This window comes from uncultured Psychroserpens sp. (genome assembly GCF_947503375.1).
In the GTDB taxonomy this organism is placed as follows: Bacteria; Bacteroidota; Bacteroidia; order Flavobacteriales; family Flavobacteriaceae; genus Psychroserpens.
Genome location: NZ_CANNDQ010000002.1, coordinates 173,014 through 403,699, shown reverse-complemented (window position 1 = coordinate 403,699; position 230,686 = coordinate 173,014). Strand labels below are relative to the sequence as shown.

Below are 230,686 nucleotides of genomic sequence, written 5' to 3'. Positions count from 1 at the left end.
ATTTGGTAAGTTAGGAGAAGGTTTAATTGGCAGGCTATAGGTTTTATCGTGAGTATAATGTTTCATCTCTATGACTTTAAGGTCACAGGTAACTTTATTTTTTAACCAACCTTCACCATTGATCATTTTTGCATACTCGCCAATCGTCATGCCATGAACTACAGGTATTGGATGCATTCCAACAAAACTTCTGTACTCCATTTTCAGTGTAGGGCCATCAACGTAATGGCCATTAGGATTTGGTCTATCTAATACAATAACAGTAATGCCTGCTTCAGCACAAGCTTCCATAACATAATGAAGAGTAGAAATATAAGTGTAAAACCGAGCACCTACGTCTTGGATATCAAAAATAACAATGTCTAGCCCAGTAAGTTGTTCTAGTGAGGGCTTTTTGTTTTTTCCGTATAGCGATACGATTGGAATCCCAGTTTTAGTATCGGTACCATCCTTTACCAATTCGCCAGCGTCAGCAGTGCCACGAAAACCGTGTTCTGGTGCAAAGACTTTTTTAACATCTACTTTCAATGCTATTAACGAATCTACAAGATGTGTGTGTAGCTCATTATCAGAGTTGAAAATAACAGAGGTTTGATTCGCTACTAAACCAATGTGTTTTCCTTCAAGTAATGGCAAGTAGGTATTAATTCTATTGGCTCCAACGATAATTTCGGTTTGAGTTACTGTTGTACTATTATTCTGAACTTCCTCTAGAATCAAATCATTTTTAACTGTTTCATGATTCGTTTTATTTCCACAGGAAATCAGAATCAAAACAAGTACAATATTTATTTGGAAAACCCTATTTTTGAACATCGATAAACGCATTTTTAATTTTGAATTACGAGTTTTTTATAGCTAAACGCATTATTGGTAGTAAAGCGTATAAAAGTAGTGTTTCAGCACCAATTATAAAAATTGGGATTACGGCTATTGCTATTGGTATCATCGTTATGCTTATTGCGATTGCTACAGGTTTAGGGCTTCAAAAAAAAGTGCGAGAAAAAGTTGTTGCCTTTAATGGTCACTTAACGATTGAAAGTTTTGATACTAATGCGTCTAATGAATCTTTAATTCCAATTTCAATAGAGCAAGATTTCTATCCAAAATTCAATAGTGTTGATGGCGTAAAGCATATACAGGCTGTTGCTACTAAATTTGGAGTAATTCGTACCGAAACCGATTTTGAAGGGATCGTTTTAAAAGGTGTAGGAGCAGATTACAATTGGTCTTATCTCAAAGCGTTTTTAATTGAAGGGATTGTACCTGATTATTCTCAATCAATGACTAACGATGTGTTGATTTCAAGTTATCTTGCCAATAGACTTAATTTTAAACTAGGAGACGCTTTTCAGATGGTGTTTGGTAAAGAGCGTGTAGATCAATTGCCATTTATTAGAACCTTTAAAATTGTTGGTATTTTTAGCTCTGGTTTTCAGGATATAGATAAAAATATCATGATTGGCGACCTGCGTCATGTGCAACGACTTAATAAATGGGAAAAAAATCAAATAGGTAGTTTTGAAATATTTCTTAACGACTTTAATGCTTTAAAGGAAAAAGATTCTCAAATTCGCACTGTTACGCCTTCAAATTTAAACACCCAGACTATAGAGGAACGGTATTACACCACATTTGAATGGATAAAGATCTTTGATAATAATACTTATGGCATCATAACTATCATGATTATCGTTGCTGGAATAAATATGATTACAGCCTTACTAGTTTTAATTCTAGAACGAACACAAATGATAGGCATACTAAAAGCTTTAGGTAGTAGCAACTGGAGTATAAGAAAAGTATTTTTGTACAATGCAACTTATCTTATTGGTTTGGGGTTGTTTTGGGGTAATCTCATTGGTTTAACATTACTATTCATTCAGCAACAGTTTAGCTTACTGAAATTTCCAGATCCTGAGCAATATTATGTCTCAATTATTCCAGTATACATTAGTTTAGATTATATCATTTTGTTGAATATAGGTACATTTTTAGCTTGCCTATTAATGCTATTGATTCCTTCAGTAATCATCACAAAGATTTCTCCAGTAAAAGCTATTCGGTTTGAATAATTGTTACTCAAAAAACCACCGACTTTAAACTTTAAATATTTATTTTTGCATCTCAAAAGAACAACTATGGATTACGCAGAAAACATATTAGGTACTATTGGTAATACACCTCTGGTTAAAATAAACAAACTTACATCAGAACTCCCTTGCTTGGTATTGTCTAAATACGAAACATTTAATCCTGGGAACTCAGTTAAAGACCGTATGGCTCTTAAGATGATTGAAGATGCAGAAGCTGATGGGAGACTAAGACCTGGAGGTACTATAATAGAAGGGACGTCTGGTAATACAGGAATGGGACTAGCCTTGGCGGCAATAGTTAAAGGATACAAGTGCATTTTTGTAATAAGTGATAAGCAATCTAAAGAAAAGATGGATATCTTAAGAGCTGTGGGAGCAGAGGTTATTGTCTGCCCTACCGATGTAGAACCAGATGATCCTAGAAGTTATTATTCAGTTTCTAAGCGCTTAGGAGAGGAGACACCTAATTCTTGGTATGTAAATCAATACGATAACCCAAGTAATGCTAAAGCACATTATGAAAGTACAGGTCCTGAAATTTGGAAGCAAACCGATGGAAAAGTCACCCACTTTGTAGTAGGCGTCGGTACAGGAGGAACCATTTCTGGAGTAGGAAAATATTTAAAAGAACAGAACCCTAATGTTAAAGTTTGGGGTGTTGATACTTATGGAAGTGTCTTTAAAAAGTATCACGAGACAGGTGTATTTGACGAAAATGAAATTTACCCTTATGTTACCGAAGGGATAGGTGAAGATATTTTACCTGAAAATGTAGATTTTAGTATCATTGATGGTTTCACTAAAGTAACCGATAAAGATGCAGCTGTTTACACTCAGCTACTAGCAAAGGAAGAGGGTATGTTTTTAGGGAATTCTGCTGGAGCTGCTATAAAAGGTCTTTTACAGTTAAAAGATCATTTTAAGAAAGATGATGTTGTAGTTGTATTATTTCATGATCATGGTAGCCGTTATGTTGGTAAGATGTTCAATAACGATTGGATGAAACAAATGGGATATATAGATTGATTTTATTACTCTAATTCAATTTTGTCAATCAATAATTTAAAGTCTTGTGCTTTCTTATTACCAATTAAAAAAGCTACTTCTGCTATATATTCACCAGAAAAGTTGGGTTGATTCAACCTACGACCTCTAAAACTGGGATACATTTCAGAAAAAGGAATTTCTACGGTCATCCAATCATCAACGGTTTTAAACTCATAGATATAAGAAGCATAGTCACGGCGATCAGTTTTTACTCTAAATTGATATGTACTACCATCGCCTTTGATACGCAGTTTTATTTTAGAAAAATCACTAACATCTTTTGGTTTGAATTGATGTCTTACAGATGAAAATCCACCGTTATTCTCTAAGGAAACGGTTCCTGAGAAAAGACCGTGACCTTCACTATTAATATCAAAATTTCCATTTGATCTTCCACCCATTACTACATCATCAACAATGTACCAATCATTAGTGTTACTATAAATATTGAAATCGTACAATGCCATATTTCCTAAAAATAAAGCTGTAATTAAAATTAATTTAAAGTTCATTTTTTTCTCTTTAAAATACAAAACATCAACCAATCAATTTCTAAAATATTAGTTAAACCTTTTTTTGTTCATGTAATTTTTTAATTTTAGCACATGAGAGAAAATTTTCTACATTATATATGGAAGTATAAAAAGTTTAACACAGTAAATATAAAAACTACACAGCATGACCCAATATTAATCATTTCTACTGGAATGAACAATCAAAATTCTGGACCAGATTTTTTTAATGCAAAAATTCGAGTAGGAAACCAGTTATGGGCTGGAAATGTAGAAATACATGTGAACTCTAGTGATTGGTTTGCACATAATCATGAGCAGGATAAAACTTATGATAATGTCATATTACATGTTGTATATAACCATGATATTGAGATCTACAGGAAAGATAATTCTAGCATTCCAACATTACAATTAAGAGAGTATATAGATAGAGAGGTATTAAACAATTACCAGAATTTACTCTCAAATAGTAATAACAAATGGATCAATTGCGAAACTGATTTTGCGTCAGTAGAAGATTTTATTTTTAGACATTGGTTAGAGCGCTTATATTTTGAACGTCTAGAACAAAAATCGAACCTGGTTTCAGAACTACTCAATGATTCAAAGAATGACTGGGAAGCAGTCCTATTTAAAATGCTAGCTAGGAGCTTTGGACTTAAAGTTAATAGTGAAGCGTTTTTCAGTATGGCTAATTCAATTACTTTTTCAATGATTAGAAAAACACGATCAAATTTAGATTCACTTGAAGCTTTGTTTTTTGGACAAAGTGGTTTGCTGGAAAACCCTTTTGAAACGAGTTATTATCAAGATTTGAAGCGTGAATATAAATATTTAGCACAAAAGTATCAACTCACCAATAAGCATACTTTACCATTGCAGTTTTTTAGGCTAAGACCAGTAAATTTTCCAACATTACGGTTGTCACAATTAGCCAATCTATACCACAAAGAGCCACATTTGTTTTCTAAGATCATGCAATGTAAAAGCTTAGAAGATTTTTACGAATGCTTTAGTGTTTCAGCATCAATATATTGGGATTCGCATTATACGTTTGAAAGTGCATCTAAAGCTAGTAAAAAACGCGTGACCAGGTCATTTATTGATTTACTTCTAATAAATACAATTCTACCAATAAAATTTAGTTATGCTAGATATAATGGTCAGTTTATAGATGAAATAATAATTAATATCGTAAGCCAAATTGCTTCAGAAAAAAACAGCATTATTAAACAATTTGATCTTTTAAAAAAAAGATCTAATTCTGCATTAGAGTCTCAAGCTTTAATTCAGTTGAAAACTGAATATTGCGATAAAAATAAATGTTTACAATGTGCTATAGGGAATGCGCTAATCATTAAATAATTCGTTAAATTGCACTATGAAATTATTCTATCAAATGTTATATTTTTTTCAAAAACGTGGCTATTATGTTTGCCAACGCATTGCAGATAGATTAGGTATTAGAGCTAAAGTAGTTCGAACATCTTTTATGTATTTAACATTTGTTACCGTAGGATTTGGTTTTGCATTGTACCTATTTTTTGCTTTTTGGATTAGAATAAAAGATATTATTTACACAAAACGCTCTTCAGTATTTGACTTATAATATATGAATCCATTGATTAAATTTTTTAGGACCAAAATCTATACAGCAGTTTTTTTACTGATATTACTCTTGATCGTTGGTGTACTTGGGTTTAGAATAATGTCTAACTATTCTTGGGTAGACTCACTATACATGACAGTAATTACGATTACAACTGTTGGTTTTGGTGAAGTTCAGCCATTAGATGATAATGCAAAAATTTTTACAATATTTTTAATTTTAGCTAGTGTAGTCATTTTAGGTTACGCAATTACTGTGATTACAGAATATATATTAAGCAAAAATGATTTAGAAGAATTAAAACAGAAAGAAATGCAAAAGAAAATAGACAGTTTTACCAATCATATCATTATTTGTGGTTATGGAAGAAATGGTAAACAAGCAGCAAAGAAACTCATGGCCTATAATAAACCGTTTGTAGTGATCGAAAGAAACAAAGAACTTATAGATAAATTTGAAGGTGAAGACATTGCTTTTGTAAATGGTAATGCTAACGAAGATGAGGTTCTTTTACAAGCTGGAATCGATAGAGCAAGTACGCTTATTAGCGCATTACCTAATGATGCCGATAACCTATTTGTTGTGCTGTCTGCAAGACAGATTAATAATTCTATGAGTATTATTAGTCGCGCCTCTCAAGAAACTTCATACAATAAATTAAAATTGGCAGGAGCCAATAATGTTATTTTGCCAGATAGAATTGGAGGAGACCACATGGCTTCATTAGTAGTAGTTCCAGATTTGATAGAGTTTATAGACAACCTTTCTATTGTTGGGAAATCAAATATTAATATAGAAGAGATCTCTACAGAAAAGTTGTATAACACCACTAAAGTGCAAACAATTAAAGACTTAGACCTTAGACGTAAAACAGGGTGTACAGTTATAGGTTTTAAAGATGGAGAAGGTGATTATGTGGTAAATCCGGAAGCTGAGTTGAAACTCGTTCCAAATTCTAAAATCATCGTTTTGGGAAGACCAGAACAAATCGAGAAGCTAAATTCTGTGTATAACATAAAATAGCATAAACTTCATTTTAACAACCGATGCTTTAAAAAATCATTTTTTTTTAGCATCTTGTGAATCTTAATTTAAAACTAACTAATACAAAATCCATATTATGAAGAAATATCTTCTTTCATTATTCACACTAATATTACCATTTTTAATTTTTGCTCAAGACAAGGGTATTGACGAAAAAATTAATGATGCCTTTATGCCAGTTGCAAGCTGGTGGGAAGGTTTTGTATTAACATCTATCCCTATTGGAGAATATAATATTCCAATTGTAGTATTGTTATTAGTTTTAGGGGCTACATTTTTTACGATTTATTTCAAGTTTCCAAGCATAACTAAATTTGGGCTGGCAATTAATACTGTTAGAGGTAAATATGATGAAATAGAAGGAGGTAATAAAGCAGAAGAACATGTTGCAGTGAATATTGTTGATGGAGATTTACCAGATACGATTAGAGACGAAAGTAAAGAAGGCGAAGTGAGTCACTTCCAAGCGTTAGCTACTGCTGTTTCTGGAACAGTTGGGTTAGGTAATATCGCAGGTGTTGCAGTGGCAATAGCATTAGGAGGACCAGGAGCTACATTTTGGATGATCATTTGTGGGCTTATCGGTATGTCTACAAAGTTTGTAGAATGTACACTTGGTGTAAAATATAGAGACGTAGATTCTAGCGGAACAGTTTATGGAGGTCCTATGTATTATTTGTCGAAAGGACTAAAGGAAAGAAACATGGCTGGATTTGGTAAAGTATTAGGTGCTATTTTCGCTATACTTTGTGTTGGAGCATCTTTTGGAGGAGGTAATGCTTTTCAGTCAAATCAAGCTGCTGTACAATTAAGTTCTTTGTTTAATTTAGAAGGTGGTGCTACTGGAGTCATTATTGGTGTCGTTTTGGCCATTTTAGTTGGTATAGTAATTATTGGAGGAATCAAACGTATTGCTAAAATCACAGAAAAGATTGTACCATTTATGGCTGGAATATATGTATTGGCCTGTTTAGTCATTATCTTTTCAAACTTCAGTTATATTGGAGATGCTTTTGGTTTAATATTTAGTGGTGCATTCACCCCTATGGCAGGCCTAGGAGGTCTAGTAGGTGTTTTAATTGTAGGATTTCAAAGAGCTGCCTTTTCTAATGAAGCAGGAGCTGGGTCTGCTGCAATTGCTCATTCAGCAGTAAAAACAAAATATCCTGCTTCAGAAGGTGTGGTCGCACTACTAGAACCATTTATTGATACCGTAGTGATTTGTACAATGACTGCTTTAGTTATTATTTTCTTTAATATTGATGGAGGTAATTTGCAAAGTGTATTTCAATATGGAGCAGCTGGAGAATCAAGTAGTAGTGTATTATTAAATGCAACAGGAGAATCAGTTGGAGGAGTAGATTTAACATCAATGGCATTTGATTCAGTAATTCCTGGATTTTCATACATACTTACCATAGCTATCGTACTATTTGCTTTTTCTACTATGATTTCATGGTCTTATTATGGGTTACAATCATGGAAGTACTTATTTGGAAAAGGAAAAAATGCTGATCTAGTGTATAAAATATTATTTTTATTGTTTGTTGTTATTGGAGCAGCAGCTACTTTAGATGCAGTTATTAAATTTTCTGATGCTATGATTCTAGCATTAGTATTTCCAAATATGATAGGTTTACTTTTCTTATTCCCTAAAGTTCGAGATGAAATGAAAAAATATGTTGGAGCAATTAGAGATACCAAAGAATAAAAAATATGAAAAATTTCAAATCCTACTTCACGTATACCAAACAACAACGTCGTGGGATTTTTACATTATTGATAGTAATTCTAATCGTACAATGCCTCTATTTTTTTATAGATTTTCCTTCGGAAGAAATAAAGATCAATTCTCATGATCTAGCAAAATTTAGGAAAGAAGTAGATTCGCTAAGGCTGATTGAATTAGACAATAATAAACCTAAAATCTATCCGTTCAATCCAAATTTTATTACAGATTATAAAGGCTATATGTTGGGTCTTTCTAATGAAGAGATTGATAGATTACTCAACTTCAGAGAACAAAATAAATGGGTCAATTCTGCTAAAGAATTTCAAAATGTAACAAAAGTATCAGACTCACTTTTAGATAAGATATCACCTTACTTTAAATTTCCAGATTGGGTAACAAATCCAAAGCCGAAGCATCAATACCAGCCTATAATTAAAAAGGCTAAGACATTCGATCAAAAAATTGATTTGAATAGCGCAACTGCTAGCCAATTGCAGAGGGTGAGTGGTATTGGTCCTAAACTTTCAGAACGTATTATTGCATACAGGACAAGGTTAGGCGGACAGTTTATTGCCGATATTCAACTTCATGATGTTTATGGCTTATCTCCAGAAGTTATCGAAAACGCTTTAAAGGAATTTACAGTTAAAAACTCAATAGAAATTACAAAACTCAATTTAAACACAGCTACTGTAAGTGAATTAGTTACCATTCAATATATAGATTACGAGATTGCTTCCAATATCATCGAAGAACGTATACTCAGAGAAGGCTTTAAAACTTTAGATGAATTAGCCAAAGTAAAAGAGTTTCCTGTCAAAAAAATTGAGATAATTAAGCTATATTTGACACTCTAATTTTAGAAAAAATTGCAATTATGAATAGTATGTACTTCACTGAAGAACATCAGATGTTTAGACAGAGTTTAAAAGACTTTTTACAAAAAGAGGTTGTGCCTCATATAGAAAAATGGGAAAACACAGGGATTATAGATCGCTTTATATGGAAGAAATTTGGAGAAATGGGTTTTTTCGGATTGCCTTACCCTGAAGCTTATGGAGGTTTAGATCTCGATCTTTTTTACACTGTTATACTATTAGAAGAACTTCAAAAAATAAATTCAGGTGGCTTTGCTGCTGCTATTTGGGCTCATGCGTATTTAGCAATGACTCATGTCAATAAAGAAGGAAATCATGAGCAAAAACAAAAGTATTTGACACCAAGTATCTCTGGCGAAAAAATTGGGTGTTTATGTATTACTGAACCTTTTGGAGGAAGTGATGTTGCTGGCATGCGTACAACTGCAGTAAAAAACGGAGATACCTATGTGATTAATGGTTCTAAAACTTTTATAACAAATGGAGTCACTAGTGATTATTTAGTAGTAGCAGCTAAAACAAATCCTGAACTTGGAAATAAAGGCATAAGTATATTTATTGTAGATCGTGAAACTGTAGGCGTATCTGCAACAAAATTGGATAAATTAGGATGGAGAGCATCAGACACAGGCGAGATAGCTTTTGATAATGTTGTCATTCCCGCTTCTAATTTGATGGGTGAAGAAAATAAAGGGTTTCCATACATCATGCAACACTTTGCACTTGAACGATTGATTATGGGAGTGAATGCACATGCAAGAGCAGAATTTGCTTTAGATTATGCTCAAAACTACATGAGTGAAAGACAAGCATTTGGAAGAACCATAGACAAATTTCAAGCATTAAGACATTCCTTTGCTGATACTTATGCCCATATGTTAGTTTGTAAAGAGTTTAATTATACAGTTGCAAATCGTTTAGACAAAGGCGAATATGTGGTAAAAGAAGCTACCATTTCTAAGTTGCAATCGACGAAAATGGCAGATGAAGTTATTTACCAATGTCTCCAATTCTTAGGAGGTTATGGTTATATGGAAGAATATCCTATGGCAAGATTACTTCGAGATAGCAGATTAGGTCCAATTGGTGGAGGTACATCAGAGATACTAAGGGAAATTATTGCTAAAATGGTGATTGATAAAAAAGACTATAAGCCCGCAACTTAATGTAATAACAATGCAAAGATCTGTTTTAAATTTTATTGTTGTTTTAATTCTATGCTTGTTTTCAACACTAGTGTCGTCTCAGACTGAAGTTAAAAGCAAAATTTTAGACTTTTCAACATTGCTTCCAATTGAAAGTGCTAGTATTTATGTAAAGAACACAACGATAGGAACTATAAGTAATCAAGACGGTAAGTTTGTCTTACAAGTTCCTAAGGAGCTAGAAACAGATACATTAATCATTTCTTCTATAGGTTTTAAAAGTTTTAAAACACCTGTTAATCAATTTGACAACACACAAGATATTTATTTAGAAGAAGATATTGCATCATTAGATGAAATCATTTTGGTTGCAGAAACGCGACCAAAAACAGGGAATGATATTGTCTTAAGAGCTCTAGAGCGATTACCCGAAAATCTTCCTGATTCTTCATATATTCAAAAAGGGTTTTTAAGGCATAAAGAACGCAATGCTAAAGAATTTAAATGGTTAATTGAAAGTGCAATTACAGTTTATGATTCTGGTTTTGCAGTTTCATCAGAAGATCATTTAAAAATTAATGTTGACCAAGTTCGCAAAAGTTACGACCTTAGAGATGTAGATAGTATATTCTCATACTATTCATATTTAAAACGCTACGAAAATTACAAAAAACTCAAAGCAAAGAATTTAAAACGAGATACTATAGAAACGGCTTCTCTAGTTAAGGCAATCAAATGGAACGATACTAGAGTTAATGGATTAGAAAATCTATTCAAAGGAAAGCTTAATTTGGTAAGAAACGCTAACCTTTCCAAATCACTATTTGGTGAAGATGTTTTAGATAAACACCAATTCAAATTAGATACAGTTTTGGTTGATAATGATCGTAAAATTTATAAAATTCAAATTTCCGATAGTAACGATTTTATTGGATTAGACACTAAAGGGATTTTTAATGAAGGATATAAAGCCAATGGGTGGATTTATATTTATTGGGATAATTATGCAATCAAGAAAATAGAATATGAACTTATTGCTGCATCGCCAGCTCAAAAAAGTAGAAGTAAAACGCTATTTGGGACTCAAGTAAACCATAAGCTGGTCATTACTTATATGGAATATAACGATAAAATGTACCCTAACTATATTTATTATGAAACTCCAAAATTGGTTAATGTTGGGCTAAAGACCAATGAAAAACTTACAGAAGAAGAAAAAGCCAAGTATTATAACGAAGAACGGTTTTATTATACGATTCAAGAAATTTTATTTTCAGAAATTATTGAAGATAAGCAAGCCATTTCTGATGCTTTGAATGGTGATTGGGATGCAGATATATTTGCGCCAAAACCTTACGATAAATCATTTTGGCGCACCTATAACATTTTATTAGAAAGTGAAGAAGATGAGCAACTCATAAAAGATTTAAGTAAGCGAGCGTCACTATTTAAAAACTAGACAATACAATAACTGCTATTTAAAACAATTAAACGTTTTTGTTTTGAAATTTTAAAAACCTTTATATATTTGCAGCCTTAAAAATTCTAAAAGAGAGGAGGTTAAGAACTATGTTAATAATTCCAGTAAAAGAAGGAGAAAATATAGACAGAGCGTTAAAACGTTACAAGCGTAAGTTTGTAAGAACTACTATTAAAAATCAGTTACAAGAGCGTAAACAATTTACGAAACCTTCTATAGCACGTAGAGCTCAAATACAAAAAGCTCAGTATGTACAAGGTCTAAAAGATCAAGAAAACATATAATCAGTTTAAATAATAAAAAAATCCCACTAGAAATAGTGGGATTTTTTTATTAAAAGTAATGAAGTAGTTAAAACTTTGTTATTTTAGAGTCTCAACTCATAAATAGAAATGTCACTAAAATCGTTTTCAGATTACTTATTACTCGAGAAAAACTATTCCCAGCTTACACTTAAAGCCTATATGAGTGATCTTCAAGAGTTTTCTGAATTTGTACGATTTGAATATGATACAGACGAAATTATAGCTGTTAATTATCAACAAATACGTAGTTGGATAATAACTTTAGTAGAAAAAGGACTTACCAATAGAAGCGTAAATAGAAAGATATCGTCACTAAATTCATATTATAGGTTTCTATTAAAGATTGAAGAAATAGAAGTAAATCCATTATCTAAGCATAAAGCATTAAAGACCAGCAAAAAAATACAAGTACCATTTTCTGAGCAAGAGATGAAAAAAGTGCTCAAAGAAATGAGTTTGACAAATGATTTTGAAGGCGTAAGAAACAGACTTATAGTCGAACTATTCTATGCCACAGGCATTAGACGTATAGAACTTGTGCAATTAGAGTTAAGTAATGTAGATATAATTAATAATACTCTAAAAGTATTAGGAAAGCGAAATAAAGAAAGATTTATCCCGTTATTACCATCAGTCATTGAAACCTTAGAAACGTATTTAAAGTTGAGAAGTAAGCTAGATGTTATTGTAGATAATTCATATCTATTTTTGACAAAAAAAGGGGTTAAAATTTATGAAACACTTGTTTACAGAATTATAAATGACTATTTTAGTATAGCATCTTCTAAGGTAAAACGGAGTCCTCATATATTAAGGCACTCATTTGCGACTCATTTATTAAATCAAGGTGCAAATCTAAACGCTGTTAAAGAGCTTCTTGGTCACTCAAGTTTAGCAGCCACACAGATTTATACACATAATAGTATAGCTGAATTAAAAAAAGTGTACTCAAATACACATCCAAGAAGTAAAAATTAATTTCGTCTAACCAATAAAAGCGTGAATATGAAGGTAAACACACAATCCGTAAATTTTACAGCAGACAAAAAGCTTATAGCATTCATTCAAAAGCGAATGGATAAGCTAGACATGTTCTATGATAAAGTCATTCAGTCTGACGTCTATTTAAAAGTGCAAAACACCAGTGATAAGGAAAATAAAATTTTTGAAGCTAAAGTAAATGTACCTGGAGATAGCTTTGTAGTAAAAAAACAATGCAAGACATTCGAAGAAGGAGTAGATATGGCCGTTTCATCACTTGAAAGACAATTAAAAAAGCGAAAACAGAAATTAAGGTCATATATCTGATAAAATTTTTCAAAAAATGTTTTGAATAAATAAATAAATCTTTACATTTGCAGTCCGTTAGAAATAGCGGGCTTTTTTTGTGAGAAAAAAGTGGTTTAAAAGCCGATATAGCTCAGCTGGCTAGAGCAGCTGATTTGTAATCAGCAGGTCGTGGGTTCGAGTCCCTCTATCGGCTCTTGAAATTTTGAAATTATTGGGGAGATACTCAAGCGGCCAACGAGGGCAGACTGTAAATCTGCTGACTACGTCTTCGCAGGTTCGAATCCTGCTCTCCCCACAAAATTTTAACAAGAATTTATTCTTGTAGATTACTTTAAAGCGGTAATCTTAAAAAGTGAAATATTGAAAGCCATTAACTGGTAAAACAGTTATAAAAAATGCGAGAGTAGCTCAGTTGGTAGAGCGTCAGCCTTCCAAGCTGAATGTCGCCGGTTCGAACCCGGTCTCTCGCTCTAAATTAAATTAATATCTAATTTAATTTCATGAGTTGATGTTTTTGATTGTTTTTTTAGAATCGATCAAAACTACCTTAAAAGCCGGTGTAGCTCAGGGGTAGAGCGTTTCCTTGGTAAGGAAGAGGTCACGAGTTCAAATCTCGTCATTGGCTCTTTTTAGTATAGAATAAAAATTGAACACTAATATAAATTAAGATTAAATAAATTAAACATGGCAAAGGCAACTTTCGATCGTTCAAAACCACACCTTAATATAGGTACTATTGGACACGTAGATCACGGTAAAACAACTTTAACTGCTGCTATTACTAAAGTATTAGCTGATGCAGGTTTATCTGAAGCGAGAGACTTCGATACTATCGATAACGCTCCTGAAGAAAAAGAAAGAGGTATAACAATTAATACGTCACACGTAGAGTATCAAACATCTAATCGTCATTACGCTCACGTTGACTGTCCAGGTCACGCCGATTACGTAAAGAACATGGTAACTGGTGCTGCTCAAATGGATGGTGCTATTTTAGTTGTAGCTGCTACAGATGGTCCTATGCCACAAACTCGTGAGCATATCCTTTTAGGACGTCAGGTAGGTATTCCTCGTATCGTTGTATTCATGAATAAAGTGGATATGGTTGATGATGATGAGTTATTAGAATTAGTAGAAATGGAAATTAGAGATTTATTATCTTTCTATGAGTATGATGGTGATAATGGTCCTGTAATTGCTGGTTCTGCATTAGGAGCACTTAACGGTGAACAAAAATGGGTAGATACAGTGATGGAGTTAATGGAAGCTGTTGATAACTGGATTGAAGAGCCAGTACGAGATATGGATAAGCCATTCTTAATGCCAATTGAAGATGTATTTTCTATTACAGGTCGTGGAACTGTAGCTACAGGTCGTATCGAAACTGGTGTTGCTAACACAGGAGATCCTGTTGAAATCATTGGTATGGGTGCTGAGAAATTGACATCTACAATTACTGGTATTGAAATGTTCCGTCAAATTTTAGATAGAGGTGAAGCTGGTGATAATGCTGGTATCTTATTAAGAGGTATTGAGAAAACTCAAATCTCAAGAGGTATGGTAATTACTAAGCCTGGTTCAGTTACTCCTCACAAAAGTTTCAAAGCTGAGGTTTACATCTTGAAAAAAGAAGAAGGAGGACGTCATACACCATTCCATAATAACTACCGTCCACAGTTTTACGTACGTACAACTGATGTAACTGGAAACATTGCGCTTCCTGATGGTGTTGAAATGGTAATGCCTGGAGATAACCTTACTATTACTGTTGAGTTAATCCAACCAATTGCAATGAATGTAGGTTTACGTTTTGCAATTCGTGAAGGAGGTAGAACAGTAGGTGCAGGTCAGGTAACTGAGATTTTAGACTAAAATATTTAGTATATAAATATGGATTAAGGTGTTCGTCAAAGGCGAACGCCTTGATTTATATTTACGGGTTTAGCTCAGTTGGTAGAGCACTGGTCTCCAAAACCAGGTGTCGGGAGTTCGAGTCTCTCAACCCGTGCAAGTAAAGAAAACAAACAAAGTGTTTTACTTTTATAGTGAGACACTCTTAATAAGTTTCATTTGAAGTATTCAAATGAATAAATATAAAATCAAATGGCAGGAATTATAAATTACATTAAAGAATCTTTCGATGAGTTAAAGAATAATGTGAGTTGGCCTACATGGTCTGAAGCTCAAAGCTTAACTATTTTAGTGGCTGTGTTTTCAATAATTTTTTCATTAGCCATTTGGGGAGTTGATACCGTTTTTAGTAAGGTTATCAAAGCTTATTTTGACTTGATTTAACAATTAAAAAAGTAAGTAGGTAATGTCAGAAACAAGCGTAAATAAAAAATGGTATGTTGTTAGAGCTGTAAGTGGTCAGGAAAACAAAATCAAAACGTATATAGAAAATGAAATTTCTAGATTAGGTTTGGAAGATTATGTTGATCAAGTTCTAGTACCAACCGAAAAAGTAATACAAATTCGTAATGGAAAGAAAATAAACAAAGAGCGTGTTTATTTTCCAGGTTACATTATGATTCAGGCTAACTTAAGTGGAGAAATTCCTCATATTATTAAGTCAATAACAAATGTAATTGGGTTTTTAGGAGAAACTAAAGGAGGAGACCCTGTTCCGTTAAGACAGTCTGAAGTAAATAGAATGTTAGGTAAAGTTGATGAACTTTCTGTAGATGCAGATGTTAATGTGGCAATACCTTTCACCATAGGTGAAACTGTAAAAGTGATTGATGGACCATTCAATGGATTTGATGGTACAATAGAGAAAATAAATGAAGAAAAGCGTAAACTTGAAGTAATGGTTAAGATTTTCGGCAGAAAAACCCCATTAGAATTAAGTTATATGCAAGTTGAAAAAGTATAATAATTGTTACAAATATAGATAGTATATCTTTTAGCTTCCTTATTGAAAGAGATACAAAACTAAAATTAGTAAAATGGCAAAAGAATTAGGTAAAGTAGTTAAATTACAAGTTCGGGGAGGTGCAGCGAATCCGTCGCCACCGGTTGGACCCGCTTTAGGTGCTGCTGGAGTTAATATCATGGAATTTTGTAAGCAATTCAACGCTAGAACTCAGGACAAACCTGGTAAAGTTCTACCAGTTGTAATTTCTGTTTACAAAGACAAGTCTTTTGATTTTGTGATCAAAACACCTCCTGCGGCAGTGCAATTATTAGAAGCGGCCAAAGTAAAAAAAGGATCTGGAGAACCGAACAGAAAAAAAGTAGCTAAAGTTACTTGGGATCAAGTTAAAGCTATTGCAGAAGACAAAATGCAAGATTTAAACGCATTTGAAATTGGATCTGCTATGAAGATGGTTGCAGGTACTGCAAGATCAATGGGAATCACAGTTAAAGGTGGTGAAGCACCTAACTAAAAATTTTTGAAATGGCAAGAATAACAAAAAAAAGAAAAGAAGCTTTAGCTAAAGTAGAGAAGAATAAATTGTATTCTATCGAAGAAGCTTCAGCATTATTAAAGGAAATTACATACACAAAATTTGATGCTTCAGTTGATTTAGCAGTACGATTAGGTGTAGATCCTCGTAAAGCCAATCAAATGGTAAGAGGTGTTGTTTCGTTACCTCACGGAACAGGTAAAGACATGAAGGTTTTAGCACTGGTTACTCCTGATAAAGAAGAAGAGGCTAAAGCAGCTGGAGCTGACTACGTTGGACTAGACGAATACCTTGAAAAAATTAAAGGTGGTTGGACAGATGTAGACGTTATCGTTACAATGCCAGCAATCATGGGTAAATTAGGTCCTCTAGGTAGAGTATTAGGCCCAAGAGGTTTAATGCCGAATCCAAAAACAGGAACAGTTACTATGGATGTTGCTAAAGCAGTATCTGAGGTGAAAGCTGGTAAAATAGATTTTAAAGTTGATAAAACAGGAATTGTTCACGCTCCAATAGGGAAAGCATCTTTTACTGCTGATAAGCTAAAAGAGAATGCAATGGAATTGTTAACCACTTTAAATAAAATGAAGCCAACTGCAGCAAAAGGAGTATACATGAAAAGTATTTTCATGTCTAGTACTATGAGCCCAAGTATAGCTGTTGATCCAAAATTAAGTTAAGTAGTTAAATCTTTAGTATTATGACAAGAGAAGAAAAATCACAAGTAATTGAAGAGTTAACTGCTCAATTAGCAGATAATACAAATATTTATCTAGCTGATATATCTGGATTAAATGCAGGTAACACTTCAGATTTACGTCGTGCTTGCTATAAAGCAAACGTAAAATTAAACGTAGTAAAAAATACATTATTAACTAAAGCTATGGAAGCTTCTGATAAAGATTTCGGAGACCTTCCTTCAGTTTTAAAAGGTAATACCTCTGTAATGTATTCTGAAACTGGTAATGCTCCAGCTAAAGTAATTAAGAACTTCCGTAAAAAATCTGATAAGCCATTGCTTAAAGGTGCTTTTATTGAAGAAGCAATTTACATTGGTGATGATCAATTAGACATGTTAGTAGATATCAAGTCTAAAGAAGAATTGATTGGAGAGATTGTTACATTATTACAATCGCCAGCTAAGAATGTTATTTCAGCACTTAAATCAGGTGGTGGAACATTGGCAGGTATCATCAAAACATTATCCGAGAAATAAGGGTAACCAAATAAGTACGCACTTAAACAAATTATATTTTATTAAAATTTTTAAAAACGATAGAAATGGCAGATTTAAAAGATTTCGCAGAACAATTAGTTAATTTAACAGTAAAAGAAGTTAATGAATTAGCTACAATATTAAAAGACGAATATGGTATCGAACCAGCAGCAGCAGCAGTAGCAGTAGCAGCAGGTGGAGGTGCAGCAGGTGGTGAAGCCGCTGAAGAAAAGTCTGAATTTGACGTAATCCTTAAAGCAGCAGGTGGTTCTAAATTAGCTGTTGTAAAATTAGTTAAAGAATTAACTGGTTTAGGATTAAAAGAAGCTAAAGGTTTAGTTGATGAAGCGCCATCTCCAATTAAGGAAGGTGTTGCTAAAGACGAAGCAGAAGCTTTAAAAGCTCAGTTAGAAGAAGCTGGAGCTGAGGTTGAGCTTAAGTAAGCTTAACAAACCTACAAATTATGGTTTAGGTCTTCCGAATTAGTCGGAATGACCTAAACCCTTTTGTGTATTAAAACGGTACACAAAAAAATAAATTTTTTTTTAATCAAAATCTCGTTCATCGATGTTAGCAAATACAGCTGAAAGATTAAATTTCTCTTCCATAGTTAATAGAACTGAATATCCAGATTTTTTGGATATTCAAATAAAATCCTTTCAGGATTTTTTCCAGTTAGAGACAAAATCAGAAGAAAGAGGAAATGAAGGCTTATATAATACCTTCATGGAAAACTTTCCAATTACAGATACACGTAACCAATTTGTTTTAGAGTTTTTGGATTATTTCATTGATCCACCTCGATATACAATTGAAGAATGTATTGAAAGAGGATTAACATACAGTGTGCCTTTAAAAGCAAGACTAAAACTGTACTGTACAGATCCTGAGCATGAAGACTTTGAAACTATTGTTCAAGATGTATATCTTGGAACAATTCCTTACATGACACCAAGTGGTACTTTCTGTATCAATGGTGCTGAGCGTGTTGTGGTTTCTCAACTACATAGATCTCCTGGCGTATTCTTTAGTCAGTCGTTCCATGCTAATGGTACCAAATTATATTCTGCAAGAGTTATTCCTTTTAAAGGATCTTGGATAGAATTTGCTACAGATATCAATCAGGTGATGTATGCTTACATTGATAGAAAGAAAAAATTACCTGTTACTACATTGTTTAGAGCCATAGGTTTTGAGCGTGATAAAGACATTTTAGAGATATTTGATCTTGCTGAAGAAGTCAAAGTATCAAAATCTGGTCTTAAAAAGGTCATTGGTCGTAAACTTGCTGCACGTGTTTTAAATACATGGCATGAGGATTTTGTTGATGAAGATACTGGAGAAGTGGTATCTATCGAACGTAACGAAATTGTTTTAGATCGTGATACAATTATTGATAAAGATAATATCGAAGAAATCCTTGAAGCTGGTGTTAAAACGATTCTTTTACATAAAGAAAGTGCGCAACAAGGTGATTATGCGATTATTCATAATACTTTACAAAAAGACCCAACAAACTCTGAAAAAGAGGCTGTTGAACACATCTATCGTCAATTACGTAATGCTGAGCCACCAGATGAGGAAACAGCACGTGGTATTATTGACAAATTATTCTTTTCAGACCAACGTTACTCTTTAGGAGAAGTAGGTCGTTACAGAATGAATAAAAAATTAGGTTTAGATATCGGAATGGATAAGCAAGTACTTACCAAAGAAGATATTATTACCATTATCAAATATTTAATAGAATTGATCAACTCTAAAGCAGAGATTGACGATATTGATCACCTATCTAACCGTCGTGTACGTACAGTAGGTGAACAGTTATCATCTCAGTTTGGTGTTGGTTTAGCTCGTATGGCTCGTACCATTCGTGAACGTATGAATGTTCGTGATAACGAAGTGTTTACACCTATCGATTTAATTAATGCGAAGACCTTATCTTCAGTGATTAATTCTTTCTTTGGTACAAACCAGTTATCTCAATTTATGGACCAAACCAACCCATTGGCTGAGATCACTCACAAACGTCGTCTATCAGCTTTAGGGCCTGGAGGGTTATCTAGAGAAAGAGCAGGTTTCGAGGTTCGTGATGTGCACTATACACACTACGGAAGATTATGTCCAATTGAAACTCCAGAAGGACCAAACATTGGGTTAATTTCTTCACTATCTGTTTACGCAAAAGTGAATTCAATGGGATTCATTGAAACACCTTATAGAAAAGCTGATGGTGGCGTTGTAGATATCAAGAATGCACCAACATATTTAAGTGCAGAGGAGGAAGAAGATATGCTAATCGCTCAAGCGAATATCAGTGTTGATGATAATGGGAAAATTCTTGAAGATAAAATCATTGCTCGTCAAGAAGGTGATTTTCCAGTAATCGACCCTGCAAATGTTCATTATACAGATGTAGCTCCTAATCAAATTGCTTCAATTTCGGCGTCATTGATTCCGTTCTTAGAGCATGATGATGCAAACCGTGCTTTGATGGGATCTAACATGATGCGTCAAGCAGTTCCACTATTACGTCCTGAGGCACCTATCGTTGGAACAGGTCTTGAACGTCAAGTGGCTTCAGATTCTAGAGTATTAATCAATGCTGAAGGAAACGGAGTTGTTGAGTATGTTGATGCTAACGAAATTGTTATCAAATACGAGCGTACTGAAGAAGAAGCAATGGTGAGTTTTGATAGTGATACCAAAGCATATCCATTGGTGAAGTTTAGAAAAACAAACCAAGGAACCTCTATTAATTTGAAACCAATCGTTGAGAAAGGTGATAAAGTTAAAAAAGGACAAGTACTTTGTGAAGGTTATGCTACACAAAATGGAGAACTCGCTCTTGGTAGAAATATGAAAGTAGCCTTCATGCCTTGGAAAGGGTATAACTTTGAGGATGCAATTGTGATTTCTGAAAAAGTTGTTCGTGATGATATTTTTACATCAATTCATATCGATGAATATTCACTAGAAGTTAGAGATACCAAGTTAGGTAACGAAGAACTTACTAATGACATTCCTAACGTTTCAGAGGAGGCTACGAAAGACCTTGATGAAAATGGTATGATTAGAATTGGAGCCGAGATCAAGCCAGGTGATATTCTTATTGGAAAGATCACACCAAAAGGTGAATCTGATCCTACTCCAGAAGAGAAATTATTACGTGCTATTTTTGGAGATAAGGCTGGAGATGTTAAAGATGCATCTTTAAAAGCATCACCTTCGTTACATGGTGTTGTTATTGAGAAGAAATTATTCTCAAGAGCAATAAAAGACAAGCGCAAGAGAGCAAAAGATAAAGAAGATATTGAAGCATTAGAGAATATCTATTACAAGAAGTTTGATGATTTACAAGCTGTATTAGTCGAAAAATTATTCGCTCTTGTTAATGGTAAAACTGCTCAAGGTATTTATAACGACTTAGGTGAAGAAATTATTCCTAAAGGAAAGAAATACACCCTTAAAATGTTAAATGCTGTAGATGATTACACGCATTTAACTTCAGGAACTTGGACTACAGATGACCACTTAAATTCTTTAGTTGCAGATTTAATTCACAATTATAAGATCAAAGAGAATGACCTACAAGGATCATTACGTCGTGAGAAGTTTACTATTTCTGTAGGTGATGAATTACCAGCAGGTATCATAAAACTAGCTAAAGTATATGTTGCTAAAAAACGTAAACTGAAAGTTGGTGATAAAATGGCAGGTCGTCACGGAAACAAGGGTATTGTTGCTCGTATTGTTCGCCAAGAAGATATGCCATTCTTAGAGGATGGAACACCAGTTGACATTGTATTGAATCCACTAGGTGTACCATCACGTATGAATATCGGACAAATTTACGAAACGGTTTTAGGTTGGGCTGGACAAAAATTGGGACGTACATACGCGACTCCAATCTTTGATGGTGCAACTCTAGATCAAATCAATGAGTTTACCGATGAAGCAGGTGTGCCTAGATTTGGTCATACATACCTATATGATGGTGGAACAGGAGATCGTTTTGATCAACCAGCAACAGTAGGTGTGATTTACATGATTAAATTGGGTCACATGATTGACGATAAGATGCATGCACGTTCAATAGGTCCTTACTCATTGATAACGCAACAACCATTGGGTGGTAAAGCACAGTTTGGTGGTCAACGTTTTGGTGAGATGGAAGTTTGGGCACTTGAAGCTTATGGAGCATCAAGTACATTACGTGAAATCTTAACAGTAAAATCTGATGATGTTATAGGCAGAGCTAAAACTTACGAAGCTATTGTAAAAGGAGAGCCAATGCCAGAACCAGGATTACCTGAGTCTTTCAACGTACTGATGCACGAATTGAAAGGATTAGGATTAGATATTAGATTAGAAGAATAAATTTTGGTGAGTTGATACAATTTTCAATTATAGAAAATTGTATCAACAAACTATAGACTATAAAGTAATTATGGCTAGAAGACAAGATAAGAATACAGTACAGAGATTTAATAAAATCTCAATTGGTTTGGCATCTCCAGAATCTGTTTTGGCAGCATCTCGTGGTGAAGTTTTAAAACCTGAAACTATTAATTATCGAACACATAAACCTGAAAGAGATGGTTTATTCTGTGAGCGTATTTTTGGTCCTGTAAAGGATTTTGAATGTGCTTGTGGTAAATATAAAAGAATACGCTATAAAGGTATCGTTTGTGACCGTTGTGGTGTTGAAGTAACTGAAAAGAAAGTACGTCGAGATCGTGTTGGGCATATCAATCTTGTGGTGCCTGTAGCTCATATCTGGTATTTCCGTTCGTTACCAAATAAAATAGGATACTTACTTGGGTTGCCATCTAAGCGTTTGGATATGATTATCTATTACGAACGTTATGTTGTAATCCAGCCTGGAGAAGCAATTAATGCTGAAGGAGAACCCTTACAAAAAATGGATTTCTTAACAGAAGAAGAATATCTTAATATTCTAGAAACACTTCCGAAGGAAAATCAATACTTAGAAGATACAGATCCAAATAAGTTTATTGCTAAAATGGGAGCTGAATGCTTAATAGACCTTTTAGCAAGAATAGACCTAGACGAGCTATCTTTTGAATTACGTCACAAAGCAAATACTGAAACTTCTAAACAGCGTAAAACTGAAGCGTTAAAACGTTTGCAAGTAGTTGAGGCATTTAGAGATTCTAATGCTAACCGTGAGAATAAGCCAGAATGGATGATCATGAAGGCCATTCCTATTATTCCACCAGAATTAAGACCATTAGTACCATTAGATGGTGGACGTTTTGCAACATCAGATTTGAATGACCTTTATCGTCGTGTTATTATTCGTAACAACCGTTTAAAGCGTTTAGTAGAAATTAAAGCTCCTGAAGTCATTCTCCGTAATGAGAAACGTATGTTACAAGAATCAGTAGATTCATTATTTGATAACACACGTAAAGCTTCTGCAGTAAAAACCGATTCTAACAGGCCATTAAAATCATTATCCGATTCATTAAAAGGTAAGCAAGGACGTTTTCGTCAAAACTTACTTGGTAAACGTGTTGATTATTCTGCACGTTCGGTAATTGTTGTTGGGCCAGAATTGAAATTATTTGAATGTGGATTGCCTAAAAATATGGCAGCAGAATTATACAAACCTTTTATCATTAGAAAACTAATCGAAAGAGGTATTGTGAAAACTGTAAAATCTGCGAAAAAAATTATAGATAGAAAAGAGCCAGTAGTTTGGGATATATTAGAAAATGTTCTTAAAGGACATCCAGTATTACTAAACCGTGCTCCTACATTACACCGTTTGGGTATTCAAGCATTCCAGCCAAAATTAATTGAAGGAAAAGCAATTCAGTTACATCCATTAGTGTGTACTGCATTTAATGCCGATTTTGATGGTGATCAAATGGCAGTGCATTTACCGCTAGGTCCAGAAGCAATTTTGGAGGCTCAGTTATTAATGCTTGCATCACATAACATATTGAATCCAGCAAATGGTTCGCCAGTAACAGTACCTTCACAAGATATGGTTCTAGGTCTATATTATATGACCAAACTGCGAAAGTCTACAAAAGAAGTTTCTGTTTTAGGTGAAGGCTTAACATTCTACTCTCCTGACGAAGTAACTATTGCTTATAACGAGAAGAAGGTTGACTTAAATGCTGGAATAAAGGTAAGAACAAAAGATTTTGATGAAAATGGAGAGTTAACAACTCAAATTATTGAAACTACTGTTGGTAGAGTACTATTTAATGAAAAAGTACCTGAAGCTGCTGGCTATATCAACCAAGTATTGACAAAAAAATCATTACGTGATATTATTGGTAATATATTAAAGGTAACAAGTGTGCCAGAAACAGCAGCTTTCTTAGATGAAATTAAAACCTTAGGATATAAATTTGCTTTTCAAGGCGGATTGTCATTCAGCTTAGGTGATATTATTATTCCTGCTGAAAAGCAAGGTATGATTGATCAAGCCAATGGCTTAGTTGATGGCATCATGGCTAATTATAACATGGGATTAATTACTAATAACGAACGTTATAATCAAGTTATTGATATATGGACCTCTACTAATGCTGAATTGACCGAGTTGTCTATGAAGCGTATTAGAGAAGATCAACAAGGATTTAACTCAGTATATATGATGCTAGATTCTGGGGCTCGTGGATCTAAAGAACAGATTCGACAGTTAACAGGTATGCGTGGGTTAATGGCTAAGCCTAAAAAATCTACTGCAGGTGGTGGCGAAATTATTGAAAATCCTATTCTTTCTAACTTTAAAGAAGGTCTTTCAATTTTAGAATATTTTATCTCTACTCACGGTGCACGTAAAGGTCTTGCAGATACAGCACTTAAAACCGCTGATGCTGGTTATCTAACACGTCGTTTGGTTGATGTATCTCAAGATGTAATTATTTACAGCGAAGACTGTGGTACATTAAGAGGTATTGAGGTTAATCCTTTAAAGAAAAACGAAGAGGTTATTGAAACTCTTGAAGCTAGAATTGTTGGTCGTACCTCATTAAACGATGTCTATGATCCAATTACTGAAGAACTTTTAGTTGGAGCAGGGGATCATATTAACGATGCTATTGCTAAGCGAATTGGTGAATCACCATTAGATGCTGTAGAAGTTCGTTCAGCATTAACGTGTGAAGCTAAAAAAGGAATTTGCGCTAAATGTTACGGACGTAATCTAGCAACAGGTAAGATGGTACAACAAGGCGAGGCTGTTGGAGTTGTTGCTGCTCAGTCAATTGGAGAGCCAGGTACACAGTTAACACTTCGTACATTCCACGTTGGAGGTATTGCAAGTAACATTTCAGAAGAGAACAAATTAACAGTTAAGTTTGATGGTATTGCTGAAATTGAAGATCTTAAAACTGTTAAGAGTACAGATAGTGATGGAAAAGAAGTAGACGTTGTTATCTCTAGAACATCTGAATTAAAACTTGTTGATGCTAAAACGGGTATTACACTAAGTACAAATAATATCCCTTACGGATCTTTCATCTATGTTAAGCCAGGTGATAAAGTTAAAAAAGGAGATGCTATTTGTCAATGGGATCCATATAACGGTGTAATTATTTCTGAGTTTGCTGGTAAAGTTAGATATGAAAATATAGAACAAGGTGTGACTTACCAAGTCGAAATCGATGAGCAAACTGGTTTCCAAGAGAAAGTAATTTCTGAATCTAGAAACAAGAAATTAATACCTACACTTCATATAGAAGACTCAAAAGGAGAAACGATACGTTCATACAATTTACCAGTAGGAGCTCACTTGATGATTGACGATGGCGAAAAAATTAAGGTTGGTAAGATTTTAGTTAAAATACCACGTAAATCAGCGAAAGCTGGTGATATTACAGGAGGTTTACCTCGTGTTACTGAGCTGTTTGAAGCGCGTAACCCATCCAATCCTGCTGTAGTAAGTGAAATTGATGGTGTTGTTTCTTTTGGTAAAATAAAAAGAGGTAACCGTGAAATTATTATTGAGTCTAAACTTGGTGAGATTAAGAAATACTTAGTGAAGTTATCAAATCAAATTCTAGTTCAAGAAAATGATTATGTTAAAGCTGGTATGCCATTATCAGACGGATCGATTACACCAAACGATATCTTAAATATTAAAGGGCCAGCTGCTGTTCAACAGTATCTAGTTAATGAAGTACAAGAAGTATATCGTTTACAAGGTGTGAAGATTAACGACAAGCATTTTGAAGTTGTTGTAAGACAAATGATGCGTAAAGTTAGAATCATTGATTCTGGTGATACTATTTTCTTAGAAGATCAATTAGCTCATAAAGCAGACTTTATTGAAGAGAATGATAAAATTTTCGGCATGAAAGTCGTTGAAGATGCTGGTGACTCTGAGACGTTAAAGCCAGGTCAAATTTTAACCTCTAGAGATTTGAGAGACGAAAATTCAATACTTAGAAGAGAAGATAAAGCGTTGGTAACTGCTAGAGATGCACAGCCAGCTACTGCAACTCCAATCTTACAAGGTATTACGAGAGCTTCTTTACAAACGAAGTCATTTATCTCTGCAGCATCGTTCCAAGAAACGACTAAAGTTCTTAATGAAGCTGCCGTAAATGCAAAAGTTGATGACTTAGAAGGATTAAAGGAAAATGTAATTGTTGGACATAGAATTCCTGCAGGTACAGGTGTAAGACGCTTTGATAACATTATTGTTGGTTCTAAAGAAGAATTTAACGAAATGATGAAAGCTAAAGAAGAGATGAACTATAATTAATGAAACTATTTTTTGATTTCTTAAATTATAATTTCTATACAATCACAAAATCCCGTTATTTACGGGATTTTGTGTTAAATTAAACATTAAATAAAAATTTAATTATGGCTGAAGATAAAAACCCGAAGAAACAAGGTATCAATATAGAATTAGATGAAAAAGTAGCAGAAGGAACTTATTCCAACTTGGCAATCATTAATCATTCTGTTTCTGAATTTGTGATAGACTTTGTAAGTATCATGCCTGGAACACCAAAGAGTAAGGTTAAATCTAGAATTATTTTAACACCACAACACGCCAAGCGATTGCTCAAGGCTTTAGGTGATAATATCAATAGATTTGAAAAATCTCATGGAGAAATTAAAGATTATGAGCAACCTCCAATTCCGCTTAATTTTGGCCCTACAGGACAAGCATAAAATAAAGACCCTTTACATCATTTAGATATAAAGGGTTTTTTAATAGCAATTCAGTATATAGTTTAAGCGACTTCTTTTTTATTGATGTTATATTGCAATGCACCAGAGGGGCATTTTTTAACTTGTTTAATTATTTTCTCAGTAGATGCACCATCAAGGTCTATCCAAGGAATAACAGATTGTCTAAATACATTTGAAAGTTCTTTGGCACAACGCTCAGCGTTTACGCACACGCATGGTTGATAAGTTACAGTAATATCTTCATTACTGAATACATTTGCAGTAGTTTTCATAGTAGATCAATTTGGGGTTTGAATCTGAATTAAATGTAGATAACTAAAACGTTGTAATTTCAATTAAATCGATTAAGTGTTTAAAAAAACCGATAAAACGCATTTTTGCAAGTGCATTATCGACGAACTACATTCAAGATTTATTCAAATTCAGAAGTGAAATGGAATGTTATGTTTGGATATTTCTGTTGAGTCATCTGTAATGAGAATGCTGAATCTGCCAAAAACACAAGCTGGCCACGTTTATCTTTTGCAAGAAAACGTTGCTTAACTCTTAAGAACTCTTTGAACTCATCACTTTTAGAGTCTTTTGGATCTACCCAACATGCTTTATGAACATTTAAATTTTCATAAGTACATTTTGCACCATATTCATGTTCTAGACGGTATTGAATAACCTCATATTGTAACGCACCAACTGTACCAATGACTTTCCGACCATTAAGTTCTAAAGTAAATAATTGTGCTACGCCTTCATCCATCAGTTGGTCTATTCCTTTATAGAGTTGTTTAGATTTTAAAGGGTCTGCATTATTAATATATCTAAAATGCTCTGGTGAAAAACTTGGAATTCCTTTATAGTTGAGAACCTCACCTTCGGTAAGTGTATCACCAATTTTAAAATTCCCAGTATCTTGAAGTCCAACAATATCACCAGGATATGAAATATCTACAATCTCTTTCTTTTCTGCAAAAAATGCATTCGGACTTGAAAATTTTAATTTCTTATTGTGTCTTACATGTAAATAAGGGGTGTTTCGCTTGAACTCACCAGATACAATTTTAATAAATGCTAAGCGGTTTCTATGATTAGGATCCATATTGGCATGAATCTTAAAGACAAAGCCAGTGAACTTTTCTTCATCAGGTTTTACTAAGCGTTCCTCACTATTTTTTGGTCTTGGTTTTGGTGCTATTTCAATAAAGCAATCTAATAACTCACGTACACCAAAATTGTTTAATGCCGAACCAAAAAATACAGGTTGTAATTGTCCGTTTAAATAGTCGTCTTTATCAAATTTAGGATATATACCATCTACTAGTTCGATTTCATCTCTTAATGTTTGAGCAGCTTTTTCACCTACCAGTTTGTCTAATGTCTCATCATTTAAATCATTGATCTCAATAGTTTCTTCAATATCTTTTCTACTATCACCACTAAATAAATTGATGTTTTTTTCCCAGATATTATAGATGCCTTTAAAATCATATCCCATTCCTATAGGAAAACTTAAAGGAATTACAGTTAGCCCAAGTTTTTGTTCGATCTCGTCTAATAAGTCAAATGCATCTTTACCTTCACGATCCATTTTATTTATAAAAACAATCATAGGAATGTTTCGCATCCTACAAACCTCTACAAGTTTTTCAGTTTGCTCCTCAACACCTTTAGCTACGTCAATAACTACAATAACACTATCTACAGCCGTTAATGTTCTAAATGTGTCTTCAGCAAAATCCTTGTGACCAGGAGTATCAAGAATATTAATTTTTATACCGTCATACTCAAAAGCTAGAACAGAAGTAGCAACAGATATACCACGTTGGCGCTCAATCTCCATAAAATCACTTGTGGCCCCTTTTTTTATCTTATTACTTTTAACAGCTCCTGCTTCTTGAATCGCACCACCAAAAAGTAAAAGTTTTTCAGTTAAGGTTGTTTTACCGGCATCTGGATGAGAGATGATACCAAATGTACGACGTCTATTAATTTCTTTTGTAAAACTCATAAATTCTTTCAAAATGATTGCAAAGATAGTATTTATAAAAACAAATAATCAGTAGCGGCAAGCCCTTTTTAATTTTATGATAAGTTTGACGTAATTTTAAATTTTTGATTGTTATTTTTGCTTGCTATGATAGAAGAACACGTAATTCTAGTTAATGAAAACGATGAGCAAATTGGAACAATGCCAAAAATGGAAGCTCATGAAAAAGCAATATTGCATCGTGCTTTCTCTGTTTTTATATTCAATGATAATAATGAATTGATGTTGCAGCAACGTGCTAAGCATAAATACCATTCTCCATTGTTATGGACCAATACTTGTTGTAGCCATCAGCGGGAAGGCGAAACTAATGTACAAGCAGGAAAGCGTCGTTTACAAGAAGAAATGGGTTTTATCACAAATCTTAAAGAAACCATTTCTTTTATTTATAAAGCACCTTTTGATAATGGTTTAACAGAACATGAATTTGACCATATTATGATTGGTCATTATAATGAAGCACCAATTATAAATCCAGAAGAAGTAGAAAACTGGAAATGGATGCCATTAGAATCTGTAAAAGTTGATATTGAATTGCATCCAAAACTGTATACAGAATGGTTTAAGATCATCTTTGATAAGTTTTACGAACATATAAACATTACTAAGAAATGAAAGTAACTGTAAGTAGAAAAGCTCATTTTAATGCAGCACATCGTTTATATAGAAAAGATTGGAGCTTAGAGAAAAATGATGCAGTTTTTGGGAAGTGTAATAACCCAAATTTTCATGGACATAATTATGAATTGATTGTAAGTGTAACTGGAGCTATCGATAGTGAAACAGGATATGTTATAGATATGAAGGTTTTAAAAGATATTATCAAATCTGAAGTTGAAGATGCTTTCGATCACAAAAATCTTAATATCGAAGTTCCTGAATTTCAGGATATGAACCCAACTGCTGAAAATATTGTTGTCGTTATTTATAATAAAATCAAGCCTAAGTTAGACCCTGATTTTGATTTAGAAATTACACTTTATGAAACACCTCGGAATTTCGTAACTTATTCTGGCTCATGAATACATTATTATACCCTGTAAAGTTCACACCCATTTTGAAAGATAAGATTTGGGGAGGAGAAAAACTAAAAACGCTATTACATAAAGACACTCAACTTAACAATGTTGGAGAAAGTTGGGAAATAAGTGATGTTGAAGGCGATACCTCTATAGTTGCAAATGGACATTTAAAAGGGAAATCTCTTAAGATGTTATTAGAGCATTACAAAGCAAATCTATTAGGCGAAAAAAACTTTAGTGTTTTTGGTAATACCTTTCCATTACTTATCAAATTTATTGATGCAAAGCAAGACCTTTCAATTCAATTACATCCTAATGATGAATTAGCAGCAAAGCGTCATAATTCATTTGGTAAAACCGAAATGTGGTATGTGATGCAAGCTGATAAAGGTTCTAATTTGATAGTTGGATTCAATCAAGAAATGAATCGAGAAAAATATCTGAAGCATTTGAATGATAAGACCTTACCTCAGATTTTAAATTTTGATAACGTCACTTCAGGTGATACTTATTTTATTGAAGTTGGTCGTGTACATGCAATTGGAGCTGGAGTATTGTTAGCTGAAATTCAACAAACCAGTGATATAACCTATCGAGTTTATGATTGGGATAGAGTAGATGATCAAGGTAATGAAAGAGAACTTCACAATGATTTGGCCATAGATGCGTTTGATTTTGAAATGGATGATAATTTCCGAGTAGACTATCAAAAGGTTAAAAACAGATCAAATGAAATGGTAAACTGTCCTTATTTTACCACTAGTTTTCTTCATGTAACCGAAACACTATCAAAAGAAAATAATCAGGATTCGTTCTTTATATATATGTGTGTAGAGGGTGAAGCCATTATAGAAACCGAAGGTACTTCCGAGCAAATTAAACAAGGCGAAACCATTTTACTTCCTGCGGCAATAAAATCCTATAAAATATCAGCTTCAAATGCAAAACTATTAGAAGTTTATGTTTAATTTTGTAGCAAATTAATTTAATAAATATGGCAAATATTAGAGACCTAAAAAAAGACATCAACTTTGTTTTAGGAGATATTATAGAAGCGGTTTATGTTTGGGAATATTCTAATACAGACAAAGACACAAAAAAGAGTGAAGCAATTATTGATGAAGCTATCGCAACTTTTGATGAACTCATAGCAAAAGTAAACGATAAGAGTGTTGAAAATAAAAAAGCACATTTTAAAGCAATTAATAATGAACTTGAAACTAGAGGTAGAGCTCTAATAGAAAAAGTAAACAAATTATAGAAGAAAAAATTAGTCAGCTATTTGCAAATAATTATAACAAGTTTATATTTACAGGCTGTAAAGCCGATATAGCTCAGCTGGCTAGAGCAGCTGATTTGTAATCAGCAGGTCGTGGGTTCGAGTCCCTCTATCGGCTCTAAAATAAAAAACTCCAATCAATTAGTGATTGGAGTTTTTTTATTGTGTTATTGAACTCTAATTTAGTTCAGCTTCTTTTCGTTTGTCTATAGTGTCTTTTAGAAGCTTCCCATATTTTGATGCTTTAATATCATTATCTAAAGCGTTATAGATGGTGTCTAAGAAACGTATTGATGTGTTTGGAACTTCGTATATAGCTAGGTAAGGTGCTACCTCACTATCTCGATTATTCAAAGCAAAATTAATAGTGGCACTATATTTTAATCTTAAAAATTTATTTTGCTGCTCTTGAAAAGACTTGTCTTTTATTGAATCAGGACTATTCTTTAAAGCTTCAAAGTTTGACTGAAGCATATCTAAATTACGATTATTTGATTTTGTGATCATAGTCAAATAATCATCCAAAACTTCTTGTTGTTTTGAGCCTTTTATTTTAGCATTGTAATTGAAAAGTTTTAAGGTAGAGTTAATCTCAGTTGTACCTGTATCGGCAAAGAAAACAATCATTTCTTCATCTTTTACATTTTTATCTAGCTTTAAGTAAAGTACTTCTGGTTCTTCTAAATTTGTATGTAATTCAAAATTTGGATTTCCTTTTACCTCAAGAGAATCAAGAGTGATTACTGTAGAATCCTCTTGTTTCTGTAAATAGACTGTGCCTTTTTTTAAACCTTTTACGTAACCTTTTAATTTAAAGTTATGTTGTTGCTTATCATTAGCACAAGAACATAAAATAAGTCCAATTAAAACAGCAAGAAATGACTTCATTTGATTTTGATTTTAAGAGCGCAAATATCTATTATTTATTTTTGATATGCTAGCCTCCAGCTGCTAATTGCATTAAAATTGTACAGCCAATAGCAGCTATGGTACCTACAGCATAGCCTAAAACAGCTAATAAAACGCCTACAGTTGCTAATGAAGGGTGAAACGCAGATGCTACAATAGGCGCAGAGGCAGCACCACCAACGTTAGCTTGACTCCCAACTGCTAAAAAGAAATAAGGCGCTTTTATTAATTTGGCGACACCTATAAGGAGAATTGCGTGAATAGACATCCAAATAAGACCTACTACAATTAATCCTGGCGTTTCAAATACTGAACGAATATCAATTTTCATTCCAATGGTTGCTACTAAAATATAGATGAAAACACTTCCAAATTTACTCGCACCTGCTCCTTCGTAATTTCTAATTTTAGTATATGATAATAATATAGCAATAAGCGTAGCTATACTAATCATCCAAAAGAATTTAGAACCTAAAAACGTAAGCATGTTTTTTGTAGTTGGAGATTCTATGCCTGAAACGATATCTTCAAAAAATGGACCAAATATTGAAGCGCCTATGTGAGCTAAACTAACAGCTCCAAATGCAATAGCACCAATTATCATCATGTCGGTAAGTGAAGGGTTTCGTTTTACGCTTTCAGAAAATGTAGAAACTTTTTCCTTTAATTCTTCTATTGAAGATGTATCAGCTTTGAGCCATTTGTTAATTCTGTTTCGCTTACCTATTCCTATTAATAATAGTGCCATCCAGACATTTGCTACAAAAATATCTACAAATACCATCTTTCCATATTCTGTTTGATTATAACCGTAAATTTCTAGCATAGCAGTTTGGTTAGCACCACCTCCAATCCAGCTTCCAGCCAAGGTTGATAAGCCTCTCCAAACGGCATCTGGACCTGCACCACCTACAACATCTGGAGCAATAGATGCTACAATCAATATCGCTATTGGTCCACCAATAACAATGCCTAGTGTGCCGGTAAAGAACATAATTAATGCTTTCCAACCTAAATTAAAAACAGCTTTTAAATTGATACTTAATGTCATTAAAACTAAAGCGGCTGGTAAGAGATAACGACTGGCAACATAATACAAGTTTGAACTGTGTTTCATGACCTCTCCATTATCTGATGTAGTTTCCCATTCAGCAGCAATAAGTCCTGTAGTTGTTAATAAGGCAGGTACCATATAAGCCATAAATAAACCAGGAATAATTTTATAGAATTTTTCCCAGAAACCACCTTTTAAAGATTCTGTATAAAAAACAAAACCTAAGGCTAGCATTAATATTCCAAATATTATAGTATCATCAGTAATGAAAGGTTGTGTATCCATATTAGGTATTAGTTTAGTACTGCAAAATACCAAAATAAAAGCGCATAAAAAAAGCGACACAATTAAGAGTCGCTTTTGTTGGTTTTTTTAGGTTTAGGCTGTCTATTTTTTTCTTTAAGGTATTGCATGAGCATCCATTCAATCTGCCCATTGGTACTTCTAAATTCATCAGAAGCCCACTTTTCAATGGCTTTGAGCATATCTTCATTAATGCGTAGCGCAAATGCTTTCTTTTTAGACATATTATTGTTTTATAAATGCCTCAATTGTACTAACTAACTTTTGTGATAACGGGAAATCTGGACTTGAATAGGATGGTAGGTTTTCACTGTCGTTTTCAATAGTTTTAAGTACATGATTCATATTCTCTATAATAACTTTTTCTGATTTTTTATTGACCTCGTGTAACCTTTCGGCATCGTCCACAGATACTTGTATGTCTTTATCACCATTTAAAATTAAAATAGGTAAGTTCACTTTTTTAATTTCTTCAGTTGGGTTGTATTTCATCCATGATGCCATAAATGGTTGTGTTGGTTTATTAAATAATGATATGAGATTTGGGTCTACTTTTTCTATGCTACCTGTAGTTGCCAATTCTTTAAAATGAGATTCTACGATGGTAGCTATTGAGTCGCCATTTTGACGCCTAACTTGACCAATAATTGTTTTATCTACTGAATGACTTGGTCCAGCTAACGAGATGTATTTATCTACATGTGCATGATCTACTAACATTGATACCAATGCGCCTTGACTATGGCCTATGAGTATAATAGAAGAAAACCGATTATCATTTTTAAACTTGTTAATAGTAAGGTTGACGTCTTCAACAAACCCGTCAAAACTCATACCATTCATCAAAAACTTTAAATTACTTTGGGTTGCTGTACGTTTATCATATCTATAGAATGCTATTCCTTTGGAAACCAAACTGTCATTTAACATCTTAATATAGTTGGCATTTGCGTTCATCATCATCTGATTGCCATTCCTATCTACATTCCCAGAACCATGTACAAAAATAACTAATGGTTGTGATTTTAATTCTGAATTATAAGTTAGTGTGCCAGGAAGCTTAACACTATCGTTCATTATTAAAAGGTCTTCGGAAGTAATTTTGCTTTGTGCAAATCCGATGCTTACTGCAAAAACAGTAAGGGTAAGTATTTTATATAAGAGATTGCGATTCATCATTTATTAATTTTACGATTATACATATAAATAGCTATTGGTAGTAATATACTAAAACCAATAACAATTGGAGCAAACCATGAACCTAAACCAATAACATTCCCTTTTCCATTCTCAATCATCATGTAGGCAATTACTAAAAATAAAACAGCTAAAAAAAAGTTTATTACGCGAACGATTCTCGTACTGAACCTATAGTTTTTTAGGGCATTATCCTCGGTTATATTTACCATGTAATTATGTAAATGGGGCATTTTATTTATTAGTATTAAACCAATACCTATTGCTATACCTAAAGCAGGTAGTAGCCAGATCGTTGATTTATTACCAAATCCATCAGCCTCACCAGAAGCATTAAAATGAGTAGGTATCGTTTCTGGAAGTTGACTATAATTTAGTATTATGTAACCTAGCATTAGGATGTAAAGTGTCAAAGAAATTAAGTCTAAGATGATATCAACTAATTCTAGAGGGACTTCAATTTTTGGTCTATTAGTTTTCATTATACAATCTATTTTTTCCATTATTAATGGCTCAATGTACCTGTATTCACTACAGGAGAAGCATCTTTATCTCCACAAAGCACTACCATTAAATTACTAACCATAGCTGCTTTGCGTTCTTCATCTAGGTTAACAACATCTTTTTTATTGAGTTCTTCTATTGCCATTTCAACCATACTTACTGCGCCTTCAACAATCTTGTGTCTTGCAGCAACAATAGCTGTAGCTTGTTGTCTCTTCAACATGGCATTGGCAATTTCTTGCGCGTAAGCGAGGTAACCTATACGTGCTTCTAGAACTTCAATTCCAGCAATAGATAAGCGTTCGTCTATTTCCTTTTCAAGAGCATTGCTTACTTCATTTACACTAGATCGTAAAGTGATGTCTTCATCTACGCCTTCGTCTGCAAAGTTATCATATGGATACATACTTGCTAATTTTCTAACAGCGGCATCTGTTTGTACACGTACAAAATTTTCGTAATTATCTACATCAAATGCAGCCTTATAAGTGTTTTGTACTCTCCAGACCAATATAGTACTAATCATTACAGGATTACCAAGTTTGTCGTTTACTTTTAAGCGTTCACTATCAAAGTTGCTAGCTCTTAATGAGATCTTCTTTTTAGTGTAAAACGGATTAACCCAATAGAAACCGTTTTTTTTCACTGTTCCTACGTATTTTCCAAAGAGCAGTAGCACTCTTGAACCGTTGGGTTGAACCATAATAAAGCCAGGAGCTATAAAGATTGCAATTACTGTTGCAATTATAAACCAAGGATTCTTTAAAATGATCATAGTTATAATGCTTCCAAAAAATAGTATTAAAAACACAAAAAGCATTAAATAACCATTAGCTGGGACTATTATTTTTTCTTCTTTCATTGGAATGAGTTTAAGTTTAATAATTTAATATGATATTATTTTGATATTAAATATACATCAAATATTTTGTATTCGAAAATTGAGTTTGGCATACCATTTGCTATATAGTAATTGTAAATGCTTATGTTGATATTATAATAGGAGTGATTACCTTAAATAATGGAGTAAACATTTTCATTTGGTTGGTTAGTTAGTAAAAAAGCATCTCAAATTTGAGATGCTTTTTTAATGTTTACAGGTGATGATTTTGTTATTATTTAAAAATAAATGATGTGATTTCATTTATCAATGATTCAGAAACTTTTCTAAAAGGTTCGTTATAAGATTTTGAGTTTTCTAATTCTTTGCCTTCAATAATAAAAAAAACGTGATTCATATTGTCAATGATACTAAGCGATGCATTATTTGAAGCTTTAGCTAATAATTTTGCTTCCTCAACGGGTACTAATAAGTCTTTAGTTCCATTAAGGATAAGAATAGGTGCATTTAAAGTACTAATAATTTTTTGTGGGTCATATTGCATCCAACTCATCATAAAGGGTTGTACATCCTTACTGAATATAGACCCTAAGGCTATAGGATAATCTTTTGTAGTCTTCCCTTTTTTTAAAGTTTCAAATGCGCGTTTGGTAGGTGCAACTAAAACCGAATCCATTTTTGAAACCTGATCAATAATTACACGGTCTATACTTAAACCTGATCCAGCTATAGAAATAAAACCGTCTACTTTATCTTTTGAAGCTATCATACCAATTAGACTTCCTTGACCGTGTCCAATCACATATAGTTTTGAATATTTGTTTTTTGATTTAAAATGATCAATAACAGATGTGGCATCACTAATAAAATCATCAAAAGTAATGGTATTATCTACAGTACGGTTTCTAATATGTTTTACAATTCGTTTATCATACCTAAAAGTGGCAATCCCTTTGTTTGATAGTTGTTCTGATAATTGCTTAAGTGCATTGTTTTGCTGGAAATTTTGATTACCATTTCTATCTGTTGGACCAGAGTCTGCAATGATAATTGCTAATATTGACTTGTCATTGTTTTTAGGTGTTAATAGTGTACCATCAATATATTTGTTAATAGCAATATCTTTAGCTATGAAGTTGGATTCTTGAGCAAAAACGGCTATTGAAAAAAAGAGTAATAAATAACTCAATATTGCTTTCATTTGTGGTCTATTTTTTAAATATTGATTTATCAAAAATACACAAAAGGTTTTTAGTTTTTGTATAACGTTTGTTAGTAAAAATTATTTGAATCTTAATTTTTTTGATAACGCATTTCATCGACGAAATACATTATTTTATCTTATAATGTTAAAATTAAATGCATTTCATCGATTAATTATGCATTTAGACTTATTAATTAAAATAGAGTTTTATATTTGGAGTGTACTAAAATTTAGTTTTTAGTTCAATGGATTAATTAATTAATATTTGCTTATGTGCAGAATTAGTGACCCTAAATCTACCACATAGATAAAATGCAAATTAGGAAAACCGAGATTGAGGGATCTCGGTTTTTTCTTTTTACATATGTTCAATTCTTCTAAAAGTAAGATTAATACGCTCATCAACCTGTTTTTTTGTTTTTGCAATTTGATGTAACCAATGATGTTGCATATCTCCTCGCATTATAAGTAAGCTTCCATGCTCTAAAGCCAACTTGTACCTTTCAGTCTTTATTGTTCTATGTTTAAAGTGAAAATATCTTTTCTCGCCAAAACTTAATGAAGCTATTATTGGGTTTTTACCTAACTCTTTCTCATTGTCTGCATGCCAACCATTACTATCATTACCATTGCGATAACGGTTTAATAAGACTGAAGTGAATTTATGATCAGACGCTTTTTCAATATCTGATTTTAGCTGTATCAATTCTTTAGTAAAAGGTTTAGGTTTCATCGTAATATTAGAGTAGGAGTAAGATGCACTATTTTCAGCATATAATGCTGTTAACCTAGGTTGTTTGTAGGTTTTTCCAAAAATAGTAATGTCATCTTGCTGCCATTCTATTTTAGCTTTTAAATAGTTAAAATAATGGTTTGCTTTTATTTTATTATAGAAGTTAGATATATAGATAAGTTCTGCGTTGGGAAGTTTTAAAACAGTTTTTCCTTCAGAAAATAAGTCCATCACTTAATTTTTATCTAAATTAGCCTATATCCTATGAAACTCAAAATTGCTGTCATATCATTTTTAATACTACTGTTAGTATCTAGTTTTCAAAATACATCTAAGTTGCCTGATGGTTTTGTGTATGTAAAAGATATGATTCCTGATTTAAATGTAGAATTGCGTTATTTTACTGCCAATAATTTTGTTGGTGACACAATTGATGGTTATAAGGCTAACAAATTAATTTTAACTAGAGAAACTGCTGAAGCGTTAAAACTAGTTCAGCATGAGCTACAACAGCAAAATCTATGCTTAAAAGTGTATGATGGTTACAGACCACAGCGTGCAGTAAACCATTTTATGCGCTGGGCAAGAGATTTAAATGATACCATAAATAAACAAGCGTTTTATCCAGATGTTGAAAAGCGTTTTTTATTTAAAGAAGAATACATTGCAACACGATCTGGACATAGTAGAGGTAGCACAATTGATCTAACAATCATAGATGGTATTACTAATGAGCCTCTAGATATGGGAAGCCCTTATGATTTTTTTGGAAAAGAATCTTGGGTTAATCATGATGATTTAACTAAAGAACAAAAGGCTAATCGTCAATTGTTACAGCGCGTAATGCTAAAACATAATTTTAGAAATTATGCTAAAGAGTGGTGGCATTTTACGTTGCGTTGGGAACCTTTTTCAGACACCTATTTTGATTTTTTGGTTAAGTGATATGCCTTACAAAGCTATTCTGTTATTCTATTTAATGTTTCAATCATTTCATCATTAAAATTAAATTCCATTTTTTGTTTGTCTATAAATGTGATCTTAAGCGGTATTATTTTAGCATAAAAAGTGTTTTCACTAGTAGGATATAAATATATTGGCTTATCACCATGAGATGTAAGTGAGTACTTTCCATTAATCATTTTAATTTCAGCTGTTGTTTTTTCTGATGGGAAATCATAAATCCCTATGTAGTGTTTCATTGACTCATCTATTGGAATATATTTTGGTGAAGGTTTAGGAAGTTTATAATCTTTGTCAAGTAGAATTTTCCTTATGGTATGTGCTAAAATACTTCGTTCACTAAATTCACTATTGCAGAGGGCTATTACCACAATATCATCTTTTTCATAATATCGTATCATTGATTTATAGCCATAAATTTTCCCAGCAAAATCAATCATCAAGAATGGTCCTTTTTGATTTGAATAGTCATATATTTCCCATCCATAGCTATAATAAAGCCTTGATTTTTCATTCTTTTCTTTCACAGGCCATTTTAACTTCATCATCCTAACTGTATTATGAGATAAGAGTTTTCCCTTTTCTAATGCAGTAAAAAAAGACCACATGTCATCTACAGTAGAATAGAGTGAACCTCCTCCAGCAAAAGAATAACTATCAAAGTATTGAGCATTACCAATATCATTTACACCATGTGTATCTGTAGTTTTTCCAATTCCGTTAGAGAGGTTTTCAACTTTTTGACTTCTTTGTTTTTTTACACCAGTATTAAGCATATTAGACGGCTCAAAAATATGCGTTTTGAAGTATGCTTCAAATGACATATTGCTCACTGCTTCTAGAATGTAGCTTAACGCATAAAACCCAACACTTGAGTATGCTTGTTTCTCTCCAGGCTCAAACATTAAAGAATCATTTTGTACAGAGAACAAACGCTCGGTATAAGTGGTTTCTGCATTGTAGTCTTGATGAGAGTCTCTTCTTAATCCAGATTGATGTGTTAGCAAATGATGAATAGTGATTTTTTCTGAGCCATTTATATCTGGCAACCATCTTGAAAGTTTATCATCTAATGCTATTTTTTTTTCTTCAACAAGTTGCAGAATTGCTACCGCTGTAAAAAGTTTGGTTATTGAACCAATAAAATATTTTGAATCTATTACATTTTTTCTTTTTGAACTTAAATCGGCTAAACCAAAAGCACCTCTATATATGATCTCTCCTTTTTTCGCTACTAACAGTGAACCATTAAATGGTTTTATACTTCCTACATTAGCTTCAAGTAATTCTTCAATTTTCTTTTCATAATCTTGGGCATAAATGATTAGATTAGTAAAACATATAATTATTAGTGTAAGGCATAGTTTGAGAGTTCTTTTCATTTTACATTGATTTAATTGATGAATAACTTTTGTAAATGAATGTAAAAAATATGCGACTATCGACTCAAAATGTGTTTTGAGTCTATATTTTTTGATTTTTTTCTAGATATTCAATTGGTGACATATTACAAAACTTTTTAAAAGCTCTATTAAATGAAGCTTTTGAATTAAAACCTGCATCTAAGGCTAAGCTTAATATTGTTTTTGATTTTGAATCATATGTTTTTGCTAGATATTTGAATTCTTCAACACGATGCATGTTAATAAAATCCCTGAAGGAATAACCCATCATATTATTTATAACGGCAGAGACTTTATTTGGGTGCAAATTCATTTTTACTGCAAAACTATTGATATTCACATTTGGATCTAAATAGTACTTCTCTATTTTCATTTTGTGAGTTATAGTTTTGGCAAGCTCCTTTGCTTCAGAATTTTTTTCAAAATTTCGTTTGATAGTTTCTTGAGTGTTAAGACGAAATCCAATGAATCCAATGCCGTAAGTTAGGGCAGTGAAGAAAATGTAAAATGAATAAAATTTTGAAACTGGAAGATTAAAATCATAATATAGCGAATCTATGATTGTGTACGGAAACCATATCAGCCAAATTATTGAAAAACAAATAAGAATATAGATTAACTTCTTATTGTGTGCTATTTTTTTTGTTTCTTTTTTATACAGATTTATAGACATGATGAGGTAGATCGCTATAGAAATTAAACCAACATAATGCTCAACTGAAAAAAGGCTCGACGTCCAAGTTTTTTCAAAATGATTCATATTGGTTTTTTGCCAATTGTTTATCCAAAAAATGAATGTGCATGAATTGAAATAAATAAATTCAATTAAGAGTGGAAAAAAATGCCATTTTAACTTCTCAAAAGGTATTGGTTTATGAAAAAAAAACGATAAATAAGCGTAAAATGCTGGGCCAATTCCCCAAAGGAAAAACAAAGGAAGATACCTTAAATTAGGATGTTGTGCTTGAAATCCAAAACTTGCTTTTAATACCCAAATAAGATAACAAGATAAAAACAAAACACACAGGCCTAAGTACTTTGTTGCATCTTTGAAATTACTTTTATATAATAAAAGGATACAAAAAATAAGCGCTTGAAACGTACCAAATGCTATTATTAAATTGAAAAGGTTTATTTGATATTCCAATTAGAGTATTTAATAATTATGATTTCACTTATGCTTAGGGATATATTATCTATATAAATCCATTTTCATGCGTTCTACATTTACTCTTCTCAATAAGTCTTCATTTTGTGGGTCTTTCATTAATGCTTTTTCAGCTTCAACATATTCAGGAAAACCTCTATTTTTCATTTCTAAAAAACTTTCAGAAGAAATAAAAAGGATGCAAGTTGCTGCTATTCCAATAATTGCTAAACGTTTTAGTAATAAGGTATAGAAAATATCTTTAGTAGTTACATATTTAATTAGCGTAATGATACCAACTATATATAAACCATAGAGTGATATTTGTAAACCAATATGCCCATAAGGCCATAACTGAAATTTGAACAATACATAAATCAATACACAAGAAATTATAAAACCTGAAAAAATAGTGGCTATTATACGCAGTTTGCTTATACCTTTATAAGATTGACTTTTAAGAGCATACCTTAATCTAATGTTATTTAAGAGGGCAAAACTACAGTAGAAGTAAAGTATAGACAAAAAAACAGTAGTTAATGTAATGGCTAGTGAAGAAAAGGGATAGTATATCAAAAGGCGTGTAATCATTAAAATGAAAACCAGAATGCCTAATAGTTTTTCAGTTTGTTTCATTGTTGAATTGTTGGTAGCTAAATTAAAGAAACAAATTCAATCGGAAGAACTTCTTAGTCTTTTCAGAAACAAAAATGAAATAGTAATTTATTTATGATGCTATTCTTTAATGCATCTGATAGCTGCTCCAATCTTAATTGAATTGTCAATGTATAAAATAGTAGCTTCATCAAAAAGGGATACCATTTTCCGGGTTTGATCAACAGAATTGAAATCAATAGTTGCCCATGTACTTATGAGCTCTGATGCTGTAGGGCCACCAAGCGTATTCACATAGCCATTTGGCAGGCCTTTAAAGTTATAGAGGTCTGTACCGTTTCCGCTTGAAGATAGCCATCCTAATTTAGATTTAAGTGCTGTAGCTTCATTACCAGAGTTGCCATTATTAGCAATGTAATTTTGTAGTTCAACAAAATCTTGTACAGTTGGTATGCGCCACCCATCAGGAGCTAATTTACCACTTTCTATAGCAAGATGGTTATACATAGCGCCATAATAATCAAAGGGAAGCTCTTCATCAAAAACGTTATTGAGATCACTTGTATTTGCCCATTGATATAAGGCTTCAGGTGTATTAAAATTTAACCAATTATTACCATGAGTTGCAAATGTATATGCTGTAATTGGAGTGCCATCATTATACTTAGTGGTCTTTAAATTTTCAAGCATCCATGTCTGGTTTCCAATAGTAATGGTGTTATAAATATTTCCATCGGCATCAGTGACCGTAAGTTGAGGTGCTTCAGTATCTGAATCATTATAATCATCAGAACATTGTGCACTAAATACTGCTAATAGAATAAGAATAAAACATTGAGTTAATTTTTTCATAAGGCTGGTCTAGTTTATTATATAACAACCAAATTTATTTTTCTCCTCATTTTATATAAAAGAGTTGTATAATATTATTTTCAATTTTTCCAAATACCAAATTCATTGGTAATCATATCTAAAATTTCACATACATATATTAATTCATCAATTTCAGAATAATTACTTAAATAAAAATAGGGATTAGAGAAGTGAAATTCATTATTCCTACTTTTATCCTTGAATATAATTATATATCCATTACCATCTAAAGGTGTTTTAGTACTATTAACTAGATCGTATTCTTCAATTACCTTACCTCTGCGCTGTACTTTTCTTTTTTCTACATCTCCTCGTTTTGCTAGTTTCCATTTTATTTCTTGTAGATTAGGTAATTCTAAAATATAACTTCTTAAAAAATTAAGTCGAATAAATTCAAAATCATGTAAAGGCTTTAGAATTTGTTTTTTTGTTATTGATTCTGGTTGTTGATTGGCTTTTAAATAGTGTTCATAGAACTCTGCTTTCCATTTCTTGGAATTTTTTTTATACATTCTAAAGAGAGAAGAATAGTTTGATATACCTTTAAATTGATACACGCGTATTTCAATTTCAAAATTTAATGAGTCTGATATATTTAAGTCTCGATTTATTTCTGATAAGTTCTGCGAGTATAGTTGAACACTAAATAGGATTGATAATAATATTTGTAAATTTTTCATAAAGGTTAGATGTTTTCATGAAAATATATATACATAGTTAATCACAAAAGTATAAATGAGTGAACACTTTATTTCAATTAGACAAATACCACCAAGCCCAGTACATCAGGCCAAATTGTAATGGTATACGCAATAATAAAAGCCATTTTGGAAAACCTGCACTCGCTTTTTCACTGGAAAGCATATAGAAATGAACTGATAAAAATACGATTAGCATGGTAATTATACCATAAATAGCAAATGGTTTGGTAGATGAAAAACAAAGCGCCAAGCCAAACAGTACTTCAGCAAAACCACTAAGATAAACAAGAAGCTTATGATTAGGTAAATATCGTGGCATAATACGCATATAAAGTTTAGGCTTTATAAAATGCATAATTCCTGCAATAATATATAAACTGGCCATAAAGTATAAATGCCAAGGATTATTCATCTTTGTACACATTAAAACGCATACCAACACCATAATTGTTGAGGTTATTTCTTAATAAACCAGATTCTATACCATTACCTTTTTTGAATTGAACCCAATCATTGCCATTAATGAATATACGTTTAATAAAAGTTCTATGTGTAGTAATCTTATCTGTAAAAGGGAGTAATGGTCTAAAATTGGTAGGTATTTTTACGATGCCAGTTTTAGTTTTTATTTCTTTATACTTTTTATTTGGAAGCAATTTCCCGTAGTCATCAGTATAACCTAATACTTGTAGTGAAACAAAAAAGCCACCATCTGGAATTATTAAATTGTATTCAGAGACATCAAGCTCAAATTCATCACCATTTTTTTCGGTAGCTCTAAATACAATATTGCTATAGGTGAGTGGTTGACCTGGCTTTCCTTGCTTATTTTTATAAAATTTGACTTTAAATAACGTTGAAAACTTACGCTTATCGGCATTGGAACGTTTTCGTTTATTCCAATCGCGAGACTCTAATGTTATAGGAAACGATATGGACGTAATTTTTTTAAGCTTTTCGTCTTCATTTGGAAAAAAAACAGCAATTTCACTTTCTATAGTTGGCAACCAGCATTTGTAATAATCATCATCCAGATATGGTTTTAAAATTTCTTTTTTATATTTTCTATTCAGAGTAGTAAGAATAACGACCTCGTCTAAAGTATTGGTTTCAGTATCTAAATAAAGCATTTTTGATAGATTGCTTGTTGCAATGGTTAGATCTTTAAAACCTAGAGCCGAAATGTATAAGGAATCTACATTTGGATAGCGTTTTTTTGTGAATACAAACACTCCTTCTTCATCGGCAAAAATACCTTGCCCATTACCAAAAGAAATTGTGGCATATGAGACAGGGTAATTAGTTTCACTACCAATAACTTTGATTTGCGCAAAGCCATTGGTAATGAAAAATGCCATTAAAATGGTGTAGTATTTACTCAATTGAGGCAATCCAATTATCTATTTTAGTTTCTAATAAAGCTAAAGGAATACACCCAGAATCTAACACTTGGTTATGGAACTGTGCCACATTGAATTTATCACCTAATGCTTTTTCTGCTTTAGCGCGCAACTCTAAAATTTTTAGTTGTCCTATTTTATACGATAATGCTTGTCCAGGATTAGCCATATAGCGTTCTATTTCAGAAGTGATACTTGCAGCACTCTCAGCTTCATTGGCTAAAGAGTACTTTATGGCTTTTTCACGAGACCAACCTTTAGTATGAATACCAGTATCAACAACTAATCGTATAGCGCGATGCATTTCCATGCCTAACATTCCAAAGTATTGATAAGGATCTGTATACAAGCCCAATTCTTTTCCTAAAGATTCACTATACAAAGCCCAACCTTCACCATAAGCACTGTACCAGAGTGTTTTTCTAAAATCGGGTAATTGTTTGTTTTCTTGTTGTAACGATATCTGATAATGATGTCCAGGAATGGCTTCATGTAGAAATAAAGCTTCATCAGAAAACACATTGTATTTTGAAGCATCTGGTACAGGAGTATAAAAAATTCCTGGTCGCGTACCATCTAATGAGCCTGGATTGTACTCTGCACTTGCTGATGCTTCTCTAAAGGCCTCTGTTCTGCGAACTTCAAAAGGAGTTTTAGGCTTTAAATCGAATAGTTTTTCAATTTGAGGCTTCATGGTCTCGTGAATTTTATTGAAGTTATCAATCACATCATCTGCATTTTCGTATGGCATCAGGACTTTGTTGTTTCTAACATAATCAAAAAATGAAATTAGATCGCCTTCATAACCTACTTGTTGCTTTACATTTTCCATTTCAGATAATATACGTGCTACTTCTTTTAAGCCCAACTGATGAATCTCATCAGCAGTCATGTTGGTTGTCGTGTATTTTTTTATTTGGTGATCGTAATAAGCTTCACCTTTTGGTGTATCTGAAATTCCGCTTGATTCGCGTCCAGCATCTAAATAGATCGTACTCATGAACTGATGTAATTTTGTATACGCAGGAATGATTTCATTTTTAATTTTTGCTTCGTATGCTTCAGTAAGTTTTGTTTTGTCTTCTTCTGAAAAATTATCTGGGAAATTTCTAACAGGTGTAAAAAATAAGTGCTCGTCTAAATTAGTTGTTGTTAAAGCTTCTAGCTGAGGTAGTACTTTAACGATTAAAGATTTAGGGAGTACGTGACCAACAGCAATACCTTCTTTCATTTTTTCTTCGGCAGAATTCATCCATTCAAGGTAGCCATCTAATCGTTTTAGCCAATTATTATAATCTTCAACGGTTTTAAAAGGCTGAGAACTCGCGCCACTTGCCAATTGACCTACAGAGAGTTGAAGTGTCCACATTTGGTTGATAGGAGTGAGGTCTTCATTAAATTCAAAACCTTCAAGATTGATGTCACAATCCCAATTTAAAACAGCTTTACTTAATTGTTGGCTTTCAGTTAGAACTGAATCGTCAAAGGTGTTTATTTTGTCTTTGTAGCTAGAATAGTAAGCTTTCAATCGTTTTTGATAATCTTCAGATAGTACATTTGGTAATTGATCATTATATCTGTTATCTCCTGCTGCAGTTGCAGTTAAAGGGTTGAGCTTTAAGCCATCTTCATGATACGCTTTTAAGACCTTGTCAAAGTCTTTATTGGTTTCAATGTTAGACATAATTTCAGCTGGTTGTTTATCGTCTTTGCATGCTGAGAGGCATACTAAGATACAAGCAATCGCTATTAATTTTTTCATGGGTAGTTTTATTTTTTAATTGAAGTGATAAAGGTACATAATCTTAAAGTTAAAAAAGTGCTAAAATCTTATGTATGTAATCTATTTTCTTTATTTGAAAGGACTAAAAAATAAAAACACTGCTATTCATACAAATAGCAGTGTTTAAAATGTTTTGTTGGCTTAAGTGTTATTCTTTGTCTAAGTCTTTAGTCATTTTAAAACCAATAAAGAGTCCTACTCCTGCCATAAAGAAAATCGTCGCAGGATATACAGCGTCATCATCCAATGACGAATAGGTATCTAATAAAGACGCTATAAAAACACCAAGTCCTATACCCATCAATAAAAGTGCTAAGTTTAAGATTAGAACTTTCCAAATTGGAGCGGTGTGTCCTTTGCCTTTAACAAAGATGCTAGCATCTGCTCCTTTTTCAATAAGCGCTAAACGTTCTTTGTTTCTAGTTGAAAAATAAAGATAAAATACGCCAAATATTGCTCCAAATATTAAAGGTAATATAACTACTTCTGATCCCATAAATGTTTGTTTTAATTGATTAAATTTAATGTGTTCATAGCTTATGACGATTTGTTTTTAATTTTGGTTACAGGTTTTTTTATTTTTTAGTACTACTATTTTGTAACCAGTATGAAAAACAGGTCGTCTAAATTTAAAAATGACTACCAACGACGATCAAATAATTATTAATCAAATTATTGAAGGTGATACTAATGCTTTTACGGTGTTGGTTGATCGTTATAAGGATTTGGTATATACTTTAGCCGTAAGGATGCTCAAAAACAAAGAGGAGGCTGAAGAAGTTGCTCAAGACACTTTTATTAAAGTATTCAAGTCGCTAAGTAAATTTAAAGGGGATTCAAGGTTTTCAACATGGATCTATAGAGTAGCTTATAATACGTGTTTAGATAGAATAAAAAAGAATAAGAAATATCAGAGCGATATTGAGATCAATGAATTTACAGAGCACCAAATAAAAGTCATGGAGAGTGCCATAGATCGAATAGAGTTACAAGAACGAAAACAAGCGATTCAAAATTGTTTAGCGCTTCTACCAAGTAATGATAGTTTTATATTAACCTTATATTATTTTGAGGAACTATCTTTAGATGAAATTGCTCAGGTCATTGGTATCACAGCAAATAATGTGAAAATACGTTTGTATAGAAGTAGAAAAAAACTCGCTTCTGTTTTTAAGATGTATCTTGAACCCGAAATTATTGAATATTATGCAAAAGAACGTTGATGAACATATTGAGAAGTTAATACACAAGGCAATGAAAGACTCATCCTTAGAAACACCTTCAATTGATTTCACTAAGCATGTAATGCAGGGTGTTATTCAAAAAGAGAAAAGTGTGGTAACTACATATCAACCTCTGATCTCTAAGACTGTTTGGACCTGGATAAGTATTGCAGTTATTGGCGCATTCATCTATTTGATGTTAGGCAATCAAACCAATGGCATGAATTGGTTTGGTGATTTGAATTTAGAATCGATAACTCAAAATGGATTTTTTGATGTCTTGTCTAAAGTTACTATTTCGCAAACGGTAATGTATACGTTATTGCTATTTGTTATAATGCTTTACATACAGATCCCATTGCTCAAACATCACTTTGATAAGCGTCTAAAACTGTAACTAATCTTTATAATACCAGAACGGGATTTTAGCGACGCGCCAATAGGTAGTATCTTCTTTTCTAATACGCTTTCGTATCACCTTCAAATAGTGTTTCCCTTCATCAAGGTTTTTGATCTTAATAAAAGTCTCAAAACCTAGGTCTTGATGTTTGTTTTCGGTTAATATAAATTCAGAGTCGTAATTAATAGAGTCTATTCTTACAGAATAGATGTTATTTACTGTTTTCAAATATGCTACTCTTTGTTTTTCTACTACATGACGTTCATTAGCATCAAAAATTATGATATCACTTTTTAGACCTCTTTCATCTTTTTCTGGTTTTAAACTAGGATTATATCTATATACATTGTTTTCAATTTTTTCACTAAAGGGCATGAATATGTTTATATATGGTTTGGAAACTATTTTTGACGTTATAGCGACTTCATCAATAAAATCATTTTTACTGGTAAGTAAGTCTAAATAATTACCTCTTTTAGCAACCAGATCTGTTGAATGTTCATCAATATCAAAGTAATTAGACGATTTATGTTTTAATGATACAAGTACTAATATTAAAATATAAATAGGGACTAATGTAAAACTTAAACGTCTTCCAAATTTATTATCTAGAAAATTATAAACAAGAGGTCTATATAGAAATGATAACGTAATAAAACTAAAAATCCAATATACAGGGAAGTAAATTTTTGACACCCACTTTTTCTTTTTTAGCCAACCTTGAGTTATAAAATCAATAAATGTAAGAATCATACCTAAGATGATAAAAATAATGAGTACAGTTCCTACGATGGTTCTGAATGTTTCGGGTAAGCTATCATTACTTAAAATTAAAGAAGCGATGACAGCTATACTAATAATGGTGAATGTTAATGCTAGCACATAGAAAATCAATAAAAAAGAAACAGCAAAAATGATACTGCAATAATTTTCTAAGGTTGCTACGTATTTATCAAACGAGCCAACTTTTTTCTTTAAATAATTCGTGAATTTTTCACTGTAATTGAGTGATTCGTAGTCAATATCACCAGACACGTAGCGTAAACCTAAAGTACCAATCCAAAGTCCTCTTAGAATCACATGCAACAATAAATTAAATATTAAAATCGCACATGATATGAGTACAATCATTAGCACTATTGTAGTATATATTTGCTTTTTAAATTGAGCAGCTTCAGCAGCTTCACTTATAGGTCCAAATGCTGTGAAAAGTCCAAAAATGGCAAAACCAGAGATGATTAGTTCGAGTTGCCAACTTTCTTCTTGTAGTCTTTTGAGCAATTTTTTAAATGCAGGATTATTGTAATCTGAACTCATTTTGGTTAGGTTTTATACTTAAAGATACAGACTTTTATAAAATCTATTTATAAACTTTTGAAACGCTTTGATTTTTTTTTGTTTTAATCATAGAGTTGAATATAGTTTTAGCAAAAAATGTTAGTTGGAATTGATCCTTTCAAATCTTATGTGAATAAAATCAACATAACGCATGTTTATGGAATTATATAGTTTGGTAGTGATTTTATAGGCATTAAGAATTCGCATATTAACTAATACCAGCGCTTTTTTTTCTTTTTTGAGCCTTCACCTTTTCTCCCTTTTTTGTATTTGCTTCCTTTCTTTTTATGAACAATAGGTTTTGCTGATGGATCTAACGGATAAGGATGGTGTTCTTCAATAGGAATTTGAACATTAATTAACTGTTGTATTTTTTTTACATAAGATTTTTCATCGGCTGAACAAAAAGAGTATGATTGTCCGAAATGATTAGCTCTACCTGTTCTGCCTATTCGGTGCACATAGGTTTCTGGTATATTTGGTAGATCAAAATTGATTACTGTATCTAACTCATTAATATCAATGCCTCGAGCGGCAACATCTGTGGCTATTAAGATATTGACTTTCCCATTTTTAAATTTATTAAGTGCAGTTTGACGTTCACTTTGTGAGCGGTCGCCATGTAATCGATCAACATTATAGCCATTTTTTGAAAGCGCTTGTTCTAGTTTATCAACACCAAATTTTGTACGTCTGAAAATGAGAACATTCCCTTTTACAGTATTTCTTAATAAGTGCAAGCATAATTCTATTTTATTGCGTTTTGGTACATAGTATAATAACTGACTTACATTTTTCGTAGGTGATGAGGTAGGTGTAACTTCTATACGTTCTGGGGATTTTAAAATACTACTAGCTAATTGCTCTACTTTGTAAGGCATCGTGGCTGAGAACAACAAACTTTGTTTTGTTTCAGGACATAAACGTTCTATTTTTTTAATATCATCTATAAAACCCATATCAAGCATTAGGTCTGCTTCGTCTAGAACAAGAATTTCTATATGGGCTAGATTAATAAGATCTTGTTTGTGTAAATCAAGTAAGCGACCAGGTGTTGCAATCACTATATCTACCCCTTTTTTTAATATTTCAATTTGTGGCTCAATACCAGTGCCACCAAAGATTACTGTAGGCCTTAGATTGGTATAAGTACTATAAGCTTTGAAGTTTTTTCCTATTTGAACAGCTAATTCTCGTGTTGGACTAATTACTAATGCTCTGATCTTTTTTCCTTTTTTAGGAGCATCTTGTTTATCAAATAATAATTGTAAGATAGGTAAGGCAAAAGCAGCGGTTTTTCCTGTTCCTGTTTGCGCCGAAGCGATAATATCCTTCTTTTTTAATACTAAAGGAATTGTTTGTTCTTGAATTAATGTTGGTACTGTATAGTTCGCAGCATCAATCGCTTTGAGGAGAGGTTTGTTAAGATCAAGATCTTTGAATGTCATATGCTCGTTTAGAAATTATGCAAGACCATTGCTGCAATTGATAATAGAAATATGAAATTTTGATTTTAATCACAAACTTTAGATCGGCTCACCCATGGGTTGATGTATTTTCGTTCGGTATCAAGAGGTGTCATTCTCGTGATAACTTCTGAAAATTTTAGATAAAATCTATTATTTTTTTCAATGTACTTAAATGTTAGTTTAGTGCAATATTTGCCTTTTCCATGATCAACAAGCATATTTATCGTATCGTCAACTATAGTTACATCTTTAACCGATTCTATTGCAATAAAATTAATGTTCACATCCGAAGGAATTTCAACATTACTATATTTTTCTAAGTCATTCATTTCTACTAGATCATCAATGACTGACTGAACCCATTTATCAATCGGTTTTTTTTGATTAGAGACTGTCGATACACATAGTAAAATAAAGAATAAAATAGTTTTCATTGGCTTTGATTTGTATGCAAATTTAATTAGTACATGTTTCTAACCTTTTTAAGTTTATCTTTCCACGTACTAAGATTGTCTTTGTGTTTTTCAATGTTTTTAAGAACATCTTTAACTAAAGGATTTGATTCATCTACATTCGAGAAAAATTGAAGGTTGTTCTCAAGTTGATTAATATCACTTTTTATTTCACTAATTTTCTTCTTAATGTAGTTTTGTTCGTTGTCTAATAAGCGAGTGTCATTTGGATTAGAAAGTGTTTCTAATTTATTCTCAAACTTGATCATTTCCAATTTGGCTTTATCTATATCGAGTTTTCCAAACAATTCATCAATAGCTTTATTGAATTTTCCATCGATATAACGTTTGTTGTTTGGAATATGACCAATAGTTTTCCAAGCTTTGATCTTGTCTTTTATAGTTTCAATATCTTTTTCTGGTTTGCCAGAAAGTTCAATACTTTTAACCGTTTCAAGTAAAGCTGCTTTTTCTTCAAATGCTGCCATTTCTTCCTTATTTGAAGCATTTCGTTCAGCATGAAGTTTATCAAAATAATGGTTACATGCAGATTTAAATTGCTTCCATATTTTATCACTATCTCTTCGTGGAACATGACCAATAGTTTTCCAATCTGATTGTATTTTTTTCATTAAAGGTGTAGTCAAATCAAAATCGTCATTGTCTTTGTTATCTTCAGCAATTTTTATAAGCTCTAGCTTTTTTTGAAGGTTTTCGTATTGGGCTTTCTTTAAGCTTTTATAAAAGGTGTTTTTATTTCTATTGAAGTTTCTAACAGATGTTTTAAATTTTGACCAAGTGGCTTCATTAACCTTGAGCGGTACTTTGCCAGCATTAAAAAAATCTTGCCTTAGGCCTTCAACTAGCTTTATATTTTTTTGCCATGCTTGATGTGATTTTGGTTGGTCTTTAGCAATTTCATCTATTTTTGAAATGATCTCTTCCTTCTTTTCAAGGTTAACTTCATAAGCTTTATCTAAATCGGCATAATAAGCCTGACGCTTATCATGAATCGTTTTTGTAGCATTACTAAAGCGGCCCCATATTTCTTCTCTGTGTTCTTTGGCAACAGGTCCTAGATCTTCTTTCCAAAGTTTATGCAGCACTTGTAATTCTCTAAAGGCTCTATTGATGTTATCATCTTTTGCTAGTTCTTCAGCGCGCTCTATGATTTTAGTTTTTTGCTCTAGGTTATGTTTGAAATCCATATCGCGTAAATCACGATTTAAATGCAGGAAATCATAAAAAATCTCAACATGATGGTGGTATGTATTCCAAGCGTTATTGTAGCGATCTCTGGGAATTGGACCAGCATTTCGCCATTGTTCTTGTAAATCTTTAAAGTGTTTGTAAGTGGTGTTGATGTTTTCTTCAACATTAATCAGTCCCTTGATTTCTTCTATAATAGTAAGTCTACGTTCTAGATTTTCTTTTAAGTTTGTTTCACGAGTTTTATAATAACTGTTTAAGCTATTTCTATAGGTTTTATAGGCCTCATTAAAACGTTTCTTAACTGGAGTCGTATAGTAAAAATCAATTTCATTACCGCCTTCATTTAAAAATTCTTCCTTCTTCTGTTCTAGTAACTCACTAAATTTTGAGTTGAACTCAGATTTAATTTCATCTACTTGAGATTTTATGGTTTGAATTTTTTGTTCTTTTAAAAGCACTTCCAACTCATCTGTCAATTGCTCCATTGACATGGCGTGATAATCTTTAGTTTCTAATGTATGGCGCTCACTATTGCTTTCATCTTCAGCATCTTCAGCATTTGCTTCTTCAATTTCTTCAACATGAGCGTCAGCTTTTATATCACTTTCAGAAGGTGCTTCTTTGCTTTCAGCATTTGCTTCTGAACTTGTACTGGTTTCAAGAGTAGACTCTATAGTTTGTTCTACATTCTTACTTGTCTCATCAATACTATTTTCGGCTTCAGTATTTGGAGTGGTTTGAGTTGTATTTGATTCAATCTTTCCATCTGCATCTTGCAGGTTATCATTCTCAGACATCTTTCAATGTATTTATGTTAGAAAGCTAAGATAGTAATAGGTGGCTGATTTACAAAAAAGATACCTTATTTAACGCCTTTATAATGTAGAATTCCAAATGCTCCATGCTTTTTCTGCTTGAAACTCTAGCATTTTAAGTCCATTACATGTTTGTGCGCCTTGAAGTCTGCCTAACCTCATAAACTTAGTTTCTTCTGGATTATAGATCAAATCGTATAACAAATGCGCTTTAGTAACTCCATCGTAAGGGATATCTGGACAAATATTAACATTTGGATGTGTTCCTACAGGTGTACAATTAACAATGATCTTGTAATGTTTAATATCATCTTCAGTTAGACTATCATAAGTAAACTTAGCTTCAGGTTTTTTAGATCTAGAGACATGATCGTAATCTATTTTCATTTTTTTTAGTACATAAACTATTGCCTTTGAGGCGCCTCCAGTCCCTAAGATCAATGCGCTTTTATGATGTGATTTTAAATATGGTTTGATAGATTTTTTAAATCCGTAATAATCTGTATTATACCCTTTTAGCTTGCCATCATAAGCTACAGTTATTGTATTTACAGCACCTATTTTTTTTGCTTTTTTATCAATCTTATTTAAATAAGGCAAAATTTCTTCTTTATATGGAATGGTGACATTAAAACCTCCAATATTTACGTTGTTTTGTATCAACGTTGGAAAATCTGAAATATCTTTCAAATCGAAATTTTCGTAGGAAAACGGATAGCCTTCAGTTTTAAACTTTTTTGTAAAGTAACCTTTAGAAAATGAATAAGCGATGTTTTTTCCTAATAATCCAAATCTAATCATAAGTCCTTCTTTGTGCGTTGACCATACCATTCTAATGCTAGTACAACCAAAATTCCTAAAATTATATAAGCAATAGCAAAATAAGTTTCACCGCTTAACTCAGGTAAAAAACGCTCATAGTTGGCAATCACTTTTTCTCCTCTTGAGTCAAATAAAAAACTGCCATCATCTTTGGTTTTGAAAATCGTTTCTTTCCAAGGCCATACAACGCCAAGTGATCCTATGATGAAACCAATAATTGAAGCAGTGGTAATATTCTTATAGTGCTTTAGAACATAACTTAGAACATGAGAAAAAGACACAAGACCTGTTACTGAGCCTAGTGTAAAAACACCTAACACTTTTAATAAACGCAATCGAACCTCGTTTTTAATAAAACTAAAATTTCCCGAAAACAGCTCTGTAAATGTATCATAAAGCGCATTTACAGCATCTACAAGTAACAGCACATAATTTCCAAGAAGAATAAGAACGAATGAGCCTGAAAATCCTGGTAACGTCATTCCTGAAACACTAATAATACCACAGAAAAAAACAAATAATAAGTTGTCGTTTTCTTTTGCAGGATCTAAGAAACTAATAGCTACGCCTAAAATGATTCCTAAAACTAGTGAAAGAATACTTTTATAATTCCAATCTTTGAAATCTTTATTGATATAATATATTGAGCCTATTATCATTCCAAAGAATAAACTCCAGACATATAGTTCGTAGTTTTTGAGAAAATAATCTAGAATTTTTGAAACACTAAAGTAGCTTACAATCATTCCAAAGAATAAAAGGCTTAAGAATTTCCCATTGATGTATTGGTAAAAACTTTTAAACCTGCCATTGAATAGTAGCTTAAATGCAATTTTATTAACCCGTTGTAGTGAAAAAATAAACTCTTCATAAAAACCTGCAACAAAGGCAACAACACCGCCAGAAACTCCTGGGACTTTATTTGCTGCTCCCATTCCTAAGCCTTTGATGACTAGAAAAATACGATCTTTAAGGCTTCTAGTGTTTTGCATTACAAATCAGCTTTTTTACGTCCTAAGCTCTCGAGAATCAATATCGTTGCAAATCCAGTAATCATAAAAATTACGGCATAAAGTATTTGTGGATCTCCACTGTAATTACTAGGTAGAATACTTTCATCTAAGGCTGTTACTTCAATTCCTTCAGAATTGAATCTTGTTTTTAGTATTCTTTTCCATGGCCATATCTTATTTAATGATCCAATCATAAACCCTGTAAGAATAGCCAAGGTTAGGTTCTTTTTATGTTTAAACATCCAATTAAGCGCTTTGGAAAATACCTTAAGTCCGACTATGGCACCTAAAGCAAGAACAAAAAATTTAAACAAAGCGTCTTTTAATAACTCAAAATTACCAGTTGAAACACCTTCTATAAGGTTATTTACAGTATTGATAGCTGTTTGATAAACGCCAAGAATAAGAAGGATAAAAGCGCCGGAAACACCAGGTAATATCATTGCAATAATGGCAATAAAACCACAAAATAATAGATATGTCCAACTATCGGGAGACGCAAAAGGTTCTGCAAGCGTAATGTAATAGGAAAGGACTGAAGTGATAATTATAGCAATAATAATTTTTAGTGACCAAGTTTTCAATTGTTTGCCTACATATAAAATGCTAGCCAGTACAAGTCCGAAGAAGAAAGACCATAATAAGATTGGCTCATTGTGTTGTAGCCATTTTATTAACTTGGCTAAAGATAGGATACTGATAGCTATTCCTGAAAATAGGGCTAGAAGAAAAGTACCATTGATAGTACTCCAAGCGGCTTTAAAACCTTTTTCTTTCCAGAGTTTGAATGCACTTAAATTAAGGTTATCAATACTTTCTATAAGTTCTTCATATATACCTGATATAAACGCAATGGTTCCACCAGAAACACCTGGAACCACATCTGCAGCTCCCATGGCTATACCTTTTAATGTGATAAAGAAATAGTCTTTAAATTGTCGTTGCATTAGGATTGATTATAGCGTAAAGGTATGAAATAGCTACGAGTATTTTTTGGCTAAAAGTAGAAATTAAACTATTTTTTGAAGACTATTTTTTAGATTCAGAAATCATTTTCTGAACTGAAGGTTTTTGCAGCACTTTAGGAAAAAGCTCTTCTATAATAAATTCATATTCGTGATTAAGAAGTAATGCATTTTTAAGATGATAAGTGCCTTTATTACTTTCATGTAATGTAAAATATAAACCAGCTAGTCGATATTCGATTTCGGCAGTTTCAGGGTAGAATTCTGCAGATTGTATAAGGTTTAGAATAGCTGCGTCATATTCTCCAAGGGCAATTAAAATGTCTGTTCTAGATAGCCAGGTTTGCAATTCATAATTACCAAAATCAAGTGTTTTTTTATAACCACGCTCTGCTTCCTCAAGAAAATTAAGTCTATGATTGATCTGAGCATAAAGTTTCCAGTAAATTACATTTTCACTATCAATATTTATAGCTTTATTAATGTAAAAAAGCGCTTTTTGATAGTTTTGTCTTTTGTTGTAAAATTTAGTGATAGCAATCCATCCTTTATCTAATAATGGGTCTTCGTGAACTGTTTTATAAAAATATTGAACCGCTAGGTCATCTTGTCCTAATTTTTCATGACAGTGGCCAATACGAAGCAAGGCAAATGAAGTTGGTTCGTCTAAAGCTAATGTGATTTTATAATTTTCTATAGCTTCATTATAAAGTTTTTTCTTTTCTAAAACCTTACCTTTTTCTAGATAGGCGCCAACAAAACTATCGTCTGAGATAATTGCAAAATCAAAAGCAGCAAGGGCTTTATCATAGTCTTTTATTGTAAAGTATTGACGTCCTAATTGATGCCATGCCACTTCACAATATGGGTTTTTATCAAGATAATTATTTAAGAACTCTACCGCTTCGTTATTCTGATCTAGAAAATCGTAGCAGTAAATGATATTATATAGTGCAGAATAATCTTCAATGTCTAGTGCAAGACATTTTGTGAAATATTCTCTTGCATTGTCAAATTGGTCTAAGAATAGATATTCCATTCCTATGAGTGCAAATAAATCGCTCAACCCTTCTTCACCTTGATTAAGTTTTAAAGCTACTTTTAAAGTATCTATTGCCTTTTCATGAAAGTCTTGTTTAGAAAACACACTAGCTTTCTGTATGTATATCTCTTCATTTGATGGTTCAAGAATGTAAAGTTCATCTAAAACATCATCTGCTTCAGAAAATTTATTCTCCATAATGTATATTTCTGTGAGGAACAATTTAAGATTGACTGAAGTTGGATGCTGTTCTAGTCCTAACTTTATGGCCTTTTTTGCTAAAGCTATCTTGCCATTTTCAAGATAATGGTGGATGATGTTTTCAAATTCATTAGAATCGAAAAATAAAACATGATTGGTTTTAAGCATCGATTCGAAACGTGTAAGCGAAAAATTATTGTTGTCGTCAGGTTGACTGAACTCCATAAGCAAATTGCATTATTGGTTATATTAAAAGTACTCTTATCCCTTAAAAATCTCAATGTTTGTGATCAATGTTTTCAACAAAATAATTAACAGTGATAAAAATGAGGGTTAGCTGTGTTGTTTATTTTTGAAAATCAAAGGGTTAATTTATTATTTGTAGTACATGAATTATGCCGAAATAGAATCTAGAACACGTAAAATAAGCTTACATCCTTTAATTAATTCATCATTTGAAATGGTTAGTGGAGGTGTAATTCGGATGGCTTTAGGTTCAAAAAGTAGCCAAAACAATATCAAACCTTCTGCTTTACATTTTAGTATAATTTCTGTGGTAATCTCTGCCGTAGGCATTAAAAGAGCTAGCATTAAACCTTTACCACGAATTTCTTTTATTAATGGATGAACCAAATATTGTCTTATAAGTTGTTCTTTTTCTAAGGCTTGAGAGATGAGATTGGTTTGGGTAATTTCTTTAACTGTTGCTAATGCTGCGGCTGCAATTACTGGGTGGCCACCAAATGTTGTAATATGTCCTAATTTTGGATTGTCTTGCAGGTGAGTCATCATTTCTTTTGATGCCGTAAAGGCTCCAATAGGCATACCACCTCCAAGCCCTTTACCAGTAACTAGTATGTCAGGAATACAATTGTAATGTTCAAACCCAAAAAGCTTACCCGTTCTACCAAACCCTGGTTGGATCTCATCTAATATTAAAAGTGCGCCAACTTCATTACACCTTTTTCTTACCTTTTTAAGATAATTTTGTTTGGGCTCAATGAAGCCAGCTCCGCCTTGTATTGTTTCAAGGATTACAGCAGCAGTTTTTTGGGTAATACGTAATAAGTCCTCTTCAACATTGAAATAAATAAAAGTCACATCAGGAATTAATGGTCTAAATGGCTTTTTACGTTCTTCGTATCCCATGATACTCAAAGCACCCATAGTATTGCCATGATACGCTTGATGTGCTGCAATAATTTCACTTCTACCAGTAACACGTCTTGCTAACTTTAGTGCTCCTTCAATGGCTTCAGTACCCGAGTTTGTAAGATAGGTTGTTTCTAATGGTTTTGGTAAAACTTTAGAGAGTAACTTTGCTAGAGCAACTGCAGGTTTTTGAGCAAATTCGCCATAAACCATAACATGTAAGTATTGATCTAATTGATCTTTTATAGCTTTGATAACTTTTGGATGCCTATGTCCTAAGCTACATGCCGAAACACCGGCAACATAGTCTAAATAAGCCTTTCCATCTGTATCATATATATATGAACCATTGGCATGAGAAATGCTTAACGCTAAGGGATGAGGTGTAGTTTGTGCTTGATATGTAAAGAAATCGTTGAGCATCAATTCTTCTTTTTTTCTTTTTTTATCAGTGGTTTGGGAAGCTTATCTGTTGTGATAGCGTCTTTTTCTGCTTTGGCATCTTTGATATCTTTTGGTAAGTTTCTTGAGGCTTTTTTTTCATCATCATCATCTTTCTCATCAGCAGATTCAATGCGTTCAAACATAGCATCGTCAAAAAATTCTTCTTCAGAAACAAATGCATCTAATCCTTTGATTTTTGGTAATTCTAATGGAGGATCGCCATTAAAGAGGTCTTCAACACTTTCAGGTTGTTCATCACCTCTCCAAACAAAACCTCTAAATCGCCTTGCATTTTCTGGGAATTGTGATTCAGGATATATATCACCATCAACTTGATTGAGCAAGGTTATGATTTTATAGCCCTCATCAAACTTCATATTAATACTACCAGATTTTGATTTATTAATTCCAATTAGTGAATCTTTATCGTCCCTCGAATAGTAAATAATTTCTGCATTTTTGATAATATCTACATTGTATAGTTCATTATCTTCAAATAAGCCTATTAGACGTTGTCCTTTAATTTGATTGAATCCATCGCCTAGTGTGTCTTTACTAATTAAAAATGCATTATTAAATACTTTTAATGAGTCTAACTCTTCTTTTTCGACATTCGAAATTAAATGAATAGAATCTCCAGTCATTTGGTTGCCTAAATTCCATACTATCGGATTTCTTTTCTCGGCATAGTCTTCTTGAGAGTCAAACCGTTTTAAATTGATAAGTTGTGTTAATCCTGTTTTATGGTCTGCATGAATCGAATCTGCTTTCCCACTCATGTCACTTTTATACATTTTTGCATTGTAATAAGCTCTAGTGATTCGATGTTCTGGTTTTCCTGTGACCATTAGTGTATCGGCATGGATATAAATAGAATCCTTTTCTTGAACAGTAATTGCAAGCGCACGTTTAGTGATGAATACAGAGTCTTTTTCTCGGAAAACTTCAGCATAATGGCCTTTGATTATGCTGTTGTTAATAGTATCAGTTACTGTTATATTATTAGTAGCTGATGCAAAATTTTTATTTCTATCGAAGTAAAGGCTATCACCGATTACTTCGCGATTATCATAATTGATCTTTGAGTTTTTAATAAAATAACCAGTATCATTATTAGTGTCATAGAAACCACGCTCACAGTAAATTTTACTGGTTTCTCCAACGATAGTTGAAGGGCCATACATGTAGGAATGACCAGTTTCAGAATAGAAATCGAGCTGGTTTGTATTCAAAGTATAATCTGGATTAACTAAAACCACATCTTTTAAAAAGCGGTATTTTTTATCGTTCATATAGTAACGACCGACTTGACTGGTAATGGTTCCTGACGAGTCTCTAACAACTTTTCCTTTAGTTCTATAATAGGCCTGTTGTTTAGTACGATCAAAATAAAGCGTATCTGTAGTTAAAACCGATTGAGGTTCAGTTAAAACCACATCACCTGCAGCAAATGCAAGTTGTGTAATACCACTGTATTCTACATATTTTGCACTCATATTAATTGTGTCGCCTTGTTTCATGACAACATCACTGAAGGCTTCAATGAAATCTTCATTTTGATAATATATAGCTTTATCACACCACATATCAACCCCTTCATGGACGATGTGAATTTGTGATTGGTCACTTCTTACAAATGTAGTGACATTATCTCCTTTGAGAGAGTCTTTAACAGTGAAGCCAGAGTACTCAATTTTTATCTTTTTGGGCTTAGTCTCTTGTGTATATGATAGCCATGTTGAAAGGCAACAAGCTAAAGTGAATATATATCTAAAAATTAGATTCAAGGTTGTATGATTTGCTCCAAAAATAACTATTATCTTCTCGGAATAGTATGCCTTAACAGATTTTTAATACCTATCTATTAATTGTTTGTGTTCTATCTGGACCTACAGAGACAATAGTAATTGGAATTTCTAATTCTTTTTCAAGAAACAGAATATAATCGTTTAACTCTTTGGGAAATTGAGATGCGTCTCTCATTTGAGTCAAGTCTTCTTTCCAGCCTTTAAATTCTGCATAGATAGGTGTTACATTATCTTCTTCAATATTAAAAGGTAAATGCGATATGGTTTCACCTTTATATTTGTATGCTGTGCAGACCTTTAAGGTTTTAAAACCAGACAATACATCTCCTTTCATCATACTTAATTGGGTAACACCATTAACTTGACATGCGTATTTAAGAGCTACAAGATCTAACCAACCACAACGTCTCGGGCGACCAGTAACCGCTCCAAATTCGTGACCAACTTTAGCCATTTCTGCACCAATTTCATCAAATAATTCTGTTGGAAAAGGTCCTGAACCAACACGTGTTGTGTAGGCTTTAAAGATTCCGAAAACTTCACCAATTTTATTTGGTGCTACGCCCAAACCTGTACATGCGCCTGAAGCTGTAGTATTTGAAGAGGTAACAAAAGGATAAGTGCCAAAATCAATATCTAAAAGTGAACCTTGTGCGCCTTCAGCCAGAATAGGTTTTCCATTTTTAAGAGCTTGATTTAAATACTCTTCACTATCTATGAATTGTAATTCTTTTAAACGTTCTACAGCGGCAAAAAACTCAGCTTCCATTTCTTTTAAATCATATTGAATGTCTACATTGTAGAACCCAATCATGGCCTCATGTTTGTTAGCCAATGCTCTATATTTTTCTTTCCAATTGGTTAATTCAAGGTCACCTATTCTAATGCCATTACGACCCGTTTTATCCATATAAGTTGGGCCAATACCTTTGAGTGTCGATCCAATTTTAGCTTTCCCTTTAGCCGTTTCAGAAGCAGCATCTAATAAGCGATGCGTTGGTAGAATAACGTGTGCTTTTCTTGAGATTATAAGTTTTGATTTATAATCTAAGTTAAACTGATCTAAACCATCTAATTCTTGAACAAAAACAACAGGGTCAATAACCACTCCATTACCAATCACATTGATAGAATCGTCATGAAAAATTCCTGACGGAATGGTACGTAACACATGTTTAATACCATCAAATTCTAGTGTATGTCCAGCATTTGGACCTCCTTGAAAGCGTGCAATAATATTATATTTTGAGGTGAGTACATCAACAATTTTTCCTTTGCCTTCATCGCCCCATTGTAATCCTAGTAGTAAATCTACTGCCATTGTGTAATTAGTTTGTTGGTTTGTTTTTTGTGCCGTAAAAGTAGAGTGAATGATTAGATATAGAGATATCGAACACCTCTTCTATTGTTTTTTTTATAGATTGAATTCGAGGGTCACAAAACTCTATCACTTCACCAGTATCGGTTAAAATGACATGATCGTGTTGTTTATCGAAATAAGATTTTTCATAATGGGCTTGGTTTTGACCAAACTGATGTTTACGAACCAAGGCGCATTCTAAAAGAATTTCAATAGTATTGTAAAGTGTAGCACGACTTACGCGATAATTCTTGTTTTTCATTTTGATGTATAACGATTCTATATCAAAATGTTCTTCACTATCATAGATTTCTTGAAGTATAGCGTAACGCTCAGGTGTTTTTCTGTGGCCTTTTTCTTCTAGAAATTGCGTAAAAACGTTTTTTACGATCTCTTGATTTGTCTGTTCTATTTTTTCACTCATAACTAAGCGACAAATTTACACAATTTTTAAACTCTTGTCACCTTATCTATTCCATTAATTTTTTTAAGGTTATCCATAAGTTTTTTTAGCATGGTATTATTAGTGACTACGACATTAATTTTTCCTGTAAAAACACCACCATCAGTATCAAAACTTATACTCTTCATATTTACATGCATATTGGATGAAATCTCTTTTGTAATGTTGTTAACTAGACCAAGATTGTCTATACCAGATAATGCGATTTGTGCAGCAAATTCTTGCTGTGAAGAATCTATCCATTTGGCCTGCATAATACGATAAGCATAATTAGATTGTAAACTTAGTGCATTCGGACAATTTTTTTTGTGCACTTTAATGCCATCATTAATTGTCAAGAAGCCAAAGACTTGATCGCCTGGAATCGGGTTACAGCAGGTTGATAATTTATAATCGAGTTTTTCTTCTTCCTTACCAAAAACAAGCATGTCGTATTTGGCAGTGATTTCCTCTTTATCAATATCTGGTGCTACAGTTGGTTTTCTAATTTTATTTTTAATGTAGGTCATGAACATGTTGCTTCTAGAAGACGCATATTCCTTTAACATTTTATTGTCTATGGTACCAATACCTACTCTGTAAAATAAATCAAGACTAGTTTTCAACTTGAAATGATTTACCATTTCATTTACCGATTTTTCATCTAATGTGATCTTAAGTTGTTTGAGTTTTCGTCTTAAAATCTCTTTTCCGTCTTCGGCAATTACTTTTTTCTCATCCTTAAGTGACGATTTTATTTTACTTCTGGCTCTGGCAGTAGTTGCATAATCTAACCAGTTACTATTGGGTTTGGCATTTTCTGAAGTTAAAATCTCAACTTGATCACCACTTGAAAGTTCATGACTCAAGGGAACAAGCTTTCCATTTACTTTAGCACCACGAGTTTTCATTCCTACTTGCGTATGAACACTAAATGCAAAGTCAAGAGGTGTGGCACCTTTTGGAAGTGATTTTAAATCACCATTTGGCGTAAATACATATATTTCTTTAGAGTAGAGGTTGAGTTTAAATTGTTCGACAAAATCTACGGCATTAGTTTCGTTACTTTCAAGTGCTTCTTGAAGTTTGTCAATCCAAGTATCAAGTGCGTCTTCAGCATTGCCTTGTTTGTATTTATAATGTGCTGCATAGCCTTTTTCAGCTATTTCGTTCATGCGTTCACTACGGATTTGTACTTCTACCCAACGCCCTTTAGGTCCCATAACTGTAATATGAAGTGCTTCATAGCCTGTAGACTTTGGTGATGAGATCCAATCACGTAATCTTGTAGGATTAGGTGTAAAGTGATCTGTTACTATAGAATATATTTTCCAAGCTAAGAATTTTTCATTTGACACATCTGATTTATAGATAATTCTTACAGCAAACTTATCATAGACTTCATCAAAAGAAACGCCTTGTTTCACCATTTTTCTACGAATAGAATATATGGATTTTGGTCGTCCTTTAATTTCGTAATTCAAGCCTTCATTATTTAAGGAATCTACTATTACCTTAGAAAAAGCTTTGATATAATTGTCTTGATCTTCTTTACTTTCTTTTATCTTTTCTAGAATATCATTATACACTTCGGGTTCAGTGTATTTTAAGCCAAGATCTTCTAGTTCGGTCTTGATATTATAAAGCCCAATTCTATGTGCAAGAGGAGCATAAATGTATAGGGTTTCAGAGGCAATTTTTTCTTGTTTGTCACGTCGCATCGAGTCCATAGTTTGCATATTATGGAGTCGGTCTGCTATTTTTATAATGATAACACGCACATCATCATTGAGCGTGAGGAGCATTTTACGAAAATTCTCTGCTTGAGTAGAAACATCAGCATCTTTATTTAACGATGATATTTTAGTTAGGCCATCAACTATTCGTGCAATGGTAGCACCAAAGAGTCGTTCAATATCTGCAAGTGTATAATCGTCACTATCTTCAACAACATCATGTAGAAGTGCAGCAGCAATACAAGTGGCATCCAATCCAATTTCTGAAGCAACTATAGTAGCTACAGCAATGGGATGAAATATATAGGCTTCGCCAGATTTTCGGCGCTGATCTTTATGGGCATCAACAGCAACTTCAAAAGCTTCACGTATTAGCTTTTTATCGGTTGCTGTGAGCGTTTGATAACTTACTTTTAGAAGTCGTTTGTAAGCTTTTGCAATATCTGCTTTTTCTTTTTCAATATCTACCTCTGCCATAAAACTAAAGTAGCAATAACAAATGTAATGTGCAATGGGTTAGCGTGATTTTGTTTTGAAGTTAAGATTTCATCTTAATTAAGGCTATAGTAATTTATTCAGAAAAAAATACTGGTTAAAAAAGAATAGATATAATGTAGTTTAATATAAAGATAGAAATAGCAAAAATTAGCGTAAAATAAAATTACTATACTTGTTGCTGGTATTGTTTTCTCCATGTTTTAAAATCAGCATAGTCACTATGCTCAATGATTTTTTGATTTTTTACCTTCAAGATAGTGACCTCACGTATAGAAAATGAAAATACTTTACCTTGCGTATTAGTCCAAGAATAACTTAAGATGCCTTCAAAAATGTGTATATCTGCTGCTTGAAACTGATGGTCAATTTTATACGACATGTTTGAAATGCCGTCTGATACCATTTTTAAATGGTTAAGAATATTTTGTTTTCCAGTGATTGGTTTGTTTTTTGGGTCAATTTCACTCCAAGTTGGATCAGTCCAGACCATATTGTCATCCATGAATTCACTAGATTTTTCAAGCTCCATATTAAAATATGCTTTGAGATAAGCTTCTGAAAACGAGTTTACTTTTTCTGTTTGATTCTGTGCAGAAATGTAGAGTGTTGAACAGCATGCAATGACGAAAGTTAAGATGAGATTTTTCATGATATTATTTTGAACAATTAGTAATTATCTGATTTAATGTTTGTTGTAATGAGCCTGTTTGTTTTTTAGTAATATTTTCTAGAGCGACTGATCTATTTTCAGCAACAATTGCTGTAATCTTATGCAGTGCTATTTCACCTTTTTTAGTGACATCTAATTTAAATTTACGTCTATCTAAGTGATGAATTTCTCTGCTCAAGTAGTTATTTTTAACTAGCAATTCAATCATTCGAGTTACAGAGCCTCGATCTTTAAAAATAAGTTCGCTTATTTCTGCTTGATTGAGTTTAGGGTTGTTAGCAATAAAAATCAAAATTAATGCCTGATCTATCGTTATATCATTGAAGGCTTTTGCCAGTTCATTTTGTGCCAAACGTCTATAGGTCTTTATTGCTTTTTCTATACTGTAAAAAACAGATTCATTTGGTAACAGAAACATGAAATTATTTTTAGTTGATGTAAATATAATTGATATATCAATTAAATCAATATAATTTTATATTTTTTTTAGTAGTTCCTAAATTTAAGCTTTCAAATTTCTAACACGTTGTAATAATGTTGGGTGAGAATAATGCATCCAAACATATAGAGGGTGTGGTGTCAAGTTACTCAGACTATTTTTAGATAATTTTTTTAATGACGTAATAAGAGGTGCTGCATCGTAAGTGTTTTTAGCATAATCGTCAGCTTGATATTCAAATTTTCTAGAAAACCAATTCATTACCAATCCAGTAAGTTCAGAAATAGGTGCATAAAGCAATCCGAAGGCGATCAAGCCTACATGAAAACTTTGCTGGTCTACGCCTAATGCATTAGAAAGTAATGGATTAGAAATAAAAACAGATAGAATGTACAACATTAGACCTGTAAGCAATATTGAGGCTGTAAGGTTGAAAATAATATGTTTCTTTTTGTAGTGCCCAACTTCATGGGCTAAGACTGCTACAATTTCTTCCGCTTCTAAATCATTAACAAGCGTGTCGTAGAGTGTTATGCGCTTTTCATTACCAAAGCCAGAAAAGTAGGCATTTGCTTTTGTGCTTCGTTTGGAGCCGTCTATTACAAAAATTTTATTAAGACTAAACCCTACAGATTGTGCATATTCTGAAATTTTTTCTCTAAGAGGGCCTTCTTCTAATGGTGTTTGTTTATTAAAAAGAGGGACAATGAGTTTGGCATAAAACAAATTCATGAAAATGGTGAATACAATCACTATTGCCCATGCATATAACCAGAATGTTTCTCGTGTTTGTTGATAAAACCAAATGATAAGTGCTAAAATACTACCACCAATGATTGCCATCATAAGCCAACCTTTTATTTTATCAAGAATAAAGGTTTTAACTGTGGTTGTGTTAAATCCGAATTTCTCTTCAATAACAAAGGTTTTATAAATTGAGAATGGCATAGAGATTATGTCACTACCAATCATAATTATACCAAAGAATATTAAAGCAATGCCAATTGGGTTTTCACTGTAGGTTCTAGCTATTTGATCTATATATTCAAAACCATCAAGGAATAGAAAACCTAAAGTTAATGTGATTGAGAATAGCGAACTCCAAATACCAAATTTGTAATTTGTCTTTTTATAGGCTTGAGATTTCTTATATTCATTTTCATGGTAAACATCTTGCAATTCTAAAGGAATGGCGTCGTCGTAATGTTTGGCATTTAAAGCATCAAGTATTTTGTGTACTAAGAAACTGATGACTATAATGCATATAATGATGTTGAATAATGTATTTGGAGTCATATTTTTTTATTTGAAATCACGTTGGCGTTTTGCTTCAAAAATAAGAATTCCAGCAGCAACAGAAACATTCATACTATCAATTTCGCCTTGCATGGGTATGGTTATATTTTGAGTTGATGCTTCTAACCAAGCTTCAGTAAGCCCATCAGCTTCAGTACCTACAACAATCGCAGTAGGTTTAGTGAAATCTTGAGTATGGTAATTTATTGATGCTTGTAAGGCAGCGCAATAGTAATTTATTTCATTTAGTTTTAGGTAATCGATGATCTCTTTTGTTGAACCTATAGCAATTTGATTGGTAAATACACAACCAACACTAGATCTAATGATATTCGGATTATATAAATCGGTTTTTGGGTTGGCAATAATTATAGCATCAACATTAGCTGCATCAGCAGTACGTAAGAGCGCACCAATATTTCCTGGTTTTTCAGGCGCTTCAGCTATTAATAGCAGTGGGTTTTTACGTTTTAATTTCAATTTTTGTATTGCATGTGTTTTACTTTTAGCTACTGCAATAATTCCTTCAGTGGTTTGTCTGTGCGCCAATTTTTGAAATACGTCTTTTGATATTTCAATTCTCTTAAGTTGGGAAGCTGTTAGTCTGTTGAGGTCAGCGATAGGGCATAGGTCTGGATAGAATAATAAAGCTTCAATATCATAATTTCCTTTAATGGCTAAAGATAATTCTCGTTGTCCTTCAATAATAAATAAACCTGATTTTTTGCGTTCGCGAGACTTTTCTTTTAAAAGAAAAAATTCTTTTATATAAGAATTTTGAACGCTTGTAATTACTTTATGAGTCATTTAATGGCTTACTTTGATGCAACAAATTTAAGCTTTTATCTGTCAAAAAGAAGGTATTATTTTCATGGTGGTTTAAAAAATTCAGGTAGGAATAATTCTACTTTGCATGTTATATAATTGATATTGATTGCAGAATAGCTTACAACTCTTATAACCACACTTTAAAACTAACCAAATGAAATTAAAATTACTTTTTCCGCTTTTCTTATTAATTTCTTTTATCACATTTTCTCAAACAATTGCACAACCTTCAGATTATCAACTTTGTGATACAGAAGGTAATGGGACAGTAGCGTTTGATCTCACGAGCAAGAACAATGAAATACTGAATGGTCTAAACCCTAGTGCGTATAGTATTACTTATCATCTCACTCAAAGTGATGCAGATCAAACAATTAATCCGTTGCCAAATCCTTATTTCAACACATCTAATCCGCAAACTATTTATGTTAGTGTACTAGAAGTTTCAACTGGAAATCTAGAGCTTACTACATTTGATCTAGTTGTATTAGAGTTTGCATTGCAAGTGTTCTCTCAAGATGTTATTGTATGTGATGAAGGTGAAATAGATGGTATTTCAACTTTTGATCTAACGCTTTTTGATTTTGAATTTACTCAAGGTAACCCATCATTTACAATTGCTTATTATGAAAGTTATCAAGATGCTCTTAATAATGTCAATCCCATAGCAACTCCATCTGCATATACTAATATAACTGCTTATTCGCAAACACTATATCCAAGAATAACTGATAGTAATACAGGTTGTTTTTATGTCAATCAAAATACAGCACTGTTTTTAAATGTAGATAATCAGGCAGATATTACAGCACCAGCACCTCTAATAGAATGTGATACTGACGATGATGGTTTTTTTACATTTAACCTTGGTAGTAAAGTCTCTGAAATTTTAGGCACAAATAATCCCAATTTATTTTTTGTTTCGTTTCATGAAACGATAGAAGATGCACAAAATTTCACCAATGCTTTACCAAACAACTATACCAATATTATTCAATCCATGCAAACAATTTATGTAAGAGTATCTAATGTAAGTGGTGAATGTTATCAATTAACAGAGCTTGATTTGGTGGTGAATTTAGATTGTGTTCCTGCCTCTTCTGTTATAGTAGATCTGTGTACAGACAACCCGAATGACACACAAATATTCGACTTGACATCCCAAGAAACAAATATAGTCAACGGTCAAAATGTATTGGATTATACATTCACATACTATGAATCAGAAATTGATGCACAAAATGAAATCAATTCAATTTTAGATCCAACAGCTTATTTAGTGAGTGGAAATTCTGTTGAAGTTATTGTTAGAGTAGACGATAATCAATCAACCGATTTTGCTATTGTTGAGATATTTTTTAATCTAAGTCTTAATCCTCAAATAAATTTCAATGGTCCATATACTGTTTGTTCTGGTACTGAAATTGTTTTAACGCCTTTTATTAATGGCGGTTCACAACAATACTCTTTTCTATGGAATACAGGTGCTATAGATCCCGAAATTGTAGTTTTTGAAGGCGGAACTTACACAGTATCTATAACCGATCTAGTAACTGGATGTATGGCTAATGCCAGTGTAGATGTTAATGAAGGAGAAACACCAGTAACTGTAACTCCTTCAGATATTACAAACTGTGGTCCAGATCCAGTTTTTGACTTAACATCTGTAATTCCTGAACTTTTAAATGGAGTAGATGCAGCACTGTTTGAGATTACATTTCACAATTCTTATAATGATGCATTTTCTGGTGCTAATATAATTACTAATGAAAATGCCTATACATCAATAAACGTTACAGAAACTATATATGTTAGAGTTTTAACACCTAATGGAAATTGTGTGGTAATAGAAGATTTTAATTTAATAAGTGGCTCATGTCCAATAGAAATAAATTGCGACGCTGAGCCAGTAAATACAACATACTGTTATGAGTTAAATGATGCTACGCAATATACATATGAAAGTGTAGACGGTTCACAACTACAAGTCTTTTTTAATGCAGGGCAAGTTGAAGTAGACTGGGACGAATTGTATGTTATCGACTCAGATGGGATCACAAATTTAAATCCTGAAAACACAAGCTATGGTAATAATGGGGATTTAACTGGTTTGTCGTTTGTTTCTACAGGAAATAGAATTACTGTTTATATTGACTCAGACGATATTTATAGTTGTGCAGACCAAAACTATACACCTATTGATTATGATGTGAGTTGTGTAGATACTTCTGCAGTGCCTAATTGTGATGCTATATTGACTTCACCTTTAAATTTAGATCAAGATGTAGATGAAAATACCGATCTATCATGGAGTCCAGCTACTGTTATCGTTAATGGTTATAAAATTTCTTTAGGGATTACACCAGGAGGAACTGAAGTACTAGATCATTTAGATGTAGGTGATGTACTGACTTATGATCTAGGTACACTAGATTTTTCAATTACCTATTATGCAACTATAACGCCATACAATGACAATGGTGATGCATTTGATTGTAATGAAGAAAGTTTTACCACACGAGCCAATCCAAACCAAATAGTAACATGTGAAAATGGCGTAGTAAACACAACTTATTGTTATGAAAATAATGACGATACCGAGTTTGGGTTCCAAAGTTCAGATGGTTCTCCTCTAACTATTTTCTTTAATGCTGGTAGTACAGAAGTAGATTTTGATGAAGTATCTATTATTGATTCTGATGGATCAATTTTAAACCCTAATTTACCATATGGTAATGATGGTGATTTTACGGGGTTAAATTACACATCTTCAGGAAGTACGATTACTGTGCGTTACAGTACAGATGGTTCTGTAAGTTGTGCCAATGGAAATTCATGTTGTACAGCAGAGTTTGATTTTGATGTCTTCTGTTCTTCATCTGTAGGTATTATAAATGTGAATGCTTTTGTTGATGCTAATGCCAATAATAGTTTTGATGCAAATGAAGTTAACTTTTCAAACGGTTATTTTACTTATGAAGTTAATGGTAATGTAAATACGGTGAATTCTTCTACAGGGAACTTTCAAATTTTAAGTGCCAATGAGACAGATGTCTATAACATTACCTTTAACCTCTATGAGGAGTCTGCTGCATGTTATGATACTGTAATTAGTGTTTTTGATAATGTAAGTGTAGCAGCAGGTAGCTCAATTAATGTAGATTTCCCAATTGTTGAAGAACAAAGTTGTGAAGATTTAGCTGTCTATTTAATTAATTATTCGGCACCACCAAGACCTGGATTTACTCACACGAATCATCTCGTCTTAGAAAACTTAGGATTTACTACCATTTCGTCTGGCACAGTTGAATTTACCTTTGATCCATTATTGATTTATAATAATGTTTTTTCGGTAAATCCAAATTACACGATTACAACTACTACAACAGGATTTACAGTAGATTTTGTAAATCTACAGCCAGGAGATGTTGAGTATATCAGTATTTCATTGACTTGTCCAGCTTCGGTTGCCCTTGGAGAAATTGTGACTAATACGGCAGATTATCTTACAGACAGTACAGATTTGGTTGTTGGAAATAACTATTCTACTTTATCTGAATTGGTTGTAGGGTCTTGGGATCCAAATGATAAAATGGAAGCTCATGGTCCAAAAATTGTCTATGATGATTTTGCAATATCAGACGAGTATCTATATTATACCATTCGTTTTCAAAATCTAGGAACAGCTGAAGCCATTTTCATTAGAATTGATGATGTATTGAGTGATCTCTTGGATGAGACTACATTTCAAATGCTCCGTTCGAGTCATGATTATGTAGTAACCAGATCCGAAAACAATTTAGAGTGGTTTTTTGATAATATAAATTTACCAGCAGAACAAGATGACGAATTGGGAAGTCAAGGGTTTGTATATTTTAGAGTTAAACCAAAAGTAGGTTATTCAGTTGGAGATATTATATCCAATACTGCAGCTATCTATTTTGATTTTAACGCTCCTGTGATCACCAATAGATTTGATAGTGAATTTATCGAAGATGCTTTATCTGTTTCAGAGTTTGAAATTACCAATTTTGAAATCTATCCAAATCCAGCTAACGATGTAATTACTGTTAAATTAAATGAAGGAACTCAAAATATAGATGTCTCTCTTGGTATTTATGATATACAAGGTAAACTCATTTTAAGTCGTTCTTTATCTGAAATACAAACGGATCTAAATATTTCAAATTTTCAAAGTGGGATGTACTTTGTAAAGCTTAATACAGGTCACAAAGAATGGATTAAAAAATTGATTATTGAATAAAGAAAGATTAAAATCTTTTAAAGCCTCAGATCATCTCTGAGGCTTTTTTTGTATTAATCAACTGTAGCCAATTGTACATTACTTGCAGTCAGAATATTCCATAAAATTTTTCTTACATTTGTTTCTAAACCTAACCATCAATATGAAACATACATTACTCACTTTCCTTTTTTTAATAGTTGGAATCACACAAATAGAAGCACAAACCACTCTAGATTGTGCAAATGGACCACTAGACGTATCTTATTGTTATGGTAATAATGACAATACGGTTGTTACATACACAAGTTCAGACGGAAGCCCTTTAAAACTAACTATAGATTCAGGAGCAGTAGAATTTTCCTATGACCAACTTATTATTTTAGATACAGATGGTGTTACAGATTTAAATCAAGCTACACCTTATGGTGCTAATGGTAATATCTCTGGATTGAGTTATATTTCATCTGGAGATTCTATAAGTTTTGCGGTTGATTCTGATGGTTCAGTAAGTTGTTTTAATGGTAATGGTTGTTGTGCAGCAGGAATTAATTATAGTGTTGTGTGTTTAACTTGTTCTAATCCAGATGCTAATTTTATAGTTGAAGAGGATTGTGCAAATGGGAATCAATTTTTTATTAATGTTGACGTTACAAGTCTTGGTGATGCTAGCTCAATTACCATATTTAATAGCTTTGATGCAACTACAATAAATGCAACAGCTATAGGGATATATCAAATAGGCCCATTTCCATTTTTAAATGAAATTACAGTAAGTGTACAAAATGATCAAGATATAAATTGCAGCATAAATAGTGCTCCAATTGAACTATCAACATGTCCTCCAGAAAATGATGAGGCTTGTTCGGCTACAGTTCTTGTCGAAGATACAGCTGATGATACGTGTAATTTAATTGCTTCAGGCACAATTTTTGGAGCTACAGGATCTAATGTTCAAACTCCAAACTGTCAGGGCGATGTTGATGATGATGTATGGTTTCAATTTACTGCTATAACAGAAAGTCAGTTGGTTAATATACAAAATGTAACTGCTGGAACATTTAATTTAGATCATGCTGTATACAGTGGTACATGTGATAATCTTGTTGAGTTGTATTGCTCTACAAATCCAACATCTGTTGCTAGCCAACTTAATATAGGTAGCACGTATTTTATTAGAGTATTTTCAGAAGGTAGTGACGAAGAAACGTCTTCTTTTGATGTCTGCTTGAGAGATGCACCTTCTAATGTAGTCTGTGAAGAAGCGATTGCATTTTGTACTAGTAATGGTACATTAACCACACCTAATACTGTAGGTCTTCCTGGTACAGATGATATTGCATGTTTGTTTTCTACACCAAACCAAACATGGAATATTATTCAAATTGGTGAATCTGGACCTATTGAAATAGAAATTGTACAAACCAGCAGTAGTGGTAATGGCTTAGATGTTGATTTTGTGGCTTGGGGACCATTTGCCTCTCTTGATAACGCATGTTCAGTATTAGATTTAGGCTGCCCAACTGCAAACCAATGTGTTAATAATACGAACAACCCTAATTTTTATCCTTATGGGAATATTGTAGATTGTAGTTATTCTGCTAATTCAGTAGAGAACCTTACTATTGAAAATGCCTTATCTGGCGAAATATATATTATTTTAGTTACTAATTTTTCTAATGATATAGGAACCATCTCGATCTCTCAAACTAATCTCTCCGAAGTTGGTGCTGGAAGCATCACAGGAGACGTAGAAGTTGATCTAGGTCCAGATTTGAATATATGTGATTCAGATACCAATTTAGTTACCCTTGAAGCGGAGTCACCATTTGCAGATACTTACGAATGGTATTATAATGGTGTTTTTGTATCGTCTGAATCTGCTTATGACGCAACAGAATCTGGTACATATTCAGTAATTCTATATAACAATAGCTGTGATAGTGTTGCTGAGGATGACATCCAAGTGACCTTTATTGATTGTAATGAAGTTGGTCTTATTAACGTAAGGGCGTTTTATGATACTAATCAAAATGGCGTATTTGATACTGGAGAACAAAGTTTTAATAATGGATATTTTACCTACGAGCTTAATGATGATGCAGTAATTAATACAGTTTCTTCTTCAACAGGTAGTTTTACATTAGCAAGTTCTGAAGATACTGATACTTATGATATTAATTATTATTTCTATGATGATTACGAAGATTGTTATGATGTTACTACAGCCGTTTTTGAAGATGTAGGTATTATAATTGGAGAGAATGTAGATATTGAATTTCCTATAGTAGATCAACAATCTTGTGAGGATATAGCAGTGTACATAATTAGTGATCAATCACCTCAACCTGGATTTGTTCATAATAATTATTTGGTTATTGAAAATTTAGGACTGATAACGACTTCTGGTAGTTTAGACTTTACTGTAGATTCAAATTTGACTGTCAACTCCATAAGCACTAACGCAAATTACACAACCACTTTGAATGCAAATGGGTTTAGCCTCGATTTTGTTAATATACCACCTGGAGAAACACTCACAGCATTAATTTCTTTTACAGCTTCAATAGATTTAAATCTTGGTGATCTAGTAACAAATACAGCTGAATACATTACAATAACTAACGATCTAGTTGCTGAAAATAACATCTCATCCTTGACACAGGAAGTAATAGGTTCTTTTGATCCTAATGATAAATTGGAATCTCATGGAAGAGCAGTTCAATATGATAATTTTATCAATTCAGATGAATACCTATATTACACGATTAGATTCCAAAATATTGGAACAGCTGCAGCTTCATTTGTGAGAATTGAAGATGTTTTAGATGTTCAGTTAGATGAGACCACTTTTGTGATGCTACGATCAAGTCATGATTATGTATCCACTAGAACAAATAGTAGCGTAGAGTGGTTTTTTGAAGATATAAATCTACCAGCCGAACAAGATGATGCTGAAGGTAGTATCGGTTATGTCTATTTTAAAGTAAAGCCTAAACCAGGATATGCAATTGGCGATATTATACCAAATAATGCCGCTATTTTTTTTGATTTCAATGCACCAATAATTACTAATACATTTCAGACAGAATTTGTAGAAGATAATCTTTCTGTTGAAGCGTTTGAAACTAGCAGTTTTGAGATTTATCCAAATCCAGTTAGCGATATTTTAAATGTTAAGCTAAATAATGTTTTGCCAAATTCAGTTGTAATAAATATTTATGATATTCAAGGTAAGTTGATTCACAATATATATAATTTACAAAATAAGGAGACTATAATTGATGTTTCACAGTTCCAAAGTGGATTGTATTTTGTTGAACTAATAACACCACATCAGCAGAGTATTAAAAAATTAGTTATTGAATAAGAAGAATTAAAAATTCAAAAAAATGCCTCGGAAATGTCTGGGGCATTTTTGTAAACTATTAATTTAGTCTTCGTCTAAGTAAAAACTAAAACAAATAAAAAATGAAATACAAAAGTCTATTTTTATTAATGATGCTCACAGTTTTTGCTTCATGCAAGAACACTAAGGACGAAGAAGTAGTTAAATCAATTGATTATTCTGAAACAGAGTTAAATATTACAACAAGTGTATATCCAGAACATATCACCAAAGTTTTTGAAGCACATGGCGGATTAGAAACATGGCGAAAAATGCAAACATTAAAATTTACTATGGCTAAAGAATCTGGAAATGAGGTCACTACTACAGATTTGTATAATAGAAATTCACATATCGATATGCCAAACCACACCATAGGTTACGATGGTACTGAAGTATGGTTACATAAAAAAGACACAACTACATATAAAGGCAATCCTAAGTTTTACTATAACTTGATGTTCTATTTTTATGCGATGCCTTTTATTTTAGCAGATGATGGTATAATTTATGAAGACGTTCAAGCTTTAGAGTTTGAAGGAAAAAGTTATCCTGGAATTAAAATTTCATATGAAAGTGGAGTAGGAGAATCACCTGATGATGAATATATTTTATACTACGATGCTAACACACACCAAATGGTTTGGTTAGGTTATACAGTAACCTATTTTACTAAAGAAAAAGGAAAGGAATTTCATTTTATCAATTATAGTGATTGGCAAACCATAAATGGATTATTATTACCAAAAACATTAACATGGTATAATTATGAAAATAACCTTCCAACGACTAAACGCAACGATTTAGAGTTTACAAATATTGAACTTCTAAAAACTAAAGTTGATTCAGAATTATTTAGTAAAATAGATGGTGCAGAAGTAATTGAGTAAAATTAAAAATGAATAAAAAAGACCTGATCTAATCAGGTCTTTTTTATATACACACTAATCTTGGTTCTTGAATTTTTCAGAATAACGTTTCCATAATTTGGTTTGATGGGTTTCAAGGCTTAATTGTCTTCCGTCAATAAATGCATGTGAGATAATATTGGTTCGCATATCTAAAGCATCTCCTTCAGAAATGAATAGTGTTGCACTTTTGCCTTCTTCTAAAGACCCATAGTTAGTGTCAATTCCTAAAATTTTTGCTGTATTTAATGTTATTAACTCTAATGCCTGCGCTTTTGTTAAACCATATGCTACAGTAGTGCCAGCATAAAATGGAAGATTACGTGCATTCATACGTTCCATTTGTCCGCTACCTTCTAAAGCTACAAGAACACCTTTATCGACTAATAATTTAGCTGTTTTAAAAGGTAAATCGTAATCATCATCAGTTTGACTTGGTCTTGAATGTACACGTTTTAAAAGTACTGGGATATTGTTTTGTTTTAATAAATTAGCAACTCTATAAGCGTGATAACCACCAACAATCACCATACGTTCCACTTGATTTTCTTTAGAAAAATTTACTGCATCAATAATTCCTTTTTCGTCATTAACGTGAATATATAGTGTTTTAGAACCGTCAAAAAGACCTTGAGTAGCCTTATAAGGTAAATTAATTATTGGGTTAGAAGCTCTAGCATAAGCTTTGGTTTCATTGAAAAAATCAACAATTTCTTTAATTTGCTTCTCATAGTTTTTATTGGCTTTCATTGCTGGGTCTTCGCCTAACCACCAACGACCTCTTGAAAAACTGTTTGGCCAATTCATATGAATACCATCATCTTCTTTTACTACTGCATCTTCCCAATTCCAAGCATCAAATTGAACTACAGAAGATGAGCCTGAAATATGTCCACCACGTGGTGTTATTTGCCCGAGCAATACACCATTTGGACGCATCGATTCTACTACCTTTGATTCTGAGTTATAGGCAATCAAACTTCTTATATGTGGATTCCATGATCCTAATTCTGCATCGTCATCAGTTGCGCGAACAGCATCAATTTCAACTAGGCCTAAGGTTGTATTTGGAATTATAAAACCAGGATATATGTGTTTGCCACTAGCATTAATTACTGTCATGCCACTAAGGTCTATTCGAGCAACAGTTGCATCTAAAACGTTGGTAAGAATACCATCTTTAAAAATAATTAAACTATTGTCTATAACTTGGCCGTTACCAATATGTGCTTTAGCACCTGTAATAGCTATAGTTTCACTTTGCTTTGGTGCTGGAGTTTGCTGAGCATTTGAATAACCAAAAGCAAGCAATACTAGAAGTATTATATATGTTTGTAAACTTTTCATTGTTGTTGTTTTAATGTTGTTGTTCATGATCAATATAATCGCAATGCATTTGATCTTTTTCCTTTTTCTTTATAGGTTGTGTCTTAAGTCCTTTATTTTTTGCTTGCATCATCGCATTAATGAGTTTGCTTTTTTCTGTCTTGATAGCATTACGCATCATTTCATCACGTTTCAAATCAAAATAAGTCACCCCTTCAATAATGGTCTTTTCAGCTTTAGCGTATATGGATAAAGGATGATCTGACCATAAAACAACATCTGCATCTTTCCCAACTTTAATGCTTCCAACACGATCATCTATATGTAATAGTTTTGCGGGATTAAGTGTTACGAATTTCCATGCGTCTTCTTCGCTAATGCCTCCATATTTAACAGATTTTGCTGCTTCTTGGTTTAAACGACGAGACATTTCGCCATCATCACTATTTATGGCTACCACTACACCTGCATCATGCATAATTGCAGCATTATACGGAATCGCATCATTAACTTCATATTTATAAGCCCACCAATCACTAAATGTTGATCCACCTACACCATGCTCGGCCATTTTATCTGCTACTTTATAGCCTTCAAGAATATGCGTAAACGTATTGATTTTGAAATTGAATTGCTCAGCTACCTTCATCAGCATATTGATTTCACTCTGTACATAAGAATGGCAAGAGATAAATCGCTCTTTGTTTAAAACTTGAGCTAAGACTTCCATTTCAATATCCTTCCGATAGGGTTTTCCACTTTTCTTTAAAGCATCATAAGTTTTAGCTCTGTTAAAATAGTCTATATATAATTGCTCAACTCCCATTCTCGTTTGAGGAAAGCGCTCAAAACTTTGCCAATTTGATTGCTTTACATTTTCGCCTAATGCGAATTTTATGAATTTTGGACTATCATCAAAAATTAAGTTTTCTGCAGATTCTCCCCATTTTAGTTTGATAATAGCTGAGCGTCCGCCAATTGGATTTGCAGATCCATGTAAAATTTGAATAGATGTTACACCACCAGCAAGGTTTCTATAAATATCTATATCTTCATTATCAATCACATCTTCTATGCTTACTTCAGCTGAAGAGTTTTGTCCGCTTTCATTAATCGAAGCTGCAGCAATATGTGAATGCTCATCAATGATGCCAGAGGTTAAGTGTTTTCCTTTAGCATCAATTACTGTAGCATTAGAATCTGATAGATTCTTTCCTATTTTAGAAATTTTACCATTTTTTATTAGAACATCTGTTTCTTCTAAAATACCTTCAGCTTCATTTGTCCAAACTGTAGCACTCTTGAATAATAATGTTTCTTGTTTTGGAAGTTGTTTAAACCCGTAAGCAGTATTAGGATAGGTCACAGGAAAGGTGGTCTCAATAGTGTTATCTTCTTTATTTTTTTCAGAAGAATCATTATTGGCGTTGTCATTTACTTTTTTTGCAAAGAATGTCATTTCATTTCCATTTGGAAACTTAGCTTTACCATTAAGATTCGTACCATTAGATAAGTAAGCCACAAGTCTTATAAATTCCTGTTTTATAGAATCTTTTGTAGTCATTGCTATAGAAAGCCAATCGTTCATGTAGCTTACTTTAGAGCCTCTTTTTTTATTATTACTTGTAATTTCTGATTTCAGTTTATTTAACTCACCTTTTAAACTTAATTTGTAAGTTTCACCTGCTAAACTAAATTCATAATCACCTCTGATGTCCTTAATATTCATATCATTTAATATGGTTTGTTTACCTTGAACCCAGTTTTCGTATACGGTCGTTTTTTTATCAAATACATCTCCAGAAGTGATTAAAAAATTTGCGTAAGCACCTTTATTTAAGTGTCCTAGCTCAGAGGACTTTTGAAGTAGTTTAGCAGGAACAGTTGTTAAAGCCTCTAGTGCTTTTTCTTTTGAAAGTCCATATTCAATAGCTTTGATAAGTTTAGCTTTAAAGACTTTAGGTGATTTTAGATCATGAGTAGTGAAAGCAAACGTTATATTGTTATCTGCCAATACTTTTGGATTTGTTGGCTCTTGATGCCAGGCTCGCATGTCACTTAGCGCTAAAGATTCACTTAAAAACACATTATCTACTTCATAAGCATCTCTAAAATCTACAGGAATAATAAAAGAAGCATTTGTAGCTTTTATTTCATCAATACGTTCGTATTCGTCGCCACCTCCTAAAATGACATATTGAATTCCATATTCATCTCCAACTTTATCTGCGCGTAAGGCATTAACTCTACTGCCAGCTCCAAAAATTTGAACTAAACCTTTATTAGTATTAAGTGCTTCAATAGAAAGGTCTTTAGTCTTACTATTACCTTTAGCATACCAGTCTGAGTCTATATATAATTGACGTAATAAAGCCATGCTTCCCATAATAGAACTTGGATATGATTGTCTAGAAGTAACACTCTTTCTAAATGAAAAATATTGTGCTGAGTTTTGATCTAGAATAATAGATTCATTACCTGCATCAGTATTTAAAGCAACCAAAGTACCAGTACCTCTAACAATACCATCTTGAATGTGTGTGTTTACAACTCCAAAACCTGCATCAAGATATTCTTTAGCTTTTTTTGTATCAAATTTGAATTTTTCAATAGCTTTATTTTCTGGCATTACATGATCATTCCAATAATATCCGGTTCGTGTTGGATTGTATTGAGGGCTTCTACCAGCTCCAGATTGCCGCTTAGGTTTTTCAACTCCAAAATCTGAATACATATCAATAAAAGAAGGATAAATGCTCTTGCCTTCAATATCAATAATTGTACTGTTGTCGGGAATACTTACCTGAGTGCCTGAAGCAACGACTTTCCCATCTTTAATTAAAAGTGTGCCATTAGCTATGACTTGATCTGCTGTGATATAGATTTTTGCATTAGTGAATGCTGTGTAATTTGAATTAATGGTCTTTACACCATCATTTTTAGGATAGTATTCTTGTGCAAATAAAGAGCAACTCCATAAAAGCATTAAAATAACCAAAGGTGTTTTTAACATGTGTAATAGTTGATTAAAATTAGTTCTTAAAGATAAAAATTATAGAAAGAGAAAAAGGGTAATGCGTGCTTTTTTAACGTTTGTGATTTCAAAAATCATTGCTTTTATAATAATTGACTAAAAGTGCCACCACATAGCTATAACTTTCCATTCCATTAGCTTGATTATTGGCTTTCAAAAAGTTGTTATAAGTAGATTTAAATAATGGCTCAGTTGGGTTTTGATAGCTGTCCCAAAAATCTCTTACTTCTTGATAATTTTTTAAAATTCCTTTATTCACAGTCTGGATAAGTTTTTCGTAGGTGGTATGATCCCTTCTATAGACTTCGCCTAGGCAATGCCTTAAAGCAAAGGCATTTCCAGAATAATTGAAATAGATGTCTGGATGATGCATGGCTGCCATGCTTCCAATGAAATTGGCTTCGTTTTCGGCGGCATAACCCAATTGATGTGCAACTTCATGGCTACCAGTTGTAGGAAACTTATAGGATGGTATTAAACCATCTATCTGCGCTTCATTCGTAAATGGGTTTAAATAGCCAGAAAATCCCATATAAGTTAATGGAATACTATATATAGAACGTTTAATACTCTTAGGATGATAAGATAAATATGGAAACTCTTTGGAGAGCTCGTTATAACCACTAGGAATCATTTTAAGAAGTTCAGACTTCGTATATGGCATCTCAACTTTTATAGAGTCGTTTTTTGTTATGTTTAAATGAATTTGATTGGCCTTGGTAATGAGTTCTTTTGTGATCGTAACTAATTCTTCCGTTGTATATTCGTTATCTATCTCTAATGATTCATGTAGTGGTAAACGATAATAGTTGAATGCCCAAAGGACATGAAATGCAAAATAACCAATAGAGATGGTAGATAAGACCTCTAATAACCAATGCTTGGTATCGTTAATGATTCGTTTTCTATTTGTAATAAGCCAACGTATAACATATAAACTTAATAGTGTGTAAAACACATCACCTATTGAGAAGGGTAACCAGCCAAACGCATAACGCATTGCTTTTGATATCCAGATATATATACCATGACTGTAGATGTTTTCAACAAAATTTGGATAATGAGCTAGTAATTTCAGAAGAAAAATCTGTGGAATAATAGAAAATGCTATGAGGCTTTTTTTGTGTTTTAGCATAACTCAAAAATACTAAAAAGAATGTACCTTTGCGAAACTAAAATTTAACAATAATGAGTTCAGAAATAAGACAATTAGAGCCGAAAGCACTTTGGAATAAATTCGCAGATCTAAATGCTGTTCCTAGACCTTCGAAAAAAGAAGAACTTGTGATTCAGTTTATGAAAGATTTTGGAGCTAATCTTGGTTTAGAAACTATCGAAGATGAAGTAGGGAATGTGATTATTAAAAAACCTGCTACAGCTGGAATGGAAAATAGAAAAACCATAGTTATGCAATCACATCTTGATATGGTGCACCAAAAAAATAATGATACCGTTTTTGATTTTGACACACAAGGTATCGAAATGTATATAGATGGTGACTGGGTGAGAGCTAAAGGTACAACGCTAGGAGCCGATAATGGTCTTGGTGTTGCGACTATCATGGCTATATTAGAAAGTACAACTATTGTACATCCAGCTATAGAAGCTTTATTCACAATAGATGAAGAAACAGGAATGACTGGTGCTATGGGATTAAAAGGAGGTGTACTTGAGGGTGAAATTCTTTTAAATCTCGATACAGAAGAAGATGACGAAATTGGTGTAGGTTGTGCTGGAGGTGTTGACGTTACTGCAACTAGAACTTACGAACAAGAAGATACTCCAGAATTTAAAATAGGATTTCAAATATTGGTTAAAGGGCTACAAGGCGGTCATTCTGGAATGCAAATTCATGAAGGGTTAGGTAATGCTAACAAAATCATGAATCGACTGCTATTTGATGGTTTTGAGAATTTTGGTTTGCGTATTTCTGAGGTTGATGGTGGAAGTTTAAGAAATGCTATCCCGAGAGAGAGTAATGCCATAGTTGCCATTGATGCCATCCACGAAGCTGCTTTTATTTCTGAGATGAATGATATGGCAAATGATATTAAGGCCGAATATAAAACTATGGAGCCAGATTTAATTATTGAGGTTTCAAAAATTGATACACCTTCGAAAATCATGGATTTGGGCGTGCAAGAAGGTATTACCAGAGCTGTTTATGCTGCTATAAATGGCGTGTATCGTATGAGTCCTGATATTAAAGACTTGGTAGAAACATCAAATAATATTGCTAGAGTTATAATAAAAGATGGTCATATAAAAATTGGATGTCTTACTCGTAGTTCTGTAGAGAGTTCAAAATGGGATCTGGCAAATACGTTGCGAGCTACGTTTGAATTAACAGGATGTGAAGTAGAATTTAGTGGTGATTATCCAGGTTGGAAACCCAATATGAATTCAGAGATATTGAAAGTTATGGTGCCATTATATAAAGAATTAAATAATAGTGAAGAACCACATGTTGCTGCATGTCATGCAGGTTTAGAATGTGGTATTTTAGGTACCAACTATCCAGATATGGATATGATTAGTTTTGGTCCAAATATCAAAGGTGCGCATTCACCAGATGAAAGAGCTCAAATTTCTTCTGCTCAAAAATATTGGACTTTTGTGTTAGAGATATTGAAGCATATTCCAAAGAAGTAATGACCAACAGTAAATTATAAAAAAAGCCTTTCATTTGAAAGGCTTTTTTTATGGTTTTATTTACTAAGTTACTGCACTATAGCTGTCATTTCAAGAATAAATGTAAGATCTGTATTCGGTGCAATGCCTCGTCTTCCTGCTTCACCATAAGCTAGGTGGGAAGGAATATAGAAAAATGCTTTCTCACCAACACGCATAGATGCAATGGCTTCCTTGAAACCAGCAATCATTTGTGCATCTGGTTTGATTGGCATTTTTGTTGGACCATAAGCACCAGCTGCTTGACGTCGTGGATTTACCATACCATACTTATCGGCAACTTCGAGGAGGTTACTGTCAAATAAGCGGCCATCTACAAAATAGCCTTCATAGGCAATCATAGCTTCAGCACCTTGCTTTGGTTTTGGTCCAGTACCTTCAGTAATAATATGTTTTTTTAACCCAGAAGCTAAGGTTTTACTTTTAGATTCGTAATCTTCTAATATAGGTTTGGTTGCCTCGGAAGCATTAGCAATTTTTTCTTCTCTCACTCGTTTTTCTTCTTCAGCTTTTAAGCGTTTTTCTTCTTTAATCTGTTCAATTTCAGCTTCAACTTCTGGAAGTTCAGCTTCAAAAACTTTAGGCGCATTGAACGATTTAGCATCACCACCTTTTCTAATAATATTTACTTCTAGAATATAAACATTTTCCAAAGGTTTATTTCCTTGTCCGACTTTTACATTAGATATAGAATCTTGCACTTCTATACCTTTCACAAGTTCTCCAAATACCGAATGACAGCTAACTCTTGGCTGATCACATGGTTTCAAATTACCTTCTTTGTCATACGCATCTAAGCTTGGGTAAGGCACTTCAGTAATGAAGAACTGGCTTCCGTTGGTATTAAACCCACCAGCATTAGCCATAGATAATATTCCGCCTTTATCGTGTTTTAGATCTGGGTGAAAATCAGCAGTAAATTTGTAACCTGGGCTTCCACTTCCAGTGCCAGTTGGATCACCACCTTGTATCATAAATTTATCCATTACTCTATGAAAAGTTAAGCTATCAAAAAATGGTTTGCCTTTAAACTCCTCACTCATCATAGGATGATTTCCTTCTGCTAATGCAACAAAATTGGCAACAGTAACTGGTACTTTATCATAGAATAGTTTTGCAATCATGGTGTCTTTTGAAGTTACTATTTCTGCGTAAAGGCCATCATCTAAATCTGGATATTCTTCTTTGCATGAGGTTGCAGTAACTACGATACATAGTACTAATAATTGTAGGGTTTTGCTAATCAATTTCATGTGTGTGTATTTATTGTTTTTGCTTTATATGATTTACTTTTACTTTACAAATAAGAGGTATGTTTGTTCCAATTCTATCATTGTCTCCATAATATCCATATGCTTTTTGAGATGGAAATAAAAAGGTGACAGACTCTGTTGGCTTTAATAATTTCAAACCTTCTCGAAGGCCTGTAAAAATCTCTTCCTGATCCATAGCATAATTCTGGGTACCTAATTCATCTTTAGTATAAATAACATTACCATTTATGTCTTTTATATTATAATTAAAATTAACGATGTCTCCAAAACGAGGAGTTATAGTGTCTTTTTCTACTTTAGTATGGTAATAGTACCAAAAACCACTTTCAGAAGCGATGTAATCGTACTCAGGATTTTGATTCATTAATGCTTCAAAACGCGTGCGCTCTTTTTGATTGAGTTTTTTATTTCGTTCAGCAGATTCTCTTATAAAAGAACCAGACTTGACCGATTCAGGTTCTCTTGGCGTAGGTGATTTACAACTACAAAGTATTGAAACGCATAAAAGTGTAAAAATATATTTCATTACTATTTGAGGTCTTTTTTATAGTTGGGTAAGATACTAATAAATTTTTCAATGGTATCATTAAGGTTGAGGTCGCTTTTTCCTCCTGCAGCATTGGTGTGTCCTCCACCACTAAAATGCGCTCTTGATAATTCGTTAACCGAAAAATCGCCTTTACTTCTTAGTGAAATCTTGACGATGCCTTCTTGATTGTTTTCTATGAAAATAGCAGCAAAAATAATTCCTTTAAGTGATAATCCATAGTTTACAAAACCTTCGGTGTCGCCTTTTTTAAAATTAAAAGTATTGAGTTCGTCTTGAGTTAATGTAATGTATGCTGTTTTATATTCTGGGATAACTTTTAAGTTACTCAATGCACACCCTAAAAGCTGCAAGCGTTCATAACTATTTGTATCATATGTATTATTATGAATTTCAGAATTATTAGCACCTTTCTTTATTAATTCACCAATGATATGATGAGTTGCACTTGTGGTAGACGGAAATCTAAAAGAGCCAGTATCTGTCATTATTCCTGTGTAAAGACAAGTCGCTATATCGCTATCAATAGCATTAGTATCACCAAGCATTTCAATAAAGTTATAGACCATTTCACAAGTTGAAGACATGCTAACATCAGAATACATATAAGTTGCATAATCATCGGGTTGCTGATGATGATCGATCATAATTTTAATGCCTTTTGCGTTGCTAACACAAGTTTGCATATCTCCAATTCGACCTAATGAATTAAAGTCTAATGTAAAAATAAGTACTGCTTGCGCTATTAAACGTTCACTTTCTTGTGTTTGACTATCATATTTTAAAATAGTGTTTTCGCCTGGCATCCATTTTAAAAAATCGGGATAATCATTTGGTGCAATAATAGTTATGTCATGATGATATCGTTTCAAGTAATGATAGAGACCAAGCGTAGAGCCTATGGCATCACCATCTGGGTTTTTATGCGGTATAATTACAATTGCTTTAGGTGCACTTAAAAGCGACTTAATGCTATTAATATCGTTGGTATTCATAGTTAGCGAAGATACAATTTTTTAATATGGTTTAGTACCGAATTTTTAAAGAATTGTATTACTTTTGCACCTTAAAATTGCGAACGAGAATTATTCATTTTGCTTAATTTGTTACATTGCAATTTCATGAAGACTTATTTAAAAAGAATAAAATAAACTGAATAAATTAAAACATACAAATGGCAACAAATAGAACATTTACAATGCTTAAACCAGATTCTGTTGAAAAAGGGAATATTGGTGCAATTTTAGAAAAAATCACCGCTTCAGGTTTTAGAATCGTAGCGATGAAATTAACACAAATGACTACTGCAGATGCGCAGTCGTTTTATGCAATACATAAAGAACGACCATTTTTTGGTGAGTTGGTTTCTTATATGACTCGAGGACCAATTGTTGCAGCAATTTTAGAAAAAGACAATGCTGTTGAAGATTTTAGAACGTTAATAGGTGCAACTAATCCTGCTGAAGCAGCTGAAGGTACTATTAGAAAATTATATGCGGCTTCTATTGGAGAAAATGCTGTTCACGGAAGTGATAGTGATGAAAATGCGGCTATTGAAGGTGCATTCCATTTTTCTGGTAGAGAAATGTTTTAGTAAAACAATCCATATATTAAAAAAGCACAACTGAAAGGTTGTGCTTTTTTGTTTGATCTAACATCAATATTTACGATATGAATTATTAAAAGGTTATAGTAATTCACAATTCATCCTAAAAAAACTACAATTCAGTGAAATGCTTTTTAATAACTTGATGCGCTGAAGGATATTTGTCTTATCAAATTAAAACACAGCAATCATGAGTACACTAACCAAAATTTTCATTGTCTTTTTACTCAGTATATCTGGATTAAGCGCACAAGATGCTACAGGTCAAGATATCATAGTTAAAATAGAAAATTTAAGCAGCAATACAGGTAAGGTGTTTGTAGCACTTTATAACTCTGAAGATTCATTTTTAGGAAAAGGATTAAAAGCAACATTCAGCACTATAGAAAATGAAAGTTGCGAAGTGGTATTTAAAAATATACCGAAAGGGGTGTATGCCATTTCCTTTTACCATGACGAAAATGAAAACAATAAAATGGATACCAATTTTTTAGGAATTCCAAAAGAAGATTACGGTTGCTCTAATAATGCTAAAGGCTTTATGGGTCCACCAAAATGGGAAGACGCTAAATTTGAAGTCAGTACAAAACCAATAACACAAACCATAACACTTTAACATCATGAAACATTTAATTATCATCACATTAATTTTAGCCTCTGCTATGACGACAGCGCAGAGTAATTTTGAAAAGGGAATGCAGAAAGCGTTTGAACTATGGCAAGAAGGCGATACAGATAAAGCAGAAAATATGTTTGAGCGTATTTCAAATGCTGAACCAGACCAATGGTTACCACACTATTATATTGCACAGATCAATAGTGTAAAAAGCTGGAATACAAAAGACGAAGCCATATTAAAAGCGCAGCTAGATAAAGCGCAGTTGCATATAGATAAGGCTAAAGCTATCAGTAAAGACAATGCTGAAATTATGGTTTTACAAGCACATATACTTACCAATTGGGTTGCTTTTGACGGAATGACTTATGGTATGAAGTACTCTGGTAAAATAACAGAGTTATATGCTAAAGCCTATGCAATGGCTCCAGAAAACCCAAGAGTGGTATTTAGTAAAGCAGAATGGGGAATGGGAAGTGCAAAATATTTTGGACAAGACACCAAACCGTTCTGTGCTGAAATGGAAAAATCCATCAAACTTTTTGCTAACTTTAAACCAGAAAGCGAACTCCATCCTACATGGGGGAAAAAGAGAGCAGAATCGGTTGTAGAATCTTGTAAATTGTAGTATAAATGTCAAAATCAGTAAAAAAAATAGGGATCACCTTTTTTATAGGTTGTGCTGTATATATAATTGGAAACCTATTCTCAGGGATGTTCGACTACGAATCGGTTAACGAGTTTTTTATTGATTTTGCTTTCTATCAGCTATATACCTTTGTCATTGGGTATTCTAATACGTTCTTCTTCGATTATATGGAACGACGTCAATGGAAACGAGGCGATACAATAAAACGTATTGTATTTGGTATCATTGGATCAACTATAATTACGCTTATTTGTTTATTCTTATTACGCGTTAATATTTCAATCATTTATTACGATTATACGTTTGAAGAATTTATAGCAAACGATTCATGGAAAGGTTATTCTTTTGGATTGTGGATTACACTTGTGATTGTTTCTGTATTTCATATCATATTTTTCTATAACCGTTATCAGAAGAACAAACTGAAAGAACAAAAGGTAATAGCAGGTACTGCAAGTGCTAAGTTTGATGCGTTGAAGAATCAGCTAGATCCACACTTTTTATTTAACAGTTTAAATGTATTAACCAGTTTAATTGAAGAAAACCCAAAGAATGCTCAAAAGTTCACTACATCACTATCAAAAGTCTATCGTTATGTATTAGAACAAAAAAACAAAGAACTTATAACCGTTGATGAAGAATTAGATTTTGCAAGAACTTATATGTCACTTTTAAAAATGCGTTTTGAAGATAGTATCATATTTGAAATTCCTGAAAAAGCAACTAATCCTGAAAGTAAAGTTGTGCCGCTGTCATTACAATTACTTTTAGAAAATGCAGTAAAGCATAATATGGTAACTAGTAGTAAGCCATTGCGTATTAAAATTTATGAGTCTGAGGGTATGCTTATTGTAGAAAATAATTTGCAACCCAAACAAATTGTAAAAAAGAGTAGTGGCGTTGGACTAGAAAATATCAAACAGCGTTACAACTTATTATCAAATAAGACAGTATCAATCAATCAACAAGCAAATCGTTTTGCAGTCGCAATCCCAATGCTTACAAAACAAGTATCAATCATGAAAGCTATAGAACCAAAATCTAAATTTGACGACAGATATGTTAGAGCACGTAAACGTGTAGAAGAGATGAAAGAATTTTATTATAGTTTACTCTCTTATTGTGTAGTTATCCCATTTTTAATATTCATTTGGTATCGCTATACACCACATACCATTCAATGGTTTTGGTTTCCGATTTTAGGTTGGGGAATGGGATTAGCATTTCATGCTTACAAGGTATATGTAAATGATGGTGTTCTAGGAAAATCTTGGGAACAACGTAAAATTGAAAAATTTATGCGTGAAGAAGACGAAAAACATTGGAATTAATTATAAATATCATGGAAAATAATATAGAACTTCACGAAAGAGAAAGATCTGCTCTGAGAGCTTTTGAAAAAGAAGAAGCTTACATGAGAGCACAGAAAAAAGTAAAAGCGCTCATGGGATTTTATTGGCATTTAGCATCTTATGTGATTGTCAATTTGTTTATTATCATTTTGATTGTTACCTATGGAGGGAGGCTATTTAGCTTTGGAACCTTTGCTACAGCACTCTTTTGGGGAATTGGATTGCTATTCCATTTTCTTGGTGTATTTGGACCAGATTTTATGTTTGGAAAAAATTGGGAAGAGCGCAAAATCAAACAATTGATGGATAAAGAAAATAAGCATTGGGAATAATGGAATCAAGAGAATTAGTTTACATAGAACGGTATAAACTTGCTGAAATAAGAGTGAAGCAACTTAAAGGATATTATATACATGTATTGATTTTTATTCTAGTTAATCTTGTCATTGTGTTTATCAATATTAACAATTTAAATGAAGGTGAAAGTTATTTTCAATGGCACAATTTTATCACATTTTCTATTTGGGGTGCATTTCTGTTAATACATACGGGTTCAGTGTTTATTCCAAATTTTATTTTTGGAACACAATGGGAAAATCGTAAGATTAAAGAATTTATGGAGAAAGAACGTAGAGGAGAGAGTAGTTAATAAAGATTTTAGGTTATGGAATTAGATAAAGACGAGCAGAAACAATATTTAAAAGCAAAAGCGCAAGTCCATCGCATTAGAATATTTTATTTGCATTTAATATTGTATAGTATTGTTGTGGCGCTTATTTCGTATAACTTCTATATTCTTCAAGAAGGGCTATATACAAGCAATATTACGGCATTAAATGTTTCAGTTCTAGTACTATGGACTGCTTTTATTGTAATTCATGGCTGGAAAGTTTTTAAAGGAAGACTCCTGTTTAAGAAAAGCTGGGAAGATAAAAAAATAAAAACGTTTTTAGAAGAAGACCAAGAGACCACGTTTTGGGAGTAAACCCGTTAAATGCAAACTATTGTTTATAAAGTAACATACAAATATTAAATAATGAATATCATCATCATTGAGGACGAAAAACCATCAGCGCGAAGACTACAACGCATGTTAACCACTTTAGACATGGAGGCACAAACCATGTTGCATTCTGTTGAAGAGTCAATAGAATGGTTTCAAAACAACGAACATCCAGATTTGATTTTCCTCGATATTCAACTTAGTGATGGACTTTCATTCGAGATTTTTGAGACTATCGATATCAATTCTGCTGTTATTTTCACCACAGCATATGATGAATATGCATTACAAGCCTTCAAACTTAACAGTATCGATTATTTATTAAAACCTATTGATGAAGATGATCTGGCTAAAGCTGTTTTAAAATACAACGAACGCTTACCTAAACAACAAAGTGTGACCCTAGACTTTAATGATATTAAAAAGCTTCTGGTAAATCCTATTGAACGTGAATATAAAAAACGATTTTCAGTTAAAGTTGGTCAACATTTAAAGCTTATTAATATTGATGATATAGAATGTTTCTATAGCGAAAACAAAGGGACCTATGTATACACTTCTGAAAACAGAAATTATTTGTTAGATACTACGCTTGAGCAACTCGAAGATGAATTGGAACCAAATAAATTTTTTAGAATTAGTCGTAAGTTCTTTATTAATATCAATGCTATTGATGATATGGTAAGCTATACCAATTCACGACTACAAATCAAGTTAAAGACATTTAAAGAGCAAGACATTATCGTCGCAAGAGAGCGCGTTAAAGATTTTAAAGAGTGGTTAACTTAAAAGACATCAAACAGATCTCCAATATCACCTAACGAGTCACCGATTCCATCAAATAAATCACCAGTTTCAGAGAGGAGGTCACTAAATAACCCAGTTTCTAAAAAAATATCTAGCATAAGAAGTTCTGTAAGTGAAGTATCCCAATAGGTATTAGATCTTTTTTTAGACGTTTTCTTCCATTCTTTGTATTGTTGCTCAGCTTTCGCTTCTATAATAAGCGGTTTATTGTTGTCTTTAGAGCTAAGTAAAGTGTCATAAGCCTTTCGCTTTTCAGGATGTGATAAGATATCAAATGCCTCAACGAGCAAATCAAAATGAGCTTTAGCACTTTCAGAAGAATTCTTATCTGGATGGTAAAGTGCGATTTCTTTTCTGAAAGCTTTTTTTATGGTATCAAGATCTGCAGTTTTTTCTATTTTGAGTATGAGATAATAATTTATTAGTTCCATGATTGGCTAGTTTTGTTACATTGATTGTTAGACGTAAATCATCTATTATTGTTACTTATTATGTATTTGAGTCTAAAAAATATGCGTCTTAACCCAAATATTAGCAAAAAATGAATCAAATCCTGTAGTTTTCGACTATAAACTTAAAGTTATGAAATCTAAAATCAACCTACTAATAGTCATCTGCTGTATAAGTTTTTTAGCTTCTGGACAAGATTGGAAAGTATATCCTTACACACCAGCTGGTCAAGTTGCGTTTCCTAACGATGAAGGTCGTCATGCTTCAGAACCTATCGAATGGTGGTATTCTGCTGGTCACGTTGTAGGTCAAACTTCAGGAAAAAGTTACAGTTTCATGTATACTTTTTTTCATTATCCTCAGTCTGGATTTGACGGTTTCAGAATTCTAAATATAACAGATGATGATACAGGTACATTTTTACAGGATGTAAAGCCATTAATATACACAACACTTTCAACAACAAGTTTTGATATTGAGGCAGATGTGTTTTTGGCAGCAACCGAATATTGGAAAAATAAAGAAGATATGAGCAATGTACCAATTCCGTTTGAGTATGAGTTGTTTGCGCAGGCATCATCGAATGCTGGATTAGATATAGAATTCAATACGATCAAGCGACCATTAATTCTTGGAGATGATGGATTTTTAAATCAAGGTGAAAGTAACTATACCTATTATTTTTCTCAAACCATGAATGAAGTTACTGGTACCATTACATTCAATGGGACTACAGAAGCAGTTATAGGTACAGGTTGGATAGATAGACAGTATGGAAATTTTAATCCGTTAACTGGAGAAAAATATGAATGGTTTAGTATGCAATTATCTAACGGGATGGATTTAAACCTATGGAACATATTTACACCAGATCGTTTAATACCTAATAATGATAAGTACAAGATTTTATCGGCCTATGTTGACGAAAATACACAATATACAACTGATGATTTCGAAATTGAAAGACTCGCATACAATTGGATGCCAGACGATATGCGTTGTTATTCAAGTCAATGGCGATTAACATCTACAGTAAATAATATAGATTTGATAATAACAACACTACATGATAATACTGAAGTACAATTGCCATTTCGTTTCTATGAAGGTGCTACATCTATCACTGGAACCATTAATGGTGTTGCTGTTACTGGTATTGGATTTGCCGAGTTATTGCATGATTATCAAGATCCTCAAGTGACAATAACCTATCCTAATTCTGGAGTTTATGATACCAGTCTACCAATAGCTTGGACCTTAGACAATCCCGATGATGGTAGACCCATTTTTTACGATATAGAATATAGTACAGATAATCAAAATAGTTTTGATCCAATTGTTTCAGGTTTAACAAATACTTCATACATATGGTCAAATTCAACCCTTTCAAATAATGATGAGGTTTGGTTTAAAATTACCGCGTATTCTATAGATGGTACACTAACAAATACATTGATAAGTACCTCTTCTTCTACGGCAACTTTATCTAATGATGACATATTTAAAAGTAATATCAAATTATATCCTAATCCAGTTAAAGATAATTTTACTCTAGAGTTTAACTCAATTCAAAATGGTTCGTATGAGATCGTAGACATAAGCGGACGAATAATTAAGACTACAACTTCATTTGAGGGTCAACAATTAAATGTTTCAGCAAAATATTTAAAATCGGGTATTTACTTTATAACCGTTAATACAAATACTGGTAAGGCTAGTTTCAGATTTATAAAATAGAGGTTATTTATCGATGCGGTTATCGTCAAAGGCAGACGGCAACATGTTTGGTATGAGTTTTGCAAAAATAGGAAGTAGTATAGCGCCTCCTGGTAACATAAAAATAGCCAAACTAGGTATCGTTTTTAAAATGTCTAACAGCTGAGATTGTAGCTTTTTTTGCTCATCTTTACTGAGTTCAGTATGCGTAGACTTTGAAATTAACAACATTAATTCTTTACTTTGATTTACTTCTTTAACCAAACGTTTACTATTTCGTCGAATCAATTTATTTACCAATTGAGACGAATTTTCATAAAAATTTGTAATGGGGTTTTTTTGCTGAAATAGGAGAACTTCTTTTTTATGTTTGGTATGAAACTTAGCAACACACAATATAGACTCTTGAATAATAGGAACCTCAAGTTCTAAACGTTTCGCTAATTGGATCAAAAACTGATATTCAGATTTCTCTAATATTTCATCATCCCAAGTTGATAAACACATCAAATCAATTAAATATTGCTTTTCGTGTTTGTTTATTTTGTAATCGATATCATAAATGAGATCTTCTACGTCTAATTCAGCATCTGGCACAGTAGCTGAGGTTTCAATAAGATCTATTATCTCTTTGTCATAATCGGTGACCTTACTCTTAGAATTGAGAGATTGGTAAAGCGTGCCAATGATTATACTCTCTAAATTTGCAGTATAAGACTTAGGCTCAATACCATTTGATAAATATTGATCGAAGGTTAAAACATCTACAAATAACAATGAATTCGTAATAGATTTATTGAAATTTCTGGTCAATAGGTTGTCATCTATTTGAACGCGGTCATGAATCAATCGCTCTAATAATGAACTATCACTTTTTCCAATGACTAATTTATCCCAAAGCGACAAGTCTGATACTTCAAGCGCTTTATAAAAACTCAAAAGGTCTTTTATAAATACTTCGCTTGAAAATGAATCTTTATGGAAATGATACGTTTGATACAAGCCTGTAATCAAGTTGATCTTAGCCAATTCGTCTTCTGAATAATTGTGAATTTGCTCTATATGATTTGTAAAACCAACATTCACTCCATATATGAAACCATAGCTTCTCAAGTTCTCATAGAGTTCTTGGTAGCTTTTGTAAGGAATACCTTTTTTAGAGATTTGGAAGCAGAATTTTTCTATCCAACCACTAGTTGATGGATTCATGGTTTCAGTTTTAAAGTCTTTGCAAAGTTAATTTTTTCTACGAATAATCTGATTGATTTTTATTTAACAAAATTTTAACAAAACCGCGTTTAAGGTTTTTCCGTAAGTGTTCCCAGAGACAAATTAATATTAACGAAAAATCTCAAGTATTATGAAACACACAAAAATTTTAATTGGAGCAGCACTCATCGCATTAGTCTGCTTTTTTGCAATTGCAGCAGATCATATTGATGCGCCAGCAATAGCAGGTGGTACAAGCGATATCACAGACATTTACGGATTTCAGGCCCAAGATACAGACAACATTGTCTTTGTAGCTAATGTTCAAGGCTTAATTAGTCCTGCTAATACAGCTCAAGCTGCATTTGACGAGAATGTACTTTTTGAATTTAACATTGATAATAATGGTGACGCTGTTGAAGATTTAGTAATCCAAGCCATACCTAGAGATGGTAAGATGTACTTTTTTGGACCAACCACTCCTTCACAAAATGGGTTGAACAGTACCATTCTAACATCGGCAACTACTAATAGTGTGGATATTACTACTTATGGTTCTGGTGCTATCATTGAAGCTAACAATGGGATGCAATTTTTCGCTGGCCCGAGAGATGATCCTTTTTTCATGGATTTTGCACGTTATGGTGAAATTATAGGTGGTACAGCCACAAGCTTTAACAATCCAGGAACAGATACGTTTGAAGGTACCAATGTATTATCTATTGCTGTAGAATTACCAAAAACAATGGTTGGAAATGGAAACTCTGTAAACCTTTGGGTAGAAGCTAAAAGAAAACAATAAGAACAACAATCTAAAACTCAAATTATGAAATTTAATAAAATAAAGTTAATAATGATAGCCACAATATTGTCTTTCACAGCCTATAACTGTAGTAATGATGATGATAGTGGAAATAATGACCCTATGCAACAAATACCTCTAGATTTTAGCGGAACCTATATCCAAGAAGATCAAATGGGAAGACCTGCTATAAACACTGTTTTTGTTGATATGGCTGATAAAAGTATGTTTAACATGACAGTGCCTTCAGATCAAAATGCAGCATTTCAAAACAAGTTTCAGACAAAATTAGAAGCTTTAAATCCCGCACATACAGACCCTATGTATACCAATGCACTAGGATTTAATGCTGAAGAATTTACAACAGCGTTAGCAACAGATGTATTAACCGTTTCTTTAACAGGAACAACTACATTTTTTGACGGCACTAATGTATTAACAGGTCGTGCTTTAGGAGATGATGTTATTTCTACAGAGTTATTATTGATATTTGGCGGACCAGCCGGTACTGACAATCCAGGACTAACAGATGATAATGTAGATGCTAACGATAAACCATTTCTGTCAACATTTCCATACTTAGCTTCCCCTTGGTAAAAAGCTAATACTCTGAAATGAGACTTTTAAGGTTTCATTTCAGAGTTACTCAAACAAAAAAACTCAAAAACTAATTATTATGAAGTCAGTATATAAAACAATGCGATGTGTGCTCATCTTGATCTTAGCTTCTAGTTGTCATACCAAAACTAAAACTCAAATCACAAATAGTAATGATTACAATACCTATTTATTAGTTGCTAATAACGCAGCTTTAGAACGCGCTAAATTAAATGAAGCTTTTTGGGTTGAAAAGTTAGAAAAACATCCCAATCAGTTTCCATATCTTGTAAAACTAGCTAACGCTTATACTGATTATTTTTCAGCTACAGGGAATATTGATTATCTAAAAAAAGCTGAAGTAAATCTACTTAAGGTCAATACTATAACAAACTATAATAAGCCAGCATATCTTAAGAGTTTAGCTTATAACTTTATTTCACAACATCGCTTCAAAGAAGCATTAGATTTACTATCTAAAGCAGAATTATTAGGCGAAGATATTCAAGAGGCAAGAAAAATGCTTTTTGATGTGCATCTAGAACTTGGTAATTACGAATTAGCACACACCTATTTAAATACCTTTGAGAACTTTTCAGATTTTGATTACCTCATTCGTTTATCAAAATGGAGTGATCACAAAGGAAATCTTGATGCTGCTATAAGGTATATGGAAAAGGCAATGGCTATAGCTGAAACCTCAAATTTAAAAGGGTTAAAACAATGGTCATATACTAATATAGCTGATTTTTATGGTCATGCAGGAGATATAGAGAAATCCTATCAATACTACTTAAAAGCCTTAAGATTAGATCCTAATGATGCCTATGCAAAAAAAGGTATTGCATGGATTGTATTTTCTTATGAAAAAAATCCAAGCGAAGCATTGCGAATATTAGATACAGTAACTAGCACCTATTTTGCCCCAGATTATTATTTGCTCAAAGCAGAAATCGCCGAATTTATTAATAATGATGAATTAGTCCAAAAGCAATTGGCATTATATAACGAGGCTATGCAAAATACAGCTTATGGTGATATGTATAACAAGTATAATGTGCTTTTGTATACAGATATAAAAAGTAAACTCGAAAGCGCATTAACTATTGCTCAAAAAGAAGTTGAAAACAGACCTACACCACAATCATATGACTTATTGGCTTGGGTTTATTTTAAAAAGGGAGATATCAATATGGCTTTAGGTATTGTAGATACTTATATCATAGGTAAAACCTTCGTGCCTGAGACGCTATATCATGCTGCAGAAATTTATAAAGCCGCTGGAAGAATTAATGACCTTCAACCACTAAAAGAAGAATTATTGGCGAGTAGTTATGAGTTAGGTCCGAGTACGGTATCAAAAATCAATCAATTGTAAATTCAAGTATGAAGCGTTTATTTAAACACATAATATTATTGTTTATAGTGCTATCTTCTAATGCTTTTTGTCAGTCGCTCAGAGGTGTGGTAGTAAACTTAAATAATCAGCCTTTAGAGACCGCATATGTTTACAATTTGAATTCAGGAAGTCATGCACACACATCAGAAACAGGATTATTTGTTTTAAGTAAGACTAAAGTTGGGGATTCAATCAAAATAGGACTTCTTGGGTTTTCACCAAAGATAATTCAATTAGATTCGCAAAGTTTTGAATCAGTATTTTCCGTCAGATTAAAGGAAAAAATGTTTCTCCTCGATGAAATGATAATAAAAGAAGCGCTTAATCCTTTACAATCAATAGTTAAATTAGACCTACAAACAAGTCCAGTAAATTCATCCCAAGAGATCTTAAGAAAAGTACCTGGCTTAATCATAGGCCAACATGCAGGTGGCGGAAAGGCTGAACAGCTATTTCTCAGAGGTTTTGATGTAGATCATGGTACAGACGTATCCATATCTGTTGATGGCATGCCAGTAAATATGGTCTCTCATGCTCATGGACAAGGCTATAGTGATTTGCATTTTATAATTCCTGAAACTATTCAAAAGATAGATTTTGGAAAAGGAACATATTACGCTGAAGAAGGTGATTTTAATACTGCTGCTTACGTTAATTTCTCAACCAAAGATCATATCAAGAATAGTAAAATAAGTTTTGAGCTTGGCAACTTTAATACGCTACGAACACTAGGAATGTTCAATATTCTTGAAAAAGCCAATCGTCAAAATGCATATATAGCAACAGAATATATTGCTACAGACGGACCTTTTGAGTCTTCTCAGAATTTTAATCGTTTGAATGTTTTTGGTAAGTATTCGGTTTTGTCAAAGAATAATGAAAAACTAAGTATCACAGCGTCGCATTTTATAAGCCGTTGGGATGCATCAGGTCAAATTCCTCAACGCGAGGTCGATAATGGAAATATTTCTCGATTTGGTGCTATTGATGATACTGAAGGCGGTCAAACAGAGCGCAGCAATTTGAATGTAGAGTTTAACAAATATATTACAGATGACTTGCAATTAAAAGCTAATGCATTTTACTCTAATTACAAATTTGAACTGTATTCAAATTTCACGTTTTTTTTAGAAGATTCTATCAATGGAGATCAAATTCGTCAAAAGGAAAATCGTCATATTTTTGGAGCTAATACATTATTTCTAAAAAATACTTATTTAGGAAAAACTGCTGTAGATATAGAAGCTGGAATCGGATTTAGACATGATATCAATAACAATGTAGAATTATCTCGAACTGTTAACCGAAGAAGTACACTAGAAAATATTCAGTTAGGTAATATTTACCAAACAAATATTGATGCTTATGTAAATGTAGAATTTGAATTTGGAAAGTTTACTTTGTCTCCAGCCTTACGATTAGATTACTTTAAATTTTTATATGAAGACCAGTTACAACCGACTTACGAAGTACTGTCAGAAACAAAAACGATTGCTAGCCCGAAGTTAAATGTATTTTATAATGCAAAAGAAAATTTGCAACTCTACATCAAGTCTGGTATAGGTTTTCATTCTAACGATACAAGAGTTATAGTGAGCAATACAAGCAAAGATATTTTGCCTAAAGCTTATGGAGTAGATATCGGTAATGTATGGAAACCAACAGATAAATTATTTGTAAACACTGCTTTTTGGTATTTGTTTTTAGAACAGGAATTTGTCTATGTTGGTGATGCGGGAATAGTTGAGCCAAGTGGTAAAACAGAACGTTTAGGTGTAGATATGGGCTTAAGGTATCAAGTCAATGATTGGTTATACATAGATACAGATGCTACTTATACAAAGGCTAGAAGCCTTGAGGCTATTAGTCAAGAAGATTTTATTCCATTGGCTCCAGATTTTACAATAGCCGGCGGTTTATCTGTATCAGATTTAAATGGATTCTCAGGCGGACTCAAATATAGATATGTTGATGATAGACCAGCAAATGAAGATAATAGTATTATAGCTAAAGGTTATTTTATAACCGACTTTAATATGAATTATACATTCAATGATATCGCAATAGGAGTCACAATAGAAAATGTTTTTGATACTAAATGGAATGAAACTCAATTTGCAACTAAATCGAGATTGCAAAACGAAATAGAACCAATTGAAGAAATTCATTTCACACCTGGAGTACCCTTTTTCATAAAAGGGAATATAAGTTATAGTTTTTAAGTTGAATTTAGAACTAACAGAAATGGAATAATTATAAGGGTATACCATATGGAGATATGGTGTTTTTAGAGTTTTTTTGTTAGTTGAAAGCACCTGTTTCAAATATGCAAGCAGGTGTTTTTTATATGAAATCAACAAGAATTTTATAAGCGGCTAATAACAAGCTTAGTTTTAACAGTCTTGTATGATAATTATCATATTTTTTTTTGGTTTTATGGGCTAACTTGATACTAATTAAACACCAAAGCCATGCAAGTCAAAAAAAACCCAGAGATTGAAGTTGCTAGAAATAGTAGTCTTTATTTTGCTGTAGGTTTAAATTTAATGTTGTTACTCACGTACCTTACATTTGAATTTAAGAGTTATAAAACTACAGTTACTGAACGTGATATTGTTCAGGTAGAAGATGTCTATGAGGAAGAGATTCCGATTATAAAAGTAAAGACCATTCCGCCACCGGCACCTCCACTACAATCAGGAGAGGTCGTACCAATTGTTACAACATCAGAAGAGATCAATATTGTAGATAATCTTTTTGATAAAGAAGAACAAACTATTGGTAGCACAGAAGTCAATCAAGAAGATGCCGTTGTTGAATACATTGCTAAAATTGATGAAGTTTATGTTGAAGATGTAGAGGAGGATATTGAGATTCCATTTGCGGTTATCGAAAATGTACCCATATTTCCAGGATGTGAAAAAGGGTCTAAAAAAGAGCAAATGGATTGCTTCCAAAAACAAATGAAACTTCATGTTAAAAAGCACTTCACTTATCCTGAAGATGCACTAGATGCTGGAATAAGTGGTAAGGTACACGTGTTATTTGTAATAGATAAAACCGGTTGCGTAGCTAAGATTAGAAGCAGAGGTCCAGATGAATTATTAGAAAATGAAGCTGAACGTATTATTGGTTTATTACCTCAAATGATTCCAGGTAAGCAACGTGGCAGACCCGTGAGTATGTCTTATAGCATACCCATAAGTTTTGTTTATAAAAAATTTTAGTTGGTTTACCTTAAATAAACATTTGTGATGAGTTGGGATACGGTTGGATGATCATTTCCACCACTAGGCTCTATAGTGATATTCAAGGATTCAGCATCATCTATGTAAGTCATGGCCAACATCTCTTTTGAAGTGTCTATTAATCCCATATTTATCATTTCTCCTTTAACATCTGCCCACATTTGATAATCGTGAGCATCATCTAATTCTGGTAATTGCTTAGTATTAATTATAACAGATTTATCAATATTGTTTACATAACTCACAACAGTAGCCTCTGGTCGTAAGGCATTACCTGTCATAATATATTTTTGAGTATTTGGATTATTGATAGTTATATACCAATTGGCAATTTCATTAAAATCGTTGTTAAGATTCTTAATCTCATCACTGAGTTTAATATTTTCCTCTTCAGCTAGTTGTAGTTGCTCTTTGGTTGTATTTAATTCTGAATAGATATAGAAGAGCCCAATCAATAATAAAGCAGCAACGCTAGCTGCAATGCCAATATAGTATTTGTTTAATGACTTAGTCGAAGCTTGTAATGGAACGGTTTTTGGACTTACAGAAGATAAATTTTCTAGTAGCGCAGATTTTACAGATGAAGGAACATGCATACCATTCTGTAATGCTAGTGTTTCAAAGCTTTTCTCAATATGATCTAATTCGGTTTTTAATTCAGAATATTGTTCAAGGGCATCTTCTACTTGTTGTTGCTCATGTCTATTCAATTCTCCTAACACGTAAAGTTCTAAAATTCCATTGTTCAATATGTAAGTCTTATCCATCATTTCGTTATCTCAATTAATAACATCAAAAACACGATCAGTTTAACGTACGATTGTTGTAGTTGTTTAAGCGCTTGCCTTACATAAGATTTGAAGGTGCCTAAAGGGACTCCCATTTCTTTATGTGCTTCGCGATGTGTAAGTCCATTAAAATAAACCAATTCGATGGCACGTTGATGATGCGCATCTAAATGTTGTATGCTCCCTTTTAATTTCAATGTATCTACATCATTAGTAACGTCTTCAGTTTTATCTTTATATACACTCAAATCTTCTACTTGGATGAGGTTTTCAGGTTTTCTCAAAAAGTTTAACGTTTTATTCTTGGCAATACGATATGCCCAAGTGTAAAATCGCCCTTTTTTTGCATCATATAAATGCGGTTTTTCCCAAATGGTCATAAATGTATCCTGCAAAATGATTTGAGCATTACCTTCATCTTTACACATTCTTACAATTACACCATAAAGTGCAGCCGAATACTTATCGTATAAATCGGCTAGAGCTGACTCATCTTTTAATTTAAGTCTAGAAATGATAGTATTCTCGTTGGACATTAATGTTAAAGATTTCACAAAATAAAAAGGTTACTCATCCAGAAGTAACAATGCTGTGTAAATATAAATGAAAGTACTTCAAAACGGAAACAAGTACACTAATTAGTTTAACCAATACATTAAAAAATTATGAAAAAGTTAGTATTTATTTTGACCACAGTTGTTGCATTAACATTTAGTCATACAGCAAAAGCGCAAGGGACCATCGTAGATGTTGCAGTTGGGAATGAAAATTTTTCAACTTTGGTAACAGCACTAAAAGCTGCAGAACTAGTAAAAGCATTACAAGGTGATGGACCATTTACTGTGTTTGCACCAACAAATGCTGCATTTGAAAAAATTGATTCAAAAACCTTAAGTTCTCTATTAGAAAAAGGAAACCAAAAAACCTTAGCTAATATCTTAACGTATCACGTAGTATCTGGAAAGCTAACAGCTAAGGATGTTGTAACTGCGCTAAAGAAAGGTAAAGGAAAAGTGGAGTTAAAAGCACTTAACGGACAAACTTTGATGGTTATTCAAAAAGATGATAAGATTTGGTTGAAAGATCAAAATGGAAATTATAGTGAGATTACCGCTACAGATGTTATGGGTAGTAATGGTGTTATTCATGTGATTAATAGCGTTGTAATGCCTAAATAATTTGGGATCAATTGCTATGAAAAAGAGAAAAAAGCATTCACGTTAGTGAATGCTTTTTTTATGCTTTCCATTTGATGTTACAACCTATACTAGGTTTCTGGGTGCTCAAAATAAGCTCGCCTTTAATGATTGTATCCAAAGCATTTCGTAAGTCTTTGCCATTAACAGGAATACCATTGCCTGGTCTTGAATCATCTAGTTGTCCTCTGTAAACTAATTTAAGATTTTTGTCAAAAACATAAAAATCTGGTGTACATGCGGCATCATAAGCTTTAGCAACATTTTGGGTTTGGTCGTACAGATATGGAAAAATGAAATCATTATCTATAGCATTTTGTTTCATTTTATCTGGTGCATCTTCAGGATAATTATCTATATCATTACTTGAAATTGCTATGCAATTAATTCCTTTTGAGACGTAGTCTTTAGCTAGTTTAGATAGTTCTTCATTCACATGTTTCACAAAAGGACAATGATTACAAATAAACATAATCAAAGTACCATTGAGGCCCTTAGCCTCGGTTAAAGAAACTAAGGTGTCATCTACCGTATTTACAAGTTCGAAATTTGGTGCTACAGTACCTATTGGTAGCATATTTGAGGGTGTAAGTGCCATATTTTTTTTACTTTTAGATTATGGATAATATAATAACTTTTGAAGACTTTACAAAGGTTGATTTTCGTGTTGGAACCATTATTAAGGTAAATGATTTTCCTGAGGCTAGGCATCCTGCCTACCAACTTACGATAGACTTTGGTGACTTAGGAATAAAAAAGTCTTCCGCTCAAATTACTACGTTATACGCAAAAGCGGATTTACTGAATCGTCAAATAATAGCTGTGGTTAACTTCCCCAAAAAACAGATTGCAAAATTTATGAGTGAATGCTTGATTCTCGGTGCTGTTGATGGAAAAGATGTTACGCTGCTCAATCCGGAAACAAGAGTTGTAAACGGAAGTATTGTATCTTAATAAAATCAAGTTAAGGCTATTGTAATTTAGTTAGCCAACGTATTGAATTTAAGAACAAACTTGCATTATCACAATTTGGATCATGAATGGTCACCGGAATTTTTTCGCCATCGATAATGAGATCCAGACTTCTAAAAATACCTTGATCTGTACACACAATCACTCTGCCAGAACCAAAGTTAAATCCAATCATTCCTGCATAACTATTTGAAGTTTCTTCTATATCAGCACTACCATCATTGGTTGGTGTGAAATTGATCGTATTTTTTGGAAATGAGAGTATATTATCTTCAGGATTTCTGAAAATAGCAGCACCACATAAAAATTTTATAGTTTTAGGGTTTAGCTCATCTGTTAGACTTGAGGTTAATACAGGGTGTTTGGTATTAATCATTCCATTATTTGAAGTCATCACAAAATGGCTACAGAAGCCACCATTGTGTCCTGGAGAATCAGCATGATATGCATAACCATCTCTAAATTTTATACTAAAGGCTTCTAAGAGCGGCAATGCTCCGCTTCCACCAGGGAAATGACTTAAAAATAAAAAGAGGCTACCACCATTATAGACATACTTACTAATAGCAACAACTTCTGTGTTGGTTAATGGTGATTTGTAAACGATTTCTTTTTTGTCTCCACTGTCTAAAATAATTTTATCGTTAGGCATGCCATGTAAAATTAACATGTCTGGTTGAGTTGTTTTTAAATGTGTTGTATTTATCTCTTGTGCTGTAAACTGAACATCAAAACCGTCTTCATTCATAATTCTCAACATTTCCCGAGCTGTGTCTTTTCCGTAGGAGAGCGAATAAATTGTATTATGAGATTGATCTATCAGAATTTTTTTCTGATGTTTATCTTTTAACGATTTGAACTGAAAATTAAAAATCGTATCAAATTCGGCCTCAACAGTACCTTGAGAAAAAGATGTGTTAAAAGTAAAACTAAATAGAATAAGCACCAAAACCTGTTTCATCATAATCTATATGTAATGAATTTATATTGAGATGGTAGTGCTCTAGCTTAGTAACGAATATATAATAAATTTGTTATATGCTCATGAATACAACTAAGATTTATTTTTAAAATTAAGGTTGAGAGACTATACCTAAAGTATATAATTGTTCCATGGTTGGAGATGCACTACCTCCATCTGGCTCAAGTGTTATGCCAAAGGCTTGACTTTCGTTTGTATTGGTAATATTGAAAATCTTATTCTCGTCAGAATTAAAATCATCTATTGTACCAAGACTTGTTGGTGTTAACGGATTTAGTGTTAGTGACCATACCTGCCAGACTTTGCCTTCTGGAGCATCTGGTAGTCCTTGGGCATCTAAGTAAATGTTATTGTCTGCTTTATTCCAATAAACTTTAGCATAAGCATTAGCAAAATCGCCTTGACCTCCTAAAGGCACCGAAATAATATCTTTATCTCTTAGTACGTTTAGTAAGTTTTCTTTTGCAGCTAGATCTATTTTTGCATCTTCAATTTGCTTTTCTAGATAAGCATTTTCTATTTCTGTAGAAGTAATTTGAGATTCTAATTGTTGATTTTTATTGATAGTCCATAAGAATCCAGCTCCAATTATTAATGCTGCAGCCCAACCTACATAAGTGAGCCAATTGGTTCTTGTTTTTGATATAGAAACAACTTTTGAACTAGAATCATTAAAATGTAGTTGTCTTTTTATTTTTACTAAATTTTTTGAACTCTCATTTTGAGATGTCGCTGCAGTTAATTTAACTATTGACGCCTCAATCTCTAATACCTCTTTTGAAATTTCAGGATGTTTAAGCATAAGTTCATAGACCTCTAGACTTTCTTTTTTAGAAAGTCGTCCTGCAACATAAAGTTCCAAAATTCCTGATGCTATGTAAGCGTTAATATCCATTTGTTATAATAACATTTCTCTTAGTGTCTTAATACAATTTCTATTTCTTGTTTTTATAGTGCCTATAGGCATATCTAAAGTCTCTGAGGCTTCTTTCTGCGTATAGCCCTTAAAATAAAGTAACTCAATTATTTCAATACATGTTTTAGCAAGTTTTTCTACGAAATTTCTAAGTCCAATAGCGTCAGTTTTATTATCAAGATCGTCTGTCGATTGTAATATATCTACGAAAAATTCGGCATTGAGGTTTTTACTAGAATTTTTAAATGTTTTAGAGCGAGTCTTGTCTATTGCTGCATTTCTAGCAATATTGAGAATCCATGTAAAAAATCGACCTTTTCTAGGATTGTAAGTATTAGCATTATTCCAAGCTTTGATAAAAACATCTTGCATGACTTCATCAGCAATATCAATATCTCTAACAATATTATAGATCACACCATGAATACTATCGCTATACATATGGTATAACTTCTCGAATGCCTTTTCATCCTTATTTTGAAACTGAGAAATTAATGTTTCTAGTTGCATTCAGTGTGTTGTTATATTTATTTACAAATAAAAGAAGAAAAGCTATAGTTAGCTTATATAACTTTTCTTTTCTACTTATTTTAATTCGGTTATTTATTCAATAATTCCACCACAGCTAACTCTAGCTCCTGCTGCTCCAGAAGGTTGTGATGTAAAATCATCAGTTCCTTGATGAACAATTATGGCTTTACCCAAAATATCTTTCGTTTCATCACCACATCCAATACACCACTCGTCTGTAATTTTGGTAATATTTCCATTACCTTCATTATTAGCAATGAAGTTACCAATATCACCTTTGTGGTAACCCGTTGCTTCTCCCCATTTTCCGTGCGGTTGACCAGTTGGATTCCAATGTCCGCCAGATGATTTTCCATCAGCAGAAGAACAGTCAGCCTTTTCGTGAATGTGAATAGCATGCTCACCAGGAGATAGTCCTTTTAATCTAGCAATCATAGTAACTACACCTTGATCTTGAGTAAAGAGCACGTTGCCAGTAACATTACTATCACTTTTAGACTCTAACGCTAAAGTCACTTTTCGTTTTTCAGAGTAATATGCAGGCTCGTCTTTTACTTCCGTAGGTTGTCTTGAGTTTTCAGTCGCTTCTTCGGTTTGTGTAGGTTCATCAACTACTGTTTCAGCTTCTTTTTTATCACTTTTACATGAAGTGATCATTAGCATTGCAAAAAAAAGTAGTCCTAAAATTGAGTGTTTCATTGTATAGTGTTTTTGTAAGTTGAAATTTAATGATTATTTAATTCAAACTAAAATTAATTAAAATATAAACGCTTACATGATTTATGTCATCTTTTTTCTAAGGGATAACCTCTAATTTTGTTATCAAATTGATGATGTGTTTTTCTATTAGTAGGAAATACCTTATACTTATAACTAAATAATCTTTTAACTAAAATTTTTAAAATGGATAAAATAATAGTACCAATAGATTTTTCTGAACATTCTGAATATGCACTTCAAACTGCAGCGATGCTTGCTAAAAAGAATAATGCTGAAATATTAGCATTGCATATGTTGGAGATGGCAAATAATATTTTAACCGATTCAGATAATGAGCAGCAAGCTAAAGCTGTTTTCTTTTTGAAATTGGCTGAACAAAAATTCGAAGATTTTTTAAGTCGAGATTACCTCAAAGGTGTAAAAATCATTCCTATTGTTAAACATTTTAAGGTGTTTAGTGAGGTAAGTGAAGTTGCTGAAGACCACAGTGCAGATCTTATTGTAATGGGTTCTCATGGCTCAAGTGGTTTATCAGAGATTTTCGTTGGGTCTAATACAGAGAAAGTGGTAAGACATTCAAACATTCCTGTGCTAGTAGTTAAACAAAAACCTGAAAGTGTTCAAGTTGAAACCGTTGTATTTGCATGTGATTTTAGTGATGAAATGGTAGCACCTTATCTAAAAGCGAGACAGTTTTTTAAAGATTCTGGATCAGATTTAAAACTACTTTATGTTAACTTACCAGGAGAGCGTTTTAAAAGTTCTACAGAAATGGAAGCTACTGTAGCTAGGTTTTTAGAAAAAGCTGATGGAAACGTAAATGCTATTAATAATGTGCATTATATTTCAGATTATACTGTAGAAAGTGGCGTGTTGAATTTTTCTAATATTGTAGGCGCCGACTTAATTGCTGTACCTACTCATGGAAGAAAGGGTATTGCTCATTTTTTTAGTGGAAGTATAGGTGAAGATATTGCTAACCACTCTACATTACCAGTACTAACATTTAAGATCTAATTCTTAAAATTATAGTTTATAAAAAAGCCAGATTTTATCTGGCTTCTTTTTTATTGAGTTACAAATTAGAGAACCTATTATGTGCATCACGCTCTAATGCTTCTCTAAAGTTTGGATGTGATATAGAGATTAAAGCTTCAGCGCGTTGCTTTAAGCTTTTTCCAAATAAGTTAACCACACCATATTCTGTAGCCACGTAATGTACATGAGCTCTTGTAGTAGTCACTCCAGCGCCTTCTTTCAAAAACGACGATATCTTTGAAACGCCTTTTGTGGTTATTGACGGCATTGCGAAAATAGCTTTACCACCTTTAGATAGTGATGCACCTCGTATAAAGTCCATTTGTCCTCCAACTCCAGAATATTGATATTTGCCAATGGTATCAGCGCAGACTTGTCCAGTAATATCTATTTCTATAGCACTGTTAATAGCTGTTACTTTTGGGTTTAGTTTTATAATTGAAGTATCATTAGTGTAACCAGCTTCTTTGAAATGAACGAGAGGGTTATCGTCAATAAAGTTATACAGTTTTTGGGTACCAACGGTAAAACAGGTGACAATCTTCCCAGTTTTAATTTCTTTTTCTTCGCCAGTAATGATTCCTTTTTCAATTAGTGGTAAAATACCGTCAGAAAACATTTCAGTATGAATTCCAAGTCTTTTATGGTTGGTTAGGTTGTGTAATACCGCATTTGGAATATTTCCTATTCCCATTTGTAAAGTAGCACCATCTTCTACTAATTCGGCAACGTATTTACCAATTTTACGTTCAGTTTCTGAAAGTTCTTGAGAAACAGCTTGATGAATAGGTTTATCTATCTCAACAGCATAATCTATATTTTTCATGTGTATGATACCATCTCCATGCGTTCTTGGAACTTGAGGGTTTACTAAAGCTACTACAGCTTTTGCAGTTTGTATTGCTGGTAACGTAACGTCTACTGAAGTGCCTAAAGAACAATAACCATGTTTGTCTGGTGGAGATACTTGAATAAAAGCAACATCTAGCGGCAAGATGGCTCTTCTAAATAGCAAGTGTATCTCACTTAAAAAAATAGGAATATAATCACCATTATTAGAATTGACACCTTTCCTTACGTTGCTACCTACAAAACAACTGTATAGTTTAAATGAATTACTATAAGGTGCTTCCATATATTTGGCTTCACCATCGGTATGTATTTGAATAATTTGAACATTATTAAGTTCTTGGTAGCGATCACACAAATTATCTATAAGTAAATTTGGAGTCATTGCTGCACCTTGAAAGAATACACGATCATTTGATTTAACGATAGACACAGCTTCCCTTGCAGTGACTGTTTTTGGAGTATTCATGTTATTTTTTATAAGTGTTAAAAGCGTAAAGGTTGCTCGTTGATTGTTTATTTAAAATGATAAAAGTCATAAAAGCAATTATCACTTAGTATTAGTCATCTAAACTAATAAAAACAATTGCTTTTATGACCTTGTCAATAAGTTTTATTATTCAATAACTTCAAAATTGTTCAAGTAAATAATTGATTAGGTCTGTCGTTGTTACGATGCCAACAAGATTTCCATCTTCAACTACTGGTAAAGCATGGAATTCTTTTTTTGAAAGAATTTCTGCAGTTTCTTTTATGGTTGTAGTTGGGCTAACACTAGTCAAGTTTTTAGCCATAACTTGTTCTATAGTAAACATGTTATACACAATAGTATCTACAGTACTTTCATCTTCATCAATGGCATCAGCAAAACTTATACGTAACAAATCGGTGTAACTCAACATGCCTATAATTTCGTTGCCACTTACAACTGGAATGTGTCTAATATTATGTTTTTTAAACAATGATTCTGCATTATCCAGATTGTCTGTATGATTTAGTGTAATGACATCTTTGGTCATAATTGCTGAAATAGGTGTTCTTTTTTTCATGATTAACAGTATTTATTAGTTCATAATAAAGGTAGCATTATCATAAAAGTTTTACTATGACAAAAGTCATAAAAGCATTGGTGTTAATGTTTTAAATTTGATAATCATGTACAAATATTATGGGATCACAATCAGTTCAACCAATTACTAACCAGTCTCAACGCAAGCAATTCATTAATCATTTATTAAATGATTTAGAGGCATTAAAGCTAATGATTGAAACTGATGCTTTCGAGAAAGGAACACAGCGCATAGGTGCAGAGCAAGAATTGTGCATTGTAGATAAATATTATAGGCCATCATTTAACGCCTTACAGATATTAGATGAAATTGATGACAAACATTTTACAACAGAGCTCGGACTTTTTAATATAGAAGCCAATTTAGATCCATTAGTATTAAGTGGGAAGTGTTTTTCTCAAATGGAAACCGACTTATTCAATTTGGTAGATAAAGCCAAGCTATGTGCTAATAGTATCGATCAAAACAAAATTATTCTCGCAGGAATACTTCCAACTTTTAAACGCAAAGACCTCGTTTTTGAAAATATGACACCACATCAACGTTATAAGGTTTTAAATGATGTGATGCGCAAGGTTAGAGGGAAAGATTTTAGAGTACAGGTTAGAGGTATAGATGAGTTGATTCTAGATCATGAATCTATTTTATTTGAAGCATGCAATACAAGTTTTCAAGTACACTTACAAATCGATTTAGAGCATATTATAGATCAATACAATTGGTCGCAAGCTATTGCAGGACCAGTATTATCTGTAATGACAAATTCACCTATGCTTTTGGGTAGAGAACTTTGGAGTGAAACTCGAATAGCACTTTTTCAGCAAAGTATAGATACTAGAAATAAAGCACATTTACTAAGAGAAGAAAAGCCTAGAGTGTCTTTTGGGAACGACTGGATCAGAGATTCAATTTTAGATGTATTCACAGACGATGTAGCACATTACGCACCTTTGGTAACATCAGATTTGGAAGGGAATGCAGTTAATGATTTAAAGAAGGGTATCAAACCAGAATTGAAAGCTCTTGGGTTGCATAACGGAACACTCTATAAATGGAATCGCGTATGTTATGGTGTACATAATAATATAGCGCATTTGCGTATTGAAAATAGATATATCCCATCTGGACCAAGCATTAAAGACGAAATTGCAAATGCTATGTTTTGGGTTGGTGTCATGTTAGGAATGCCTGAAGACTGTAAATCTATCTGGAAGCGAATGTCGTTCAAAGATGCAACAGGTAATTTTATAAAAGCAGCAAGAACAGGAATGGATACTTATTTTAATTGGTTTAATGAAGGCATATCGGCAAAAGATCTAGCAAAGCATATTCTATTACCTATGGCTCATGACGGACTCATTAAAGCAAATGTCGATCCTGTAGATATTGAATTCTATTTGAACATCATAAAAGACCGAATAGATAAAAATACATCAGGTAGTAAATGGCTTGTACGAAGCAGCAGAAAACTCCAAGAAGTAGTGTCAAGAGACGAAGCTAATATATTACTCACTTATCATTTACATAAGAACCAAAAAGAGGATGTACCCGTTAGTGAGTGGAAACTTGCCAAGACCTTTGATAAAGGAGATGCTTTTTCTCAAAATAAGATATACAAAGTAATGTCTACAAAGATTTTTACAGTAAACGAAAATGATTCTGTTCGTTTGATTAAGAAAATTATGAAATGGAAACGTATTCATCATATTCCTGTTATCAATAAAGACAATAAGATCGTTGGTGTGATCTATCAAAATGATATCTCTAAAGAAGAAAAATACGACGATCAATCTGCATGTGATATCATGCAAAAAGATATAAAAACTGCTTATCCAGAAATGCGTATTGAAGATGCTAAGCAACTCATGTATAATCATGGAATCAGTTGTTTGCCAGTATTAGACCATAATGAGTTAGTAGGTATCTTTACCATTACCGATTTAGAAAAACTTAACTTGCAGTAGATGATTAAAACCATAACAGAACCTATCAACAAGACTGTCACAAATAGAATTATATACAGCCAAAGTCATATTGACAATGCAACAACATTAGTATGTATTGGAGGTATTCATGGAAATGAACCAGCAGGTGTTTTAGGCCTGAGAAAAATTGTTGAAGACATCGTATCTAAAGCCATAAAAATCAATGGTAATTTTTATGCTTTGTTAGGAAACATAAGTGCTTTTGAAGCTGGAATTAGATATAAGGATTTTGATCTTAATAGATTATGGTCTGAAGACGATATCAAAGTGTTGAATGACAGTAAATATTTTGAATTTGAAGAGCAAAGAGAACAATACGAACTTTACAATACCATTAAAGATATAAGTAAAAAACACAATGGTAATTTAGTGTTCGTAGACCTTCATACAACGTCTTCTTCAACAATTCCATTTATCACTATAAGCGATTCGCTAAATAATAGGTCTTTGGCAGACAAATTTAATATTCCTATCGTTCTTGGTATAGAGGAGTATTTAGATGGGCCTCTATTGTCTTATATCAATGAGTTTGGTCATGTGTCTATAGGTTTTGAAGCTGGGAAGCATGATGATGAAAAGTCTATATTATACTGCGAAGCATTTGTTTGGCTGGTTATGGAAAAACTAAGTATGGTAAATAAACATTTAATTTCTTATAAAGAGTATGATAAATTGCTACATATAGAAAAAGGGTTTTATGAAATAATGTATAGGCACTCTTTAGCTGAGACTAATGAGTTTGAAATGTGTTCTGGATTTAAAAATTTTACACAGGTAATTAAACATCAATTATTAGCTCACGATGGCGTAAGTGAAATAAAGAGTCCGTTAAATGGTCTCATTTTTATGCCACTCTATCAAAAACAAGGTGAAGATGGTTTTTTTATTGTAAGAAAGCTTTCTCGTTTCTGGTTAGTTTTATCTACTGTCCTAAGAAGTCTAAAATTTCATCAGTTATTGAGGCTTCTTCCAGGAATAAGTAAACACCCAGAAAACACGTATTGCCTTATTGCTAATAGACGGATAGCTTTATTTTTAACTACCAAAGTGTTTCATTTATTTGGTTACAGGAAGAAGGTTGTTATTGAAGATAAAATTCATTTTATAAAGCGAGATAGAAAAAAAGTGCCTTTCACATAAAAGAAGCTCTATTTACGCCTCATCTTTCCGGTGATTTCTTCAATATTGATAACGAATACTATTGGAATATCGTTTTTAGCAATTTTGGCCGAGAATTCACTTATAAAATCTAAGTCACGCCGTTCTTTGGTCATAATAATATCTTTAATTCCTAAAGAAAACTCATGCAATAGTGCTTTGGCCTCACTACCTTCATATTCTTCATAACTACCATGTACAGCTATAGATTGCCAATGATTAACAGAAGTAATGTCTGAAACTTCAAGAGCAACTGGAGCATGTTTACGCATTGCATTGATTTTATGACCTTCTCCAGAATAGCAAATAATTTTATTAGCATTGAAGAAATAAGTTATTGGAATAACAAAAGGTTTGTTTTGGTATACGTAAGCCAAATGACCAATGTAGTTCTGTTTTAATATCAGTTCGCATTCAATTCGATCAAGATTTTTTATCATAAGATTTTAATTTTAATGTTCTGATGAGTGAAAAATCAGTAACGGTAATTTAATGACTTTGCTCAATTTAATAGTAGGCGATTCGGTAAATAAGCGTTCAATGAATGACTTATCATGAACAATCAATCCCATTAAATCTATGTCATGAACTTCTAAGTAATCAATTACAGCGTCAAAGAATTTAGAAGATTCTATATTGTAATTGCAACTGGTAGTGTTGAGTTTTGAGTTGTCAGTTCGTATTGTTTCAACAATTTTTTCTTTTGAGCATACTCTTAATACATGAAGTTTAAGTTGTTGCTTTTTTGTAAATTCATTTACAAGGTTGATTTGTTCTTCATTGATGATGTCTTTATCTTGTAGCGGAAGTAAAAAGTTCTTAGCTGGTTTAAACATGTAATTATTGGGTATAATCAATGTTTTACATATTACACCTCTAATGACGTTTAAAGTATTACTTCCGAAGATCACTTCTTTAACACCAGAAATACCATTTGAACCCATGATGACAATATCTATATCATAGGTTTTTATAGCTTGATTTACGGCATCTGTAAAGACATCAAAATCAATAATAATCCCAAATGTATGATTAGAGTTATTGTATTGTTTTTTGAGGTTTTCAGCTAAGGTATTTAGCTTTTCTCGTGGAGCTTTCGTAATTGATTCGTAAATACTTTCGGATGAAGAGGTCATTAAATCATCTGAAATAAACGAACCAGCCTTATGAACATGCATCAAGTAGAATATGCATTTTTCTGACGAAAAAAAGCGCATACTATAGTGAATAGCATCAAGCGCGTTATCGGAGAAATCGGTTAATAGAATGATCTTTTTCATGGTCATTGAATTATGTATCTTAAAGTTACATAATTCAATTCGAGAAAAGTATGACTTATATCAGTTTGTATTCAAATAAGTAGATAGTATAGTAATGCGTTTAATGGCATTCGATAGCGCTTGAAGTCATTTCAATAACTGGTGTAGGAGATAAGTAAGGAATATCTAAACCCATACCTCTAATGATGAATAGTAGACCAATGATTAAAACAAAAATAGGAATCGTTTTTTGTATACGTTGTTTAATGGTCGTATTTAAAAATTTACCAATATAAACAGCTGTCGTCATCAATGGTATAGTGCCAACACCAAATAGTAGCATGTATATGCTGCTTTGTATTGCATTCTGTGTTGCTAGAGATGCAATAACTGCCATATAAATCAATCCGCACGGTAAAAACCCATTAAGAAAACCAATTGTTAAAAATGTGTCTGCTGTTTTTCTTTTCAATGCTTTGCCTAAAGTAGACTTTACTTTAGAAATAAGTTTAAAAACAGGTCTCGAGAAGTTATACGTATTAAATACGTTATTCGGAATTAAAACGATTATAATCATTATTACTCCTATAGCAATCGATAGTTGTTGTTGTATCCCAAATATATATAAGCTCTTGCCTACAAGTCCAAAGATCAATCCAATAAGGCTGTATGCTAGTAATCGTCCAAAATGATAAATAGAAATTTGAAAAATTTTCTTAGAGGTGTGATTTCTGTCTACAGGTAACATAAAGGCAATAGGACCACACATCCCAATACAGTGGAAACTTCCTAATAGACCTAATATGATAGCAGACCAAAACATTTAGTACACAATTTCTTTTTTGTAGAGATATGATTTTCCGTTATATTGCCAATCGACTTTAAGGTTCCAACGACCATCCAACAAACGTTTGTCAGGTATGAGCAAATTGTGATTAGACAATGAAATTGTAGTTTCAAAGTCTACTTGTTTGTTAGATGGTCTATATAGGAACACTTTTCCAGTAATAGCTTTAGCGTCCATGTTATCTGGGAACAATAGTTCTAAACCTTCTGAAGTACGTTTCCATGTGATATTAGTGATTAAGTTTTTAGCATTAGTTTCTTTATTGATATCTTCTTGGTACTTCAACTCTTCTTTGTAATATTCTTTTGTTACTAGTGAAGAATCATATTTATCGTTGGTAGTCATATTGATAACGAAATACATGATGAAGCTTATAAACCCTATAAATGCTAACACGATACCTGTTCCCCAATTAATTTTCATAATGCTCTTTTTATTTAATTATAACTTCTTGGACCTAAAAAGTTGACACTGGTTGTTTCAATTAACTCATCACCATTATAGACCTCAATCATTAATTTGTTTTTATCTCCTTTAAGTTCGTTTTTATCAATTTCAATGAACAATGTACCTTCAGCAAGACCTTGAGCAGGAACTTCAAAGGTGTTTGATGTTGATACCAATTTAATTTCTCCTTTATACTTTCGTAGTTTAAAGCTTACATCGCTTATAGTTTTGGTTGTTTTATTTATAAGCTTGTATGTAAATACATTACTTATAATAGTCCCTTCTTTATGTTCGTATAATTGCCCAGGAAGCCTTAATACTCTAGCTTCTAGATCATTTCTAAGCATTAACATTCCTATTAAAACACCAATAAGTATAACTAATACAGCTGTGTAACCTTTTAATCGCGGAGAAAATTCAAACTTCTTTTTCTTTTCGATATTTTCTTCACTGGCATATCTAATTAATCCTTTTGGAAGATTAATGCTCTCCATAATATGATCACATTCGTCAATGCAAGCAGTACAGTTTACACATTCTAGTTGTGTGCCATTTCTTATGTCTATACCAGTTGGGCATACATGTACACATTGTAAGCAATCTATACAATCACCATGTCCTAGTGCCGCTCTATCTTCATTTTTTCTAAACTTTTTACGACCATTTTCGCCTTCTCCACGTTTATGATCGTAGGCAACTACAATAGATTTATTATCAAGCAGAACACCTTGTAGTCGACCATAAGGACAAGCAATTATACACACTTGTTCTCTAAACCATGCAAAAACAAAATAGAAAACTGCAGTAAAAATGAGTAGAGGGAAGAGTGTTCCTAAATGTTGAAACGGACCATCAGTGATGTATTTGATAAGTTTATCGCTTCCTATTAAATAAGCTAGAAAAACGTTAGCTATTAAGAAAGATATTATTAAGAATATGAACCATTTTAATAGCCGCTTTCGAATCTTCTCTGCATCCCATTTTTGTCGGTCTAATTTTCGTTGTTTATTTCTGTCACCATCAATCCAGTATTCAATTCTTCGGAAAACCATTTCCATAAATATCGTTTGTGGACAGATCCAACCACAGAAAATACGACCAAAGCCAACAGTAAATAAGGTCACAAAGATGACACCTATGATCATCGATATCACGAACAGATGAAAATCTTGTGGCCAAAACGGAAACCCAAATATATTAAAGCGACGCTCTAACACATTGAACATTAGAAATTGATTACCACCAATCTTAATAAAAGGAGCCGCAAATAAAAACAAGAGCAGACCATAGCTTACTATTTTTCGTTTTTCATAGTAACGACCACTTGGCTTCTTAGGATATACCCATGCACGTTTGCCTTCATCAGTTAGTGTACCGATAGAATCTCTAAAGCTTTCATTTTTAGGTGTGTTCACGACAATATGTTGTTACGATTTTCAATAAATAATGATCTTGAAAGTCCTACCAATTAATCTTCTGTTTCTGTAGATTCAATAGTGATTATTGAATCTGTTTTCACTTCCATTTCTTCAGTTGGAATATCTTCAATCGGAGCGCTTTCATCTACCCATATTTCGCCTTCAGGGGCTTTAGGCTCAGCTGGAGAAGTACCTTGAAATTGCAACACGTAACTTGAAACCTGAGCAATTTCAGAAGGTTTTAAACTTTGTTTCCAAGCAATCATACCTTTACCATCACGTCCACCTTCAGAAACAGTTTTAAATACATTTTTAATTCCACCACCTAAAACCCAATGTTTATCGGTTAAGTTAGGACCAATTCCACCACCACCATCAGCTTTATGACAAGCAACACAATTGGTTTCAAAAATGGCTTGACCAGCTTTCAAATCGCTCAATTCTGTGAGAACAGTAACTGTATTGAAATCAACTAGATCTTTAGCTGTTTTTTTATAGGTTTCAATATCAATTTTTGCTTGAGCAATTTCAGCATCTAACTCTTCATATTGATCCTCTCCATTAAACACATGATATCTAACTAAGTATATTGCTCCAAAAATAATAGTAGCATAGAAACCATATAGCCACCATGGTGGTAAATCATTATCCAGCTCTTTTATGCCATCATAATTATGATCTAGAATGATATCATATTCTTCTTCAATTGGTTTTGAACCTAATAGTTTTAAATAAGTTTTCTTAACCCAAAGTGCTAATTTGGAAGGCGCATTTTGTTTTGCATCATATCTAGCTTTTGCTTCTGCGTCTAAACTTTGATATAAGATGTTACCTATAGAACCTACGATAGCTTCTACAGCGATAATGATTAGCAATACTAAAAATAAGAAGAGTAAAACAAGCGGTTCTTCAATAAATGCTGGTTTGTCACCAGAGTCAATAAAGTATTCTACGACTCCGAAAATAATGAAGAATACAAGAGGTACTCTTATCCAAGATGGGAAAAACTGTCTCATAATTCTGTGGTGTTTTGGTTATCTAAAGGAATATGACTCACCTTTTTGATGTAGTCTTTTTTTGCAGTAATTACCCACCAAAAGAGGATGACGAAAAAACTGAAAAATATGAGTAAGGAAATCATTGGATAGATTTCTATTCCTGTGATGCTTTCCATATGGTTTTTTACGAACTTTAGCATAATGAATTAGTTTTGAGTTGTTGAAACTTCAGCGTCTTTTACTTTAATATCAGTTCCAAGACGTTGTAAATAAGCGATAATAGCTACAATTTCCCTATTGCGCATTTCAATAAATTCTTCACCTCCAGCTTGTTTATCTGCTTCATAGGTTTGCGCAAAATCTGGATCGGTGTAAAGATTCTTTTCAATTTGAGTTCCTTGGTCTTGCATTGATTGTTGCGCATTAGCAATGTCTTCATCGGTGTAAGGAACGCCTAATGATACCATAGCTTTCATTTTAGCTTCGGTTTGTGATTTATCAAGTTCATTTCTTACTAACCATTGATAAGCAGGCATAATAGAGCCAGATGAGGTACTCTGTGGATCATACATATGATTTAAATGCCAGTTGTCAGAATATTTACCACCGATGCGATGTAAATCTGGTCCTGTGCGTTTACTTCCCCAAAGGAATGGATGATCATACACAAATTCTCCAGCTTTTGAGTATTCTCCATAACGCTCAACTTCATTTCTAAAAGGTCTAATCATTTGTGAGTGGCAACCTACACAACCCTCTCTTATGTAGATATCTCGACCTTCTAATTCTAAAGGGGTATAAGGTTTTACACTAGTAATGGTTGGGATATTAGATTTGACCAATAATGTTGGAATAATTTGAACAATACCTCCAATTAGAATAGCAATTGTAGCAAAAATGGTAAGTTTTATTGGCTTGCGCTCTAACCAGGTATGCCAACCTTCTCCAGCAACACGTTTCTTTGACACTCTTTGTAGTGCAGGTGCTTCTGCGAGTTCATCTCCAACTTTGCTACCATTCATTATGGTTATGATTATATTAACGACCATAATTAACATACCTACGATGAATAATGTACCACCTATAGCTCGCATCCAATACATTGGAATAATTTCAGTAACCGTTTCTAAGAAGTTACCATAAACTAACGTTCCATCTGGGTTGAATTGTTTCCACATAGCCCATTGTGTAAAGCCAGCAACATACATTGGAAGTGCATAAAAAATGATTCCTAAGGTGCCAATCCAAAAATGAAGGTTTGCTAATCCAGTAGAGTACAATCGTGTTTTAAATAGTTTAGGCACTAAGAAATAGATCATTCCAAAGGTTAGAAAACCATTCCAGGCCAAAGCTCCTACATGAACGTGAGCAATAATCCAATCTGTAAAATGAGCCATTGCATTTACACTTTTTAATGATAGCATAGGTCCTTCAAAAGTAGCCATACCATATCCTGTAATAGCTACTACCATGAATTTTAATACAGGATCTGTTCTTACTTTATCCCATGCTCCACGAAGTGTAAGTAATCCGTTGATCATTCCTCCCCAAGAAGGCATTATCAACATGACAGAAAATGCCACTCCTAGATTTTGAGCCCAACCAGGAAGTGATGTATATAACAAATGATGCGGTCCTGCCCATATATAGATGAAGATGAGTGACCAGAAGTGCACAATCGATAATCTATACGAATATACAGGTCTGTTTGCTGCTTTAGGAACAAAGTAGTACATCAGCCCTAAGAATGGCGTAGTAAGGAAGAACGCTACGGCATTATGACCATACCACCATTGTACTAAGGCGTCTTGAACTCCTGCGTATACAGAATAACTTTTTAATCCGCTTACTGGTAACTCTAAGCTATTGAAAATATGTAGTACAGCAACTGTAACAAATGTTGCTAAATAAAACCAGATGGCAACATACAAATGGCGCTGACGACGCTTTAAAATGGTTGCAATTAAATTCCACCCAAAAACAACCCAGATGATGGCTATAGCAATATCGAATGGCCACTCTAATTCGGCATATTCTTTTGATGTGGTGTAGCCTAAAGGTAATGTTATTGCAGCACCAACAATAATCAATTGCCAGCCCCAAAAATTAATTTTACTTAAAAGGTCGCTAAACATTCTAGCTTTTAGTAATCGCTGTGTTGAATAATAAACACCAGCAAAAATAGCATTACCTACAAAGGCAAAAATTACTGCATTAGTGTGTAATGGTCTTAAACGCCCAAAGCTTAACCAAGAAACGCCGTCGGTTAAATTTGGGAATAAAAACATAAAAGCTAGTAGTAATCCTACTAACATCCCGACAACTCCCCAAAGCATTGTAGCATAGAGGAAATTTTTTACGATTTTATTATCGTAATGAAACTGTTGTACTTCCATAATAATTTAATTAGTCTTTTTTTTATCAATAGATGGTTCAGGTTGCTCTTTGATAAGTTCATCCTCAAAGAGCATTCTAACAGAAGGTGTATAACTATCATCATACTGTCCATTTTTTACTGCAGTTATAAATGCAATAAAAAACACAACAGCTACAATAATGCTGATACTCAATAAAATATATATAACACTCATACCTATTAGAAGTTATGATTCAAAATTACGTTAGGTTATAGTCTTAGAATATGATTTTTATCATGTTTCAAAAAATTATATTGTCATAGAGAATACTTGAGTTTCAGGGTAACTATCATGTAGTCTTAGATCAAACCCCATACATACATTTCTAACAAACGGTTTGGCCATTTCGGGAACTTTCAAGACATTGTTTTCTATCAGAATTATGCCATCGTTTATCAATTCATCTAAAGTTTCTATAACTTGACTTAGTTTTGAGAATTTTGAGCATTCATTTTGCCAAGACGTTTCCATGTGACACATAATGTTTAAAATGTGTTGCCGAATTATTAAATCTTCATTAGTAAGAATATGACCTCTAAATACTGGAATATCACCAGATTCAACTAGTTCTTCATAGGCTTTAACGGTCTTAACATTCTGTGCAAACCCATACCAACTATCACTTATAGCCGACATTCCTAAACCAATCATCAATTGGGTTGTATTAGTGGTATAGCCCATAAAGTTCCTGTGTAAGGTTTTATTGCTTGCAGCTTTATATAGGTCATCTGTTTCTAACGCAAAATGATCCATGCCAATTTCTTTATAGCCTAAATCTGTAAGTAGTTTTTTACCAGTTTCATAAAGTGCTCTTTTTTGATTGCCTTTAGGTAAGTCGGCTTCATTAAAGCCACGTTGACCAACACCTTTTACCCATGGCACATGAGCATAACTATAAAATGAAATACGATCTGGACTTAACAATTTAGTTTTGTCAATGCTTTGTGTGATGGTCTCTAATGTTTGAAACGGTAAGCCGAAAATGAGATCATGACTTATAGATGTATACCCAATTTCTCGAGACCATTTTGTGACTTTTTCAACTTGTTCAAAGGTTTGGATACGGTGTATGGCGTGCTGTACTTTAGGATCATAATCTTGAATTCCAAAGCTTACGCGAGTAAAGCCTAAATGATATAGTGCTTTTAATTGATCTTTGGTTGTATTATTAGGATGACCTTCAAAACTAAATTCATAATTTTCATGGAGTATAGCTGGTTTTAATAATCCGTTAATAAGACGATCTAGATTATTAGCTGAGAAAAATGTAGGTGTACCACCTCCTAAATGAATTTCTTTTACTATAGGCTTTGAAGACATCAAGTCTAGGTATAATTGCCATTCTTTAAGAATAGTATCAATATATTTATCTTCTACTGAATGTCGTTTAGTAATGTGTTTATGACATGCACAAAATGTACATAGACTTTCACAGAATGGAAGATGAATGTATAAACTAATTCCTTGATCAGCATTACTTTCTTTAAAAGAAGTTTTGAAAGTTTCAATCCATTTATGTTTTGAGAATTGCGCTTCGTCCCAGAATGGAACTGTTGGATAACTTGTATATCTAGGGCCTGGAATATTATATTTTTTTATAAGTGTTGCGTTCATGATTTTGATAGTTTTCTTCCAATAAAATTTGTAGCAATAGTTGTAAACACAACAACACTAATTGAGCTCAACGGCATTAATATTGCAGCCACTACTGGAGCTAACTGGCCTGTAACAGCAAAATAGAGCCCAACTATGTTATAAATGAGAGACAAAACAAAACTCCATTTAATAATCTTAATTGCACTTTTAGAAGCGTCAATGAATGTATTGAGTTGGTTAAATTTTGTAGCATCCATGATAGCATCACAAGCAGGTGAGAATACATTTACATTTTCTGATAAAGCAATACCGATATTACTTTGTGCTAATGCACCAGCATCATTGAGTCCGTCACCAATCATGAGTACTTTAGCACCTTCAGTTTGATGATACTTGATATATTCTAACTTATCGTTGGGTTTTTGGTTAAAGATCAATTTTGTTTTTGTAGGTAACATTTTTTTGAGGTTCTCTAATTCTCCTTCATTATCTCCAGAAAGAATCACTAGATCGTAATGTTTTTTAAGGGTATTAAATAGTTTTGATAAACCTTTCCTGTAACTGTTGTAGAACGTAAATTTACCTTTGTAAGTATTATTTGTACTGATGTGTACAGTAGTGTTCAATACTTGATTTTCACTTGCACCAACAAAGCTTGCAGATCCTATTTTGATATTATCTTTGTTGTATGTGGCTTCAATTCCTTTACCTAGGTGCTCTTCAAAATGATTCAAAGAAACAATATCATTAGCATCTAAGATTTCGTAGAGTGATCTGCTAAGCGGATGATTTGAACCACGTAATGTGTTTTTTAGAAGTAATTCTTCAGTTTCGGTTAATGCAGCACCTTCATAATTTGCTGTACTTGTTTTGTTAGATGTTATGGTGCCAGTTTTGTCAAAGATTATAGTATTAATATCCGCTAACTGTTCAATAACTGCTGCATTTTTTACGTAGAATTTTAGCTTCCCAAAAATGCGTAGTAAATTTCCAAAAGTAAATGGTGCTGATAATGCTATGGCACAAGGACAGGCAATAATTAACACAGCCGTAAATACATTCATGGCTTTTGAAGCATCAGTAAATAACCAATAGGATGTTGCTATTACAGCAATACTTAATACTGCTATAGTAAAGCGCTTACTGATCTTATTGGTCAAAGTGTTAAAATGGTCTTCTTTACTTTTATTGAATACATCATTGCTCCATAATTGGGTTAGATAGCTTTGTTCTACAGATTTAATAGCCTCAACTTCAATAACTCCAGATGTTTGCTTGCCACCAGCAAATAGTTTGTCTCCCGAATGCTTACTTACAGTTTTGGATTCGCCAGTGACAAAACTGTAATCAATTCTAGCTTTTCCGTTTATAAGAATTGCATCAACAGGAATGAGTTCTTCATTTCTAATGATGAGTCGATCTCCCTTTTTTATATCATAAACTTGAATAGGAATTTCTTTTCTGTGAGTTGCTATCTTAGTAACTGCAATTGGAAAATAGGATTTATAGTCACGCTCAAAAGATAAGAACGTATATGTTTTTTGTTGAAAGAACTTTCCGAGTAATAAAAAGAATACAAGCCCTGTAAGACTATCAAAAAAACCAGATCCAATATTGAAGCTGATCTCAATTGTACTTCTTATGAATAATACAGCAATACCAAGCGCTATAGGAACATCAATGTTGAGTAGCTTTGCCCGTAAGCCTTTGTAAGCAGATATAAAATAATCTTGTCCTGCATAAAACACGACTGGTAACGAAAACGTAAACATCAACCAGCGAAATAGATGTTTATATTGTTCTAACCAGAACTCTTCTACTTCAAAATATTCTGGAAAGGATAAGAACATCACATTACCAAAAGCAAAACCAGCTATTCCTAATTTGTAGATTAATACTCTGTTTACATTTTGTTTTCCTGTTTTAAAATCGTCTAATGAGATATAAGGTTCATAGCCAATAGCACTAAGCAGTAAAACAACATCTTTAAGTGAATTGCTGCTCGTGTTATAAGTGATGCGAACTGTTTTCTTACCAAAATTAACTTGAGATGACGTAATATTTGGATTTAGTTTATTGAGGTTCTCCAAAATCCAAATGCAAGAACTACAATGGATATGTGGAATGTATAATGTAGTAATCTGTGTACTTCCATCATTAAACTCAATAAGTTTTTCTATGATACTTTCATCTGATAAGAAGTCATATTTGCCTTCTATTTCCTTTGGAATTGCTCCTGGAGATGTTTGTAACTCGTAATAGCACGTTAAATCGTTCTCAGAGAAAATCTCATATACCGTTTTACAACCATTACAACAAAAGTGTTTTTTATTGAAGGTTATAATTGTATGGTTACAATCATCACCGCAGTGGAAACAAGTTGTTTGTTCCATAATATTTGCTCATTTATACCTGATGCAAAGTTTGTAAATGAATAGACGTTATAATATGATTTTTATCATGTTTTGCGTATTTTTACAGTCCGTTTCTAAAAAAGAAATATGAGTAAATGTGAACAGTGTATCATACGTCAGTTTAATTCTTTAAAGGCATTGACTAAAGATGAGTTAGTACGTATATCTGGTTGTAAGACATCTCATACTATAAAGCGAGGCACTATCATTTTTGAAGAAGGCGAAAATATAAATGGTGTCTATTGTGTGAAGGATGGTATTTGTAAACTATCTAAACTAAGTGAAAATGGAAAAGATCAAATTGTAAAACTAGTTTTTAAAGGTGATCTATTAGGACAACGTTCGTTAATAGGAGAGGAGACTTCCAACCTTCAGGCCGTTGCTTTAAACGATATGGAAGTTTGTTTTATTCCAAAATCGGAAATTATTGGTGATTTGCAGAGAAATGCAAATTTTTCCATGGATGTGCTAAGACAAATGGCTCATGACCTAAAAGATGCTGACAATACCATTGTTAATATGGCTCAAAAGTCGGTTAAGAAAAGATTAGCAGATACGCTAGTTTATCTTTACGATAATTTTGGAATTGATGAAGAGTATTACCTTAGAGCTGTGTTGTCTAGAGAAGATTATGCTAACATTGTAGGTACTGCTACAGAATCAGCCATTCGTATTTTATCACAATTTAAGAAAGATGGTTTGATAGAAACCTCTGGTAAGCATATCTTAATTAAAGATTTGAAAGGCTTAAAAAATGTTCACTAAATAAAAACCTTTCAAGTTGTCACTCCTGAAAGGTTTTAAATACTAATTGCCTTTTATTTTAATCTAATCTGAAAGTACTAATCTCTTTAAAAGGATTAGTTTTTACTGACTCCATTTTTACTTGATAAGGTTTCCAAGACTCATTGTAAAAACTATTTGTTTTTTCTAATACATTGTTTACAGCATCTTTTGCATGTTCTATTAATGTATGCTCAGTTGAAGTTAAACCATTTTGACGAGACCCAACATACCAACTAGCAGTAGATAAACGATCTGTTACAGTTACCACAGAAGTGTTGGTTATACCTTGTCGCTTATCTTCTTTGCCAAGATAGCTATCAATAAGCTCATCAATTTGTTTAATAACATCTTTTGAGACCTTAATTTCCTCTTTGTATTGTTCTTTATCTAGTTTTGATAAATCAGACTTGTATTTAGTGGCAATTTGTTTGCTTTCAACCAATTGTTTTACAGCATCTGCTATGGTTTTTTGCATTAATTCAAGTGTTTTAGATGCAGTGTAAACCTCATTAATGTTAGCTATTGAAGTATTTAATCTTGGATCAGTATTCACTGTTACCATTGTTTCTGAGGTTTGATCTCCAAAATGAAGTACAGCTTTATAAGTGCCAGGTTTTACTGAAACACCTGAAGGTTCTCTAGTTTGTTTTCTTATAGTTCTTGAAGGCCAAGACACACCAGCTTCATTCATAAACCAAGTCCACTTGTACACACCAGTAGAGTCTGGAGCTTTCTGTTTTAATGTACGAATCAAGCGCTCACCATCATAGAGTTTCATAGTAAGTGAATCCCATTTTATTTCATTTGGCTTTTCTTCATCTGAATTATCATTATCTGAGTCTTCATTTGAATCGTCGTCTTCATCTTCTTTTTTCTGTTCATCTATTTTAACATAATACGAAAATCTAGCACCATAATTTCTGTTCTCACCATGATACATAGCATCGCCTCCAAATCGACTACCTGTAGGTTGTTGATAGGCCGCTTGATATGCTGTAGGCGGAGCGAATAATTCTAATTTTTGATTTATCAATTGTTTGTTCTTTGCTATTGCTCTCAACGGACGAATATCATCTAGTACCCAAGCTGCACGACCAAACGTTCCTATAATTAAATCGTGTTCTCGGGGATGAATAACTAGGTCTTTTACTGATACTGTTGGAAAACCTTCAGTCCATTTAGTCCATTTCTCTCCAGCATCAATTGAGATGTACAAACCATCATCAGTACCTAAAAATAATAAGTTAGATTCTACGGGATCTTCAACAATTGATAACGTGTAGCTTTCAACATCATCATTATCTACAATGCGTTGCCATGTTTTGCCATAGTCTTTTGTTCTATAGGCGTAAGGTGTATAATTAAAGCGTCTGTAATCGTTAGCGATTAAAAGTGCTTCGCCTTTATTTTTATTAGATGCTTTTATTTGAGTAATCCAACTTCCAGAAGGGAGTCCTTTAATGTTTTTTGTAACTTCGGTATAATCTTGACCACCATTTTGAGTATAATGTACTCGACCATCATCACTTGCTACCCAGAACATATTTCGTTCTAGTGTTGAAGGTTCGATCACTAAAATTGTACAGTGATTTTCAGCTCCAGTAGCATCCATCGTTAAACCTCCACTTTCATTCTGTTTTAGTTTTTCGGGATCGTTAGTTGTTAAATCCTCAGAAATTACAGTCCAAGTTTGTCCTTTATCAGTTGATTTATGCACAAATTGGCTTCCAAAATAGAGTGTGTTGTTATCAAACGGATCGATATTTATAGCTGCATTCCAATTGAAGCGAAGTTCAACTTCAGGATTTGGATGAGTAGGTCTAACCGTATAGTTATTTCCTGTTTGCCAATCATATCGACTCACATAGCCTTGTTGACTCATAGACCATCCAAAACGAGAATCATCACGATCGGGAACAACATCAAATCCATCACCAAAACTTATTTCTTGCCAATAACTATTTCTTATACCTTGCACACGCCATACATAGGCTGGACCTCTCCAAGAACCATTGTCTTGCATACCACCATATACATTATATGGGATGTCATTATCAACATTGATGTGGTAGAACTGTGCTACTGGTAAATTACCAATGAAGCGCCAAGATTTTCCACCATCTTTAGTGATATTCATGCCTCCATCATTACCGTCAATCATAAAATTACCATTAGTTGGATGTATCCACCACGCATGATGATCTGGATGTACACCATTGCTAACACCATAGGCTGGCATCAGTTGTTTGAAATTTTTTCCGCCATCTTCTGAAACATTCACATAAGTATAAATGGAGTAAACTCTATTTTCATTTTGGGGGTCAACATAGATCTCTGAATAATAAAACGGACGATTGCCTATATCGTTTTTATCATTAATCTTCTTCCAATTAGCACCTCCATCCTCACTTCTATAAAGTGCATTTTTTTTAGCTTCAACTAAAGCATAAACTACATTTGGTTTATTAGCTGCGATGGCAATGCCAATACGTCCTAATTCCCCTTTAGGGAACCCTTGTTTCTCTGTGATTTTTTTCCAGGTTTTTCCTCCATCATGTGTTATATGTAGACCTGAGCCTTCACCTCCAGATTTAAAGAACCATGGGTCACGCTTGTGTTCCCACAAGGCAGCTATAAGTTTGTTTGGATTTGTTGGATCCATTATCAAATCGGCAGCTCCAGTTTTATTATTAGCAAATAAGATTTTATTCCAAGTTTTTCCGCCATCAATGGTTTTGTAAACACCACGCTCAGGATGAATTCCCCAAGGAGAACCAATAGCAGCCGCATAAACCACATCTGGATTGGTTGGATCAATGATTACACGATGAATGTGACGTGTTTTTTCAAGACCCATAAGCTGCCAAGTTTTACCTGAGTCTAAAGACTTGTATATGCCATAACCACCATTTAAGCTGTTTCTTGGATTACCTTCTCCTGTACCGACCCAAATTACGCTAGGATTAGATTGCTGAATGGCTACTGCACCTATTGATCCTGTTGCTTCTTTTTCGAAAATGGGATCCCATTTAATGCCTCCCGATGTTGATTTCCATAAACCTCCAGAAGCAGTGCCAACATACATGATATCTGTATTGTTATGCACAACATCAATAGCCGTTACACGACCAGACATACCTCCAGGACCAATATTTCTTGGCTTCATATTTTTTACTAAATCGAGAGAAAATTCTTGAGAGAAAAGAGAAAATGATGCAAAAAGCAACATAAAGTAAAGTATTTTTTTCATTATGCTTTTGGTTTAGTTGGCTAAAGATAGTTAAACTAATTATACGATTTCTAAAAGAGATGTTAATGCTTTTTATTTCGATATAAATAGTCGTAATTTTATAGTGCAATGAAAGAAAAAGAAAATCACAGAAAAGGGTTTGTATTCAAATCTTACGAAGCTCCCAACCAATCACCTTTTGACAAACTCTTTGAAGTTTTTAAAGAATTGATTACGTACACATCAGGTGATTTTGATGAAGCTATTGATTGGCTTCGGCAGTTGGATAAGGAATATAAGCTTACAACTTCAGAATATACTATTGATGATTTTATAGAAGACTTAAAAAAGAAAGGTTACATCAAAGAAGAAATTGATCCAGATGGTAATGGAAGTATGGCAATTACGGCAAAAACAGAACGTGCTATTCGTCAACAAGCATTAGACCATATCTTTGGAAAGATAAAACGTAGCGGTCAAGGTAATCATAAAAGTAAAAGTCCAGGCATTGGTGATGAACACACAGGTGACTTTAGAAACTATCAGTTTGGAGATGCATTAGACAAGGTTTCTATGACTGAAAGTTTGCGTAATGCACAAATTAATCATGGTATTAACAATTTTAACATCACGGAAGATGATCTGGTGGTTGAAGAAACACTTCATAAATCACAAATGAGTACGGTTTTGATGATTGATATTAGCCACAGTATGATCTTGTATGGAGAAGATAGAATCACTCCAGCTAAACGTGTAGCTATGGCATTAGCTGAGTTGATTACAACGCGCTACCCCAAAGATACACTAGATATTATCGTCTTTGGAAACGATTCTTGGCAAATTGAAATCAAAGATTTACCATACTTGAAGGTCGGACCATATCATACCAATACTGTTGCAGGGTTGCAATTAGCTATGGATTTATTACGAAGAAAGCGTAATACTAATAAGCAAATATTTATGATCACTGATGGAAAACCAAGTTGTTTGCGTTTACCTGATGGGCAATATTATAAAGATAGCAACGGATTAAATCCGTACATCACGAACAAATGTTATGCTATGGCTCAGCAAGCTAGAAAGCTACATATTCCAATTACGACCTTCATGATTGCACAAGATCAATATCTCATGCAATTTGTGCAAGAGTTTACACGAGCTAACCAAGGGAAAGCATTCTATACAGGTTTAAAAGGATTAGGCGAGATGATCTTTGAAGATTACGAAACAAATAGAAAAAAAAGAATTAAAGGATAAAATGAAAATAGACACAATTAAAACATTAGGCGATTTAAAAAAAGCAGGTTATCAAACAAAACCTATTAAAGATGAATTACGTGATAATCTCATTACTAAAATAAAAAGTCGGGAGACAACTTTTGAAGGTGTTCATGGATATGAAAATACTGTGATTCCTGAATTAGAGCGTGCTATTTTGTCGAGACACAATATTAATTTGTTAGGATTACGTGGACAAGCAAAAACAAGACTTGCTCGTTTGATGTTAAATCTTTTAGATGAGTATATTCCTTATGTTGAAGGTTCAGAAATTAATGATGATCCCTTTCAGCCAATTTCAAGATTTGCAACTGAATTGATTACCAAAAAGGGAAATGAAACTCCAATCGCTTGGCTACATAGAAGCGAACGTTTTGCTGAAAAATTGGCAACTCCAGATGTTACCGTTGCAGATATTATTGGTGATGTTGACCCAATTAAAGCCGCTAATTTAAAGTTGAGTTATGCTGATGATCGAGTGATTCATTATGGTATGATCCCTAGAGCTAATCGATGTATTTTTGTTATCAACGAATTGCCAGATCTACAAGCTAGAATTCAAGTAGCACTGTTTAATATTTTGCAAGAAGGTGATATTCAGATTCGCGGTTTTAAATTGAGGTTGCCTTTAGATGTTCAATTCATCTTTACTGCCAATCCAGAAGATTATACCAATAGAGGAAGTATTGTTACCCCTTTGAAAGATAGAATAGGAAGTCAAATTTTAACACATTATCCTGTAGATATAGAAACGGCTAGACTAATTACTAATCAAGAAGCCAAATTAGTGGAACGTCAAAAAGAAAATATTATTGTTCCAGATCTAGCCAGAGATCTATTAGAGCAAATTGTATTTGAAGCTCGAGAGAGTGAATTTATAGATGCTAAAAGTGGTGTTAGTGCGCGATTAAGTATTACTGCATTAGAAAACTTATTGAGTACAGCTGAGCGTCGTTCCTTAAAAGCTGGTGATGATCAAACGATGTTAAGGTTAAGTGATTTTGTTGGTGTTATCCCTTCAATTACAGGTAAAGTAGAATTGGTTTATGAAGGTGAACAAGAAGGTGCAGCTGTAGTAGCATTTAATTTGATTGGCGAAGCAGTTAAGAGTTTGTTTCCTGAGTTTTTCCCAACGATCGAAAAACTAAAAAAGGAGGAAGATGAAACCCCTTACGATGATATTATCTCATGGTTTTTTAATCAACAAGACGGTTTTGAGATTCTTGATGATTTAAGAGACAAAGAGTACAAAGCGTTACTCGATGCCATTTCACCTTTAGATGATTTATTAGGGCAGTACCAACCAAATTTGAAAAAAGAAGAGAGTTATTTTGTAAAAGAATTTGTGCTTTGGGCATTGGTAGAGTTCAAACAGTTAAGTAAGTATCGCTTTACTGAAGGAATTCAATTTAAAGATCCTTATGGAAGTTTTATAAGTGGGATATAAACTATAAGGGAAGCAATTTGCTTCCCTTTTTTATAATTTCTTTGGCTTGAAAACCCACCATACTTCTCCATTCTTTGGACTAAAACTTAAGCGTAGTTCACCTAATTCGCTTGCTATAATATATTTATGTTTGATGTCTAAATACATTCCATTCAAACTAGCATTATATTTTCCATCGCTATAATTAAATACAATGCCATTACTTAATTTAAAAACTAGATTTTTATAACCTTTATTTTCGTTAGAATCGGTAATGTCAACTTCTGCAGTGATACCATTTGATGCATAATTATCCTGAATTGAATTGGTTTTTCCGAAATTGGCAGTTAAAGCTAACTCTACTTTTCCGCTATCTAAATAGTAGATATCTTTTTGCTTTTTATAAGTTGGATGTACAACTAACTTATACTTTCCATCTATTAGATATGTTCGTGGTGTTTCACTATAGCGCATAACTACATAATGGTGCTCATTTTTTAATTCAAAAATCGTTCCTGGTGGATACATGATAACATCTTTGGCATCTGTGCCTTTATGAATTTTTAAATAGGTCTTTTGTGCAAAGCCTTGAAAGCTAATTACTGTAATTAAAAATGTTAAAAAGGTGGTTAAACGTAGTCTAACAGTATTAAGGTCATTTGGTTGTGTTCTTAAAAAGTTCATGGTATTATAGTTTTTGTTATTGAATTCTATTTTTTTCATCTTCTATACTTGTTTTGCGTTTTCTAGCCTTTTTTATTTCATCTCTACCAAAATTGTAGGTTAAGTTGAAACGTACTTGTCTACTATCATTACCACCATTACCTTGTATAAATAAATTTCCAAATCGGGTTGTACCTTTCCAAGGCGATGTGAATAAGATGTCATTGAAACTAAGTCTAGCTGTTAATTTCTTATCAAGAAAGTGTTTTTGAAATGCGAGATTTAAAGATCCTAAACTTTTTGTTTCGTATGTACCTCCCCAAACTGAAGGAGAACTATACCAACCAGAAACTTCAGCAGTAAACGTTTTAGAAACTTTAAAAGTATTTTGTGCATATAAGCTTAGTGTATTTTGGTCAATAGAAACAAAATCTGGATTGGTGGCTTCAAAAATACTGCGATACACATTCATACTAAAATAGACATTCCACCAATTATTGAATTTGGTAGGATACGAAACTCCCAAATTGATTACTTTTTGATTTGCAACATTTTTTGTGATGATGAAGTTAGTATTATCTTGACCAGCCTCGGTAACTTGAGCAAAGAAATCACTAATAAAACTATAGCTTAAGGAGGTGGTCAATCTGTAATTATAGGTGTGAGACAATTTTATATTATCAGTGTATTGTGGTTGTAAGAAAGGGTTTCCTTGTCTAAATGATAATTCATCTATTCTGTATTGGAATGGATTTAGGTTTTGATAATTAGGGCGCTGAATACGTTTACTATAATTGAGTGCTAGGCTGTTTTTTCGGTTGAATTGATATGTAATGCCTCCACTTGGGAACCAATCTGTATAATTGCGTTCCACTCGGTTATTTTGATTGGCTTGTAAGCTTTCAAGTTGACCATCAGATATGGTGTTTTCCATGCGCAATCCAAATTGGATGTTTACTTTTTCAAACGCTCTATTGTAGTTAAAATATGCAGCATTAATTTGTTCGTCGTAATCAAAGTCGTTAGATTGACTTGTATCTAATACATTACCACCACTAGATCTGTCAAATGCATCAAAGCTATTCTCGGTATTTACTTTTGAATACTTAACTCCTAAACTCAATATGCCTTTTAAGAAATTTTGTTTGTAATCGGCTTGAGTTGAGAAAATTGAGATATTTATAGGTGTATCAAAAAAAACGATATTTTCACTTAATACTTGTGTTTCATTACTGTTGAAGTATTGATTAGGTTGTAGGTTGGTTCTATCACTTTTATATTTTCCAAAGTCTAGATCAAGATTTAATGAATGACCTAGTGTATCTTTAAATCTGTAATTTAAGTTGGTATATAGATTTGAAGTTTTGCTTTCTGTATCGCTAGCTGCTACTAATACTTGCGAAGGGTTTGTATTACCGTTTTCAATAATAGGTGTTCTTGAATCACTTTCTGAGTATGATGTATTGAAATTCCCAGTAATAATAATTCCAAATGTTGACTTCTTGCTTGTATAGTAGTCAAAACCAGTTCTAATATTGTTGTTTTTATTATCAAAAACACTTTCTGTTCTAGCATCAAAAATAATGTTATTTTGCAAGCGATATAGATTTATAAAACTTGTACTCTTACCAAAACGATTACTGTATGTGCCATAAAGACTAGTTTTTTTAGTGCGATTATTAAATGATATAGAATTATTTATTCTTGCAAAATCACCAACGGTGATTCCAGAAGCCATACTTCCATTTGTGCCTAGGGTTTTATCTCGCTTTAATATAATGTTTATAATTCCAGCATTACCTTCGGCATCGTATCGAGATGATGGTTGAGTGATGATCTCTATCGCTTCTATATCACTAGCTTGTAGTGTTTTAAGATAGTTAACTAAATCTTGACCTCTTAATACTGAAGGTTTGTCATCAATAAATACCAATACTCCAGCTTTGCCTTCTACAATAATAGTATCTGAATTATCAATAATAATTCCTGGTGCTTTTCTTAATAATTCAAATCCAGAATCACCTATAGCGTTAGTGGTATTTGCTATATTAAAAACAGTTTTGTCTGCCAGAACTTGTATCATAGGCTTTTCAGCAATTATAGTGACCTCATCAAGGGTTTCCGTATCAGTTTCTAAGATTATGCGATCTAAAGTTGTATCACTATCAAAAACATTAAATGGTTGTGAAGTGTAATCTACATAGCCAAGACTGGTAATAAATAATTTGTAGTTGCCATTAACAATCTCTTTAATTTGAAATCTCCCAGTTTCGTCAGTAATGGCTGCTTTAACGAAAGCATTGTGTTCTGTAGTTAATACAGAGACAACCGCAGAAACTATCGCTTCACCATTGTCGTTTTTTATATTGCCATCTATAATGTGTTGTGTAAAACCAAATGATGTGCATAAAAGTGAAATGAATAATAAACATGATTTCATAATATTTGTATTTTAATTGTGATACAAATATGTCATCTAATTGTAAGTGATGCACTTACAAACTGTTGAGTTGAGCTATGGGTCGATGAATAGACTAGGTCAATTCGTCTTACTATAGGGCGATTCATCTGAAATAGTAATCTACTCAATGAGAATAATGTTAATTTAGATGATATTAAAAGCAAATACGATGCAAACCAGTTTTTTTAAAAAGCCAATTTTTGGAGTCCGTGTTGGAGAATTATTAGCATTTATAGCATTCTATGTGTTTATGGCTGTGTTTTATTACGTAACATTATGGGCCAATAGGCAAGGGTTTAGTGATAAAAATGATAAGCTGTTTGGAGATCTTATCATTTTTATTGACGATAGTGGTCTAGATTATATATTGAAATTCATTATCACTATTCCAATATGGTATTTACTATTTAAAGTATTGAAGCATTGGTCTTTAAGCAAGCGCTTGTTATTACACGTCATTTTATTACCAACTTTTGTTATTGTTTGGCAACAATCTTACTATTACATAACTGAAGTGGTTAAATTTTACCATTTGCAAGGCTCAGGAAAAGTTTGGGACATTTACATACCTGCATTATTTTATATTTTGCAATTTGGTATTTTACATGCTTACAATTATTACAGAGAAAATCAGAAAAAGATAATTGTTGAGGGTGAACTTAGAAATGCTGCTTTAAAAAGTGAGCTGTCTGCAATTAAGGCACAATTGAATCCACATTTCTTATATAACATTTTTAATACAATAAGTGCCTCTGTACCTCCAGAGAACGAAAAGACCAGACATCTTATTGCTGAATTATCAGACTTGTTTCGCTATCAATTGAAAGCATCTCAAATAGAGCTAGTACCACTAAAAGAAGAGCTGAAATTTGTTAAAAAATACTTAGATCTAGAAAAAGAGCGTTTTCAAGAACGCTTAGAAATCAATATCGATGTTGATGCGTCAATCATGGATGAGCTTATACCACCAATGCTATTACAACCCTTGGTTGAGAATTCAATTAAACATGGTTTGTCATCTTTAATTGAAGGTGGAAGTATTTCAATTTCTATCCATAAGAAAAACAATAAATTGGCATTTGAAATTTCAGATAGTGGTATAGGTATAAGAAATAAAGCTCAAGTTTTTGAGAAAGGAATAGGATTGACCAATACACGATTGCGATTGGAAAAAATGTATCAGACAACTTTAAAGTTGGCAGATAATAAACCTCAAGGACTTAAAATAAGCTTCGAATTATGAAAAAAGTAGTTATTGTAGATGATGAAGCATCTGGTCGAAAATTGATTAAAGAATATCTTGAAGATTTTAATAACTTGATCCTTTTAGGAGAAGCAAATAATGGTGTAGATGCAGTTAAAATTATTAATGAGTTCAAGCCTGATTTTGTATTCTTGGATATTCAAATGCCAGGAATGACAGGATTTGATGTATTGACACATTTGGAAGAATTACCTCAGATCATTTTTTCTACAGCTTACGATCAATATGCATTAAAAGCTTTTGAGGTTCATGCTGTTGACTACCTATTGAAGCCTTATACTAAAGAGCGTTTCAAGATAGCTGTAGAACGATTATTTAAGTCAAATATAGAGAATACAGCAAGACCTCTAGCAGAGAGCTTATTTATTGAGAGTTCAAAATATCCAGAACGTATTTTAGTTCAAAAGCACAATAAGCTCATTACTATTCCTATTGATGAGGTTATTAGAATTGAAGCTTACGGTGACTATTCAAAATTAATCACCAAAGCCGATGTGTTTTTAAGTAATTATGGAATTTCTACACTTGAAGAAAAGCTTAATAGTGCTATTTTTATTCGCGTTCATAGATCCTCAATTATTAATTTAAACAAAGTAAAGGAGCTCAATAAATATTCAAAGAGTTATGATGTTACCATGCAAAATGATGATGTAGTGCGTGTTAGTAGAGGATACATGGATAATATTAAAAAACTGATGTATTAACTTTTGAATAAATGCATTGGGTTGGTTTCTCCGCGTTTTAAATTTTCACACATGAGTAAAGCTTTATCAATTCGTGTTTGACTATTTTTGATTCTTATAACGGTGTAGATAATACTTCTTTTTTTTCCTGCTGTTAAGCTTTCAAAAATCTCAAAGGCTTCGAGTTCACTTTTAAAGACAGCATCGAGTTCTTCAGGCATATCAACACCATATTTAGAAGTGTCTTCCAATAATTGCATTTCAAAATAGTCGTTCAAAAAAACACCTAGTTCCTTTTGTAAGCGCTTACCAAACATCATTTTGTAATCATCTGTATTTTTATCTTTTTTAATAGCAGCATAGAATTCAATTGTATTTGTTTTAAACGTTGCTTTAACTTTAACACGGAGTTGTTTTGCCTTTGCAAATGGTTCTGCTATTTTATTAGGAATAAAAAGATGATATTGATCTAATAAACCTATCGTGAAAATGTCACTTTTTAATGTTACCAATTTCCTTTACTTTTTATGTTAGCTTCACAGAGCTGAATGATTTCTATAATTCTTTTTTGACGCGTAGCTTCTCGTTTAGCACTATTCAACCAATATAAATAGCCTTTTCTATACGATGGCGCAAAATTTTTGTAATTGTTAAAAGCCTTTTTATTTGTATTAAAAACTTTTTGAAGATCTTCAGGAATAACTTCATTTTCAATATGATCTAAAGCGGTCCAACCACCATTTTGTTTTCCTATTTCAATACTTTTTAGCCCGCTTTCGTGCATTAATCCTTCAGTTATCAGCGTTTTAATATATTTCTTGTTTAAGGCACTCCAAACACTTTTGGGATTTCTAGAACAAAAGTATTGACGACGTTTGCCATTGCCTAGACTTTTAACTGTAGAATCTATCCAACCATAGCACAATGCAACTTTTACAGCTTCTTCCCAACGCATGGATGGCTCTTTGTTTTCAACTTTGAAGAAAATTAAGTAAATACCTTTAGTTTGCTCATGATTTTCATGTAACCACGCTCTCCATTCGGTGTCAGTTTTAAAATAATATTCTTTTATTTCAGACATTAGTTTCTCAGGATTTCATTTGGAAATACAACAACACTTTCAAAACCATCTTTACCAACTGAAGCTATACCAAAATAAAAATTATCTATAACGATACCTTCTAAAGTAAAGTCCGAAATATTTCCAACATATCTGCTATGATCCCAAGTTGGAGAAGTAGTATCTCTCCAATAAATTTTATATCCTACTGCACCTTCAACCAAACTCCACTTTAACCTAGCAGAAGCTTCAACAATACCACCAATAGCAACCTTGGTTGGAGCAGGAGGAGCAGAAGCTATACTTGCCATAGTGATAGCATTAACAGCTGTAAGTTTTTTAGTATAATCAAAATTTACGTGTTCAAAGGTATCACCATAATTAATACCATTCTCGGTTCTTATATCTTGATGTTGTTGTGTGTAATTTTCATGAGCTTCCATAATTCTAATTCCAGGAAAACCAGCATCATTAAACGGTCTGTGGTGACCACCACGTCCAAAGCGATCTAATCGATACACCATCATTGGGTTCATTTCTGGTAAATAGATTTTTGTTGCTTGATGTACATAGCGTGCAAGTTGTCTAGAAATTCCATCAACTTCTCCACCATAAAAACGTCTTGATCGTCTTTGAGCTTCAGTTTCAGTAGGAGAAACAGGTTCAGAAAATATTCTGAAGGTACGATTGTCTATCACACCATCTACCCCTTTAATATTGCCAATCATATCGTTATTGAGTACACCAATAATATTCCAATTGTTTTCTTTTGCATAAGCAGCCAAACCTTTACCACCAAATAACCCTTGCTCTTCACCAGACAAACCAGCATAGATGATGCTACTTTCAAATTGATATTTTGAGAGTACTCTAGCGGCTTCAATAGTTCCTGACATACCTGATGCATTATCATTAGCACCAGGTGAGTCTGAAGTGAAATTATTTGGATCACTAACACGAGAATCTATATCTCCGCTCATGATGATATAATTATTTGGGTATTTTGTTCCTTTTTGCACAGCTACAACATTCACAACCCAAACATCTTTTGTAATGCGATCGTTTTCACCTTGTTTCACTAAATTTTTCTGATAAAACACATCAAGACAAGTATTACAATCGTTAGATATGGTTTCAAATTCCTGTTTTATCCAACGTCTGGCTGCACCAATACCTCTAGAATTAGAAACAGTATCGCTAAGCGTGTGTCGTGTACCAAAATTAGCCAGTGTTCTGATATCGCTTTTGATCCGTTCAGCGGAAACATTATCAATGATATCATAAATTTTTTGATGAGTTTGTGCTTGATTGACAATTGAAAATAAAAGTGCACTAACTACTATTAAGTATTTCATAGCATTTACTTTTTATAATTAAAGGCTATGATTTCGGCTCCGCCTTCACCATTTTTAATATTTACAAAAACATTCATTTCATTATCATTTACTTTTTCGAAGGTCATTCCTTCAAAAACTACTTTATTAGCTGTTATTTCTTTTAAAGGAAAATCTACAGTTTCGTTTTTACTTTCCCAACCTTTTAATTCATTATCAAAATGTTTTAGTTGAAGTACTAATGTATTTTCTACCTCTCTGATGATTTCAATTTCATAAAATGATACTTTGCCATCAGTAATGAGTTTAAAGGTTGCCATCATTGAGCCTCCAGAAGGTTCGCTCCAGTTCTCTTCTACGTGTCCGCCAAAAGCTTCACCTTTCCAGTTGCCAGAAATCCATTTGATGTTTTCTAGTTTTGGTTCTAGAATCTTTTTATTATGCTTGATAGCTGCTTGATTTTGAGCAGATAATGATATGCTAAACAAGAAGACTATTATTAATACATATTTCATTTTTTATGTTTTAAATTAAACATGTTCTTTATTATAAGACGTTCGAAAATGGGTTTAGGAGGACATATTAGTTGTTTAATACATTGGGTTATTGAATGAATGTTACTTTTTTAATTTTTCCATTTTCAACCTCATAAATGGCAACAGCATGAAAAATTTGTCCATTTGCTGTTACTTGTTCTTCATCAATAACTTTGTTGCCAATTACGATTCGTTTTTTTATATATGCGTTTAAATCTGGAGCATTTTTAAACCATTCCGAATAACTTTTTCGCATTTGCTCATACCCATCAGTACGAAGCTGATTAGGATAATTATAAAGCTTTACATCTGTGGCGTAAGTTGCCATAAATGCATCAATGTTTCTAGCATTATAAGCATTTAACTGTTTCTGGACTATAGCTTCAACACTTGTAGTTTCAGCAGTATTGGTTGAGGTTGTAGTTTCTGATTCGCTTTTTTCTGTTTTTGTACCTTCTGCATTGGTTTCAGTTGTTGTACTAGAACCTAACTCTCCAGCAATCAATAACTTGTTGGCTTTATTATTTGCAACCAAACGTGTGATCTTGGTGATGCCGTTCTTGGATAGATCTGCGATTTGTTTCCAATTATTATCTTTTTGTAAGGTTAACTTATAAAGTTGATGGTCTTTACCAGAAAGAATGGTTTTACTATTTAACCAACAGATATCTTCAATACCTTCAATTGTATTTGCGATGACTTTGGTTTCTCCAGTTGTAGGATTCAATGATTTTATTTGCCATTGATTTGGGTCTTCTTTTGAAATATAACTTATCAAATTTGAATTTGGTATGCGATGAAATGATCGACCAACATTATTTTTAAATTTACGACTTCTGCCATCTTGAAGGTTGGTTACAAATAAATTTAGGCTTTCACCTTCAATCACGGCAGAGACAATAATGTACTCATCAAACCAAGTATAGTAGGCAACGACTAAATCTTGAATAAGTTCTGAAGATTCTCCATTTCTTAGACTATATGCATACAGGCGTTGTTTACCATCTTTATCTAAACGAACAGCAGAGACGGCATCTTTATTTGGTATTTTTATAGGTGTATATTCGCCACCTTCACTAAAGTTTAGCCACGTTTTTGAGTCATAATCCAGATGATATTTTGCAATATCTGTTTGACCATTTCTAGTTGATGCAAAAAGAATGTAACGATCATCTAAAAATGAGGGTTGATTATCATATCCTTCATTGTTAGATAAGTTTTTGAAGTTAGAAAGTTCATAGCTTCCATTGGTTATATCGAGATCAAATGCTAAAACTTCGATATTAGACTGCGAAAAATAGAGTAGAGGAATGGTAAAAAAAAATAGAAAAATATAATACTTCATAATTTATGATATAGTTTTTCTAAAGATACTAAAAAAGCCAATTCAACTTAATGAATTGGCTTCCGTTTTTAAAATTGAATTAGCCTAAAATTTTAAAAACAATACTTATTCTCAGCTTTCACTTTTTCAGCAATCTCATTACGTAAGTCAACTATGTCTGGATAATTTTGATATTTCGTAAATCGTTTTAATCCCATTAGCATCATACGTTGTTCATCACCTTCAGCAAAAGAAATGATACTTTCTTTTCCTTTACCTTCAACAATACTAACTGCATTGTATAGGTACAATTTGGCCATTGCTATTTGTACTTTTTGAGCATCTTCGCCAAAACGTTTCGCATTTTTTTCAGTTCTTAGAATCGTTGACTCAGCCATATAGATCTCAATTAAGATATCAGCAGCAGCAATTAGTAATTGTTGGTGCTCTTCTAGGTCTTGACCAAATTTTTGTACAGCTGCACCAGCTACCATTAAAAATACTTTTTTAAGTTTAGCGATCATGGCTTTCTCTTCTGAAAACAATTCAGAATAATCTGGTGTTTCAAATGAAGGAATACCCATTAACTCTTCTTGTACTTTCATTGCTGGATTCAATAGGTCTACATGACCTCTCATAGCTTTTTTTACCAACATGCCTACAGAAAGCATTCTGTTGATCTCATTGGTGCCTTCATAAATACGCGCAATACGAGCATCTCTCCAAGCAGCTTCCATTGGTGTTTCTTCAGAAAAGCCCATGCCTCCAAAAATTTGGATGCCTTCGTCTGCACAGTTTTGAACGTCTTCAGATACGGCTACTTTTAAAATAGAACATTCTATAGCATACTCTTCAACGCCTTTAAGTTCGGCTTCTTGATGTGAGTTACCAGAAGCTTCACGAATAGCAATACGATCTTCAATATTTTTAGCGGCTCTATATGTAGCAGATTCACCAGCATAAGCACTAGTTGCCATTTGAGCTAATTTTGTTTTAATAGCACCAAAATCGGCAATTGGTGTTTTAAATTGTTTACGTTCATTAGCATAGTTTACAGCATAGCTTAAGATACGTCTCTGCGAATCTAGGCATGCAGCAGCTAATTTTATTCGACCAACATTAAGTGCATTCATAGCAATTTTGAATCCATTGCCTCTTTCAGAAAGCATATTTTCAACTGGTACAACTGTATCGTTAAAAAATACTTGACGTGTAGAACTTGCACGAATCCCTAATTTGTGTTCTTCTTCACCTAATGTGATTCCGTTTGAAGGGTCGTTTTCTACAATAAAACCAGTAATGTTTTTATCGTCCTCAATTCTTGCAAATACAATGAATAACTTACAGAAACCTGCATTTGATATCCACATTTTCTGTCCGTTGATCTTATAAGATTTACCATCTTCAGATAATTCAGCCGTAGTTTTACCTGAGTTTGCATCACTACCTGCTCCAGGTTCAGTTAAGCAATAGGCACCAAACCATTCACCAGAAGCTAACTTTGGAACATATTTTTGTTTTTGTTCTTCGGTACCATATAGCGTAATTGGCATAGTGCCTATTCCTGTATGAGCGCCAAATGCAGTGCTAAAAGAACCAGTACCACTAGAGATGTAGTCACATGTTAAACACGTAGAAACAAATCCCATTCCTAAACCACCATACGCTTCAGGAACTGCTACACCTAAGAACCCAAGTTCACCAGCCTTTCGCATACACTCTTCAGTAAATGCATAATCTTTTTTCTCAAATCGTTCTCTATGTGCAATAATCTCACGGTCATTAAATTCCATAACCGCATCTTTCATCATTTGTTGCTCTTCTGAAAAATCTTCAGGTGTAAATACATCTTCACATTTTGTTTCTTTGACTAAGAATTGTCCGCCTCTTAGTATGTCTTTTTCTATTGCTTCCATTGCTATATTTTGTTTAATCCTTTTTAATTTAAAAATTCGAAAATTCCGCAGGCTCCTTGACCAGTTCCAACACACATAGTTACAGCACCATATTTACCTTTTATATTACGTTTTCGCATTTCGTCAAATAGTTGTACAGATAATTTTGCTCCTGTACAACCTAGCGGATGGCCAAGTGCAATTGCGCCACCATTCACATTAATGATATCAGCATTTAAATCTAATTCACGTATAACTGCTAAAGATTGTGATGCGAATGCTTCGTTTAATTCTATCAATTCAAGATCGCTTTGTTGTAATCCAGCTTGTTTTAATGCTTTAGGAATGGCTTTAACAGGTCCAATTCCCATAATACGTGGCTCAACACCAGCAGCTGCATAACTAACCAATCGGGCTATAGGCTCAATGTTTAGTTCTTTTACAAGGTCTTCACTCATTACCATAACAAAAGCAGCACCATCACTCATTTGAGATGAATTCCCAGCGGTTACACTTCCGCCTTGAGCAAAAACAGCTCGAAGTTTAGCTAATGCTTCCATATTAGTTCCTGCGCGAGGCCCTTCATCTTTAGTTACTGTATATGACTTTGTGGCTTTTTTTCCATTTTCGTCAATGTAGGTTTGATCGACTGTTATTGGAACGATCTGATCCTGAAAACGATTTTCTGCCTGTGCCTTTAAGGCTTTCATATGTGAGTTGTATGCAAATTCATCTTGATCTTCACGAGACACATTAAACTGATTCGCAACAGCTTCCGCTGTGTTTCCCATTCCCCAATAATATTCTTCATGACCAGCTTTTACAGTATCGTAGTTCAACTCTGGTTTAAATCCTGTCATTGGTACAGAGCTCATACTTTCTGATCCGCCAGCTATAATACAATCTGCCATTCCAGCTTGAATTTTTGCTGTAGCAATACCAATAGTTTCAATTCCGGAAGAACAAAAACGGTTTACGGTAACGCCAGGAACGTCAACGCTATTTAATCCTATTAAAGAGATAAATCTTGCCATGTTGAGACCTTGTGACCCTTCTGGCATGGCATTACCAACGATCACGTCATCAATTCTAGAGACGTCAAGGTTTGGTAATTCTTTCATCATATGCTGAATGGTTTCTGCCCCTAGTTCATCTGCTCTTTTAAAACGGAAGACACCTTTAGGCGCTTTCCCTACAGCTGTTCGATATGCTTTTACTATATATGCTTGTTTCATTTTCTTAGTTTCTTAAAGGTTTACCTTTGGTTAACATGTGTTGAATTCTTTCAAGAGTTTTACGTTCTGTGCAAAGTGAAAGAAATGCTTCACGTTCTAAATCTAGTAAGTATTGCTCGCTTACCAATGTTGGTTCTGAAAGATCACCTCCTGCCATAACGTAAGCTAATTTATTAGCTATTTTTTGGTCGTGTTCACTAATGTAGTGGCTAGCTTCCATAGCATCAGTACCTACTAAGAACATACCTAATGCTTGTTTACCTAGAACTTTTATGTCTCTACGTTTTACAGGTTGAGTATAGCCTGCATCAGCCATTAATTTAGCATGGGCTTTGGCTGTTGCAATTTGTCTATCTTTATTTACAACTACAATATCTTTTCCTTTTTGAAGCACTCCTAAATCGAACGCTTCATACGCAGAAGTGGCTACTTTTGCCATACCAATAGTTAAGAAGTATTCTTGTAACACATTTAATTCTACATCGCCTTTTCTAAAAGTGTCTTGCGCTCTTAATGCCATTTCTTTAGAGCCGCCTCCACCAGGAATAACACCTACACCAAATTCTACTAATCCAATATACGTTTCTGCTGCTGCTACTACTTTATCTGCGTGCATCGATAATTCGCAACCACCTCCTAATGTCATTCCGTGAGGAGCAGATATTGTAGGAATAGCCGAATAGCGCATACGCATCATCGTATCTTGGAAATATTTGATGGCCATGTTGAGTTCGTCATATTCTTGTTCTGCTGCCATCATGAAAATCATTCCTATGTTTGCACCAACAGAAAAATTTGCAGCCTGATTTCCAACGACTAATCCAGCAAAATCTTTTTCAGCGATATCAATAGCTTTATTCAATCCAGCCAATACGTCTCCGCCTATTGTATTCATTTTGGATTGGAATTCGACATTTAAAATTCCATCGCCTAAATCTTCAACAACTACGCCTGAATTCTTATAAACTTCATTTGATTGTCTGATATTATCTAAAATGATAAAGCTATCTTGATCAGGTATTTTTTCGTGGACTTTCTTTGGAATATCATAAGCATAAGTTGCGCCATTTTTTACAGTATAGAATGATGTGTTACCAGACGCTAACATTTCATTTACCCATGCGTTAGGTTGAAGGCCTTCGGCTTTCATTATTTCAATTCCTTTTTCAACGCCAATGGCGTCCCAAATTTGGAATGGACCATGTTCCCAGCCAAAACCGGCTTTCATGGCATCATCAATTTTATATAAATCGTCTGTGATTTCTGGAATTCTATTGGATACATAAGCGAATAGGGCAGCAAAACTTTTTCGATAGAATTCGCCTGCTTTGTCCTTACCAGAAACCAAAACTTTGAAACGATCTACTACTTTATCAATTGACTTTGTTAATTCTAATGTTGCAAATTTTGCTTTTTGAGCAGAGCGATATTCTAAAGTATTTAGATCTAATGATAAAATCTCTTTCTTACCATCTGCCGAAACATTCTTTTTATAAAATCCTTGTTTTGTTTTACTTCCTAACCATCTGTTTTCCATCATGATATTAATGAACTCTGGAAGGTTGAATAACGCATGACGTTCGTCATTAGGGCAGTTTTCTCGTATACCGTTGGCAACATGTACCAACGTATCTAAACCAACAACATCTACAGTTCTGAATGTAGCAGATTTTGGACGACCAATTACTGGACCAGAAAGTTTATCTACTTCTTCAATGGTTAAGTTTAATTCTTTAACAGCATGAAACAAGCTCATAATACTAAAGATTCCTATTCTATTACCAATAAAAGCGGGTGTATCTTTTGCAATGACCGATGTTTTTCCAAGGAATTGTTCACCATACCCATTTAAGAATTCTAATACAGACGCATCGGTCTTAGGACCAGGAATAATCTCAAATAATTTTAAGTAGCGTGCTGGATTGAAAAAATGAGTTCCGCAGAAGTGCTTCTGAAAATCATCACTTCTTCCTTCACTCATAAATTTTATAGGAATGCCAGATGTATTTGAAGTAATTAAAGTTCCTGGTGTTCTATAGTGCTCTAGTTTTTCAAAAACTTCCTGTTTAATATCTAAACGTTCAACAACAACTTCCATAATCCAATCTGCATCTTTTACCTTTGCTATATCATCTTCAAGATTTCCTGTTGTGATACGATTTTTGAATGATGGATGATAAAGTGGTGCCGGTTTAGATTTTATTGATGCGGTTAACGCGTCATTAACCAATCTGTTTCTAACCATTTTGTCCTCTAAAGTCAAGCCTTTGGCTTTTTCTTTGTCATTTAGCTCTCTTGGAACAATGTCTAACAATAATACATCAACACCAATATTTGCAAAATGGCAAGCAATACCACTTCCCATTATACCTGAACCAATAATTGCTATTTTTTTTATTCTACGTTTACTCATATTATTTTACCGTGTGTTCTTTTTTATTATAAATCTGTTTATTAGAGATCATATTATTAATCACTTCTGCTACAGCATAAAAGTTTAATAATTCTTCTTCAGAAACATTATCTCGTATGGTTTCATTGAAAGTAATTACTCTTTCTCTTGAATATGCTCTTTTTTCTTTTCCAAATTCTGTAAGATGTATAATCACACCGCGACCATCATCAGGATTTGGTTTACGCTCAATCAACCCTTTTTCTTCCATAGTTTTAAGTGTTCGTGATAAGCTAGTCGCTTCCATTCCCATTTTCGGACCTAGTGAAGTTGAAGGTGTACCATTGTCTGGATCAATACTAAGCAAAGCAAAGCCAGTAGCCATAGTAGTGCCAAATTGTGCTGCTTCTTCATTGTACATTTTATTTACGGCTAACCAAGTGGTACGAAGCACATAGTCGATGGTTTTGTCTTTCATAGTCATGAATTTCTAAACCCAAATATACTAAAAAAATACTATGCACGCATAGTATTTTATAAAAAATTATGCACGCATAGTATTTTGCGAAATAAGAATTAGCGACTAACTAATTGTAATGATTGTTAATTATGGTTACATAAATATAAGAAATAATCTTTATTTAATATTCATTGCTTCTTTTCTTGATTTAATACTTAGTTTAGAATAGATATTACTGACATGGCTTTTAACAGTACTTATTTCAATATTATATTCTTCTGAAATTTCTTTATTCGATTTCCCAGACTGGACAAGTTTAAAGATCTTTCGTTCTTGGACACTTAATAATCTTAATTGATTGTTAGTTCGTTTCTGTTTCTGATTCATGTAGTAATTGATAAGAAAACCTAAAATGAAAAAAACAATACTTATGAAAATATATCTCAAACTTGAACTGTTTTCTTTTTTTGGGAATTTAGTTCTTAATTCCTTGAAATATGCGGAATCTTCATTGTTCCATTTTTTGAGATAACTTTCATAGAATTTTTGATTTTCAAAAAATGTAGTTTCAAATTTACTATTGTTAAGTGCATATAATGATACAATAGGATGTGAGCTTGTATCAGCAATATGTAGAAGTTTCTCGCACAATGTTTTATTAATGAACTCAACTTTTAGAGCATTATCATTTGCATCAGATTGCTCGCGCTGATGGATCATTTTTATTATTTTTTTTAAATCATTATTTGGTTGGTATCCTTTAATCGTATAGCCTTCAAAGAGGCTACTCTTATCTTTATTTTCTACATATACATAAGAATTAGAATTTGCAATAAAAAAAATATGATTTTCTTCTTTTCCACCGATGATTAGTGAAGCAGCTGGTGTGTCTTTTTTAGAGAGGTGAATCCTATATAGTTTGTCTTTTGAGGGTAATGCTTTTGTTGAAAAATGAAAACTACCTTGGTTGTCTATAGTGGTCTCAGCAATAATTATTTCATTAGACATGGTATACATATCATTAAATGTAGGAATATGTGAAAGGTAAACTACAGGTCTCCATATAGAGTCGAGTTGTAGTTTACCTTCTATTGATTGTTCGTTTTTTGATGTTGAAAGCGAAAAGCTATTGAAGCTTACTACTAGTGCTAATTGAAAAAAAAAATAGTTTTGTTAAAATAAATATAGCTGTAGTTGATTTGCATATTTCTAGCACTATTTAATTACTCATAAATGTTTGAATTGTTACTTCTCCAGATACATTTTTTGGTATAAGATGTACAATCCATTTGCCAGCTTTTGGATCGCTAATTTGCTTGTGCATTTGTCCGCAAACCAACTCACTCTTTTTTTCGCTAGATTTTATTAAGCTTTCAACTGAAAAATTACCCTTTTTATTGCCCTTTGGATCATGGATTTCAACAGTTAGATGACCAGATTTAATAGTGGTGTTAACAGCTATTTCAGCTATCTTTGTATCTTCAGAAACGTTTATTATTATTGCTTCTACATCTGAACTACCATTAAACTTAATAGTGCGACCAGTAGTTGTTGTGTCACAATTTGAATGACTGTTTTGATGTTGTTGTGCATTAATAAAGAGCGATAAAAACAAAAATAAGGTTGTAAATAAATAGACAGATTTTTTCATGATTGATAAAATTTAAAGTTCTTGAACCAAAGGTATTTATAGAAAAAGTAAATGAAAGATTTTTAGGTTTGAAAAAGGTACTAGAAAAGGACTAAAAATGTCTTAGAGCCTATAAATACTCAGTTTTAATTATAACTTTTAGTCTTTATCCATTCAAAGATCAGTGAAAATTACAGTAATACAAGTATTTATTTTTCACCATACTTTTCTTAAAATTTATATAAAAAAAGGCGTCTTGAATTAAGACGCCTTTTACATATTGTTCAACTTTAACTCTTAAGAGGCATTCATTTTTCCGCTAATAGCTCCAATTACGGCGCCAGTAAGCGCTGTCATAACTATAGATATTGCTAAGTCTACTCCAAACATTTCGTAAGTCATTTCAGAATTCATAGCCATATTGAAGAAATTATAGAATAGGGCCATGAAAAGTCCAATTACAGCCCCAGCTTTTGCGCCAGTGGCTAGCGTTGAAATTTGTGCCCATTTATTATAAATATAGGACATAAAGAGCGCAAATGTCATGCAACCTAATAGTATAAAAACCATTGTTTTTGAAGATTCCTCAGGTTGAGGAAAGAAATCTGCAAAGATAATTCCATAAAATAACCAGCCCAGCAGCCAGTTAACAATGCCACCAACTAAGCCAGCAACAATAAAAGTTTTTGCATTCATATTATTAATTTGATTAGTTATTATGATAAATATATACGATTTAACATAAATATTTACAAAATCAATAATATAGTTATTAAAAAGATATCAATAGTTTTGTATAGCCTATTAGGAGCGATAAATTTTGTTGTAAAGCTCTTTATAGATGCCCTTAATAGCATCTCGTTTCATTTTCATGGTTGGCGTTAAATGTCCTCCATCAATAGACCATATGTTTGGGGTAAGTTCAAAGCGCTTAATTTGTTCCCATTTTCCAAATTTGGCATTACATTTATCGATTTCTTTTTGGATTCTCTTTATGATGATTTCTGAATTTGCGATTTCAGCTTCAGACGAACCGATATTTTTCTCTTTACGTTCTATCCAATCTCTTACAAATTCAAAATTAGGTTGAATCAAAGCAGCAGGCATTTTTTCGCCTTCACCCACTACCATGATTTGCTCAATAAAACGGGATTGTTTGAGTTCATTCTCTAATAAAGTAGGGATAACATATTTTCCGCCAGATGTTTTAAACATTTCTTTTTTACGTCCAGTAATTTTAAGAAAACCTTCTTCATCGATCTCACCTTTGTCACCAGTATGAAAATAATCTCCAGTCATCACACTGTCTGTTTTTTCTTTGTCTTTGTAATAACCCATCATAACGTTTGGACCTTTGATAAGAAGTTCACCATCTTCGGCTATTTTTACTTCAACATTATCAATAGGTTTGCCAACAGTGCCAACTTTATACATTTGATTTTTATACAACCCAACTGATACAACAGGAGACGTTTCAGTTAAACCATAGCCTTCCATAATTTGCATTCCTGCTGCACAAAATATACGAGATAGCCTTGGTTGCAGAGCAGCACTACCAGAGACCATAGTACTTAATTCTCCACCGAGTGCTTCACGCCATTTGCTAAATATTAATTTGCTAGCTATGCTAAGTTTAAATTCATACCAAGCGCCATTTTGTTTGTATGGTTCCCATTGCTCTCCTAGTTTTACTGCCCAATGAAACAAAGCGCTTTTAATACCAGAAAGTTCTTCTGCTTTGGCCATGATTTTATCAAACACCTTTTCAAGTAATCGAGGTACAACACTCATCATTTGAGGTTTGATTTCTTTTGCATTTTCTCCAATTTTATCTAAACCTTCTGCAAAATAAATTGAAGCACCAGCATATTGATAAACATAAATTAGTACACGTTCAAATATGTGGCAAATTGGTAAAAAACTCAAAACCCTAGTTTCACCTTCTTGCAAAGGAACTCTGGGAGAGCTATCTAAGACATTACTGGTAATATTCCAGTGAGATAGCATCACACCTTTGGGCTTTCCAGTAGTACCAGATGTATAAATTATAGTTGCTAGCTCGTCAGGTTTTACGTTATCTTTTCTGGCTTCAACTTCAGTTTGTGTACTTTCATCCTCTCCTAACTTAAATAATTCAGAATAATGTTTACAACCAGTTATTTGGTCAAAAGAATAGACCTCTTTTAACCTTGTATTTGCTTTGACTTTATTGATCTTATTTAAGACTTCTTCGTCAGAAACAAAACAGTAAATTGATTCACTGTGGTTTAAGACATATTCATAATCCTCAGCAGAAATTGTTGGGTATATAGGAATTGTTTGCGCGCCAGTTTGCAATACACCAATATCCATAATATTCCATTCGGTTCTATTAGTAGAAGATATTATGGCTATTTTATCATTCTTATTAACTCCTAATTTTAATAAAGCTCTACTTACCGCATTTGCTTTATCAATGTATTCTTGAGTTGAAGTTTTTTCCCATTTACCATTTTTTTTTGTCACCAAAGCCGAATCTGTTGGTTTGTGCTCTAATTGGTAATACGGAAAGTCGAAAAGTCTAGAAATCTCTGTCATTAATTCTTAAAAGCGTTAATCTATGCAAAATAAGAAATATAATAAGATTATCAAAGATTGACCTTTAGTTGTTTTCAATCCATTTTCTAGCATTTACAAAAGCTTCTAACCATGGAGAAACCTCATCTTTTCTATTGTCTGGATAGTAAGCCCAATTCCATTGAAATGTAGAACGCTCAATATGAGGCATCGTCGCAAGGTGACGACCAGTTTTATCACATAACATAGCTGTGTTGAAATCTGAACTATTTGGATTAGAAGGATATTCTGTATAACCATACTTAGCGACAATATTATAGTTGTCTTCTGAATACGGTAAGTTGTATCGACCTTCACCATGACTTATCCAAACGCCTAGCGAACAACCTGCTAAACTTGACAACATTACAGAATTATTTTCTTGAATGGTGACTGAAGTAAATGCGCTTTCGTGTTTTTTTGATGTATTGTAAGTGAGTTTTCCATGAACATCGTGGTCTGGATTCATTAATTCAAGCTCCATCCAGAGTTGAGCACCATTACAAATACCAATAGAAAGCGTGTCCTTTCTTTTAAAGAACTGTTTTAAAGCTGCGTTTGCTTTTTCATTGTATAAAAATGCACCAGCCCATCCTTTGGCAGACCCTAAGACATCAGAGTTTGAAAACCCTCCAACTGCACCAATAAATTGTATATCTTCAAGTGTTTCTCTACCAGAAATCAAATCAGTCATGTGTACATCTTTCACGTCAAAACCTGCCAAATACATTGCATTTGCCATTTCACGTTCAGAGTTGCTTCCTTTTTCTCTTAAAATAGCAGCTTTAGGTCTTGGTTTACTAGTATCTATATGTGGAAGTTTTCCTGTAAAGTGTTTTGGAAATTTGTATAGTAAAGGTTGATTTTTATAATTGTTGAAACGTACTTTAGCTAAGCCATTTGCAGTTTGCTTTTGATCTAATAAATATGATGTTTTGTACCATACGTCTCTTAATCGAGAAATGGTCATTGTAAATACCTCGTCTTCATTAATAATACTTAGTACGTCAGAATTGGTCACTTTTCCAATATTAAAAAAATCTATCTCAGCTTCAGAGAGTATATGCTCAATAGAATCATTTTCAGATTGAAAAACGATGCCACAGTTTTCAGCAAATAATAATTTTACGATGTCTTTTTCTTGTAGTGCTGTCAAATCTAATTCAGCTCCTAGATTGTTTTCAGAAAAGCATAATTCCAATAAAGTTGTAATCAATCCTCCTGAAGCTACATCGTGTCCTGCTACTATTTGATCCTCTTTTATGAGACTCTGTATTGTGTTAAATATGGTTTTGACATAGTCTGAACTTATAACTGTAGGTGCGTCGTTCCCAATGGTATTGTTGATTTGAGCAAAACTACTACCTCCTAATTTAAATTCATCTTGCGATATATTGATGTAGTATATATTTCCTTTTTCTTTTTTGAAAATTGGCTCAACTACCTTTTGGATTTCATTACAATTGGCTGCTGCTGAAATAATTACCGTTCCAGGAGCGATAACGTCTCCATCTGCATATTTTTGTTTCATCGATAGCGAATCTTTACCAGTAGGAACATTAATCCCTAAATCGATCGAAAATTCTGAAATCGCTTTTACAGCTTCATATAATCTAGCATCTTCACCTTCATTTTTACATGGCCACATCCAATTGGCAGATAATGAAACAGATTGTAATCCATCTTTTAAAGGCGCCCAAATTATATTGGTGAGTGCTTCAGTAATACTATTTCTACTGCCAGCAATTGGGTTGATTAAGCCAGAAATGGGTGAGTGGCCTATAGCGGTTGCTATACCTTCTTTTCCATTATAATCAATAGCCATAACACCAACATTGTTTAGTGGTAATTGTAGTGCTCCAACGCATTGTTGTTTGGCTACTTTTCCACCGACACAACGGTCAACTTTATTAGTAAGCCAGTCTTTACATGCTACTGCTTCTAGTTGTAAGACTTGGTCTAGATAGTCGTATAGCTTTTCGTCATTGTAAGACAAATTGTTATAATTATGATTCACTGTTTTGTCACTCATGATCGTCTTAGGAGAGCTACCAAACATATCTTCAAGAGCAAGATCCATAGGTTTACTTCCTTTAGTTTCTGATTTGAAACAAAAGCGCTTGTCGTTTGTAACTGTACCAACAGTATATAAAGGAGATCGCTCACGCTCAGCAATTTTGCTGATGTGGTCTAAATGCTTTTCTGCAATTAACAATCCCATACGTTCTTGAGATTCATTACCAATAATTTCTTTGTCAGATAAGGTTGGGTCTCCAACAGGTAACTGATCTAGGTCAATACATCCGCCAGTATCTTCAATTAATTCTGATAAACAGTTTAGATGTCCGCCTGCACCATGATCATGGATAGATATGATCTTGTTGTCATCGCTTTCAACCATGCCACGAACAACATTGGCTGCACGTTTTTGCATTTCAGGATTTGAACGTTGTACAGCATTAAGTTCAATACCACTAGAGAATTCGCCAGTGTCGGCAGATGATACTGCGGCTCCACCCATACCAATTCTATAATTTTCACCTCCTAGAACTACGATTTTATCACCAGACTCAGGTGTTGCTTTAATGGCTTGGTCTAATTTTCCGTAGCCAATTCCACCAGCTAGCATGATTACTTTATCAAAACCTAGTTTTCTAGTTTCTTCTTCATGTTCAAATGTTAATACTGAACCACAGATTAACGGCTGTCCAAATTTATTTCCAAAATCGGAAGCACCATTACTCGCTTTAATTAAGATGTCCATTGGTGTTTGGTACAACCATGGACGCTCTTTCATTTGTAGCTCCCAAGGTCTATTGGCTTCCAATCGAGAATATGACGTCATGTATACTGCAGTTCCGGCTAAAGGTAAAGAGCCTTTTCCTCCAGCCAATCGATCTCTTATTTCACCACCAGATCCAGTTGCTGCACCATTGAAGGGCTCTACTGTTGTTGGGAAGTTATGTGTTTCAGCCTTTAGTGAGATTACAGATTCAAATGTATTGGTCTCGTAGTAATCGGGTATATCTGCTCGTTTAGGTGCAAATTGCTCAACTGTTGGACCTTTTATAAAAGCGACATTATCTTTATAAGCAGATACAATATCATTAGGGTTTTGTTTTGAGGTCTCTTTTATCATCTTAAAAAGAGAATTTGGCATTTCCATTCCGTCAATAACAAACGTTCCATTGAAAATTTTATGACGGCAGTGCTCACTATTTACTTGTGAGAATCCAAATACTTCAGAATCGGTGAGAGGACGACCAATTTTTTTAGATACATTTTCTAAATACTCTATTTCTTCTTCGTTCAAGGCTAAGCCTTCTTGTGTGTTATAAGCTGAAATATCAACAATTTCAACAATAGGCTCAGGTTGTATATCAATTGTAAATGTATCTTGATGTAGTCCATTGAATTTTTCAGATATCATTGGATCGTAATCTGTAAAACTCTTGCTACATGAATCAAATTCTTCAATACGAACAATACCATCGATTCCCATATTTTGAGTGATTTCAACCGCATTTGTGCTCCAAGGTGTTATCATAGCTGCTCTTGGGCCAACAAAAAAAGCATCAATAGATGCTTGTTCTAGTTTTGGCTGGTTGCCAAATAACCACGTTAATTTGCTTATAGTGTTGGTTGATAATTCTTTTGTTGCTTGAACAGCAAAGACTTTACTGTTTTGGTTTCCGAAGAAATGAATCATTATGTCTTAGTTTGTGTTGAGTTTTGTAAAATGCAAATTTACTTTTTTTCAATAGATATTAAGCAAATAATAAGCTCGAATATTTTGAGTTATTCACGTTCTTATTAACTAAAAAAAGCGCCCCATATATTTTACAAACGTAGGTCGCTTTTTTTTATTAGTATTAATGAAAATAACTAACGTTTGATTAGTTTTTTACTAAGTGTATGATCATTTTGTGTCAATTTTATGATGTATATACCTTCAGAAAGCGTTGTTACATTAATAGATTGGCTACCATTGATTGTTTCAGAAAAGACTGGCTTTCCTAATACATTGTAGATGTCAACTTTTGTTTCTTGTGTGTTGGCAAGGTTGATGTTTATTATATCTTTTGCTGGATTAGGATAAATACTAACTTCGGTTAAAGTGAATGTAGTTACACTTAATGTTTGTGTATGTGTTCCTAGGTCATCACAGTTATTAGATGGGAAACTATTCCATTGATTGATATCGAAAGTAATAGTTGGTCTATCTATTTCAGGTTTTCTAACTAAAGTTGTGTTTTGAGCATAATTGCTACTACTATTGAAATCACCTAGTATATCTATTAAAACATCATTTTTAAATAGACCAATGGCATCATTACCATTAAATGAAGTAATATCATTATTTAGATCGTCATATTCAGAAGTACAAACAGCAGAACCTCCATTAGCTATAATAAAAACATCTTCATCAATAATAGTTGCATTTGGAAATATATATGGTGTTCCCCAAGATGCATTGCCGTTTGTACTAAGTCTTAATGTATAAGCAGATAAGTTAACGTCTGATCCAGTAAAGTTTGCAATTTCTAATACTTTATTAGTTCCAGAACCTTCAATGTATTCTGAAAAGAATAAATCTACATCTCCCCCAGAACTACCATTATTTGTAGTCATTTCACAAGCTTGATTACTAAACCCAGATTCATTTGCTGAATTATCTTTAGCTTTTACAGTAAAACAATAGTTGGTATCAGGTGCGAGACCTGTAGCATTATAAGAGGTGCTATTGGTGTTGAATGTATTTACACCATCAACATATATATCATAAGAAGCAACTGCAATATTGTCTGTTGAAGCTGTCCACGCCAAATCTATGCTGTTATCTGTAGGGTTAGAGGCAACAAGATTTGTAGGATCTGAAGGCGCTTCAGTATCTGGAGTTGTGTCCCAAATTAAAGCCACAAATTCTGGGTGATCTACAAAAGGGTTTCTGTTGTTTTGATGGTTGTAGAAAATATTGTTGTTACGATCAATCTCTTTTTGTGATACTGGATCATTTTGATGCCATGTGATCAAAATATTGAGAAATGGATCAGCTAGTGCTTTATCTGAACTACCATCAAACATAGGATAAGAGTTCCATGCACTTATTTGATCTTCGTAGCGTGTTACAAAATAAAAATAAATACGAGCGATATCACCTTTGAATTCATCTATAGGTTCAAAGACAGTTTGTGAGTATCCAGCTGAGTAACCGCTGTTAAGATTATCACCTAATTTTGAGCCATTTTGAGTAGGATTTGTAATTCCTGATTGAGATACTAATTGCGAGTCATCTACTCTTCCAAATGGGAAATTACTTCTAAATCCGTTTACACGACCATCAGAAGGGATTAAATGATGAGCATCACTAAACATTGGTAATTCAGAGCCAAAAACCGATTGCGGAATAACATGTTCTTTGTTATAACAATCACCTTCACCGCTAAAATTTCCACATTCGTCTGAAATGGGTGAATAGGTATAAGGATCTGCACCAGAAGGATCTTCAGAATACATATCTAAAATAGTATTCTCTCCTCCAGCATCATAGTAGAAGTCTCTTTCGTAAGTTGCATTAAAATCATCTAAAGCATTATAGGTTTGCTGATTATAGATTTCTTCAACCGAATTATTAATTTCAGCATCATCATTATCATCAATGATTCTCTTTAATTGTGTTTTTAAAGTATATCCTGTGCCAGTGGCATGGTCATAGTAACCTGAAGGGATTTGTGCAGTAGCAGTTGCTGTTATCAATACAACTAATAAAGTGTAAATGTATTTCATTTAATTTTTCTTTTCTAACAGTGCCATGTAAAATCCGTCATAACCAGATTTGTGGGCAAAAACATTATTTTCTTTTACAAAGGTAAATTCTTTTCCAATTTCAGATGTTAAAAATAAATCAACTTGTTTTCTGTTTTCTGAAGGCAAGATCGAACATGTAGCATACACTAATTTTCCTCCAGGCTTAACGATACGAGAATATTGCTGTAAAATGTCTTGTTGCGTTTTTTTTATGCTATCAATAAATTCTGGTTGCAGTTTCCATTTAGCATCTGGATTTCTTTTTAGAACACCTAAACCTGAACATGGCGCATCTATTAAGACACGATCAGCTTTGCCATATAATTTTTTGATTATTTTAGTAGATTCAATAGCTCTGGTTTCAATATTGAAAGCACTATTTCGTTTGGCTCTGCGTTTTAGCTCGTTGAGTTTATTGGCATATATATCCAAAGCAATAATTTGTCCTTTGTTTTCCATTAATGAGGCGAGGTGTAATGCTTTTCCACCTGCTCCTGCACAAGCATCTACAACTCTCATTCCAGGCTTCACATCTAAAAACTCGGCAACTAATTGCGAGGAAGCATCTTGTACTTCAAAGCTACCATTTTTGAAGGCTTCTGTTTGAAATACATTGGCGCGTTCTTTTAATTTTAAGGCATTTGGATAGTCTTTTATGCTTTCGGTCTCAATATCTTGATCGAATAATTCTGATTGTAAGTGTTCTTTAGAAGTTTTTAAAGTGTTTACTCTTAAAATAACATCAGCTTGCTCATTTAGAGCAGAGATCTCTTTTGTCCATATAGACTCGCCTAATTCTTTAACACCTAATTCATCCATCCAATCTTCAATAGACTCTCTGAATTTTCTTGTTTGGGATAATTCATCAAAACGGCCTTTGATTTTTCGAGTAGGTGTACTTTCAAAATATTTCCAATCTGGTAGTTTGATACCACGTAATGTTGCCCATACAGCAAAAATTCGCCATAGGTTATCTCTGTCGTATGGTGCTTTAACTTCAGCTATTTCAGCATAAAGGCGTTTCCATCTAACAATATCATAAGTGGTTTCAGCAACGAATGCTCGATCTCGGCTTCCCCAACGTTTGTCTCGTTTAAGAAGTTGTTGTATAACCTTATCTGCATATTTGCCTTCATTGAAGATCAAGGTTAAGCCATCAATAACAGCAAAACATAAATTTCTGTGTAAACGCATTTTAATTTAAATCAGCGTGCAAAGATACATTTTAATTGCTTTTGTTGAACAGATTAGTCTGTTATTAATTTTGCTTTTCTGTTTTTATTAAAATTTTGGGTATCGCTTATACATTAGGAAGTGGTAGAATGAGTAAACTTACAATTTGACTTAAAGAAAGAAAGTAATGGAACTTCCTTTTTTTTAGTTACGTTTTGGACGGTTTTGTCGCATGTCTTTTAGACGATCTAACAACCTTCTATTGAATTCATCTTCTGCAGCTTTAAGCCGTATTATTTTTAAGGACGGAATAACTTTCTTTAGGTCATTGACCAATTTTAATTTAGCTTCATGCATTTTATTTTCGGCATTCATTAGCTGTTGTAAAAGTGCATCAGCTTCTTTATCTGAAAGGTTTGGATTGTCACGCATCTCTCTTTTGATGGTTCTCAAGTCTTCAGATCTCACCTTATCAGTAGTAGCTTCAAATTTGTTGTAAATTGGCCAGAATTTTTCTGCTTCATCAGGAGTGAGATCTAATTGCTCTGTGATAAAGGCAATTTTTTGTGCTTTAATTCGCTCTTTCATTTTTCCATTTGGTTGGGCAAAAGCTGAAAAGCTAAAAACGAATAGTATTATGGGAATTAATGTTTTCATAGTAGTGTTTGTTTCATTATTCTAAAAGTATATCTAAGTCTGCATTTTCAAGCAAATATGATTCTAAATTATCTTCAACGTATGGTGTTTCTGTAATGACGAAGTCATCTTCTAGCATGTCAGCATTTGATAAGAGCTCTGCTAATTCATAACTGTCTAAGTTACTATTTTCAAAATAAGTTTCTACCATTTCTAATGTGATGTCTTCAGATTCTGTTTGATTAAAATAGAGGGTAAAAATTAAAATTAGTGATGCAGCTATACCAGTAATATAATATAATTTTTTTCTAGGTTTTAATTGAACAACTGGTGTTTCATTTTGAAGCTTTTCTAAGAGATTATCATTAAACGTTTCAAAATAATCCTTAGGAACATTGAAACCTGGAGTTTCAATATTTTCCATAGACTCTTTTTCTATCAAGCATGTTTGTAGCTTTTCATCAAAAGATTTAAAATAATCTTTCGGAACCTTAAAACCTGATGATTTGATGTTATGTAACTTTTTGTCTTTCATGAAAAAAACTTTGCTTTTAATTTAAGACTAATTTTTATTCAAAACGTTTAATGTTTAGTTAAAAACGTTTCGATTTTTTTGACAGCTATATGATAAGATGCTTTTAAAGCACCTTCGCTAGTTTTTAAAATTTCTGCCATATCTTTATATTTTATGTCTTCAAAATATTTCATATTAAAGACCAATTGCTGTTTTTCTGGTAAGGTTGCTATTGCTTTTTGTAATTGTAATTGAATAAGGTCGCCTTCAAAATATACATCAGCTTTTAAATTATTAATAGCTTGATTTTGATACTCTTCTGTTGATAGTTGTGTGCGTTTGGCATTTTTATTAATATGTGTTATAGATTCATTTGTTGCGATGCGATACATCCATGAATATAATTTGCTATCACCTTTAAAGTTATGAATACTTTTATAGACTTTAATAAAGGTGTTTTGTAGAACATCATCTGCATCGTCGTGAGATTTTACTATGTGTCGAATGTGCCAATATAATCGTTCTTTATAAAGTTCTAATAACTCTTTAAAGGCTGCTTCTTTGGTTTCTTTAGTAATTAATCGTTGTATGAAATCTTGTTCTTGCTCCAAAAATTGTTTTTTATTTAGACTTATGAAAATAGTGAAAGTTTAATGAAAATTTGATAAATTATATAATATTCTGATTATTAGAATTTTACATTTATTATTATCGATAAAGAGTAAAATAAATCGATGAAATACATTTTTTTCTTGTTTGAATCATTTATTTATTATATGTTTGTTCTAGCCTAACTTACTTATACATTACCAGTGTCCCCAAATGCTGGTAATTGAATCGAAAAGGCTGGAACAATTGCTCCAGCCTTTTCTGATTTAATCTATATGCTTATTTTTACTTATTCAAAACTCTGTAAATCAACTAGTTTTTTATAAACACCATTCTTAGACATTAATTCTTGGTGACTGCCTTGTTCTGCAATCTCACCTTTTTGCATTACAATGATCTCATCTGCGTTTTGAATGGTTGACAATCGGTGTGCGATTACAATAGATGTTCTGTTTTTCATCATATTTTCAAGAGCATCTTGAACTAGACGTTCGCTTTCAGTATCTAAAGCTGAAGTGGCTTCATCTAAAATCATTATTGGCGGATTTTTTAATACTGCCCTAGCTATACTTAAGCGTTGCTTTTGACCGCCAGATAAGTTAGTTCCAGAGTCACCTATATTGAAATCTAAAACGCCATCTAGATCTTTAACAAATTCCCAAGCATTAGCGATCTTTAAAGCGTTTATAATATCTTCATCTGTAGCCTCTTTTTTTCCGATCAAAAGATTGTTTCTTACTGAATCATTGAATAGAATTGAATCTTGAGTTACTAATCCTAGGTATGATCTAAGCGATGTTTTTGTAAGAGATTTAATATCATTATCATCTATAGATATGGTGCCTTTGTTTACATCGTAAAAACGGGTAACAAGATTGGCTATGGTACTTTTACCACTTCCAGATTGACCAACTAGTGCTACTGTTTTTCCTTTTGGAACTGTCATGGAAAAATCTTTCAACACCCAATCATCTTCATATTTAAATGAGATATTCTCTATTTTTAGCTGTTTGCTAAAAGCTTTTAATTCAGTTGCATTTGGAGCATCTATCATGTCATTCTTATGATGCAATATTTCAAAAACACGATCAGCAGCAGCTAATCCATTTTTTACCTTATATGATGCTTTACTGATGGCTTTAGCAGGTGTAAGGATAGCATAAGAAAGTCCCATGAATGCAATAAAAGTTGTGCCTTCTATTACTTTATCAATTAATACTAGTTGACCACCATACCAAAGCAATACTGCTATTGTGATAATACCTAGAACCTCACTTAATGGACCTGCTAAATTGTTTTTAAGTCCGATATTATTATTTAATTTCAAAATGGTATCTGCAGACTTTTCAAACTTGGATTTAAATGTAGGCTCAGAGTTATAGCTTTTAACAATTTTCAATCCTGATAATGTTTCTTCCACAATTGAAATCAGTTTTCCAGATTCTCTTTGCGCTCTTAATGATTTGCTCTTTAGACTTTTACCAATTCTAGAGATCATAAACCCAGCAACAGGTATAAATAGTAGCACAAATAAAGATAATTGCCAGCTAATAGTAAACATTAGTATTATTGAGAAAACAATAGTTAGTGGTTCTCTTACAATAAGCTCTAGAATGATAAAGAATGAATTTTGCATTTCATTTATATCGCCTAAAATTCTAGCCATTACATCGCCTTTTTGTCGTTTTGCATAGAAGCGCAATGGTAAACTTATAATTCTTTCGTACATATCTTTTCTCAAATCGGTGAGTACACCATTTTTAAGATACATTACGTGTTGCATGGCAAAGTAACCAAATAAGTTTTTTAGTAAAAATGTAGATATCACTATAGATATCACAATGAGCAACGCCATTTGGGCATTACCATTGTCTAAGAGGCTACTTACCTTGTAGTTTAATAAGGTTTCACCATAATCTTTTATATTTCCAATTCCGGTCCAAACGGGTGCTTCAGTTACCTTTTGTGTTTTGTCAAATAATACGTTTAACATAGGTATTAGAGAAACAAAAGCAAGAGAGCTAAACAAAGCATAAAGAATATTAAAAAATACATTTAAAATAACGTGTTTTTTAAATTTCTTTATGAATGGTAATAATTGGATTAAAATTTTTTTCATTTAATTTAACTTCATATCCTTGAGGATAGCATCAATCCTAGATTCCAATTTTTGTTCCGTAGCTTTAAATTCTGCCACATTGTCTAGAGTTGTATTTACACTTATGTAAAATTTGATCTTAGGTTCTGTACCGCTAGGTCTTAAAGCAATTTTACTACCATCTTCAGTGTAGTAAATTAAGACATTAGATTTTGGGATCTCTATAGGTGTTTCTTTTCCTGATAAAACATCTTTTGTAATGGATAATTGATAATCTTCAATACGAACCACTTTTGAGCCATTAACATTTTTCAACGGATTTTCACGAGCATCAATCATCATTTGTTTGATTTCTTGAGCGCCTTCAATGCCTTTTTTTGTCAACGAAACCAAACGTTCTTTATAAAACCCATGTTCTATGTAGAGCTGAATTAATTTTTCATATACTGTGAAGCCGTTAGCCTTAGCTTGTGCAGCGATTTCACAGGCTAAAAGAGTGGCAGTAACAGCATCTTTGTCTCTTACAAAATCACCAACCATAAATCCAAAACTCTCTTCACCTCCTCCAATAAAATACTGATCAGGGAAGTCTTTGATCATTTTTGCAATCCACTTAAAGCCAGTTAAACCTATTTTGCATTCTACATTGTAAGCGTTTGCTATGATTTGCATCATAGGCGTAGATACAATAGTGCTGCCAATAAAATCGTTAGGAGAGATACTTCCTTTTTGTTTGTATTCTTCCAATAAAAAATGTGTCATAATGATCATGGCTTGATTGCCATTTAAAATCACGAGTTCATTTTCTAAATTTCTTACAACAACACCCAGACGATCACAATCAGGATCTGTACCTATTACAATATCTCCGTCAACTTTCTCTGCCAATTGTATAGCCATTTTTAAAGCCTCTGGTTCTTCAGGGTTTGGAGATTTTACTGTAGGGAAATCTCCATTTGGTACTCGTTGTTCTTCAACAATATGAACGTTTACATAGCCAGCTCGTTTTAAAGTTTCAGGTATGGCTGTAATTGATGTTCCATGAAGTGATGTGAAAACTATATGTAAATCATCTTTAGCTTTTGAAGGTGTATCAAAACTTCCGTTTTTTACTGAGGCATCAATAAATATGTCATCTACATCTTTTCCAATGTATTGAATTAAGTCATTGTTAGCTTCAAATTTTATTTCAGAATAGTCAAGTCGATTGATCTCTGAGATAATTTCTGCATCTTGTGGCGGAACTAATTGTCCGCCATCTTGCCAATATACTTTATAACCATTGTATTCTGGTGGGTTATGAGAAGCTGTTAATACAATACCACAGTGACAATTTAAATGTTTTAAAGCGAACGACAATTCAGGCGTGGGGCGTAGGTCTTCAAAAAGAAAAACGTTTATGCCATTAGCTGAGAATACATCGGCAACTACCTTAGCTAAACTTTTACTATTGTGCCTACAGTCATAAGCTATAGCTACTTTTAGTGATTCAGAAGGAAATTGTTGACGTAAATAATTACTAAGACCTTGTGTGTTTTTGCCAAGTGTGAATTTATTGATGCGATTTGTACCAATTCCCATGATGCCGCGCATACCACCTGTACCAAATTCTAAGTTTTTATAGAAACTTTCTTTAAGTTCTTCAGTATTGTTGGCAATTAAATGTTTTATATGATTTTGAGTGTCTTCATCAAAGGTTGGTGTCAACCATGTATTTACACGTTCTAAAAGTTGAGGTTCAATATGTGTCATTCAAAAAAAATTATGCTGCAAAAGTACGGATTTCAAAATATGTTGGTCAATAACTTAACGTTAATTAAAGTGTCATCACTATAAATTTAACTCTTGCTTTATCAAATACCGTTGTTTGTTTTTTTGAGTCCTTAGTATGATTTCACCTAAGAAGCCAGCTACAAAAAATTGAGTACCAATAATCATAGTTACAAGTGAAATGTAGAATTGTGGGCGTTGGGTGATCAAACGTCCTGATGGGTTTAAGAAAAGCTTATCTACGCCAAGGTAAATGGCGAAGGCAAAGCCTATAGTAAACATTATAACACCTAAGGCTCCAAACAAGTGCATTGGTCTTCTGCCAAAACGGGAAATGAACCATATCGTGATCAAATCTAAAAAACCATGAACAAATCGATTCATGCCAAATTTGGTTTCGCCGTATTTTCTAGCTTGATGTTTCACTATTTTCTCGCCAATTTTTGTAAAGCCAGCATTTTTAGCAAGTACAGGTATGTAACGATGCATTTCACCATAAACATCAATATGTTTAACAACATCAATATGATAAGCCTTCAATCCGCAGTTAAAATCATTAAGCTTTACACCTGACGTTTTGCGTGCAGCCCAGTTGAATAATTTTGAAGGTAAATTTTTTGTAAGTATGGAATCGTATCGTTTTTTCTTCCATCCAGAAACGAGGTCATATTCTTTAGAAATGATCATGTTATAAAGCTCTGGAATTTCTTCTGGATTGTCTTGCAAATCTGCATCCATGGTAATAACTACATCGCCTTTAGCTTTTTTAAAACCGGCATGTAGTGCTTGAGACTTACCAAAATTCTTTAAGAATCGTATGCCTTTAACACGTTCATTACCTTGAGATAGTTTCAGAATAGTTTGCCAAGATTCATCAGTGCTACCATCATCAATAAAAATGACTTCATAAGAAAAACGATTGGATTCCATGACTTTTGAAATCCAATCGTGTAATTCTGTTAATGATTCTTGCTCGTTAAGTAGTGGTATGACTACTGATATATTCATGTATTGTGTTTCAATATTTAATGTTCAAAAATACTGAAATTATTTAAGCTAAACTTGGGTCATCTTTTTTCATAATAGCTCCAGTAATTAGCGAGATGATTAAACCAAAGAATAATGAAAAGATAAGTGTCATGGTAGCCATGAAAAACGACGATGTGAATATATTCATCATTTTTTCACCTGTAGCAAGTTGTTCTTCGGTCATATTCGGATTTTGAGAGGTCATATCTGAGTAAGCTTGCTCTCTAATAGCTTCAATAAATTCAGGCTGTATATATGAATAATGTATGTAGGTATACACAGCACCAATAAGACCTCCAATAACTGCTATTGCTAACCCAACTTTAATCGCCTCTTTTATTGAAAGGTAATTTGTGTTTTGTTGTTTGTATGTTTTTATACCATAGTAATAAATAATGATGGTTAGGATAATACTAATAACACTTACTACCCAGTTTCGTTCTAATCCAGCTACATATTGTATAATTAATCCAGCAGCTGTTAAAACGCCAAGGTAAGCACCGTAATTATAGGCTATAGGCTTGATTTTTGGTTTTTCGTTTTCCATAATTTAGTTGATTTCTTGTTATACAAGAGGTTAGTGTCTCAATGACAGAAATTGTTACAAATTGATTTTAGTAATAAAAAATAAAATAATTTATTGGTAATTTACAAAAAATACTTAAATTTGCACCTCGAAAAATGTAAAGCGACTAAATCGAATAACGAGATGAAAAAAGGAATACATCCAGAAAATTATAGACTTGTAGCATTTAAAGATATGTCTAATGACGACGTGTTTTTAACAAAGTCAACTGCAGAGACAAATGAAACTATTGAGGTTGATGGTGTTGAATATCCAGTAGTTAAATTAGAAATTTCAAGAACATCTCATCCATACTATACTGGTAAATCTAAATTAGTAGATACTGCTGGTCGTATTGATAAGTTCAAGAACAAATACGCTAAGTTTAAAAAATAAGCTCAGCCATACATCATACTTAAGCCTTCAAGATTTTCTTGAGGGCTTTTTTGTTATCTACAATTGCATTACATTTGGAATAATTAATTTTGAAGTTATTTTCAAAAAGTATTTTTGATTTTTACTTCTTTTGTCTACACTAGTTATGAATTATATTCTATTTGATGGCCCTTCACGAAATAATTTGTTACCATTTACATTCACACGACCTGTAGCAGATATCAGAGTTGGTATTCTAACTATTAGAGAAAAATGGGAATCTCATTTAGGTTTTACAACAACTACATTAACTGAAGACTATCTTTCTGAAAAATATCCAATGGTAGAGATGGATGTTAATGTGATGATCAATGCATCATACTTGCCTAATAAAGAATTAGTTGCTATGATTAAAAACCTTGGAGAAAATCAAGCCATTTTTAAAGAGGAGGATGTCATTGCTTTTTTTTCAAAGGAATCTCAGGAAGAAGTAGACTTTAGTACATATGAGGCTATTGAATACCATGAGGTAATTCTAAAAATAGAACATGCGTGGGATATTTTTTCAAAAAATGGAGACGCTATTAAAGATGATTATGAATTGCTTACTCAACATCGTAAGTCGCAACCAATACCAGCATCAAATAACTGTTTAAACTCACAGAATATATTTATTGAAGAAGGTGCTAAACTTGAATTTGCAACATTAAATGCAAGTACAGGCCCAATATATATAGGTAAAGGAGCTGAAGTTATGGAAGGTAGTATTATAAGAGGTCCTTTTGCACTTTGTGATCATGCTACTGTAAAATTAGGAGCAAAAATATATGGACCAACAACTATTGGGCCTCATAGTAAAGTAGGAGGTGAGGTAAATAACGCTGTACTTTTCGGATATTCAAATAAAGGCCATGATGGTTTTTTAGGGAATTCTGTTTTAGGAGAATGGTGTAACCTTGGCGCTGATACAAATAACTCTAATTTAAAGAACAATTATGCTGAAGTACGATTGTGGAATTATAATACGCAGGGCTTTGCTAAAACTGGATTACAGTTCTGTGGTTTAATGATGGGTGATCATAGTAAATGTGGTATAAACACAATGTTTAATACAGGTACTGTAGTTGGTGTTAGTGCAAATATTTTTGGAAGTGGGTTTCCTAGAAATTTTGTGCCAAGCTTTTCTTGGGGAGGACATTCAGGATTTACAACTTACTTGACTAAAAAGGCGTTTGAAGTGGCAACAGTGGTTATGAAACGAAGAGCAGTTGAACTTACAGATGTTGATAAGGCAATTCTAGAACATGTTTTTGAAGTTACTAAGCAATGGCGCAAGAAAGATGAATAGATAATTACTGTTTTTTTATTTTTTTAACACGCTTTAGAACTAATAAATTTATTGGGTTAATACCAAGTCCGAAAACTTCTTTTCTAGTGAATCTTACCACTTCATCATAAAACAATGGTACTACTGGTGTTTTAGCCATGATCAGACTATCCATTTTTGTGTATAATAATTCGCGCTGTTTCGAATCAGTGATAGAAAACGCTTCTTTATACCAAGTATCAAATTGAGCGTCTTTAAAATGTGTATAATTCGGACCGTTAGGCGCAAAATTTTCACTAGAATAAAGTGACAAATAGTTTTCAGCATCAGGATAATCAGCGACCCAACTTGCTCTAAACAAATCTAGCTTGCCGTTTGCTTTTGCATCTTTTAGAGTGGCAGCTGGAATGACATCAACATTAACAGTGATGTCAATCTTTTGAAGCTCACGTTGTATGTATTCGCAGAAACTCAAATAATTACTAGTAGTAGTAATAGTAATTTCTGGCTTAGATATTCCTGTTTCAGCTTTAAATAGCTCTATCAATTCTTGTGCTCTTTCGGGTTGGTATGTGTAACCAATACTATTATCATGACCAGGAAGCCCTTTTGGTATAAAACCACCATGAGCAGGAATGCCAATACCATTTCGTAAATAGGTCATCATTTTTTGCTTATCAAACCCAGAATTAATAGCTTGTCGCAATAATTGAGATTGTATTTCTGGAATATCTGATTCCATAAAGAACGCAAGATATTCAGTATTAAGGTACGGTCCGCGAATCATATTCACGCTAGATGTATAAGATGCTCTTAGACTACCACTTGCAGTTAAAACTTCATCTTTATAAGATGCGTCTAAACCAGAAACAAAGTCTATATTGCCTTGTGCAAACTGTAAAAATTCGCTCTGCTTATCTGGTAAGAATGTAATAGCAACTGCTTCTAAATAAGGCAAAGGTCTTCCATCTGTATCTTTTTCAAAATACATAGTGTTTTTCCTGAAAACCAGCTTCAAGTTTTCTTCCCAGCGCTTAAATTTGAAAGGGCCAGTTCCAATAGGATGCGAACGAAAATCATTAGTGTAATGTTCAACAATTTCTTTTGGTACCACAGAACAGTACTTCATTGTAAGTAAGCCTAGAAACGCTGGAAAAGGTTGTTTGAGTTGTATTTGAAATAAGGTGTCGTTTATAGACTTGAAAGTGTCTACTTTACTTAGCGTCCAACTACCTGGCGAGGCTAGTTTTTTATCTAATAAGCGATTGAAACTATATTCAAAGTCGCTAGCTTTTACAGTTCGGGTTGAATCACTACCAAACAATCTATGTTTATGGAATTTGACATCATTTCTTAATGTAAATGAATAGGTTAGTGCATCGTCAGAAATATTCCACTGTTTGGCAATACATGGTTGTACATTAAGATTTTCATCCATTTGCACAAGACCATTGAACAGCTGATTAACAGCCCAAATGTCTGCATTGTCTTTAGCAAATGCTGGATCTAAAGAACCAATATTTTTATGTTCATTATATCGAAAAACCAAATGTTCTTTTATAGTGTCGGCATTGTTACTACATGATAGGAGTATAGAAAGTGTTAAAACACTAGAAATTAGATGAAAAAATGAATAATTATAGGATGTGCGTTTTAGCATTTTGCTCATTAGTTGTAAATTTGCCCACTATTTATAGAAAACGAGTAAATATAAATAGATTTCTGTGCTAATGGAAATACTAATCCAGATATGAATAAAAAAGTCGCATTTTACACATTAGGTTGTAAGCTGAATTTTTCAGAGACTTCTACTATAGCTAGAAGCTTTACTGATGAAGGTTTTGATCGTGTAGATTTCAAGCAAAAAGCAGATATCTATGTTATTAACACCTGCTCAGTTACTGAAAATGCAGATAAACGATTTAAATCTATTGTAAAGCAAGCACAAAAGGTCAATCCCGAAGCTTTTATTACGGCTGTAGGATGCTATGCACAATTAAAACCGCAGAAATTAGCAGATGTTGAAGGTGTTGATTTAGTGTTAGGCGCTACCGAGAAATTTAACATTACAAGCTACCTCAATGATTTGACTAAGAATGATATGGGAGAAGTGCATAGCTGTGAGATTAAAGATGCAGATTTCTATGTTGGTAGCTATTCTTTTGGCGATCGTACTCGCGCCTTTTTAAAAGTACAAGATGGTTGTGATTATAAATGTACCTATTGCACGATTCCATTAGCAAGAGGTATTTCAAGAAGTGATACTCTAGAAAACGTTTTGCAAAATGCAAAAGAGATTTCTGCAAAAAATATTAAAGAAATTGTATTGACTGGAGTTAATATAGGTGACTACGGAAAGGGCGAGTTTGGTAATAAAAAACACGAGCACACCTTTTATGAATTAGTAGAAGCCTTAGATAAAGTAGAAGGCATTAAGCGTTTACGTATTTCATCAATTGAACCTAACCTACTTAAAAATGAAACGATAGAATTTGTAGCAAAAAGTAATTCATTTGTTCCTCATTTTCATATTCCTTTACAGAGCGGAAGTAATACAATCTTAAAGCTGATGCGTCGTCGTTACATGAAAGAACTCTATATAGATCGAGTTTCAAAAATAAGGGCGGTTATGCCTCATGCATGTATTGGTGTAGACGTAATTGTAGGTTTTCCTGGAGAGACTGATGAATTGTTTTTGCAGACTTACAATTTTTTAAATTCATTAGACATTTCATACCTACATGTGTTCACATACTCTGAAAGAGACAATACAGTTGCAGCTTCTCTAGAAGGAGTAGTTCCAAAAAAAGTTCGTGCTAAACGCAGTAAAATGTTACGAGGTTTATCTGTAAAAAAACGTAGAGCATTTTATGAAAGCCAATTAGGAACTAATAGAACTGTTTTATTTGAGGGAGAAAATAAAGAAGGTTATATTCATGGTTTTACGGAGAATTACATAAAAGTAAAAGCACCTTGGAATCCAGAGTTAATTAATACGCTTCATGAAGTAGAATTGACTAAGATTGATGAAGACGGATTAGTGAGATTTGAGTTTGTTAAGGAAAAAGTTTTATAATTCATTTGTGTAGTATATTTCTTATATATTCAATAACCCAACAGATAATAATGCAATGTGTAATGTTGGCGCAACAAGACAATAAAAAGAAGACTATTCAAAAAAAAACCGAAGTATTTACTTCGGTTTTTTTATGTGTCTATATGAACTGATTATATTCTAATTCCTACAGGTAACATCTTTTTATATTTTCTATGTCGTCTTATAAATTTTGCAATTTCTGGACTCGTTGGCACAACACTAATATTTCGTTCAGCTATGTTCTCAAACACAAGAGTTAAAAACTCTTCTTCAAAGTCTTCAGATTTGATAGTATCTGGAATAATTAGCTTGGTCAAGAAAATTTTCCTGTCTTGAAGTGCATATTCAATTTTGGCAAGTTCGTCGTCAACCTTAAGTTCAAATTGACGTAAAAAGTCATTGTCAGTCAGTTCTGCTGCATCAATCATAGTAATTTGTATTTAATTCAATGGTTGGTAGGGTAGAAACTATAGATTTATATAGTTTTGCATTACAAATTTACAAAAAATATCATAAAAATTAAAAATAACTGATTTTTAAATAGTTATGAGCCAAAATATGATACATGTATATCTCATGCCTGGAATGGCAGCTAACCCAACAATCTTTGAGCATATTCAATTGCCTAAAGCGCAATTCGAAATACATTGGCTCGAGTGGATGATTCCTAATAAAAAAGAATCATTAGCCTCTTATGCTAAACGAATGATTGCTAATATTAAGCACGAAAATGTAGTGTTATTAGGAGTGTCTTTTGGTGGTATTCTTGTTCAAGAAATGAGTAAGCATATGCATCTGAGAAAGTTATTTGTTGTTTCAAGTGTAAAATCAAAACACGAGTTACCTAAGCGTATGCGTATTATGAAGTTTACAAAAGCTTATAAATTATTACCTACTCAGCTTGTTGGTAGTATTGATTTTTTAGCAAAATATGCTTTTGGAGAGACTGTTACAAAACGTGTTGAACTTTATAAAAAGTATTTATCAGTTAGTGATAAACGCTATTTAGATTGGGCAATTGAGAACGTGATTGAATGGGATCAAGAACAACCAAATCCTAAAGCAGTTTACATTCATGGTGATAAAGATGCTATATTTCCGCATTCATGTCAAGGAGATTGTATCGTTGTTAAAGGTGGAACACATATTATGGTTATAAATAAATATAAGTGGTTTAACGAAAATTTACCAAAACTAATACTAGATGAATCTTGAAAGCCACTATTTAATTTTATACATTTATAAAAAAGAAAAAATGAAGACAATTAAAAATATACTAGCAGCAATTGGTCTAATATCAATATCAGGATTATTCATCTTCGCAGTTCAAAAAGGACCTTCAGATCAAAATATTGAAAATGAACCTAAGCTTGTTAATGATTATAATGTGTATGCATTATCTGTTCCAAAAGCGTTAGATTTTGCCGGTGAACCAGTGCCTCTTGAAAATCCAGATATCTTAGAGCGAATGGATAGAGAGCTATTAGTAAACACGTATTGGCAATCAAATGGGTTGCTAATGTTTAAACGAGCAGAAAAATACTTCCCTATCATAGAGCCAATACTCAAAAAAAATAACGTTCCAGATGATTTTAAATATTTGGCTGTAATTGAAAGTGGTCTTACAAATGCAGTATCTCCTGCAGGAGCAAGAGGTGTATGGCAAATAATGAAGACAACTGGAAGGGAAAACGGATTAGAAATAAATAGTAATGTAGATGAACGCTATCATCTTGAAATGGCAACAGAAGTAGCATGTAAATATTTATTAAAAGCTAAGCAAAAGTTAGGCTCATGGACTTTAGCGGCAGCAGCATATAATGCAGGTAATGCAGGTGTTTCAAGACGTTTAGAAGAACAAGGTGTTAGTGATTATTACGATTTGTTACTAGGAGAGGAAACGGGTAGATATTTGTTTAGAATTATAGCGCTGAAAGAGATATTAAATCATCCAAAGCAGTATGGATTCAATTTTAAAAAAGAAGATCTATATAAAACGGTCCCTACTTACAAAGTAGAAGTAGATACCATTGTAACCGATTTTTCTCAATTTGCAAAGAGATTTGGGATCAACTATAAGATTTTAAAATTGCATAACCCTTGGTTACGAGAAGGGAAACTCAATAATTCTTCTAATAAAAAGTATTATATAGAAATACCTAAGGAAGGATACTATTCAGTTAAACCTTAATGATTGAATTTTTAAAAGAGCATGCTTGGTCGATTATAATTATAATCAACTATATCTTGGCTGTTTCAGCCATAATTACTGTATTGCTTAAAAATATAGACCCAACAAAAACAGTTTCCTATATTATAATTCTTGCGCTATTTCCTTTCTTTGGATTGATCATATACTACCTGTTTGGTCAACAATATAGAAAAACTAAAATTTTTAATAGAAAGCATATTATTAATTCAAATATCATTCAGTCGGCTGGGAAGAGCATCAAAATGGAAGGTAGAGACCTGAGGGTTATTAATGAAAAATTAGATGATAAGATAAAACTTGTTAAGTTACTAAAGGCTAGTGAACGTTCTCCATTGACCATTCGCAATGAAGTTGATATTCTAATCAATGGTGAAGTTAAGTTCGATCGATTGTTAGAAGATTTGCAAAACGCCAAACAGCATATTCATCTCGAATATTATATTTTAAAAGATGATGGTATCGGGACAGAATTGCTAGATATACTTTGCGCCAAAGCAAAGGCTGGAGTTGAAGTCAAAATAAGTTATGATGATGTTGGTAGTGATCTGTCTTCGGTAATGAAGCATCAATTAGATGAAAGTGGTGTATTACACTTTCCATTTATGCCAGTAATTTTTTCAAGTTTTACTGGTAAATCAAACTATCGTAATCATAGGAAAATAGTTGTCATTGATGGTAAAATAGGATATATTGGAGGTATTAATATATCAGATAACTACATTAATTCTAAAACGACTAAACCCTATTGGAGAGATACGCATTTACGTATTTATGGTGAAGCAGTAAAAGTACTTCAATTTCACTTTTTGACCACTTGGGATTTTGTCACTAAAGATGAAATAAAAATCAAAGAAAGTTATTTCCCAAAGATTCAATGTGAAAAAGATGTCGCACTACAAATAGCAGCAAGTGGGCCAGATACCGATTGGGCTAATATTATGGAAGCAATTTTAACAGCTATTAATAATGCCGAAAACTACATCTATATTACAACGCCTTATTTTATACCTAATGCGCAAATTATTACAGCCTTGCAAATTGCATCTAAAATTGGAGTCGATGTTCGATTATTAATCCCAAAAGACTCAGATAGTTGGGTTGCTGAAAACGCAACAAACTCATTCATTGAGTCTCTATTAGAAGCAGAGGTTAAAGTATACCGATATCACAAAGGATTCATCCACGCTAAAACGATGGTAGTTGATAATGAATTTTGTACTGTTGGTACTTGTAATTTTGATAATCGAAGTTTTAATATCAATTTCGAAATTAATGCTTTGATCTACGATTCAGAAAAAAGTGAAGCCTTAAAAGCACAATTCATTCAGGATATAGAGAGTTCTGAAATTATTGATATCGAACGCTGGAAAAACAGACCGAAGATTAAAAAGCTTAAAGAATCATTTAGTAGGCTTTGGGCTCCTATGCTTTAAAATGAAGTTATATCGTTCTAACGACGTCTCATGTTTCTGTTCCCGTAATGCTGATTTGGTATAGAAGCTTTTTTCATTTGTTGCTTCATCATTTTTATTTGATCAGCCAACATATCCCTTTTATCTAGCTTCTTAGCCTCATTCAATAATTTTTGAGCTTCTTGAGGCCTTCTTTTACTAAAAGCAATTCCAGCTAAATTCAGTTTTGCCATGGCCAGATCATGATCCATTGATAAACCAAGATTCAAAGCTTTCTTAAAATATTTTTCAGCTTCATTCATATTAGTCTGTGCAACCATAATACCATGTAAATAATTGTAATACCCTTCTTGTTTTTTTACCAAGGCACTAGATGGGTTTTTTATTTTACTGAGCCATTTCTTAGCGCCTTCAAAATCTTGTTTTCTTAATTTTAAAAAAGCAAGTAGGATAAATTCGTTCTTAAAGTATAGAAATACAAAAATGAGCGAAAGTAATATATACATAATACCATTTCCAATGTAACCTTCAGTGAATTGATAGATGGCAAAGGCAAAAATTAAAAATGCTATGACTAACTTTATATTTTTATTGAACATTCTTCAAGATTAAAATTTAGCCAACAAAGTTAAGAAAAACTATTGTAAATATTTTTTATTTTACGCTTGTCAAAGTAAAAACTCTTTGTATATTTGCACGCAGTTTTGAGAACAATCCAAAGCAATAAAAAAGATATAAGTTTTTTAAAAATATAAGACAATGCCAAAAAGAACGTTTCAACCGTCAAAAAGAAAAAGAAGGAATAAACACGGTTTTAGAGAAAGAATGGCTTCTGTAAACGGAAGAAAAGTTTTAGCACGTAGAAGAGCTAAGGGAAGAAAGAAATTGTCTGTATCATCTGAAACTAGACATAAGAAATAATGATTAACAATTGTTAATATTTTAAAGGTGTTACTTAGGTGTAACACCTTTTTTTGTACCTATTTGTTACCTATTTTTACAACCATAAAAAAATAAAACATGCCAAAAAACGAAAAATTAAAGTCTATTCTCATTATCGGTTCAGGTCCTATTATTATTGGGCAAGCCTGTGAATTTGATTACTCTGGATCTCAAGCTTTACGTTCTCTTCACGAAGATGGAATTGAAACGATTCTAATTAATTCGAATCCAGCAACGATAATGACAGATCCATCTATGGCTGATCACGTTTATCTTTTGCCATTAACTACAAAATCGATAATTAAGATATTAAAAGAACACCCTCAAATAGATGCAGTTTTACCAACAATGGGAGGTCAAACCGCTTTAAATCTATGTATTGAAGCCGATGAAAAAGGAATCTGGGAAGATTTTGATGTAGAAATTATTGGTGTTAATATAGATGCGATTAATATCACAGAAGATAGAGAACAGTTTAGAGATCTAATGACAAAAATTGGTGTTGGCATGGCACCTCAAGAAACTGCTACGTCATTTTTAAGAGGTAAGGAAATTGCTCAAGAATTTGGTTTTCCTTTATGTATTAGAGCCTCTTTTACTTTAGGAGGAGCTGGAGCTGCTATCGTTTATAATGAAGAGGAATTTGATGAATCTTTAACTAGAGGGTTAGAAATATCGCCTATTCATGAGGTCATGATTGATAAAGCTCTACTAGGTTGGAAAGAATATGAGTTGGAATTACTTCGAGACAAAAACGACAATGTTGTCATTATTTGTACCATAGAAAATATGGATCCTATGGGAATTCATACTGGAGATTCAATTACAGTGGCACCAGCAATGACACTTTCTGACAAGACCTTTCAGAAAATGCGTGATATGGCCATTCATATGATGCGCAGCATAGGTGATTTTGCTGGAGGTTGTAATGTGCAATTTGCAGTTAGCCCTGATGAAAAAGAAGACATTATAGCGATTGAAATTAACCCTCGTGTTTCTCGTTCTTCTGCATTAGCTAGTAAAGCAACGGGTTATCCTATTGCCAAGATTGCGGCAAAACTAGCTTTAGGATACACATTAGATGAATTGAGTAATCAAATAACAAAATCTACTTCAGCCCTATTTGAGCCTACCATTGATTATGTTATTGTAAAAATTCCGAGATGGAATTTCGATAAATTTGAAGGGTCTGATAGAACACTTGGTTTACAAATGAAAGCTGTAGGAGAGGTTATGGCTATTGGACGCTCGTTTCAAGAAGCACTACACAAAGCAACACAATCTCTTGAAATTAAGCGTAATGGATTAGGAGCAGATGGTAAAGGATATAAAGACTATCAGCAAGTTATAGATAAGCTTACCTATGCAAGTTGGGATCGTGTATTTGCTATATATGATGCTATACAAATGGGTATTCCTCTGAGTAGAATTCATGAAATCACAAAAATTGATATGTGGTTTCTAAAACAGTACGAAGAATTGTATGAATTAGAAAAAGAGATTTCTAATTTCACAATTGATACTATCGAACGTGATTTACTTTTAGAAGCCAAACAAAAAGGGTATGGTGATCGCCAGATAGCACATATGCTAAAGTGCTTGGAAAGTCAAGTATATAATAAGCGTGATGAATTTAATATTAATCGCGTATATAAATTGGTAGATACTTGTGCCGCAGAATTTAAAGCGCAAACACCATACTATTATTCCACATTTGAAAATGAAGTGCAAACCAAAGATGGTGATGTCTTTTCGGCAAATGAAAGTCAAGTGTCAGATAAGAAGAAAATCATCGTTTTAGGCTCTGGTCCTAACCGAATTGGTCAAGGAATTGAGTTTGATTACTGCTGTGTTCATGGCGTATTGGCAAGTGCTGAATGTGGCTATGAAACTATTATGATCAATTGCAACCCAGAGACCGTTTCTACCGATTTTGATATTGCAGACAAGCTCTATTTTGAACCTGTATTTTGGGAACACATCTATGATATTATACGTCACGAGCAACCTGAAGGTGTAATTGTACAATTAGGTGGCCAAACAGCATTGAAGTTAGCTGAGAAGTTAGACCGTTACGGAATTAAAATTATTGGAACAACTTACCAATCTCTTGACCTAGCTGAAGATAGAGGAAGTTTTTCTACCTTATTAAAAGAAAACAACATTCCTTACCCAGAATTTGATACAGCATCAACTGCTGATGAAGCTTTAGCTGTAGCTGATAAGCTTGATTTTCCAATTTTGGTAAGACCATCTTATGTGCTTGGAGGGCAAGGCATGAAGATCGTTATCAATAAAAAGGAATTGGAAGAACATGTGGTAGACCTTCTGCGTAAGATTCCTAATAATAAATTATTGTTAGACCACTATTTAGACGGTGCCATTGAGGCAGAAGCTGATGCAATTTGTGATGGTGAGAATGTATATATTATTGGTATCATGGAGCATATCGAGCCTTGTGGAATTCATTCAGGGGACAGTAATGCAACATTGCCACCTTTTAACTTAGGTGAATTTGTGATGCAACAAATTAAAGATCACACTAAAAAGATTGCTTTAGCACTTAATACTGTTGGACTTATAAATATTCAATTTGCCATCAAAGATGATAAGGTTTATATCATTGAAGCTAATCCAAGAGCATCACGAACAGTGCCTTTTATCGCAAAAGCTTATGGCGAACCATATGTGAATTATGCTACAAAAGTGATGCTTGGCGAGAAGAAAGTAACAGATTTTGATTTCAAACCACATTTAGAAGGTTATGCCATCAAACAGCCTGTATTCTCATTTAATAAATTCCCTAATGTGAACAAAAAACTAGGCCCAGAGATGAAGAGTACAGGTGAGAGTATTTTGTTTATTGATAGTCTGAAAGACGATGAATTCTATAATTTATATTCTAGACGCAAGATGTATTTGAGCAAATAATGGTTTTATTCGATGAAATGCAAGGCGTATTCATCATAAAATTAGTATTTTAGCTTTTTGTCACTCAAATCTATAGTATTGAATTTAAAATATTTTATTTTATTTCTGTGTACGTTATCATCCCTAATCAGCTATAGTCAAAACGATGTCTTTGATGTTGCTAGATTCGGTACTTTAGAAGAAGTTAAGATGTTAATGGCTGTTAATCCTGATACTATAAATTCGATAGACAATAATGGCTTCATGCCATTAACACTGGCATGTTATAAAGGAAATGAAGATGTTGCATTGTTTTTAGCTTCTCATGTAAAGGATATTGATGGAAATAGTAAATATGGAACGCCTTTAATGGCTGCTGTTTATAAAAAAAGACCAAAAGTGGTTGAGCATTTATTAAAATTAAGAGCCAATCCTAATGTCGCTGATGTAAATGGAACAACACCATTACATTATGCCATTATTTTAAGGAATGAGCCCATAATTAAATTACTAATTAAAGCTGAAGCTGATGTTGATTTTAAAGATAATAGAGGAAACACAGCAAAAGATTATGCGGCAATGACAAAAAACGAATCTATAATTGAACTTGTGAATAAAAAATAATGTTATGAAAAAAATTACTTTGGCTATAATAGCTTTACTTTTTTTTAACCTTACCTACAGTCAGACTTATACCACAGGTATGATAAATTTATCTAATACCTCAGGTTTAGAGTTTTCTGTTCAAATAGATGTTAATCCTACTACCGTCACGCTAACAATGATTGGTCCAGACAATAGATGGTTAGGTCTTGGTTTTGGAGTACAAGGAATGACATCAGGAGAAGATGTTGTTATTTATGATGGAACAAATTTGACCGATAGATACTATGGGTTTGAAGGCCAAGAGCCAGGTCAAGATGCTACAGGGATAACACCAACTGAAGATTTAGAAGGAGAAAGAGATTGGACCATTGTATCTGATGTTTTAGATTCTGGCATGAGGACTATAGTAGCTACTAGAGCTACAGTAACTGGTAATAATAACGATTATGAATTTTCTGCTTCAGCGACATCAATAGAATTAGCTTGGGCTAGATCTCGTTTTGAAGGTTATAATTTGGAATGGCATGGTACAACCAATAGAGGTATTACAATGCAAGGTTTAACTTTAAGCCAAGATGATTTTCAATTAAATGATTTTAGTATTTCTCCTAATCCAGGAAAAGAATATTTCACTATCAATTTGCCTAACTCTGCTAATGAAACATCAATTGACGTTTATGATATATTAGGCAAAAAAGTTTACGCAACTAAGATAAGCTCATTAGTATCTACAGTTGATGTTTCTAAATGGAATGATGGTATTTATTTGGTTAGAGTTTCCAATGAAAATGCTACAACTTCAAAACGTTTTATAAAACAATAATTAAAAATAGAGCTCAAATTATATTAAGCTACTTTTTATTAAGTGGCTTTTTTTGTACATACAATTATAAAGACCTTAAAAAAAATATTATATTTGATATGCTTTTAAAGAAAAACTATGAAAATAAAACTACTTATACTTACTTTTTTGACAATATCTTCCATCACCTTTGCTCAAGTGGTCGCCGATCAAGTTGATGATTTTGAAGGCGGAAGTACTGTTGGATGGGCTGTAGGAAACGCAGCTTCTAATCCACCAACTAATATTGTTGATGGCGGTCCTGATGGTGCTGGAGACAACTACATGAGTTATACGACTACTGGAAGTGGTGGAGGTCCTGGTAGTAAAATGGTAATTTATTCTAGAAATGTACAATGGTCTGGTAATTATACAGCACAAGGTATTGTTGCTATAACATTTGATGTTAAAGCAGAAACTGCTGATTTAACCTTGCGATTTGGTTTAAGTGATGAAACTACCAATGTTGGAGGAACTCAAATTGTTACTACCAATCCTGTTGTAGTTACTGCTGGTTCGGGATGGCAATCGGTTACAATCCCTATTTCTCCTTCAGATTTTACAAATTTAGGCGGAGCTAATACTATTGAAGGTGTACTTGCTAGTGTTGCAGAAACAAGGATTATTAGTAACGCTGGAGCTACATGGTTAGGTGAATCTGGTTTAAGAACAATGGATCTAGATAATATTACTGCTTCAACGACTTTAGGTATTTCTGAAGTAGAAAATAACAATGAGTTTTCAATATTACCAAATCCTGCTAGTACTAGATTAAATATATATATGTCTCAAAGTGATACTGAAGCAATGATTTCGGTTTATGATGTTTTAGGTAAACGTGTATTCAATAAATCACTTAATGCCTTATCTACATCAATTGATGTGAATAATTGGAACAGTGGTGTTTATCTTGTAAGAGTTACTACAGATAGTGGTACACAAACCAAACGTTTTGTGAAGCAGTAATTAATAACAACTAAACCAAAATAAATAAAAAAGTCATCAATTTAAATTGATGGCTTTTTTTAGTTGTAATTTTTTGGGAGCACCACTTTAACTCTGTATTGCTTCAATTCTTCTAAATAGTTAGTATGTGAAAAATCTTTACTGTCAAATTCAACTTTTCTTGAGTGCTTCGTTTCTGTACGTTTTATGGCTTTTAAAAAGCGTTTAACTTCAACCTCGTCATTAATAATTAAACCTGGTACTTCTATAGAATTACCTTTATCATCTTTAGCAACCATTGTAAAATATGATGAGTTGCAATGTTTTACTTCTCCAGTTGTAATGTTTTCAGACTCAACACGAATACCAACAACCATAGAGGTACGACCTACAAAATTAATTGAAGCCTTCATAGTCACTAACTCACCAATTTCAATGGGGTTTAAAAAATCTACAGTATCTACAGAAGCTGTAACACAATAGGTTTTAGAGTGTTTTGAGGCGCATGCAAATGCAATTTGATCCATCAGGCTCAAGATATAACCACCATGAATTTTACCACCAAAATTAGAATGTGATGGTTGCATGAGTTCAGAAATACTAATTCGAGATGAGTCTACAGTTTTATAATTCATCATAATCAATTATTCTTTTGCTTCATCGCGAGCACGTTTTATGATTGCTTCAGGTAACGATTTTTTTGCTTTTGCTCCCATTTTCTTAAGCTTTTCTACACTTGTAATCAGATTACCACGACCATCAACTAATTTATTCATAGCTGAAGTGTAATCGCGTTTGGCATCATCAATCTTTTTACCTACTCCAGTTAAGTCCTTTACCAAGCCTTCAAATTTATCATAAAGTGCTCCAGCCTGTCTTGCAATCTCTATCGCATTGCGTTGTTGTTTTTCATTATTCCACATGGTATCTATGGTACGCAATGTTGCTAATAATGTAGAGGGTGTTACAATTACAATGTTCTTTTCAAACGCTTTATTGTATAGCGAATTATCTTCGTTTATTGCTATTGCAAAAGCAGGTTCAATCGGTATAAAAAGGAGTACAAAATCTGGCGACTCAATATCATATAGGTCCTGATAGTTTTTTTCTGAAAGCTGGTCAACATGCTTTCTTATAGAATTGATGTGTGATTTTAAAAACACATGGCGTTCTTCATCATTTGCGTTGACATAACGTTCATAATCTGTTAATGATACTTTACTATCAATGATCATCTTTTTATTGTCTGGTAAATGTAATACAACATCTGGTAAAACCCTTGACCCATCAGATAGTGTAAAGCTTTGTTGAACATAATATTCACGATCTTTCTCTAAACCAGACTTCTCTAATACACGTTCTAAGACCAATTCACCCCAATTTCCTTGCATTTTACTGTCTCCTTTTAAGGCTTTGGTCAAATTGGTTGCCTCTTTAGCCATTTGTTGGTTAAGGTCTTTTAAACCTAATAATTGCTCTTTTAAAGCCGAATGCATACTGATACTTTCCTTTTGGGTATCTTCAACTTTTTTCTCAAAGACTTGAATTTTTTCTTGTAATGGGTTTAAGATATTTTTGATGTTTTCTTTATTCTGAAGCGTGAATTTTTCAGATTTCTCATCAAGAATTTTTGTAGCTAATAACTCAAAATCCTTTCTCAGTTGTGCTTGGCGTTCTTCTAACTCTTGATCACGCTTTAAGTTTTGTTGTTGAAGATTTTCGTATTCAGTATTTTTTCGTGTTAATTCAGTATTTAAAAACTCTTTCTCACGTCTTATAGCTTCACGTTCGCTTTCAAGCTGGGATAAGTTTTGTTTAAGATCTTCAATAGTAATCGACATTTGATTTTGACGTTCCGCTAATGTACTTTGCTCACTTTTACTTTTTAGTTTAATAAATAACATGCCCAAATAGGCACCTATTGCTCCAGAGACAAGAATGGCTATAATAAGTATTAGATTATCGTTCATGAAAAGAGTTGAAATTTACCCAAAGATAAAATAAAAGGTTGAAGACGGAAGGTTGATAGCTGAAAACTATTAGCTTATTTTTTTACTCTAAAACTACCTGTTTGTTTATCAAAACCAATCAAATCTTTTGGGAATAAGGTTTCAAATATGCCTTGGTCTATTAAATTGCATGGTGAGTCGTAAACAACATTATCAGTGGTCATGACAACCATTGTATGACACAGTTGAATGGCTAAGTCGATTTCGTGAGAAGAAAATAGAATCGTTTTATTGGTTTCTTTAGCTAATAGCTGTAACAGTTTTAAAATATAGGCTTTATGATACATGTCTAGATGTGTTGTAGGTTCATCTAAAATGATCAAATCTGTATCTTGTGCTAAAGCACGAGCAATCATTACTTTTTGGAGTTGACCATCACTTAGCTCATAGCATTTGCGATGTTTTAAATCATTGAGATTAGTGTTTTGAATAGAAGTGTTTACTATGGCGATATCCTCTTCATTAAGATTACCAACCCAATTGGTATAAGGTTGACGACCAAGAGCAATCAACTCAAAGACCGATAAGTTTTTAGAAACTAATTGTTCGGTTAATACTAAACTCATTGTTTTAGCCAATGCAACATTTGAGTAACTGTTAAGTGATTTACCATTCAAATCAATAGTACCTGAAAGCGGTTGTTGTAATGCTGTTAATGTTCTTAGTAGAGTAGATTTACCAATCCCATTAGCGCCAACCAAACCAATAAGTTCACCTCTGACGAGTTCTATATTAATGTGTTGTGCAATGACAGCTGTATGCTTTTTTGACTGATATCCAATACTCAGGTCGTTGGTTTTAAGGACGATATGTTTGTTAGCTTTTGTCACACTATTTTTAAAACATCATTTTACGTTGCCTTACTAATAACCAAACCACAACTGGAGCTCCAATTAGAGATGTTATAGCATTGATTGGTAAGGTGTAATCACTAGTTGGTAATTGAGCTATGCTATCACAGATAAGCATTAATATAGCACCAAATAAGAACACAGCAGGTAATAATACCTTATGGTTTGAAGTATGAAATAGTTGTTTAGTTAAATGCGGAATCGCTAAGCCTATAAACGCAATTGGTCCTGCAAAAGCAGTAATGGTTCCAGCGAGTAAACTTGTTGCTAAAATAATGATAAATCTACTTTTTTTTATGTCCAACCCTAAACTTTTAGCATAGTTTTCTCCTAATAGAAAAGTGTTTAAGGCTTTTATAGAAAATAGTGTTAAAAGTAAACCTAAACAATAAATACAGAAAAAAATCAAAAGTTCGTTCCATGATAAGTTTCCTAAACTTCCAAATCCCCAAAAAATATACTGTTGTAATTGTTCTGCTGAGCTAAAGTAAGAGAGCACACTTACTACAGCTGCAGTAATACTTCCAAACATGAGTCCAATAATTAAGATCGCCATCGTATCTCTTACTTTTGATGATACTAACACTACCGCTAATAGTACCAAGAAACTGCCTAAACTTGCAGCAACAACAATGCTCCATTTAGAGATCAATACTATAGCAAAAGTACCTCCAAATATCCCAGAGCCTAAAATCACTAATGCAACACCTAGACTTGCACCTGAGCTTATACCAAGTACAAAAGGGCCTGCTAACGGGTTTCTAAATAAGGTTTGCATCAATAATCCTGATATTCCTAAACCAGAGCCTACTAAAATTGCGGTAAGCGCTTTAGGTAATCTGTAATTTTGAACGATATATTGCCAAGATTCGTTCTCTGAGGTTCCAAAAATACTAGCAAAAACATCAGTGATCGGAATAGTTACAGATCCTAAACTGATGTTTCCCAACATAGAAATTAGCAAGACGATACTTAAGGCTAAAAACGTGTATGTGTATTTAGAATTCAACTATTGCAATGGTTTAAAGAATGTGGTTTCATAGGTAGTTAGTAATTCTGGGTGGCATATTTTTATCATATCCTTTAGTACAAGGTCTGGACGAGCTATTCCCATTTCGTAATATAAAATACCACCTGTTCTTCCGGTTGTGTTAGAAAATGTAAATATATTTTTATTTTGAAACGCCTTAAATTCTGTGTAATGCGAATTGGCTTTCGCTAAATCTTCATAGCTTGTATAATATGACGGACTTAACCATAACTGCGCATCTTTAGCCTTGTTAAACACAGCTTCAAAACTCAATGCTAGACTTCCAGATGCCTTAGTGTCACTCCAAAGATAATTTGTATTGGCATCGTCTAAAAACTGTGCTTCAGGGCTTGTGCCATTAGGCAAGTACCAAACATCTTTGTACATTGCGCCACATAGTATGCTAGGTTTTGAAGTTGCGTTGGATGCAATTTTTTTAGCTTCCAAGTAATCCTTTTCGATTTGGTTAAAAATTGAATCGGCAACATTTTCTTTATTATAAAGTAGACCGAAAAATTTAATCCATTCCGCTTTAGCTAAAGGTGATTTTTCTACCCAATCACCATTATATATAACAGAAATTCCCGAACGTTCGATGACCTCCATGCCTTTATTCGTACCATCAACACCAAAGGCAACAACTACATCTGGATGTAAATCTAATAAGACTTCAGTGTTAATACCTTCATTAGTGCCTAACTCTCTCACGTTATCGTTGTCAATTCGTTGTCGGGTTTTGTCAGAGGAGATGTAATCTGTTCCAGGAAAACCAACAAGTGATTGTTCCACTCCTAAGAGCTCTAATGCAGGAATGTGAGTTGTTGATGTAACAACTATTTTTTGAATAGGAATTGTTATAATTCCATCAAATTCATCTTTATTCAACGTGATTTTTGGTGCATTTTCTTTTTTAATTAGTGCATACGAATAGCTCTTTTCAGATTTAGGCCAAGGGTTATTTATGTTCAAAACACTAAATGCTTCATTCGTTGATACTGAAAAGCCTTCAGCATAACTAAGAAATGATGTTTCTGTTGTTTTAGGCAGTTGTTTTGATACGGCTTTATCTTCTTTGCAATTAAATAGAACAACGCAAAAACTAATAATAAATAGTCTTTTCAAAATTTAAGCTTTAATTTCTTCAAAAGTAATATTATTTAAAGTTATTAGTGAATCCTTAAACAAAATGTTTACTTTCGCATCGAATTTAGGTTCAATAACCGTTTAGCGATTATTGATTAAAAGGGAATCTGGTGAAAGTCCAGAACTGTTCCCGCAACTGTAAGCTATTAGGCTTGCTATTACCTTCACGTCACTGGAATTTTTTCTGGGAAGACCAATAGCAAGACGCAAGTCAGGAGACCTGCCAAATTCAAACATAGAAGTCAAACTTTCGGGATAAAAGTTTTGGTGTGAAAGATTCATGCTATTCCGAGTAATTTTAGATTACAATGAACAAAAAAACAATGGTATTTGGTATACTATCTTTTAGTATCTCAGCTTTTGGTATGGCACAACAGCAAACCGATTCATTAAAAATTGAGCAATTAGATGAGGTAGTGATAACCGATTCTAGATTCAACTTAAAACGAGAAAATTCTGGTAAGGTTATTACCAAGATCACTCAAAAAGAACTTGAAAATCAGCAGGGAAAATCTATTGCTGAAATAATTAACAATACCGCTGGTATTGAAATTAATGGTACAAAAAGTAATGCAGGACAAAATTTGAATTACTTTGTAAGAGGTGGTAGAAATCGTCAAGTATTAGTACTTATTGATGGTATTGCAGTTACTGATGCTTCACAAATAGCAAATGATTACGATTTACGTTTGTTAAATGCCAATCAAGTGGAGAGTATTGAAATTTTAAAAGGAGCATCAAGCACACTATACGGAACTGGTGCGGCTACAGCTGTTATCAACATCAAATTGAAACGCGCTACAAAAGATGCAGTTGCAGTTAACTTAACGAGTACTCTAGGAACTAATCAATCTCAAAAGGACGATGATTATGCCGTTGAAAACTTCTTAAATAGTGTGTCTATTAATGGAACGCTTAATAAATTTAGCTACCTAGCTAGTTTTGGGCATCAATTTACAGATGGCTTATCAGCTATTGAATCTGGAAGCGAATCTGATGCATTTAATACACACAATGGTTATTTGAGTGTTGGCTATCAATTTTCAGATGCATTTAAGTTAAAAGCCTACACAAGTTTTGATAAATTCAAAACTGAGTTTGATGATGGCTTTGGACTTGCAGATGCCGATAATTTATCAACTACAAGTCAATATAGAATTGGTGTTTCTCCAGAGTTTAAGTATAATAAAGGAAATATTACTCTAAATGCTGCTTACAATAATATCGATAGACAGATTGTATCTAGTTTTCCGACACGGTTTAAGGCTGAGAGTTTTGTTGGAGATATCTTTAATCGATACAATTTCAATGATAAGTTCTATACAGTTATAGGTGTTAATGCACAGCAAAATAAGATTGAAAGTTTTTCTATTCCTTTTGATAGTTCAGATTTTATTCAAGATATCAATCCTGATGATGCTACTTTTACTATTGTAGACCCTTATATGAATGTTGTATACGTATCAGATTTTGGACTAAACATTAATGCAGGCATGCGCTTGAATAATCATAGCGAATATGGTAACCATTTGGTGTATAGTATTAATCCGTCATTTAAAAAAGACCTCAATTTTGGTTATGTTAAAGGATTGGTAAGTTATAGTACCTCTTTTATCGCACCTTCATTGTTTCAATTATTTGAACCTTCATTTGGGAATATTGAATTAAAACCAGAGGAAAACACAACTTTTGAAATAGGAGCAGAGATTGGGATTAAAAATAAAGCAACATTAAGTGTGGTCTATTTTAATCGTATGGAAGAACATTTTGTTGATTTTGTTGACCAAGGAAATTTTGTGTTTCAATACACCAATATTGAAGATGATTTCACAGCAAGTGGAATAGAATTAGTCGCTAACGTGAAAATCACGAAAGACTTGCAGTTAAGGACTAATGGAACTTACACAAAAGTAGAAGACGATTTGAATCTTAGAATTCCTGAAATCAAAGTTAATGCTGCTCTTAACTATGAAATGACCAATAAAACGTTCATGAGTTTAAGTTATCAGTTCAATGACGATAGAGACGATGCATTTTTTAATAACGATACCTTTACCAGTGAAACAGTTTCTTTGAGATCTTACAGTTTAGTAGACTTTTATATCAGTCATAAAATCGCGAAAGACAAAATTAAGTTATTTGGAAGCATTAGTAATGTTTTAAATGAAGCGTATAATGAGTTGTTTGGTTACACAACCAGAGGGCGAAATATTAATATAGGGTTTACGCTAGGTTTATAAACAGAAAAGCCACTCCATTGAGTGGCTTTTTTTTATGTTTTTACTGAAACTTAAGCTTATTGAGTGTGCCATCATTTTCAATGTACATTACTTCTTCTAAAGGCTGTTTTTTACTTTTTATAGATCTTAAACCTGTTTGTTGTGCAAATCGACCGAGCCCTTGTATGTCAGCAATAGCTGCTGCTAATAATGGCTCATTAACATCACCAAGTGTTCCAAAATTCCTTGGTGCTTCTAAGATGCCAATATCAGGCGTTAGACCTGTAGGAGGTACTTCTACGTCATCTACATTTATAGAATTTGCAACTAAAGGCTGCATCGCATAGGTGTGATTTGGATTGATATCGTTTGGTGATAAATCTGGTGAATCAAATAAAGTTATGGATGCCTGTGTTTTTCCAGTAGTAAAATTACCAATTTGTACTACATCAATATAGGCGTCTAAACTATTGATTACCAATTCACTTGCAGATGCAGAGTCATCTGTAGTTAACACGTAAACTTTATTAAGGCCTAGATTATTAATTACATTACTTCCAAAAGTGCTAACAAAGTTGAAATTTTGGTTAGCAGCTTGCTGTGTTTCATTATATACTAGCTTAGAAAATATTTGACCGTTGAATTGACCAGTAATCATACTTCCTAAAAGCGATGCCGTATTTACCGAACCACCAGGATTGTACCTCAAATCTAAAACAAGATGTTGGATATTACTAGCTTGAAACTGTGCAAACGCATCATTTAAAGCAACATTGAAGTTTTGATTGAATCGATTGTATACCAAATAGCCAACATTTTCTCCCCCAACATCAATTACACTTGTTAAATGAATTGGATTTTCGGTGTATACTTGTTTGGTTAAAGTCGCTGAATCTGTAGTTGAAACAATAGTATCATCAGCGACCTCTGGAGTACCATTATCATCATAGTTGGCAAAATTTAAGGTATAGGTATTCTGACTGCGAAAATCATTAAAATTGTTAATATTTAAAGGCGTACCATTCACGGCATCAAATATTTGCCCACGTTGTAAGCCCATTCCACTTGCTACACTGTTGTTAAGTACTAACCTTATGATGCCGAAGACTTCGGTTTCGCTTCCAGGTTTTAAATAGAATTCAAATTCAAGACCATTAGAAAGAGATGTGCCTTGTTGCGATTGTTGAAACGTAATGTAGTTAGGTATAATAACGCTAAAACGATCTACAGTTTGTCTTTCAAATATTAAACTTTCAAATAAACTTTCTGGAGTTGAAAAACTATTTAGATAATTTCCATATGCTTCATCAGAAGAGAACCTGTCATTTGCCAAATCAGGAATTTCAGCTTTATAAAGATAAGCAGCATTCATTCCTTTCCAAACAAAATCATTTATTTCACTTGCAGAAATTGCATTGTCGTCTCTGTCTTCAAAGCAACTTGTAAAAACCATAGAAACAAGTACTAGGAGACTAATCTTAAATAACTTCATATTTTTCTTTTTCAATTTTTAGTTTAAAACCTATAAGGCTTTAGTCTATTAAACTATAAATTTACTTACATTATTGTAAATTAAAAAATATCGTGTAACAAAAGTTACCATGGTTCGTCGTAATATCAAGAAGCAGAATAATCAACTGTTTTGAACTAACAACCAAACAATGACACAAACTGATTTTGTAAAATTAGTAATGCCTTTTAAGGATAAGGTCTTCCGTTTAGCAAAACGCCTTCTCGTTTCTAACGAAGAAGCTGAAGATGCAACACAGGAGATTTTGATGAAATTGTGGCACAATAAAGCTAAGATAAGTGAGTATAAAAACGTAGAAGCATTTTCGATGACCATGACGAAGAATTTTTGCTTAGATCGTTTAAAATCGAAACAGGCACAGAATTTAAAAATTGTTCACAGTAATTATCAAGACAATAACACGTCGTTACAAAACCAAGTTGAAAATAAAGATAGTGTCGATTGGGTATCTAAAATAATTGAAGAGTTACCCGAACAACAAAAAATAATTTTACAGCTCAGAGATATAGAAGAGTATGATTTTGATGAAATTGCAAAAGTAGTAGATATGAACCCAACAGCAATTCGTGTCGCCTTATCTAGAGCTAGAAAGACAATAAGAGAAAAATTAACAAATACACATAGTTATGGTGTTAAATAGTATAGAAAAACTATTAGAAAAGTATGATAATGGTGAAACATCACTAAAGGAAGAGCAAAAATTAAAAGCATATTTTGCTCAAGATAATGTGGCTTCTCATTTAGAGTCGTACCAGATTATGTTTCAACATTTCAATACGACAAAACAAGAACTTTATACGAAAGACGTTCCATTAAAACCTAAGAAGAAAAACAATTTGTACCAATGGATTTCTGTCGCAGCAGTAGCAGTTCTAATGTTAGGAATATTTATTCCGAATATTTTTGGAGAAGGTTCTAATTCAACTGAAGTTATTTCTTTTGAGCAATTAACAAAAGAAGAAAAAGAACTTTATTTCAAAACCAAAGAAGCACTGGCAATGCTATCTTCTAATTTCAATAAAGGTACTACAAGCCTAAATGCTTTAGGAATGGTATCTGATAATTTTAACCAAGGTGCTTCTAGCCTTAACGCATTAGATATGGTATCTGATAATTTTAATCTAGGTGCACAAAATGCGAGTTATGTTGGAGAGCTCGGAAAAACAACAAGCAAATTTTTAAAACAAAAGAATTAATAATTAAAAAAACAAGTAATCATGAAAAATGTAATAGTAATCGTAGCAATCATGTTATCATCAATCGCCTCTTTCGGGCAAGGTATATTTGATAAGTTCGAAGATCAAGAAGGTGTAACATCTGTAGTTGTCAATCAAAAAATGTTCAAAATGTTAGCAACTATGGGAATTGATTTAGATGATCCTGAAGCACAGGAATATTTAAACATGGCAAAGAGTATTACAAGCTTTAAAGTGTTCACAACAGGAGATTCTAAAATTGCTGCAGAAATGAATGCAACTGTAACGAAGTACTTAAAATCTACAAAGTTAGAAGAGTTGATGCGTATCAAAGATGGTGATCAAACCGTTAATTTTTACGTAAAAGAAGGAAAAGATGAAAACCACGTAAAAGAACTATTAATGTTTGTTGATGGTTTAAAAGAAATGACCAAAGGACAAGACATTACAATCAATGGTAAGAAAAGAGAAATTGAAAGTGTTGTTCTAACTTTAACTGGAGATATCGACTTAAGACAAATTTCTAAGTTGACTAATCAAGTGAATATGCCTGGTGGCGATCAGTTAAAGAAAGCTGGAAAAGATAAAAACTAAATCATATACTACATGAATTCATCAATCAAAACCATAATCATGATGTTGTTCTTGGTTGTAACCTTACAAAGTTGCAACCAAGACCCATCATTACAACGCTATTATGTTGATAGCGAGTTAGCTCCTGGGTTTACGTCTTTAGATATACCAACAAGTATGTTGAAAATTGATAAGACCACCCTTACCGAAGAAGAACTTGAAGCTTATGAATCTATTGAGAAATTAAGTCTTTTAGCTTATGTAATTGAAGGCGATGATAAAGCTGAAGAATTTGAAGTGGAATTGGCTAAAGTGAAGACCATCCTTAATAATCCAAAATATGAAGAGCTTATGCGCGGTGGAAACACTACAGATGGTAAGTTTGTCGTTAAGTTTTTAGGAGAAGAAGACAGTATTGAAGAAATTATACTAATGGGAGCTTCTAACGATAGAGGCTTTGCAGTTGTAAGGGTTTTGGGTGATGATATGAATGTAGATAAAATCATGACTTTGACAAGTGTGTTTGAAAAAGCAAATATCAACGACTCTGAACTGAAACAGTTCACAAATTTTTTTGAATAACGATACGTAATTTAAAAATGTTAATGTTAAATCGCCTTGGGTTAAAACTCAAGGTGATTTTTTTTGATCTGAATCTTTAAGAGCTATCCAAACCAATATAGCTCCTAAAAATGTGAAGGCGATAAATAATATGGCTTTAACAATAAAATAGTCTAATACATTAAAAATACCTGCTAAAAAGAAACTCAAAGCAAGTAGTCCTGTATAGATTAAAGCAACTGTATTTTTATTAAAAATCATATGTTAAATGCCAGTGTAATTATTTGGGTTAATAGCTTTTAGTTCTTCTTTTATGGCTTCAGACACTTTTAATTTATCAATAAACTCTGAAATAGAACGCTGGTTAATAGTTTCGTTGGTTCGGGTTAGCCCTTTCAAAGCTTCATAAGGATTTGGGTAAGCCTCACGACGAAGTATAGTTTGAATAGCTTCAGCAACAACAGCCCAGTTGTTTTCTAAATCTTGCTCAAATTTGATAGCGTTGAGTAATAATTTATTTAACCCTTTAAGCGTAGACTTAAAACCAATTAATGTATGTCCAAACGGAACACCAACATTACGTAATACAGTACTATCTGTTAAATCACGTTGCAATCTTGAAACGGGGAGCTTAGCAGACAAATGTTCAAATATTGCATTTGCAATACCTAAATTGCCTTCAGAATTTTCAAAATCTATGGGATTCACTTTATGAGGCATGGCACTACTTCCAATTTCACCTTTTTTAATTTTTTGTTTGAAATAATCCATAGAGACATAAGTCCACACATCACGATCAAGATCAATAATGATCGTATTGATACGCTTAAGCGCATCAAATAATGCGGCCATATGATCGTAATGTTCTATCTGAGTTGTAGGAAACGAATGTTGTAATCCTAGTTTTTCTTGAACAAATTGAGAGCCAAAAGCTCTCCAATCTATATGCGGATAAGCAACTTTATGCGCATTGAAATTTCCTGTTGCGCCTCCAAATTTAGCCGCGCTTGGAATGTCATTTAATAAATTGAATTGCTCCTCCAAGCGTACTACAAAGACTTGAATTTCTTTACCTAGACGCGTAGGAGATGCAGGTTGCCCATGAGTTCTTGCGAGCATAGAAATGTCTTTCCATTCATTTGCAAGTGCTTTAAGCTTGTCGAGTATCTCAAAATATTCTGGAACGTACACATCGTTCATAGCATCTTTTATGCTTAATGGGATTGCAGTGTTATTAATATCTTGAGAGGTTAATCCAAAATGAATAAATTCTTTATACTTACTAAGATTAAGATTGTCAAATTTTTCTTTTATAAAATATTCAACAGCTTTGACATCATGATTTGTAACTGTTTCAATGTCTTTTATAGATTGTGCATCTTCAGAAGAAAAGTTTGAATAGATCAATCTTAATTCTTCAAAAATAGATGAGTCAATACCTGATAATTGTGGTAATTTGAGTTCACACAACGCAATAAAATATTCTACCTCTACAAGCACCCGATATTTGATAAGTGCTTCTTCAGAAAAATAAGGTGCTAATTTGTCTACTTTGCTTCTGTATCTACCATCAATAGGAGAGATGGCATTTAGTGATGATATTGACATTGTTTTTTGTTTTTTTGCTAAAACTTTAAGAAGCCAAAGATAATTGATTTAGATGGAAGCATCGTTATGTTACATTGCAAGTTTTTGTACTTTTCTTAAATTTGCTAGTATAAGTTTTCTACTTTTATGCATGTCTAAATTATATAGGCATCATAGATAAAAATCAATAATAAATTCTTAGCATGTCTAAACCAATAGAAGATAAACTTGAACGAATTCCTGTGGTGAATCTATTGGTTAAGTTTTTTAAAAGCATTAAATTAAAAGTGCTTGAGGGCTTGTCTTTATACGATCTTCTTGAACTCTACATAATTGGTATAGCTAAAGGTGCATTGAGTACCAGGGCCAGTGCAATTGCTTATAGTTTTTTTATGGCACTATTTCCATTTTTATTATTTGTAATTATAATTATACCTCATATTCCTATACAGGGTTTTGAGACAGATTTTTTGGTGTTTTTAGAATCGTTTTTGCCACCAACAACTACAGAATTCTTTTCTCAAAACATTTTTGAAAATATAAAAGGAGGCGGTCTCATCTCATCTGTATTTTTAATTTCAATCTTTTTAATGGCCAATGGTGTTAATGCAGTATTTTCTGGCTTCGAAAGTTCGTACCACGAACAACTTACCAGAAATGTATTTAAACAATATTTATATGCTTTAGGTGTTGCTTTGATATTGGCATTATTGCTAATTCTTACTGTAGCTGTATTAGGCTTTTTTAATATCTATGTGGTGGAAAACATCTTTAAATTCGCTCATGTTGAAAATAAGAGTGACTTTTGGTTAGTGTTTTCACAGTATATGTTTTTTATTATAATGGTTTATCTAGCTACAGCTACGCTATATTATTTTGGTACCAAAGAAGGGAAACAGTTCAAGTTTTTCTCTGTAGGCGCTCTATTTACTACGTTACTCATCATACTTACATCTTACTTGTTTGGAATTTATATTGAAAATTTTGCACAGTACAATAAACTATATGGTTCTATTGGTGCGTTATTAATACTGATGTTCTATTTATGGCTTAATGCTAATATTTTATTATTAGGCTTCGAACTTAATGTCTCTTTAACAACATTACGAAAACACAGATAGTATGAAGTATCTATTTTTTACAATTTGCTTTGCATTTGCTAGCTTTTTATATGCACAGGATGTAGTAGGCCAATGGAAAACCATTGATGACGAAACTGGCGAAGCTAAATCTATTGTAGAGATTTATAAGAAAAATGGAAAACTATATGGAAAAATTGTAGAAATATTTGACAAATCAAAACGAGACTTGCCTTGTAAATTTTGTGAAGGGGATGACTATAATAAACCTATTATGGGATTAGTTATCATAAAGAACATGATGAAGGTTGCAAAAAACCTATATAAGAAAGGAACCATCACCAACCCCGAAGATGGTAAAGTATATACGTGTAGGCTTAAAATAGATGAAGACAATCCAAATCAACTTCAAGTAAGAGGTTACATAGCATTCTTTTATAAAACCCAATACTGGGTTAGAGTAAAGCACTAATTTTTAAATTGATCAGTACTGAATAACTTTATCAACGTTATATTACCAATTCCTCTCGAAAAGAGTTTTACTTATGCTATCACTCAAGCAGAAGCTAACTTTTTACAGCCTGGTATGCGTGTGTCTGTGCCTTTTGGGAAATCTAAAATTTATACAGCATTAGTTGAGCGAGTGCATATCGAAGCTCCCAAGGTCTATGAAGCAAAACAAATTCATCAGATATTAGATGAGTCACCAGTCGTGACTTTAATACAGCTAGTGCATTGGCAATGGATGGCTAACTATTACATGTGTACAGTAGGAGAGGTGATGCGTGCGGCTCTACCAAGTGCATTTATTCTTGAAAGCGAGACGGTTATTTCTAGAAATAGTGAGGTTGTGGTTAACGATGAATTATTAAAAGATGATGAATTTATCGTATATGAAGCTTTACATCATCAATCGTCTTTAAAGATTCAAGACTTGATGTCTATTCTAGATAAAAAAAATGTACTACCCGTCATTAAGCGGTTGTTAGAAAAAAATATCATTAATGTTCAAGAAGAGATTTATGAAAAGTACAAACCTAAGCTGGTAAGATATGTTAAGATTACTACAGCTTATACTTCTCCAAACGAATTACAACAGCTAATGGAGTTGTTAAGCAGAGCTCCAAAACAACGTGACGTAGTAATGACCTTATTTTCAATTTCTGCTCAAACTAAAAAACCTGTAAAGGTCTCAGATCTTATTTCTGAAAGTGATACCTCTTCTGCAATTGTGAAAGCATTAGTTGATAAAGGGGTTTTAGAAGAATATTATATCCAAACAGATCGTGTTCAGTATGAAGGTGGAGAAAATGAAGATTTGAAACGCTTAAATGAATATCAAGAAATTGCTTTAGATGAAGTGATTCAATCCTTTAAAAATAAAAGTATTACACTGCTGCATGGTGTAACTTCTTCTGGCAAAACTGAGTTATATGTAAAGCTCATTGAGGCTCAAATTTTAAAAGGGAAACAAGTTTTGTATCTACTTCCTGAAATTGCCTTAACAACACAGTTGGTAGAACGGCTCCAAAATTATTTTGGTAAAAAAGTAGCCGTTTTTCATAGTAAATATTCATCGCACGAACGTGTTGAGGTTTGGAACAATGTATTAAATAATTCACCTAAGGCTCAGGTTATTTTGGGAGCGCGCTCATCAGTATTATTACCATTTCAAGACTTAGGTTTAGTTATTGTTGATGAAGAGCACGAATCATCATACAAACAATTTGATCCAGCACCAAGGTATCATGCTAGAGATACTGCTATTGTATTGGCGAGTTTATTTAAAACCAAAACACTTTTAGGTTCAGCTACACCTAGTTTAGAGAGTTACTATAACTCCAAGCAAGGCAAGTATGGTTTGGTTGAACTCAATCATCGATACAATGATGTATTGATGCCAGATATTGAACTTGTAGATCTAAAAGATAAGCATAAACGCAAACGTATGAATGGTCATTTTAGTGACCGTTTGATAGAAGAAATTCAAGACACTCTTACCGCAGGTCATCAAGTGATACTCTTTCAGAACAGAAGAGGCTTTTCGCCTATTGTTGAATGTAATACTTGTGGTCACTCGCCACAATGTCCTAACTGTGATGTCAGTTTAACATTTCATCAATATAAAAATCAATTGCGATGTCATTATTGCGGTTATCACGTGATTATGCACAAAACTTGTGAGGCCTGTGGTAGTGTAGAACTAGATTCTAAGGGCTTTGGTACCGAACAAGTAGAACAAGAAGCAAAGATGTTGTTTCCAGATTTTAATGTTGCTCGTATGGATCTAGATACTACAAGAGGTAAATATGGTTATGAAAAGATAATTACTGCATTAGAACAGCAAGAAATTGATATTCTTGTAGGCACACAAATGCTTACTAAAGGATTGGATTTTAGAAATGTTAAGCTTGTTGGTATCATGAATGCTGATAATATGCTTAATTTTCCAGATTTTAGAGCGCACGAACGTAGTTATCAGCTAATGGCTCAAGTTTCTGGAAGAGCAGGACGCACTAAAGAGCGAGGAAAAGTATTAATTCAAACGTATAATCCTTTTCATCGTATTTTGCAGCAGGTGTCTACCAACAATTATTCGCAAATGTATGAAGAACAAATTGAAGACCGCTATACGTATAAGTATCCACCCATATTTAGGATGATAAAGATTACTTTGAAGCATAAAGATTACTTGAAAGTTAACAATGGTGCCGATTGGTATGCTAGATCATTAAGAACAGTTTTTGATAAGCATGTATTAGGCCCTGAGTTTCCTCCAGTTTCAAGGATTAGAAATCAATACTTGAAACATATTTTGATTAAGATTCCTCAAAAACAATCATTAGCAAAAACAAAAGAAGCCATTATTAAAATAAATAATAGCTTCTTGAGTGTGAAAGATTTTAGGGCGATAAGAGTAATTTTAAATGTCGATAATTATTAAGTTGTTAACGTTATATCTTCAAACGAAATGGTCTTAATTGCCTTTTAAATGTTATTCAAAGCATCAACAAGTTGGGTCTTCTTGTTTCTACTTAAAGGAATCTCATAAGCACCAACTTCAACATTTTTGCTATTAAATCTATCGACCTTGTCAAGGTTGACAATATAAGATTTATGAATCCTTAAAAATTTACCTTCTGGTAATTCATGTTCAAAAGCTTTCATTGTAGATAAAACGACTAAGCTATTTTCTTCAGTGACTAATTTTACATAATCACCTAAAGCTTCAATCCATTTAATATCTTTAATGTAAACTTTACGTTTTTTCAGGTTACTTTTAACAAAGATGTGTTCGCCATCTGTTTCGTTAAAATCTAGCTTAAGTTTATGTTGCTCTAATGCTTTTTCTACAGAAGTGTTAAATCGTTCCCTAGTTATAGGTTTCTGTAAATAATCGGTTGCATCATAATTAAAAGCTTTAAACGCGTATTCAGTTTTACCTGTAACGAAAATAATTTGGGGTTTGTTGTTGAGTACGTCCAATAGCTCAAAACCATTTAGAACTGGCATTTCAATATCTAAGAAGATTAAATCTACCTTATGAGTATTGAGCCCGTTTTTGGTTTCTAATGCGCTACTGTATTCTGCAATAAGGTTAAGTGAGCTATGATTCTCAATTAACTTTACAATCGATAATCGTTGAATCGCAGAATCATCAACTACTACACAGTTTAAAGTCATAACATTATTATATTTTAGGTTAAGATATCGACAATAGTACAAAAAATTCGGATAAAAACCAAAAAACATCGGTAAAGTGTTTTTTTTAACAAAATTTTAAGAAAACTATCTTACCTAGATTTTAAGCATAAAAAATGTTGTCAAATATAGAATTTATAGTTATTTTTGCACCCATTTTTAATTGTAAAATACATTTATATGAATCATTATGAAACTGTTTTCATCTTAAATCCCGTTTTATCTGAAGATCAGATAAAGGAAACAGTAAAGAAATATGAAGATTTTCTTGTTTCTAAAGGAGCGAAGATGATAGCCAAAGAAGATTGGGGCTTAAAAAAATTAGCTTACCCAATTCAAAACAAAAAAAGTGGTTTTTATCACTTATTTGAGTACACTGTTGATGGATCTGCTATTGCTCCATTAGAAGTAGAGTTTAGACGTGACGAGCGTTTTATGCGTTACTTAACAGTAAAATTAGACAAGCATGCAATTGCTTGGGCAGAAAAGAGAAGAACTAGAAACAAACAAAACGCGTAATTATGTCTTCAATTGAACAACAAGCAAAAGGAAAAAAAGACGGAGAGATTAGATATTTAACTCCGTTAAACATTGACACTAGCAAAACGAAGAAATATTGTCGTTTTAAGAAATCTGGAATCAAGTATGTTGATTACAAAGATCCAGATTGGTTATTAGGTTTTGTAAACGAACAAGGTAAATTATTGCCAAGACGTTTAACAGGAACATCATTAAAATACCAAAGAAAAGTATCTGTTGCTGTAAAGAGAGCACGTCACTTAGCGTTAATGCCATACGTAGCAGATTTATTAAAATAAAATACCAATAACTATGGAACTTATATTAAAACAAGACGTTGAAAATTTAGGATTTAAAGACGATATTGTAACAGTTAAGAACGGTTATGGTAGAAATTTTTTAATTCCTCAAGGACAAGCTGTAATGGCTACACCTTCTGCTAAAAAAGTATTAGCAGAGACTTTAAAGCAAAGAGCTTACAAAGAAAAGAGTATTGTTGATGCAGCTAATAAAACTGCAGAGTCACTTAAAACTTTAGAGATCAAAATTGCTTCAAAAGTTGGTTCAGGAGACAAATTATTTGGTTCTGTGAACAATATTGATCTAGCAAACGCATTACAACAAGCTGGTCACGATATTGATAAAAAATTCATCTCTATTGCTGGTGGTACCGTAAAACGTTTAGGAAAATACGATTCTGTTATCAGATTACACAGAGAAGTATCAGTAGATTTACCATTTGAGGTTGTAGCAGAAGCTTAATTTTCAAGTAAAGTATATACAAAAGCCTCAACGTAACGTTGAGGCTTTTTCAATTCTATATTTAAACGATTAGTTGTAAAATGAAATATTCAAGACTTACTAAAGAACAGTTTGAAGAACTGCATCAGGAATTTATCAATTTTTTAGCTACTCAATCAATCACTGCAGATGAATGGACAGCTATTAAAACTAATCAACCAAAAGTCGCAGAGCAGGAGTTGGATGTGTTTAGTGATTTAATTTGGGAAGGAGTACTCTCTAAAGTAAACTATCTAGAGCATATTTCTAAGCAACAAATGCATTTGTTTCATTGTACAGAGAAAGACATGCGACTCATTGCTCTTAAAGTGAATAATAAAGCAATTGATTTAACAACAAAGGACGGCTTTGATTGGTTTAGAAATAACTTATTATCTGATGCTATAGAGTTTTACACTTCTAAAAAAGACTATTCAGAATCAAAAAACTTAGATAAGTTTAAACTTATAGAACAAGGTGCAGTAATTACTAAGGGAGAACTGTATAAGTATTTCGAGAAATTAGTTAGTGGCAATGAATAGCTAACCGAAACTTGTTACTCATAACGTAACGATTCGATTGGGTCTAATTTCGAAGCCTTAATTGCTGGCATTGAACCAGAAAGAATAGCGACTATAAATGTGATCAAAACCGCACTAAACATGGCAAACCATGGCGTGGTGAATTGAAATCCTAATCCTGATGAAATTGCCCAACCCACGAGTATTCCAAGAAGAATTCCTACAATACCGCCTATCTGACCAATAATAATGGTTTCTATGAAGAATTGAAAGGCGATAGTACCACGTTTTGCTCCCAAAGCCTTCCTTACGCCAATTTCCCGTGTTCGTTCAGATACAGAAACCAACATCATGTTTAAAAGTGCAATTGTAGAGCCAAATATGGTAATGATTCCTATGATCCATGCAGAAATTGACAACGTATCTGTAATTGAAGCGACTCTATTGATGAGATCATCACTACGCTCTAAACCAAAATTGTTCTCCTCTACCGGATTTAACCTTCTAATATTTCTAAATAACAAAACAGCTTCGTCTTGAGCGCCTTCCAACATGTCTTTATTGTCCGTTTTTACACTTAGGCTGTAATTTATATTTGAGTTGGTAAATATGGTTCTAGCCTTTTGAAGCGGCATTAATACTCTTAAATCTTGATTATTACCAAAAGTAGCGCCCTTTTCTTTTAAGACCCCAACGACCTTGAATTTTGAACCTCTAATGCTAATGGTCTTATTTATAGGGTTGACATCATCAAGCAATGCTTTTTTAAGATCGCTTCCAATGACACAAACATTGATACTATTTTGCACATCGAAGTAGTTGAGGTTTCTACCAGATTCTATCTCTAAGCCAGAATTCGGTATAAAATTCTCATTAACCCCATAAACTTGCACTTCTGGATCAGTTTTCTCGCTATTGTATTTTACTTCAGCACTTCGCGTTCCTAAAAAAGAAACAGCCGTTTTTGTGAAAGGGAAATTAAAATTTTCTTCAAATTCTTTTACATTCCTATAACTAATTATAGGGTTTACTTTTTGATCATCATTTCCACGGCCATTACCATCAAAATCATAGCGTTGTATATTAAAGGTGTTGGCTCCCATTGAGGAGAAATCACTAGAAATAGTATTTTCTAAAGCAGAAACAGCACTTAAAATACCAACTAAGGCAGTAATACCTATAGCAATAATCAAAACGGTAAGTATTGTGCGTAAAAGCTGACTTCTTATAGCGTCAAAAGCAATACGTATATTTTCTCTAACTAATGAAAACATGGTGAATATTTGGCTGTTGCGTTTTATTGTAAGACTACAAAACACCTATAAAGTTACTATAAAATTGAAATAACTTGGCTTTGCCTATAAAAATTATAATATTTTTGTGAAAAATTACATCCACATTTAAATAGCTTCTCATTTTGTGAGACACGATTATGGCGCAGAAACCAAGTATACCAAAGGGAACGAGAGATTTTAATCCTGTTGAAGTTGCAAAGCGAAATTATATTTTTGATACAATTAAAACGCAGTTTGAAACTTTCGGATTTCAACCGATTGAGACACCAAGTTTTGAAAACTCAAGTACCTTGATGGGAAAATATGGTGATGAAGGCGATCGTTTAATCTTTAAGATATTGAACTCTGGAGATTACTTAAGTAAAGTAGATAATAGCTTGTATGACACAAAGGACTCAAATAAAATTACATCAAGCATTTCAGAAAAAGCCTTGCGTTACGATTTAACAGTACCATTCGCTAGGTACGTGGTACAGCATCAAAATGAGATCGATTTTCCATTTAAACGCTATCAAATTCAACCGGTTTGGCGAGCAGATCGACCACAAAAAGGACGTTTTAGAGAATTTTATCAATGCGATGCAGATGTGGTTGGTAGCAATTCGTTGTGGCAAGAGGTAGAGTTCGTACAATTATATGATGCCGTTTTTACAGCCTTAAGCCTAGATGGTGTAACGATAAAAATTAACAATAGAAAAATATTATCTGGTATTGCTGAAGTAATTGGCGCTCAAGACAAACTCATCGATTTTACGGTGGCTTTAGATAAGTTAGATAAAATAGGAGAGGAGAAGGTTAAAGAAGAGATGTTGAGTAAAGGAATTCCTCAAATTGGAATAGAGAAATTGCAACCGTTGTTTCGTTTAACTGGTAATTTTGGTACGCAAATCACCGAACTCAAATCTATTTTAAATTCATCTGAAAATGGTAAAAAAGGGATTGAAGAGTTAGAATTTATTAATACTGCTATTTCAACACTTCAATTGAAAACGGCAACACTACAATTAGATGTAACACTTGCACGCGGACTTAATTACTATACAGGAGCCATCTTTGAAGTTGCTGCTCCAGAAGGTGTAAACATGGGCTCCATTGGAGGTGGAGGTCGCTATGATGATCTTACAGGAATCTTCGGACTTAATGACATGAGTGGTGTTGGTATTAGTTTTGGTTTGGATCGAATAGCGTTAGTGCTTGAAGATTTACAATTGTTTCCTGAAACGATTACTAATACAGTAAAAGTGTTGTTTATCAATTTTGGAGAAGCAGAAGCTATGGCTAGTATGAAAGCAATTGCTCAACTTAGAGATGAAGGTGTTAGTGCTGAATTATTTCCTGATAATAAAAAAGCCATCAAACAATTTAATTATGCGAATAAGCGCAATATTCCTTATGTAGTGCTTTTAGGCGAATCTGAAATGAATGCTGGTACTTATACCTTAAAGAACATGGCTACTGGTAACCAAGAACAACTCTCTCTCGCCGAATTGTTAAACGCTTTAAAATAAAAAAAGCCTCAAAGAAATTTGAGGCTATTTTTCAGTTAAGAATAAGGTAGATTTGGGTCTATTTTTTCACTAAAACTTGTTTAGATACTGAACCGCTTACAGTATATAATTTAACAATGTACGTTCCGGTGCTTAAGTTCTTAACTTTATATTCAGAATAGTCCAGTTCTGAAATATCTTCAAGGGTTGTAATCGACTGTCCAACAATGTTGAATAATTCAATAGACTTTACATCTTTATAATTAGGATTGAGTAATACAAGACTCTCATTTTCATTTGAGTAGTATACCTCAAGATCATCTAATTCGCTTTCTTCAACGCTTAGTGTTTCATTAGCATCTCTGAAAGTCATTTCAAATCGGTCTAGATATTCACCAGCATTTAAATGGATTTGAAAATCATTTTCTCTTAAGTTATGATATGTATTATCTGATTTATCATGAATAAATATGTCTAACTCGTCAGGCACATTTTCGAGTCTGTTAATAGAAATCGTATTTAAACCAGTATTATCAACAGTAATACCTAAAGGATATACTGTTTCTAATTCAACTTCATTACTACCTTGTATAGTGTACTTTTCATTATTTATCATCCAGAACATATCATCGACCTGTTCTTCATAAAGTTTACCATCGTAACCAAAATCTACACCTGTAGTTGCATTTTCATCAATGGTTAGTAATAGTTGACGCTGAATTGTATTTACTGTGTAAATACCAATTCTAAACTTCATTCTGTTATCTCCAGTGTTAGCTTCACCTTGACCATTATTTGTATTTTCAGCATTTCTTAAGAAAACAGAGCTGCCATTTAATGTACCATCTTCTTTTTGAAAGATACGCTGGTCATTTTCAAATGTAATCTGACCACCACCACCTGCTACAACAAAGAATCCTTGGTTTACTGGGATATATCTACCTGGTGTTTTTCTTGGTGCATTCACATTACTCACATCAGGATCTGGAACACCTTGAGTTGCTGAAGGGCTACCACCAGATAAGTTAAGTAATGCATAACCACCTTGGTATTCAGATAGGATATGTGATCCACCTCCCCAATGTTCCCAGAAATAGAGTGTACCATCTATTACTCCAGCATTATCATTTATAAATTCTACGGCGTCAATTGCTGAAGGGTATGGGTTACCAACAAGGTAATCATTTCCAGCAGTAATCGCTAAATCAATATGACCATTATTTGGTTTTCCTCTAAAGACGTAGTTCTGATCATCTGTCAAAGCACCTGTCCCTGGCCCTTTCATAGTGAATCCTTCACCAGCAAGAACAGTACCAGTACTTCTTGTATGTTGCCATGCAGAATAATCGTCATCCGGCAGATTTGCGAATTTCCATATCCAGTAATCAGCAATACGTAATGGACTAGCTGAACCATCATAACCCGAGGTTAAGAAGCCTATACCTTGCATGACATCTGGTAAAGTGTAGCTAAACTCATTCGTTTCTTGATCTGCATCTCCTACAGGCGACGACCAGTAATTGTAAGTATAAGTATCTGCAGTTCCTTGTTGGTCACGTTCTAGGCGACCAGAACTCGCAACAACTAGATCACTATTTGTTGTTTGTATCAATTGTGATTCGCCTTCTAGATCAATAGTACCTGTTAAGTCCAAATAATGGCTAACAGTTAGTCCATAACCTGTATTAGTACTTGTATTAGTAACTCCACTAATTTCTAGCTCGTTACTATCAACCATAAGACCTAGTAGTGTTCTATTACCATTTTTGCCAGCTGGTAAATCTGAATCATTAACAATTGTTACATCATGATTGGTTCTAACTATGTTCCAATCTACGGTAACCGTATTATCAACCAAAGATGTTGTACCAGGTGTGGTTTGAATGCTTCCATTGGCCCAAGTACTTGAGTTGCCCCAATTACCTGTTTGTGTAGATTCGTATGGTAGAGGTGCAGTTTGTCTATCAACCGTATTCAAGTTTCTTAAAGCACCTTGATTTCCTTTGCCTGAAGCATCTTCAGTATTTGTGTATGTATAAACAGACATTGGATAATATCCAGCCAAGTCAGACCAAGGAATGGTGTTTACTTCATTTTTAGTAATGGTTGTTGGTAATACTGTGCCAGCAACTATGGTAGAGTTATCTTGAATTTCTTGATTCATGATAAATCTAAGTTGATTTTCGGTAAGTCGTCTATCCCAAACTCTAACTTCGTCTATGTTACCTCTAAAGTGTTGCACTGGAGTTCCTTTACCAGCAGCAGCAATGTAGAAAGATTCATTAGTAGCAACAGGAGCAGATCTTGCTTGTTGTCTTGCTATCACGCCGTCAATATAAAGTATAGCATTTGTACCGTCATAAGTTACAGCTACATGATGCCATTCATCATCTGGTATAGAAATAAGTGATGTTAAGATTTGATCACCACTACCATTTTTCCAGAACATCTGTATGCTATTATTATTAAGAATTCTTAGATCATAACCTTGCGTAAATGCTGTATTTCTTTTAGATAAGATCGATTTCGTACCAACATCGGCAGCATCTCTTTTGATCCAAGCTGATATTGTAAATTCACTTGGGTTTAAGTCTAGTGCATCTTCCATGTCTACATAGTCAACAGCACCATCAAAATAGATAGAACGTTCAACAACAACTTGAGGCGCATAACCAAAAGTGATATATTTTGTATTGTCAAAATCGTATTCAGTTTCTAAATTTCCACTACCATCAGGAGTCATTACTCTGTAATCTGCTGTAGGATCAAAAATTCCTGTATCAGAAATAAACATGTAATAGCTTCCTGGAGGTGTAATATTACGAATTGCATTTTGCGGAATTCTTACTTTTGCTGTAGGAATGTCTCCACCGTTTTCAACAACTTTCCAAACTCGCTGCATTGCTGTAAAACTAACATCTGTTGTCAAGGCTGGTGTGATACCAGAACTCATATTTACAGTAATAGTTGATGATGCTAAGTTAAGGTCTGCACCATTATTTCCCCATACTAAAAACTCCTTATCATTAAATGTTGTAGGGTTGCTAGCTTGGTTTAAATTATTGGTGTCGTATATGTCTGTTAAACCTATAGTAAGAATACCTTCTATACGTCCACCTGCATCTGTTGCATTATTAACACTTCTTGATTGTTTTTGATTCAAGTCTGATACATCATTCCTACCTATACCTGCAATGTCATAATTGTAGCCTGTATTTGCTGATTGGTCCCAAATAACGGTTCCATCACTATCAACATAGTCTTGAGATGTACCATTTACACCTAAAGTAATTCCGTATTTAATGGCCAGATAAGACTGTATCCTATTGCGTTCTCTAGTTAAATCTGCATCATCTTTTCTTGAAGAAAAAGTAATAATCTCGGCAATACGTGCATCTGTACTAGCTTCCCAGCCTTCACTACGACCAATCCAATATCTGGCATCATTTACGTTTGCAAAATCTGCTACATCATTTTGATTGGTTTCTCTATTATTTGCATTATAATATAATTCTTGTTGAGATGCAGCTAAGTTATTTCTAGCATTTATAATACCTGCATTAGAATAAGTATTACCTGTACCAATTTCAGCTACACCATACCCATCACCACTACTAGTTGGACCATGAGCATAGCACAAAATTTCATTTGAAAAACGTACGGTATATCTTCCTAAACCAATTCCAGTTGCATCTGTATTATTTGTTGTGAAATCCTCATCGCCACAAAACACGTCCATACTTCCAAAACTAGCATTTACTGTTACATCAGGAATAAGAACAACAAATACATCTTGCGAATAATATCCGCTAGTACCTTCTAAGAATTGAGTTGAGGTATCATCATAAGAGAAATCACTGTCAATTGGCACTGTGCTATAGTCATTATCAAAATCAACAACTGGATTAAAATTGATATTACTAGTTATATTGTCATAATAAGTTGGCTCCTGACCAGGCGTATTTACAGTAGCATCAGCACCACGTCCTTGATCATACCAAATACTTACAGATTGTCCATCAGTATAACCAAGTCCATCTGTACCTTTAAGCCAAAGCTGTAGGTCTGAAGTCACTCCTCCTGGTCCTTCGGTCAATGGCGCAGAGCCATTACCTTGAACTCTAAAATTATAAGTGCCTTCATCAGAATCATTGTTAAGTATTGTTACATCAGCTGTTCGTATACCACCAGCTGTAGGTGTAAATGTAATTTCAAAGGTTGTACTGCCTGAACTAGCAATTGAATTTGGAGGGATAGCAGTAACAGAAAAATCTCCAGGATTGGTGCCAGTAATTGTAATATATGGAGAGATACCAAGTAAATTTAATGTACCTACACAACCAAAATTATCTATAGTAAAGGTATTGGCTGTACTTGAACCTACGCCAACAGTTCCAAAATTTGTATCGTCAACAGCAGAAGGCGTTACATCGTTATCTGCAATTTCTTGACCATTACCAGAGATTGAAATTTCTGAACCTCCGGAACCACCACTTACATTGAAGAATACTGTAGTTCCTCCGGAAGTAGCTGCATCACCATTTTGATTTATCACAGCAGTACCACCAACCGTTATGGTTATATTATCGGCACCATTCCAACCATCATTAAATGTATCATACATGATAAAATAATAGTTGTTAAGGTCTATTAAACATCCAAGATCTACTGTTGTAGAATAACTGTTATTTGTACCACCTGTATATCCATTATCTATTGTGGTTAGTAAAGTTCCAGATGGAGAGTAAATTTCAACTCTATTCTCAGAAGACCAATTTGGCCAATCTACATCTACAGTTACTTGCGAGTATGTTGGTACTATTCCAGTACCTTGAATATTGAAATTGTATGGATTTTCATCAGCATCAGAATTAACAATGCTAACGGTGGCTGTTCTTAAACCCGTAGCACTTGGGTCGAATGTGATGTCAAATGTTGTACTACCAGAAGCGTTAACTGTTCCGCTTGGGTTAGCAGTTACTGTAAAATCTCCAGAGTTGGCACCTGAAATTGTAATGGCACCTATTGTAAGATTTGCATTTCCAGTGTTTTGTATTGTAAATGTATTAACTTGAGTCGCTCCTGAGACATCTACAGATCCAAAATCAGTATCGTCTGCAACGCTAGGAGTTGGATCTCCATCATTTATGGTTGTACCATTTCCGGTGACATTCATTTCTGGAGCAGGAATAAAGCCTGTACCTTGAATACTGAAATTGTATGGGTTTTCATTACTGTCATCATTAGCTATGGTTACAGTAGCTGTTCTTAATCCTGCAGCAGATGGCGTGAATGTTATCGTAAAATTTGAACTATTACCAGCATTAATAGTACTTGCTGGATAAGTTGTCACTAAGAAATCTCCAGGATTTGCACCACCAATAATTACATTAAACGGTAAACTTGTTAAGTTTAAAGGCTGATTACCTATGTTGTTAATTGTAAAAGTTGTTGGAGTAGAACCAGGCATGGCAATAGAACCAAAATCAGTATCATCTGCTGCACTTGGTGTAGTGTCTCCATCTGCAATAATAGTTCCGTTACCAGTAATTTCTATTTCAGGACCAGCAGGAGAGTATGCCTCAATTAGTATATCATCAAGAATACTATATTCTCCATTTGCACTAGCTGTACTAGATATTCTAAATCTTGAATCTACTGCAAAAGTGTAGGTTGCTGAATCTACATTGTAAGTAAAGTTATAATTCACTCCAGCACCAACTGTTGTAAAATCTACACCTCTTGTGTATGTATATAGTAGTTGCCAAGTTGTTCCGTCAAAAAATTCTAGACGGAAACCTTCACCATTATCTACTGCAGCAAAAGTTACACAGAAAGAGAAATCTACACTTGTGTATGGTGTTAAATCAAAGGTTGGAGATGTAGTTCTATTACTAGCTGTCGTATCGTCTTTTGTGTAAATAGAACGAGAACCAGCACAAGAGTATGATGCATTATTTAATAGACCAGAGTCAGACCCTCCGTCTATCCATCCTTGAAGCCCGGATTCAAAATCGTATGAGCCTAAGGTAGTTTGAGAAAATGACAAACTTGTCGTAAATAGTATGCTAAATAATATTGCATACTTTACCTGTAGTAATGTAGAAATTTTCATAAGCGGTTAAATTTTAGTTTGGGACTAATTAATTTAAAGTTCAAATATAGGCGGTTACTCCATGAAATGCAAATAAATTCGATGAAATGTATTTAATATTTTTATATATTTGATTTTCAATAACTTAAAAAGGCTGAAATTATTATAATTTCAGCCTTTTTATATGATGTTTGGACGATTTATTGTTTAATTAATCGTTTTACAACTTGGTTATTAGTTTCATTATCAGTTATTTTCATAAAGTATGAACCACTTGAGATGTTTTCAATGTTTTGTAAACTGTATTGGCCATTACTCACAGTTACTTCTTCAATATTCAAAATTGAACGACCGCTCACATCATACAGTTCAATACCAATGTTTGAGCTTGTAGATTGAGTTGGTAGTTTAATTGTAACTGAGTTAGTAAATGGATTTGGATAAATACTTACAGCTTCTATCGTGTTTTCTTCAACACCAAGTGTATCTTCAACTGTAACTACAACTTCTTGTCTTGCACTTTTTAAAGATGCAATTTCCCAATCGTAGAAGAAATAATAATATGCTAAGTTGTTGATGTTATTATTTGTAATAGTTATTGATCCATTAGTATATGGGTATGTAGCGCCAGAGTTGTTTCTGTATAGACTAAAACCACTAGACATTTCAGTACTAGCTAATCTCATGTCATTACCAACTGGAATAAAAAAGTTCAAATCAATTTGTTGTACACCTGCAGATTCAACCAAAATCAATCTAGAATCTAATGTATTACCACTACTGTCTTGTAATTGAATTTCCATTTCTCCTGCTTGTTGCGCATTAATAGTAACACGTTCTAATTCTACTGGCTGTGTATTATTAAACACTAAGTATCGATCTCCAGTACCACCTGCGAAGAAACCACCATTGGCATTATAATTGGTTGATCCAACATTAGCAACAGGTATTTCGTCTTCAACGAAATACGAAGTTGTTGTAGTTAAATTAGGGGTAGAGTAATTCGCACCAGTATATACAGGTGTATCGTCATCTACATTCTGATACCAGTTAATAGTCCCTGTACCACTTGCAGATAAAGAAGCGCTTTGATTTTCGTTAATTGTAACATTATTAGATGTTGGAGTAGAAGTAGAGGCTACCATAGTCACATTTTGTATGGTCTTCATATTATCTGTTACAGTTACATTTATGTTTTGTGTTACATAACCAGGTGCTTCAAAAGTAACATTATAGCTTCCACCTTTGATTAACCTGTAGTAATCTCCAAAATCTTCATTTGAAAATATAAATGAGTTCAGGTTATCATGACCAGCAATAGAAACTTTTGCCTTGATCGGGTTACCAGATTCATCACTTATAATTCCTTGAAAGCCAAAGTTTACTTGTTTCATGTAATCTAAAAAAGCTTGTTTATTGTAATCCCAATGAGCATCAATAGCTGACCCTTGAATCCATTTAGTATTTGACAGTTCAACAACAACCTCACGACCTCCTCTATAAAAGTTCATATAGTCTTGACGACCACCAAATACACGATACCATTCAGCACCATGAGTTACACCAGGGCTTGGGTAAACATCAAAATCTTCATCAACAGTCATGTAACCAGCTGGGCTATTATTTTGTGCGTTAGTTGCATATTCTACAGAAATGTATTCAAACCAATCATGATCTGCATGTTGATCATATGTGTTATCATAAGGATAATTAACTAATTCTATACCACCATGAAAATTTGCAGATAACACAATATCGTGAGCTTCTTCAAATTTCATAAACGCAACAGTTTCAACTTCATAAACACCATCATAGTGAATACCAGCAACGTTATCTGCGTAATTTCTATTTAAATCTACATTATTTGCATTACCCCTTCTTGGGTTATTAATCACGTTATTGCCTGTATCTCTGTAGGCGCCATCAGGATTTGCTAAAGGATTTATATAAATGACTGTTGAATTAACAATATTATCAACCTCAGCATCTGAGCCGTAATTTGATAATAAGTATTCTGCTAATCTTATCATTAAAGGAAAACCAGCTAATTCATTTCCATGCATAGAAGATGTGTACATAAACTCAGGCTCTGCTTCATTAGTTGAAACATTATCTGAAATTTTCAACATTAATAATTCTCGACCATTATTAGTGTTACCTATAGACTCAAGTGTACATAAGTTTGGATAAGTTGAAGCAAAATAGTTCATTTTTGCTACATATTGCGTGTAAGTTGGATAAGCATTCCAATCTACATCCCAAGCTAAAGTATCAAAATTCGGATTGAACTCGTTATCACTTTCGTTAACCGTATATGGTAATCCATACGCTAAAAATTGATCAAACGTCTCTGCATTAGCATAGGCTTCAATTTCTAAAGTTTCTCTATTAATTTTATGTCCAATAGATAAAAAGTTAGCAATTTCTTGAAATTGTGCCTCACTATTAGCGGTAAATGTAAAGCATACTTCACCCTTACTTTGAATATAGCTTTGCGCTTTCTGTAAGTTGGTTGTTTGAGAATGTACGCTACAAAACATAAGTAATAGCAATACATGTAGGACTGTAATTTTTCTCATCAGATTAGGGGTTTTTGTTTAATTTGGGTTTTTAATTTGGGGCTAATATATAATTTTATTTTAATAATCATCTATAAAATGCAAAAAAATACGATGAAATGCATTATTTTGTATGCTTTTCCGCTTTAATGCCCTTTTTAGATTATTGAAATGCTTGTAGATTAACATAACAAATTAAAGCAGTTATCAATTTGAAGTGAATCAATAAAAAACTAACTTTAGTGTTTATAGTATGACTAGAGATGTAATTCATATAAACGACTTTATAATTTTGATAGAAACTGCAGCGTCTATTAAAACAACTATAGATTCTTGTTTTTTTGATGAACCTATTATTGCTGTAGCTTTTTATGGTTCTGGTAATGTAAATCTAGATGTAAAATACCCAAACCATCTTAAAAGCTTTGCATACACCAAAGGACTTGCGTTATCGTTTTTTGCAAATGAAAATGTTGAGTTTATCCATAGTGTCTCAAAGAATAAACCACTGCAATGCATTGTTATAGCAACAGCGATACGGCATTTAGATAAGTTGCCCAATCAAGAAGGTGAGTTGTTTTCAGAGTTATTAAATCAGTTGGTAAACCCTAAAGATCACTATGTTGAAGGGCCTCATTTTTTCATGACACCTGAAATGCACCATATTACAGATAGTTTATTTAATATAAAATATGAAGGCAAAGCGAAGATGATGTTTTTTAGAAGTCAGATCACGGCATTACTATCTCACTTTTTTGGACAACTAGCGCTCAATCATTCAAAAGATATAGCATCTGTAGATAGAGAACGCTTATATTTAGCTAGAGATATTTTATCTAATAATTTAGATGATCCACCTTCATTAACCGAACTATCTAAAGCTATAGGATTTAATACTACTAAACTAAAACGAGAGTTTAAGACTGTATTTGGCCTACCAGTCTTTAAATATTTGCAAGAACAACGCTTGTCTCAAGCTTACGAGATGATAAGTCAAAAAAAAGCCACGGTACAAGAAGCAGCGTGGCATGTTGGTTATGATAGTTTGAGTTCGTTCTCTAATGCTTTTGCCAAGAAATTTGGTTTTAGGCCTAGCCAGATCAAATAAAGCACTTTTCAAACAAATTTTATTTCTTTTCAAACAAATGCTTTAAGTAGTGCTGAGATACTTTTGTCTTATAATTTAAAACTTATAAAGACATGAATACACAACACATTGTTTTATTGGTATTAATTGTATTTACTGGATTATCTGCAGGATTATGTTTTACTTGGTCAAATGCAGTTACACCTGGAATAGGTCGATTAGATGATCTCGGCTTTTTGAAAGCTTTTCAAGAAATGAATAGAGCTATTCTCAACCCAATATTCTTTCTCATCTTTTTTGGACCAGTTTTATTGAATGGTATTATTCTCTACTTGAACAGACATAATTTAAATGTAATAGTCTGGCTACTTATAGTAACTCTAGTGATTTATTTTTTAGGAGTTGTAATGGTTACCATATTTGGTAATGTGTCATTGAATGAAATGTTAGATGAGATTCATCTATGCGCTCTAGATCCTGAAGAACTAAAATCGCTACGCGAATCTTTTGAAGAGCGATGGAATAAGTTACACTTTGTACGAACAGTGACTTCAACAGTCACATTCATCATATTAATAATTACACTAATAAAAATCACAACACAAAATTTAGAATTATGAAACCACAACACTTTTTAATTATTGGAGGCACAGGAAAAACTGGACGTAAAATCGTTGAACGCCTTGAAACATTAGGTCACAAGGTGAGAATTGGGTCTAGATCTGCAGAAATCCCATTTGATTGGCACCAACCAGAAGGTTGGGCAAACGCACTCGAAGATATCGATAAGGTATATATTACCTATCAGCCTGACTTGGCAGTTCCTGGTGCATTAGAAGCCATTGAAGAATTGACCAAACAAGCTAAAAAAGCAAATATTAAAAAATTAGTATTGCTTTCTGGTAAAGGTGAGCGCGAAGCACAATTGTGTGAGCAAGTGGTCATTCATTCTGGGATAGCGCATACTATAGTGAGAGCCAGTTGGTTCAATCAAAACTTTAGTGAGAATTTTTTGACATCACCTATTTTAGAACGCTTTGTTGCATTGCCACAAGCAGATGTAAAAATTCCATTTGTTGACACCAATGATATCGCAGATGTAGCTATTGAGGCCTTATTGTATGCTAAGCACGATGGTGCGATCTATCAATTAACAGGTCCAAGACTATTAACATTTAAGCAGGCTATTGGCGAGATAGCTGACGTTATTGAAGACGAGATTCAATTTGAACCTGTAAGTATCAAAGCGTATAGTGATGCTATGCGAGCAGAAAGCATACCAGAAGATTTCATTTGGTTGATCGAGTATTTATTTACCGAAGTTTTGGGTAACCCTGAAAACGCAGTTGTTACTTCAGATATTGAAACTGTATTAGGAAGACCACCTATAGACTTTTCAACCTATGTAAAAACTACTGCACAAACAGGTATTTGGAATGCTAAAGTAAATGCTGTTTAGCATTACGTTGAAATCGTTAAAAAGCTTCTTTTTTAAAAGAGGCTTTTTTTTATGGTATTGAAAAAGAGTCTTAAAACCTCCTTGTTTTAGGTGAAAAAAACCTAAAAAAGGTATATTTATCAAGATATAGAGAGTTGTAACTAATTAGATAAACTTATGTACGTACCAGGAATAGATACAGTTTTCCCTCAACATTACCCATTATTTAAGTCAGTTGATAAATTATCTATTCTAATGATAAAAAATAAGGACATAGTAGTCAGTCTTGTCACACCGTTAATTTTGACTTTGTATTCTGCTTTCGAATGCTATCTTACCGAAATTGAAGATAATGTGACCAATAACTCCTTACTGAAAGAAAAATATATTAATTTAGAACGTCCAAAAATGGATAAACGTCCTTTTGCATTATTCAAAATACTTAAAAATCAAGATTTTGATAAATCAAGTAAACTCTATGACGACTACAATCATTTTGTGAAACTTCGAAATCTAATAACTCACTCAAGATTAGAATCAATTGAATGGGAAAATTTTAAGGCTAAAAGTGGAATTTGGACTGCTATGAAACCTAGCCATAGTGATAAAAAAGAAATCTGTAAACATTCCACTAATTCTAAAGTCCAGAAAGATGATAGAGCTGATAAGGCAATATCATTTTTGGAAAAGCGTAAAATAATTGATACTCGAAGTGAATTTAGAATGGAAGGGTTTATTTACTCTATTCAAAAAATTGAAATCGCTGAATGGGCAAACAATATGATAACGAATTTAATGATGGAATTATTTGATGAAGATAGAACGAATCCTCTTTATACAAAAAAATAACTGGTTATAACAACGTGTATAGCTCATAGCTTTGAATACACTAAAATTTATATATCTTTAATTTATATAAATTTTGTGTAACTCACTTAGACGCAAGACCACTACAAGCCATACATAAGCACGTTAGGCAAAAGCTAAAAAAACTAAAACTTTTGTAACACCTTCAATTATTCTGTATCAAAACTAAAAAAACCTATAAATTATGCAGTTTCCTTTTAGTAAATCATATTCAGATTCAGAACAGCAAAACCTTGTTAAACAAGCTATAGATGGTAACAAAGAATCTTTAAGTGAAATTATAAGCTTTCATCAGCCGTTCATTTACAATGTTGCATGGAAAATGTGTCATAATCCTGTAGACGCAGAAGATTTAACTCAAGAAGTTCTAATTAAAGTCATTACTAAATTAGGGCAATTTAACTTTAAAAGTAAATTTAGGACATGGTTGTATCGTATAGTTGTTAACGAATTTTTGCAATCTAAAAGAAGAAAAGGTGAAACACAATTTTCTAACTTTGATGATTATGGAAAACGTTTGGACCAAGTTCAAAATCCAGAATTAAGTATTGAGGAAGAAATTAGTTACCAAGAGCTATCTAAAGAAATGCAAGTTCAGTGTATGAGTGGAATGATTATGTGTTTAAATAGAGAACAACGCTTAATCTTTATTTTAGGTGCAAGTTTTGGTATTGACCATGCGCTTGGAGCTGACATTTTTGGTGTTAGTCCTCAAAACTTTAGAATAAAACTTCACAGAGCACGTAAAGATTTGTTTAACTATATGAACAACAAGTGTGGCTTAGTAAATAAAGAAAACCCTTGTCGATGCCCTAAAAAAGCAAAAGCCTTGAAGCAAATGGGCGTTTTAGATGAGGAAAAAATGCTTTTCAATATCAAAACAAAAGCAAAAGTGAAAGATTTTGTAGAAGATAACCACGAAGAAGCTTTAGACGATTTTACTACAACTTACACTAAACTATTTCAAGAACATCCAGTTAAAGAAGATTTTGACAAAGAGACCATTATTAATGAACTTATTAATAACGATAAACTATCGAGTTACTTTAAGCTATAGATTCTTTTTTTAACGATTACATGTAAAAAAGTTGTTTCATTTTGAAGCAACTTTTTTGCTTTTGTAACACATCCCTTATTCTCGTATCAAAACAGTAAATCATTAACTCATATATAATTTATTGATATGGAATTTAAAAAAGAAATTATTATCAACAAACAAATAGAAAGTGTTTGGGAAGTCTTGGGAAATCAATTTGTTGATGCTTACAAATGGGTATCAGGTTTGAATCATTCTAAAGCTTTTAGCCCACCAGTAATTAATGGAGCGCCTTCAAACAATAGATCTTGCGAACTACCATCAGGTAAAATCAAAGAAGTAATCAGAAAATTTGATTCAAATAATTATATCCTCGAATACGAAGTTATTGAAGGGTTTCCATTTTTTGTAGATACCGCAATCAATAATTGGCAACTAACTGCAATAAGCCCAGAGAGGACAAAAGTGGATATGCATCTAATAGTGAAGACTAAGGGTTTAGTAGGTAGTATTATGAACCCTATGATGAAAATGCAATTAAAAAAACAAATCGCATACATTCCTAATGACTTGAAATGCTATGTTGAAACTGGAAACACAAGTCAAAACAAAGCAAAAGAAATTGAAAAACTATCAAATAAGGTTGCTTAAGTTTTGTAACACTTATCCAAGCATTGTATCAAAGTATTAGAACTTAAATTTTAAATTATGAAAATCACAACGAAATCAATATTGACATTCTCAGTCTTAGCAATAATGAGCCTGAATGCTTCAGCGCAAAGTATGGCAAAAAAGTTCCGCGCTGTCAAAGTAGAAATGATACTAAATGCACCTGCAGAACGTGTATGGGAAGCTATGGTTTTAGATTATGGAGAAATATCAAACTTCTCACCATATATCTATACTTCAGAATATACTAATGGTTCATTAAAAGGCGAATTAGGAGCTGAGCGCAAGTGTAATTTTAATGAAAAAGGAACGCAATGGTCTAAAGAGCGAATTGAAGAAATTGACAATGAGAATATGGTAATGCGCAATGTAGTCCTTGATGGAGCTAAACTACCATTAAACTTTGACAATTCTCAAGCTTTTTATAGCGTAAAAGATAATGGAGATGGTACTTCAACCGCTTCATACGAGTTTCAATTTAGAACTAAACCAGCTTTTCTTGGAATAGTAGCTAAAGGAGGATTCAAAAAACAAATGTCTGGAACTCTAGTGGGTCTAAAACACTATATAGAAACGGGAGAACACGTGACAGGTGGCACAGGTAAATACAAAGAAATTAAGAAAAAATATCCTAAAGCAACAGTAATTAAGACCTGAGTAAAATGAATTATAAAACTATAACTAAACAGATTTTTTATTAATATTTTAAAACTTGAAACAATGAAAAAAGCAGCAATTTTATTTATCCAATTAATTTTTGCAACCAGCTTATTACAAGCACAAACACCTCTAGTAACTGAAATAGAAAGTTCTGCAGATAAAGTCTGGGAACAAATTCGCAAAATGGACAATATTGATGAGCTATCATCTTTTGTATCTAAAGTACAATGGATAGGTCCAAAAAATGTTGGAGGTGAAAGAGTTTGCACTTCTGCAGATGGAAATGGTCACTTTAAAGAAAAGATTACTGGTTTTGATGATAAAACTAGAACTTATTCATATCAGGTGGTTGAAGGCGTTCCTGCAAAGAACATGAACAACATGATTAAAGTAGTAGATTTAGGCTACAACAAATCAATGATTGTGTGGACTTCTAATTATGAATTTATAGAAAATCCAAAGATGACTAAAGAACAATTTGATGGTTTTATAACAACGGCAAGGGTAGAAATGGTAGAAAATATTATCAAATTGGTGAAATAAAGCCAGTACCTAACGACGTGTGTAAGTAATAGCAGTTTGAGTTTTTATTCAAATTGCTATTGCTATTTATTTTGTAAATTACTTTCTGAAAAGCAGTGTATATAGACGCACTATTACTCATACACAAACCCGTTAGCCATAAGCTGAAGAACAACTGTGATAAAACTAGAAACATTTAAAATAGAAGATTGGAAGCATATTGAAAAGTGGATTTCTAACGAATCAGAATTGATACAATTTGCTGGATCAATTTTTAGCTTCCCAATAGACGAAACACAAATTGAATCGTATTTATCTCACCCAAATCGAATGGTATTTAAAATCGTACATGCAAACCAACAACCTATTGGAATGGCCGAAATTTATCTTGAAGAAGGGCATATTGCTAAACTTGCCCGAATTTTGATTGGAGAAAAAACAATGCGTGGAAAAGGAATTGGAACTCAATTGATCGATAAGCTCACCAAATACACATTCAATACGCTTCAAAAGAAAAGAATTCTTTTAAATGTTTATCAATGGAATATTGGAGCAATTAAGTGTTATGAAAAAGCTGGGTTTTCTAAAACGGATAAACCTATAGTATATATTAAAGTAGGACACCAAGAATGGGCTACAATTGAGATGGAAAAATACTGTAAGTAAAAAATAGATCTATTAAAATGAAAATCTTAATTGAACACATTATCAAAGAATTAAAGTGTATCCAAAATGGGAAGTTATGGATAGGAAGCACTTATGAAAGTAAATTGAACTTTATTGATGACGATCTAGTCTTTAAGAGACCAATAGAGAATATGCATAGTATCGCCGAAATAATTTCTCATCTCACATTATGGAGAAATGAAGCAATATTAAAAATTAAGACACGTACAGGTAGTAAAACTGACGACTGTGAAGAAAATTGGTTGACAAATACTACTTTAAAAGATAAAGGATGGTCCAAATTAAAATTGGAATACGATGATACGTTAACCGAATTGATTGCATTACTGGAAGAAAAGGATGATGCATTTCTAAAAGAGCAGTACTATGATACAGACTTCAAAGGCAATTACGATTACGCTTTTTTATTAAATGGAATGCTTCACCATGACATTTATCATTTAGGCCAATTGGGTTTGATCATAAAGTATTTAAACTATTAACAGAACAATATGAATTGCCTATATATCAAATTACTTGACCTTTACCTAATGAGTTAGTTTTCTTTTGCTAACTTAGACCTTACCAATACAATACCGAAATCAAATGCGATGGATTAGACTTATCATTGCCTTAATACATGCAAAGTTTAAAAAGAAACTCATTGGAACAGAAACAGTTTGCAAATCATTTAGAGTTTGGATCACAGACATAGACGTTTCAGTTATGAATCATGCTGCTATTATGACTGTTTTAGAAACAGGACGCTTAGATTTGATGGTTAGATCAAACTTTTTCAAAGTAGCATCAAAAAATAAATGGTTTTTTCCTAGTCAAGCCATTAGTATTCAGTTTTATAGACCACTTAAGGTGTTTCAAAAGGCCGAAATATATACCAGAATATCTTATGTAGATGAGAAATGGATTTATGTTGAGCAGAAAATTGAACGAAAAGGAAAACCTATAGCAGCATGCATTGTTAAAAACACGATAAAAAAAGGTAGAGCAACCATACCAACATCAGAAATAATGAAAGCGCTCAACATTAAAAAAGTGCCAACAATCAAGTATGATTTAATAGCAACCTACGAAACTGAAAATATTCAAATGAATGAGAAGCTAGTTGATCATTGGGAAGATTTTTAGTGGCATAAAAGCATATTGTGATCAATTAAAATAGCACAAATTCCATTACATCACCATAATAATTATTACCTCGAAGTTTAAATTTATGAAATGTATTTTATATTTTTATAAAAGTACTTTCATAAATTTAATATCATGTCAAACATTTTAAAAGAGCTAGGCTACTTGGCAGCGGCATCGCGATTCAGACGAATTAGTGAAAAATTACAGAAAGATGGCGACAAAATATATGCTAAATCTGATATTTCATTTAAAGCCAGCTGGTTTTCCGTTTACTATGTTTTAGCAAAATCAGGTGTTGCTTTAACCATACTAGAAATAGCAGCGCATATTGATTTCTCTCATATTACTGTAAAGAATATTTTAATAGAATTAAAAAAAAATGAGTTAGTCTTAATTCAACCTAACCCAAACGATAAGCGCTCAAAACTTGTATGTCTTTCAAAGAAAGGGAAGCAATTACTAAATAAGATTGAACCGCTTTGGCTTTCTTTTTCTAACACGTTAAGAGATATCTTTGTTTCAGGTCACCCAGATACCCTTAATATATTAAATAGAATTGATTGGCAGATCAATACACATCCAATCCATGAAAGAATTTTTGAGTCCAATAAACTATTAGTAAAAATTATTGATTATAAACCAAGTTTGAGAACACATTTCTATAAGTTAGCAGGACCTTGGCTTATGGAAGTTTTAAATGGAGAATTAGAGGAAGACGATAAATTCACTTTAAATCACCCAGACGAAGCTTACCTTACAAAGGGTGGTTTTTTGTTTTATGCCAAATATGGAAAAGATATAATTGGTTGTGTTGCCTTAAAGCGTCTTGATGATGATAAATTTGAGTTTGCTAAATTATTTATTAAACCTAATTACAGAAAACTTGGTATAGCAACAAAGCTAATTGAACGTTGCATTTGCCGATGCTTAGAAAATGAAGTCAAACAACTTTGGCTACAAACCACTATGGCAATGCCACAAGCACATCAGCTATATTATAAACTTGGTTTTATTGATAACGATGCTCCGATACAAATGGATGTTTTAAAACGGACAGAAAAAATAATGTGTCTTGAATTTTGATGCACTTCAGCAAATGATAAAATTTATAAGACAAGGTTAGTATTATTGTTTATAATCAATACCATATATTGCTTCAAAATAAAATGATATCTTTATTACATGCATCACTTAAGTGATAAGATTTTTCAGTCTTTAAGTCACATATATAGAGCTGATGTATAGTTATAGTTTGATTCAACTTAATTCAAAATACAATGAGAAGGTACGTAATTGTTTTTTTTACTTTAGCGCTTCTTAGTTGCAATAGGTCACAGCAAACACAGGCAGAAGAGTCATCATCTAGTGATAAACCCAAAGTTGCAATTTTGGGTGTTTTTCACTTTGCTGGCACTTCAGATTTTTCATCTGTTGAATTTGAAAGCTTAGAGTCTGAAAAACGGCAAAAGGAAATCAAGACCATTGTTCAAAAGCTTAAAGACTATAAGCCAACCAAGATCATGCTTGAGTTTCCATCGTCAAATTCAACATACCTTGATAGTTTATATAATGCTACACTAGAAGGTAATCGTGATTATACTATAAATGAAATAGAACAATTGGGATTTAGATTAGCAAAAGAGCTAAAGCATGATAAGATCTTTTCTATTGATTACAAGCTAGACTTACCATTTAATGAATTGATGACCTTTGCCGAAGAGAACGATAAAGAGCGTTTAGACAAGTTGCTTAAATCTATTAAAGCACAAGACCAAAAAGAGTCTGAGTTTTTAGCAAGAAATACACTACTCGATTATTTCATCTATAGAAATTCTGAAGAAGAAGACATTCGCAATAAAGACCAGTATTTAAATCAAACGGCAAAGTTTGTCGGAGATTCAAGTTATGTAGGCGCAAAGTTTGTCTCTAATTGGTGGGAACGAAATATTTACATGATGACCAATATTGATCGATGGATCACTGCAGAAGATCGAGTTTTAGTCATCGTAGGAGCTGCTCACAGAGCAGTACTAAAAGATTTTTACGAAGATAGAACTGATGTTGATTACATTGAAATTAGATCTTATCTTGAAAATTAAATAACGACTAATTCGTAAAAATTGGCAAGTGTAAACGTAATAATTTATACAATGAATAAATTAAAAGTCGCAAACCGATTATTTATAGTAAGTACTTCTGCTTTGTTGCTGTTTTTGGTTAGTTATAAAGGCGCAGTTAAACAATTAAAGCCAAAATTGTTTGAGCCTGAAAATGTTTCTACCCAATTAGTTGAATACGCGCCAACCTTTTCAGTTAGTGGGAACGAAGTTTATTTTACTAGAAGTACAAGTAAATGGGGAACAAGAAATATGAAAAATGCGATCTATCATTCAGTAAAAGAAAACAGTAAATGGTCTACTCCAAAATTAGCTTCTTTTTCAGGGAAATATGATGATAGTGCACCGCATTTAACCAGTGATGGCCAAACGATCTATTTCATATCTAAGAGACCTTTAAATGAAGGGACCCAGAGCTCGAAAGATATTTGGAGAGTAACCAAAGACAAGAACAATCAATGGGGAACTCCAATTAGATTGAGCGATAGTATTAATTCTGAAAAAAGTGAATATAGTCCTTGTACAGATGTGCATGGTAATTTATATTTTGCATCCAATCGTTCTGGTGGCTATGGTCAAGGCGATCTCTATATGGCAAAAAAACGAAATGAAACTTTTGATGTGCCCATAAACTTAGGGAATACCATTAACTCAGAACAAGGTGAATGGAATTTAGAAGTTAATCGTAGTGGTGATGTCATTATTTTTGAATCTTCAGGAAGAACAGAGAACCTTTCACCATATGGTGATTTGTATGTGAGTTATAAATTAGGTAAAAAATGGACTATACCACAAGCTATAAAAGAAGTAAATACAACTGGAAGTGATCTTTATGCAGAGCTAACCGAAGCAGATACATTACTGTATTTTACAAGTAGTGATAGCCTAAGGAGTACAGATACAAATATATACTTTATTCCATTTGAAACGATCTCTAATAGCTATAGAGAAAAAGCGAGGTTATCTAAGCAGTAAGTAATGATCCGTAGGTTGTATAACTATTTTGATTTTCTTTAGATTTATAGATGTAGGTACAATAATTATATCAATACCATTACTCATATACTTATGCTGGCCACAATTTCAGAAAAATGATTACTAAACACTTAATTTTGGGCTTTGTTTTTGGAATATCACTATCATTTATATCTTGGATAGTTGGAATGATAATTAACAATATCCTAATGAAAACCAAATACTATAAAAAACTATCAAATTTGAATTTTATTAAAAGTAAAACTCTGAATAAAAATATAGGAATCAAATACTTTAAGTGGATTGTGAAAAATACTTTTTTCAAATTTTTTAATCAAAAAATAACGCTAGAAAATAAAAACGTTGATTTGATCAAAATACGAAATGAAATGACTCTATCAGAAATAAGTCATTTAATAGGATTTGTTTTTGTTACAATTTTTGCCATTTATAAAGTTTTTAATGTGAGTATTGTGTTTGGATTGACAATAATGATTCCGAATATTTTATTGAATTTATATCCTTCATTATTACAACAAGAAAATAAAAGAAGAATTGACATAATAATAAATAGGAAAATAAAAACTGTAGCTAACGATGTTTATAGTTAATTGTTAGGTAGTGTTCTATGATTACCATGGAAATTCTGTCGAATTCCCTTTACGCTCCTTCTTTTTGCTATCTTAGGTCTCAAAGAACGTAATGAAACACAAAACCATCGTACATAACTAAAATAAATGAAAGAGTTAGTTTCTATAGAATGGCTTAAAAAAAACCTAAATAAAAAAGACTTGATATTGTTAGATTCAAGTTTGACTAAGACCGCTGATGGGAAAAATTCTGAATTCAAAGACATAACAATTCCTTCAGCTAGATATTTTGATCTTACGGCTAATTTTTCTGATAAAAATAGCCATTTGCCTAATACAATACCATCCAAAGAACAATTTGAATTAGAATGTCGAAAACTTGGAATTAGTCAATCTTCTGAGATTGTAATTTTTGATAATCTTGGAATATATTCTAGTCCTAGAGCTTGGTGGATGTTTAAAGCAATGGGGCATGATAAAGTATCTGTTTTAGATGGTGGTTTAAAGACATGGATTAAAAGGGGATTACCAACCGAAAAAAGAACTAAGAGCAGTTATGAATTCGGAACATTTGAAGCTTCACTTAATGAGGATTATATAGTCAATTACTCCACCATAAGAAAAAATATAGAAAAACGAACGTTTACCCTCATTGATGCACGATCAGAAGATCGTTTTAATGGGATTATAGAAGAACCTAGAAAAGAATTAAAAAGTGGACATATAAAAGAGTCTATAAATATTCCCTATAAAGAGGTTTTAACCGATGGAAAGTACAAGTCTAAAGAAGAGCTGAAAAAGTTATTTAGCGACAAATGTAACATTGAAGACGATTTTGTGTTCAGTTGTGGATCTGGATTGACCGCTTGTATTGTATTACTTGCATGTGAAATTGCGATCAAAAAGAGTAGGTACGTCTATGATGGTTCTTGGACTGAATGGGCAGAGAAAAATAATTTAAAAAATACCATACAACATGGTGTATAGTGCATTCCCTTCAGAGTACAAACCACACACCAACCCTAACCCACAATTATGAAAAAAATTCTAATCCTGTTTTCAATAGTAATTATTATTTGTAATTGTGAATCCAATAAAAAGAACAATCATAACCCAATTAACAAGGATAATATTCATCTAGTTCATTTTTTAGAGCGAAAAGTGTATTTACCTAACAATTTTAAAAGGTCAAGTATTGAAACATTTACTGAATTAATAAAAAGTTCAATAGACTTAGACACATTGTCAAATTATGAATTAGAAAGACTAAACAACTTGAGTAAATTAAATGAAAATGTTGAAATTTTTATTGGAAACAATAATTATTTGAACAGTATTTCTTTTCAATCAAGCCCATACTTTGAATTTGGAAAAGAAGCAGTAGCAATGTATGTTGATCTACTTGAAAATCAACTTCTAGTTGAACCTAGAAGTAGAGGCGTTGAATTTGAAAGACTTGAAAGTAAATATTTAAAATATGGGATTTCTAAAATTGTTAAAGTTAAATACTTACAGAGAGATGGAAATAGAACGGGTTATCTAACTCATTATTTGATATCCTATAAATTGTATACTTTCGGAATTATAGTGTCAAATGAGCATGGAAACGATTATCAATTCATTCTAAGAAACTTTAAAAAATAATAAAGAGTAATGTATGATTAGCTACGTGTTTCGTCTGTACTTTAAAAATCCTACAGAGATTGTTCTAATTTATATTCTTTTGGAATACTTAAGCAAATAAAATCATAAATAGTTTTTATAAAAAAACGGTTTAGTGTGAACTAAACCGTTGATTTTTGAATGATTTAATAGTAGCGAGAACGAGATTTGAACTCGTGACCTCCGGGTTATGAATCCGACGCTCTAACCAACTGAGCTACCTCGCCATAAATTTGGCTGCAAATATAAAAACAAAATCTATCTCAACAAACATTAAACAGGTAAAATATTTTTTTTCAGTATTAGTTTTAAACTCAACAATTAATTGTATATATTGAGCCTCATAATTAAAAAGAGATGGAAGAAAAAGTTAAGTTTGAAATGGAGTTTGTAATACATGCATCTCCGCAGCTTTTATATCAATATATATCAACACCATCTGGTCTATCAGAATGGTTTGCAGACAATGTGAATTCAAGAGGAGAATTCTTCACTTTTATTTGGGACGATTCTGAAGAAAAAGCAAAGCTCTTGAGCAAAAAAAGTGGTGAACGTATAAAATTTAGGTGGATCAATGATGAAGATGAAGATGCATCTTATTATTTTGAAATTAAAATTCAAGTTGATGAGATTACTAAAGATGTTTCCATTATTGTTACAGATTTTACTGAAGAGGATGAACTCGAAGAAGCTAAAATGCTTTGGGAAAATCAAATATCAGATTTAAAACAAGTTTTAGGCTCTGCTTAGAACTTCTAAATCATATTAGTTTTATATTTGTCTCGATTTTTAATCGAGACTTTTTTTATGATAAATCTCAATGGAAACATAGTAAGTAATACTACAGTAATCTCAGTAGAGAACCGAGGGCATAAAGTTGGTGATGCTTTATTTGAAACCATAAAAGTGGTGCATGGAAAAATACTCTTTTTGGAAGATCATTATTTTAGATTAATGGCTTCAATGCGTATTTTGCGGATGGAAATTCCAATGAATTTTACTCTAGAATTCCTCGAAGCTGAAATTTTAAAGACCACCAAAGCTAATCAGTTAGATAAGTCTTCAGTTAGAGTAAGGATAACTATTGATAGAGGTGAAGGAGGTGCTTATTTACCAATTGACCAAAATATTAATTACACGATTGTTGCTCAACCATTAGAAACAGATTTTTATACTCTAACAGATAATGCCACCTATGTTGTAGATCTTTTTAAAGATTATTTTGTTGCACCAGGATTGTTATCAACTTTAAAAACCAATAATAAGGTTATTAATGTATTAGGAAGTATCTATGCTAACGAAAATAGTTTAGATAATTGTTTGATGTTGAATACGAATAAGAATGTAATAGAGGCTTTGAACGGCAATCTATTTCTTGTGAATGGTAAAACTATAAAAACACCACCACTAACTGATGGCTGCCTTAAAGGAATTATGAGACAGCAATTGATGGTAATACTAGAGCAATCTGAAGATTACATTTTAGAGGAAGCATCAATTTCTCCATTTGAACTTCAAAAAGCAGATGAACTTTTTATAACTAATGTAGTCATTGGTATACAACCTATTTATAAATATAGAAAGAAAGCCTACACTAGTGAAGTATCAAAACAACTAGTTCAGCTATTGAATGCAAAAATAAGATTAGCTTAGTTGTAGCTTGGGTTTTCAGGAGCGTTAGACCACAATGAATAATCACCACCTAACTCTAACATTTTTTCTTTCCAAAATGAGTCACAACACTTTTCTATAAGTGCTTTCTTGTAAATGTTTTCTGAGATGATCCAAGTATTGGATTGTAGTTCATTATCCAACTGTTGAGAATCCCACCCAGAATAGCCTAGAAAAAATCTGATATCAGACTTTTTTAGTTTCTTTTCTTTGAGAAGTTTTAAAACAATTTCAAAGTTTCCGCCCCAAAAAATACCAAGAGAGATTTCAATACTATCTGGAATTAAATCGGGTACTTGATGAATAAAATAAAGATTATCCTGTTCTACAGGTCCACCATTAAACACTTTAAAATCTGCTTCTGTTTCAGAAATCAGATCAGAAAGTTTATAATTTAAAGGTTTGTTTAGTATAAAACCTATAGAGCCTTCGATATTATGGTCAGCTAATAAAATAACAGATCTATTAAATGATAGATCTCCAATTATAGAGGGTTCGGCAATTAATAAATTACCTTTTTTGGGCTTTGAGGTAATCATAGTTTATGATTTATATTCTAAATCTAAAACATATTTTATTAATAACCAACAAATTCCATTATTAAACATGAGTGTATTACTATTAGCAAGAACATTTTGTTTTTACAAATAACTCAATGATGTTATAAAAAGTAAAAGCCCACTAATATAGTGGGCTTTTATAATCTATTTTAAAGAGATGCTTAGTTTACAGCATTGCTTAAATCAGAACCAGCTTTAAACTTTACTACGTTTTTAGCTTTGATTTGTATAGTCTTACCAGTTTGTGGGTTTCTTCCTTCTCTAGCAGATCTTCTAGAAACTGACCAAGAACCGAATCCTACTAAAGAAACTCTGTTACCTTTTTGTAAAGATCCTTCGATGTCGATTAATAATGAATCTAATGCTTTCTTAGCAGCTGCTTTAGTAATTCCTGCATTTTCTGCCATTCCATTGATTAAATCTGTTTTGTTCATAAAATTAAATTTTAAATTATTAATAAATAGTTGGGTTAAACGTTTTTGTTAAATCCGTCTACAAATTTATACGTAATATCCATGTATGCAAGTAATAGCAAGGGAAATGCAGGTATTTGTTGATAACTTAGCGCATTTGTTAATAAAGGCTGTGCATTTCATCGGATTTTTTGTAATATCAATGATTATAAGGGTTTAGAGCATTTTTGCATTTTTTTCAAAATTATAGCCATTTATCAAAGATTTTACATCCATTTTGCGTTTGCCAGGCAATTGTATTTCCTTAATGCTTATGTAACCTTCTCTTGCAGCAACTTTTAACGTATCTTTAGTTACCGTAATTGCTCCAATTGTGTCTTGATGTGTTTCAACTTCTTTTTCAACAGAAAATAACTTAACACTTAACTGTTCATTTCCATTGATAAGATAACACCAGGCAGATGGGAATGGATTTAATCCTCTTATTTTATTATAAATGTCATCAAGACTTTCGTTCCAATTAATTTTACAATTCTCTTTATTTAGTTTATATGCGGTCTTTAGATTGTCTTTTTGAGGTTGAATGGTTGTTGTAATAGCGTTATCTTCAATCAAACCAACAGTTTTTAAAACTAGTTCACTACCAATTATCATGAGTTTGTCATGAAGTCTGCCTACGGTTTCATTGTTTTCGATGGCAATTTCATCTTGTAAGATCATTGCACCAGTATCTATTTTTTCATCTATAAAGAATGTTGTCACGCCAGTTTTAGCTTCACCATTAATTATTGCCCAATGAATAGGAGCAGCACCTCTATAATTTGGTAATAAGGATGCATGAAGATTAAATGTACCGTATTTTGGCATGTCCCAAACTACTTTTGGTAACATTCTAAATGCTACGATAATTTGAAGATTTGCGTTTAAACTTTTCAATTTATCAAGAAATGATTCTGCTTTTAGATTTGTAGGCTGTAAAATAGTTAGATTTTTAGTTTGTGCATATTTCTTCACAGCAGATTCGTGGAGTTTTCTACCACGTCCAGCAGGTTTGTCTGGCGCAGTTATTACACCCACAATATTGTAATTTGCATTGACTAGTGTTTCTAATATGGCAACCGCAAAGTCTGGTGTACCCATAAATACAATTCTTAGCTTTTCGTTACTCATTGACTTTAATTTTATAGAGGTTTGCAAGTGTGGTCTCAATCATATCATGTTCTAATAATACCTTCAAGGCATTAAAAATTTCATTCTTATTATAAGGTAATCGTTCTACTAACGCTCTTGAATTTTGACTTTTGATACTTAAAGTAGAAATGATGTCGTGCTGTATTGTTTTTAAATCTACATTGTTTTTTAATGAAGCATTTTTTAAACATACGTTACATCTTCCACAATTTTCTGAAGCTGTTTCCCCAAAATAACTTAATAATTGTTGCTGTTTACAAATAGAATTATGATTTGCATAATCTAAAACAGCATTCACTTGCATTAATTTTACGTGTTGTTGTTGTTTTACGGTTGTCACAATTCGGTTAATGGTTTTGTCATCTTCTCTTGGTTGTAAAAATATAATTTCAGAATCAGTATCTGAAAACTGAAAAGTTACAACACCATCATTATGTAACAGCCTTAAGATTGCTATAATTTGCTTTACAGACGTAGCAGCTTTATCAGCTATCAATGATAGATTTATTGCCAATGAATGCTCAAAAATCCCACCATAAGTTCTTAAAATAGATTTTACTACAAGCGCTATATGTTTGTGTGTTTCTAAATACGTATACAAAACTGTATTGCTCACAATAAATTGCAACGTAGTTTTATAATTAAACTGTTGTGATAGTTTTATAATACTGTTTCTGTCTAGGATTTGTAAAATACGATACGTTTGATTGCTTTTAAAATCATAGGCTTTACAGAAACTATTAAAATTGAATTGGTGTTTAGAGAATTCACCTTCACCATAGGAGATTTGAAAATAGTTGCATAATTTCCTATAGGTCAATTTAATTTGATCAATAGATGGCATAGATTTTATAAACTGGTTATTCAATCGTTGCTCATCTGATGAATTGGTCAGTAGAAAAGCATAAGCATTTTCGTTATTTCGACCTGCACGACCAGCTTCTTGGTAATAACTTTCGAGACTTTCAGGTAAATTAATATGAAATATTGTTTTTACGTCTGGTTTATCAATTCCCATACCAAACGCTGTGGTTGCAACCATAATTTCTTTTTGGTTCATCATCCATTGGTCTAAGCGCTCTTGTTTATCATTATTTGAAATGCCTCCATGAAAAAAGGTTGAACTAAATCCTTTTTTTTCTAACTGTTGGTGAATTTCAATAGATAACTTCCGGCTTCTTACATAAATAATTGATGCGCCTTTATATGCTTTAAGCAGTTGCTCTAGATCATAGACCTTGTCTTCACTATACACGACCTGATATGAAATGTTTGGTCTTGAAAATGATGCTTTAAAAATCTTGGGTGAAATAAAATCAAGTGCCGTTATGGTGTCATCAATAACTTTTGGTTTTGCGGTAGCAGTTAAAGCGATGCAATTAACACTTGGATGTAGCTGTCTTAATAAATTTATATTTTTATAAGCTGGTCTAAAATCGTTTCCCCATTGACTGATGCAATGTGCTTCATCAACAGCAATCAAATTAACATTCATTTGTTGTATGCGATGCTGCACAATATCTTGTTGTAAACGTTCTGGTGAGAGGTATAAAAATTTATAATTGCCATAAATACAATTATCTAGTAGTGTGTCAAGTTCTTTATAATTGATCCCACTTGTAATGGCCATAGCTTTAATTCCTTTTTCTTTAAGTCCATTCACTTGGTCTTTCATCAACGCAATTAAAGGTGAAACGACAATGCAAATTCCTTCTTTTATCAATGCCGGAATTTGAAAACAAATAGATTTTCCACCACCAGTTGGTAAAAGCACAAACGTATCTTCGTTATCGATAACTGCATTGATGATTTCTTCCTGTAAAGGTCTAAATGAGGTATAATTCCAGTAGCGTTCAAGTATGTTTATAGGATGTGGCATCACTACAAATTTAACGCATCCAAAATAAAGTCAGCTCGTTTTTCTATACTATCAAAAGGCACATCAACAAGAGAATATCCAAATCGTTGATATGTTTTTAGTAAGGCATCATGAATTTCAATAGCTTGATCAAAGTTCTCATAACGCTCACTGTCACTTGTAAAAATTTCCTGCCATGGCGCTAATACGAAAACGGCATTATAAGTGTGTTTCTCACAGGATTCAATAAAATGTTTTGGATAATCACTTTTCACGTAATCCATGTAAGCCAAAACATCTGGTAATCCTCGATCTAAGAATACAAGGTCTTTTTCAATAGTCTTTGCATCTTTAAATTGTTGAGTTCTAGCTTTCAGAAGTAATTCGCTAAAAAGGAGAGGTTTCGTTAAAAACAATTGTTCAATTCCATCTTTTCTGGCATCGAGAGTTACTTGTCTAGAGATTTCTTCAAAGCAAGTATAACCACGTTTTGTCAGTTCATTTATGATTGAAGATTTTCCTGTTCCAGGTCCACCAGTAATTACAATTTTTTGCGTGTTCAAATTGGCAAGGTTTTGGTTGTAAAATTAACAATAAATAATGCAAAGCAAAATGTAGTAAAGTGTATATTTGCTTACGAATAAAAAAAATATGAGTCCAGAGAAAAAATCAGAAGAG

The 230,686-nt window shown here is 33.0% G+C and carries 213 protein-coding genes, 7 tRNA genes and 1 riboswitch (2 of these 221 running past the window's edge); of the genes, 107 read left to right on the top strand and 113 right to left on the bottom strand.

The genetic code is table 11. From position 1 onward, the window contains the following. Nucleotides 1-828 carry the 5' portion of a DUF1343 domain-containing protein gene (locus Q0876_RS05145; protein WP_299224800.1) on the bottom strand. It extends 435 nt beyond the left edge of the window, so the window shows 828 of its 1,263 coding nt (coding positions 1-828); its start codon is at nt 826-828; its stop codon lies beyond the left edge, outside the window. 8 nt (nt 829-836) lie between these two features. Between Q0876_RS05145 and Q0876_RS05140 the strand changes: the two genes are divergently transcribed. Continuing rightward, nucleotides 837-2,075 carry an FtsX-like permease family protein gene (locus tag Q0876_RS05140; RefSeq protein ID WP_299224798.1) on the top strand — a complete coding sequence of 413 codons (1,239 nt, stop codon included), beginning with the start codon at nt 837-839 and terminating at the stop codon, nt 2,073-2,075. Between the two features lie 66 nt (nt 2,076-2,141). After that, on the top strand, nt 2,142-3,122 hold the full coding sequence (locus tag Q0876_RS05135) for a PLP-dependent cysteine synthase family protein (RefSeq protein WP_299224796.1): 981 nt from the start codon (nt 2,142-2,144) through the stop codon (nt 3,120-3,122). A 5-nt stretch (nt 3,123-3,127) separates the two neighbouring features. Here the strand turns inward: Q0876_RS05135 and Q0876_RS05130 are convergent, their stop codons facing one another. Continuing rightward, entirely contained in the window at nt 3,128-3,655 is a 528-nt protein-coding gene (locus Q0876_RS05130) for a CIA30 family protein (protein WP_299224794.1), read from the bottom strand. A gap of 93 nt (nt 3,656-3,748) precedes the next feature. On the opposite strand from Q0876_RS05130, the gene Q0876_RS05125 reads away from it, so the two are divergent. The 25 genes from Q0876_RS05125 (at nt 3,749) to Q0876_RS05005 (ending at nt 26,938) form a co-directional block, all read left to right on the top strand. Beyond that, a complete protein-coding gene (locus Q0876_RS05125) occupies nt 3,749-5,023 on the top strand; it encodes a DUF2851 family protein (protein ID WP_299224792.1) in 1,275 nt (424 codons plus the stop codon). Nucleotides 5,024-5,039: 16 nt separating this feature from the next. Continuing rightward, the gene (locus Q0876_RS05120; RefSeq protein ID WP_299224790.1) at nt 5,040-5,267 is read left to right on the top strand and encodes a PspC domain-containing protein; all 228 of its coding nucleotides are present in this window, start codon (nt 5,040-5,042) and stop codon (nt 5,265-5,267) included. 3 nt (nt 5,268-5,270) lie between these two features. Beyond that, the gene (locus Q0876_RS05115; protein ID WP_299224788.1) at nt 5,271-6,290 is read left to right on the top strand and encodes a TrkA family potassium uptake protein; all 1,020 of its coding nucleotides are present in this window, start codon (nt 5,271-5,273) and stop codon (nt 6,288-6,290) included. Between the two features lie 97 nt (nt 6,291-6,387). Continuing rightward, on the top strand, nt 6,388-8,022 hold the full coding sequence (locus Q0876_RS05110; protein ID WP_299224786.1) for a sodium:alanine symporter family protein: 1,635 nt from the start codon (nt 6,388-6,390) through the stop codon (nt 8,020-8,022). Between the two features lie 5 nt (nt 8,023-8,027). Continuing rightward, nucleotides 8,028-8,900, top strand: a complete 873-nt coding sequence (locus tag Q0876_RS05105; RefSeq protein ID WP_299224784.1) for a helix-hairpin-helix domain-containing protein — start codon at nt 8,028-8,030, stop codon at nt 8,898-8,900. Nucleotides 8,901-8,920: 20 nt separating this feature from the next. Next, a complete protein-coding gene (locus Q0876_RS05100; RefSeq protein ID WP_299224782.1) occupies nt 8,921-10,087 on the top strand; it encodes an acyl-CoA dehydrogenase family protein in 1,167 nt (388 codons plus the stop codon). 10 nt (nt 10,088-10,097) lie between these two features. Continuing rightward, nucleotides 10,098-11,525, top strand: a complete 1,428-nt coding sequence (locus Q0876_RS05095) for a carboxypeptidase-like regulatory domain-containing protein (protein ID WP_299224780.1) — start codon at nt 10,098-10,100, stop codon at nt 11,523-11,525. A 110-nt stretch (nt 11,526-11,635) separates the two neighbouring features. Then, nucleotides 11,636-11,830 carry a 30S ribosomal protein S21 gene (rpsU, locus tag Q0876_RS05090; protein WP_299224779.1) on the top strand — a complete coding sequence of 65 codons (195 nt, stop codon included), beginning with the start codon at nt 11,636-11,638 and terminating at the stop codon, nt 11,828-11,830. A gap of 108 nt (nt 11,831-11,938) precedes the next feature. Beyond that, nucleotides 11,939-12,829, top strand: a complete 891-nt coding sequence (locus Q0876_RS05085) for a tyrosine-type recombinase/integrase (protein ID WP_299224777.1) — start codon at nt 11,939-11,941, stop codon at nt 12,827-12,829. 27 nt (nt 12,830-12,856) lie between these two features. Further along, the gene (gene raiA / locus Q0876_RS05080; RefSeq protein WP_299224775.1) at nt 12,857-13,159 is read left to right on the top strand and encodes a ribosome-associated translation inhibitor RaiA; all 303 of its coding nucleotides are present in this window, start codon (nt 12,857-12,859) and stop codon (nt 13,157-13,159) included. A gap of 101 nt (nt 13,160-13,260) precedes the next feature. Then, nucleotides 13,261-13,334, top strand: a tRNA-Thr gene (locus Q0876_RS05075). A gap of 20 nt (nt 13,335-13,354) precedes the next feature. Further along, nucleotides 13,355-13,436, top strand: a tRNA-Tyr gene (locus tag Q0876_RS05070). Nucleotides 13,437-13,538: 102 nt separating this feature from the next. Further along, nucleotides 13,539-13,611: transfer RNA gene (locus tag Q0876_RS05065), tRNA-Gly, on the top strand. 83 nt (nt 13,612-13,694) lie between these two features. After that, a tRNA-Thr gene (locus Q0876_RS05060) sits at nt 13,695-13,766 on the top strand. Nucleotides 13,767-13,825: 59 nt separating this feature from the next. Continuing rightward, nucleotides 13,826-15,013 (top strand): elongation factor Tu, encoded by a 1,188-nt coding sequence (gene tuf, locus Q0876_RS05055; RefSeq protein ID WP_299224773.1) that lies wholly within the window; start codon nt 13,826-13,828, stop codon nt 15,011-15,013. A gap of 63 nt (nt 15,014-15,076) precedes the next feature. Continuing rightward, a tRNA-Trp gene (locus tag Q0876_RS05050) sits at nt 15,077-15,149 on the top strand. Between the two features lie 95 nt (nt 15,150-15,244). Continuing rightward, nucleotides 15,245-15,436, top strand: a complete 192-nt coding sequence (gene secE / locus Q0876_RS05045) for a preprotein translocase subunit SecE (protein WP_299224771.1) — start codon at nt 15,245-15,247, stop codon at nt 15,434-15,436. A 22-nt stretch (nt 15,437-15,458) separates the two neighbouring features. Then, nucleotides 15,459-16,016 carry a transcription termination/antitermination protein NusG gene (gene nusG, locus Q0876_RS05040; RefSeq protein WP_299224769.1) on the top strand — a complete coding sequence of 186 codons (558 nt, stop codon included), beginning with the start codon at nt 15,459-15,461 and terminating at the stop codon, nt 16,014-16,016. Between the two features lie 73 nt (nt 16,017-16,089). Further along, nucleotides 16,090-16,530 carry a 50S ribosomal protein L11 gene (gene rplK / locus Q0876_RS05035; protein WP_040251409.1) on the top strand — a complete coding sequence of 147 codons (441 nt, stop codon included), beginning with the start codon at nt 16,090-16,092 and terminating at the stop codon, nt 16,528-16,530. 11 nt (nt 16,531-16,541) lie between these two features. Beyond that, complete coding sequence (gene rplA / locus Q0876_RS05030) at nt 16,542-17,231, top strand: 50S ribosomal protein L1 (protein WP_299224765.1); 690 nt, start codon at nt 16,542-16,544, stop codon at nt 17,229-17,231. A gap of 20 nt (nt 17,232-17,251) precedes the next feature. Next, the gene (rplJ, locus tag Q0876_RS05025) at nt 17,252-17,767 is read left to right on the top strand and encodes a 50S ribosomal protein L10 (protein ID WP_299224763.1); all 516 of its coding nucleotides are present in this window, start codon (nt 17,252-17,254) and stop codon (nt 17,765-17,767) included. A gap of 65 nt (nt 17,768-17,832) precedes the next feature. Further along, complete coding sequence (rplL, locus tag Q0876_RS05020; protein WP_299224761.1) at nt 17,833-18,210, top strand: 50S ribosomal protein L7/L12; 378 nt, start codon at nt 17,833-17,835, stop codon at nt 18,208-18,210. A 124-nt stretch (nt 18,211-18,334) separates the two neighbouring features. Beyond that, nucleotides 18,335-22,147 carry a DNA-directed RNA polymerase subunit beta gene (gene rpoB / locus Q0876_RS05015; RefSeq protein ID WP_299224759.1) on the top strand — a complete coding sequence of 1,271 codons (3,813 nt, stop codon included), beginning with the start codon at nt 18,335-18,337 and terminating at the stop codon, nt 22,145-22,147. A 70-nt stretch (nt 22,148-22,217) separates the two neighbouring features. Beyond that, nucleotides 22,218-26,519 carry a DNA-directed RNA polymerase subunit beta' gene (gene rpoC / locus Q0876_RS05010; RefSeq protein WP_299225175.1) on the top strand — a complete coding sequence of 1,434 codons (4,302 nt, stop codon included), beginning with the start codon at nt 22,218-22,220 and terminating at the stop codon, nt 26,517-26,519. Nucleotides 26,520-26,623: 104 nt separating this feature from the next. Beyond that, nucleotides 26,624-26,938, top strand: a complete 315-nt coding sequence (locus tag Q0876_RS05005; protein ID WP_299224757.1) for a DUF3467 domain-containing protein — start codon at nt 26,624-26,626, stop codon at nt 26,936-26,938. A gap of 62 nt (nt 26,939-27,000) precedes the next feature. On the opposite strand, the gene Q0876_RS05000 is transcribed toward Q0876_RS05005, so the two are convergent. After that, complete coding sequence (locus tag Q0876_RS05000) at nt 27,001-27,231, bottom strand: (4Fe-4S)-binding protein (protein ID WP_299224755.1); 231 nt, start codon at nt 27,229-27,231, stop codon at nt 27,001-27,003. 140 nt (nt 27,232-27,371) lie between these two features. Further along, nucleotides 27,372-28,961, bottom strand: coding sequence for a peptide chain release factor 3 (locus tag Q0876_RS04995; RefSeq protein ID WP_299224753.1), 1,590 nt, complete (start codon nt 28,959-28,961; stop codon nt 27,372-27,374). Between the two features lie 126 nt (nt 28,962-29,087). On the opposite strand from Q0876_RS04995, the gene idi reads away from it, so the two are divergent. The 5 genes from idi to Q0876_RS04970 all read left to right on the top strand — a co-directional run bounded on the left by idi (nt 29,088) and on the right by Q0876_RS04970 (nt 31,419). Next, nucleotides 29,088-29,615, top strand: coding sequence for an isopentenyl-diphosphate Delta-isomerase (gene idi, locus Q0876_RS04990; RefSeq protein WP_299224751.1), 528 nt, complete (start codon nt 29,088-29,090; stop codon nt 29,613-29,615). Then, nucleotides 29,612-30,022: a 6-carboxytetrahydropterin synthase gene (locus Q0876_RS04985; protein ID WP_299224749.1), complete on the top strand. Its 411-nt coding sequence runs from the start codon at nt 29,612-29,614 to the stop codon at nt 30,020-30,022. The genes idi and Q0876_RS04985 overlap by 4 nt, the downstream gene beginning before the upstream one ends. After that, a complete protein-coding gene (locus Q0876_RS04980; RefSeq protein ID WP_299224747.1) occupies nt 30,019-30,990 on the top strand; it encodes a type I phosphomannose isomerase catalytic subunit in 972 nt (323 codons plus the stop codon). Before Q0876_RS04985 ends, Q0876_RS04980 begins: the two co-directional genes overlap by 4 nt. 26 nt (nt 30,991-31,016) lie before the next feature. Beyond that, nucleotides 31,017-31,283, top strand: coding sequence for a hypothetical protein (locus Q0876_RS04975; RefSeq protein ID WP_299224745.1), 267 nt, complete (start codon nt 31,017-31,019; stop codon nt 31,281-31,283). Nucleotides 31,284-31,345: 62 nt separating this feature from the next. After that, nucleotides 31,346-31,419 (top strand) — tRNA-Thr (locus tag Q0876_RS04970). A gap of 59 nt (nt 31,420-31,478) precedes the next feature. Here the strand turns inward: Q0876_RS04970 and Q0876_RS04965 are convergent. The 8 genes from Q0876_RS04965 to Q0876_RS04930 form a co-directional block, all read right to left on the bottom strand. Further along, nucleotides 31,479-32,189, bottom strand: a complete 711-nt coding sequence (locus tag Q0876_RS04965) for a DUF4369 domain-containing protein (protein ID WP_299224744.1) — start codon at nt 32,187-32,189, stop codon at nt 31,479-31,481. Nucleotides 32,190-32,238: 49 nt separating this feature from the next. Beyond that, entirely contained in the window at nt 32,239-33,549 is a 1,311-nt protein-coding gene (locus Q0876_RS04960; RefSeq protein WP_299224742.1) for a DUF819 family protein, read from the bottom strand. A gap of 62 nt (nt 33,550-33,611) precedes the next feature. Then, nucleotides 33,612-33,791: an Arc family DNA binding domain-containing protein gene (locus Q0876_RS04955; RefSeq protein ID WP_299224740.1), complete on the bottom strand. Its 180-nt coding sequence runs from the start codon at nt 33,789-33,791 to the stop codon at nt 33,612-33,614. Nucleotide 33,792: 1 nt separating this feature from the next. Further along, nucleotides 33,793-34,746, bottom strand: a complete 954-nt coding sequence (locus Q0876_RS04950) for an alpha/beta hydrolase (RefSeq protein WP_299224738.1) — start codon at nt 34,744-34,746, stop codon at nt 33,793-33,795. Next, complete coding sequence (locus Q0876_RS04945) at nt 34,743-35,246, bottom strand: DUF1648 domain-containing protein (protein ID WP_299224736.1); 504 nt, start codon at nt 35,244-35,246, stop codon at nt 34,743-34,745. Before Q0876_RS04945 ends, Q0876_RS04950 begins: the two co-directional genes overlap by 4 nt. Nucleotides 35,247-35,269: 23 nt before the next feature. Then, complete coding sequence (locus Q0876_RS04940) at nt 35,270-36,130, bottom strand: SPFH domain-containing protein (RefSeq protein WP_299224734.1); 861 nt, start codon at nt 36,128-36,130, stop codon at nt 35,270-35,272. A gap of 253 nt (nt 36,131-36,383) precedes the next feature. Further along, a complete protein-coding gene (locus Q0876_RS04935; protein WP_299224732.1) occupies nt 36,384-37,310 on the bottom strand; it encodes an alpha/beta hydrolase in 927 nt (308 codons plus the stop codon). Nucleotides 37,311-37,671: 361 nt separating this feature from the next. Further along, nucleotides 37,672-38,277 carry an alpha-ketoglutarate-dependent dioxygenase AlkB gene (locus Q0876_RS04930; protein ID WP_299224730.1) on the bottom strand — a complete coding sequence of 202 codons (606 nt, stop codon included), beginning with the start codon at nt 38,275-38,277 and terminating at the stop codon, nt 37,672-37,674. Between the two features lie 33 nt (nt 38,278-38,310). On the opposite strand from Q0876_RS04930, the gene Q0876_RS04925 reads away from it, so the two are divergent. Continuing rightward, nucleotides 38,311-38,991 (top strand): M15 family metallopeptidase, encoded by a 681-nt coding sequence (locus Q0876_RS04925; protein WP_299224728.1) that lies wholly within the window; start codon nt 38,311-38,313, stop codon nt 38,989-38,991. 14 nt (nt 38,992-39,005) lie between these two features. Here Q0876_RS04925 and Q0876_RS04920 read toward each other — a convergent pair whose 3' ends face one another. The 9 genes from Q0876_RS04920 to Q0876_RS04880 all read right to left on the bottom strand — a co-directional run bounded on the left by Q0876_RS04920 (nt 39,006) and on the right by Q0876_RS04880 (nt 47,427). Beyond that, nucleotides 39,006-40,391 (bottom strand): serine hydrolase, encoded by a 1,386-nt coding sequence (locus Q0876_RS04920; RefSeq protein ID WP_299224726.1) that lies wholly within the window; start codon nt 40,389-40,391, stop codon nt 39,006-39,008. Nucleotides 40,392-40,473: 82 nt separating this feature from the next. Then, nucleotides 40,474-41,172 (bottom strand): AraC family transcriptional regulator, encoded by a 699-nt coding sequence (locus Q0876_RS04915; protein ID WP_299224724.1) that lies wholly within the window; start codon nt 41,170-41,172, stop codon nt 40,474-40,476. Between the two features lie 432 nt (nt 41,173-41,604). Further along, the gene (locus tag Q0876_RS04910; RefSeq protein ID WP_299224722.1) at nt 41,605-42,195 is read right to left on the bottom strand and encodes a hypothetical protein; all 591 of its coding nucleotides are present in this window, start codon (nt 42,193-42,195) and stop codon (nt 41,605-41,607) included. Between the two features lie 99 nt (nt 42,196-42,294). After that, entirely contained in the window at nt 42,295-43,026 is a 732-nt protein-coding gene (locus Q0876_RS04905) for an FISUMP domain-containing protein (protein WP_299224720.1), read from the bottom strand. A gap of 80 nt (nt 43,027-43,106) precedes the next feature. After that, nucleotides 43,107-43,727, bottom strand: coding sequence for a hypothetical protein (locus Q0876_RS04900; RefSeq protein ID WP_299224719.1), 621 nt, complete (start codon nt 43,725-43,727; stop codon nt 43,107-43,109). Between the two features lie 73 nt (nt 43,728-43,800). Continuing rightward, nucleotides 43,801-44,160: a MauE/DoxX family redox-associated membrane protein gene (locus tag Q0876_RS04895; RefSeq protein ID WP_299224717.1), complete on the bottom strand. Its 360-nt coding sequence runs from the start codon at nt 44,158-44,160 to the stop codon at nt 43,801-43,803. Next, entirely contained in the window at nt 44,153-45,106 is a 954-nt protein-coding gene (locus tag Q0876_RS04890) for a hypothetical protein (RefSeq protein WP_299224715.1), read from the bottom strand. Before Q0876_RS04890 ends, Q0876_RS04895 begins: the two co-directional genes overlap by 8 nt. A gap of 16 nt (nt 45,107-45,122) precedes the next feature. Then, the gene (locus Q0876_RS04885; protein ID WP_299224713.1) at nt 45,123-46,910 is read right to left on the bottom strand and encodes a DUF885 family protein; all 1,788 of its coding nucleotides are present in this window, start codon (nt 46,908-46,910) and stop codon (nt 45,123-45,125) included. Between the two features lie 169 nt (nt 46,911-47,079). Beyond that, nucleotides 47,080-47,427 (bottom strand): DUF6249 domain-containing protein, encoded by a 348-nt coding sequence (locus Q0876_RS04880; RefSeq protein ID WP_299224712.1) that lies wholly within the window; start codon nt 47,425-47,427, stop codon nt 47,080-47,082. Between the two features lie 139 nt (nt 47,428-47,566). Between Q0876_RS04880 and Q0876_RS04875 the strand changes: the two genes are divergently transcribed. Beyond that, nucleotides 47,567-48,154: a sigma-70 family RNA polymerase sigma factor gene (locus Q0876_RS04875; RefSeq protein WP_299224710.1), complete on the top strand. Its 588-nt coding sequence runs from the start codon at nt 47,567-47,569 to the stop codon at nt 48,152-48,154. Next, nucleotides 48,138-48,551 carry a hypothetical protein gene (locus Q0876_RS04870; RefSeq protein ID WP_299224709.1) on the top strand — a complete coding sequence of 138 codons (414 nt, stop codon included), beginning with the start codon at nt 48,138-48,140 and terminating at the stop codon, nt 48,549-48,551. The genes Q0876_RS04875 and Q0876_RS04870 overlap by 17 nt, the downstream gene beginning before the upstream one ends. Here Q0876_RS04870 and Q0876_RS04865 read toward each other — a convergent pair whose 3' ends face one another. The 17 genes from Q0876_RS04865 to Q0876_RS04785 all read right to left on the bottom strand — a co-directional run bounded on the left by Q0876_RS04865 (nt 48,552) and on the right by Q0876_RS04785 (nt 68,535). Next, nucleotides 48,552-49,871, bottom strand: a complete 1,320-nt coding sequence (locus tag Q0876_RS04865; protein ID WP_299224707.1) for a hypothetical protein — start codon at nt 49,869-49,871, stop codon at nt 48,552-48,554. Between the two features lie 233 nt (nt 49,872-50,104). Then, nucleotides 50,105-51,340 (bottom strand): DEAD/DEAH box helicase, encoded by a 1,236-nt coding sequence (locus Q0876_RS04860; protein ID WP_299224705.1) that lies wholly within the window; start codon nt 51,338-51,340, stop codon nt 50,105-50,107. A gap of 65 nt (nt 51,341-51,405) precedes the next feature. Beyond that, the gene (locus Q0876_RS04855; RefSeq protein WP_299224703.1) at nt 51,406-51,795 is read right to left on the bottom strand and encodes a hypothetical protein; all 390 of its coding nucleotides are present in this window, start codon (nt 51,793-51,795) and stop codon (nt 51,406-51,408) included. Between the two features lie 26 nt (nt 51,796-51,821). Further along, nucleotides 51,822-53,822, bottom strand: a complete 2,001-nt coding sequence (locus tag Q0876_RS04850; RefSeq protein WP_299224701.1) for a DUF349 domain-containing protein — start codon at nt 53,820-53,822, stop codon at nt 51,822-51,824. A 78-nt stretch (nt 53,823-53,900) separates the two neighbouring features. Further along, the gene (locus Q0876_RS04845) at nt 53,901-54,641 is read right to left on the bottom strand and encodes a shikimate dehydrogenase (RefSeq protein ID WP_299224699.1); all 741 of its coding nucleotides are present in this window, start codon (nt 54,639-54,641) and stop codon (nt 53,901-53,903) included. Further along, nucleotides 54,638-55,654 carry a DUF368 domain-containing protein gene (locus Q0876_RS04840; RefSeq protein WP_299224697.1) on the bottom strand — a complete coding sequence of 339 codons (1,017 nt, stop codon included), beginning with the start codon at nt 55,652-55,654 and terminating at the stop codon, nt 54,638-54,640. The genes Q0876_RS04845 and Q0876_RS04840 overlap by 4 nt, the downstream gene beginning before the upstream one ends. Then, nucleotides 55,654-56,622, bottom strand: coding sequence for a DUF368 domain-containing protein (locus Q0876_RS04835; protein ID WP_299224695.1), 969 nt, complete (start codon nt 56,620-56,622; stop codon nt 55,654-55,656). The genes Q0876_RS04840 and Q0876_RS04835 overlap by 1 nt, the downstream gene beginning before the upstream one ends. 82 nt (nt 56,623-56,704) lie before the next feature. After that, the gene (locus Q0876_RS04830) at nt 56,705-58,108 is read right to left on the bottom strand and encodes a tetratricopeptide repeat protein (protein ID WP_299224693.1); all 1,404 of its coding nucleotides are present in this window, start codon (nt 58,106-58,108) and stop codon (nt 56,705-56,707) included. A 168-nt stretch (nt 58,109-58,276) separates the two neighbouring features. Then, nucleotides 58,277-59,458, bottom strand: a complete 1,182-nt coding sequence (locus tag Q0876_RS04825) for an aspartate aminotransferase family protein (RefSeq protein ID WP_299224691.1) — start codon at nt 59,456-59,458, stop codon at nt 58,277-58,279. Further along, nucleotides 59,458-61,266 carry an OstA-like protein gene (locus Q0876_RS04820; RefSeq protein WP_299224689.1) on the bottom strand — a complete coding sequence of 603 codons (1,809 nt, stop codon included), beginning with the start codon at nt 61,264-61,266 and terminating at the stop codon, nt 59,458-59,460. Before Q0876_RS04820 ends, Q0876_RS04825 begins: the two co-directional genes overlap by 1 nt. A 70-nt stretch (nt 61,267-61,336) precedes the next feature. After that, nucleotides 61,337-62,608 (bottom strand): adenylosuccinate synthase, encoded by a 1,272-nt coding sequence (locus Q0876_RS04815; protein ID WP_299224687.1) that lies wholly within the window; start codon nt 62,606-62,608, stop codon nt 61,337-61,339. 7 nt (nt 62,609-62,615) lie between these two features. Beyond that, nucleotides 62,616-63,071 (bottom strand): Fur family transcriptional regulator, encoded by a 456-nt coding sequence (locus Q0876_RS04810; protein ID WP_299224685.1) that lies wholly within the window; start codon nt 63,069-63,071, stop codon nt 62,616-62,618. A gap of 26 nt (nt 63,072-63,097) precedes the next feature. Beyond that, entirely contained in the window at nt 63,098-65,302 is a 2,205-nt protein-coding gene (locus Q0876_RS04805; protein WP_299224683.1) for a RelA/SpoT family protein, read from the bottom strand. A gap of 187 nt (nt 65,303-65,489) precedes the next feature. Next, nucleotides 65,490-65,972 carry a nuclear transport factor 2 family protein gene (locus tag Q0876_RS04800; protein WP_299224681.1) on the bottom strand — a complete coding sequence of 161 codons (483 nt, stop codon included), beginning with the start codon at nt 65,970-65,972 and terminating at the stop codon, nt 65,490-65,492. Nucleotides 65,973-65,976: 4 nt separating this feature from the next. Then, complete coding sequence (locus Q0876_RS04795) at nt 65,977-66,411, bottom strand: MarR family transcriptional regulator (RefSeq protein ID WP_299224679.1); 435 nt, start codon at nt 66,409-66,411, stop codon at nt 65,977-65,979. 84 nt (nt 66,412-66,495) lie between these two features. Beyond that, nucleotides 66,496-67,728, bottom strand: a complete 1,233-nt coding sequence (locus Q0876_RS04790) for a M48 family metallopeptidase (protein WP_299224678.1) — start codon at nt 67,726-67,728, stop codon at nt 66,496-66,498. Nucleotides 67,729-67,734: 6 nt separating this feature from the next. Next, nucleotides 67,735-68,535: an RNA methyltransferase gene (locus Q0876_RS04785; RefSeq protein WP_299224676.1), complete on the bottom strand. Its 801-nt coding sequence runs from the start codon at nt 68,533-68,535 to the stop codon at nt 67,735-67,737. 175 nt (nt 68,536-68,710) lie between these two features. Here Q0876_RS04785 and Q0876_RS04780 point away from each other — a divergent pair, with 175 nt between their 5' ends. The 3 genes from Q0876_RS04780 (at nt 68,711) to Q0876_RS04770 (ending at nt 77,077) form a co-directional block, all read left to right on the top strand. After that, complete coding sequence (locus Q0876_RS04780; protein WP_299224674.1) at nt 68,711-72,820, top strand: T9SS type A sorting domain-containing protein; 4,110 nt, start codon at nt 68,711-68,713, stop codon at nt 72,818-72,820. A gap of 142 nt (nt 72,821-72,962) precedes the next feature. Then, nucleotides 72,963-76,169, top strand: coding sequence for a T9SS type A sorting domain-containing protein (locus tag Q0876_RS04775; protein WP_299224672.1), 3,207 nt, complete (start codon nt 72,963-72,965; stop codon nt 76,167-76,169). Nucleotides 76,170-76,270: 101 nt separating this feature from the next. After that, entirely contained in the window at nt 76,271-77,077 is an 807-nt protein-coding gene (locus Q0876_RS04770) for a DUF6503 family protein (RefSeq protein ID WP_299224670.1), read from the top strand. 54 nt (nt 77,078-77,131) lie between these two features. Here the strand turns inward: Q0876_RS04770 and Q0876_RS04765 are convergent, their stop codons facing one another. The 3 genes from Q0876_RS04765 to Q0876_RS04755 all read right to left on the bottom strand — a co-directional run bounded on the left by Q0876_RS04765 (nt 77,132) and on the right by Q0876_RS04755 (nt 82,590). After that, nucleotides 77,132-78,442: an amidohydrolase family protein gene (locus Q0876_RS04765; protein WP_299224668.1), complete on the bottom strand. Its 1,311-nt coding sequence runs from the start codon at nt 78,440-78,442 to the stop codon at nt 77,132-77,134. A 10-nt stretch (nt 78,443-78,452) separates the two neighbouring features. Next, nucleotides 78,453-81,434, bottom strand: a complete 2,982-nt coding sequence (locus tag Q0876_RS04760) for an amidohydrolase family protein (RefSeq protein ID WP_299224666.1) — start codon at nt 81,432-81,434, stop codon at nt 78,453-78,455. A gap of 88 nt (nt 81,435-81,522) precedes the next feature. Further along, nucleotides 81,523-82,590 (bottom strand): DUF3810 domain-containing protein, encoded by a 1,068-nt coding sequence (locus Q0876_RS04755; RefSeq protein WP_299224664.1) that lies wholly within the window; start codon nt 82,588-82,590, stop codon nt 81,523-81,525. A gap of 53 nt (nt 82,591-82,643) precedes the next feature. On the opposite strand from Q0876_RS04755, the gene Q0876_RS04750 reads away from it, so the two are divergent. Next, on the top strand, nt 82,644-84,107 hold the full coding sequence (locus Q0876_RS04750; protein WP_299224662.1) for an aminoacyl-histidine dipeptidase: 1,464 nt from the start codon (nt 82,644-82,646) through the stop codon (nt 84,105-84,107). 68 nt (nt 84,108-84,175) lie between these two features. Here Q0876_RS04750 and Q0876_RS04745 read toward each other — a convergent pair whose 3' ends face one another. Genes Q0876_RS04745 through Q0876_RS04735 form a run of 3 tightly spaced genes read right to left on the bottom strand, consistent with a single transcriptional unit; the run spans nt 84,176 to nt 86,962 of the window. Beyond that, nucleotides 84,176-85,399 (bottom strand): peptidylprolyl isomerase, encoded by a 1,224-nt coding sequence (locus Q0876_RS04745; RefSeq protein ID WP_299224660.1) that lies wholly within the window; start codon nt 85,397-85,399, stop codon nt 84,176-84,178. Between the two features lie 10 nt (nt 85,400-85,409). Continuing rightward, nucleotides 85,410-85,946, bottom strand: a complete 537-nt coding sequence (gene gldI / locus Q0876_RS04740) for a gliding motility-associated peptidyl-prolyl isomerase GldI (RefSeq protein ID WP_299224658.1) — start codon at nt 85,944-85,946, stop codon at nt 85,410-85,412. A gap of 2 nt (nt 85,947-85,948) precedes the next feature. Continuing rightward, nucleotides 85,949-86,962 carry a bifunctional oligoribonuclease/PAP phosphatase NrnA gene (locus Q0876_RS04735; RefSeq protein WP_299224656.1) on the bottom strand — a complete coding sequence of 338 codons (1,014 nt, stop codon included), beginning with the start codon at nt 86,960-86,962 and terminating at the stop codon, nt 85,949-85,951. A 179-nt stretch (nt 86,963-87,141) separates the two neighbouring features. Here Q0876_RS04735 and Q0876_RS04730 point away from each other — a divergent pair, with 179 nt between their 5' ends. The 8 genes from Q0876_RS04730 (at nt 87,142) to Q0876_RS04695 (ending at nt 91,982) form a co-directional block, all read left to right on the top strand. Beyond that, nucleotides 87,142-87,561: a nucleoside-diphosphate kinase gene (locus tag Q0876_RS04730; RefSeq protein ID WP_299224654.1), complete on the top strand. Its 420-nt coding sequence runs from the start codon at nt 87,142-87,144 to the stop codon at nt 87,559-87,561. A 202-nt stretch (nt 87,562-87,763) separates the two neighbouring features. Further along, the gene (locus Q0876_RS04725) at nt 87,764-88,189 is read left to right on the top strand and encodes a DUF2141 domain-containing protein (RefSeq protein WP_299224652.1); all 426 of its coding nucleotides are present in this window, start codon (nt 87,764-87,766) and stop codon (nt 88,187-88,189) included. Between the two features lie 4 nt (nt 88,190-88,193). Then, a complete protein-coding gene (locus Q0876_RS04720) occupies nt 88,194-88,817 on the top strand; it encodes a hypothetical protein (protein WP_299224650.1) in 624 nt (207 codons plus the stop codon). A 5-nt stretch (nt 88,818-88,822) separates the two neighbouring features. After that, complete coding sequence (locus tag Q0876_RS04715) at nt 88,823-90,169, top strand: histidine kinase (RefSeq protein WP_299224648.1); 1,347 nt, start codon at nt 88,823-88,825, stop codon at nt 90,167-90,169. A gap of 11 nt (nt 90,170-90,180) precedes the next feature. After that, a complete protein-coding gene (locus Q0876_RS04710; RefSeq protein WP_299224646.1) occupies nt 90,181-90,522 on the top strand; it encodes a 2TM domain-containing protein in 342 nt (113 codons plus the stop codon). Further along, on the top strand, nt 90,522-90,839 hold the full coding sequence (locus Q0876_RS04705; RefSeq protein WP_299224644.1) for a 2TM domain-containing protein: 318 nt from the start codon (nt 90,522-90,524) through the stop codon (nt 90,837-90,839). Before Q0876_RS04710 ends, Q0876_RS04705 begins: the two co-directional genes overlap by 1 nt. A 15-nt stretch (nt 90,840-90,854) precedes the next feature. Further along, entirely contained in the window at nt 90,855-91,175 is a 321-nt protein-coding gene (locus tag Q0876_RS04700) for a 2TM domain-containing protein (protein ID WP_299224642.1), read from the top strand. 51 nt (nt 91,176-91,226) lie between these two features. Then, nucleotides 91,227-91,982 carry a LytTR family DNA-binding domain-containing protein gene (locus Q0876_RS04695; protein ID WP_299224641.1) on the top strand — a complete coding sequence of 252 codons (756 nt, stop codon included), beginning with the start codon at nt 91,227-91,229 and terminating at the stop codon, nt 91,980-91,982. Here the strand turns inward: Q0876_RS04695 and Q0876_RS04690 are convergent. Then, complete coding sequence (locus Q0876_RS04690) at nt 91,979-92,431, bottom strand: J domain-containing protein (RefSeq protein WP_299224639.1); 453 nt, start codon at nt 92,429-92,431, stop codon at nt 91,979-91,981. The genes Q0876_RS04695 and Q0876_RS04690 overlap by 4 nt on opposite strands. A gap of 151 nt (nt 92,432-92,582) precedes the next feature. Between Q0876_RS04690 and Q0876_RS04685 the strand changes: the two genes are divergently transcribed. Continuing rightward, on the top strand, nt 92,583-94,187 hold the full coding sequence (locus tag Q0876_RS04685) for a lipocalin-like domain-containing protein (protein WP_299224637.1): 1,605 nt from the start codon (nt 92,583-92,585) through the stop codon (nt 94,185-94,187). A gap of 3 nt (nt 94,188-94,190) precedes the next feature. Here Q0876_RS04685 and Q0876_RS04680 read toward each other — a convergent pair whose 3' ends face one another. Further along, complete coding sequence (locus Q0876_RS04680; protein ID WP_299224635.1) at nt 94,191-95,375, bottom strand: LETM1-related biofilm-associated protein; 1,185 nt, start codon at nt 95,373-95,375, stop codon at nt 94,191-94,193. 151 nt (nt 95,376-95,526) lie between these two features. Between Q0876_RS04680 and Q0876_RS04675 the strand changes: the two genes are divergently transcribed. From Q0876_RS04675 to Q0876_RS04655, 5 genes are all read left to right on the top strand, one after another. After that, nucleotides 95,527-96,177 (top strand): DUF4331 family protein, encoded by a 651-nt coding sequence (locus tag Q0876_RS04675; RefSeq protein WP_299224633.1) that lies wholly within the window; start codon nt 95,527-95,529, stop codon nt 96,175-96,177. A gap of 24 nt (nt 96,178-96,201) precedes the next feature. Next, complete coding sequence (locus Q0876_RS04670; RefSeq protein WP_299224631.1) at nt 96,202-96,774, top strand: DUF4331 family protein; 573 nt, start codon at nt 96,202-96,204, stop codon at nt 96,772-96,774. Nucleotides 96,775-96,853: 79 nt separating this feature from the next. After that, nucleotides 96,854-98,152, top strand: coding sequence for a cell surface protein (locus tag Q0876_RS04665; protein ID WP_299224630.1), 1,299 nt, complete (start codon nt 96,854-96,856; stop codon nt 98,150-98,152). An 8-nt stretch (nt 98,153-98,160) separates the two neighbouring features. Then, nucleotides 98,161-100,395: a TonB-dependent receptor gene (locus Q0876_RS04660; RefSeq protein WP_299224628.1), complete on the top strand. Its 2,235-nt coding sequence runs from the start codon at nt 98,161-98,163 to the stop codon at nt 100,393-100,395. A 249-nt stretch (nt 100,396-100,644) separates the two neighbouring features. Next, nucleotides 100,645-101,400 carry an energy transducer TonB gene (locus tag Q0876_RS04655; RefSeq protein ID WP_299224627.1) on the top strand — a complete coding sequence of 252 codons (756 nt, stop codon included), beginning with the start codon at nt 100,645-100,647 and terminating at the stop codon, nt 101,398-101,400. A 5-nt stretch (nt 101,401-101,405) separates the two neighbouring features. On the opposite strand, the gene Q0876_RS04650 is transcribed toward Q0876_RS04655, so the two are convergent. Together Q0876_RS04650 and Q0876_RS04645 are read right to left on the bottom strand one after the other, a co-directional pair. Beyond that, nucleotides 101,406-102,191 (bottom strand): anti-sigma factor, encoded by a 786-nt coding sequence (locus Q0876_RS04650; RefSeq protein ID WP_299224625.1) that lies wholly within the window; start codon nt 102,189-102,191, stop codon nt 101,406-101,408. Next, nucleotides 102,188-102,745 (bottom strand): RNA polymerase sigma factor, encoded by a 558-nt coding sequence (locus Q0876_RS04645; protein ID WP_299224623.1) that lies wholly within the window; start codon nt 102,743-102,745, stop codon nt 102,188-102,190. Before Q0876_RS04645 ends, Q0876_RS04650 begins: the two co-directional genes overlap by 4 nt. Before the next feature lie 129 nt (nt 102,746-102,874). On the opposite strand from Q0876_RS04645, the gene Q0876_RS04640 reads away from it, so the two are divergent. Beyond that, nucleotides 102,875-103,387, top strand: a complete 513-nt coding sequence (locus Q0876_RS04640; RefSeq protein ID WP_299224621.1) for a fasciclin domain-containing protein — start codon at nt 102,875-102,877, stop codon at nt 103,385-103,387. Between the two features lie 58 nt (nt 103,388-103,445). On the opposite strand, the gene Q0876_RS04635 is transcribed toward Q0876_RS04640, so the two are convergent. Next, entirely contained in the window at nt 103,446-104,003 is a 558-nt protein-coding gene (locus tag Q0876_RS04635) for a thioredoxin family protein (RefSeq protein ID WP_299224619.1), read from the bottom strand. Between the two features lie 20 nt (nt 104,004-104,023). On the opposite strand from Q0876_RS04635, the gene Q0876_RS04630 reads away from it, so the two are divergent. After that, complete coding sequence (locus Q0876_RS04630) at nt 104,024-104,359, top strand: tRNA-binding protein (RefSeq protein ID WP_299224618.1); 336 nt, start codon at nt 104,024-104,026, stop codon at nt 104,357-104,359. 16 nt (nt 104,360-104,375) lie between these two features. Here the strand turns inward: Q0876_RS04630 and Q0876_RS04625 are convergent, their stop codons facing one another. The 4 genes from Q0876_RS04625 to Q0876_RS04610 form a co-directional block, all read right to left on the bottom strand. Next, on the bottom strand, nt 104,376-105,341 hold the full coding sequence (locus Q0876_RS04625) for a hypothetical protein (protein ID WP_299224617.1): 966 nt from the start codon (nt 105,339-105,341) through the stop codon (nt 104,376-104,378). Between the two features lie 109 nt (nt 105,342-105,450). Further along, nucleotides 105,451-106,254 (bottom strand): anti-sigma factor, encoded by an 804-nt coding sequence (locus tag Q0876_RS04620; protein WP_299224615.1) that lies wholly within the window; start codon nt 106,252-106,254, stop codon nt 105,451-105,453. 3 nt (nt 106,255-106,257) lie between these two features. After that, the gene (locus Q0876_RS04615) at nt 106,258-106,785 is read right to left on the bottom strand and encodes a sigma-70 family RNA polymerase sigma factor (protein ID WP_299224613.1); all 528 of its coding nucleotides are present in this window, start codon (nt 106,783-106,785) and stop codon (nt 106,258-106,260) included. A gap of 93 nt (nt 106,786-106,878) precedes the next feature. Further along, nucleotides 106,879-107,505 carry a superoxide dismutase family protein gene (locus Q0876_RS04610; protein WP_299224611.1) on the bottom strand — a complete coding sequence of 209 codons (627 nt, stop codon included), beginning with the start codon at nt 107,503-107,505 and terminating at the stop codon, nt 106,879-106,881. A gap of 204 nt (nt 107,506-107,709) precedes the next feature. Here Q0876_RS04610 and Q0876_RS04605 point away from each other — a divergent pair, with 204 nt between their 5' ends. Next, entirely contained in the window at nt 107,710-108,543 is an 834-nt protein-coding gene (locus Q0876_RS04605; protein WP_299224609.1) for a universal stress protein, read from the top strand. A gap of 58 nt (nt 108,544-108,601) precedes the next feature. On the opposite strand, the gene Q0876_RS04600 is transcribed toward Q0876_RS04605, so the two are convergent. Then, entirely contained in the window at nt 108,602-109,882 is a 1,281-nt protein-coding gene (locus Q0876_RS04600; RefSeq protein WP_299224608.1) for an acetyl-CoA hydrolase/transferase C-terminal domain-containing protein, read from the bottom strand. A gap of 160 nt (nt 109,883-110,042) precedes the next feature. Continuing rightward, the gene (locus tag Q0876_RS04595) at nt 110,043-110,462 is read right to left on the bottom strand and encodes a CBS domain-containing protein (protein ID WP_299224606.1); all 420 of its coding nucleotides are present in this window, start codon (nt 110,460-110,462) and stop codon (nt 110,043-110,045) included. 119 nt (nt 110,463-110,581) lie between these two features. Between Q0876_RS04595 and Q0876_RS04590 the strand changes: the two genes are divergently transcribed. Then, a complete protein-coding gene (locus tag Q0876_RS04590; RefSeq protein WP_299224604.1) occupies nt 110,582-112,447 on the top strand; it encodes a CBS domain-containing protein in 1,866 nt (621 codons plus the stop codon). After that, nucleotides 112,448-113,608: a succinylglutamate desuccinylase/aspartoacylase family protein gene (locus Q0876_RS04585; protein ID WP_299224602.1), complete on the top strand. Its 1,161-nt coding sequence runs from the start codon at nt 112,448-112,450 to the stop codon at nt 113,606-113,608. An 8-nt stretch (nt 113,609-113,616) separates the two neighbouring features. Here the strand turns inward: Q0876_RS04585 and Q0876_RS04580 are convergent, their stop codons facing one another. The 11 genes from Q0876_RS04580 to Q0876_RS04530 form a co-directional block, all read right to left on the bottom strand. Further along, a complete protein-coding gene (locus tag Q0876_RS04580; RefSeq protein WP_299224600.1) occupies nt 113,617-114,066 on the bottom strand; it encodes a pyridoxamine 5'-phosphate oxidase family protein in 450 nt (149 codons plus the stop codon). Between the two features lie 12 nt (nt 114,067-114,078). Further along, nucleotides 114,079-114,906, bottom strand: a complete 828-nt coding sequence (locus Q0876_RS04575; RefSeq protein ID WP_299224598.1) for a universal stress protein — start codon at nt 114,904-114,906, stop codon at nt 114,079-114,081. 100 nt (nt 114,907-115,006) lie between these two features. Further along, nucleotides 115,007-115,708: a sulfite exporter TauE/SafE family protein gene (locus Q0876_RS04570; RefSeq protein ID WP_299224596.1), complete on the bottom strand. Its 702-nt coding sequence runs from the start codon at nt 115,706-115,708 to the stop codon at nt 115,007-115,009. Then, nucleotides 115,709-116,155, bottom strand: coding sequence for a FixH family protein (locus Q0876_RS04565; protein WP_299224594.1), 447 nt, complete (start codon nt 116,153-116,155; stop codon nt 115,709-115,711). It lies immediately after the preceding gene. A 14-nt stretch (nt 116,156-116,169) separates the two neighbouring features. Beyond that, nucleotides 116,170-117,594 carry a cytochrome c oxidase accessory protein CcoG gene (gene ccoG / locus Q0876_RS04560; protein ID WP_299224592.1) on the bottom strand — a complete coding sequence of 475 codons (1,425 nt, stop codon included), beginning with the start codon at nt 117,592-117,594 and terminating at the stop codon, nt 116,170-116,172. Nucleotides 117,595-117,647: 53 nt separating this feature from the next. Further along, nucleotides 117,648-118,613, bottom strand: coding sequence for a cbb3-type cytochrome c oxidase N-terminal domain-containing protein (locus Q0876_RS04555; protein ID WP_299224590.1), 966 nt, complete (start codon nt 118,611-118,613; stop codon nt 117,648-117,650). Then, entirely contained in the window at nt 118,610-118,795 is a 186-nt protein-coding gene (locus tag Q0876_RS04550; RefSeq protein WP_299224588.1) for a CcoQ/FixQ family Cbb3-type cytochrome c oxidase assembly chaperone, read from the bottom strand. Before Q0876_RS04550 ends, Q0876_RS04555 begins: the two co-directional genes overlap by 4 nt. 6 nt (nt 118,796-118,801) lie before the next feature. Continuing rightward, the gene (gene ccoN, locus Q0876_RS04545) at nt 118,802-120,991 is read right to left on the bottom strand and encodes a cytochrome-c oxidase, cbb3-type subunit I (RefSeq protein WP_299224586.1); all 2,190 of its coding nucleotides are present in this window, start codon (nt 120,989-120,991) and stop codon (nt 118,802-118,804) included. 6 nt (nt 120,992-120,997) lie between these two features. Beyond that, on the bottom strand, nt 120,998-121,186 hold the full coding sequence (gene ccoS / locus Q0876_RS04540; RefSeq protein ID WP_299224584.1) for a cbb3-type cytochrome oxidase assembly protein CcoS: 189 nt from the start codon (nt 121,184-121,186) through the stop codon (nt 120,998-121,000). 75 nt (nt 121,187-121,261) lie between these two features. Beyond that, the gene (gene hemN, locus Q0876_RS04535; protein ID WP_299224582.1) at nt 121,262-122,626 is read right to left on the bottom strand and encodes an oxygen-independent coproporphyrinogen III oxidase; all 1,365 of its coding nucleotides are present in this window, start codon (nt 122,624-122,626) and stop codon (nt 121,262-121,264) included. Further along, nucleotides 122,623-125,001: a heavy metal translocating P-type ATPase metal-binding domain-containing protein gene (locus tag Q0876_RS04530; RefSeq protein ID WP_299224580.1), complete on the bottom strand. Its 2,379-nt coding sequence runs from the start codon at nt 124,999-125,001 to the stop codon at nt 122,623-122,625. Before Q0876_RS04530 ends, hemN begins: the two co-directional genes overlap by 4 nt. 108 nt (nt 125,002-125,109) lie before the next feature. On the opposite strand from Q0876_RS04530, the gene Q0876_RS04525 reads away from it, so the two are divergent. After that, a complete protein-coding gene (locus Q0876_RS04525) occupies nt 125,110-125,787 on the top strand; it encodes a Crp/Fnr family transcriptional regulator (protein ID WP_299224579.1) in 678 nt (225 codons plus the stop codon). Between the two features lie 58 nt (nt 125,788-125,845). Here Q0876_RS04525 and Q0876_RS04520 read toward each other — a convergent pair whose 3' ends face one another. Further along, nucleotides 125,846-129,058, bottom strand: coding sequence for a hypothetical protein (locus Q0876_RS04520; protein ID WP_299224576.1), 3,213 nt, complete (start codon nt 129,056-129,058; stop codon nt 125,846-125,848). A 108-nt stretch (nt 129,059-129,166) separates the two neighbouring features. Between Q0876_RS04520 and Q0876_RS04515 the strand changes: the two genes are divergently transcribed. After that, nucleotides 129,167-130,294, top strand: a complete 1,128-nt coding sequence (locus tag Q0876_RS04515) for a VWA domain-containing protein (protein ID WP_299224574.1) — start codon at nt 129,167-129,169, stop codon at nt 130,292-130,294. 1 nt (nt 130,295) lies between these two features. Next, on the top strand, nt 130,296-131,762 hold the full coding sequence (locus Q0876_RS04510) for a sigma 54-interacting transcriptional regulator (RefSeq protein WP_299224572.1): 1,467 nt from the start codon (nt 130,296-130,298) through the stop codon (nt 131,760-131,762). A gap of 30 nt (nt 131,763-131,792) precedes the next feature. On the opposite strand, the gene Q0876_RS04505 is transcribed toward Q0876_RS04510, so the two are convergent. Together Q0876_RS04505 and Q0876_RS04500 are read right to left on the bottom strand one after the other, a co-directional pair. Continuing rightward, entirely contained in the window at nt 131,793-132,464 is a 672-nt protein-coding gene (locus Q0876_RS04505; RefSeq protein ID WP_299224571.1) for a hypothetical protein, read from the bottom strand. Next, nucleotides 132,442-134,844 (bottom strand): TonB-dependent receptor, encoded by a 2,403-nt coding sequence (locus Q0876_RS04500; protein ID WP_299224569.1) that lies wholly within the window; start codon nt 134,842-134,844, stop codon nt 132,442-132,444. Before Q0876_RS04500 ends, Q0876_RS04505 begins: the two co-directional genes overlap by 23 nt. A gap of 190 nt (nt 134,845-135,034) precedes the next feature. On the opposite strand from Q0876_RS04500, the gene Q0876_RS04495 reads away from it, so the two are divergent. Further along, on the top strand, nt 135,035-136,108 hold the full coding sequence (locus Q0876_RS04495) for a sensor histidine kinase (protein WP_299224567.1): 1,074 nt from the start codon (nt 135,035-135,037) through the stop codon (nt 136,106-136,108). Continuing rightward, nucleotides 136,105-136,833 (top strand): response regulator, encoded by a 729-nt coding sequence (locus Q0876_RS04490; protein WP_299224565.1) that lies wholly within the window; start codon nt 136,105-136,107, stop codon nt 136,831-136,833. Before Q0876_RS04495 ends, Q0876_RS04490 begins: the two co-directional genes overlap by 4 nt. Here Q0876_RS04490 and Q0876_RS04485 read toward each other — a convergent pair. The 23 genes from Q0876_RS04485 to Q0876_RS04375 all read right to left on the bottom strand — a co-directional run bounded on the left by Q0876_RS04485 (nt 136,830) and on the right by Q0876_RS04375 (nt 165,457). After that, entirely contained in the window at nt 136,830-137,324 is a 495-nt protein-coding gene (locus tag Q0876_RS04485) for a YdeI/OmpD-associated family protein (RefSeq protein ID WP_299224563.1), read from the bottom strand. The two genes, Q0876_RS04490 and Q0876_RS04485, sit on opposite strands and share 4 nt — an antisense overlap. Beyond that, nucleotides 137,318-137,893 carry a YdeI family protein gene (locus Q0876_RS04480; protein ID WP_299224561.1) on the bottom strand — a complete coding sequence of 192 codons (576 nt, stop codon included), beginning with the start codon at nt 137,891-137,893 and terminating at the stop codon, nt 137,318-137,320. The genes Q0876_RS04485 and Q0876_RS04480 overlap by 7 nt, the downstream gene beginning before the upstream one ends. Further along, the gene (locus Q0876_RS04475; protein ID WP_299224559.1) at nt 137,893-139,227 is read right to left on the bottom strand and encodes a M28 family metallopeptidase; all 1,335 of its coding nucleotides are present in this window, start codon (nt 139,225-139,227) and stop codon (nt 137,893-137,895) included. Before Q0876_RS04475 ends, Q0876_RS04480 begins: the two co-directional genes overlap by 1 nt. 5 nt (nt 139,228-139,232) lie before the next feature. Then, nucleotides 139,233-139,721 carry a DUF6265 family protein gene (locus Q0876_RS04470; protein WP_299224557.1) on the bottom strand — a complete coding sequence of 163 codons (489 nt, stop codon included), beginning with the start codon at nt 139,719-139,721 and terminating at the stop codon, nt 139,233-139,235. 88 nt (nt 139,722-139,809) lie between these two features. Further along, nucleotides 139,810-141,087 carry a nuclear transport factor 2 family protein gene (locus Q0876_RS04465; protein WP_299224555.1) on the bottom strand — a complete coding sequence of 426 codons (1,278 nt, stop codon included), beginning with the start codon at nt 141,085-141,087 and terminating at the stop codon, nt 139,810-139,812. A gap of 92 nt (nt 141,088-141,179) precedes the next feature. Then, a complete protein-coding gene (locus tag Q0876_RS04460; RefSeq protein ID WP_299224553.1) occupies nt 141,180-142,982 on the bottom strand; it encodes an acyl-CoA dehydrogenase family protein in 1,803 nt (600 codons plus the stop codon). Between the two features lie 23 nt (nt 142,983-143,005). Then, nucleotides 143,006-144,196, bottom strand: coding sequence for an acetyl-CoA C-acyltransferase (locus tag Q0876_RS04455; RefSeq protein ID WP_299224551.1), 1,191 nt, complete (start codon nt 144,194-144,196; stop codon nt 143,006-143,008). A 4-nt stretch (nt 144,197-144,200) separates the two neighbouring features. Then, nucleotides 144,201-146,609: a 3-hydroxyacyl-CoA dehydrogenase/enoyl-CoA hydratase family protein gene (locus tag Q0876_RS04450; RefSeq protein WP_299224549.1), complete on the bottom strand. Its 2,409-nt coding sequence runs from the start codon at nt 146,607-146,609 to the stop codon at nt 144,201-144,203. 1 nt (nt 146,610) lies between these two features. After that, nucleotides 146,611-147,066 carry a MarR family transcriptional regulator gene (locus Q0876_RS04445; RefSeq protein ID WP_299224547.1) on the bottom strand — a complete coding sequence of 152 codons (456 nt, stop codon included), beginning with the start codon at nt 147,064-147,066 and terminating at the stop codon, nt 146,611-146,613. 159 nt (nt 147,067-147,225) lie between these two features. Then, nucleotides 147,226-148,056, bottom strand: a complete 831-nt coding sequence (locus tag Q0876_RS04440) for a response regulator transcription factor (RefSeq protein ID WP_299224545.1) — start codon at nt 148,054-148,056, stop codon at nt 147,226-147,228. Between the two features lie 211 nt (nt 148,057-148,267). Beyond that, nucleotides 148,268-148,699, bottom strand: coding sequence for a hypothetical protein (locus tag Q0876_RS04435; protein WP_299224543.1), 432 nt, complete (start codon nt 148,697-148,699; stop codon nt 148,268-148,270). A 276-nt stretch (nt 148,700-148,975) separates the two neighbouring features. Further along, nucleotides 148,976-149,374 (bottom strand): hypothetical protein, encoded by a 399-nt coding sequence (locus Q0876_RS04430; protein ID WP_299224541.1) that lies wholly within the window; start codon nt 149,372-149,374, stop codon nt 148,976-148,978. A gap of 108 nt (nt 149,375-149,482) precedes the next feature. Next, nucleotides 149,483-151,255 (bottom strand): long-chain fatty acid--CoA ligase, encoded by a 1,773-nt coding sequence (locus Q0876_RS04425; protein ID WP_299224539.1) that lies wholly within the window; start codon nt 151,253-151,255, stop codon nt 149,483-149,485. Nucleotides 151,256-151,319: 64 nt separating this feature from the next. Beyond that, nucleotides 151,320-154,982 (bottom strand): phosphoribosylformylglycinamidine synthase, encoded by a 3,663-nt coding sequence (gene purL, locus Q0876_RS04420; protein ID WP_299224538.1) that lies wholly within the window; start codon nt 154,980-154,982, stop codon nt 151,320-151,322. A gap of 176 nt (nt 154,983-155,158) precedes the next feature. Next, the gene (locus Q0876_RS04415) at nt 155,159-157,060 is read right to left on the bottom strand and encodes an endonuclease (protein ID WP_299224536.1); all 1,902 of its coding nucleotides are present in this window, start codon (nt 157,058-157,060) and stop codon (nt 155,159-155,161) included. Next, nucleotides 157,061-158,275 (bottom strand): methyltransferase domain-containing protein, encoded by a 1,215-nt coding sequence (locus Q0876_RS04410; protein WP_299224535.1) that lies wholly within the window; start codon nt 158,273-158,275, stop codon nt 157,061-157,063. Between the two features lie 183 nt (nt 158,276-158,458). After that, complete coding sequence (locus Q0876_RS04405; RefSeq protein ID WP_299224533.1) at nt 158,459-158,911, bottom strand: sensor of ECF-type sigma factor; 453 nt, start codon at nt 158,909-158,911, stop codon at nt 158,459-158,461. Between the two features lie 16 nt (nt 158,912-158,927). Further along, nucleotides 158,928-159,425 (bottom strand): hypothetical protein, encoded by a 498-nt coding sequence (locus Q0876_RS04400; RefSeq protein WP_299224531.1) that lies wholly within the window; start codon nt 159,423-159,425, stop codon nt 158,928-158,930. 47 nt (nt 159,426-159,472) lie between these two features. Beyond that, on the bottom strand, nt 159,473-160,015 hold the full coding sequence (locus Q0876_RS04395; protein ID WP_299224529.1) for an RNA polymerase sigma factor: 543 nt from the start codon (nt 160,013-160,015) through the stop codon (nt 159,473-159,475). A gap of 287 nt (nt 160,016-160,302) precedes the next feature. Then, nucleotides 160,303-162,132 carry an ABC transporter ATP-binding protein gene (locus Q0876_RS04390; RefSeq protein WP_299224527.1) on the bottom strand — a complete coding sequence of 610 codons (1,830 nt, stop codon included), beginning with the start codon at nt 162,130-162,132 and terminating at the stop codon, nt 160,303-160,305. Further along, nucleotides 162,133-163,863 carry a phospho-sugar mutase gene (locus tag Q0876_RS04385; RefSeq protein WP_299224525.1) on the bottom strand — a complete coding sequence of 577 codons (1,731 nt, stop codon included), beginning with the start codon at nt 163,861-163,863 and terminating at the stop codon, nt 162,133-162,135. A gap of 78 nt (nt 163,864-163,941) precedes the next feature. Further along, nucleotides 163,942-164,889: a glycosyltransferase family 2 protein gene (locus Q0876_RS04380; protein WP_299224523.1), complete on the bottom strand. Its 948-nt coding sequence runs from the start codon at nt 164,887-164,889 to the stop codon at nt 163,942-163,944. A gap of 43 nt (nt 164,890-164,932) precedes the next feature. After that, on the bottom strand, nt 164,933-165,457 hold the full coding sequence (locus tag Q0876_RS04375; RefSeq protein WP_299224521.1) for a DUF4199 domain-containing protein: 525 nt from the start codon (nt 165,455-165,457) through the stop codon (nt 164,933-164,935). 162 nt (nt 165,458-165,619) lie between these two features. Here Q0876_RS04375 and Q0876_RS04370 point away from each other — a divergent pair, with 162 nt between their 5' ends. Together Q0876_RS04370 and Q0876_RS04365 are read left to right on the top strand one after the other, a co-directional pair. Further along, a complete protein-coding gene (locus Q0876_RS04370; RefSeq protein WP_299224519.1) occupies nt 165,620-165,871 on the top strand; it encodes a type B 50S ribosomal protein L31 in 252 nt (83 codons plus the stop codon). A gap of 145 nt (nt 165,872-166,016) precedes the next feature. After that, the gene (locus tag Q0876_RS04365) at nt 166,017-167,198 is read left to right on the top strand and encodes a GlmU family protein (protein WP_299224517.1); all 1,182 of its coding nucleotides are present in this window, start codon (nt 166,017-166,019) and stop codon (nt 167,196-167,198) included. 4 nt (nt 167,199-167,202) lie between these two features. Here Q0876_RS04365 and Q0876_RS04360 read toward each other — a convergent pair whose 3' ends face one another. Continuing rightward, nucleotides 167,203-168,837, bottom strand: a complete 1,635-nt coding sequence (locus Q0876_RS04360) for an ABC transporter substrate-binding protein (RefSeq protein ID WP_299224516.1) — start codon at nt 168,835-168,837, stop codon at nt 167,203-167,205. Between the two features lie 90 nt (nt 168,838-168,927). Here Q0876_RS04360 and mtaB point away from each other — a divergent pair, with 90 nt between their 5' ends. Then, nucleotides 168,928-170,253, top strand: coding sequence for a tRNA (N(6)-L-threonylcarbamoyladenosine(37)-C(2))-methylthiotransferase MtaB (gene mtaB / locus Q0876_RS04355; RefSeq protein ID WP_299224514.1), 1,326 nt, complete (start codon nt 168,928-168,930; stop codon nt 170,251-170,253). Between the two features lie 152 nt (nt 170,254-170,405). Here mtaB and Q0876_RS04350 read toward each other — a convergent pair whose 3' ends face one another. After that, nucleotides 170,406-170,702, bottom strand: coding sequence for an N-acetyltransferase (locus Q0876_RS04350; RefSeq protein WP_299224512.1), 297 nt, complete (start codon nt 170,700-170,702; stop codon nt 170,406-170,408). Between the two features lie 118 nt (nt 170,703-170,820). On the opposite strand from Q0876_RS04350, the gene Q0876_RS04345 reads away from it, so the two are divergent. From Q0876_RS04345 to cls, 3 genes are read left to right on the top strand one after another with little or no spacing between them, the layout of a single operon-like run. Continuing rightward, on the top strand, nt 170,821-171,489 hold the full coding sequence (locus Q0876_RS04345) for an alpha/beta hydrolase (RefSeq protein ID WP_299224510.1): 669 nt from the start codon (nt 170,821-170,823) through the stop codon (nt 171,487-171,489). 40 nt (nt 171,490-171,529) lie between these two features. Continuing rightward, complete coding sequence (locus Q0876_RS04340) at nt 171,530-172,465, top strand: lytic transglycosylase domain-containing protein (protein WP_299224508.1); 936 nt, start codon at nt 171,530-171,532, stop codon at nt 172,463-172,465. After that, nucleotides 172,465-173,919, top strand: a complete 1,455-nt coding sequence (gene cls / locus Q0876_RS04335) for a cardiolipin synthase (protein WP_299224506.1) — start codon at nt 172,465-172,467, stop codon at nt 173,917-173,919. The genes Q0876_RS04340 and cls overlap by 1 nt, the downstream gene beginning before the upstream one ends. Nucleotides 173,920-173,936: 17 nt before the next feature. Here cls and Q0876_RS04330 read toward each other — a convergent pair whose 3' ends face one another. Then, nucleotides 173,937-174,497: a DUF2892 domain-containing protein gene (locus Q0876_RS04330; RefSeq protein ID WP_299224504.1), complete on the bottom strand. Its 561-nt coding sequence runs from the start codon at nt 174,495-174,497 to the stop codon at nt 173,937-173,939. A 160-nt stretch (nt 174,498-174,657) separates the two neighbouring features. Here Q0876_RS04330 and rpmH point away from each other — a divergent pair, with 160 nt between their 5' ends. From rpmH to Q0876_RS04305, 5 genes are all read left to right on the top strand, one after another. Next, the gene (rpmH, locus tag Q0876_RS04325; RefSeq protein ID WP_033961596.1) at nt 174,658-174,819 is read left to right on the top strand and encodes a 50S ribosomal protein L34; all 162 of its coding nucleotides are present in this window, start codon (nt 174,658-174,660) and stop codon (nt 174,817-174,819) included. Nucleotides 174,820-174,918: 99 nt separating this feature from the next. After that, nucleotides 174,919-177,771, top strand: a complete 2,853-nt coding sequence (carB, locus tag Q0876_RS04320; RefSeq protein ID WP_299224498.1) for a carbamoyl-phosphate synthase large subunit — start codon at nt 174,919-174,921, stop codon at nt 177,769-177,771. Between the two features lie 78 nt (nt 177,772-177,849). Next, nucleotides 177,850-178,374, top strand: a complete 525-nt coding sequence (locus tag Q0876_RS04315; protein ID WP_299224496.1) for an ankyrin repeat domain-containing protein — start codon at nt 177,850-177,852, stop codon at nt 178,372-178,374. A gap of 4 nt (nt 178,375-178,378) precedes the next feature. Continuing rightward, complete coding sequence (locus Q0876_RS04310) at nt 178,379-179,179, top strand: T9SS type A sorting domain-containing protein (RefSeq protein WP_299224494.1); 801 nt, start codon at nt 178,379-178,381, stop codon at nt 179,177-179,179. Nucleotides 179,180-179,296: 117 nt separating this feature from the next. Then, nucleotides 179,297-180,163 carry a T9SS type A sorting domain-containing protein gene (locus tag Q0876_RS04305; RefSeq protein WP_299224492.1) on the top strand — a complete coding sequence of 289 codons (867 nt, stop codon included), beginning with the start codon at nt 179,297-179,299 and terminating at the stop codon, nt 180,161-180,163. Between the two features lie 59 nt (nt 180,164-180,222). Here the strand turns inward: Q0876_RS04305 and Q0876_RS04300 are convergent, their stop codons facing one another. The 5 genes from Q0876_RS04300 to Q0876_RS04280 all read right to left on the bottom strand — a co-directional run bounded on the left by Q0876_RS04300 (nt 180,223) and on the right by Q0876_RS04280 (nt 185,154). Beyond that, entirely contained in the window at nt 180,223-180,780 is a 558-nt protein-coding gene (locus Q0876_RS04300) for an acyl-CoA thioesterase (RefSeq protein WP_299224490.1), read from the bottom strand. A 6-nt stretch (nt 180,781-180,786) separates the two neighbouring features. Continuing rightward, entirely contained in the window at nt 180,787-182,112 is a 1,326-nt protein-coding gene (gene rmuC / locus Q0876_RS04295; RefSeq protein WP_299224488.1) for a DNA recombination protein RmuC, read from the bottom strand. A gap of 74 nt (nt 182,113-182,186) precedes the next feature. Further along, on the bottom strand, nt 182,187-182,981 hold the full coding sequence (locus Q0876_RS04290) for an ABC transporter ATP-binding protein (RefSeq protein WP_299224486.1): 795 nt from the start codon (nt 182,979-182,981) through the stop codon (nt 182,187-182,189). A gap of 7 nt (nt 182,982-182,988) precedes the next feature. Then, nucleotides 182,989-184,011, bottom strand: a complete 1,023-nt coding sequence (locus Q0876_RS04285; RefSeq protein WP_299224484.1) for an iron ABC transporter permease — start codon at nt 184,009-184,011, stop codon at nt 182,989-182,991. Next, a complete protein-coding gene (locus Q0876_RS04280) occupies nt 184,012-185,154 on the bottom strand; it encodes an ABC transporter substrate-binding protein (RefSeq protein WP_367276633.1) in 1,143 nt (380 codons plus the stop codon). A 70-nt stretch (nt 185,155-185,224) separates the two neighbouring features. Further along, nucleotides 185,225-185,418, top strand: a riboswitch (cobalamin riboswitch). Between the two features lie 65 nt (nt 185,419-185,483). On the opposite strand from Q0876_RS04280, the gene Q0876_RS04275 reads away from it, so the two are divergent. Next, nucleotides 185,484-187,415: a TonB-dependent siderophore receptor gene (locus Q0876_RS04275; protein ID WP_299224483.1), complete on the top strand. Its 1,932-nt coding sequence runs from the start codon at nt 185,484-185,486 to the stop codon at nt 187,413-187,415. Between the two features lie 40 nt (nt 187,416-187,455). Here Q0876_RS04275 and Q0876_RS04270 read toward each other — a convergent pair whose 3' ends face one another. After that, a complete protein-coding gene (locus tag Q0876_RS04270; protein WP_299224481.1) occupies nt 187,456-188,886 on the bottom strand; it encodes a S41 family peptidase in 1,431 nt (476 codons plus the stop codon). 169 nt (nt 188,887-189,055) lie between these two features. Here Q0876_RS04270 and Q0876_RS04265 point away from each other — a divergent pair, with 169 nt between their 5' ends. Genes Q0876_RS04265 through Q0876_RS04250 form a run of 4 tightly spaced genes read left to right on the top strand, consistent with a single transcriptional unit; the run spans nt 189,056 to nt 191,276 of the window. Further along, nucleotides 189,056-189,565, top strand: a complete 510-nt coding sequence (locus Q0876_RS04265; RefSeq protein WP_299224478.1) for a sigma-70 family RNA polymerase sigma factor — start codon at nt 189,056-189,058, stop codon at nt 189,563-189,565. Continuing rightward, complete coding sequence (locus tag Q0876_RS04260; RefSeq protein WP_299224476.1) at nt 189,552-190,121, top strand: hypothetical protein; 570 nt, start codon at nt 189,552-189,554, stop codon at nt 190,119-190,121. The genes Q0876_RS04265 and Q0876_RS04260 overlap by 14 nt, the downstream gene beginning before the upstream one ends. A gap of 21 nt (nt 190,122-190,142) precedes the next feature. After that, on the top strand, nt 190,143-190,715 hold the full coding sequence (locus tag Q0876_RS04255; protein WP_299224475.1) for a DUF4252 domain-containing protein: 573 nt from the start codon (nt 190,143-190,145) through the stop codon (nt 190,713-190,715). A gap of 12 nt (nt 190,716-190,727) precedes the next feature. After that, complete coding sequence (locus Q0876_RS04250) at nt 190,728-191,276, top strand: DUF4252 domain-containing protein (RefSeq protein ID WP_299224473.1); 549 nt, start codon at nt 190,728-190,730, stop codon at nt 191,274-191,276. A gap of 48 nt (nt 191,277-191,324) precedes the next feature. Here the strand turns inward: Q0876_RS04250 and Q0876_RS04245 are convergent, their stop codons facing one another. Both Q0876_RS04245 and purB read right to left on the bottom strand, forming a co-directional pair. Continuing rightward, nucleotides 191,325-191,516: a hypothetical protein gene (locus Q0876_RS04245; RefSeq protein WP_299224471.1), complete on the bottom strand. Its 192-nt coding sequence runs from the start codon at nt 191,514-191,516 to the stop codon at nt 191,325-191,327. 3 nt (nt 191,517-191,519) lie between these two features. Continuing rightward, the gene (gene purB, locus Q0876_RS04240; RefSeq protein ID WP_299224469.1) at nt 191,520-192,863 is read right to left on the bottom strand and encodes an adenylosuccinate lyase; all 1,344 of its coding nucleotides are present in this window, start codon (nt 192,861-192,863) and stop codon (nt 191,520-191,522) included. A gap of 182 nt (nt 192,864-193,045) precedes the next feature. On the opposite strand from purB, the gene Q0876_RS04235 reads away from it, so the two are divergent. The 3 genes from Q0876_RS04235 to priA are packed head-to-tail and all read left to right on the top strand — an operon-like array spanning nt 193,046 to nt 196,865. Further along, complete coding sequence (locus Q0876_RS04235) at nt 193,046-193,963, top strand: YihY/virulence factor BrkB family protein (protein WP_299224467.1); 918 nt, start codon at nt 193,046-193,048, stop codon at nt 193,961-193,963. A gap of 1 nt (nt 193,964) precedes the next feature. Further along, a complete protein-coding gene (locus Q0876_RS04230; protein ID WP_299224465.1) occupies nt 193,965-194,393 on the top strand; it encodes a DUF2147 domain-containing protein in 429 nt (142 codons plus the stop codon). Between the two features lie 18 nt (nt 194,394-194,411). After that, nucleotides 194,412-196,865 (top strand): primosomal protein N', encoded by a 2,454-nt coding sequence (priA, locus tag Q0876_RS04225; RefSeq protein WP_299225171.1) that lies wholly within the window; start codon nt 194,412-194,414, stop codon nt 196,863-196,865. 44 nt (nt 196,866-196,909) lie between these two features. On the opposite strand, the gene Q0876_RS04220 is transcribed toward priA, so the two are convergent. Further along, a complete protein-coding gene (locus tag Q0876_RS04220; protein WP_040254020.1) occupies nt 196,910-197,605 on the bottom strand; it encodes a LytTR family DNA-binding domain-containing protein in 696 nt (231 codons plus the stop codon). Nucleotides 197,606-197,803: 198 nt separating this feature from the next. On the opposite strand from Q0876_RS04220, the gene rpsF reads away from it, so the two are divergent. The 4 genes from rpsF to Q0876_RS04200 all read left to right on the top strand — a co-directional run bounded on the left by rpsF (nt 197,804) and on the right by Q0876_RS04200 (nt 199,464). Continuing rightward, complete coding sequence (gene rpsF, locus Q0876_RS04215) at nt 197,804-198,142, top strand: 30S ribosomal protein S6 (RefSeq protein ID WP_299224458.1); 339 nt, start codon at nt 197,804-197,806, stop codon at nt 198,140-198,142. Beyond that, a complete protein-coding gene (rpsR, locus tag Q0876_RS04210; RefSeq protein WP_299225169.1) occupies nt 198,142-198,441 on the top strand; it encodes a 30S ribosomal protein S18 in 300 nt (99 codons plus the stop codon). Before rpsF ends, rpsR begins: the two co-directional genes overlap by 1 nt. A gap of 13 nt (nt 198,442-198,454) precedes the next feature. Further along, nucleotides 198,455-198,904, top strand: coding sequence for a 50S ribosomal protein L9 (rplI, locus tag Q0876_RS04205; protein WP_299224456.1), 450 nt, complete (start codon nt 198,455-198,457; stop codon nt 198,902-198,904). Between the two features lie 80 nt (nt 198,905-198,984). After that, entirely contained in the window at nt 198,985-199,464 is a 480-nt protein-coding gene (locus Q0876_RS04200) for a DUF6495 family protein (protein ID WP_299224454.1), read from the top strand. Between the two features lie 14 nt (nt 199,465-199,478). Here the strand turns inward: Q0876_RS04200 and Q0876_RS04195 are convergent, their stop codons facing one another. After that, nucleotides 199,479-200,717, bottom strand: a complete 1,239-nt coding sequence (locus Q0876_RS04195) for an ABC transporter permease (RefSeq protein ID WP_299224452.1) — start codon at nt 200,715-200,717, stop codon at nt 199,479-199,481. Nucleotides 200,718-200,875: 158 nt separating this feature from the next. On the opposite strand from Q0876_RS04195, the gene hisS reads away from it, so the two are divergent. Continuing rightward, the gene (gene hisS / locus Q0876_RS04190; RefSeq protein WP_299224450.1) at nt 200,876-202,246 is read left to right on the top strand and encodes a histidine--tRNA ligase; all 1,371 of its coding nucleotides are present in this window, start codon (nt 200,876-200,878) and stop codon (nt 202,244-202,246) included. 58 nt (nt 202,247-202,304) lie between these two features. Here the strand turns inward: hisS and Q0876_RS04185 are convergent, their stop codons facing one another. Then, the gene (locus Q0876_RS04185; protein ID WP_299224448.1) at nt 202,305-208,340 is read right to left on the bottom strand and encodes a choice-of-anchor D domain-containing protein; all 6,036 of its coding nucleotides are present in this window, start codon (nt 208,338-208,340) and stop codon (nt 202,305-202,307) included. A gap of 179 nt (nt 208,341-208,519) precedes the next feature. Then, complete coding sequence (locus Q0876_RS04180) at nt 208,520-210,898, bottom strand: M14 family zinc carboxypeptidase (RefSeq protein ID WP_299224446.1); 2,379 nt, start codon at nt 210,896-210,898, stop codon at nt 208,520-208,522. A 232-nt stretch (nt 210,899-211,130) separates the two neighbouring features. Here Q0876_RS04180 and Q0876_RS04175 point away from each other — a divergent pair, with 232 nt between their 5' ends. From Q0876_RS04175 to Q0876_RS04095, 17 genes are all read left to right on the top strand, one after another. Then, complete coding sequence (locus tag Q0876_RS04175) at nt 211,131-211,985, top strand: AraC family transcriptional regulator (protein ID WP_299224444.1); 855 nt, start codon at nt 211,131-211,133, stop codon at nt 211,983-211,985. Between the two features lie 92 nt (nt 211,986-212,077). After that, nucleotides 212,078-212,584 carry a DUF1772 domain-containing protein gene (locus tag Q0876_RS04170; RefSeq protein ID WP_299224442.1) on the top strand — a complete coding sequence of 169 codons (507 nt, stop codon included), beginning with the start codon at nt 212,078-212,080 and terminating at the stop codon, nt 212,582-212,584. Then, nucleotides 212,581-213,423, top strand: coding sequence for an NAD(P)H-binding protein (locus Q0876_RS04165; protein WP_299224441.1), 843 nt, complete (start codon nt 212,581-212,583; stop codon nt 213,421-213,423). Before Q0876_RS04170 ends, Q0876_RS04165 begins: the two co-directional genes overlap by 4 nt. A gap of 282 nt (nt 213,424-213,705) precedes the next feature. Next, nucleotides 213,706-214,251 carry a hypothetical protein gene (locus tag Q0876_RS04160; RefSeq protein ID WP_299224440.1) on the top strand — a complete coding sequence of 182 codons (546 nt, stop codon included), beginning with the start codon at nt 213,706-213,708 and terminating at the stop codon, nt 214,249-214,251. 202 nt (nt 214,252-214,453) lie between these two features. Continuing rightward, nucleotides 214,454-215,326: an RNA polymerase sigma factor gene (locus tag Q0876_RS04155; RefSeq protein ID WP_299224438.1), complete on the top strand. Its 873-nt coding sequence runs from the start codon at nt 214,454-214,456 to the stop codon at nt 215,324-215,326. A 126-nt stretch (nt 215,327-215,452) separates the two neighbouring features. Further along, entirely contained in the window at nt 215,453-215,956 is a 504-nt protein-coding gene (locus tag Q0876_RS04150; RefSeq protein WP_299224436.1) for an SRPBCC family protein, read from the top strand. 57 nt (nt 215,957-216,013) lie between these two features. Beyond that, nucleotides 216,014-216,631 carry an SRPBCC family protein gene (locus tag Q0876_RS04145; protein WP_299224435.1) on the top strand — a complete coding sequence of 206 codons (618 nt, stop codon included), beginning with the start codon at nt 216,014-216,016 and terminating at the stop codon, nt 216,629-216,631. A gap of 63 nt (nt 216,632-216,694) precedes the next feature. Next, the gene (locus Q0876_RS04140) at nt 216,695-217,177 is read left to right on the top strand and encodes an SRPBCC family protein (RefSeq protein WP_299224433.1); all 483 of its coding nucleotides are present in this window, start codon (nt 216,695-216,697) and stop codon (nt 217,175-217,177) included. A gap of 156 nt (nt 217,178-217,333) precedes the next feature. Next, nucleotides 217,334-217,822 carry a GNAT family N-acetyltransferase gene (locus Q0876_RS04135; protein ID WP_299224432.1) on the top strand — a complete coding sequence of 163 codons (489 nt, stop codon included), beginning with the start codon at nt 217,334-217,336 and terminating at the stop codon, nt 217,820-217,822. A 17-nt stretch (nt 217,823-217,839) separates the two neighbouring features. Continuing rightward, nucleotides 217,840-218,325: a DinB family protein gene (locus Q0876_RS04130; protein ID WP_299224430.1), complete on the top strand. Its 486-nt coding sequence runs from the start codon at nt 217,840-217,842 to the stop codon at nt 218,323-218,325. Nucleotides 218,326-218,428: 103 nt separating this feature from the next. After that, nucleotides 218,429-218,968 carry an acyl-CoA thioesterase gene (locus tag Q0876_RS04125; RefSeq protein ID WP_299224428.1) on the top strand — a complete coding sequence of 180 codons (540 nt, stop codon included), beginning with the start codon at nt 218,429-218,431 and terminating at the stop codon, nt 218,966-218,968. A gap of 135 nt (nt 218,969-219,103) precedes the next feature. Further along, nucleotides 219,104-220,054 carry a bifunctional helix-turn-helix transcriptional regulator/GNAT family N-acetyltransferase gene (locus tag Q0876_RS04120; RefSeq protein WP_299224426.1) on the top strand — a complete coding sequence of 317 codons (951 nt, stop codon included), beginning with the start codon at nt 219,104-219,106 and terminating at the stop codon, nt 220,052-220,054. Between the two features lie 194 nt (nt 220,055-220,248). After that, nucleotides 220,249-221,070, top strand: a complete 822-nt coding sequence (locus tag Q0876_RS04115; RefSeq protein WP_299224424.1) for a DUF5694 domain-containing protein — start codon at nt 220,249-220,251, stop codon at nt 221,068-221,070. A 51-nt stretch (nt 221,071-221,121) separates the two neighbouring features. Next, on the top strand, nt 221,122-222,063 hold the full coding sequence (locus Q0876_RS04110) for a hypothetical protein (protein ID WP_299224422.1): 942 nt from the start codon (nt 221,122-221,124) through the stop codon (nt 222,061-222,063). A 209-nt stretch (nt 222,064-222,272) separates the two neighbouring features. Then, nucleotides 222,273-222,674, top strand: coding sequence for a hypothetical protein (locus tag Q0876_RS04105; protein WP_299224420.1), 402 nt, complete (start codon nt 222,273-222,275; stop codon nt 222,672-222,674). A 126-nt stretch (nt 222,675-222,800) separates the two neighbouring features. After that, nucleotides 222,801-223,640 (top strand): sulfurtransferase, encoded by an 840-nt coding sequence (locus tag Q0876_RS04100; protein WP_299224418.1) that lies wholly within the window; start codon nt 222,801-222,803, stop codon nt 223,638-223,640. A 48-nt stretch (nt 223,641-223,688) separates the two neighbouring features. Next, entirely contained in the window at nt 223,689-224,297 is a 609-nt protein-coding gene (locus Q0876_RS04095) for a hypothetical protein (protein WP_299224416.1), read from the top strand. Between the two features lie 171 nt (nt 224,298-224,468). Here Q0876_RS04095 and Q0876_RS04090 read toward each other — a convergent pair. After that, nucleotides 224,469-224,542, bottom strand: a tRNA-Met gene (locus Q0876_RS04090). 130 nt (nt 224,543-224,672) lie between these two features. On the opposite strand from Q0876_RS04090, the gene Q0876_RS04085 reads away from it, so the two are divergent. Further along, entirely contained in the window at nt 224,673-225,065 is a 393-nt protein-coding gene (locus Q0876_RS04085; RefSeq protein WP_299224415.1) for an START-like domain-containing protein, read from the top strand. Between the two features lie 57 nt (nt 225,066-225,122). Beyond that, a complete protein-coding gene (locus tag Q0876_RS04080) occupies nt 225,123-225,968 on the top strand; it encodes an aminotransferase class IV (RefSeq protein ID WP_299224413.1) in 846 nt (281 codons plus the stop codon). Here Q0876_RS04080 and Q0876_RS04075 read toward each other — a convergent pair. The 5 genes from Q0876_RS04075 to Q0876_RS04055 form a co-directional block, all read right to left on the bottom strand. Continuing rightward, nucleotides 225,965-226,525: a YqgE/AlgH family protein gene (locus tag Q0876_RS04075; protein WP_299224411.1), complete on the bottom strand. Its 561-nt coding sequence runs from the start codon at nt 226,523-226,525 to the stop codon at nt 225,965-225,967. The two genes, Q0876_RS04080 and Q0876_RS04075, sit on opposite strands and share 4 nt — an antisense overlap. A 182-nt stretch (nt 226,526-226,707) precedes the next feature. Further along, nucleotides 226,708-226,980, bottom strand: a complete 273-nt coding sequence (locus Q0876_RS04070; protein ID WP_091424321.1) for an HU family DNA-binding protein — start codon at nt 226,978-226,980, stop codon at nt 226,708-226,710. 195 nt (nt 226,981-227,175) lie between these two features. Continuing rightward, nucleotides 227,176-228,129, bottom strand: coding sequence for a methionyl-tRNA formyltransferase (fmt, locus tag Q0876_RS04065; protein WP_299224409.1), 954 nt, complete (start codon nt 228,127-228,129; stop codon nt 227,176-227,178). Then, the gene (locus tag Q0876_RS04060) at nt 228,122-230,029 is read right to left on the bottom strand and encodes an ATP-dependent DNA helicase RecQ (protein ID WP_299224407.1); all 1,908 of its coding nucleotides are present in this window, start codon (nt 230,027-230,029) and stop codon (nt 228,122-228,124) included. Before Q0876_RS04060 ends, fmt begins: the two co-directional genes overlap by 8 nt. Nucleotides 230,030-230,031: 2 nt before the next feature. Continuing rightward, nucleotides 230,032-230,571, bottom strand: a complete 540-nt coding sequence (locus Q0876_RS04055; RefSeq protein WP_299224405.1) for an ATP-binding protein — start codon at nt 230,569-230,571, stop codon at nt 230,032-230,034. A gap of 88 nt (nt 230,572-230,659) precedes the next feature. Here Q0876_RS04055 and Q0876_RS04050 point away from each other — a divergent pair, with 88 nt between their 5' ends. Continuing rightward, a protein-coding gene (locus Q0876_RS04050) for a DUF493 family protein (RefSeq protein ID WP_299224403.1) crosses the window boundary here: on the top strand, nt 230,660-230,686 show its start. It continues 267 nt past the right edge of the window; only the first 27 of its 294 coding nucleotides appear in the window; the start codon lies at nt 230,660-230,662; the stop codon falls past the right edge of the window.

Bases quoted from the DNA above. Each gene is read 5' to 3' on its own strand.
- Q0876_RS04220 (WP_040254020.1), bottom strand. From the start codon at position 197,605: ATGACTTTAAACTGTGTAGTAGTTGATGATTCTGCGATTCAACGATTA.
- Q0876_RS04625 (WP_299224617.1), bottom strand. From the start codon at position 105,341: ATGATGAAACAGGTTTTGGTGCTTATTCTATTTAGTTTTACTTTTAAC.
- Q0876_RS04955 (WP_299224740.1), bottom strand. From the start codon at position 33,791: ATGTCTAAAAAGAAAGCATTTGCGCTACGCATTAATGAAGATATGCTC.
- Q0876_RS04750 (WP_299224662.1), top strand. From the start codon at position 82,644: ATGAGTTCAGAAATAAGACAATTAGAGCCGAAAGCACTTTGGAATAAA.
- nusG (WP_299224769.1), top strand. From the start codon at position 15,459: ATGTCAGAAACAAGCGTAAATAAAAAATGGTATGTTGTTAGAGCTGTA.
- hisS (WP_299224450.1), top strand. From the start codon at position 200,876: ATGGCGCAGAAACCAAGTATACCAAAGGGAACGAGAGATTTTAATCCT.
- Q0876_RS04650 (WP_299224625.1), bottom strand. From the start codon at position 102,191: ATGATGGATAAGACTTACATATTGAACAATGGAATTTTAGAACTTTAC.
- rplL (WP_299224761.1), top strand. From the start codon at position 17,833: ATGGCAGATTTAAAAGATTTCGCAGAACAATTAGTTAATTTAACAGTA.
- rplK (WP_040251409.1), top strand. From the start codon at position 16,090: ATGGCAAAAGAATTAGGTAAAGTAGTTAAATTACAAGTTCGGGGAGGT.
- Q0876_RS04230 (WP_299224465.1), top strand. From the start codon at position 193,965: ATGAAGTATCTATTTTTTACAATTTGCTTTGCATTTGCTAGCTTTTTA.
- Q0876_RS04960 (WP_299224742.1), bottom strand. From the start codon at position 33,549: ATGGATACACAACCTTTCATTACTGATGATACTATAATATTTGGAATA.
- Q0876_RS04645 (WP_299224623.1), bottom strand. From the start codon at position 102,745: ATGTCCAACGAGAATACTATCATTTCTAGACTTAAATTAAAAGATGAG.
- Q0876_RS04275 (WP_299224483.1), top strand. From the start codon at position 185,484: ATGAACAAAAAAACAATGGTATTTGGTATACTATCTTTTAGTATCTCA.
- Q0876_RS04475 (WP_299224559.1), bottom strand. From the start codon at position 139,227: ATGAAATACTTAATAGTAGTTAGTGCACTTTTATTTTCAATTGTCAAT.
- Q0876_RS04765 (WP_299224668.1), bottom strand. From the start codon at position 78,442: ATGAAAAGTTTACAAACATATATAATACTTCTAGTATTGCTTGCTTTT.
- Q0876_RS04100 (WP_299224418.1), top strand. From the start codon at position 222,801: ATGAAAGAGTTAGTTTCTATAGAATGGCTTAAAAAAAACCTAAATAAA.
- Q0876_RS04975 (WP_299224745.1), top strand. From the start codon at position 31,017: ATGGCAAATATTAGAGACCTAAAAAAAGACATCAACTTTGTTTTAGGA.
- Q0876_RS04860 (WP_299224705.1), bottom strand. From the start codon at position 51,340: ATGACATTCAAAGATCTTGATCTTAACAAACCTCTCCTCAAAGCGATT.
- Q0876_RS04310 (WP_299224494.1), top strand. From the start codon at position 178,379: ATGAAAAAAATTACTTTGGCTATAATAGCTTTACTTTTTTTTAACCTT.
- Q0876_RS04585 (WP_299224602.1), top strand. From the start codon at position 112,448: ATGATTAAAACCATAACAGAACCTATCAACAAGACTGTCACAAATAGA.
- Q0876_RS04345 (WP_299224510.1), top strand. From the start codon at position 170,821: ATGAGCCAAAATATGATACATGTATATCTCATGCCTGGAATGGCAGCT.
- Q0876_RS04965 (WP_299224744.1), bottom strand. From the start codon at position 32,189: ATGAAGTCATTTCTTGCTGTTTTAATTGGACTTATTTTATGTTCTTGT.
- Q0876_RS04405 (WP_299224533.1), bottom strand. From the start codon at position 158,911: ATGAAAACATTAATTCCCATAATACTATTCGTTTTTAGCTTTTCAGCT.
- Q0876_RS04470 (WP_299224557.1), bottom strand. From the start codon at position 139,721: ATGAAATATGTATTAATAATAGTCTTCTTGTTTAGCATATCATTATCT.
- Q0876_RS04810 (WP_299224685.1), bottom strand. From the start codon at position 63,071: ATGAGTGAAAAAATAGAACAGACAAATCAAGAGATCGTAAAAAACGTT.
- Q0876_RS04180 (WP_299224446.1), bottom strand. From the start codon at position 210,898: ATGAGAAAAATTACAGTCCTACATGTATTGCTATTACTTATGTTTTGT.
- Q0876_RS04600 (WP_299224608.1), bottom strand. From the start codon at position 109,882: ATGAATACTCCAAAAACAGTCACTGCAAGGGAAGCTGTGTCTATCGTT.
- Q0876_RS04800 (WP_299224681.1), bottom strand. From the start codon at position 65,972: ATGAAAAATCTCATCTTAACTTTCGTCATTGCATGCTGTTCAACACTC.
- Q0876_RS04360 (WP_299224516.1), bottom strand. From the start codon at position 168,837: ATGCTAAAACGCACATCCTATAATTATTCATTTTTTCATCTAATTTCT.
- rplJ (WP_299224763.1), top strand. From the start codon at position 17,252: ATGACAAGAGAAGAAAAATCACAAGTAATTGAAGAGTTAACTGCTCAA.
- rpoB (WP_299224759.1), top strand. From the start codon at position 18,335: ATGTTAGCAAATACAGCTGAAAGATTAAATTTCTCTTCCATAGTTAAT.
- rpsF (WP_299224458.1), top strand. From the start codon at position 197,804: ATGAATCATTATGAAACTGTTTTCATCTTAAATCCCGTTTTATCTGAA.
- Q0876_RS04665 (WP_299224630.1), top strand. From the start codon at position 96,854: ATGAAGTCAGTATATAAAACAATGCGATGTGTGCTCATCTTGATCTTA.
- Q0876_RS04730 (WP_299224654.1), top strand. From the start codon at position 87,142: ATGGCAACAAATAGAACATTTACAATGCTTAAACCAGATTCTGTTGAA.
- ccoN (WP_299224586.1), bottom strand. From the start codon at position 120,991: ATGGAAGTACAACAGTTTCATTACGATAATAAAATCGTAAAAAATTTC.
- Q0876_RS04770 (WP_299224670.1), top strand. From the start codon at position 76,271: ATGAAATACAAAAGTCTATTTTTATTAATGATGCTCACAGTTTTTGCT.
- Q0876_RS04660 (WP_299224628.1), top strand. From the start codon at position 98,161: ATGAAGCGTTTATTTAAACACATAATATTATTGTTTATAGTGCTATCT.
- Q0876_RS04900 (WP_299224719.1), bottom strand. From the start codon at position 43,727: ATGAAAAATTTACAAATATTATTATCAATCCTATTTAGTGTTCAACTA.
- Q0876_RS04520 (WP_299224576.1), bottom strand. From the start codon at position 129,058: ATGAAAAAAATACTTTACTTTATGTTGCTTTTTGCATCATTTTCTCTT.
- Q0876_RS04725 (WP_299224652.1), top strand. From the start codon at position 87,764: ATGAGTACACTAACCAAAATTTTCATTGTCTTTTTACTCAGTATATCT.
- Q0876_RS04875 (WP_299224710.1), top strand. From the start codon at position 47,567: ATGACTACCAACGACGATCAAATAATTATTAATCAAATTATTGAAGGT.
- Q0876_RS04945 (WP_299224736.1), bottom strand. From the start codon at position 35,246: ATGAAAACTAATAGACCAAAAATTGAAGTCCCTCTAGAATTAGTTGAT.
- Q0876_RS05115 (WP_299224788.1), top strand. From the start codon at position 5,271: ATGAATCCATTGATTAAATTTTTTAGGACCAAAATCTATACAGCAGTT.
- Q0876_RS04735 (WP_299224656.1), bottom strand. From the start codon at position 86,962: ATGAATACCAACGATATTAATAGCATTAAGTCGCTTTTAAGTGCACCT.
- Q0876_RS04605 (WP_299224609.1), top strand. From the start codon at position 107,710: ATGGATAAAATAATAGTACCAATAGATTTTTCTGAACATTCTGAATAT.
- Q0876_RS04400 (WP_299224531.1), bottom strand. From the start codon at position 159,425: ATGAAAGACAAAAAGTTACATAACATCAAATCATCAGGTTTTAAGGTT.
- Q0876_RS04260 (WP_299224476.1), top strand. From the start codon at position 189,552: ATGGTGTTAAATAGTATAGAAAAACTATTAGAAAAGTATGATAATGGT.
- Q0876_RS05110 (WP_299224786.1), top strand. From the start codon at position 6,388: ATGAAGAAATATCTTCTTTCATTATTCACACTAATATTACCATTTTTA.
- Q0876_RS04640 (WP_299224621.1), top strand. From the start codon at position 102,875: ATGAAAAAGTTAGTATTTATTTTGACCACAGTTGTTGCATTAACATTT.
- Q0876_RS04855 (WP_299224703.1), bottom strand. From the start codon at position 51,795: ATGAAAACTATTTTATTCTTTATTTTACTATGTGTATCGACAGTCTCT.
- Q0876_RS04165 (WP_299224441.1), top strand. From the start codon at position 212,581: ATGAAACCACAACACTTTTTAATTATTGGAGGCACAGGAAAAACTGGA.
- Q0876_RS04075 (WP_299224411.1), bottom strand. From the start codon at position 226,525: ATGATTACCTCAAAGCCCAAAAAAGGTAATTTATTAATTGCCGAACCC.
- Q0876_RS04365 (WP_299224517.1), top strand. From the start codon at position 166,017: ATGAATTATATTCTATTTGATGGCCCTTCACGAAATAATTTGTTACCA.
- purL (WP_299224538.1), bottom strand. From the start codon at position 154,982: ATGATTCATTTCTTCGGAAACCAAAACAGTAAAGTCTTTGCTGTTCAA.
- rpsU (WP_299224779.1), top strand. From the start codon at position 11,636: ATGTTAATAATTCCAGTAAAAGAAGGAGAAAATATAGACAGAGCGTTA.
- Q0876_RS04590 (WP_299224604.1), top strand. From the start codon at position 110,582: ATGGGATCACAATCAGTTCAACCAATTACTAACCAGTCTCAACGCAAG.
- Q0876_RS04930 (WP_299224730.1), bottom strand. From the start codon at position 38,277: ATGGACTTATTTTCTGAAGGAAAAACTGTTTTAAAACTTCCCAACGCA.
- Q0876_RS04705 (WP_299224644.1), top strand. From the start codon at position 90,522: ATGGAATCAAGAGAATTAGTTTACATAGAACGGTATAAACTTGCTGAA.
- Q0876_RS04575 (WP_299224598.1), bottom strand. From the start codon at position 114,906: ATGAAAAAGATCATTCTATTAACCGATTTCTCCGATAACGCGCTTGAT.
- Q0876_RS04980 (WP_299224747.1), top strand. From the start codon at position 30,019: ATGAATACATTATTATACCCTGTAAAGTTCACACCCATTTTGAAAGAT.
- Q0876_RS04460 (WP_299224553.1), bottom strand. From the start codon at position 142,982: ATGGAAGCAATAGAAAAAGACATACTAAGAGGCGGACAATTCTTAGTC.
- Q0876_RS04920 (WP_299224726.1), bottom strand. From the start codon at position 40,391: ATGAAAAGAACTCTCAAACTATGCCTTACACTAATAATTATATGTTTT.
- secE (WP_299224771.1), top strand. From the start codon at position 15,245: ATGGCAGGAATTATAAATTACATTAAAGAATCTTTCGATGAGTTAAAG.
- Q0876_RS04500 (WP_299224569.1), bottom strand. From the start codon at position 134,844: ATGAAATCATGTTTATTATTCATTTCACTTTTATGCACATCATTTGGT.
- rplA (WP_299224765.1), top strand. From the start codon at position 16,542: ATGGCAAGAATAACAAAAAAAAGAAAAGAAGCTTTAGCTAAAGTAGAG.
- Q0876_RS04195 (WP_299224452.1), bottom strand. From the start codon at position 200,717: ATGTTTTCATTAGTTAGAGAAAATATACGTATTGCTTTTGACGCTATA.
- rmuC (WP_299224488.1), bottom strand. From the start codon at position 182,112: ATGAACGATAATCTAATACTTATTATAGCCATTCTTGTCTCTGGAGCA.
- Q0876_RS04490 (WP_299224565.1), top strand. From the start codon at position 136,105: ATGAAAAAAGTAGTTATTGTAGATGATGAAGCATCTGGTCGAAAATTG.
- idi (WP_299224751.1), top strand. From the start codon at position 29,088: ATGATAGAAGAACACGTAATTCTAGTTAATGAAAACGATGAGCAAATT.
- rpoC (WP_299225175.1), top strand. From the start codon at position 22,218: ATGGCTAGAAGACAAGATAAGAATACAGTACAGAGATTTAATAAAATC.
- Q0876_RS05105 (WP_299224784.1), top strand. From the start codon at position 8,028: ATGAAAAATTTCAAATCCTACTTCACGTATACCAAACAACAACGTCGT.
- Q0876_RS04690 (WP_299224639.1), bottom strand. From the start codon at position 92,431: ATGGAACTAATAAATTATTATCTCATACTCAAAATAGAAAAAACTGCA.
- carB (WP_299224498.1), top strand. From the start codon at position 174,919: ATGCCAAAAAACGAAAAATTAAAGTCTATTCTCATTATCGGTTCAGGT.
- Q0876_RS04675 (WP_299224633.1), top strand. From the start codon at position 95,527: ATGAAACACACAAAAATTTTAATTGGAGCAGCACTCATCGCATTAGTC.
- Q0876_RS04145 (WP_299224435.1), top strand. From the start codon at position 216,014: ATGAAAATCACAACGAAATCAATATTGACATTCTCAGTCTTAGCAATA.
- Q0876_RS04440 (WP_299224545.1), bottom strand. From the start codon at position 148,056: ATGTCTAATGAAATAATTATTGCTGAGACCACTATAGACAACCAAGGT.
- Q0876_RS04525 (WP_299224579.1), top strand. From the start codon at position 125,110: ATGAGTAAATGTGAACAGTGTATCATACGTCAGTTTAATTCTTTAAAG.
- Q0876_RS04415 (WP_299224536.1), bottom strand. From the start codon at position 157,060: ATGAAATACATTTACACTTTATTAGTTGTATTGATAACAGCAACTGCT.
- Q0876_RS04300 (WP_299224490.1), bottom strand. From the start codon at position 180,780: ATGATGAATTATAAAACTGTAGACTCATCTCGAATTAGTATTTCTGAA.
- Q0876_RS04915 (WP_299224724.1), bottom strand. From the start codon at position 41,172: ATGAATCATTTTGAAAAAACTTGGACGTCGAGCCTTTTTTCAGTTGAG.
- Q0876_RS05135 (WP_299224796.1), top strand. From the start codon at position 2,142: ATGGATTACGCAGAAAACATATTAGGTACTATTGGTAATACACCTCTG.
- Q0876_RS04680 (WP_299224635.1), bottom strand. From the start codon at position 95,375: ATGAATCCATCAACTAGTGGTTGGATAGAAAAATTCTGCTTCCAAATC.
- Q0876_RS05130 (WP_299224794.1), bottom strand. From the start codon at position 3,655: ATGAACTTTAAATTAATTTTAATTACAGCTTTATTTTTAGGAAATATG.
- Q0876_RS04510 (WP_299224572.1), top strand. From the start codon at position 130,296: ATGAAAATAGACACAATTAAAACATTAGGCGATTTAAAAAAAGCAGGT.
- Q0876_RS05000 (WP_299224755.1), bottom strand. From the start codon at position 27,231: ATGAAAACTACTGCAAATGTATTCAGTAATGAAGATATTACTGTAACT.
- Q0876_RS05125 (WP_299224792.1), top strand. From the start codon at position 3,749: ATGAGAGAAAATTTTCTACATTATATATGGAAGTATAAAAAGTTTAAC.
- gldI (WP_299224658.1), bottom strand. From the start codon at position 85,946: ATGAAATATATTTTTACACTTTTATGCGTTTCAATACTTTGTAGTTGT.
- Q0876_RS04340 (WP_299224508.1), top strand. From the start codon at position 171,530: ATGAAGACAATTAAAAATATACTAGCAGCAATTGGTCTAATATCAATA.
- Q0876_RS04835 (WP_299224695.1), bottom strand. From the start codon at position 56,622: ATGCAACGACAATTTAAAGACTATTTCTTTATCACATTAAAAGGTATA.
- Q0876_RS04870 (WP_299224709.1), top strand. From the start codon at position 48,138: ATGCAAAAGAACGTTGATGAACATATTGAGAAGTTAATACACAAGGCA.
- Q0876_RS04425 (WP_299224539.1), bottom strand. From the start codon at position 151,255: ATGACAGAGATTTCTAGACTTTTCGACTTTCCGTATTACCAATTAGAG.
- Q0876_RS04140 (WP_299224433.1), top strand. From the start codon at position 216,695: ATGAAAAAAGCAGCAATTTTATTTATCCAATTAATTTTTGCAACCAGC.
- Q0876_RS04825 (WP_299224691.1), bottom strand. From the start codon at position 59,458: ATGCTCAACGATTTCTTTACATATCAAGCACAAACTACACCTCATCCC.
- Q0876_RS04255 (WP_299224475.1), top strand. From the start codon at position 190,143: ATGAAAAATGTAATAGTAATCGTAGCAATCATGTTATCATCAATCGCC.
- Q0876_RS04695 (WP_299224641.1), top strand. From the start codon at position 91,227: ATGAATATCATCATCATTGAGGACGAAAAACCATCAGCGCGAAGACTA.
- Q0876_RS04435 (WP_299224543.1), bottom strand. From the start codon at position 148,699: ATGAAAAAATCTGTCTATTTATTTACAACCTTATTTTTGTTTTTATCG.
- Q0876_RS04115 (WP_299224424.1), top strand. From the start codon at position 220,249: ATGAGAAGGTACGTAATTGTTTTTTTTACTTTAGCGCTTCTTAGTTGC.
- Q0876_RS04270 (WP_299224481.1), bottom strand. From the start codon at position 188,886: ATGAAGTTATTTAAGATTAGTCTCCTAGTACTTGTTTCTATGGTTTTT.
- Q0876_RS04445 (WP_299224547.1), bottom strand. From the start codon at position 147,066: ATGAAAGACAAAACCATCGACTATGTGCTTCGTACCACTTGGTTAGCC.
- Q0876_RS04380 (WP_299224523.1), bottom strand. From the start codon at position 164,889: ATGAATATATCAGTAGTCATACCACTACTTAACGAGCAAGAATCATTA.
- Q0876_RS04155 (WP_299224438.1), top strand. From the start codon at position 214,454: ATGCAGTTTCCTTTTAGTAAATCATATTCAGATTCAGAACAGCAAAAC.
- hemN (WP_299224582.1), bottom strand. From the start codon at position 122,626: ATGAACGCAACACTTATAAAAAAATATAATATTCCAGGCCCTAGATAT.
- Q0876_RS04720 (WP_299224650.1), top strand. From the start codon at position 88,194: ATGAAACATTTAATTATCATCACATTAATTTTAGCCTCTGCTATGACG.
- Q0876_RS04175 (WP_299224444.1), top strand. From the start codon at position 211,131: ATGACTAGAGATGTAATTCATATAAACGACTTTATAATTTTGATAGAA.
- rpmH (WP_033961596.1), top strand. From the start codon at position 174,658: ATGCCAAAAAGAACGTTTCAACCGTCAAAAAGAAAAAGAAGGAATAAA.
- Q0876_RS04790 (WP_299224678.1), bottom strand. From the start codon at position 67,728: ATGACTCCAAATACATTATTCAACATCATTATATGCATTATAGTCATC.
- Q0876_RS04935 (WP_299224732.1), bottom strand. From the start codon at position 37,310: ATGAAAGCAATATTGAGTTATTTATTACTCTTTTTTTCAATAGCCGTT.
- Q0876_RS04350 (WP_299224512.1), bottom strand. From the start codon at position 170,702: ATGATTGATGCAGCAGAACTGACTGACAATGACTTTTTACGTCAATTT.
- Q0876_RS04850 (WP_299224701.1), bottom strand. From the start codon at position 53,822: ATGTCTGAGAATGATAACCTGCAAGATGCAGATGGAAAGATTGAATCA.
- Q0876_RS04550 (WP_299224588.1), bottom strand. From the start codon at position 118,795: ATGCTAAAGTTCGTAAAAAACCATATGGAAAGCATCACAGGAATAGAA.
- Q0876_RS04235 (WP_299224467.1), top strand. From the start codon at position 193,046: ATGTCTAAACCAATAGAAGATAAACTTGAACGAATTCCTGTGGTGAAT.
- raiA (WP_299224775.1), top strand. From the start codon at position 12,857: ATGAAGGTAAACACACAATCCGTAAATTTTACAGCAGACAAAAAGCTT.
- Q0876_RS04505 (WP_299224571.1), bottom strand. From the start codon at position 132,464: ATGAAAAAAATAGAATTCAATAACAAAAACTATAATACCATGAACTTT.
- Q0876_RS04670 (WP_299224631.1), top strand. From the start codon at position 96,202: ATGAAATTTAATAAAATAAAGTTAATAATGATAGCCACAATATTGTCT.
- Q0876_RS05120 (WP_299224790.1), top strand. From the start codon at position 5,040: ATGAAATTATTCTATCAAATGTTATATTTTTTTCAAAAACGTGGCTAT.
- Q0876_RS04245 (WP_299224471.1), bottom strand. From the start codon at position 191,516: ATGATTTTTAATAAAAATACAGTTGCTTTAATCTATACAGGACTACTT.
- Q0876_RS04095 (WP_299224416.1), top strand. From the start codon at position 223,689: ATGAAAAAAATTCTAATCCTGTTTTCAATAGTAATTATTATTTGTAAT.
- Q0876_RS04390 (WP_299224527.1), bottom strand. From the start codon at position 162,132: ATGAAAAAAATTTTAATCCAATTATTACCATTCATAAAGAAATTTAAA.
- Q0876_RS04150 (WP_299224436.1), top strand. From the start codon at position 215,453: ATGGAATTTAAAAAAGAAATTATTATCAACAAACAAATAGAAAGTGTT.
- Q0876_RS04430 (WP_299224541.1), bottom strand. From the start codon at position 149,374: ATGAATGCAAAAACTTTTATTGTTGCTGGCTTAGTTGGTGGCATTGTT.
- Q0876_RS04200 (WP_299224454.1), top strand. From the start codon at position 198,985: ATGAAATATTCAAGACTTACTAAAGAACAGTTTGAAGAACTGCATCAG.
- Q0876_RS04805 (WP_299224683.1), bottom strand. From the start codon at position 65,302: ATGGCAGAGGTAGATATTGAAAAAGAAAAAGCAGATATTGCAAAAGCT.
- Q0876_RS04130 (WP_299224430.1), top strand. From the start codon at position 217,840: ATGAAAATCTTAATTGAACACATTATCAAAGAATTAAAGTGTATCCAA.
- Q0876_RS04305 (WP_299224492.1), top strand. From the start codon at position 179,297: ATGAAAATAAAACTACTTATACTTACTTTTTTGACAATATCTTCCATC.
- Q0876_RS04080 (WP_299224413.1), top strand. From the start codon at position 225,123: ATGATAAATCTCAATGGAAACATAGTAAGTAATACTACAGTAATCTCA.
- Q0876_RS04085 (WP_299224415.1), top strand. From the start codon at position 224,673: ATGGAAGAAAAAGTTAAGTTTGAAATGGAGTTTGTAATACATGCATCT.
- Q0876_RS04450 (WP_299224549.1), bottom strand. From the start codon at position 146,609: ATGAGTAAACGTAGAATAAAAAAAATAGCAATTATTGGTTCAGGTATA.
- mtaB (WP_299224514.1), top strand. From the start codon at position 168,928: ATGAATAAAAAAGTCGCATTTTACACATTAGGTTGTAAGCTGAATTTT.
- ccoS (WP_299224584.1), bottom strand. From the start codon at position 121,186: ATGAGTGTTATATATATTTTATTGAGTATCAGCATTATTGTAGCTGTT.
- Q0876_RS04620 (WP_299224615.1), bottom strand. From the start codon at position 106,254: ATGGATATTAACGCTTACATAGCATCAGGAATTTTGGAACTTTATGTT.
- Q0876_RS04570 (WP_299224596.1), bottom strand. From the start codon at position 115,708: ATGTTTTGGTCTGCTATCATATTAGGTCTATTAGGAAGTTTCCACTGT.
- Q0876_RS04060 (WP_299224407.1), bottom strand. From the start codon at position 230,029: ATGCCACATCCTATAAACATACTTGAACGCTACTGGAATTATACCTCA.
- rplI (WP_299224456.1), top strand. From the start codon at position 198,455: ATGGAACTTATATTAAAACAAGACGTTGAAAATTTAGGATTTAAAGAC.
- Q0876_RS04265 (WP_299224478.1), top strand. From the start codon at position 189,056: ATGACACAAACTGATTTTGTAAAATTAGTAATGCCTTTTAAGGATAAG.
- Q0876_RS04655 (WP_299224627.1), top strand. From the start codon at position 100,645: ATGCAAGTCAAAAAAAACCCAGAGATTGAAGTTGCTAGAAATAGTAGT.
- Q0876_RS04745 (WP_299224660.1), bottom strand. From the start codon at position 85,399: ATGAAATTGATTAGCAAAACCCTACAATTATTAGTACTATGTATCGTA.
- Q0876_RS04630 (WP_299224618.1), top strand. From the start codon at position 104,024: ATGGATAATATAATAACTTTTGAAGACTTTACAAAGGTTGATTTTCGT.
- Q0876_RS04710 (WP_299224646.1), top strand. From the start codon at position 90,181: ATGGAAAATAATATAGAACTTCACGAAAGAGAAAGATCTGCTCTGAGA.
- Q0876_RS04910 (WP_299224722.1), bottom strand. From the start codon at position 42,195: ATGAAACAAACTGAAAAACTATTAGGCATTCTGGTTTTCATTTTAATG.
- Q0876_RS04885 (WP_299224713.1), bottom strand. From the start codon at position 46,910: ATGAAAAAATTAATAGCGATTGCTTGTATCTTAGTATGCCTCTCAGCA.
- Q0876_RS04780 (WP_299224674.1), top strand. From the start codon at position 68,711: ATGAAATTAAAATTACTTTTTCCGCTTTTCTTATTAATTTCTTTTATC.
- Q0876_RS04985 (WP_299224749.1), top strand. From the start codon at position 29,612: ATGAAAGTAACTGTAAGTAGAAAAGCTCATTTTAATGCAGCACATCGT.
- Q0876_RS04565 (WP_299224594.1), bottom strand. From the start codon at position 116,155: ATGAAAATTAATTGGGGAACAGGTATCGTGTTAGCATTTATAGGGTTT.
- Q0876_RS04495 (WP_299224567.1), top strand. From the start codon at position 135,035: ATGCAAACCAGTTTTTTTAAAAAGCCAATTTTTGGAGTCCGTGTTGGA.
- Q0876_RS04830 (WP_299224693.1), bottom strand. From the start codon at position 58,108: ATGGAGTTCAGTCAACCTGACGACAACAATAATTTTTCGCTTACACGT.
- Q0876_RS04465 (WP_299224555.1), bottom strand. From the start codon at position 141,087: ATGAAGTATTATATTTTTCTATTTTTTTTTACCATTCCTCTACTCTAT.
- Q0876_RS04890 (WP_299224715.1), bottom strand. From the start codon at position 45,106: ATGGCATTTTTCATTACCAATGGCTTTGCGCAAATCAAAGTTATTGGT.
- Q0876_RS04815 (WP_299224687.1), bottom strand. From the start codon at position 62,608: ATGGCAGTAGATTTACTACTAGGATTACAATGGGGCGATGAAGGCAAA.
- Q0876_RS04410 (WP_299224535.1), bottom strand. From the start codon at position 158,275: ATGCGTTTACACAGAAATTTATGTTTTGCTGTTATTGATGGCTTAACC.
- Q0876_RS04865 (WP_299224707.1), bottom strand. From the start codon at position 49,871: ATGAGTTCAGATTACAATAATCCTGCATTTAAAAAATTGCTCAAAAGA.
- Q0876_RS04685 (WP_299224637.1), top strand. From the start codon at position 92,583: ATGAAATCTAAAATCAACCTACTAATAGTCATCTGCTGTATAAGTTTT.
- Q0876_RS04110 (WP_299224422.1), top strand. From the start codon at position 221,122: ATGAATAAATTAAAAGTCGCAAACCGATTATTTATAGTAAGTACTTCT.
- Q0876_RS04120 (WP_299224426.1), top strand. From the start codon at position 219,104: ATGTCAAACATTTTAAAAGAGCTAGGCTACTTGGCAGCGGCATCGCGA.
- Q0876_RS04785 (WP_299224676.1), bottom strand. From the start codon at position 68,535: ATGACTCATAAAGTAATTACAAGCGTTCAAAATTCTTATATAAAAGAA.
- Q0876_RS04880 (WP_299224712.1), bottom strand. From the start codon at position 47,427: ATGGGATCAGAAGTAGTTATATTACCTTTAATATTTGGAGCAATATTT.
- Q0876_RS04755 (WP_299224664.1), bottom strand. From the start codon at position 82,590: ATGCTAAAACACAAAAAAAGCCTCATAGCATTTTCTATTATTCCACAG.
- Q0876_RS05005 (WP_299224757.1), top strand. From the start codon at position 26,624: ATGGCTGAAGATAAAAACCCGAAGAAACAAGGTATCAATATAGAATTA.
- Q0876_RS04530 (WP_299224580.1), bottom strand. From the start codon at position 125,001: ATGGAACAAACAACTTGTTTCCACTGCGGTGATGATTGTAACCATACA.
- Q0876_RS04125 (WP_299224428.1), top strand. From the start codon at position 218,429: ATGCGATGGATTAGACTTATCATTGCCTTAATACATGCAAAGTTTAAA.
- Q0876_RS04480 (WP_299224561.1), bottom strand. From the start codon at position 137,893: ATGTCTGAAATAAAAGAATATTATTTTAAAACTGACACCGAATGGAGA.
- Q0876_RS04070 (WP_091424321.1), bottom strand. From the start codon at position 226,980: ATGAACAAAACAGATTTAATCAATGGAATGGCAGAAAATGCAGGAATT.
- Q0876_RS04455 (WP_299224551.1), bottom strand. From the start codon at position 144,196: ATGAAACAAGCATATATAGTAAAAGCATATCGAACAGCTGTAGGGAAA.
- Q0876_RS04845 (WP_299224699.1), bottom strand. From the start codon at position 54,641: ATGATTAGATTTGGATTATTAGGAAAAAACATCGCTTATTCATTTTCT.
- purB (WP_299224469.1), bottom strand. From the start codon at position 192,863: ATGTCAATATCATCACTAAATGCCATCTCTCCTATTGATGGTAGATAC.
- Q0876_RS05100 (WP_299224782.1), top strand. From the start codon at position 8,921: ATGAATAGTATGTACTTCACTGAAGAACATCAGATGTTTAGACAGAGT.
- Q0876_RS04595 (WP_299224606.1), bottom strand. From the start codon at position 110,462: ATGAAAAAAAGAACACCTATTTCAGCAATTATGACCAAAGATGTCATT.
- fmt (WP_299224409.1), bottom strand. From the start codon at position 228,129: ATGAGTAACGAAAAGCTAAGAATTGTATTTATGGGTACACCAGACTTT.
- Q0876_RS04370 (WP_299224519.1), top strand. From the start codon at position 165,620: ATGAAAAAAGGAATACATCCAGAAAATTATAGACTTGTAGCATTTAAA.
- tuf (WP_299224773.1), top strand. From the start codon at position 13,826: ATGGCAAAGGCAACTTTCGATCGTTCAAAACCACACCTTAATATAGGT.
- Q0876_RS04950 (WP_299224738.1), bottom strand. From the start codon at position 34,746: ATGATGAATCGCAATCTCTTATATAAAATACTTACCCTTACTGTTTTT.
- Q0876_RS04610 (WP_299224611.1), bottom strand. From the start codon at position 107,505: ATGAAACACTCAATTTTAGGACTACTTTTTTTTGCAATGCTAATGATC.
- Q0876_RS05095 (WP_299224780.1), top strand. From the start codon at position 10,098: ATGCAAAGATCTGTTTTAAATTTTATTGTTGTTTTAATTCTATGCTTG.
- Q0876_RS04330 (WP_299224504.1), bottom strand. From the start codon at position 174,497: ATGTTCAATAAAAATATAAAGTTAGTCATAGCATTTTTAATTTTTGCC.
- Q0876_RS04580 (WP_299224600.1), bottom strand. From the start codon at position 114,066: ATGATAAAAAATCTTGATCGAATTGAATGCGAACTGATATTAAAACAG.
- Q0876_RS04925 (WP_299224728.1), top strand. From the start codon at position 38,311: ATGAAACTCAAAATTGCTGTCATATCATTTTTAATACTACTGTTAGTA.
- Q0876_RS04840 (WP_299224697.1), bottom strand. From the start codon at position 55,654: ATGCAAAACACTAGAAGCCTTAAAGATCGTATTTTTCTAGTCATCAAA.
- Q0876_RS04760 (WP_299224666.1), bottom strand. From the start codon at position 81,434: ATGTTAAAAACACCTTTGGTTATTTTAATGCTTTTATGGAGTTGCTCT.
- Q0876_RS04795 (WP_299224679.1), bottom strand. From the start codon at position 66,411: ATGTTTCTGTTACCAAATGAATCTGTTTTTTACAGTATAGAAAAAGCA.
- Q0876_RS04250 (WP_299224473.1), top strand. From the start codon at position 190,728: ATGAATTCATCAATCAAAACCATAATCATGATGTTGTTCTTGGTTGTA.
- Q0876_RS04775 (WP_299224672.1), top strand. From the start codon at position 72,963: ATGAAACATACATTACTCACTTTCCTTTTTTTAATAGTTGGAATCACA.
- Q0876_RS04615 (WP_299224613.1), bottom strand. From the start codon at position 106,785: ATGCAACTAGAAACATTAATTTCTCAGTTTCAAAATAAGGATGAAAAG.
- Q0876_RS05085 (WP_299224777.1), top strand. From the start codon at position 11,939: ATGTCACTAAAATCGTTTTCAGATTACTTATTACTCGAGAAAAACTAT.
- Q0876_RS04555 (WP_299224590.1), bottom strand. From the start codon at position 118,613: ATGAGACAGTTTTTCCCATCTTGGATAAGAGTACCTCTTGTATTCTTC.
- Q0876_RS04105 (WP_299224420.1), top strand. From the start codon at position 222,273: ATGAAAACCAAATACTATAAAAAACTATCAAATTTGAATTTTATTAAA.
- Q0876_RS04940 (WP_299224734.1), bottom strand. From the start codon at position 36,130: ATGAAAGAAGAAAAAATAATAGTCCCAGCTAATGGTTATTTAATGCTT.
- Q0876_RS04375 (WP_299224521.1), bottom strand. From the start codon at position 165,457: ATGGAAAACGAAAAACCAAAAATCAAGCCTATAGCCTATAATTACGGT.
- Q0876_RS04515 (WP_299224574.1), top strand. From the start codon at position 129,167: ATGAAAGAAAAAGAAAATCACAGAAAAGGGTTTGTATTCAAATCTTAC.
- Q0876_RS04700 (WP_299224642.1), top strand. From the start codon at position 90,855: ATGGAATTAGATAAAGACGAGCAGAAACAATATTTAAAAGCAAAAGCG.
- Q0876_RS04185 (WP_299224448.1), bottom strand. From the start codon at position 208,340: ATGAAAATTTCTACATTACTACAGGTAAAGTATGCAATATTATTTAGC.
- Q0876_RS04385 (WP_299224525.1), bottom strand. From the start codon at position 163,863: ATGACACATATTGAACCTCAACTTTTAGAACGTGTAAATACATGGTTG.
- Q0876_RS04995 (WP_299224753.1), bottom strand. From the start codon at position 28,961: ATGAGTTTTACAAAAGAAATTAATAGACGTCGTACATTTGGTATCATC.
- Q0876_RS04715 (WP_299224648.1), top strand. From the start codon at position 88,823: ATGTCAAAATCAGTAAAAAAAATAGGGATCACCTTTTTTATAGGTTGT.
- Q0876_RS04905 (WP_299224720.1), bottom strand. From the start codon at position 43,026: ATGAAAAAATTAACTCAATGTTTTATTCTTATTCTATTAGCAGTATTT.
- Q0876_RS04895 (WP_299224717.1), bottom strand. From the start codon at position 44,160: ATGAATAATCCTTGGCATTTATACTTTATGGCCAGTTTATATATTATT.
- cls (WP_299224506.1), top strand. From the start codon at position 172,465: ATGATTGAATTTTTAAAAGAGCATGCTTGGTCGATTATAATTATAATC.
- Q0876_RS04635 (WP_299224619.1), bottom strand. From the start codon at position 104,003: ATGGCACTTACACCCTCAAATATGCTACCAATAGGTACTGTAGCACCA.
- Q0876_RS04170 (WP_299224442.1), top strand. From the start codon at position 212,078: ATGAATACACAACACATTGTTTTATTGGTATTAATTGTATTTACTGGA.